Origin of the sequence: Streptomyces sp. NPDC001351, from assembly GCF_042896045.1 — a bacterium.
GTDB lineage: Bacteria > Actinomycetota > Actinomycetes > Streptomycetales > Streptomycetaceae > Streptomyces.
Map to the genome: position 1 here is coordinate 57672 of NZ_JBIAWS010000012.1, position 213772 is coordinate 271443.

A 213772-nucleotide genomic window follows, 5' to 3' on the forward strand; every position below is an offset into this window, starting at 1 on the left:
GATCCGCGCTCGGGACCGGGCGGTCCCGAGCGCGGCTCGATTCAGACCCGGACGGGTGCCGTGTCGCGGGCCGGCAGTTCGAGCCCGAGGTTCTCGCGGAGCGTCGTGCCAGTGTAGTCGGCGGCGACGATCTTTCGTTTGCGCAGCTCGTGCAGGAGTCCGTTGACGACGAAGTCGTGCTGGCGTGGGTCCGCGAGACCGCCCAGCGAGATCACGTCCAGGACGCCTGCGCGGAAGCGTTCCTCGACGGCGTCGGCGAGTTGCTCGGGGGTTCCCGCGGCCGCCCAGTGTCCGGTGTCCTGTGCCGCGATGATGAGTTCCCGCAGCGTGTAGCCCTGCCGCGCGTAGCCGGTGAAGATGTCGACCCGGCCGCGGCGGCGGTTCACCGACGCCACGTCGGGCAGCAGGCTCTCCGGCAGCGGCGCGTCCAGCGGGAGTTCCGACAGGTCGACTCCGCCGCCGAGCATGTCGGCCAGTTGGGTACGGCCGCGTTCGAAGTCGATCGACTCCCGCTTCTCGCGCACGAGCCGCTTCGCCTCCTCCTCGGTGGCGCCGTACGTGGCGTGGAACGAGCTGAAGATCAGCGGCAGTCCGTCGGCCCGTCCCAGGCTGCGGGCCTGGTCGCGGATCTTCCGGGTGAAGTCCAGGGCGTGGTCGAGGGTGGGCAGCGACGTGAACACGATCTCCGCGTAGCGGGCGCCCAGCGCCGTCCCCGCCTCGGACTGCCCGGCCTGTATCTGCACCGGGCGGCGCTGCGGCAGCGGCGGGATGTTCAGCGGACCGGTGACGGTGAAGAACCGGCCGGAGTGGTGGATCGGGTGCACCCGGTCGCGGTGCAGCACCGCCCTCCCGTCCGCACCGGCCGTCAGCGCGCCGGGTTCCCAGCTGTCCCACAGCGCGTTGACCACGTCCAGTGTCTCCGCGGCGCGCGCGTAGCGCTCCTCCGGGCTGGGCAGTTCGCCGGCGCCGAAGTTCTCCTCACCGATCGAGGAGGTCACCAGGTTCCAGGCGGCCCGCCCGTTGCTGACGTGATCGAGGGTGCCGAAGAGCCGGGCCAGGTTGAAGGGATGGTGGAAGGTGCTCGACACCGTCGCGATCAGGCCGATCCGCGAGGTCACCTGGCTCAGTGCCGAGACGAAGACCAGCGGCTCCTGCGAGCCGATGGCGCCCTGGGCGTCGAACCTGAGCAGATCGGCGGTGAACAGCGCGTCGAACCGCGCCGCTTCGGCGAGCTTCGCCACCCGCACGGCGGTGTCCAGGGTGGATCGGGTCGGGTCGATCGCCAGGTCGTACGTCTCCGACGTGCCGCCGGCTCCGGTCACGGTCTTGAGTGTTCTGGGCTGCTTTGCGCTCACTGTTCATCCGTTCTCATCGATGTCGGTGGCATCCGGGAGCGGCGGCTTTTCCGGTAGGGCGGCCTTCCCCGAGGGGCGGCCTTTTCAGGGATGGGCGGACACCCCGCGCACGCGCGATCAAGCCCGGTCGGGCATCACGGGTGGTGCGGGGCTGCCGACAGCAGGCCGGGAGGTACGGTCAGCGACAGAGCGCGGCGTGGGTCCGGCACAGGTCGACGTGCCGGCGCTTCGTCCCGACCGGCGGCACAACCGCGACCGGTCCGACGTGCGTTGCCCTCACTCGTGACTCCCATCGGACCTGACGCAGGGATCCGGCAGTGCGCGGATCAGGCGGCCCCGGCCGCCGTGGCGTCGACAAGCGGGATCGCTCGCCACGACGTTTGATCAACGTCATCATGATGTGCCGCTGGAGTACGGGACCGCAAGGCCGCATGGCGCAAGGCCGGGGACGATGACATGAACGTCCCCGTGAGGTGGAACGCGCGGCGACCAGGCTCTCGCGTATGTCGATGTCGGGGATCCTGGCTGCGAGTTCGCGGGCCAAGGGCGAGCTGCGCCACGGCCATCCGGCTCGACGCCCCCGTCAGCCGTCGTGACGTCCATGCGGGGCGATGGCGGCCGGCGCCTGGCATCTTGAGAGCGGGCTCTTCGGCGATCGTCCCGGTCCTGGTGCCCGCGGTCTTCGCCGGAATCTGTAGCATCCGGCGCATGGACGTGGCGACGGGTGCACTGCCCAGGGGGCTCGGACTGGTGGAACGGGTGGTCCGGGGGGAGCTCGACAGCCGAGGGGGACCCGGGGTGGTCCGGCTGGCGGAGGAGAGCGGGCTGGACAAGGGGCAGGCGTCGCGGTTGCTGCGGGATCTGGTCGGCACCGGGACACTCACCCGGGACGGGAACGAGTTCCGTGCCGGGGCGGATCTGCTGGCCGTCGCGGCCGAGGCCGGTCCGTGGGGCGTGGAGAGCCGGGCGCTGCTGCGGGAGTTGGTGGTCCGGTTCGGGGCGTGTGCGTACGTGGACGTGCTCTGTGGGGCGATGGTGCTCTCGGTGCGGGCCGAGCTGGCGGCCTGGGCCGAGTTCTCCTGGGCGCGGGCAGGGCGGCTGACGCCGGTCTGGTGCACCGGGGCGGGGCGGGCGCTGCTCTTCGACCACTCGCGGGCGGAGGTGGCACAACTCCTGGGCGGTGAGGACTTCATCGGGGCGGGCGGCCCCTACGCGCCGCGGACCGTGGACGATCTGCTGGCGCGGGTCGCCGCGGACGCCGGGCGCGGGGTCGCGGTGTGCGAGAGCGAGTACGACGAGGACGTGCTGGAGGTCTCCGCACCGGTGCGGGACGCACGCGGGGACGTGGTGGCGGCGGTCAGCGCGGTCGTGCCGCACGCGGCGGCCAGGGACGACCGGGACGAGATCGTCGCCGCGATCGGTGACGCGGCGGCGCGGCTGGCCTCCCTCCTCGGCTGAACCTCGACTGGACCACGGCTGCTCAGTCCCGGCCCGTCTCCTCGTCCGTCTCATGGTCCGTTGAGCGCAGTGCCGCAGTCAGCCAGTCGCTCCAGCGGACCACCGAGTCCGCGCAGGCCGCCGTCGCCGGCTCCAGACGGCGGCGCGGGCCGACGACCTGCACGGCGGCGACGATCTCTCCGCGGAAGTCCCTGACCGGAGCGGCGAGCGAGTACAGCCCGGGTTCGGCCTCCTGGTCGACGATCGAGTAGCCCCGCTTCCGGGCCGCGTGCAGGCGGGCCAGGAAGTCGTCCAGGTCGGCAGGGGTGTTGGGGCCGTGCCGGACGAAGGCGGTACGGGCGAAAACGGCGGCGACCTCGGTGTCGTCCGCGTCGAACAGCAGGGCCTGCCCGGCGTCGCTGCAGTAGGCGGGATAGGCGCGGCCCACCCAGGAGACGAACGAGGACAGTGCAGGCGGCATCGACTCGAGGATCGTCACCGAGCTGGCGCCCCGCAGGACTCCCAGGTACGCGCACTCCCCCGTGTCGGCGGCGACGCCCTCCAGCGCGGTGCGGCCGTCCCGGTGCAGGCGGGCCTCGGTGATCTGCTGGGCGCGCGCGTACAGCTCCCAGGCGACGGAGTAGCGCAGCGACGCGGGATCACGGCGCAGGAACCGGGCCGTCGCGAGGCTCCGGAGGATGCGGGAGACCTGGCTTCGTTCGCGGCCCAGCAGCGCGGCGACCTCGGCGGCAGTGTGGCCGCGTGGGTCCTGCGACGGGTGCTGGGCGAAGAGTCGGAGCACGGCCAGGCCGCGTTTCAGGCTGCTTTCGGTGGTCATCGCGGGCCGAGCATAGCGCCAGGCCGCAACACCGCTTCGCGCCTTCGTTGCGGGAACATTGCAGGTTCATTGCACGATCCGTGCATGATGAGCAACTGGACTTGCCTATTACGCATCCAGGGATAGTCTCCAGCCATCCCTCGCACTTCATGCTCATCAGGAGTTCGCCTTGTCCGCTCTGCGCCCGCTAGTACTCCTCGGTTCCGCGACACTGCTTCTGGCGGGATGCGCCGACCCCTCCCAGCCGGCCGACGCCTCATCCAGCACGTCCTCCGGCGCCTCTGCCGCCGCCCCGATCGCGAAGAACGCAGCACTCGCCGCGAAGCTCCCGGCCGCGGTGAAGGCGAGCGGGATCACGGTCGCCAGCGATGTCAGTTACCCGCCGATGGACTTCTTCGCCTCCGACAACAAGACGGTCGTCGGCGCCGAGGCCGACCTCGACAGGGCCCTTGGCACTGTCCTCGGCGTCAAGGTCACCATCGTGAACGTGCCCTTCGACTCGATCCTGCCCGGCCTGCAGTCGGGCAAGTACCAGCTCGGCGTCTCCTCCTTCACGGACACCGCCGAGCGGGAGAAGGTCGTCGACTTCGTCACCTATTTCGACGCGGGCACGTCCCTGCTGGTCCCGGCCGGGAACCCCAAGGCGCTCAAGCCCGGGGGCGACTCGCTGTGCGGCCGTGCCGTCGCCGTGGCGAAGGGGTCCACGCAGGCCCTCGTCGACCTGCCGGCCCGCGCCAGGACCTGCAAAACGCCGATCAAGGTCAGCACCTTCCCGGACGGCACGGGTGTGAACCTCGCCGTCACCAGCGGCCGCGCCGACGCCGCCCTGGCCGACTCCCCGGTCGCCGCCTATGCAGCCAAGCAGTCCGGCGGCAAGCTGGAGATCGCAGGCGACTCCTACGGCAACGCGCCCTTCGGCATCGCCGTACCGAAGAACAGTGAGCTGACCGGGCTGCTCAAGACGGCTCTGGAGGACCTCAAGGCGAGCGGCGGTTACCAGCAGGTCCTCGCCAAGTGGGGCCTTCAGTCCGGCGCCCTGGACAAGTTCGAGATCAACGCGGCCTCATGAGCGAGGAGTTGCCGGTCTACCGCCGTCGCAGGCCGGGCCAGTGGGCGTTGACCCTCGTGGTCGTGCTCCTGGCCGCGAGCCTGGTCCAGTCGCTGATCACCAACCGGCGCTTCGGCTGGGGCACGGTCGGTGCCTGGCTGTTCAGCCGGACGGTGATGACGGGCCTGCTGACCACCCTGGAGCTCACCGCCGCCGCCATGGCGATCGGGCTCGTGCTCGGCATCGCGCTGGCCCTCATGCGGCTGTCGGACAACCCCGTCGCGCGGACCGTCAGTTGGGCCTATATCTGGCTCTTCCGGGGCACCCCGCTCCTGGTCCAGCTGCTGTTCTGGGGCTTCATCTCCGCGCTGTACCCGACACTGTCGCTGCACCTGCCCCTCGTGCCGGCGATCGGCGGTGTCTCCGCGAACTCCGTCATCACGACGTTCGCCGCGGCCCTGCTCGGTCTCGGCCTCAACGAGGCCGCCTATCTCGCCGAGATCATCCGGGCCGGGATCGTCTCGGTCGACCACGGGCAGCTGGAGGCGGCGGACGCGCTGGGGCTGTCGCGGGCCAGGACGCTGCGCCGGATCGTCCTGCCGCAGGCGATGCGGGTGATCATCCCGCCGGTCGGCAACGAGACCATCTCCATGCTCAAGACGACCTCCCTGGTGAGCGTGCTGGCCTACGCGGAGCTGCTGTACTCCGTGCAGATCGTGTACGCCCGCACCTACCAGACGATCCCGCTGCTGATCGTCGCCAGCATCTGGTACCTGGCCGTCACGACCCTGCTGAACATCGGCCAGCAGGGTCTCGAACGGCACTTCGCGAAGGGCGGCAGCCGATGATGATCGAGGCCACCGGTGTCCGCAAGTCCTTCGCCGGGCGTGAAGTGCTGCGCGGCATCGACCTCTCCGTGGCGCGCGGCACGGTCACCTGTGTGATCGGGCCCTCCGGGTCGGGGAAGTCCACCTTCCTGCGCTGCGTGAACCGTCTGGAGCGGCCCGACGGCGGCCGGATCCTGGTGGACGGCGAACCGATCGGATACGAGCGGTACCGGGACGGGCTGCGCGAGCTGCGCCGCCGTGACCTGGCCCGGCAGCGTCGTGACATCGGCATGGTCTTCCAGCGCTTCCACCTCTTCCCGCACCTGACGGCCCTCGCCAACGTCGCCGAGGGACCGCTCGGCGCGGGCCGCCCCCGCGCGGAGGCCACCGAGGAGGCGCTGGCACTCCTCGACCGGGTCGGTCTGGCCGACCGGCGCGACGCCTACCCCGTCCAGCTCTCCGGCGGCCAGCAGCAACGGGTCGCCATCGCCCGCGCGTTGGCCATGCGGCCGAAGCTCATGCTGTTCGACGAGCCGACCTCGGCACTCGACCCGGAACTGGTCGGCGAGGTGCTGGACGTCATGCGCGCCCTCGCCGCCGACGGCATGACGATGCTCGTCGTCACCCACGAACTGGGCTTCGCCCGCGAGGTCGCCGACGAGGTCGTCTTCTTCGACGACGGCCGGATCCTGGAGTCCGGACCGCCCACCCGCGTCCTGACCGCCCCCGACCATCCCCGAACCCGCGACTTCGTGACGAGAGTGCTGTGACGACCTTCCGCGACGCCCTGGCCGCCGGCCCCCTCATCCTGGACGGTGGCATGTCCAACGAGCTGGAGGCCCAGGGCCACGACCTGAGCGGCGCTCTCTGGTCCGCCCGCCTGCTCCGCGACGACCCCGACGCGATCTCGGCCGTCCACCGCGCCTACTACGCGGCGGGCGCACAGGTCGCCATCACGGCCGGCTACCAGGCCACCTACGACGGTTTCGCCCGACTGGGCATCTCCGGCACCGAGACCACGGCACTGCTGCGACGCAGCGTGTCCCTGGCCCGCGAGGCCGCCGACGCCGCCCAGGCCGAGACCGGCGGGAGGCGCTGGGTCGCGGCGTCCGTGGGCCCGTACGGCGCGATGCTGGCGGACGGCTCGGAATACCGGGGTGACTACGGCCTCACCGTGGCCGAGCTGACCCGTTTCCACCGCCCCCGGCTGGAGGCGCTGGCCGAGGCGGCCCCCGACGTCTTCGCCGTCGAGACCATTCCCGACCTGCGGGAGGCCGAAGCCCTGCTGATCGCCCTGGACGGGCTGGGCATCCCGGCCTGGCTCTCGTACAGCATCCGTGGGACGACCACCAGCGCGGGCCAGCCGCTCACCGAGGCCTTCGCGCTGGCCCGCAGCAGCGACGCCGTCGTCGCCACCGGGGTGAACTGCGCCCCCGCCGCCGACGCGGCCGCCGCGCTGGCCCTGATCACCGGACTGCCCGGCGTCGTCTACCCGAACGGCGGCGGCACCTGGGACCCCGAAGCCCGCCGCTGGCTCGGCGCCCAGGACGAGATCGCGGACCTCGCGCCCTCCTGGCTCCGCGCCGGCGCGGCGCTCGTCGGCGGCTGCTGCCGGGTCGGCCCCGCCGAGATCAAGGAGCTGGCCGCCCGCATCGGCGCTGCGCAGGCAGGCCGCTGAGCGACATCCCAAGGCCGACCGCACACTCGTACCCCCATGCACCCATGCACCCATACGAGCCATGTGGCCACGCGCCCGTGGAGCGCCATGGGTGCCTCGCGCCCGGCCGGGCGCGCCGGACACCACCGCCCTCCGCACGTCCCTCCTCCGAACCCGCACAGCCCGCAAGGAACGCCACCCATGTCCCAGCCCGCCTCCCTCCCGGTGATCGACCTCTCCGCCCCCGACCGTGACGCGCTCCACCGGGCCGCCCGCGACGTCGGCTTCTTCCAGCTGGTCGGCCACGGCATCACCACCGCCGAACAGACCCGACTGATCAGCGCCGCCCGCGACTTCTTCGCCCTGCCCGAGGCCGACCGGCACGCCCTCGACAACCTCAACTCGCCCCACTTCCGCGGCTACACGCGGATCGGCAACGAGCACACCCAGGGCCGTCGCGACTGGCGCGACCAACTCGACATCAGCAACGAGCTTCCCGCCCACGTGCCGGCCCCGGGCGAGCCGCCCTACTGGTGGCTGGAGGGACCGAACCAGTGGCCTGCGGCCCTGCCGGTACTGCGGGAGGTCTCGCTGGAGTGGATGGACCGGCTCAGCGCGGTCGCCCACCGGCTGCTGCACGAGCTGCTCGCGGCCGTCGGCGGCCCCGAGGACTTCTACGACGACGCCTTCTCCGGCCACCCGCGCAACCACCTCAAACTGGTCCGCTACCCGGGGCGGGCCCCGCAGGGGGACGACCAGGGCGTCGGCGTGCACAAGGACTACGGCTTCCTGACCCTGCTGCTGACGGACGAGGTGCCCGGACTTCAGGTGGAGACGCCGGACGGGCAGGGCTTCATCGACGTGCCGTACCTGGCGGGAGCGTTCGTGGTGAACCTCGGCGAGCTGCTGGAGGTCGCGACAAACGGCTACCTCAAGGCGACGAACCACCGCGTGGTCTCCCCTCCCGGATCACGCGAGCGCTTTTCCGCACCGTTCTTCTACAACCCCCGCCTCGACGCCCGGATCGCCCCGCTCCCCTTCCCCGGCGCATCGGATGCGCGAGGCGTGACGGAGGACCCGGACAACCCGCTGTTCGCGGAGTTCGGCTGGAACGAGCTCAAGGGCTGGGTCCGCGCCCATCCCGCGGTGGTGAGGAAGCATCATCCGGAGCTGACCACCGCATGACGCTCAGCGCAGCAGGGGCAGCAACTGGTCTCCGACACGGCTGATCTCCTGCTTGTAGGGGGTGTCGGAGAGGACGAAGTGGGTGATGCCGAGCTTGCGGTAGTTCTCCAGCGCCGTGGCGACGTCGGCGGCGGAGCCGACCAGCCAGGTGGTCCCCGCTCCCCCGCCGCCGAACTTTCCGGGCGTGGTGTACAGGCAGGTGTCGAGCACCTCGCCCCGCGCGGCGAGGTCGAAGAGCCGCCGCTGTCCGACGGCGGTCCTGCGGTCCCCCGCCCAGGTCAGTTCCTTCCCGCCGTCCGCCGCCATCCTCGCGACCCGCTCCTCGGCCGCGTGCCACGCCTCCTCGGTGGTGTCGCGCACCACGGTGGTGATCCGCAGCCCGAACTCCAGCGGCGGGTGCCTGCGGCCCACCCGGTCGCTCAACTCCTTGAGCCGGTCGATCCGTTCGGCCAGCCCGTCCAGCGGCTCGCCCCAGAAGAGCTGGACGTCCGCCTCCGCCGCCGACACCCGCTCGGCGGCCTCGGACGCACCGCCGAAGTAGAGCGTGGGATGCGCTCTCGTACCGGTCGCGTACGGGCGTGGGGCGATGGTGGACCGGGCGACCTGGAAATGCTCGCCGTCGAACGTCACCTCCTCCTCGGTCCACAGCCGTCGTACGAGTTGGAGGAACTCCCTTGTGCGGTCGTAGCGTTGCGCGGGATCGCTGCGGGTGTCCCCGTACGCGGCGAGGTTGTCCAGTCCGCTGACGATGTTGACCAGGACCCGGCCGCGGCTGAGCTGGTCGAGGGTCGCCGCCGCGCTGGCGAAGTGAGCCGGCTGCCAGTAGCCGGGGCGGATCGCGATCAGGGGCTTGAAGGTGGTGGTCCGGGCGGCCAGGGCGGTGGCGACGGTGAAGGTGTCCGGGCGCCCCCACCCGGTTCCCAGGAGTGCGCCGCCCCAGCCGTGTTCCTCGGCCGTGCGGGCGAGGTCGGTGGAGTACTCGACGGAGCCCCAGCCGGTCGTCGTGTCGTCACCGCGGTGCCCCGGCTCGACGGTGTTGGGGATGTACCAGAGGAATTCCGGGCTCATCATGCTTCCGATCGCTGTGCGGGGTGGTGGCCGTCGGAGGGCGCCTCGGACACTGCGCGCGGATCGGTGTCGGACGCCCGGGGCAGCCGGACGTACGTCCTCTCAGGTCAAAGCGGACGCGACAGCACGCGGCAGTGGAACGGCGAAAGGCACCAGGAGGATCAACACTGGGCGCTGGACACGCGTACGAGGTCGACGCATCGCTCGCTGGTGAGCAGCAGGACCTCAGGCATGCGATCGAGTCTCCGAGTGATCGATCGGAATGTCAATGTGCCCGATCCGCCGCCGCACGCCGGTGCGGAGCCGCCCGCCAACTGCCGCGTCCGGCCTGGTTGTATTTCTCCTGTCTCCTGTCTCCTGTCTCCTGTCTCCCGTCCCCACCTGAACGGACCCTCCGCGCATGACATTCGGCGCCCCTTCCCACCGAGCGGCCGACGACCGCTACGAGAAGCTCGGCGACTACCGCAGGGCCGGCGCCTCGGGCCTCCGCCTCCCCGCCTTCTCGTTCGGCCTCTGGCAGAAGTTCGGCACCGACCGCCCCTACGCGACCCGGCGCGACATCGTGCTGCACGCGTTCGACCTCGGCATCACGCACTTCGACAACGCCAACCGTTACGGTCCACCTGCGCGCGCCGCCGAGAAGTTCTTCGGCACCGTGCTGCGCAGGGATCTCGCGCCCTACCGCGACGAGCTCGTCCTGTCGACCAAGGCCGGCAACCCGCTCGGCCCGAGTCCCTACCTGAAGGGCGGTTCCCGCAAGTCACTGCTGGCCTCGCTGGATCACAGCCTGCGCGATCTCGGCACCGACTACGTCGACATCTTCTACAGCCACAGCCCCGACCTCTCCACCCCGCTGGAGGAGACCGTCGGAGCCCTGGTGACGGCGGTCCGGTCAGGAAAGGCGCTGTACGCGGGCATCTCCAACTACACCCCTGAACGGGCCCACGAGGCTGCGGAGTTGCTGCGCCGGGCAGGAGTCCCGCTGCTGGTCCACCAGCCGCGTTACTCGATCTTCGACCGCACCCCGGAGCTCAACGGTCTGTTCGATCTCGCCGCCCGGGACGGCTTCGGCCTCGTGGTCTACAGCCCGCTCGCCCAGGGACTGCTCACCGACAAGTATCTCGACGGCACGATCCCCCCGGGCGCCCGCGCCCGCGACAGCGCCTTCCTGTCGCCGGACGCCATCGACGACACCTACCGGGAGCGGGCCACGGCACTCAACGAGATCGCCCGGCGGCGGGGCCAGTCGCTGGCGCAGCTGGCGCTGCAGTGGGCCCTGCGACAGCCCCAGGTGACCAGCGCACTCATCGGCGCGAGCTCCACGTGGCAACTGGACCACAACCTCAAGGCGCTGGAGTTCCCGCCGCTGACGGACGAGGAACTCAGCCTGATCGACCGGTACGGCGTCCACGGAACCGGCTCCCGCTGACACGTACACGGTCCACGTGCGTGGTGAGGCGGTGCGGGAATGCCCTGCGGGAGCAGTGCGTGAGTTGGCTGCCCTCGCAATGAGCGGTGCGACAGTCGCTCCGAGGCATTGCTTCACAGTCCCGGAGACGCGGTTTCGACGAGTCGCTTCCGCAAGGTGTCGGCACCGGATTCGGCGAGCCAGTGCGCGAGGGTCCGCAGTCCGGGATGGATCACCCTCAGCGCCTCGATGTCGGCGTGCCAGCGCGATCCGGCTGCCCAGCGTTCCCGCACCTGGGCGATCTCGGGGTTGAGTGCGGTGGCCTCGGCGTGGGTGATCTGCTCATAGCGCACGGTGACCCCGGTGGCCTCGCTGATCGCGGCGACCGCCTCGACCGGGGTGGGGGCGTCCCCGGCCAGTTCCAGACTCCGTCCCGCGAACCGGTCCGGCCGCTCGAAGGCCAGCGCGGCGAACTCGGCGATGTCCTCCACCGCGATGATCTGGACAGGTTCGTCCGGCGGGAAGATGTGCCGGTGCACGCCGTGGACGATGCCGTCCAGGCCGATGGCCATGGAACCGAGATAGTTCGACATGAACCGCACCGGACGCAGCACGGTCACCGACCGGATCCGTTCACGCAGGTAGTCCTCGATGCGTTTCTTCCCCTCGGATCCGCCCGGGCGACCCGGCGTGGACGCGACGCCGGTGAACACGACGTGCTCGACTCCCGCCGCGGCCGCGGCATCGATCAGTGCCCGGCCCCGGGCGAACTCCAGCTCCACGTCCGAGCCTGCCGGTCCGAACGCCACGGGCGGTACGGCGAACAGTGCCGCTGCCCCCTCCAGCGCGGCGGGCAGACTCGACGGGTCGTCGAAGTCGCCGCGCACGAGCTCCGCTCCGGCGGTTTCAAGTGTCTTGGCGGCGGGTGCGGTCGTGTCCCGCACGAGCGCCCGCACCGGCCTGCCGGCCGCCAGGAGCCGGTGTGCGGTGGCTCCGCCCTGCCGACCGGTCGCACCGGTCACGACGACCAAGCGGTCAGTGGTCATGTCGTCCTCCGCCCCGGGATGGTCGGTGGACAGGTGGGGTTGGACCCGGGGTCGATGTGGAATGCTCCACCCGGTTGAGTGGCAGGGACAAGGGATTACGTGACATGACGGCAGCTCCCCAGGACGCCGGCCGGGCCGATGCCCGCCGTAACCGCCGGAAGGTGCTCGCCGCCGCATCGCGGGCGTTCGACGAGCACGGCCTGGACGTCTCGCTCGGCGCGATCGCACGGCAGGCGGGGGTCGGCGCCGGCACCGTGTACCGGCACTTCCCCAGCAAGGAGATCCTGCTGGAGGCCGTACTCGCCCAGCAGCTCGACGACCTGGTGGAGACGGCTCGGCAGTGGGCGGCCCGCACCGACCCCGCTGCGGCATTCTTCGGCTTCCTCCTGGATGTCGTCGACACGTCCCACGGGCGCAGGCACACATGCGACGCCCTGACCACCGGGACGAGCTGGCCACGGCCGAGCCTGGCCGCTTCGGCGCGACGCTTCCGACAGGCCCTTGACCACATGCTTCGCGCGGCCCAGCGCGCCGGCGGCGTCCGCACCGACGTCAACACGGACGATGTCGCAGCCCTGACCGTCGGGTGCGCAACGATGCGGACCGCGCACCGCGACCGCAACGGAGGTGCCCGTATGGTGCGGCTGGCACTGGAGTGCCTGCGGGCACCCTCAGCCGTCACGCAAGGCCAGGTGTTTCGTGACACCCCCGGTCCTTTTCACACAGCGTCACAGTGCGAGGAATGCGGCGTCTGGCTCGAGCTTCGGCCCACCGGCCGGCCTGCCCGGTACTGCGGAGCGACCTGCCGGCAGCGAGCACATCGACGCCGCCTCGGCACGGCAGGCAGGTCTGATGGAGGACGAGTCGCGGGAACCAGAGACGTCGAGTAGGACGACGTCCTGGCTGCGAGGGACCGGTTCCGCGGCTGCCGAGCCGGTGTGAAGGCGCTCTGCGATCCGCTCAGCCGAAGCGGCCGTTGACGTAGTCAGCGGTCCGCCCGTCCTGCGGGGAGTTGAACATGGCGTCGGTCGGGCCGTGTTCGACGATGCCGCCCGGTTCGCCCTGCTCCGCGAGGAAGAAGGCGCACACGTCTGAAACCCGGGCGGCCTGCTGCATGTTGTGGGTCACGATGACGACGGTGACCTCCTGCGCCAGTCCCTGGATGGTTTCCTCCACGCGCCGCGTGGACGTCGGGTCGAGCGCCGAGCACGGTTCGTCCATCAGCAGCACCCGGGGCCGTACCGCGAGTGCCCGTGCGATGCACAGGCGCTGCTGCTGGCCGCCGGAGAGCGCGCCACCGGGCTGGCGCAGCCGGTCCCGGACCTCGTTCCACAGACCCGCGCGGATCAGGCACTCCTCGACCAGCGCGTCCTTGGCCGCACGGTCGGCCTTGACTCCGGTCAGCCGGAGACCGGCCACCACGTTGTCGTAGATCGACATGGCGGGGAAGGGGTTGGGCTTCTGGAACACCATGCCGATGTCCCGGCGTGCCTGGGTGAGCCTGCGTCCCGGCGCGTACAGGTCGGCGCCGTCCAGCAGCACCTCGCCGGCGAAGGCCGCGCCGCTGATCAGTTCGTGCATGCGGTTGAGGGTGCGCAGGAAGGTGGACTTGCCGCACCCGGACGGGCCGATCAGTGCCGTGACCTGGCCGGCGGGCATGGTCAGGGAGACGCGGTCGAGCACCTTGTGGCTGCCGAACCACGCGGAAACGCCGCGGGCGTCGAGTTCTGCGGGGCCGACGCCCGCGGTCGGACCGGCACCGGTCGTGAGGCCAGGCGTGCGGACGGCGGGCTGCTCGGCCGTCTCTGCCTCGGCCCCCGCAACTGCCCCGGCTTCTGCCCCTGCGTCGTCCTCGACGGTGTTCAGTTGTCTGGTCTCTGCCGCCTCTTCGGTGGCGGCGGTGGTGTCGGTCATGGGTGATCCTCAGTCCTGGGCGGGTCAGAGCAGATTGGGCAGGAGCCGGGTGACTTGTTCCGCCACCTCGAGGCCGATGGCGCCGAGCAGTCCGGTGAACACGATCCAGGTCTGGCGGCGCCCCCAGCGGAACCAGGACCAGACCGCTGCCGCGGAGCTTGCGGCCAGCGCCTGGAGCCAGAGCAGCACCTGCCACCAGACGACGGAGTCGCCGCGCAGCGGGAGTTCGCTCGACGGGAGGGAGTCGGGGACGATCCGTAGCGCCGGTGTGTCGGCTGCGGCGCCGACCAGGTCGGCGTCGAGACGCAGCACGCCCTTCGGGAGGTACGGCGGCCCGGTCGCGGTCATCAGGACGACACGGCCCTTGCCCGCGGCCGGTGCGGCCGGGGCTCGGTCGCCGGCGTGGCGCTGGTCGAGGACGCGGAAGGTGAAACGTCCCTGGCCCGTCGTGATCCGGAAGGTGTCGCCGGGGGTCAGGTCCTCCAGGTGCCCGAAGGGGGCCCCGTAGGCGGCGGCGCGGCCCATGATCACGCTGGTTCCGGCCTGGCCGGGCAGCAGGGTGTCCCTGCGGTGGCCGGGGCCCTTGGCCAGCACGTCGGAGTCCGTGCCCTCGAACACGACTTCGTGGACGTGCAGTTTCGGGATCTCCAGCAGCATCAGCGGTGTGCCCGGCGTGAGCAGGTGCCCCTGCTGGTCGGTCTGGGACACCGCCACGGTTCCGGCGGCCAGCTCGCCGCGCAGTTCGTCGAAGCCGACCGACTGGGCGGCGCGGTGCTGCAGCGGGCTGAGCAGGACCAGTTGGGCGCAGATGCCGATCAGCAGCACGCTGATCGTCAGCAGTGCGCCGGCGGTCACGAAAGGGCCGAGCAGGGCGCGCTTGCTGCCCTTGGCCGCCTTGCCCCCGGGGGCCGGACGTACGACTTCCTCCGTCCCGGCGGGCTTGTCGATCGTCGCGGTCACCTCTGGAACCTCCCGCCGAGTCGGCGAGTCGTACGGCGGACGTAGGCCTGCGCTCCCGACAGCGCGGCGGCCGTCCCCCGGGGACGCCAGCCGGCCGCGAAGGGCGCGATCAGTCCGGCGACGGCGCCGAGCCCCGCTCCGACGGGCAGGGCCAGGCGCAGTGGAACCGACGGATCGGCCGGAGTGAGACCGCTCGCGGTGCTGATCAGGTCGGGAGCGGTGCTGCCGTGCGGGGCGGTGGAACTACCCGCTGGGGAGGCGGTGGTGCCGGTCGGGGTTCCGGTGGTGGCACCGGCACCACCGGTGGCGGTGTCCGCTCCCCCGGTGCCTCCCGTGCCGCCGCCGGTCGCGGAGCCGGTCGTTCCCCCACCGGCCGTGGTGGCGCCCTTGTAGGACTGCAGCGTCTTCGCGGCCGCGAGCGTCCTGGCGCGCTGTTCGCTGCCGAGGGGTGCGTAGCCGGGCGGCAGGTCGCCGAGGTCGATGCCGGTGCGCTGGCCCGCCCGCACGGCGTAGCGCAGCAGCGCGGCGTAGCTCTTTCGCTCCGCCGGCTTGACCTGCCCGGGGCGGACCACCGCGTCGATCAGCATGGTCACGGGGTATGCCCCGGTCCGGGAGGCGGTGACGGGCACGACGGCGGGGCTGCCGGCGGCGGAGGCGGCCGCTGCGGTCAGGGACGCCGGGGTCGGGGCGACGTACTTGCCGGCGGTGTTGCGCAGACTGGCGGTCTGCAGACCGTAACGCGCGGCGGATGCCGCGTCGGTGACGACCAGTTGAAAGCGCTGGCCGACGTTCTGGGGGCCGGGCGACTTCCACACCGGCGGGTTGGCGTTCGCGTCCCAGCTCGACTTCCACAACTGGTCGCCGCGGCGCGCGTGCTGGGCGGCGAGGAGCATGTCGTCCACGTAGGGGTGGAAGTCGGTCATGCCCTGCTTGACGGTGGCCTCGGCGGAGCCCGGCGGGATGGTGGTCCACGGGTCGGCCTTGGGGTAGTCGTCCCGGTCCGCGGTGAAGCCGTAACCGGTCGGGTTGAGGTCCGCGTTGGTGCTGTAGTACGGGTTGACCTGCGTGCCGTACTCGTCGGGTACGCCGGCCAGGAAGCGCCGGGCGTTCTTGTCGGCCAGGACGTAGTTCCACAGTTGCCGGGCCGCGTCGGTGTGGCCCAGTGCCACCTCCAGGTCGGTGTCGGTGCTGGGGTTCTCGGCGATGGACTGGTGGGCGTATTCGGGGTTGAGGGCCAGGAACTCCGGGTCGGACAGCAGGCCGGCGGGGTTGTTCTTCGCCCAGCCGTAGCCCTTGGCGGCGGTCAGGGTGGCGGTGCCGCCGGAGTAGAGCGTCCTGACCGCTCCCCAGGGGGAGTTGCGGTACGACTCGGTGAGCAGTTTGGCGATCAGCCGCGGAGTGAGCTTCATCGAGGTGAACCGGGTTCCGTCCAGGGCCTTCTGGTCCTTGGTGGCGGTGGAGCCGGGTTGTCGTTCGATGGTGAAGCCGACGACCACACCGGAGAGCGCGACCGGGGCGTAGGTCACCTTGCCCGTGGGCGGGGTGGTGCCGTCGTCCGAGCCGAGCGGCCGGGTGACGAACCCGAGGGTGTCCGCGCCGGAGGCGATGCGGGCGCGGGTGTCGGCGTCGCCGAGCTGGGTGAAGCCGTAGATGGTACCGGTGGCGCAGAGTTTGGCCTGCCAGCTGGTCATGGCCTCGGCGACGAGTTCGCTGCCGATGGTGTCCTGCTCCTCGGCGCCGATCTTGCAGGAGGCGCCGACGGGGTTGAAGCCGAGCTTGACGGCGATGCGGTTCTTCCAGTTGGTCGAGGACACCGGTGAGCCGGCGTTGACCTGGGTCTGGTCCTCGTAGGGCTTGCCGTCGAGGTCGAGGTGGCCCTGCGGGACGATGACGAGCCAGCAGGAGCGGCCGCTGACGGTGCCGTCGGCGTGGGTGACCGGGGCGCCGCAGCCGAGTTGCGGGGCCTCGTTGGCGGTCTGGGTCTCGAAGATCTCCGAACCGGTGCCGTCCGCCTCGGTTCGGGCGAAGTCGATCTCGTTGGTGGTGGAGTGGTTGAAGAGCTTGTTGTTCTGGGTGCCGCTGGTGACGACGGTGCCGTCGACCGCCTTGAAGGGCACCTCGCCGAGGCCGTACGGCATGGCGGAGCCGTAGGTGTCGTCGTCCCCGTAGTGGCCGGGCCTGGCCCGGTAGACGACCGCGCGGGTGTCGTCGTCGCCGTTGCCGGGCCAGTTGGAGCGGTCGGTGGTGGGCGAGGCGCCGTACTCGCACTGGGTGCGCGGCGGGCCGGGGTTGCCGGGGACGGTGCCGTCGTCGTCGCCCCAGCACTGCATGATCTGGACGAAGTCGGTGTTGAACTGGCTTCCGGCGAAGGTGGTGGGTGTGCCCCCGGACCAGGAGACGGTCACGGCCCGGTCCGTGAGTCCTTGGGTCTGGCTCACGGTGAACTTCATGCCGGCGAACTCGCCGCGCCCGGAGACGGTGACGGCGGAGCCGGTGGCCGATGCCCCCTCCTCGGGCGCCGCGCCCGCGCCGGGTGCCACGGCCACGGAGACCAGGGCGCCCACGAGGGCACCCGCGGTGGCTCCCACGAGCATGCGGAAGAGCTGACGTGCCCTCACTTCTGCTCCCCCTTGTCGCCCCTGGCCGTGCCGGCTCTGCGGCCGGCCAGGACGTGCGCGGTGACCGCGGGCACCACGACCACCACGAGCAGGGTGATCGCGGCCAGGACCATCAGGGTCTGCCTGCCGCTCCAGCCGTCGTCGGCCGACAGGGAGACCGGCGAGGCCAGCACCGTCGTGGCCCCGCTGCCGCCGGCGGCGGACGCGTTGACGATCTGACCGGTGTCCGGGTCGACGCTCGAACCGCTCGAAGGGCCGGTCGACCCGGCCGCTCCCCCGGTGGCCGCCGTACCGCCGCTCGTGCCGGCCCCGGAGCCAGAGCCACCGGCGGTACCGCCGCCGGGCGAGGAGCCGCTGTTCGCGGTCGTCTGCCTGGCGCCGCCCGAGCCGGTGGCGCACTGTTGGGTCGCGCCCTGCTTGTCGCAGGCGGGCGGCATGGGCGCGGTGGTGGCCAGTCGGTTGGTGCCGTCCGCGCTGAAGGTCGGGTTGTTGCAGCCCTTGACGTTGATGTTCTTGGCGACCACGCCGGGGATCTTGCGGATCTGGTCGAAGCCCGCCTTGACCAGGTTGATCGGCAGCGGGGAGTAGCCGAGTTCGGGCGCCTGTTGCTGGCCCTGGCACATGAAGTAGTAGGAGAACGCGCCGAGTGTCGTGCCCTTGGCGGTGGTGAAGGTCCCCTGCACCCTCAGCGGCAGGATCATGTACGAGTAGCTGGAGAGCACGTAGGAGCGCGGATCGCTGTCGGTGTAGACGGAGTCCAGGTTCTGGGTGAGGTAGTCCGCGGAGCTCTTGTTGGTGTTGATCTTCGCCTTGAGCAGCGACACCGCGACGTTCTGCGGGGTCGGTTCGGTGTAGTAGCCGGCCGCGTTCAGCAGTTTGGCGACGGGGTAGTGCGCGTTGAGGGCGTAGGAGTAGTTGACGTACCCGATGGAGCCCTCGCCGTAGCCCTGGGAGATGTAGCCGGCCACGCCGAGGTCGCCGGACTGGGCGATCATGCCGGTGACGGTCGGGTAGTACGAGGTCTCGCCGCAGGCGTTGCTGCGGCCGACCTTGGCGCAGTACGCCTTCCACAGCGCGGTCTGCCGCTTGGCCATCCAGAGCGTGAACTGGGCGGAGGCGCCGGAGCCGTCCGAGCGGACGACGGGCACGATGGCCCGGTGGGGCAGCTTCAGGCCGGGGTTGTCCGCCCGGATCGAGGAGTCGTCCCAGTAGCGCACGGCGGCGGTGAAGATCCTGGTCAGGGTGGGCTGGCTGAGCCGGAGGTTGGTGACGCGCTGACCGTTGATCGTCAGGTGGTACATGAAGGCGGTGCCGCCCGCCACGATCGGCATGTACGCATACGACCCGGCCACCGGCCGCTCCGGGGCGGAACCGTCCGTGGGGTTGGTCTGGAAGGGGATGTCCGAGACCGCGAAGTCCGTGGTGCCGGCGAGGAACTGCTGGCGGCCGTAGGAGGAGCCCTGCGGGGTGTACGAGATCTGCATGCCGTACTGCCGGACGTCGCGGCGCCACTGGTCGACGGCGTTGAAGGCCCAGCTGGAACCGGCTCCACTGATGGGGGTGTAGCTCGCGGCGGCCGCCGGGGCGGCGGCGCCGAGCAGCAGCGCCGCGGCCAGGACGAGCGCCGCGACGGCGGCTCGCGGGATGGAACGTATCCGACGGAGCATCAGTCCACCTCGGTGGGAGCGGGGTTCGAAGTCAGGGTGGCGGTCGGGCCGTCGACGGCCCTGGCGGCTGCCTCGAAGCGGTCCAGGTCGTGCCGTGAGCGGCGGGCCGCACGCCGGGTCTGGCGGGGGCTCAGCTGTCCGGGGCCGCGGCCGCCGACGACGCGGGCGAGTGAGAAGAGGAGCAGGACCAGCGCGAGCAGCACCAGCGCGGTGCCGAAGGCGCGGGTGATCATGGCCGGTTGGGGCGACCTGACGAAGGTGAACACGGCGAGCGGCAGGGACATCATGGGGCCGTGGGTGGGATCGGCGTTGAGCGCGGCCGTCGCGCCGGCGGTGAGGAGGACCGGGGAGGTCTCGCCGATGCCGCGCGCGGTGCCCAGGATGACGGCGGTGGCGAGTCCGGAGCGCGCGGAGGGCAGCACCACGTGCCACACGGTGCGCCAGCGCGGGGCGCCCAGTGCCTCCGCGGCCTCGGTGAGTGTGCCGGGCACCAGGCGCAGCACGACGTCAGAGGCCCGGATCACGATCGGCAGCATCATCACGCTGAGGGCGAGCCCGGCCGCCAGGCCCGACTTCTCGAAGCCCAGCATCAGGATCCAGCTCGCGTAGACGAAGAGGCCGGCCACGACCGAGGGCAGTGCGGTCATCGCCTCCACGATGGTGCGCACGAAGCGAGAGAACCGTCCCGGTACCTGGCCGAGGTAGACGGCGCAGGTGATGCCCAGCGGGATGGTGACGGTGAGGGCGATGGCGATCTGGATCAGAGTCCCGGCGACGGCGTGCTTGACGCCGCCCACGGTGACCGGGTCCAGCGGACCGGCCGCCTGCATGTCCTGGGTGTAGAAGCTGCCGTGCGGCAGGGCGTGCCAGCCGCGGGCCGCGGTGAAGCCGATGACGAGGACCAGGCCGGCGAAGAGCAGCGCGGCGGCAGAGCCCAGGACCGCGGTCAGCAGCCGGTCGCGCACAGCGGGCCCGGCGGAGGTTCCACCGCCTGACGCGTCCATCCACACCAGCACCGCGTAGACCAGCAGGAAGACCAGATAGGCGACGACGGCGAAGCCCAACGTCCCCGACAGCGGTGCCAGTTGGCCGAAGAGCAGCCAGGCCAGGGTGAGGCCGGTGGTGGCGGCGCCGCCGAGGGCGAGCAGGTCGTCGCGGCGCGGTCCGCCCAGCCGGCGGTGCTCCTCGGGCTCCTGAAGCGGCTCGGGGCGCGGCACGACGGTGGTGGTGGGAGCCGGAGGCTTGTCCAGCGTGGTCGTCATGGGCTCAGGCCTCGCTCTGTGCGCCGGACCGGGAACGGGCCACGATCGAGGACGCGGTGAAGTTGACCACCAGGGTCAGCAGGAACAGGGCGAGTCCGGCCGCCATCAGCGCGGAGACGCCGAAGGCGGAGGAGTCGCCGTAGTGCAGGGCGATCAGGGAGGAGACGGAGTTCGAGCCGGTCTGCAGGATGTGCGGCTGGATCGTGAAGACGGGCGAGATGATCAGGTAGACGGCGATGGTCTCGCCCAGCGCGCGGCCGAGTCCGAGCATGGTGCCGCCGATGATGCCGGCGGCCCCGTACGGCAGGACGACGCTGCGGATCATGCCTGCCCGGGTGGAGCCGAGCGCGTACGCGCCCTCCCGCTCCCCGGCCGGTGCGCGGCCGAACACCTCGCGCATCACCGAGCACTGGATCGGCGCCACCATCAGCGCGACCACGATGCCCGCGACGAACGTCGAGGCCGTGTACACGCTGGCGGAGGCGAGGGGGTCGTCCGGGTGTGCCCCGTCGACGCGCAGGAACGGCAGCCAGCCGAACCAGGTCGACAGCCATCGGGACAGGCCGATCACCTTGCTCTGCAGGAAGAACAGCCCCCACAGGCCGTAGACCACCGACGGCACGGCGGCCATCAGGTCGACCAGCGCGACCAGGGTGCGCCGCAGCCGGGCCGGCGCGATCTCGGAGATGTACAGCGCGGTGCCGAGCGCCAGCGGCACCGACACCACGACGGCGACGGCCGCGATCAGCAGCGTGCCGGTGAGTACGGCGGCGATGCCGAAGTCATGGGTGTCGGGTTCCCACCGCTCCGTGGTGAGGAAGGAGAATCCAGCGGTGTGCAGCGCCTGCAGGGCACGCAGCAGCAGGAACAGCCCGACGGCCGCCATGATGGCGAGCACGGCGAGACCGGAGCCGCGCAACGCGCCCCGGAAGATGCGGTCACCGGTGCCCCGTGCGGTGGACAGCCGCCGTGGCGTGTCCTCGCCCGGCGCGGTCAGCGGGTGGCCCAAGGTCCTCGTGCTCCTTCCTGGTTTCGGCTGTTTCGGGTACGGCGGCGCCCGGGGCCGGAGCCGGCGTGCTGCCGGCTCCGGTCCTCGGGGGTGCTCAGTAGCTGGTGATGCTGATGCTCTTGGACTTGGCGTTCACGTAGCCGCTGCCGCTGTAGCGGATGCTGAGCGTGTGTGTGCCCTTGGAGAGCGTGGCGATGCTGATGGTGACCTTGCCGCCGCTGAGGGTGCCGCTGCCGACCAGCGTCGAGCCGTTGTAGATGCGGATCCTGCCGGTCGGGGTGGTGCCGGTGGCGCTCACCTTGACGGTGATCACGGCGTGCCCGGTGTGGCTGACGCGGGTCGGGGCGGTGACGGTCAGCGTCGGGGTGGCCTTGACGACGGTGAAGGTGACGTTCTTGCTGGAGCCGGCATGAGCGCTGTCGCCGCCATAGCGGATGCTCAGGGTCTTGCCGCCGACCGCGCCGAGCTTGGTGGTGGCGACCTTGACGGTGGCCTTGCCCGAGGTGTTCAGGGTGGCGGAGCCCACCTTGGTTGAGCCGTAGTAGGCGGCGACGGTGCCGGTCGGGACGGCGGCGTCGCTGTGGCCGACGGTCACCGCGACCGACTCGGTGGTCCCGTAGGCCGGCTTGGCCGACGAGGCCGTCGCGGTCACGGTTGTGGCCGTCTTGACCGTCGCGGTGGTCGTGGTGGCGTCGCTGTTGCCGTTGATGTTCGCCGCGTAGACCGTGACCGTGTACGTGCCGGCCGCCAGGCCGGTCAGGCTCGCGCCGGTGGTGGAGGCCGCTATGTCCTTGTAGGCGTAGCCGCCGACGGGAGCGCCGGTGCCGTCCTGGACGGTGACGCGGTAGTCGCTCACGGTGGCACCGGCGGCGGGGGCCCACGACAGCTTCAGCGTGCCGCCGCCCGGCGTCGCGGTCACGGTCGGGGCCGCGGGGACGGCGGCGGAGAGGTTGCCGTCCTCCAGGCCGCCGCGCTTGACGTGCTTGTTGGTGGGGTCGGCGACCCCGTTGTAACTGACGTTCAGAAAGCCGAACTTGGCGATCACGGACTGGGCGGCGGCGGAGTCCAGCGCCGCCGTGTGGCTGTCGTCGGTCACGAAGACGTCGTAGAGGGCCTTGTTGAAGAAGACGCTGGTCGGGTCGATGGCCCGCGTGGAGACCACGTTGGAGACGTCGCGGCCGAAGGTGGTGTCGGCGAAGAAGTCGGCGTTGGAGGAGATGGTGCCGTCACCGTTCTGGATCACCGGCGCGGTGTAGGTGCCGCTGTTCTCCTCGTCCAGCGAGCCGATGAACGCGCCGCCCGTGACGGCGGTCGAACTGCGGTCCGGGGCGGTGCCGTTGTGCTGGGCGACGAAGCTGGCGACGGAGAGCGGGACGATGTCGCCGTCGTTCTCGATGACGCTGTTCAGACGGTTCTGCTGGACCGCCTTGCCGTCGTGGTCGAGCGTGTCGACGTTGCTGCCGAGCTGGGCGTCGGTGACGCCGATGGCCTTCTGGAAGAAGGAGCGGGTGCCGGAGCCGGAGTTGGGGATGAACGGGTGGAGCGTCACCCCGCCGATCTCCGTGAGCGCGCCGGTGTAGATGTCGTGCAGCTGCTGCTTGGTGAGCTGGGCGAGCGCGGAGCCCTTGGCCGCGTAGTCCACGGCGTCGCGGGCGAAGGGGATCGCGGTCAGCGCGGTGCCCGAGACGGCGGGCGCGCTGGTGTTGCGGGCGAAGTCGATCTGGTCCTGGATGCCGACGGTGCCGTCGCTCTGAGTCGATGAGACCGCGTAGTTGCCGCCCCCGACCGAGTCGCTCAGGGCGAGGCGGCCGGCGTTGGCCCCGTTGGGACGCAGGAACTTCGGCCCGCTCGTCCGCGTCTGGATCTGCGAGGTGGTGGAGCCGGTGCCCGGCTCGGTCGCGTCGTAGGACGCGAGGGTGTAGCCGTCCGCGGTGACCGCGGTCGAGGCGTAGCTGGAGCCGTTGACGGTCTCACCGGCCAGCGCGTCCAGGACGTCCTGGGTGACGTCCGAACCGACGCCGACGAGCTGGTGGGCGGTGATACCGGCGCCCGGGTCGGCGTAGGCGCTGGTGGAGGTGAGGGCGAGCGGGGTGGCGAGCGTCGCGATGACGACGGCGGTGGCCACGGCGGAGATACGTCTCTTACGCATGGGTGAACTCCTCGGAAGGCGTGCCCGCCAGGTCGGCCGCATCCGAGCGGGGGCGCGCGGAGGCGGTGGACGCGGGCAGGGGAAAGCGCGGGAAGGCGGAAGACCGCGGGTTGAACGACCGGAAGCGACACGGTTGGTGTCGGCCGGACGTCCGGGAGGGGAGGAAAGTGCCTTGGCGTGCCCGCGCACGTGGGGGTCACGGCCGGGAGGAGTGAGCGCGCGTGTGAGTGTCGGTCCGACTCAGCAGCAGGCCACGGCGACGCTCGGGCAACAGCTGGCGCTGCCCACACGCATCAGATCGACGGCGCGACGCCGAGTCAGCGCCGGGAAGATTGTCCGGATCACGGCGGGAACAGTAGCAGCGGCCTTCACAGAGACAACACAAGTCGGCGACTATCTCGCATGGCGATACAGCATGGGCGAAACCTGAGGCTTTTACCCCGGTTTGCATACGCCGGTTTCGAGACAGGTTCGCCTTGCCGACCTGCACATTCCCTATAATTCCTATCGGATTACTAGGAAAAGACGGGTCACACTCCAAAGACGCTTGAGGAGACCACCACCATGGGCGTTACCACCACGCCGTCCCCACCCGCCTCGGCGTCCGACCCGACCGGGCCCGGCCGCGCTCACTGGTTGCGCGTGGCCCACGAGATCGCGGACGACCTCGCCATCGACGCTGCGGCCAGGGAGCAGGCGGGCAAGCCCCCCTTCGACGAGGTGTCCGGACTCCGTGAATCCGGACTGCTGAACCTGCTCATACCGGCCGAACTCGGCGGAGGCGGCGCGGACTGGCCCACCGCGTACGCCGTGGTCCGGGAGATCGCCACCACCGACGCCGCGATCGCCCAACTCCTGGGCTCCCACTACTTCCTGTCATGGAGTGCGCGGTGCTTCACCGAGCCCGACGCCGCCGCCCGGATCGAACGCCGATCCGCGACGGAGCAGTGGTGTTGGGGCGGCGGTTTCGCCCCTCGGGACTTCCCACTGACCTTGACCAGGAAAGGGAGGGGCTATGTGCTCGAGGGCCGGCAGAGCTACGCGACCGGAGTTCTGGTCGCCGACCGCCTCGCAGTGCGGGCCGAGCGGGCGGGCGACCGCGAACCAGTCGCCGTCGTCGTCACTCCCACGCATCCCGGCGTACGGATCGACGCCGCGGAAGCCTTCGGACAGCGGCTCGCGGCCGGAGGTGACGTGGAATTCGACGCCGTGCCCGTCACCGTCCACGATGTCCTCGGCTCACTCGCCGCCGACGACGACATGCTGTCACCGTCGGCCGCTCTGGCCTCGCCGATCGGGCGCCTCCTGTCCGTTCAACTCCTTCTCGGCCTCGCCGAAGGCGCACTCGCCGAAGCGCGCGAGTACAGCAGGGCGGGCCAGTCGTCCTGGCGCTCCTCCTGGCCGGACGGCTCTCCCCAGGACCCGCACGTACTGACCACCTACGGGGAACTCACGATCCTCACCCGCTCCGCCGCCGCGCTCGCCGATCAGGCACTGGCAGCCGTACACAACGGGCTGGCCCGCGCCGAAGACCTCACCTACGACGAGTATGCGGACATCTCAGTCCACGTGACGATGGCCGAGGCCGCCGCTTCCAGGGCCGCGCAGGAATCCACCAGCCGCGCCCTGGACGTCGTCGGCTCCCGCTCCGCAACCGCACGGCTGGGCCTCGACCGCTTCTGGCGCAACGCCCGGGCCCACACCTTGCACAGGCCCGTCGCCCACCAGTTCCGCGACGCCGGGGACTACTTCCTCAATGGTGCCCACCCCCCGTTCGTCCTGCCGGCCTGACCCGGAGACCAGGAACGCCGGATCAGTGACAAGGGCCACAGGCCGTCGACCGCGGAGAATCACACGCCGGCAGTCCCGCCGGACTGTCGCCCAACTTCCCACGGTCCTCCAGGAATTGCTGGGCAACTACCAGTCCACTCCGCCCCGCGGATTCGTCGCGGGTCGGCATCCGCACGAGTGGCTCGCGACGCGGACGGCAGTGGGGTCGCACCAGCCGGGGTCGACGGATGTTCCTGCATCCAGGCCGTCTTGACGCCCTGTGAAAGTTCGATCTACGGTGTGCGCGAGCTACGAGTTCCGGTGATCAAGCCCTGGCTGGCCGGACGGCAACCCTCGACGCAGCGGGGTGCCCCAGGTGAAGGCTCGGCGGATCTCTCTTTCTGCAAGTGCGCTCACACCGGCCCCGAGGCGGGCCAGAACCCAGGAGGACGGCATGGCGACAGCCTTCATGACGTGCCCCCGGCGCCATGTCGACCTGCTGCTGGTGTCCAGCTGTCTGTGTACGGGCTGACCCCGCCCTCTCCGGGCCGGCGGCGGCCCCGCCGCCCGTTCGTTTGACCCTCTCCACCCTTTTTCTCACGTGACCTCGCACGCCATGGCACACCTGTGCCACGGCTGCCTCACGCACCCCTGACGCGGAAGCAGACACTCCTGATGGCACTGAACAACGGCCCGACGCCGAACAGACCCCTTCGTTCCGGCCTGGGCGCGATATCCCTGGGCACGGCGTTCCTGGTGGCGCTGACCGGCTGCACCAGCAGCAAGGACGGAAGCACTGCGAGCTCCGCCGCGGCGATCACCATCGGTACGACCGACCAGGTCACCAGCCTCGACCCGGCCGGCGCCTGGGACGCGGGGTCCGGCACCATCGAGAGCGAGGTCTACGCGACCCTGCTCAGCCAGAAGTACGGCTCCGCGGAGGTCTCCCCGGACCTGGCCACCGGGATCAGACTGACCGGGCCCAAGGAGTACACGGTCACGCTCAGGAAGGGCCTGAAGTTCGCCAACGGCCATGAACTGACGTCGTCCGACGTCAAGTTCAGCTTCGACCGGGACCTGAAGATCGCCGACGAGAACGGCCCGTCCTCGTTGCTGTACAACCTCGCCTCGGTCGCCGCCCCGGACCCGACCACGGTCGTCTTCACCCTCAAGTCGGCCAACGACACGCTGTTCCCGCAGGTACTGTCCACGGCCGCCGGCTACATCGTGGACGAGCAGGTGTTCCCCGCGGACAAGATCCTCGACGACAAGGCGATCGTCACGGCCAAGCCGTGGAACGGACCGTACGGCATCAGGAGCTACGACAAGAACTCGCTGGTGTCCTTCACCGCGAACGCGGACTACAAGGGCCAGTTGGGCACACCGAAGACCAAGAACGTCCAGCTGAAGTACTACACCGACGCCAGCAACCTGAAGCTTGACGTCCAGCAGGGCACCATCGACGCCGTCTACCGCACACTCACCACCGCCGACCTGGACGACCTCGCCAAGCAGAAGGGCATCAAGGTCCACACCGGCTCCGGCAACGGCATCCGCTACATCGTCTTCGACTTCACCACCCAGCCGTACGGCACCAAGACCAAGAACGCCGATCCGAAGAAGGCGCTCGCCGTCCGTCAGGCCGTCGCGGACTCCGTCGACCGGGCCCAACTCGCCCAGCAGGTCTACAAGAACACCTACCAGCCGCTCTACAGCTCCGTCCCGGACGGCCTGACCGGGGCCACCCCCTCCTTCAAGTCGCTCTACGGCGACAAGAAGGGCGGCCCCGACAAGGCCGCGGCGGCGGCCCGGCTGAAGGCGGCGAAGGTCACCACCCCGGTCACCCTCAACCTCCAGTACAACAGCGACCACTACGGCTCGTCCTCGGCCGACGAGTACGCCCTGATCAAGTCCCAGCTGGAGGCCACCGGCCTGTTCAAGGTGAACCTGCAGTCCACCGAGTGGACCCAGTACGGCAAGGACCGCGTCAAGCACCTCTACCCGCTCTACCAACTGGGCTGGTACGCCGACTACTTGGATGCCGACAACTACCTCTCGCCCTTCTACTCGGCCAACAGCTGGGTCGCCAACGCCTACGACGACTCCGCCGTGCGCGCGCTGATCAAGAAGGAGGAGACCGAGACGGACGCCGCGAAGCGGACCGAGCTGCTGAAGCAGGCGCAGGACAAGGCCGCCGCGCAGGTGCCGCTGCTGCCGCTGCTCCAGGGCTCCACCGCCATCGTCACCCGCACCGACATCAGTGGTGTGCCGGACGAGCTGGACGCGACGTACCAGTTCCGCTGGGCGGGGCTCTCGACGAAGTGAGCGCTCTGACGCAGGAGACCCCCGGCGCCGTCGCCTCTCCGGCCGACGGCGCCGCCGGGTACGGCTTCGCCCGCTACCTGGTGGTCCGCTTCCTCCTCATCATCCCCACCGTCCTGATCCTGGTCAGCCTGGTCTTCTTCCTGATGCGGCTGACCGGCGACCCGATCAGCGCCGCCTTCGGCGACCGCCTCACCCCGGACCAGCTCCAGGCCAAACTCCACCAGGCGGGCTATGACCGGCCGTTGCTCACCCAGTACCTGGACTACCTGCGCTCGCTGGCCACTGGCGACTTCGGCCGCACGGTCACGGACAACCAGCCGGTGACCCACGTGCTCGGCACCTACGGCGCCGCGACCGTCGAACTCGCCTGCTACGCCCTGCTGGTGGCTCTGGTGGTCGGCGTCCCCCTGGGCATGGTGGCGGCCTCCCACCGCGACCGGGCACCCGACGCGGCCCTGCGCCTGTTCGCGATCCTGACCTACGCCACCCCCGTGTTCTTCGTGGGCCTTCTGCTGAAGCTGGTCTTCGCCATCTGGCTCGGCTGGCTGCCCTCTTCGGGGCGGGCGAGCACCGGCGTGCAACTGTTCCTGCAGGACCAGACCAGCACGACCGGCGTGTATCTGATCGACGCCCTGCGCAGCGGTGACGGCACGGCCATCGCCGATGTCCTCCGGCACGCCGTACTGCCCGGACTGGCCCTGGGCCTGCTCGTGGCCGGCGTGCTGCTCCGGCTGGTGCGCACGAACCTGATCGGCACGCTCTCCGCCGACTACGTCGAGGCCGCCCGCTCCCGTGGCGTGGCCCCGCTGCGCCTGGTCACCCGGCACGCCACCCGGCCCGCGCTGATCCCCGTCGTCACCGTGCTCGGCCTTCAGATCGCGGGCCTGCTCGGCGGGGCCGTGCTGACCGAGACCACCTTCGAGTGGAAGGGCCTCGGATACGAACTCGCCCACTACCTGACGGTGCGTGACTTCCCGGCGGTGCAGGGCATCGTGGCCCTCTTCGCCGTCGTCGTCGCGGTGACGAACTTCCTCGTCGATGTCGCCGCCGCGCTGATCGACCCGCGAGTGAGGTACTGAGTCATGGCATTGGTTCTGGTACGACGCCTGCCGTTGCCGCGGCTGCGGACGGGCGCGGGGGTGCAGCGGGCCATGCTGCTCACCGGCCTGATCCTGACGGGCCTGTTCGTCCTCACCGCTCTGCTGGGGCCGTTCCTCGCCCCGCACGGTTACGCCCAACTCCGGGACGCAAACGGCCTGTTCGGTTCCCAGCAGCACCCGAGCGGCGCCCATCCACTGGGCACGACCATCGCGGGCTACGACGTCCTGTCCCGCACGGTCTGGGGCGCGCGGACCGCCCTGCTGATCATCGTCGCAGCGCTGCTGCTGTCGGTGGTGCCGGGCACCGTGCTCGGCCTCGTCTCCGGCTACCTCGGGGGCAAGCTGGACCGGCTGCTGGTGGGACTCGCGGACGCGCTCTACGCCTTCCCTCCTCTGCTGCTCGCCATCGTCATGTCGATCGTGATCAGCGGCGGCCAGTCGAGTCTCGTCGGCGGTCTCGGCGCGGCCGCCTGCTCGGTCGCCGTGTCCTTCGTGCCGCAGTACTTCCGCGTCGTGCGGGCGGAGGTGATCCGGGTGAAGGCCGAGCCGTTCGTCGACGCGGCCCGGGTGATCGGCACCGGCCCGTGGCGCATCATGACCCGGCACGTGCTGCGCAACTCGGTGCGCACGCTCCCGCTGATCTTCACGATCAACGCGTCGGAGGCCATCCTCACCCTCGCCGGTCTCGGCTTCCTGGGCTTCGGCATCGAACCCAACTCCGCCGCCGAGTGGGGCTACGACCTCAACCGCGCGGTCGAGGACGTGACTTCGGGCATCTGGTGGACGGCGATCCCGCCCGGCCTGGGCATCGTGCTCACGGTGCTGGGCACGACCCTGCTCGGCGAGGGCCTCACCGACCTGGCCGACCCACGGCTGCGGCGCCGTACCGCCGCCCCTGCCCTTCCCCCGGACGGAGGCGGGGACGATGACTGACCTGCTGCGCATCGAGGATCTGCACGTCAGCTTCGCCACCGACGCCGGCCCGGCGCCCGCCGTCGACGGGGTCAGCCTGTCGGTCGCCCCCGGCGAGGTGCTGGCCCTGGTCGGCGAGAGCGGCAGCGGCAAGACCGTCACCGCCCGGTCGGTCCTCGGTCTGCTGCCCGCCACCGCGACCGCCCGCGGCCGCGTGCTGCTCGGCGACGGCACCTCCGACCCCGACGAGGACGTGCTCACCGCGTCCCCGGCCCGGCTGCGCGCCCTGCGCGGCACGCACGCCGCGATGGTGTTCCAGGAGCCCTCCACCGCGCTCAACCCCGTCTTCACCATCGGCTGGCAGCTCACCGAGGGCCTGCGCGCCCACGGGCGCGGCGGCAGCAAGGCCGAGCGGCGGGCGCTCGCCGTCGAGTGGCTCGACAAGGTCGGCATCCCCGACCCGGCCACCCGCGTCGACCACTACCCGCACCAACTGTCCGGCGGCCAGAAACAGCGCGCGGTCATCGCCATGGCCCTCGCCCTGGGCACCCGGCTCATCGTCGCCGACGAACCCACCACCGCCCTGGACGTCACGGTCCAGGCGGAGATCCTGGAACTGCTCCACCGCTGCCGCACCGACTTCGGCACCGCCGTCCTGCTCATCACCCACAACATGGGCGTCGTCGCCGACCTCGCCGACCGGGTGGCGGTCATGCGCGCGGGCCGAGTGGTGGAACAGGCGCCGGTGCGCACTCTCTTCGCGGCCCCCGCCGACCCGTACACCCGCGAACTCCTCGCGGCCGTACCGGACTTCGGTTCCGGCGGCCGGACTCGACCGGCAGCCCTGGAAGGCGACGAGCAGCCGGTCGTGCGGGCTTCCCAACTGATCGTCGACTACCCGGGGCGGCTCGGCAGCAAGGGCTTCCGGGCGGTGGACGGGGTGAGCTTCGAGATCCGGTCGGGTGAGGTGCTCGGGCTGGTCGGCGAGAGCGGCAGCGGCAAGACGACCATCGGGCGGGTGATCGCAGGACTGACCCCGGCGACGGGCGGCCGACTGGAGCTGTTCGGCGAGCAGTTGACACGGAAGCGGAAGGCAGCAGCCGGGCGGATCGGTTACGTGTTCCAGGATCCCGCCACCAGCTTCAACCCCCTGCTGACGATCGCCGAGAGCATCGCGGAACCGTTCGTCGTGCACCGGCGCGAGCTGGGCGCGAAGGAGATCCGAGTCCAGGTGGAGACGCTGCTCGAAGCGGTGCACCTCCCCCGTGCCTACGCGGACCGCTACCCGCACGAGCTCAGCGGAGGTCAGCGTCAACGGGCCAGTCTCGCCCGGGCGTTGACACTGCGACCGAAGCTGCTCGTCGCCGACGAGCCGACCTCGGCGCTGGACGTGTCCGTGCAGGCCAGGGTGCTCGATCTGTTCACCGAGCTCCAGCAGGAGTTGGGTTTCGCAGCACTGTTCGTCAGCCACGATCTGGCCGTGGTGGAGCAGGTGGCCGACCGGGTGGTGGTCCTGCACCGGGGGCGGATCGCCGAGGAGGGATCCACCGGCCAGGTACTTGGCAGTCCGCAGGACGACTACACCCGCCGGCTTGTCGCCGCCCTCCCCGTGCCCGACCCGGTACGGCAGGCGCGGCGGCAACAAAGCCCGGTGGCAGAAGGAGTGATCGGCCCATGACCTCACTGATCGACGAAGTACTGCGCTCCACACCCGTGTTCGACGGCCACAACGACCTGCCGGTGGCACTGCGCGCACGTTCCGGCTACAGCGTCGAGGGCCTTGCCGACGGCCGCCCCGACCTGCACACCGACCTGCCCCGGCTGCGGGCCGGCGGGGTCGGCGCGCAGTTCTGGTCGGTGTACGTCTCCTCCGAACTGCCCGAGCCCGAGGCCGTGGTGGCCACCCTGGAGCAGATCGACGCCGTCTACCGGCTCGCCGCCCGCTACCCCGACACCCTGCGCATCGCCTACACGGCGGCCGACGTCGAGCGGGCGTTCACCGAGGGACGCATCGCCTCCCTGCTCGGCGTCGAGGGCGGACACAGCCTCGCCGAGTCACCCGGCGTGCTGCGCTCGTACGCCCGGCTCGGCGTGCGCTACGTGACCCTGACCCACAACGACAACACCTCCTGGGCCGACTCGGCCACCGACGAGCCCAAGGTCGGCGGTCTGAACGACACCGGCCGCGCGATCGTCGCCGAACTGAACCGCACCGGCGTCCTCGTGGACCTCTCCCACGTCGCCGAGTCCACGCAGCGCGCAGCGCTCGCCGTGTCCACCGCACCGGTCCTGTTCAGCCACTCCTCGGCACGAGCCCTCAACGACCATCCCCGCAACGTGACGGACGGGGTTCTGGAGCTGCTCCCCGGCAACGGGGGCGTCATCCAGCTGACCTTCGTGCCGTACTTCATCTCCGCCGACGTCGCCGCCTGGGGCCGGGCCCTCCAGGAAGAACGCAAACGCCTCGGCCTCCCGGCGGTCCCCTGGAACTGGCCGCGCGCACCCCGCCCCGGCGAGGACCCGGCCCGGGTCGCGGAGGAGCACACGGAGGCCCTCGGCGCACCGCCCGACGACCGGCTGAAGAGCTGGCTCGACGCCCACCCCCGGCCGGAGGTCACGGTCGCCCAGGTCGCCGACCATGTGGAGCACGCCCGCGAGGTGGCCGGTGTGCACCACGTGGGCCTCGGCGGCGACTACGACGGAGTGGACCACCAGCCGACCGGCCTCGCCGATGTCTCCGGCTACCCGGTCCTGTTGCGCGAACTCGCCGACCGCGGCTGGTCCCGGCCCGAGCTGGAGGCCCTGACCGGCCGCAACGTCCTGCGGGTCCTGCGCGAGGCCGAGGAGCGGGCCACCGAACCGCTGTGGCCCACGGCCCCGCTGCGGTGAGGGACCGATGTCACGTCGACGACGCTGGGCCGGACTGCTGGCACGGTGGGCTCCGGGCCTGCTCGCGGTGGGCTGCTGCCTGTGGGGGCTGCCGACACCCGGGGCACCGTTCTGGAAGCCGGCGCAGCCACCGCCCGGCCACCCGGAACGCGCGGCCGGCCACATACCTCCCAGCGAAGTGGAACGGGAGCTGTGGGCTGGGCTGGGCCTAGGGGCCTGAAGCGGCCCTGCCCTGGGACATCGACCTGACCGACCGCGGCGCCGAGGGCCCGCTGCCGACGGAGGAGCCGGTCGCCGCCGAGATCGACGGCTCCTTCGGGGCCCGGCGGGTCACCGACCCGCGCGCGGTGGTGGCCGAACGGCGGGTGCAGGCGGAAGCACGCGGCACGGCGCGATCGACGGCTTCAACGTCACGCCGTATTTCATCCCCGACGGCCCCGACGGCCTGCGCGGCCGGAACTGCGGGAACCCGGGGTCCGCCGCACCGAGGGGAGCCCGCCGCACCGGACCGGCACGGGTGCCCTGTCGTGGGTGCGGCGGGGCGGGAGAACGTTCCGCCCGGCTCAGCCCGCGGTGTGCCCTCCGAGGGCCAGCACGGTCTTCCCATGGCTCCGCCCGGCCTCGTGGCGCCGGTGGACCTCGACGACGTCCGACGACGGGACGACGGTCGTCGGGACGCGGGCCAGTGCTCCGGAGGCGAGCGCGGACAACGCCGTGGACAGGTGGTCACCGATGGTGGCGGGGGAACGGCGAGCGACATCACCGATGTTGTATCCGGCGAGGGTCCTGTTGTTCTTCCACAGATCCCAGACGTCTGCAGTCCAGTCGGCGTGACGTCCGAGGTCCCCGTAGGTGACCACCCGGCCGAAAGGAGCCAGTACCTCCAGGGAGGCACGCCGTACCGGGCCGCCGACGGGGTCCAGCACCAGGTCCACCCCACGACCCGTGGTGGCCTCCCGGACCGCGTCCTCGAACTCGTCCCGGACGAACAGCGCGTCGTAGCCCAGCCCGGCGGCCAGCTGTGCCTTGCTCCCGGTGCCGACCGTGCCGAAGACTCGCGCGGCACCGTACGCTCGCGCGATCCGCGCCGCGGCAGAACCGACTCCCCCGACCGCCGCGTGGATCAGGACCGTCTCGCCCGCGCGCAGCCGGCCCGCGTCCATCAGCACCCCGTAGGCCGTCGGATACACGCACGGCACCCCGGCCGCGTCCGCAAGCGGGAGCCCGCCGACGGGCCGGACGAAGTCCGCGTCGGCCACGGCGAACTCCGCATATCCGCCGAAGGCCGGAAGGTAGGCGGCAACCTGCTCGCCGACCACCGCTCCCGTCACTCCGCTGCCGAGTGCCGCCACCGTGCCGGAGACCTCAAGCCCGGGCACGTCGTAGCCGCCGGGGCCGTCGGGCTCGCCGAACTCACCCCGGCGATGCTGCACCTCGGCGAAGTTCACCCCGGCGTACGCGACCTCGATCAGCACCTGACCCGGGCCCGGCCTCGGGGTCGGCACCTGGATCTCCTCCAGGACCTCCGGTCCGCCGTTCGACTTGAATCCGTATGCACGCACGTGGGGTCCTTGTCCGTTCGGTCGACAAAACTCGGGCCGGAGGACACCCCGACTCTCAGGCTCCACAGGTGTCCTGACGACCTGAAACTCTCCTACGGCAACAGCACGACGCGCCTCGCCATTCCACTCGGAGCCGCCCCCGCCGCACCGCGATCGCGGCAGCGCTCGTCCGCGTCACCGCCGGGCCCGGAGCCGTACGGACGGGTCCCGGTCAAGCACGTCGTCCGCCGGGCAGCGGCGACGGTGAACGTAGCGGTCGGCGTAAGCCGCGACGGCATCCACGACCCTGGCGCTCGCCCCCAGCCGGAGCCGGGCGTCCAGTGCCGGAAGTGGCCAGGAGGGCGGTGGGGTGAAGTCGCACCAGGTTCACCGAGGGTCAACGCGGAGCGAGGAGCCCTCTCGCGTTCTGCAGGACGTACCGTGCCACGTTCGTGCCGAGCGTGATCCCTGCCTCGTCGGCCGACCTCGTGTGGATGCCGGAGAAGACCCGGGCGTCGACGTTCTCGTCCGAGAGCTGCTTCCAGGTGGTGTAGGTCCGGGTCACGCCCGGCGCGGTGGGGCTGGTCAGTGCGAACGGGGCTGTGCGTGGGCCTGTGAGCGCCGACAGGACGGTCTGGGCGGCGCCCGCGTAGGTGTTGTGGCCGCTCGGGTAGTCCGGGTGCGCGGGGGTGGTGTGCAGCGGCGTCCAGTTGGGGTCGGGGTCGATGGTGCCGGTGCGGATCGCGCTGACGGGACGCCAGCGTTCATAGGCGTACTTGCTGTCGGAGGTGGCGATCTGCGTGTCCACCAGCGCTACATGGAACAGTGCGACCAGTCGCGCCTGCCCCGCGATCCCCTGATGTGTGCGGGAGAGCGCCACACGCAGCGGCTCGGTGTAGAGGGTGAGGGAGGAGCCGAGCCAGAAGGTGGCGGTCTCGGTCTGGCGGGCGCTGCGCACCGCGCTGTCGACGGCGCCGTAGGCGCGCACCTCCGCGAGGTCGGCGGCGTAGCGCTCGGAGTCCAGAGCGGGTGGCGGGGCGAGCCGGAACTGACTCTGCGTTTTCAGCAGGAACGGCTTGGCGAGACGGTTGCCGTACTGGGCCGCCGGAGCGTACGCGGGCGGCGTCGGCTGCCAGACGCCCGGCGCCGCGGGCTTCACCGGATAGGGCGCGTCGACCGAGGCGGGGTCGAGTCCGTCGCCTTGCCTCGACGCGAGGACGAGGTCTGCCTGGTGCTCTCCCGCCGCGACGCCCCGTTCCTCTGCCGGGCCGTCGGGTATCGCGTCGAGGGTCTCCTTGAACGTCGCGTCGAGCTGCTCCGTTCGGCTCGGGGCCAGCGTCACCAGCGCGCGGTGTACGGCCCCGGCGAGCGCCGCCTCCTGATACGCGCCACGCTCGACATCGGTGGGCACGCTTCGGGTGGCCCTGGCGGCCGCTAGCCAACTGATGGCCCATGTACGGCTGTTGGTGATCTGAGTGGAGGCTCCGGCCGTCGCGATGGTCTCGGCCGTCGCGTCGTACCAAGCGAGGGCCGTGGACGTAGGGCCGGTCGCCGAGGCCTGCGGAACGGCGACGGACGCGGTGAGCAGCGCCGTCGCGCCGAGGACGACTAGGGCGGGCCGGGTTCTGGTCGAACTCATGTGTTCTCCTTGGGTCTTGGTGGGGTGAGGGGGCGATGGGGTGCGGCACCCGCGCCCCGGGTGGTCAGGTCGTCTCCTTGGAGCGGGGGACCACGATGGTGCGGTTGGCCGACGCGGGTGCTGACGGGCCGGGTGGTGTGACGGCGCGGCGCAGCAGGGACAGCAGCAGAGCCGCGGCGAGGAGGCCGGCACAGACGCAGGAGGCCAGTGCGTACCCGGCCCGGGCGTGGCTGCCGCCCGGCGGACCGGACGCGGCGTGCAGGTACACCGCGGAGACGGCGCTGAGGCAGACGGCCGCGGCGATGCGCTGGGCCATCTGCAGGATCCCGCCGCCCACTCCCGCGGCCTCTGCCGGAGCGTGCTGGAGCACTTGGGTCTGGTTGGGCGAGACGGTGAGCCCTCCCGCGATGCCGGCCATGAGCTGCGTTCCGGCCAGAGCCACCGGCAGCACCGACGTCGGCACACGGAGCGCGACCGCCGCCCCCGCCAGCGCGGCGCCGATGCCCAGGGTCAGGCCGACGGTCACCGTACGCGGCCCGATCCGCCGCACGAGCCGCCACGCGAAGGCCGAGGAAACGCCCATCCCGACCGCCCCGGGAAGGGTGACCGCCGCCGTGAGCAGGGCGGACAGGCCGAGCCCGTCCTGCAGGAAGACGGTGAGCACGAGGAACGCGGCCAGTGAGGAGCCGAACTGAGCCATCGCGACAGCCGTGCCCAGCATGTACGGCTTCGACGAGGTCAGTGCCGGATGCACCAGCGGCTGACGGCCCCGTCGCACCCGCAGACGCTGATGCGCGGCGAGGACGGCCGCCGGCGCGCACACCGCGATGCCCCACAGGAACGCTTCTCCCCCGCTGTCCGGGGTGCGGATGAAGGGCACCATCAGCGTCAGCGTGCAGCCGCAGAGCAGACCGAGGCCGAGGACGTCGAGGCGGGAGTCCCGGGCGGTGCGCCGGGGCGGGGGCAGCCAGCGAGCCGCGAGGGCCAGCGTGAGCACGGCGCACGGTGGGCTCAGCAACAGACAGCACCGCCAGCCCGCCTCGGGCCCGAGCCCGGCGACGAGCGCGCCGCCGAGTGGCGGGCCGAGAGCCGTGGCCACGCCGCCGGTGACCGCGTAGAGGCCCAGCGCACGGCCGCGGGCCTGCCCGTGGAAGACGTCCTGAATGGTGCCGATCACCTGCGAGTTGACGAGCCCGGCCGCCGCACCCTGCACCAGCCGGGCACCGATCAGGGTCCCCGGGCCGCCGCCGGTCGCGGCCGTCACCCCGGCCGCCAGGAAGACCGCCACCCCGGCCATGAAGAGACGCTTGCGGCCGTGCAGGTCCCCGAGGCTGCCCCCGGGGACGAGGGCCAGGCCGAAGGCCAGCGAGTACCCGGCCACGATCCACTGGACGTCCGCCCCGGTGGCCCCGATGGACTGACGCATGCTCGGCACCGCGATGTTCAGGACGGCCTGGTCCAGCAGGGTCGTGGCGCCCGCGGCCATGCACACCAGCAGTACCCGTCGTGCGGCGCGGTCGTCTCCCGGGAGCATCTACGCCCGCCGGGACGGTCGCGGCAGACCCAGGTGGTCGCGCAGGGTGCGGCCGGTGTAGTGGGTACGGAACAGGCCGCGGCGGCGCAGCTCGGGGATCACGAGCTCGGCGAAGTCGTCCAGGGTGCCCGGCAGATACGGGAAGATCACGTTGAAGCCGTCGGCGGCGCGGCCGTGGAACCACTCCTCGATGTGGTCGGCGATCTGCTCGGGCGTACCGGTGAGGGTGCGGTCGTCGTTCGCGACGCGCCGGACGAGGTCGCGGATGGTGAGGTTGTCGCGACGGGCGTCCTCGTAGATCTGCTGCTGGGCGGTGTGCGACTGGTTGGAGACGGGGAGTTCGGGCAGCGGCCCGTCCAGCGGGTAGGGGCTGAGGTCGAAGCCGCCGAGCCAGTACGACAGGTCGGCCAACGCGACCTGCGGGGGCAGGAGTTCGGTGAGTCGGGCCAATTTGTCGCGGGCCTCGGACTCGGTGGGGGCGGTGACGACGGACAGGGCCGGGAGGACCTTGAGGTGGTCCGGGTCGCGGCCGTGGGCGGCGGCGCGCTCCTTGATCTCCGCGTAGAACTCCTGGGCCCGGCCGAGGTCGTTGATACCGGAGAAGATCACGTCGGCGATGCGGGAGGCGAGGTTCTTGCCCGCCTCGGAGGCACCGGCCTGCACGATGACCGGGTGCCCCTGCGGCGGCCGGGCGATGTTGAGGGGACCGGCGACCTTCAGGTGTTTACCCTCGTGGTTCAGCGCGTGCAGTTTGGCGGGGTCGAAGTAGACGCCGGTCGCCTGGTCGTGGCGGAAGGCGTCGTCCTCGAAGGAGTCCCACAGCCCCGTCACCACGTCGTGGAACTCCTCGGCGCGGTCGTAGCGGGTGGCGTGGTCGAGGTGGGCCTTGAGGCCGAAGTTCTGGGCCTCTCCGTCATTGAGGGAGGTCACCACGTTCCACCCGGCCCGGCCGCCGGAGATGTGGTCGAGGGATGCGAAGGTGCGGGCCACGTGATAGGGCTCGTTGTAGCTGGTCGACGCGGTGGCGATGAGGCCGATGCGGGAGGTGCCGGCGGCGAGCGCGGCCAGCAGCGTCGTCGGCTCGAAGGAGTCGTTGACCACGCTGACCCGGCTCAGGACGTCCTCGCTCGCGAACGGCACGCCGACGAGGTCGGCGAGGAACACCGCGTCGAAGGCCGCCCGTTCGGCGGTCCGCGCGAAGGACAGGACCTCCCGGATGTTGACGCCCGCGTCCGCCGCGGTGTCCGGGTGCCGCCAGGCGGCCAGGTACTCCCCCGGCGGCTTGAGGAAGGCATTGAGGTGCAGTTGTCCGGTCCGGCGGCTCATCGTCCGGTCTCCTGGAGGTGTCGGTCACGGACGGCGGGCCGCGGCAGCCCGAGGTTCTCGCGCAGGGTGGAGCCCTCGTACTCGGTGCGCAGCAGCCCGCGTTGCTGGAGCAGCGGCACGACCTGGTCCACGAAGTCCTCGGCGGGGCCGGGCAGATAGGGGAAGGAGATGTTGAAGCCGTCGGCCGCGTAGGAGCGGAACCAGGTCTCGATGTGATCGGCGATCTGCTCGGGCGTACCGGCGACGGCGGAGCCCGCGGCGAAACGGTGCGCGAGATGACGTATCGTCAATTTCTCGTCGTGGGCGAGTTTCAGCAGCAGATCGCGGCGCGATGTGCTGCGGTTGGTCTCGGGGATGTCCGGCAGCGGACCGTCCACCGGGTGGTCGGTCAGGTCGAGGTCACCGATGTTGTCCTGGACGAGACGCCGGGCGACGTCGTCGTGGATGAGGTCCTGAAGCTCGGTGAGCCGCCGCCGCGCCTCCGCCTCGGTGGGCGCGACCAGCGGGGAGAGGCCCGGCCAGACCAGCACATGGGCGGGGTCGCGGCCATGGGCGGCCGCCCGGGCCTTGATGTCGGCGTAGAAGGCCTGCGCGGCGCCCAGTTCGTGCTGGGTCGTGAAGAGGACCTCACCGTGGCGGGCCGCGAACTCCTTTCCGGTCTTGGAGGATCCGGCCTGGAAGACCACCGGATGGCCCTGCGGCGGGCGGGAGATGTTCAGCGGCCCGCGGACGGCGAAGTGCTCGCCCCGGTGGTGCGGGGTGTGCAGTCCGGCCGGGTCGTAGTAGCGGCCGGTCGCCTTGTCCCGTACGACCGCCTCGTCGTCGAAGCTGTCCCAGAGCGCCTTCACGACCTGCACGAACTCGTCGGCCCGGCGGTAGCGCAGCTCGTGTTCGAGGTGGCGGTCGTAGCCGAAGTTCGCTGCCTCCAGCGGTACGACGGAGGTGACCACGTTCCAGCCCGCGCGGCCGCCGGAGATGTGGTCCAGGGAGGCGAACTTGCGGGCGATGTGGAAGGGGTGGTTGTAGGTCGTGGTCGCCGTCGCGGCCAGGCCGATGTGCTCGGTCACCAACGACAGCGCGGCCAGCAGCGTCAGCGGTTCGAAGTGCTCGGCCCGCCCGGTGCGGGACAGGGAGTCGAGCTGGTGGCCCCACAGGGCGACGACGTCGGCGACGAACAGTGCGTCGAACCGGCCGCGTTCGAGCGTGCGGGCGAGGTCGGCATGGAAGGCGAAGTCGAGCTGCCCGTCGGGGCGGGCGTCCGGGTGCCGCCAGCCGGCGATGTGGCCGCCGGAGCCGTGGACGAGGGCCCCGAGGGTGAGCCTGCGTGCGGTGGGGTCGGTCATGTGGTCCTCCCGATCATGCGGGCAGCCGGGGTACGGCGGCCAACAGACGGCGTGTGTACGGGTGTTGAGGGTCGGCCAGGACGGATGCGGCCGGCCCTTGTTCGACGGCGCGGCCGTCCTTCATCACCAGCACGTCGGTACACAGACGCCGTACGACGCCGATGTCGTGGGACACGAGCAGCAGCGTCAGCCCGTACGCTTCGGCGAGGTCTTCGAGGAGGTCGAGGATCTGGGCGCGCACCGACACGTCGAGGGCGCTGAGTGGTTCGTCGCCGACGAGGACCTTCGGACCGGGGGCGAGCGCGCGGGCGATGGCGATGCGTTGCCGCTGTCCGCCGGAGAACTCGTGCGGATAGCGGCCGCGCACGGACGGGTCCAGGCCGACGGCGCGCAGCAGTTCGTCGACCTGGTCGCCGTGATCGCCGGGCAGCTTGAGGCACTCCAGCGGCTCGGCCACGATGTCGCGGACGGTGGCGCGCGGGTCGAGGGAGCCCAGCGGATCCTGGAGGACGACCTGCACCTCGCGTCGGAACCACGGCAGCCTGCCCGGCTTCACCTCGCGTCCACGGTAGTGCACCGTTCCGGAGTCGGGCCGGTCAAGCGCCAGCAGGAGCCTGGCCAGGGTCGACTTGCCGGAGCCGGACTCCCCCACGATGCCGAGGCTGTTGCCTTCCCACAGCTCCAGGGACACGTCCTGGACGGCCTGGCGGTGGACGGCCGGCGCGAACAGCGAGGTGCGGGGCAGCCGGAAGGTACGGCTGAGGTCGGTGCCCTTCAGGAGCTGCGTCATCGAGTGACCTCCTCGGTGCCCGTGGCACGGGCGGCCTCCACCAGCCGCTGCGTGTACGGGTGTCGGGGAGTTCGTACGAGGGTGCCGGTCGCACCTTCCTCGACGAGCTGTCCGTCCTTGAGCACGGCGGCGCGTGAGCACAGCTGGGCGACGACGGCGAGGTCGTGGCTGATGAACAGCAGGGAGGTACCGTGCTCGCGGACGAGGTCGTCGAGGAGCTTCAGCATGTCTGCCTGGACGGTGACGTCCAGGGCGGTGGTGGGTTCGTCGGCGATGAGCAGCGCCGGGCGGGTGGCGAGGGCCATCGCGAGGCCGACCCGCTGACGCTGTCCGCCGGAGAGCTGGTGCGGCCAGGAGCGGACGATGAGGTCCGGGTCCGGCAGGCCCACCTGTGCGGCCAGTTCGACGGCGGCGGCCCGGGACTGGCGCCGGCTCAGCCCGCGGTGCAGCCGCAGGGGCTCGGCGAGCTGCTTCCCGATGCGCATCAGGGGGTTGAGGGCGCTCATCGGTTCCTGGAAGACCATGGCCATGCGCTCGCCGCGCAGCCGGGACAGCTCCCTGTCGCCGAGGCCGAGCAGTTCCTGGCCGCCGAGGCGGATGCTGCCGGTGGCCCGGGCGCCGTCCGGCAGCAGTCCCATCACGGCGAGGGCGGTGAGTGACTTCCCCGACCCGGACTCGCCGATCAGCGCGAGCCGTTCGCCGGGGGCGAGTTCCAGACCGACCTCGTCGACGACGGTGGCACCACCGATCCGCACGCTCAGGTCGGTGATCGTCAGCAGGCTCATCAGGCCTCCCGGATGCGCAGGCGTGCGTCGGCCGCCTCGCGCAGCCCGTCCCCGAGCAGGTTGAACCCGAGCACGGAGGCGGCCACGGCGAGCCCCGGCCAGATGACGAGCAGCGGGCGGGCCGCGATGTACTGCTGCTGCTGGTGCAGCATGCGCCCCCAGGAGACCGCGGGCGCCGGCGCGCCGAACCCGAGGAACGACAGGGCCGCCTCGGCGAGCACCGCCACGGACAGCACCAGCGAGAGCTGTACGACGAGGGTGGGCGCGATGTTCGGCAGCAGGTGTTTGCGCACGGTGCGCCAGGTTCCGGACCCGGCGGCGTGCGCGGCCAGTACGTAGTCGGTGTTCAGCACCCGCCCCGCCTCGGCGCGGGCGACCCGGGCGAGGTTGACGCCCGCGCCGACGCCGACCGCGGTGACCACCGTCCAGGTGGAGCCGCCGTACACCGCGGTGAGGATCATCGCGATCAGCAGCACGGGAAACGCGATCAGCACGTCCGTGAGCTGGACGACGACCGCGCCGATCCAGCGCGGTACGAGTACCGCCGCCAGCGCCAGGGCGAGCCCCACGACGGCCGCGATCGTCGCCGCGAGCAGCGCGGTCAGCAGCGTGCCGCGCGCTCCGGCCAGCAGCTGGCTCAGCTCGTCGCGGCCCAGCCGGTCGGTGCCGAGCAGGTGCCCGCCGGAGAACGGCAGCAGCCAGCCGTCCTGCGGACGCGCGAGGGTGGGGTCGTACGGCGTCCAGACGAGGGAGACCAGGGCGGACACGACGAGAAGGCCGACGAGGACCAGGCCGACCGCGCCGCTGCGGCTCTTGAGGAGCGCTCTGGAGACGGTCATACGGCGCTCCGCAGCCGGGGGTCGATCAGCCGGTGCGCGAGGTCCACGAGGAACCCGATGACCAGAACCGCCCCCGTGAGCAGCAGGATCTCACCCTGCACCTTGTCCAGATCTCGGTTGCCGACATCCGTGATCAGCATCTGGCCGACGCCGGGCAGCACGAAGACCTGCTCCACCACGACCGCCCCCGCGACCAGCGCCGCGATCTGCAGGCCGAGCACCGACACCACGGGCACCGCCGCGTTGCGCAGCCCGTGCCGTACCAGCGCGCCGGTGCGTGTGTGGCCCTTGGCGCGGGCGGTGCGCAGCCAGTCCTGGTGCAGGACCTCCAGTACGGCGGAGCGCACGAACCGCAGCAGGACGGCGCCCTCGGAGAGGGCCAGGGTCAGCCAGGGCAGGACGAGGCTGCGCAGCGCCTGCCCCGGCTCGGCCCAGCCGTCCACGGGGAACCCCTGGGCGGGCAGCCAGCGGATCTGGACGGCGAACACGACGACGAGCAGCAGCCCCACCCACAGTGTGGGCAACGCGATGCCGAGCTGTCCGAGGGCGTTCACCGCGCCACCGAACCGCGAGTCCCGGCGCACGGCGGCGACGATGCCCAGCGGCACGGCGAAGGCGAGCGCGAGGACGACCGCGCCGGCGGCCAGCGGTCCGGTCACCGCGAACTTCTCGGCGAGCTGTCCCGACACCGACGTACCGTCGAGGACGGACCGCCCGAAGTCGCCGGTGACGACTCCGCCGATCCAGCTGCCGTACTGCGCGGCGAGCGGCCGGTCCAGGCCCAGGTCATGCCGTACGGCCGCGACCTGGGCCGGTGTGGCCTTGATGCCGCCGATGGTCTGGGCGATGTCGCCGGGCAGCAGCCGTAGCACCAGGAAGATCAGCACGCTGGCGGCGAGCAGGGACACCACCAGCAGTGCGGCCCGGCGCACCACATACAGAGTCACGCGGGCCTCACTTCTTCTTCGCCATGGCGAGGTCCGCGAGGTCGTAACGGTTGCTGGTGAAGTTGCGCGGCACGCCGGTGACCCCGCTGCGCACGACGGTGAGGGTCTGGTTGACGAACAGCCAGTCGGCGGCGGCGTCCTCGGCCACCTGCCGGGCCGCCTTCTTCAGGAGGGCGTCCCGCTCGGCGTCGCCGGCGGCGGTCTGGGCGGCGGCGTACCACTTCTGGACGTTCGCGTTGTCGTAGCCGAAGTAGTAGGCGGGGTTGGCGAAGTTGTTCAGGTCGCGGGCTTCCGCGTGGTCGACGAGGCTGAGCTGGTAGTCGTGCTTGGTGTAGACGCTGTCGAGCCAGCTCTGGAACTCCACTTGGCGCACGGTGAGCTGGATGCCCACCTGCTTGAGCTCGGAGGCGAGGTAGTCGCCGATCTCCGTCGGGTAGATGTTGGGGATCTGGACGGTGAGCTTCAGGCCGCCGCCGTAACCGGCCTGCTGGAGCAGCTTCTTGGCGCCCTTCGGGTCGTAGGCGTCGATCGCGGTGAGGTCCTCGTAGCCGGGGTCGGTGGCCGGGACCGGGCCGCCCACAGGCTTGGCCGCGCCGCCGAGGGCCTTGATGAGACCGGCGTTGTCGACGGCCCGGCGGATGGCGCGCCGTACCCGCACGTCCTTGGTCGGGCCGGAGGCATTGTTGAACGCGAGCGTGAACTTGTCGGTGGTGTCTCCGCGCAGGACGGTGTACTTGCTCTTGTCGGAGAACGGTTGGAGCAGGGTCGCGTCCGCGGCGGTCTCGATGTCGGTCTGACCCGTCTGTTGAGCGTTGTTGGCCGCGTTGTCGTCCTTGATGTAGTGGAAGACGACCTTGGCGACCTTGGCCTTCTTCCCCCAGTAGGCGTCGTTGCGGACGAAGGTGATGGACGAACCGCGCTTCCAGCCGGACAGCTTGAAGGGCCCGGTGCCGTTCTCGTTCCCGGCGAGGGAGGAGAAGTCCGTCCCCTTCTTGAAGACGATGCCCGCCCGGCCCGTCAGACCCCAGGTGAAGCCGGTGTCACGGTGCTTGAGCGTGACGACGACGGTGTGGTCGTCGGAGGCGGAGACGCTCTTGACCGAGGCGAGCGCCGCCGCATCGGGGTTCTTCGAGCCCTTCGCGGTGACCTGGTGCAGGGACCAGACGGCGTCGGCCGCGGTGACCTTGGTTCCGTCGTGGAAGGTCGCGTTCCTGGCGAGGCGGAAGGTGTAGCTGAGCCCGTCCGGCGACGTGTCGTACGAGGTTGCCAGGCTCGGCTCGATCTTGTTGTTCTCGTCGCGGGTCAGCAGGCCCTGGTAGACGTTGTCGAGCAGGATCTGGTCGAGGGCCGCTCCCGCGGTGGAGGCGATGTCGAGGCTGGTCGGCTCCAGGACGAGGCGTACGTCGACGGTCGCGTGCGTGTCGATGTCGGCGGGCTGGGCGGCCTGGCTGGTCTGTCCGGCGTTCGCCGGGGCGTCGGCCGAACCGGTGCCACACGCCGTCGCGGTCAGGCCGGCGAGGACTGCGGTGGCGGCGAGCCGGAAAGCGGTGATGCGGCGCATGGCGGATCTTGCTCCCTGGGTCCGTACGGTGGGGTTCATACGGCGGCCGCCCGCAGGCCCGCTTCGAGGTCGGCGATCAGATCGCCGACGCCTTCCAGGCCGACCGACAGTCGCACCAGGCCGGGCGTGACCCCGGCCGCGACCTGCTGACGGGCGTCCAGCTGGGCGTGGGTGGTGGAGGCGGGGTGGATGACGAGACTGCGTACGTCGCCGATGTTGGCGAGATGGCTGAACAGCCGGACCCCTTCGACGAACCGTCGGCCCGCCTCCAGGCCACCCGCCAGTTCGAAGGCGAGGACCGCCCCGGCACCGCGCGGCAGATACCGTTTGGCCGGCACGCGCCAGGGACTGGAGGACAGTCCGGCGTAGTGCACCTGGGAGACCTGCGGTTGCTGCTCCAGCCACTCGGCGAGCGACTGGGCGTTGGAGACGTGCCGTTCGATGCGCAGACTGAGCGTCTCCAGGCCCTGCAGGAGCAGGAAGCTGTTGAAAGGTGAGACGGCCGGCCCCAGATCCCGGACCAGCCGGGTGCGCAGCCGCAGCGCGTAGGCAAGGCCGAGGTCGGAGAAGGAATCCCAGAACGACAGCCCGTTGTACGTCGGATCCGGGCGGGTCAGCCCCGGCCATCGGTCCGGATCGGCGCCGAAGTCGAAGCGGCCGCTGTCCACGACGGCCCCGCCGATGCCGGTGCCGTGGCCGGACAGGAACTTGGTGGTGGAGTGCACGACGATGTCCGCGCCGTACTCGAAGGGCCGTAGCAGGTACGGCGTGAGCACGGTGTTGTCGACGACAAGCGGCACGCCGATCTCGTGGGCGATGCGGGCGACCGCCTCGGTGTCGAGGACGTTGCCGCGCGGGTTGCCGAGAGTCTCGCCGAAGAACGCCTTCGTGGTGGGGCGTGCGGCCGTGTACCAGGCGCCCAGGTCGTCCGGGTCGTCGACGAAGGTGACGTCGATGCCGAGGTCGGCGAACGTGTGCTCCAGGAGGGTGCGGGTGCCGCCGTACAGGGACGAGGAGGCGACGATGTGGTCGCCCGCGCGTGCCAGGTTGAGCAGGGCGAGGCTCGTCGCGGCCTGGCCGCTGGCCACGGCGACCGCGGCCGATCCGCCCTCCAGGGAGGCGATCCGCTCCTCGGCCACGGCGGTGGTCGGATTCGACAGCCGCGTGTAGGCGTGGGTGGTCAGGTCGGCCAGTTCGAAGGCCGCGGCGGCGTGCGCGGTGTCCCGGAAGACATAGCTGGTGGCCGGGTGGATCGGCACCGCTCGCGCACCGGTGGCCGGGTCGGGTACCGCTCCGGCGTGCACCTGCCGGGTCTCGAAGGCCCAGTTGGTCATCGGTGTGCCTCCCGCTTCGCCAGGACGTCGGACCACCAGCGCTCGGCGACCCGTGGATGGGAGCGGAGCCAGCCGACGACCGCGTTCTCGCCGAAGGCCGCGAGCAGCGGATTGTCCGGGTCGTCGGTGACGCCACGGCTCAGCGCCGCCAGTTCCGCAGGGAGGTTCAGCGGCTTGACGACCGCGTCGAGGCGCGGGCCCAGGAAGAAGGGGATCGAGTAGCGGTGCACGCCCGACTGCGGGCTCACGACCCGGTGTTGCGTGGCTTTCAGATAGCCCTGGGTGGCGATCTCCAGCATCTCGCCGATGTTGAACACGAAGGCGTCGGGCACCGGTACCGCGTCGATCCACTCGCCGTCCTCGCGCTGCACCTGGAGCCCGCCCACCTCGTCCTGCTGGAGCAGCGCGAGATAGCCGTAGTCCTTGTGCGCGCCCACACCCTGGTCGGCGTCCTCGGCGGTGCGCGGCGGATAGTGCACGATCTTCACGTGGACGGCCGCCTCGTCGTCGAACCACTGGTCGAAGTAGCCCTCGTCCTGTCCTAGCGCGGCCGCGAGGGCCCGCAGCACCTCACGGCTCACCCGCAGCGCCTCCGCCTGCCAGCGCAGCACGGTGTCCCTCAACTCCGGTAGCGCGGAGGGCCATTGGTTGGGACCGATCAGACGCAGGTAATCGGGATCGTCCGGGCCGACATCGAGCGCCTCCCGTTCCGGCCCGATGTCGATCTGCTCCCGCCAGTCGGCGCTGCCCGCCGTGTACTCGGTTCCCGTGCGCGTATAGCCGCGGAACTGGGGCGAGTTGAGGTTCTCGATCTCCAGTCGCCGCTCCTCGGGCAGCGCGAAGAAGGCGCGGGCCGCGCTCAGCACCTCGTCGCGCAGTGGTGCGGGGACGCCGTGCCCGGTGACGTAGAAGAAGCCGACTTCGTGGGCGGCGGAACGGAGTTCGGCGAGGAAGGCGTCACGGTCGGCGTCCGGGGCGCGGAAGCGGGAGATGTCGATGACGGGCAGGGCTGTGGGCTGGGCCATGGGGATTCCTTCGCGGCACGGCAGGCCGACTGCGCATCACAACTGCCCAGCGACGTGGGTTGGTTGAGTGGCAGAAGCGGGATCAGGCGGATGGAGAAAGAGACGGGGTGCGGGTCGCGAGCCGGGAAACGGCGATCAGCAACAGACCTGGTCGAACTGGTCGGCGCGGCGGCTCACCCAGAACGGGTCGAGCAGCACCGTGTGTGCCGTGCCGGTGGTCTCCATGACCGGATCAAAGCACACCCGGGAAGGTGGGTCCACCACGCATCCCGCAACGTGAGACACCCTCGTTGTGCTGGTGAATACCGCCGCCGTTGTGGTTACCTGTCTGCATGACCGTGCTCGTGACCCGCCGCCACGTGGACTACGTGCGTGTCACCACCACGGGTTGTTCCGCCGCGAGCTGACGCCGCGCTCCGGCTTCTGACCAGCATCTTTCTCACCGCTTCACGCTGACCGCCGCCTTCCGTCGGAGGCGGCCTCCAGCGCTGCGGTTCCCTCACGCCTTCCCCCTCTCACCCTCCGCACAGGGAGCAGCACCATGAGCCAGCCCATCGACTCCGTCACCGCCGGCCACACCCCCGAGGAAACCTCCGCCGGGCCTGACACCTCCGCGTGGTCCTTCGAGACCAAGCAGATCCATGCGGGTGCCGCGCCGGACTCGACGACCGGCGCCCGGGCGACGCCGATCTACCAGACGACGTCGTTCGTGTTCCGGGACACCCAGCACGCCGCCGACCTGTTCTCGCTGGCCGAGCCCGGCAACATCTACACCCGTATCCACAACCCCACCCAGGATGTCTTCGAGCAGCGGATCGCCGCGCTGGAGGGCGGGGTCGCGGCGGTGGCGCTGTCCTCCGGGCAGGCGGCGGAGACCCTGGCGATCCTGACGCTGGCGAGCGCGGGCGACCACATCGTCTCCAGTACGTCGCTGTACGGCGGCACCTACAACCTGTTCCGGCACACGCTGCCGAAGCTCGGCATCGAGGTGTCCTTCGTCGACGACCCGGACGACGCCGAGGCCTGGCGGGCCGCGATCCGGCCGAACACCAAGGCGCTGTTCGCGGAGACGCTGGGCAACCCGCGCGGCAACGTGCTGGACGTGCGGGCGGTCGCGGACGTGGCGCACGCGGCGGGCGTGCCGCTGATCGTGGACAACACGGTTCCGACTCCCTACCTGCTGCGGCCCATCGAGCACGGCGCGGACATCGTCGTGCACTCGGCGACCAAGTTCCTGGGCGGGCACGGCACCGCGATCGCGGGTGTCGTCGTGGACGGCGGCACCTTCGACTTCGGCGCCCACGCCGACCGCTTCCCCGACTTCACCGAGCCCGACCCCAGCTACCACGGTCTGCAGTACTGGCCCGCCCTCGGCCCCGGCGCCTTCGCCATCAAGCTCCGGGTGCAGCTGCTGCGTGACCTTGGCCCGGCGCTCTCCCCGCACTCCGCGTTCCTGCTGCTCCAGGGCGTGGAGACGCTGAGCCTGCGCATCGAGCGGCACTCCGCGAACGCCCAGGCCCTGGCCGAGTGGCTGGAGCAGCGCGACGAGGTCGCGGCTGTCCACTATCCGGGGCTCGAGTCCAGCCGTTGGTACGAGGCCGGGCAGAGGTACCTGCCGCGCGGTGCCGGTGCCATCGTCTCGTTCGAGTTGCGGGACGGCATCGAGGCGGGCAAGCGATTCGTGGACGCCGTCGAGCTGTTCAGCCACCTCGCCAACATCGGCGACGTCCGCAGCCTCATCATCCACCCGGCGTCCACCACCCACAGCCAGCTCGACGAGGAGCAGTTGGCGGCCACCGGCACCTCCCCCGGCCTGGTGCGGCTGTCGGTCGGCATCGAGAACCTCGCCGACCTCAAGGCGGACCTGGAGGCCGGGTTCCGCGCGGCCAAGGGCGCGTCCTGAACACCGTACTGACGCCCTCCGAGGTCCCCCTCCCGCCGGCCACCGGGGCCTGGCGGGAGGGGGACCCGCCCGGGCGCCGCCAGTGGTACGCCCGCGAGAAGCCGCTCGCGTTGGAGGCGGGCGGTGAACTGCCGGGCGTGCGGCTGGCGTTCGAGACGTGGGGGCGGCTCGCGTCGGACGCGTCCAACGCGGTCCTCGTCCTGCATGCCCTCACGGGAGACAGCCACGTGGTCGGCCCCGCCGGACCCGGGCACCCCACCCCCGGCTGGTGGGACGGCCTCATCGGACCCGGACGGGCCCTGGACACGGACCGCTGGTTCGTCGTGGCGCCGAACGTCCTCGGCGGCTGCCAGGGCAGTACCGGGCCGTCGTCACTCACACCGGAGGGCCGCCGCTGGGGTGGCGATTTTCCCTTCCTGACCCAACGTGACCAAGTCGCTGTCGAAGCCGACTTGGCCGACGCGCTGGGCATCGACCGGTGGGCACTGGTGGTCGGCGGCTCGATGGGCGGGATGCGGGCACTGGAATGGGCCGTGTCGTATCCCGACCGCACCGGCGCCCTGCTGCTGCTCGCCTCGACGGCCGCGGCGAGCGCCGAGCAGATCGCCTGGGCGAACATCCAACTGCACGCCATCCGCACAGACCCGCACTGGCGCGGCGGCCACTACCACGACACCGGTCAAGGACCCCACGCCGGACTCGGCCTGGCCCGACGGCTCGCCCACGTCACCTACCGCAGCGAGCCGGAACTCGCCGTTCGCTTCGGCCGTACGCCCCAGGGCACGGAGGACCCTTGGAACGGCGGCCGGTACCAGGTCGAGTCCTATCTCGACCATCACGCCGCCAAGTTGGTGCGCCGCTTCGACGCGGGCAGCTACGTCGTCCTGTCCGAGGCCATGAACAGTCACGACATCGGCCGGGCCCGCGGCGGCGTGCGCGCCGCGCTGCGCCGGGTGACCGCCAGAACACTCGTGGCCGGGGTCGACTCCGACCGTCTCTATCCACCGTCCCAGCAGGCGGAACTGGCGTCGGGCATCCCCACGGCCGATGCCCTCCGGCTGATCGAATCCCCCTACGGCCACGACGGCTTCCTCATCGAGGTGGAGCAGGTCGCCGCGCTCGTGGGAGAGCTCGTCCGCTGAGCGCGGCCGGGGAGATCCCTCCAGACCTCAGCCGCCGATTTCGAGTGGCCGCGCCGGGTCCTTCGACCACTCCTCCAGTGAGCCGTCGTACAGCGATACGCCGTCACGCCCGAGCAGCGTGAGTGCGAGCGCCGCACCCGCCGCCGAGATGCCGCCACCGCAGTACAGGACGACCGGGGAGTCGCCGGCGTCCAGCACGGCGCCGACCCTGGCGGCGATTTCGGCGTCGGAGAGCACGCGGCCCGCGGAGTCCAGCAGGTCGCGGCCCGGAAGGCTGCGGCTGCCGGGGATGTGTCCGCGGCGGCTGTAGCGGGTGGGGGTTGAGCCGTCGAAGCCGCCGGTCGGCAGGGCGCACACGAGGGCGCCGGGCCGCTCGCCACGGCTGATGGCCGCCACTTCGTCCACACTCGTCCACATTCCGGGACGCACGACCGGGGTGACGGGAGTCCCGGCAGGCTCGGGCTCAGCCTCCTGGCCGGAAACGACCGGACGACCGGACGCTTCCCACGCCGCCAGCCCTCCGTCCAGCACGGCCGCCGGCACGGAGATGGCCCGCAGCATCCACCACAGCCGGGCCGCCCAGATGCCTCCACCGTTGTCGTACGCGATCACCGCGCTGCCTTCCCCCACGCCGAGCCGGGCGAGCGCGGCGGCCAGTGCCTCAGGGGCGGGCACGGCGAAGTGGTACGGCGCGTCATGGTCGGAGAAATCGCCGGTCAGGTCGGCGTGGCGGGAGCCGGGGAGGTGCCGTTCGGTCCAGGCTGCCCGGCCGCTCGCAGACCGGTAGTCGCCGTCATGCCGGGGCGAGGGCAGCAGGGCGGTGGCGTCGAGGACGACCACACGCGGGTCGTCGAGGCGGGCGGCGAGCCAGGTGTCGTCGACCAGGGGGCCGGGCAGCAGGGAGGTCATGGCGGCCGATGGTACGCCCGTGAGCTGGGCGTCTTGCCGATCGAGGATGGTCATCCCATATTTCGGACCACGCTTGCACAGCATCCCGGGCATGCCGTTATGGTTTCGGCCATCTACGCGGGAGCCCCTACCCGGCTGGGCTGAGAGGGCGTCTGGGATCCGTTCGTTCGAACGCGGTCCCCATGGGGACGCCGACCGCACCAACCACGCCATCCAGGCGTCCCGCGTAGGAGTTCACGTGTCCGCAGCAGTCGAGCCGAAGCGACCGGTGTCCCACACCCCGGTGCGCTGCTCCTGTTGTTGTCGCTGACACTCCTCACACCCCTCTCGCCGTCCGCCACGCGCTCTCGCGCACCCTCTTCGGAGTACCCCCATGCCGCACATCCGGGTCATGCTCGACTATTTCCACCCTTGGCCGAATTCCGCCGGTCTGTACGTCTCCCGTGCCCGTGGCTGGTTCGCCGAGGCCGGGCTCGACGTGGAACTGGTCGTCCAGGATCCGGGACGCGGTGACACGCTGGAGTACCTGGCGCGAGGCGAGGTGGACTTCGGGATCTTCCCGCCGAACCGGCTGCTCGCCCGCCGCGCCACGCAGGGTCAGCCGCTGATCGCGGTGGCCGCGGTCAACCACCGGGGCCTGGAGGCGATCCAGACCACCACCTCCACCGGCATCACCCGTCCCCGTGACCTCGCGGGCCGCCGTCTCGCCCTCAACCCGACCCCGCGCGGCCGTGCCATGGTCCGGCACCTGGTCGCGGCCGACGGCGGCGACCCGGGTGCCGTGCTCCTCGTCGACGCGGGCACCCGCGAACTGACCGTGGACGACATCGAGGCCGGCGAGGCCGACGCCACCTTCGGCACCTACTGGTCCTGGGACGCCCTGCGCGGCGACCTGCCCGAGGAGCGGCGGCTGACCTGGCCGGTGGACGAGATCGGCGCACCCCGCTACCACAGCTATTTGCTGGGCACGAGCGAGTCCCTGCTCGCCGAACGGCCTTCCCTCGTACGGGACTTCCTCGCGGTCACGGCCCGGGGCTATGCCGCCGCCGCCCGTGAGAAGGACGACACCCTGACGCTGCTGGAGGGCGTGATCCCGTACTTCCCGCGCCCGCTCATCGCCCGCTCCCTCGCCCTGGTCGCCCCCACCTGGACCGACCCGGACGGCCGTTGGGGCGTCATCGACGAGAGCCGGATGGGGCCCTACGCGCACTGGCTCGCGGAGAACGGCGCGATCGCGCACGATCGCGACTGGCACAGGTCCTTCACCAACGGCCTGCTGGACGTGGCCGCGTGACGTTTCTGACCCGGCGGCTCACCGTCGACTTCAAGCGGGTGGCCAGCGCGCTCTGTCGGGCCTGACCGCCTCACACAGCCTGTCTTCCCTCCCTACGAAGGACCCGTCATGCACCGCCGTACCCTGCTGTCCGCGATAGCCGCGACCTCCCTGCTCGCCGTCACCACCGCCTGCTCGACCGACGCCGACTCCTCGGCCGCCGCAAAGGTTGGCACCACGACCGTCACCCTCGCCCTGGACTGGACGCCCAACACCAACCACACCGGCATCTACGTCGCCCAGGCCAAGGGCTGGTTCAAGGACGCCGGGATCGACCTGAGGATCGTGCCGTACGGCTCGACCTCGCCCGAGACGCTGCTCGCGAACCACAAGGCCGACTTCGGCATCTCCTACCAGGAGGGCGTGACGACCGCACGCGCGGCCGGCGCGGACATCACCTCCGTCTACGCGGTCACGCAGAAGACGAACGTCACCATCGCCGTACGCGCGGGCCGCGACGACATCGCCTCCCCGAAGGACCTCGACGGCAAGACATACGCTGGTTTCGGCGCCCCCTACGAGAAGCCGCTACTGCAGAAGGTCATCCAGAACGCGGGCGGCAAGGGCGACTTCAAGCAGGTCACCCTCAACACCTCGGCGTACGCGGCCCTTTACGCGGACAAGGCCGACTTCGCGATGCCGATGCCGACCTGGGAGGGCCTGGAAGCGGAGCTGAGCGGCAAGCCGCTCAAGAACTTCCAGCTCTCCGACTACGGCTTCCCGGCGATCTACTCGACGCTCGTCGCGTCCTCGGACCAGTTCCTGAAGAGGAACCCGGAGGTCGCGAAGAAGTTCGTGGCGGCCCTCGACAAGGGCTACCGCTACGCCGCCGCCAACCCCGACAAGGCGGCCGACCTGCTCATCTCCGAGAACAAGAGCGTGCTCACCAACACCGAGCTGGTGAAGAAGAGCGAGGCGCTGCTGGCGAAGCAGTACTACAAGGCGGCGGACGGCACGATCGGCACCCAGAGCGCCGAGCGCTGGAAGGCCTTCGCCGACTTCGAGTACAAGGCCGGACTGCTGGTCGACGCCGACGGCAAGAAGCTGACGAAGACCCCGGACGCCTCTGCCTTCTTCAGCAACGACTACCTCCCGGCCGCCAAGTGAGGCCGCTGCTGCGGTCGTTGTGGCCGCCACTGCTTGTGCTGACCCTGGTGGTCGGCGGCTGGCAGCTGTACGTCACCGCCGCCGGGGTGGATCCGATGACACTGCCCTCCCCCGCACGCGTCGTCGAACAGGGCTGGGCGAACCGCGCGGACCTGTGGGCACAGACGCTGCCGACCCTCCAGGAGACCCTGCTCGGCTTCGCGCTCTCCTTCGCGGCGGCCTGGCTGGTCGCGGTCCTGCTGGACTTCTCCGCGGCGGCCCGCCGCGGCCTGTACCCGCTGCTGGTCGCCTCACAGACGATCCCGATCGTCGCGGTGGCACCCCTGCTGATCATCTGGTTCGGCTTCGGGCTGCTGCCGAAGATGCTGGTGGTGACGCTGACGACGTTCTTCCCCCTGGCCGCCAACTTGGCCGCCGGCTTCGCGGCGACCGACCGCGAGGCGATGCGGCTGCTGCGCTCCCTGGGCGCGGGCCGGTGGCGGGCCTTCCGTCTGGTGCGGGTGCCGAGCGCGATGCCGTACTTCTTCGCGGGCCTGAGGGTGAGCATCACCTACGCCGTCGTCGGTGCCGTGTTCGCCGAGTACGCGGGCGCCGAGGCGGGCCTCGGGATCTATATGCAGGCGCAGAAGAGCGCGTTCCGTACGGACCTGGTGTTCGCGGCGGTGGGGGTGACGGCGGCGTTGAGTATCGCGCTGTTCGGGGCCACGTATCTGCTGCAGCGGCTGGTGCTGCCGTGGGAGCGAAAGGTGGGCAAGTGAGCAGTCTGCGCATCGAGGGTGTGGGCAAGTCCTTCGACGATCTGGAGGTTCTGAAGGACCTCGAACTCCGCGTCGATCAGGGTGAGTTCGCGGCGGTCATCGGGCCGAGCGGTTCCGGCAAGAGCACCCTGTTCAACCTGGTTTCCGGTCTCGACCGACCCACGTCGGGACAGGTGCTGGTGGAGGGCGAACCGGCCTCCGTGGAGTCCGGCAAGGTCGCCTACATGCCGCAGAAGGACCTGCTGTTCCCGTGGCGGACGGTCCTCGACAACACGGCACTCGGCCTTGAGGCCCAGGGGGTGAGGAAGAGGGAGGCGCGGGCGCGGGCCGACGCGCTGTTCGCCGACTTCGGGCTCGACGGCTTCCAGAAGGCGTATCCGTCCCAGCTCAGCGGCGGTATGCGGCAGCGAGCAGCGCTGTTGCGCACGGTGGTGCTGGAGCGGCCGGTCCTGCTGCTGGACGAGCCGTTCGGCGCACTGGACTCGCTCACCCGGACCGAGATGCAGTTGTGGCTGGCCGACATGTGGCAGCGACACCGCTGGACCGTCGTCCTGGTCACCCACGACATCCGCGAGGCGGTCCTGCTCGCGGACACCGTACATGTGCTGTCCCCGCGCCCCGCCACGGTCGTGGAGCGCATCGAAGTGCCACTCCCCCGCCCGCGCGGCGAGGCGGACTTCACCGCACCCGAGTTCGCGGCGACCGAACGCCGGCTCCTGGAGGCCCTGCGCGGCACAACGGCGGTGCAGACGGCGTGAGTTCACATCTGGCACACGGCCTCGACACCGACCCGGTCGAGCCCGACTGGGCGCCGCTGACGGACGCCGAGGTGACGGACGTCGTCGGCCCGGCGCGGGTGGTGTGGCGCAGCCCGCGTCCCCTGTCGGCGGCAGCCGTCGTCGAGCGAGACGGACGGCGCCTGTTCGTGAAACGGCACCACATCACCGTACGAAACCTTGAAGGGCTGGCCGAGGAGCACGCGTTCCTGCGCCATCTGCAGCGCCACGGCGCCCCGGTGGTGGAGGTACTGGACACGGCTGAGCGCGGTGAGTGGGCCTACGAGGTCCACTCGGCCGGCATCGGCATGGACCTGTATCGTGACGCGCTTTCCTGGTCGCCGTTCCGGTCCGCCGTGCACGCGCGGGCGGCCGGCGAGGCACTGGCCCGGCTGCACCTGGCGGCGGAGGGATTCGACGCGCCGCGCCGCCGAGTGCAGCCGCTGGTCGCGTCGTTCACGGTGTTCGCGTCCGGCGATCCCCTGCTCGCTCTGGAAGGACATGTGGCCGAGCGTCCCGAACTGGCCGACGCCCTCAAGGATTTTCCGTGGTGCGAGGACACCGAACGCGTCCTTGTACCACTGCACGAGCGGCTGTCCCCACACCTCGACGGCCTCGCCCCGCTGTGGACCCACAACGACTGGCACGCCTCCAACCTGCTGTGGGACGCCGGCGGCCAGGTGGCCACGGTCCTGGACTTCGGCATGAGCGACCGCACCACCGCCGTGCACGACCTGGCCACGGCCATCGAACGCAATGCGGTCCAGTGGCTGCAACCGGGCTACCCGGTACGCGAGGAGGACGCCATGGCCGTCCTGGAGGGCTACCGCTCGGTGCGACCACTGACAGCAGACGAGACGGCCGCGCTCCCCGCACTACTGCCGCTGGTACACGCGGAGTTCGCGCTCTCCGAGCTCGGCTATTTCCACGGCGTCACACGCTCGGCGCACAACGCCCGCCTGGCCTACGAGTACTACGTCGGCCACGCGGAGTGGTTCGCCGGCACCGACGGCAAGCGTCTCCTGCGGCGACTTGCGGAAGGATGAACCGTGCTCATCGTCATGGGTGGTCTGCCCAGTGCCGGCAAGACCACCCTCGCCCGTCTCCTGGCGGCCCGGATCGGGTGGAGGTGGTCTGCTCCGAGGCGGCTGAACACCGGCGCCGCGTGACCTCACGATCCGTCGACGTTCCGGACCTGACGTCGCCCGACTGGCAGCAGGTCGTCAACCGGGAATACGAGCCATGGGACCGCGAGCGCGTCGTCGTCGACACGGCCGGGCAGGAACCGCGCGTGTCACTGGCCGAGCTGCTCGCTCGCCTCCGGTCGGGCTGAGGCGTAGCTGGCTGCGCGGTCTCACCTCGGTGTCCGGGCCGAACCCGAGCAGGCGGCGGGCGCTCGGCGGAGCAGGCGTTCTGACCGCCGGACGTGATCAGGTCACGGGCTGACGTACCGGTTCCACGCCGATGACCTTGCGGTAGACGCGGGCGCCGTCTCCGTAGTCGTCCACGGCGTAGTGCCAGGTCGCCCGGTTGTCCCAGAGCACGAAGTCACCTGCGTTCCAGCCGAAACGGATGGTGTAGTCGGGCGATGACGCATGCCTGAGCAGGTGGTCGAGCAGCACCCTCCCCTCCTGCGCCGTGACGCCCGTCAGGCCGAGCGCCGAGGTGCTGATGAACAGTCCCTTCCGGCCTGTCTCGGGGTGGGTCAGCACGACCGGATGCTCGACGGTCTCCTCGACCGCGACACGTTTGCTGCCCTGCGCGTAGTTTCCCGCGTCGGCGTCGTAGACCGCGCCGACCGATTCGAGCAGTTCCTTGAACGGCTCGGACAGGTCGTCGTACGCCGCCTGCAGATCGGCCCAGAGGGTGTGGCCGCCCAGCGCGGGCACGACCTCGTAGGTCAGTGACTCGATCGCGAAGACCGGCTGCCGCCACAGTCCGCCGATGTGCCAGGTGCTGGCCTTGCCGGTGTGCTGGACGTTGTAGGGGTAGACCAGTGGATGGGCGGGGTCCTTCTTCGCGGTCGGGTGGTCGAAGGGTTCCGCGAAGATGCGTACGGCCTCGACGTGCTGCTCCGGTGTGAGGTGCTGGCCGCGGAACACCAGCACCTTGTGTTCCCGGAACGCCTGGCGCAGCTCTTCGGCGGTTGCCTCGTCGACGCCGGTCGTCAGGTCGATGCCGGTCACCTCGGCGCCGAACCGCGGACCGGCCCGCCGTATCTCGTGGCTCGTGACTGTGGTGGTCATGGCTTTCCCCTCTCAGTGCTGCCGTACAGGAATGGCGCGCGAGTGGTCGCCTCACACGGGAACGGGTGAAGGCGACGTCAGAAGCGTCGACACGCGGCGGCGTCGACGCGCGCCAGATCCACGTACAACCTGCGGTACAGCGCTGAGGGGTTCACCCCACCATGTGTAGCAGGCAGTTGAGGGATGGATCATTGCATCTGCATGAAAATTCCGTCCGGACCGGTCGGGTCGCCTCCGCACAAGCGCCCTTGACACTCGCAGGGGCCAGCGACGTACGTTGAACTCGCAAGTTCCTGACGGCTGGAGGCCTTCGATGCACGTACCTGGCGCGGCACCCCAGGGTGCGAGCACGGGTGCGCGGCTGATCACCCGGCGGCATGTCGACTACTGTCGCACCTCCTCCGCCGTCTGTCCCTCCGTACACGTCTGACCCCTGTCGGCCCGTCCCGCCGGCCGTCTCGTCGTAGCCTCGCGCCTTGCGCCTCACGGCCGCGAGTTCGCGTGTATCTCGGAAGGAACACCCCTTGTCCGGCCCTGCCCTGCACCTCGCCGTCGAGATCGACGGCGACGGCGCCCACCCCGCGGCCTGGCGCCGCGCCGCCCACTCACCCGACCAGTTGCTGACCCCGCGCCGCGTGGCCCAGGTCGCCGCCATCGCCGAGAACGCCGGGTTCACCCTGATCACCCTGGATGACGGCGTGCTGCCGCCCGGAACCTCGCCGGATCCCGTGGGCCGTATCGGCGCGGTGGAGCGGGCGGCCTTCGTCGCGGCGTCCACAAGCACCATCGGGATCGCGCCCGTCGTCCCGGTCACGTATGCGGAACCGTTCCATGTCTCCAGCCAGTTGGCGTCCCTGGACCACATCTCGGTCGGTCGCGCCGGATGGGTGGTGACGGAGGAGGAGCGTCCCGAGGCGGCCCGGGCCTGGGGGCGGCCGCCGGTCGCCGGCGCCGACGCGCGGGCCCTGGAGTCCCGGGACGGGGTGGAGGTGGCCCGAGCCCTGTGGGACTCATGGGAGGACGACGCCGTCATCCGGTCCGTGGCCACCAGCCGCTACCTCGACCGCGAACGGCTCCACTACATCGACTTCACCGGCCGGACGTATGCCGTCAAGGGCCCGGCGATCGTGCCGCGCCCGCCCCAGGGACAGCTTGTCGTCCTGGGCCGACCGGACCGGGTGCCCGCCGCACAGCTCGACGTCGCTCTCGTCGAGGGCCGCGACCTCACGTCGGTCGCCTCGGCCGCCGATGCCGCCGGTACGCCTCGCGTCTTCGCCGAGGTCGAGGTGGCGCTGGACACTCCGGTCGCGACGGCCGCCGAGCGCGTCGCCGACCTGGAACGGCACGCGGCGTGGAGTGACCGGGGAAGGCTGCGGCACATCGGTTCCGCAGAGCAACTTGCCGCTTTTCTTGTCGAGTTGAGCCGTCACGTCGACGGCGTACGGCTGCACCCGCTGGTGCTGGACGAGGACCTGGCCGTCCTCTCCCGCCTCGTCCTGCCGGCCCTGTCCGAGCGGCGTCTCGTCGCCCGCCCGCTGCCCGGTACGTCCCTGCGCTCGACCCTGGGTCTGGAGCGCCCCGCCAACCGCTTCGCAGCCGCTGCCGTGGCCGCCCAGGAGGACGCCCGATGACCCGCACCGATCCCCTCGACGTCCCGCGGCCGCACGCCCAGCTGCACTTCGGTGTGTTCTTCCAGGGCGTCAACCACTGGACCATCTGGTCCGCCCCCGACAGCGGCTCCCAGATCGACCCCGCCTCCTTCCGCCGGGTCGCCCAGACCGCCGAACGGGGCCTGTTCGACGCGTTCTTCCTCGGCGAGGGGCTGCGGCTGCGCGAGGTCGACGGCAGGATCCACGATCTCGACGTGGCCGGACGGCCGGATGCCATCACGCAGCTCGCGGCCCTGGCCGCGGTCACCCGCCGCATCGGGCTGGTCTCGACCTCCAACTCCACCTTCAACGAGCCCGCCGATCTCGCCCGCCGCCTCTCCGGCCTCGACCTGCTCTCCGAAGGCCGCGCCGGCTGGAACGTCGTGACCACCGACAACGCCTGGACCGGCGCGAACTTCCGCCGCGGCGGCTACCTCGACCACGCCGACCGGTACCGGCGCGCCGAGGAGTTCCTCACCGTGGCCCGCGCGCTCTGGGACGGCTGGGAGGACGGAGCCGTAGTCGGCTCCGCGGGCGCACGGGAATGGTCGACGCCCGGTGCCGTACGCCAAGTACGCCACCATGGGGCGCAGTTCGACGTCGACCTCGCGCCGACCCTGCCGCGCAGCGCCCAGGGCCACCCGGTCATCTTCCAGGCGGGTGACTCCGGCGAGGGACGTGACTTCGCCGCCCGCAACGCCGACGTCATCTTCTCCGCGCACGGCACCGACTTCGACGACGCCCTGGCCTTCGCCGAGGACATCCGCACCCGTCTGCGTGCCGTCGGCCGGCCCGACGACGACCTGAGGATCCTGCCCGGCACCGAGATCATCCTCGGCGCGACCGAGGAGGAGGCCCAGGAGAAGAAGCGCTGGATCCGGCTCCAGCAGGTCACCCCGGCAACGGCCCTGGGGATCGCCGGGCTGCTGTGGGGCATCGACCTGTCCGACCGCGACGCCGACGGGCCACTGCCCAAGGAGGACCCGGTCGTCACCGAGAACGACGGCTCCTTCGGCGCCCGGCGCATCGCCGACCCACGCGCGGTCGTGGCCGAATGGCGGGCGAAGGCGGAGGCCCACGGTTGGTCGCTGCGCGAGACCGTCATCGCGCTCGGTCCGCAGCGCGGCCACGTCGGCACCCCGTCCGGTCTGGCCGACAAGTTCGCCCACTTCGTACGGCACGGCGCGATCGACGGCTTCAACGTCACGCCGTACCTCATCCCCGACGGACTCGACGACATCGTCGACCTGCTCGTCCCGGAACTGCAGGAACGCGGGCTCTACCGCACCGACTACACCGGCACCACGCTCCGCGACCACCTCGGCCTGCGCGAACCCCTCACCCACCGGTCCGCCCCCGACCAGCGGCAGGCGGGCTGACCACCACACACGACTGACACGAAGCTGTCACACAGGGAGCGGAATGCGGGTTCGCCGAGAATCCGTTCTGACTGTCATGACTGTGGGAGTAACCCTCAACGCATCCGACGCACCCAACCAGGTCGACGCCACCGTGCAGCTGGCCCAGGAGGCCGCGGCCGCCGGGCTGCATTCGGCCTGGTTCGGTCAGACCTTCGGCGCGGACTCACCCCAGCTCGCGGCGATCGTCGGACGCGAGGTGCCCGGACTGCAGGTGGGAACCTCCGCGATCCCCGTCTTCGGCCGCCACCCGCTGCTCGTCTCCAGCCAGGCCCAGACCGCCCAGGCCGCGACCCACGGCCGCTACCACCTCGGTCTGGCCCTGGGCACGAAACTCCTGACGCAGAGCGGCTTCGGCCTGCCCTTCGAACGCCCCATCGCCCGCCTGCGTGAATTCCTCACCGCGCTACGGCAGTTGACCGAAACCGGCACGGCCGACTTCCACGGCGAACTGCTCACCGCCACCACCCCGGTCCCGGCGCGCGTCCCGGGCGCTGAGAGCGGCGTCCCCCTGCTGGTCGCCGCGATGGGGCCGCAGGCACTGCGGGCCAGCGGGGAACTCGCGGACGGAATCCTGCCCTATCTGGCGGGACCGCGCGCCCTGGACGAACACATCGTCCCCGCCCTGACCGCCGCGGCCGAGGCGGCCGGCCGCCCCGCCCCCCGGATCGTGGCCCTGGTGCCCGGCGTGGTCACCGACGACGTGGACGCGGTGCGGGCCAAGGCCACCGAGAACCTCGCGTTCTACGAACAGATCCCGTCCTATGCCCGGGTCATCGAACTCTCCGGCGGCCGACGCGCCGCCGACCTGGCCGTGATCGGCGACGAGAAGACGGTCGAGGCCGAGGTACGGCGCTACCGCGACGCCGGCGCCACCGAGGTCGTCTTCTCGAGCACCGAGATCGCCGGCGAAGCGGACCGCCGACGCACCTGGGCGCTCCTCGGCGCACTGGCCGGCTGAGTACGCCTGTCGGGCCACCGGCCCGGCACAACGCCCTACACCCCTCCAAGGAGACCGTATGACCACCGAGGCCACCGCGACGGACCTCCAGGCCTTCACCGAGACCTGGCTGGACTGGTACCGCGCCCAGGAGACCCGGCTCGCCGACCCCCACGGGTTCCTGGCGATCACCGGCCAGCACTGGCTCGACGACCGGCCGCAGCGCTTCCCCGACGCACCCGGCGCCTGGCACACCGGCCCCGACGGAGTCGTCGTGAACCTCGACGACGGAGAGGAACTGGTCATCGACGGAACCCCGGTCCGGGGCGAACACCGCTTCGGCGTGCTTCCCGAACGCACCGACGTCCACGCGGTCTGGAAAGACGCCGTCATCGAGGTCGCCAAACGCGGCGGAAACGACATCGTGCGCCCCCGGCACCCGGACGCGCCGCTGCGCACCGCCTTCACCGGGACACCCGCCTACGCACCCGACCCCCGCTGGGCCGTGACCGGCCGCTACATCCCCTTCGACGAGCCCCGCCCGACCACCGTGGGCGCCGCCGTCGAGGGCCTGGAACACGTCTACGACGCTCCGGGCAGGGTCGAGTTCGAACTGGACGGGCAGCAGCTGTCCCTGACCGCGTTCCCCGGACGCGGCGCGGGCAGTCTGTTTCTGCTGTTCACCGACGCGACCTCCGGAGTCACCACCTACGCCGCCAACCGCTCCCTGGCCCTCGATCCGCCCGCCGCCGACGGCACCGTCGTCCTGGACTTCAACCGCGCCGCAAACCTGCCCTGCGCCTACACCGACATGGCCACCTGCCCACTGCCCCCGGCCGAAAACCGCCTGCCGGTGGCCATCGAGGCCGGCCACAAGCTTCCCGTCGAGCGCGGCGGGTCCTGAGCCGGGCTCAGTCTTGCGCAGCGTCTCCGGCGAACAGCTGCTGTGGAGACGGGAGTTCGGCGATGCGGCGCGGAGTAGCGTGTGAGCATGGCGGAGTTCAACGCTGTTCAGGTGAACCTGTGGTGCGACGACGTGGAGCGCTGCGCGGCGTTCTTCCGTCGCCTCGGCATGCCCGAGCGGTTCCGCTTTCCGCCGGACGGCGAGCCGCACCAGGTCGAAGTAGAGGCTGCCGGTGTGCGGATCGGGTTCAGCTCGGCCCGCGTGGGCGGCGCACTCTTCGGCATCGCCACGACACCCGGCGAGAACACCGAGGTCGTGTTGTGGTGCGAAGACGTCGACGGCCTGTATCGGACGGCCCTCGAAGCGGGTGGCAAGCCCCTGACGAGTCCGACCGACTCTCCGGACGGGCGGCTCCGCCATGCCTGGCTGCACGATCCCGAGGGCCACCGCGTGAAGCTCGTGCAGGAACGCGGCTGAGCTCCGCCCCGAGCACAGCCCAGGCACGGCTCGCCCCGGTTGCCGCATTGACGTACGACAAGTCCGCTCCGTACGATCACGAACGGCATTGAGTGTCAGCGTCAAGCCCTGGCTTGCTGACCGGCAACCCTCCCGCGCGGTGGGGTGCTCCAGGTGAAAGCCCGGCGGGATCATCGATGATCCTGCAAGCGCGTGGCCCCTTGAGCGGGGCCGGAGTTGGGGAGGACGGGCATGCATTGTCACAGTGATGACCTCAGTGCCTCCTTCGCCGTCGCCATGGTGTTCTCCCGGCTCTCGCGCCGCCGGCACATCGACCTGAAGCGCTCGACCAGCTGTCTCTGTCAGGCCTGACGGGCGTTCCCACCGCCGGTCGACGTCCGGCACCGGTCGTCGCCGCACCCGTCTCCGCCTGATCCGGCTCCTCTGCCGGATCCCCGCTCCCCCCCTGATCCCTGTCTGCACAGCGCTCCCCCCGCCACCGGCACCGCGCCGGCCGGGGCTGCACACACATGCACGCCCGTGCCTCGTACGGCACCCCGTGCCTGGTGACACGAGTAGGAGAAACCACTCCGTGACAGCACTTCCGGATTTCAGAACCCCTCGATGGGCAACGCTGACTGCCCTTCTCACCACCAGCGTGCTGCTGACCGCCTGCGGATCCGGCTCCGACGGCTCCGGCAGCGACAGCGGCAAGCCGAAGTCCGGCGGCACCCTGACCTTCGCGGTGGGTTCGGATGCCGGCTGCGTGGACCCACAGCAGGTCGGCAGCAACGAGAGCATCTACTCGGTACGCCAGACCGTGGACTCACTGACCGACCAGGACCCCGAGACCGGCAAGATCGTGCCGTGGCTGGCCAAGAGCTGGGACATCAACTCCGACGCCACGGAGTTCACGTTCCATCTGCGCTCGGGTGTCACCTTCAGCGACGGCTCCAAACTGACCGCGCAGGTCGTCAAGGACAACTTCGACGCGGTGCCGAAGCTCGGCGCCCTCGGCATCCTCGCCCAGGGCTATCTGAGCAGCGTCAAGAGCACCACCGCGGTGGACCCGCTCACCGTCAAGGTGACCTTCAAGCAGCCCAACGCCCAGTTCCTTCAGGCGACTTCGACCCACTCGCTGGGCATCGAGTCGTCGGCGAGCGTCAAGAAGACCCCGCAGCAGAAGTGCAGCGACGGCGTCATCGGGTCGGGGCCGTTCGTGCTGAAGCAGTACGTGCAGAACCAGTCGATCACCCTGGCCAAGCGCACCGGGTACGACTGGGGCTCCTCGCTGTGGTCCAAGAAGGGTGAGGCCTACCTGGACAAGCTGGTGTTCAAGGTCGTGCCCGAAGCGGGGGTGCGGGCCGGCAGTCTCCAGTCCGGGCAGGTGGATGCGATCAGCAGCGTCGGCAAGGCCAACGAGGCGGCGCTCAAGGGCGGCCAGGTCACCCTCCTGCGCCGGGCCAACCCGGGCGTGGTGTTCGGGTTGGGGATCAACAACTCGCGGCCCGTCCTGAAAGACGTGAAGGTGCGCCAGGCAATTCTGGCCGCCCTCGACCGCAAGCAGATCGCCGACACCGTGTTCCCGACCGGCACCAAGCCGGCGACCAGCGTCCTGGCGCACACCACGCCCGACTACACCGACCTCTCCGCGGACCTCGCCTCCGACGCGGCCAAGGCCAAGGCCCTGCTGGACGCGGCCGGTTGGAAACTCGGAAGTGACGGCATACGCGCCAAGGACGGCAAGAAGCTCAGCCTGACCATCAGCTGGTTCCCCAACGCGGCCACCAACCAGCCCGCACTGGAACTCGTCCAGCAGCAGCTGAAGGCCGTCGGGATCGACGTGACGCTCAAGCAGGGCCAGGTCAGCCAGTTCGCGACCACCCTCCAGGGCGGCGACTTCGACCTGGTGTGGGGCAACGTGACCCGCGCCGACCCCGACATCCTGCGCAGCTCCTTCTCCAGCAAGCTGGCCAACTTCTACCGTCTGCCCGCCAGTTCGCTGGACACGGTGCTGTCCGGGCAGGCCGCGACCACGGACACGGCCAAGCGCAAGCAGCTGGTGGCCGAGGCGCAGAAGCTGATCGTGCAGAACGCGTACAACGTGCCGGTGGTGGAACTCCAGACCCAGCTGGCCGTGACGAAGAAGGTGCACGGCCTCGCCTTCGACTCGGGCACCCGCATCCAGCTGCACGACACCTGGATCGGCTAGCGCATGCGCCGCTATGTGATCAAGCGTCTGGCGCAGGCGGTCGGGGTGCTGTGGGCGGCGTACACCGTGTCCTTCCTGGTGCTGGACTTCCTGCCCGGTGACCCGGTCACCGCGATGGCCGGTGCCGGGGTGGACTCGGGGGACGTCGACCCGGCCCGGCTGGCCGCGCTGCGGCACGAGTACGGCTTCGACAAGCCGATCCTGGTGCAGTACGCCGAGTATCTCGGCCGGGCGGTGCGCGGGGACTTCGGCGACGCGGTCTCCACAGGTCGCCCGGTGACCGCCACCCTGTCCGACGCACTGCCACAGACCCTCCAACTGACCGGTGCCGCACTGCTGTTGGCGGTGCTGCTCGGCGGCGGTCTCGCGGTGGTGGCGACGTACACCTCGCAGCGGTGGCTGCGGCAGCTCCTGCTGTCGCTGCCCCCGCTCGGGGTGTCGGTCCCGACCTTCTGGGTGGGACTGCTGCTCGTCGAGGCGTTCTCCTTCCGGCTGCACTGGTTCCCTGCCTTCGGCAACGACGGACTGCGGGGGCTGGTGCTGCCCGCCCTGACGCTGGCGATCCCGACCGGTGCGCTGGTCGCCCAGGTGCTGGCCAAGAGCCTGCTCACCGCGCTGGACCAGGCGTATGTGGAGACCGCGCGGGCCAAGGGCGCCGGGCGGTGGCGGGTGCATCTGCGGCACGCGTTGCGCAACGCGTCCCTGCCGGCGCTGACGGTCGTCGGCCTGCTGGTGGGGCAGCTGATCGCCGGTTCGGTGGTCGTCGAGACGGTGTTCTCCCGCGACGGACTCGGCCGGGTGACCGCGGCGGCGGTCACCGCTCAGGACCTCCCGGTGGTCCAGGGGGTGGTGGTGTTCGGGGCGCTGATCTTCGTGGCGACGAACCTCGTCATCGACCTGGTCTATCCGCTCCTCGACCCGCGGATCGTGGTGGCCTCGGACAGAAGGGCGAGCTTCGCATGAGCCAGAGCCTTGTCGACGACGTCGAGGATCCGGCCGAGGCCGCCCTCGGACTCACCCGGCCGCTCAACGCGAGGACCGACGGAACCGGGACCGGTCTCCGAGCGGGGCGCCGCGTCGACGTACGGCAGGTGCTGCGGTTCCTGCTGCGCCGCCCCGGTCTGCTGCTGTCCGCCGTCGTCGTCGTACTGGTGGTGCTGGCCTCGTTCTGGCCGGACCTGTTCACCTCGCAGGATCCGCTGAAAGGGGTGCCGTCGCAGAACTTCCGCGGCCCGAGCGGCGCGCACTGGTTCGGCACGGACGAGCTGGGGCGCGATGTGTTCTCCCGCGTGGTGCACGGCGCCCAGCTGTCCCTGAAGGCAACGATCATCGCGGTCCTGGTCGCGTTCCTGGTCGGCGGTCTGCTCGGTGTGATCGCCGGGTTCGTGGGCCGCTGGATGGACGACGTACTGATGCGCTTCGTCGACGTCCTCCTGTCCATCCCCGCACTGTTCCTGTCGCTGGCCCTCGTCACCGCGCTCGGCTACGGGACGGTGAAGGTGGCGGTCGCGGTCGGCATCGCCAGCGTCGCCTCGTTCGCCCGGGTGGCACGCGCCGAGGTGCTGCGGGTGCGGCAGGCGGTGTTCGTCGAGGCGTCCCGCTCGTGCGGGGCCCGCTGGTATTCGGTGCTGGGCCGGCATGTGCTGCCCAACTCCGCGGGCCCCGTGATCGTCCTGGCCACCCTCGACTTCGGCGCCTCCATCCTGGCCGTGTCGGCGCTCAGCTTCCTCGGCTACGGTGCGCCGCCGCCGGCCCCGGAGTGGGGGACGCTGATCTCCGACGGCCGCAACTACCTCGCCAACGCCTGGTGGTTGACCGCGCTGCCCGGGCTGGCGATCGCCGCGACCGTACTGGCCACCAACCGCATCGCCCGGGCGCTGGACGGCGAATGGTCCCGGCAGCGATGACCGACGAACGTGAACACGGTGAGAACGGTGACGACGTGAGCACACCTCTGCTGGAGATACGCGGCCTGTCGGTGTCGTACCGCACCCGGGGCGGCACGGTCGCGGCCGTCCGGGGCGTGGACCTCGACGTCTGGCCGGGACAAGTGACCGCCGTGGTCGGCGAGTCCGGCTCCGGCAAGAGCACCACCGCGCACGCCATCACCCGCCTGCTGACGGCGAACGGCACCATCGACGCGGGCACGGTCCGCTTCGGCCGGCACGACCTGGCCACACTGTCGGAGGCGGAGCTGCGCACCGTGCGCGGAGCACGGATCGGACTGGTCCCCCAGGACCCGACGGTCTCCCTCAACCCGGTCAAGCGGATCGGCGAACAGGTCGCCGAGGTGCTGCGCATCCACGGACTGGCGACCCGCCGCTCAGCCCCGGCCGAGGCGATCGCCGTCCTGGACCGGGCCGGGCTACCCGACGCGGCCACCCGCGCACGGCAGTACCCGCACGAACTGTCCGGCGGTATGCGGCAACGCGCCCTGATCGCCATCGCCATCGCGGCCAAACCCGAGCTGATCATCGCCGACGAGCCCACCAGCGCGCTCGACGTCACCGTGCAGCGGGTCATCCTCGACCATCTCCAGCACCTCACCGAGGAGTCGGGCACCGCGGTCCTGCTCGTCACCCACGACCTCGGGGTCGCCGCCGACCGGGCGCAGCGCCTGGTGGTCATGGAGCAGGGCAAGGTGGTGGAAGCGGGCACGACCCATGACATCCTCGCCAACCCGCAGCATGAGTACACCCGCCGACTGCTGGCCAGCGCACCGAGCTTGACCACTGCCCGGCCCCGCACCCCGGCCTCCGCACCGAAGGCCGATGCGGTCCCCCTGGTCGAAGTCCGCAATCTGGTCAAGGAGTTCGGGCTGCCCCGCGCCGGGGACGGCCCACGGGTCCTGCGCGCGGTCGACGACGTCAGCTTCACCCTCCACCGCGGTCAAACCCTCGCGCTGGTCGGCGAGTCGGGCTCGGGCAAGTCCACCACCGCCCGCCTGGTGCTCCGTCTCGCCGACGCGAGCGCCGGACACGTCCTGTTCGACGGCACCGACGTCACCGGCGCGCGGGGCGCCTTGGCCAGAGAACTGCGCCGCCGCGCCCAGCTGGTCTACCAGAACCCGTACGCCTCCCTCGATCCCCGCTTCTCCATCGGCGAGGTGATCACCGAGCCGCTGCGCGCCTTCAAGGTCGGCGACCGCGCCTCCCGGCTCGCCCGGGCCCGCGAACTGCTCGACCGGGTGGCACTTCCCGCCACCACGCTGGAGCGCCGTCCGGCGGAGTTGTCGGGCGGGCAGCGGCAGCGGGTGGCGATCGCCCGCGCCCTCGCCCTCTCCCCCGATCTGGTGGTGTGCGACGAACCGGTGTCCGCGCTCGACGTGTCCGTGCAGGCCCAAGTCCTGGACCTGCTGGCCGAGTTGCAGGCCGACACGGGCGTGGCGTACCTCTTCATCTCCCACGACCTGGCCGTCGTACGCCAGATCGCGCACCAGGTCGCCGTCATGCGGGCCGGACGCGTCGTCGAGACAGGACCGCCGGAGGAACTGTTCACCAGCCCCCGCCACGAGTACACCCGACAGCTGCTCGCGGCCATCCCCGGCGGCCATGTCCCCACCCCCGCCGAGACCACCACGAGCTGAGGACCACGGTCGCATGAGCACACCCACCATCACCTCACTGGCCCTTCTCACCCCGGGCAACTTCGCCGACGACGACCCGTACACCGGCCTGGAGGAGACCCTCCAACTCTTCGAGTACGGCGAAAAGCTGGGCTTCGACGGCGCTTGGATCCGCCAGCGTCACCTCGAACACGGCGTCGGCTCGGCCGCCGTGTTCCTCGCCGCGGCCGGCCAGCGCACCGAGCGGATCGAACTGGGCACCGCGGTCATCCCGATCGGCTATGAGAGCCCGTTCCGCCTGGCCGAAGACCTGGCGCTTGCCGATGTCCTGTCCCGCGGCCGCCTCCAGGTCGGCTTCAGCACCGGCATGCCGCACGCCGAACTGCTCGGTGACCTGGTGTACGACGGCGACTGGCGCAGCTTCGACCTGTCGTACGGCAGGATCGCCCGCCTCGTCGACAACCTGCGCGGCGACTATCTCGGCGGCCCGAACACCGTGATCCACTCGCCGGGCAACATCCAGCGGCCACGGCTGCAGCCGCACAACCCCGGCCTGGTGGAGCGGATCTGGTACGGCGGAGGCAGCCTGCGCTCGGTCCGCTGGGCCGCCGAGAACGGTCTCAACCTGCTGTCCGGCAACATCGTCTCCGGCGAGGACACCGACGACTTCACCACCGCCCAGCTGAACCTGCTCTCCGAGTACCGGCGCGGCCTGGGCGACGACCGTCCGGCGGCGCGGGTGGCGCTCGGACGGGTGATCGTGCCGTTCGACAGCGCCGACGCGGCCACCCGGGCCCGCTACCGGGACTACGCGGCCAGTCGGCACGAACGCACCCTGAAGCCGCAGACCGTGGCGGCGCTGGGCCCGAAACGGATCCTGTTCGCCCCGGACGTGGTCGGCACCGCGGAGCAGATCCTGGAGCAGTTGGCGGCCGATCCCGTCCTCGCACAGGTGTCGGAGCTGCGACTGGAGCTGCCCTACGAGTTCCATCGTGAGGAGTACGAACAGATCCTGCACGACGTACGACACCTGATCGCACCCGAGTTGGGCTGGCGCACCGCTTCCCCGGCGGTTCAGGAAGCGGGCCGGTGAGCCCTGTCCCGGAACTCCCGGTCCGGCTCGAGATGCACGCCCGCGAGCGGTTCGCCGAGACCCACCGTTTCACCGGCATCGGGGCGTAGGAAGTGCTCACCGCCACCGCCCACTACGCCGTGGACCCGAAGGCAGCCGCCAACCGCGCGATCCCCGACCTCGACCTCGTGCCGCCCGACGTCAGGGTTGGTGTGCGGGGCGTCGCAGAAGTACTGGAGCGCCCGCCTGTTGCCGTCGACGTCGGTGCCTGGCAGGGCGATCTGCTGCAGGGCGGGGGAAACGAGCTGAGGACCGCAGCCTCGCCCCCTCACCTTCCGAGCCACGGTGCCGGCCGGCACCGACCGCCCGGCACCATCAGTTCACTACGCCATGGTGGCCGATCCAGAAGCGTGACCACCGCGCCCCAACCCGGGGACGGCTAACGCCAGAGTTCCGTGAGAGCGCCATCAGTCCACGACACAGCCCCCTCGCGGAACTCCACTTCGAACTTCCGCCTCTTGCCTGTTATGACCCTCAATTCCCCAGTGACTCTACGCTGCGAGGGAAAGGTCACCCCACCCTTCAGGGGATTCGCAATGTGGCGCGAACCCGAGCCCCGGCCCAGGTCGCAGGTGACCAGGATGCGGCCGCCCACGGCCGCCCCGCCCCGGCGGACCAGTCGGTCGTGCCGGCCGACGCCCCAGGCGATGCCCACCATCTCGAGTGCGTTGGCGTCGACGTTTCCGCCGCTGAGCCGGGCGCCGTAGTCGTCCAGTACCTCGCGCAGTCCTTCGTAGATCGCCTCGACCTTGGTGATCTCCAAGTCGAGCGGAGCCGACAGAGCCACCGCGAATCCGGCAGGACGCACCCCCATGCTGATCACATCACGACCGGTGGCGGCCGCCACCCAGCGACCGTAGAACCGGTAATCCGCCAGATCGCGGAACTCACCACGCACATAGGACGGATGGTCGACGTTGAGAACCACCACCGGCCGGTCGGGAGGGTCTGAACCGAGCTCGATCACCAGACGGTCCTCGAACTTGTCCCGCTCTGCGGTCTCCGCAAACTGCGCCAGGACGGAGGAGATGAATTCCTTCTCGGGCAGGTCGCCGATGGTGGTTGCGGCTGGCGTCACTGAGGGTCTCCCCGTGCTCGAGTCTGTGACGGGCAGGCGGAAGGGCCTGGCCGTGGGCACCCGGGGTGATCACTGAATCTAGGTGTCGTTTTGTTCAACTCGCAAGCTCCGCCACAGAGTTGCAACAATGTGCTGACAGCATGATCCACATGGATATCGAACCCGGACACGTCCTTCGCTGGAACCTGTATCTCGGCGGCCACCTCAGCACCTGTACACCGGTGCGTGTCGTCGAGTCCGGCCCCGATGGTCTGCTGTTGTGGCTCGCGGTGGGGTCGCCGGCATGGCACGCCGTGCTGCCGTCCGGCGCGCATCTGAGGGACATTCCCCCGGAGGAACGGCCATCCGGCGGATATCCGCTGCGGGCAGGGCGCTGGCACCGGGGCAACGCCCTCATCCACCAGCCCGCCGGCGCTTCGCATGCGGTGTGGTGGCTCTTCTCCTCGCGCGACGGCAGCGGCGGTTTCAGCGGTTGGTACGTGAATCTGGAGCATCGTAGGCAGGACGCGGACGGCATCGACGTACTGGATCTCGAACTCGATGTGACCGTACGGCCGGACCGTACCTGGGAGTGGAAGGACGAGGAGTCCTTCGCGGCCAAGACCGGACATCCCTCGTACTGGACACCGCGTGAGGCCGAGGACATCCGCGCCGAGGGTCACCGTGTGGCTCGGCTGGCGGAGCGCGGCGTCTTTCCTTTCGACGGCACCTGGTGCGACTTCGTCCCGCCGTCTTCCTGGGCACTTCCGGATCTGCCGCCGCGGCCTCTCAGCCCCGCACTCAGCGTCCACGAAGGAAATGTGGCGCGAACATTGCACTGATGTGGCTGTACGTGACAATCATCCACAAGATCTTGATCGCTCAAATCCCTTGTGTCACCGTCGAGTTCATCCACACCCAAGGTCTTTTCGGCAGCAATATCAGACTCCCTGCGGGGAGTTGGCGGTGACGCGCTCCGAAAAGCGGACGAGTGACCGCGATGGATTGATGGAATTAAGCACCTTAGCGCGTTCCGCACTGACGGAGAATGTGCGCAGTTGGGGCGAGATAGCGCGGGCATTCGCCGCCTCAGGAGTCCGGGCTGCCGGTTTCAAGGGCCCGTTCCTCAACGCCGTCCTCGGGCGGCCGGTCGAGCGCGCCCCGATGAGTGTGGACCTCGACCTCCTGGTCAGCCGGGACACACTCGACCAGGCCGTCCGCCTGTTGGAGTCGCTGGGGTACGTGAAGGGGCTGGGCGTCAAGGACCACCGCTTCTACCGCCTGGGACGTTGGATTCCTTTTCGACGACGAGGAGTTCGCCGGTCTGTAGCCGGACGATGGCAGGCCGGGACTGTCTCCGGGGCAGCTGGCGCTGGTGCCGGTGTGTCCTATGCGATGCACACTGCACCTCTTCAGCCACCGTGCCCCGCTCCATCGCCGTGCCCCCCGCCCGCTGCACGGCCCGAGCCCCGATCAAAGCGTCGAGCTGACCACCACCGCAAGATGAGCAGTTCTCATTGCGAAGGCGCTTTGCCCGCGCGACGTGTGGACCGTCGAGGGAACAGCACCGGCTGTACGAGCCGATGCCGGTCGACGCCGCTGCGGGCGTTGATGACAGCGATCAGCAGGTCGACCGCTTCGGCACCCACCCGGTCCGGATTGAGGCTGAGCGTGGTGACGGGCGGGGTGGTCGTCGCGTAGTCCGGATCCTTGCTGACGCACGCCACCAGCAGATCCCTCGGCACTCGAAGACCGCGGCGCCGAGCGGCGGCGAGGATGTTGTGACCGGAGTCGGAGTAGACGCCGACGACCGCGTCCGGGCTTGGATCCTGGTCGAGCAGCCGGCCGACGGCGTCCTGTTCGGCCGCGAAGGGATCGGGCAACGGGGCGTACTCCTCCACGAGGCCGGGCATGCCGTGTTTGTCGCACCAGGACCGGTAGGCGTGCGCGATCAGGTCCGGGTACGCGTCGTCGTGCAGGGGCACGGAGAGCCCGATCCGCCGGGCGCCGCGCTGCGTGAGGTGGTCCAGCAGGAGGTGCAGGCCCGCTTCGCGGTCGGTGTCCACCCACGCGTCGCCCCAGTGCGGCTGGGGCGGACGGCCTTCGCAGACCATCGGTATGCCACGCTCCCGCAGCAGGGAACGCACCGGGTCCTCAGCGCGCGGATCGACGTGGATGACGCCGTCCCTCGGCGTGTTGAGCCACATCCACGGCGACATCGAACTCGGCATCACCTGGAGCAGGTAGCCGCGTTTGTGTGCCTCCGGCATGGCTGCCAGCGTCAGCTGTGCGTAGTACGGGATCTCGGTGTACGGGACGGGAAGGTCGCCGTACGTCGTCATGGTCAGGCCGAGTACTCCGGTGCCGCCGCGGGCCAGAGCGCGGGCCGTGCCGGCCGGGGCGTAACCGAGTTCGCGGGCCGCGGCCAGCACCCGCTGCCTGGTCGTCTCGGAGAGTCGTCCGGTGCCGTTGAGCGCATTCGACACCGTGGCCGTGGACACCCCGGCACGTGCGGCCACGGCCTCCAGCGTGGGACGCCGCCAGGCACGCGAGCTCGCCATGTGCACCCCATGTTCCCCAACGACCCCGTGACGGCTTGTGGTTAAGACGTAAATCAATCAGCGTGCCGGGCGACGGCGGCCGGACCAGCCGCCGGGTGAGGAGTTCATCAGATGCCAGATGTCTTCGACGGCGCCTCTGCGACACCCGCGGGCGGCCCGCTCCACCGGCGGACGTTTCTGGCCGCAGCCGGGGCAGGCGCCCTCGCGGTGGCCGCTTCCGGTACGGCCGCACAGGCCGCGACCGGTCGGCAGCCGGTGCGGGTGGCCACCGTGATCCTGAACGGAAGAGTGTTCATCGCAACCCACGGTGGCGAGGGAGCGCAGGCGGTGGCCGTCGGCAGCGACGGAAAGATCCTCGAGGTCGGGTGCGACGCGGACATACGCCGGCGCATCGGCCCCCGTACCGTCGTCGTCGACGCCGACGGCGGCACCGTCATGCCGGGCCTCCAGGACGGCCACATGCACCCGCTCGGCGCGGCCGCGCAGTCCCTGAACCCGTCGCTGGGCCATGCTTCCCTGACGGTTCCGCAGTTCCGCGCCAAGATCCAGGAGATGCTGGACGCGACGGCCGCACAGGAGCCGGACGGCTGGCTCCAGGTGGCCGACTGGAACCCGGGGGGACTGCTGCCCGCGGGCACGGTGGCCGACAAGAAGCTGCTCGACTCGCTGAACACCGGGCGCCGGTCTTCCTGCAGGGTTCGGACTTCCACAACAGTCTCGCGAACAGCAGGGCCTTGGCCCTCGCGAAAGTCGACCGCACCACCCCCGATCCGACGGGCGGACAGATCGTCCGCGACGGCTCCGGGGAACCGACCGGCCTGCTCAAGGACGACGCCCAGGGGCTCGTCTCCGGGGTGATCCCGCCGCCGAGCGCCGACCGCATCGAGGCCGCCCAGGTCAAGATGGCGGGCATGCTGCTGGCCGCCGGCATCACGTCCTTCCTCGACGCCGCCGGCGGCGAGGAAACCGTCAAGACCTACGCCGAGCTCATCACCAAGGGCGTGCTGCCGCAGCAATCACCCCCGCGCTGCTGATCGACGCCGACCTCGCCAAGAAGCCCAGGGCGGCGGCCGAGTACCTGCGCGGTGTGCGCCGGCGCTTCACCGGACTGGACACGCTGCGGCTGACCACCGTCAAGGTCTTCCTCGACGGCGTGATGGAGTTCCCGGCCCAGACCGCCGCCCTGCTGGACCCGTACCTGGACGCCGAGGGCAGGCCGACCGATCACCGTGGCACCCTGCACGTCAGCGACCGGGACTACCGGGCTCTGGTCCGCGCACTGGACGCAGACGGCTGGCAGATGCACGCCCACGCCATCGGCGACCGCGCCGTACGCACGGCCCTCAACGCGCCTACGAGGCCGTCGCCCGGCGCGGCCGCCGTGACCTGCGGCGCTCCATTGCCCACCTCCAGCTGGTGCACCCGGACGACTACCAGCGTTTCGCCCGGGCCGGAGTGGTGGCCGGCATGCAGTTGCAGTGGGCGATGCCCTCCGCGTTCACGGATGACGCGCTGCGGCCCTACATCGGGCCGGAGCGGTACGCGCGCCTGTACCCCGCCCACAGCCTGGCCAAGGCGGGGACCCGGCTGGCCGGTGGCTCGGACTGGCCGGTCGACCCGCTGCGGCCGTTCACCCAGATCGCCACCGCGATCGACCGCAGCAACCCTGAGGAGAACCAACCGCCCCTCGACATCCGGGAGCCGCTGCCCCGGCCCCAGTCGCTGATCATGCACACCGCAGGCGCGGCGTACCAGCTGCACGACGGCGGCTCGGGAACCGTTCGTCCGGGCCCGCGGGGCGACCTGATCGTCCTCGACCGGGACATCACCAAGGTGCCGGAGAAGGACATCCGCGCCACCAAGGTCCGCTACACCCTGGTCTCCGGACGGGTGGTCCACGACGCGGAATCGGAGACGGGACGGGCCCGAGCCGAGGCGGCGCAGCGCATGGGCGCGCTGGGCGCCGGCCGGGCACTCGGTGGTTCCTGCTGCCAAGGGCACTGATCCGCGCTGAACGGCACGGCCGGGCTGGTCACTTCGCCCCGCCGCGCACAACACCATCTGCAAGCGACCGGCCTGATCATCAGACCCACCTGAGCAACCCGGCCACATCACCAGTTCGACCTCAGTCAGGCAGGGCGACCGCGAGTGCCTCGGCCAGGGTCACGGGCGGGCGGCCGATCAGGCGGCGCAGGTCGCCGGAGTCGGTGTACATCTCGCCGCGGTTCATGCCGCGGTCGGCGTCAGCGAGGACCTCCGCCAGCTCGGCGGGCAGGCCCGCGGCGACCAGTACCTGGGTGAGGTCGGTCACCGGGAGGTCAGTGTAGGTAACCTGCTTGCCGGCTGCAGCGGAGATAGCGGCGGCGAGCTCGGTCAGGGTGAAGGATTCATCGCCGCCGAGCTCGTACACGGCGCCGGTGTGGCCTTCGGCGGTGAGGACGACCGCTGCGGCCTCGGCGTAGTCGGCGCGGGACGCGGCGCTGATCCGCCCCTGGCCTGCGGCGCCGACAACGGCGCCGTTCTGCAGGATCTGCGGCAGTTGGCTGGTGTAGTTCTCCAGGTACCAGCTGTTGCGCAGCAGCACACTGGGGATTCCGCGGTCCCGCAGATATTCCTCGGTCTCCCCGTGCGTGGCACCGATGACGGTGGTGGCCGTGTCCGCGTGCGTCGTGCTCGTGTACGCCACCAGCGACACGCCTGCGGACGCTGCGGCATCGATCACGCGGCGGTGGTTGGCGACCCGCTCGCCCACGGGGACCGAGGCCGAGACCAGCAGCAGCCTGTCCGCCCCAGCAAATGCCTCGACCAGGCCGTCGGTGTCCGCGAAGTCGGCGCGGCGTACCGTAACGCCTCGGTCGGCCAGGTCCTTGATCCCGGCGATGTCCCGGCCGGTGGCGATGATGTCCGCGGCCGGGATCCCACGCCGCAGCAGCGCCTCGACGGTGAGCCTGCCCAGCTGGCCGGTGGCTCCGGTGACGACGATCGACATGATGGTCATTCCTTCCTCGCGTGCCTCGCACGCCTGCCGCGGTCCGTCCGCGGCGGGATGGAACACAGAATGACCTGGACACTCTCTGCTGGGGAGTAGCCACTTATTGGTAGGGTACTTACCAGGCCGATAGCATTGAGGTGGGACGTATGACGGCTGTCGAGAACGTGACCGGGCCCCTACCGTCATTCGATCCGTACGAGCGCGGCTGTCCGTCGCGGGATCTGCTCGACCAGATCGGCAGCAAGTGGGCGGTCCTCGTGCTGGGCGAGCTCGGCCGGAACGGGACCTCCCGGTTCGGCCAGCTCCGGCAGGCGCTGGCGGGCGTGAGCGAGAAGATGCTCACCCAGACGCTGCGCACCCTCGAACGCGACGGGCTGGTCAGCCGGACCGTCTACCCAGAGGTGCCGCCGCACGTGGAGTACGAGCTGACCGCGCTCGGCCAGACGCTGCGGGAACCGCTGAAGGCGCTCACGGAGTGGTCCGTGCTACACATCGAGGAAGTCATCACAGCCCGCGAAGAGTACGACGACCGCACTGAGCGCACCCGGTAATCGGCGGCGGCCGGCGGTCCGGTCATAGACTGCTGCCCCGCCGAGACCGGCCCGACAATCAGACTCACCTGAGTGGCCCGGCGACATCGCGTGTTCAACCTCAGTAGTGGTCCTGGTACTCCAGCTGTAGATCGTGATCGGGCCGCTGGTTACCCGTCGGGCGCCTGACGATGGTCGAGGCGCCGGGCTGACTTCGTCCTGGTTCGCCCGTTGCTTCATGTCGAATAGCCATGAAGGTATAGATCACGAAGGACGCCGAGTTCGGCACCGTGGTGAGCGGCTTCGTCCAACGCGTGGAGGGCCAGCAGCAGGTAGCTCTCGTGACCGTAGTCACCAGCGATGGGGCCCATGGGCTGAAGGAGACGGTCATCGCCGAGGGATTCGACGTGGTTGCGGAATCGGGACCAGTCGTTGGCCAGCTCCCGGACGCCTTCACTCGCCGTGCCTGGCCACAGGTGCCGGTCACCACCCTGGGGTTCGTCACCGAAGAAGCGGCCATAGCCGCGTAGGCAGTCCGCTCCGATGTGCCAGATACGCCATCCGATCGTCGTGAACGGCGCCGGACGGACCTCTCCCGCGGGGCGCGGGTCGGCACGGAACATCCCGTTCGCAGCCGGCCTGAGCGTCATGCACAAGGCGACGGGCTCCCACAGGTATTCGGTGTCGGTGAGCCCGTCAAGGCGAGCGAAGGTTCTGGAACGTACGCCCTCGAAGGTTTGTAACAGGTCGCGGGTGATGGGGCCGGGCGAGGCCATTGGCTGCTCCAGGTTCGCCGACAGGTACGGCCACCGCTGATCATCGGTGTGCGAAGACTCAAGGAAGGGACTGGCCGGGCTGGATGACCACCAGGTCCGCCGCTACCCCTCCTGAGCCCGCTGGGTCACCCTCGCCATGCTGGCCCACGCCTTCCTCGCCGTCGTCCGCGCCGACGAATATGCACACCGACCCACGCCGGACGACCTGATCCCGCTGTCCTGCAACGAGATCTGCCGCCTGTTCATCGCGCTCGTAGTCTCGCCCGTCCGTGACGCGGTCGGTCGAGATGCCGGTGCCGCTCAGGATGGCGACGAGGGGCTTGGTCATGGTGGCGAGGGTAGACGGGGGTGGCTTTCGGCCGTGAACGAATTCGAACGGCCGTGCCCTTCTGTCGTATCCCTCTCAGGGGAACAACGGACGCGGTCCGAGGAGTAGGGACGCCAGGCGTAGGTAGGCCTTGTACGCGTCGGGCGTCAGCCAGGAGAGTTCGACCGTGCTGCCCATGGCGAGGTGGCCGTCTCGGGGGACGGTGACGATGCCGCGGCAGCGGGAGCTCAAGCCCAGGAAGGCGCCCGAGTCGAGGGCCCAGCCCGCTGCGGGGCGGCTGTGGTTGAGGACGACCACGGACTCCCGTACGAGATCGGGACGGTCGAGGGTGACCAGGCGGTCCATGGCCTGCTGGGCCTGGGTGAGGCCCGCGGGGTCCGCTCGGGAGACGATGACCACGCGGTCGGTGTGGCGGAGGATCACGGGCTGCAGTTTGTCGGTGTCGATGAGGGTGAGGTCGAAGTATCGCTGTGTCTCGTGGGCGACGCTTCGGAAGTCCGCGTCCGTGTACTGGCCAGCTGTCGCGAAGTGGGGGGTGGAGTCGTTGGAGAGGACCATGAGTCCCGAGCGGTGCGGTGACAGGAAGAGCTGGAGATCCTCGAACCGCTCCACCTCGTGCAGCGATCCGGCCAGGTCCGACAGGTTGGCCAGGCTGTTGCGGAAGACGCGGCCGCCGATGCGCACCTGCCGTCCCGCGTGCCGGTCGGCGTCGATCGCGAGTACGTGTTCCTGCCGTTGGTCGGCCAGGACCGCGCCGAGCATCATGGTGGTCGTGGTGCAGCCGACGCCGTCCTTGACGCCGACAAGGGTGATCCGCAGGGGGCGTTCCAGGGGCTCGCGGATGGTTCGCGTCCACTGCTCGTGGGGGTCCTCCGGGGCCTGTGCCTGCGCCGGCTCGGCCTCGTGGGGCTCGTGTGTCTCCTCTTCGGCGTCCGCCCACTCGGTTCCGCTCGGCAGCCGCGTTCCGAAGGCGTCCGCCACCTCGCGTGCCGTGGGCCTTCCCTCCGGCTCGGGCATCACGCACCGCAACAGCAACTCCGACAGGTCCTCCTCCAGTTGGGCGAAGTGGCGGTTCCTCTCCAGCTCGGCGCGTTCATGCCGGTGCCACGGCCTTCCGGTCACCGCCTGCAACAGGATTGCGCCCAGGGAGTACACATCGCCGGCCGCGATCCGTGACTCGCCCCAGTACGTCACCTCAGGGGCCCGATAAGGGGAGTTGGCGGGTACGGACGCCGTCGACGCGGTCCAGGCGCCGTCGATGCGGGCCGACGTCCAGCCGATGACGTGCAGGGTCGACTCGGTCACCAGGATCGTGCCCGGGTTCAGCGCGCCGTGCACAATGCCCAGGCGGTGGGAGCGGCTGATCGCGCGGGTCAGATTCCAGGCCAGCCAGGTGAACAAGGGTGTGCCGGGCTGTGGCCCGGCCGCCTGCATCACGGCTCGGAGCGTGGGGGCCGGCCGGCCGTCGGCGAGCGTGTCGAGCCGTAGCGCGAGCCACGGGGCGGGAACGCCCGCGAGGTTGCTGGCCACGACGACCGGCGCGTAGACCCCGTCCATGCGGTGCAGTGCGCGTCGCTCGACGTCGAGCAACTCCTGGGCCACCGGCGAATCGAAGGAGGAGGAGACGCGCAGCAGAACCTGCTGTCCCGCATCGTCCGTCCCGATGTACGCGGTGGGCTTGCCCCCGGATCCGTCCCGCTGCAGCAGGGTGTATGGGCCCAGGACATGGAGGTCCTGCAGACGCAGGGGCAGCCAGGACGGCGTGGCCTCCAGTCCCGAAGGCAACTGCGCCTGCTCGTACTCCGTGACCCGTTCCGGCGCCGGCGCCATGGGCCGGGCGCCCAGGTGGGTCAGCAGGCGGTCCTCCAGCCAGGCGAACGGCCGGGTTCCGGGCAGGAGTTCACCCGTTCCCGCCGGGTGCGCGAGCCAGGCCGGGAAGTCGGGGGAGCGGCCGACGAGCCTGCGCAGGCGGTTGGTCACGGCTCTGGTCGTGCGCAGGAGGTCGATCGGGGACGCCGTGTCGAGCAGGATCTCCTGGGCGTCCTTGGGGAACCCGAACCGCCGGTGCTGAGCCGGAAGCCGCTCGTCGGCCGATTCGACTTGGCGCATGAGGCCGCCCAGGAACACCTCGGCGAGGTGCGCGGTCTCGGCCTGCCAGGGCACGGCCGCCTGGACGAGACGCATCACCGGCACGGTCAGCGGAGACACCGCGGCGAGATGCGCGGCAAGACGGTAGGCCTGCGGCGACGCGGCGTTGCGGAACTGCAGGACGGCCTTCGCCGCGTCGGAGCCGCGGGTCTCGGCCCCGCCGCGTGCCGTCCTGGCCTCCGGCGGAGACAGGAGCGGCAGTTCCACGCTGGCTCCGGGAGACGCGACGAGCCGAGCCCAGGCGGCGACCGCCGGGGGATGCGGTTCGAGCACGGGAACGGGGACGCCCGAGAAGACCTGGCCGAGGCCCGGAGGCAGGAGCGGATCGGTCACCTCCCAGCTCTCGTTCGCCGCACCGCGCTGCCGGGTCGTCACCAACCACCGCTCCGAGCGGATTCCGGAGCCGTCCCAGAGGTGGGCGGGCAGGGTGTGCATGATCGCCGTCGGCCCCTGCCGCGCCCAGCGTTCCAGGGCCGTGCGCATTCGTCCGTCGCGCCAGCAGGGGCCGACACCGTCGCTGATGACCAGGACGAGAGTGCGGCCCGAGGGGTCGACCACCGTGGCGGGTGACAGCAGTGGCGCGTTCGGGTCGAAGGGGCGGGACCGCAGGAGTGGCTCGGGTGCGCGGCGGGTGTCCAGGCCGTGCACCCGGATGTCCCGGAACGCCCCGAGCCGCTCCAGCAGAGCGCGCAGCTCGGTGGCGAGCCGCCGCCACAGCAGCATCGAGAGCCCGTCGTCGATGAGCAGCACCAGATTCAGCCAGCGCTGCCGGGCCGGTCGCGTCACCACGTCCGGCAGCCCCGTCTCGGCCATGGCGGCGGCCGTGGCGTCCTCGTCGAACTCCCGCTTCAACAGGTTGGGTTGGGGCTGTTTGAGGAGCCGGAGGGCGCGCCCGAATCGCAGTTCGTCCTCGCCGAGCGCCTTCTCCTCGGGCACCCGTACGGGCATCGCGCCGTCTCTCACGTCGACCCCGTGACCCGTCCCGAGGTCGGTGAACTCAGGGGCGCTGCGCATGGCCGCGGCTGCGTGCAGCGCACCGAGGAGCTGGGCGGGAGGCGGCGGCTGTGCGGGGGCGTTCGGGCCTGACGATGCCGCCTCCGGGCCGTCGGACCCGAGCGGCCCTTCACCGGACGTCCGCGACGTCTCCCCGTAGACGGACCCTGGATGCTGGGCCGAGATCTGGGGCAGGGCACGAGCGAGGGGCGCGCCACCGTCCCCGGGGAGCCGCCGCGCCAGCCAGATGACGTCCAGCAGCTCATGGATCGACAATTCGTGTCCGGTCAGCCGGCCGACGCCGGCCAGCGCGGGCGGCCCGGACGGCGGGGATTCGGTGTCGTCGGGTGGGGGTCCGCCCGGCTGCCTGGGCCCGGACATCTAGACGGCCCCGCCGAGCCGGTGCAGTACGGCGTCCAGCAGCCCCTCGGCGTCCAGGTCGACTCCGCCCTTGCGCAGGAACACGGCGTTGAGCAGCTGGTCCGTGGCGAGTTCGCCCGGCGCCCGCCGGTTGAGGAAGGCGTGGAGCAGGTCGTCCACGTCGGACAGCGCGTCCTCACCGAGATGCGCGGCGACGATGTCCCTCAGCCGTGCCTCGTCCGGATCGGGGAGATCCAGCCGTACGCAGCGGCGCATGAACGCGGGCGGGAAGTCCCGCTCGCCGTTGCTGGTGATCACCACGACGGGGAACTCCCGGCAGCGGACGAGACCGCGCGTGACCGTGACCCGCTCGGCGAGCGGCCCATGGGTGACCACCTGGACCTCGGACTGCTCCTCCGGCAGCCGGGACAGTTCGGGGATCTCGAACTCCCCCTCCTCGAACACGGTCAGCAGGTCATTGGGCAGGTCCACGTCCCCCTTGTCGAGCTCGTCCACCAGCAGCACGCGCGGCCGGTCGCGCGGTACCAGGGCGGTGCCGAGCGCGCCCAGCCTGATGAAGGCGCCGATGTCGGGATCGTCAACGCCTCGCTCGCGGCGCAGATGGGTTTCGCGCAGCCGGCCGATGGCGTCGTACCCGTAGAGGGCGTCCTTGAGGACCGAGCGGCTGTTGACGGCCCACTGCAGTACGGGTCCCAGCGACAGCTCATGCGCGATGGCGTGCGCCAGGGAGGACTTGCCGGTGCCCGGATGCCCGGTGACCAGCAGCGGGCGCCGCAGGTGCAGCGCGGCGCTGACCACGTCCGCCTCGGCCCGGCCGATGAGATAGGGACGGTAGCGGCCGCGGGCGCCGGAGCCATCGGTGAACCGCCGCCAGGGCGGGGCCTCGGGGAACTCCGTCTGCCGGGCCACCCGGTCGCCGCGGAACAGCCGCCACTCGTCGGTCCGTGTCATATCGCGTGCTCCGTTCCTTCCGTCGGGTCGGCGAGCCGCAGCTCGTCCGGCAGCGGAAGCTCGGCGTCGTCCCACACCAGGGTCGGGCGGGCGGTCACGGCCTCGTCCGCGTAGAAGTGCACTCTGAGATGCCGCACGCGCTCCGGGAGCCCGTCCACCGGCCCCTCGGGAACGGTGGCATCGAGCGGGCGCCCCTCGCCAGGGCGCACACCCGCGCGATCCCACAGCACGATGGGTACACCCATCGCCAGGCAGACGAAGACCAGCTTGCGGCGGTGTTCCGGGGTTCCGTCCAGGAGGACGCGCGCGGTGTCCCGGTGGGTTGTCTTGAGCAGTACGGCGAGCATCCGGTCGCCGGTCGTGTGGTCGGCGAGGAGGGGGCCGCCCTGGTGCCGGGCGTTCCAGCGGCGCTCCAGGTCGGCGGCCCCGGAGGGGGAGCGGAGGCGCAGCTTGGGGCTGCGCAGCACGAGATGGAAGTCCTCGCCGAGCGGCGCGGGCATGTACTCGCCGGGCTCGGCGCCGTCCCACTCGTCGACGGGCAGGTTCAGCTCCTCCGGCGGAACCGACACGGCGACCAGCGCGACGCCGTCCCCGGTGTCCTTCGCACCTCCCGCGACCTGCCGGATCAGCCGGGCGATCTCCCCGCCTGTCCGGGGCCGGTCGGACGAGGTGGCGGCCCGTGTCGCGGTGCCGTCGGGGCGCAACCGCCACACCGAACAGCGGTAGTGGTCGGCGGGGTCCTTGGCGTACCGGTCCAGCTGCACCAGGATCCGGGCACCGGCCGGCGCGGCGGCCTGCCGCGACCAGCGCTCGGCGTCCGCGCGCCGCTCGCGCAGCGCCGACGGGTGAATGCCCAGGCGCGCGGCGACCCGGTTGCTCCACTCCTGCAGGGCCCGGCGGACGAGACCGTCGGTCGCGGCCGCCACGTACTCCACCACCCGGAGCAGGGCCGGCAGCCGGGGCGTCTCGTCGGGCACGGGCGCCCCGTCGCCGTACCAGGTCTCCAGCTCGCCCAGGGCCTCGGGCACGGCGGACGCCGTGAGATGCACCGCCTGGAGGGACTGGGGGAGGTCGAGATACGGCAGCGCCGCGGTCGCCGCCCGGTGCAGCAGTCCGGGGTCGATGCGGGTCAGATGCTCCAACTTGCCCCTCAGCACCCGGTGTTCGGTCACTGAGAGCAGTCTGGCGGCGCCGGTGTGCCAGCCCAGGGCCAGCAGCCGGTCGAGCTCCGCCCGGCCACGGGGGTCGTCGGCCACCTTCGGCGCGAGCACCTCCGCCAGCGTCGGTAACGCCCGCTCTGAACCGCACAGCAGCTGCGCCAGTTTCTCCACCGGGGGAGCCGTCCCGTCGGAGGGGGCCCACAGGCCGAGCTTCTCAGCGAGTTCGACGGCGTGGGCGGCGCGTTTCGCCGGGTCGCCGAGGAGCGTGTGCAGCGGACCGACCATCATGTCGCGCACCGACTCATCCTCGGCGAACACCGTGGCCGGCTGGGCCCACAGCCCGGCCAGATGCGTCTCGGGTACGGCCTCGGCCCGCCGCAGCTCCACCACGACCGACTGCCAGGCCAGCCCCCAGCTGCGGCGGACCGTGTGCTGGGAGGAGAACGCCGTGTCCGGAGCGGTGATCCGGCCCATGACCAGTCCCACGGCGGCCCCATCGGCCACGGACCACAGGGGCCCGCCGCTGTAGCCCTCGTCGACGGCCGCACCCGACAACTGCCCGTCGAGATAGCCGACGCCGTCATCGTACGCGGCCACCCGTACATCGGCGTACGAGAAGGGCTGCCCGCTGCCGTACCACGCCCTGACCTCCTGCCCGCGGGCCATCTCCAGCCAGCGGACCGGGGCCACGGGCGGCGGTGGTTCCTCGTCCAGTTCCAGGACGGCCAGGTCGCCCTCCCACTTCAGGGCGCCGTCGTCGACCGGTCTGTACTCGTGGGAACGGGGCGGGATCCAGGCCACCAGATACGCGCTGCGGACGTCGGTGGCGGAGAGCACGGGGAAGGACACGTCGAGCGTGATCCGTCCGGGGTGCCGGGGGCTCAGACCGCGTCGGCCAAGCACGGAGTTGACGACATGGGCGCAGGTCAGCAGGTGGCGACCGGTGAGGTAGACGCCCGCGCCCGCGGTGCGGGTGCGGTTCGACGACAGGATCCGCACGAGCGCGCCGCGCGCGTCCGGCCGGTCGGCCCGGGGCGTCTCGAACCAGGTCACGCTTCGGCCCGTGGCTGCGGTCGCCAGGTCGCCGAGACGGTCATGCTCGCGTGGCCGTTGGCACCCACGATGCCGATCTTCAGGTCCTGCCCGATCTGGATGCCGAAGGCGACGGAGATCTCCTGCGGCGGATCGGGCACTCCGGACACCGCGTCGTGCACCTGCTGCAGGAGCGGACCCAGTGGTCGCAGCACGGAGCGCAGCGCGTCGGTGGCGAGCGCCCCGACGCGTGCGCCGCGTCCGACGGGGGTCACGCCGCCGATGCCGTCCGGCAGATCGGCATCGCCCGCCTCGGTCTCGCCCGCCGGTGCGAGCTCAAGGCGGACCTGCGCTCCATCGTCGAGCGTGAACTCCATGTAGTCGTAGTGCGGCACAGCAAGCATTGTGCCGATCAACGGTCCTCATAGGTAGGCGAGTTGAACAAATCCCAACGCCTAGTACTCCAGCTGTAGATCGTGATCGGGCCGCTGGTTACCCGTCGGGCGCCTGACGATGGTCGAGGCGCCGGGCTGACTTCGTCGTGGTTCGCCCGTTGCTTCATGTCGAATAGCCATGAAGGTATAGATCACGAAGGACGCCGAGTTCGGCACCGTGGTGAGCGGCTTCGTCCAACGCGTGGAGGGCCAGCAGCAGGTAGCTCTCGTGACCGTAGTCACCAGCGATGGGGCCCATGGGCTGAAGGAGACGGTCATCGCCGAGGGATTCGACGTGGTTGCGGAATCGGGACCAGTCGTTGGCCAGCTCCCGGACGCCTTCACTCGCCGTGCCTGGCCACAGGTGCCGGTCACCACCCTGGGGTTCGTCGGTTTTCACGTGCGGTGCGGTGGCGAGGAAGTCCAAGTCTGGTGTCACAACCGCACTTTCGGCTCCCTCATCTCATGCGCGCAGCCGATCCCTTGGAATCGATCACCCAGTGGTGCTGCGTCGGGAAGCCAGCGGACAGCCGTCGGCCGAGCGGGCTGCGGCCCACCGTCCGCGGACCGGGTCCGCCCGAAGCCGGCGCCCCGGAGCCGGCGGCCCGGTGCATTGGCCTGGGCCGGTCTACCGACGCCACGTCAGTAGCCCTGGCGATCTCCCAGTCGCCGGCAGTTGAGACCGATGGCGAAGATCTGCGGAGGCGCGGGCGTGGGCACGAGGAAGGCTGCCGCGTCGAACTCGAAGATCACGTGCCGGGGGTCGCGCAGCCCGGTCCGGATGGTCTCGGCGGGGTCGGAGGTGCGCAGCTCCTCGACGAAGCGGCCCAGAGCGGCTCGCCTCCCTCGCGACGAGGGCATCGCCTGCAGGGCGTGATCAGAGCGCCCGGTTTGTGGCGATATGAAAAAATCACCGTGATCATTCAAGAGGGCAGCGCACCATGGGCGACGACAACGACATGCAGGCGAAGTTCCAGAAGCTGCCCAACACCATCCGTGAGAAGGTCGAGTCGACGCTCGCGGACGCGGAGATCGCACTCGAGCTGCGTAACGCTGGACAGCTGGCGGACAAGGCCTGACTGCCAGTGGGGTCGGCTGAGTGCTGTACAGGTCAGCCGACCGGAGGGAAGCCCGGTGAAACGACCCTGGTCTTTCCACCGGGGTTCCGGTCGAACCGGAATGGCTACGGCGCCCACGCCCGCAGCGCCGTATCCACCACCGCGTCCACCATGTCATGACCGAGCGGGGCGCCCACGAGGAACCGCTGATAGACGAGCGGCCCGATGGTCGTCATGGCGAACGTCTCGGCCGTGACGTCGTCACGCAGGCGCCCCCGGGCAACGGCAGCGGTGACGGCAGGGCGCAGGGAGTCGACGATCTGGGTCAGCACAGTCTGACGGAGGTGCTGCATCCCGTCGTCGTACTGTGCCCCGCCCAGCACGGCGGCGAGAACGGCCCCGGCCTGGGCGTCGTCGAGCCGCTCGCCGAGCTGGCGCAGGTAGTGGACCAGCTCGGCGCGCGGCTCGGCACCGGACGCCGCCCGCACGTCCTCGGGCGCCGGCGACAGGGGCGGCATGCCTGCCTCCAGCGCCGCCAGACGGAGGCCGAGCAGGTCGGCCCAGTGACGGTAGACCGTGGCCCGGCCGACTCCGGCGCGGGCGGCAACCGCCTGGTGCGTGACGGCCTCCAGGCCGCCCTCGGTGAGCAGCGTGGTGGCTGCGGTCACCATGGCCTCGCGGCTGCGCACCTGGCGTGGATCGGCTCGCTCCTCCGGCATGCGGCACCCTTCGTGTGAGACACGTTGCCTCACATGCTAGTCGCAGGGTGTCTCGTTCCGGAGGCGTCGTGGGCGAGTCCCCGGCTTGCCTCGCGGGCGCGCCTGACCAGGGCGTACGAGCGGCTGGTCTGGCGCATGACCAGAGTCTGAAGGGCGAGTTGGAGCCCTCGGTCGACATCGCCTCCGACCATGAGCCAGAAGTCGGCGGCGTGATCGGCGTACGCCTCCGGGTGGCGTGTCACCAGTTCCTCGTAGCGTCTCGCTGCCCGGTCCCGCCACGGTTGGGCCTCCTGGTGGCGGCCTGCTGCTCGCAGGGTAAGCGCGAGGTGGGCGATGTACTCGGGGTCGTCGCTCGTCTCCGCCAGCGGGCGCAGGCGGGTGACAGCGGTCTCGGGGTCACCCAGGAGCAGGTCGACCTCGGCGAGATGACCGGTCGCCGGGGCATAGCCCGGCACGCGGCGCCGGGCCGCGTCGAACCAGGACCGAGCCGTGGGCAGGTCACCTTCACGCAGCCACATCACCCCGCGCCGGAAGTCCAGTTGGGCGAGCGGGAAGGGCGAGACACCCCGGTAGGCGGCGCGCGCCTCGTCGAACACGTGCTCCGCCTCGGCGGTCTCGCCGCGTTCCGCCTGGAGCACGGCAAGAGCCGACAGCATCGTGAAGTCGGACTGATGGAGGGCTGCGCTCCGCAGCAAGGAGTGGGCTTCGGCGTAGCAGCCGACCGCTTGCAGGATCGCCGCCCGTTCCGCGTCCAGAGTGGCCTGCGCCGCACCGGCCCGGCGTGCCGCGTCGAGATCGGCCATGGCTTCGGCGAACCGGTGCAGGGTCGCCCGGGTCCGGGCTCGGGCCAGCAGGGCGGCATGGTCGTCCGGCGCGTTCCACACCATGTGTTCGGAGAGCTGTGCGGCTTGCTCGTAGTCGGCGACGCGGCCCAGGAGGTGCCCGCGCATGGTCAGGAGGTCTACCAGGACGGCCTGTTGTGCGATGACGAGGGGTGCGGTGGAGTCCGCCCCGCGTACGGGTGCCGCCGCCAGGCCGTCGATCTGGGCCGACAGGTTCACCAGGGCCAAGGTGCCGTCGGTCGTGACCAGTTCCTGGTCGGTCGGCTCGCGCCGGTTCTTCATGCCGCTTCCTCCTCCGGCTCCGGCGGGGCGAGCAGCGCGGTCATCACCGTCATGAGGTCCGGCGGGTTCGGGTTGGGGGCCACGAGGTACGGGAATGTGTGCGTGGCCGGCCGGGTCGCATGGTCGACGCCGTCGCTGATGCGAGGGCCGTCGACGCCGCCCACCAGGAGTGTGTAGAGGGTGTCCACGATGTCGTCGTTCGGCGCACGGCCGCCGCAGGTCGCGTGGGAGCGTCCGGCGAGCAGCGCGGTCTCGATCTCGAAGCAGCCGTCCTCGGCGAACGGCTTGGAGATGTCGACGACAAGGAAGTCGGCCAGGAGGAGTTCCGTCAGCGGGTGGGTGCCTTGGTCGTCCGGCGGCCAGACGAGCTCGCCGTCGAGGCGGTCGAAGAAGGCCAGGTTGGCGTCGAACCGCGCCCGGTAGGCCCCGGCGTAGTCCGGTCGCACAGCGAAGGCGTCCTCCTCGTTGTAGAGGTCTCGGATCTCCAGGTCGCTGTTGACGGGGTCGTAGCTCTTGCTCGCCAGGACGACATTCTTGATCTCGGGGCGGCCCATGCGTTCCAGCCGGACCGGGCGCCCGCCGGTGGTCACTGTCTCGCCGACGACGCCGAGCAGGGGGCCGCAGTCCAGGCCGAACACCACCTCGGGGTCCACCTCGACGACGATGCTCAGCACGTTCATCCCTTCGAGGACGTTGTTCGCGCCGGGACGGAAGGCGAGCTTCTGCGTGGCGTCGGCGGCCAGAACGCCTGCGAGGTCGATGAAGAACGGGTCGAGTCGTGGTCCGGCGAAGATCCTCAGCCCTTCGGCCTCGGTGGCCGTGTGGTCGCCGACCTGGAACAGGACCTGCTCACCGCTGGGCGTCGTGCAGGTGCCTATCTGAACCGGTTCGTCGCTGCCGGGGATCTGACCGGGCGTGGCGAAGGTGAAGTCGAGGCCGTACTCGGTGTCGCCGACAGCGAACGCGGCCCGATCGGCCGCCGGGGCGACCGGCCGGACCCGGAAGCGGTAGGTGATCGCGTCGGAGAACAGCGCGGTGGGAGCAGCGGCCGGAAACACGTCGAGGATGAGTACCAGGCAGCCGCGGCGGTCCGGGCTGGGGAAGGCGAAGACGTCAGCGACGTCGGACGCGGGGTCGAAGAGGATGCGCGGTCCGGAGAAGTGATCCGCCATCGGGAACTCCTTCGAGTGATGGGTGGGTCGAGGTGCGCCACCTGTGAGACACGATGACTCACAGATGCACTGCGAGTCAATCTGTCTCATAGTGGCGTGAGTCATGCGACTACCTGCGAGTAGCGCGTTGACAAGCCGAACCAGCGAACTGATGATGTAATCAGTTATGCGGAGGTGGTCAGAAATCGGGTTTCGTCCCGCTGGCACACCATCCTGCGATGGACTATTTGTGGCGGTATCTGACGTATTGCCGCCCACGCCCAAAGAGAGGCGCCATGAGCGAGACAGACCTGCACGCCAAGTTCCAGCAGTTCCCCGATGCCGTCCGCGAGAAGGTCGAGACCGCACTGTCGGACGCGAAGATCGCCCTCAAGCTCAAGGCCGCCGAGATCCTCGCCGACAAGGCGGAGATGGCCGAACACGCCGTCACCACCGCCGGCCGGATCGGCGCCAAGAGCGGTGAGGTGTCCGAGCTGACGACGATCCTGCCGCTGAAGCCGAACGGCGCCGCGCGGCTGCGGAAATTCTTCGGCCTGGTCGGCGGGAACCTGGCGGGCGCAGGCCAGGTCGGCACCCTGCACAACATGCGGTTCGTGTTCCTCGACAACGACACGAAGTTGCTGTTCGCGACCGCCTTCGACGGCGAGTGGGACCCTTACATCGACGACTTCGCGACGAAGATCCCCGAGTTCATGGACTACCTGTTCAGCAACGTCGAGGGCTGGCCCGGCATCACCTCGCCGGACGTGAAGGAGTTCATCGTCAAGTACCAGATCCCGGCGGAGGCGTGGTTCGTCGCCCACCCCAACCTCACCGTCGCGGAGGGCCACCGGCTCAAGCGACAGGAGGCCGCCGTGCAGCGTTTCCTGTCGGACCTCAACTGAAGGCAGGCGCACCATGCCTTCCCCGCTGTTCCGGCGGCTGCGCCGTCCGCCCACCCTGGACCTCGACGACATCCAGGCGACTCTGCTGCGGGCCCGGCCCGAGCCCTACTTCGGCACCCACGCGATCCTGGAGATCACCGAACCGGCCGCGGGCAGGGAGCTGCTGCGACGGCTGGCGCCGCGGGTGACCTCGGCGGCGCGCTGGGACGAACCGCAGCCGTCCTGGCTGGCCCTCGCCCTCAGCTACCAGGGGCTGGTCGCACTGGGGCTGCCGGAGACGTCACTGGCCTCCTTCCCGGCCAACTTCCGCGCCGGGATGGCCGCCCGCGCCGAGCGGCTGCGGGACACCGGCGTGAACGCCCCGGACCGCTGGGAGTTCCCCTTCGGCACCCCGCGCGTGCACGCGGCTGTCACGGTCTACGCCGCGAGCGAGGACGACTGGCGGGCCGAAGTCGCCGCCTACGAAAAGGAACTGGGCGAGGTGCCTGGCGTACGACTGCTGTCGCACCAGGACTTCGCGGCCGACGGGTTCAACGTCTTCGGCTACCGGGACGGCTTCAGCCAGCCGGTGGTCGAGGGCAGCGGCGCCGAACCCCTGCCCGGCGACGGACGCCCCATCAAGGCCGGGGAGTTCGTCCTCGGCTACCCGAGCGAGACCGGTGTGCCGCTGCCCGTACCGGCTCCGGACGTCCTGGGCCGCAACGGCACGTACGTCGTCTTCCGCAAGTACCACTCCCATGTCGCGGCCTTCAACAAGTGGCTGCACGACAACGCCTCCACCGAGGCCGAACGCGAGCTGCTGGCCGCCAAGCTGGTCGGCCGCTGGCGCAGTGGCGCACCACTCGCCCTCTCGCCCGACCGCGACGCCCCCGCCATCGGCGAGGACCCGAACCGGATCAACGACTTCGACTACTCCGCCGACCCGCGCGGACTACGCACCCCGCTCGGCTCCCACATCCGCCGGATGAACCCGCGCGACACCAAGCTCACGGTCCTCACCGACGTCAACATCCGCCGCATCATCCGGCGCGGCACCTCCTACGGCACCCCGCTGCCCCCGGACCGCCTCAAGGACGACGGCCGGCCGCGCGGCCTGGACTTCATCGCCCTCGGCGCCCGAGCCATCGACAACGTCGAGTTCCTCCAGAGCGAATGGGTCGGCTCCGGCAACTTCATGGGCCTGGGGAAGGAGAAGGACCCGATGATCTCGCTCCAGGACAAGGGCGCCTACTTCACGGTGCCCGGGACCCCGCCGCGCCGGGTGCAGAACATCCAGTCCTTCAACACCCTGCTCGGCGGCGAGTACTTCTTCATGCCCAGCCTGTCCGCCATCCGCTGGCTCGGCAGCAACTGACCCCCACCCCGCGCGGAGGCACTACCCATGACCTCGTACGTCCGCTACAGCCCCGACCTCGAACAGCCCTTTCCGGACGAGGACGAACTCGTCCGCCAGGTCGTCGCGGCCATGGGCAAGGCCAACCAGCAGGTCGCCGACAAACACCGGCACGGCCTGCGCGACGCCCACGCGAAGAGCCACGGCGTCCTCGCCGGTGAGCTGCGCATCCAGCCCGACCTGCCCGCCCACCTCGCCCAGGGCCTCTTCGCCGAACCGGTCACCTACCCGGTGATCGTCCGCTTCTCCTCCGCCCCCGGCGACCTGCGCTCCGACCAGGTGCCCGTCCAGCGCGGCCTCGCGATGAAGGTGATCGGCGCCCCCGGGGCCCGCGCCCTCGACGACGGCTTCACCACCCAGGACTTCCTCCTCGTCAACCACCCCACCCTGCCCTTCGGCAACATCGCCGAATACGCCAAACTCCAGGGCATCCTGGAGAAGCAGCCCGGCCAGAGCGACCAGCAGCTCCAGCTCACCGGCGCGGCCGCCCGAGTGGCCGCCAAGGCCCTCACGCGCGTCGGACGTCCGCTGCCGCCCGCCGTCGAGACCCTGGCCGCCGCCAACGACCACGTCCTCGGCGAGACCTTCCACTCCATGGCCGCGCTGCGCTACGGCGACCACGTGGCGAAGATGTCCGCCGCACCCCGCTCGGCGAACGTCAAGGCCCTCACCGGCAGCCACGTCGACAAGAAGGCCGGCGAGTCGGCCCTGCGCGACCTCGTCGTCGACTTCTTCGCGGACAACAGCGCCGAGTACGACATCCGCGCCCAGCTGTGCACGGACATCGACCGGATGCCGGTGGAGGACGCCTCGGTCCTGTGGCCCGAGGAACTGTCACCGCACCAGACCGTGGCCGTGCTGCATCTGCCCGCCCAGGACGCCTACAGCGACGCCCGCCGCCGCTACGCCGACGACGTCCTTTCCTTCAGCCCCTGGCACGCCGTGGAGGCCCACCGCCCGCTGGGCTCGATCATGCGCTCCCGCCGCGCCGCGTACCCCGCGTCCAGCGACTTCCGGCACCGCTTCAACGGCATCGAGCCGCAGGAGCCGTCCGACATCAAGGAGCTGCCCGCCTGACCAGGTCCCGACCGCCCCCGGATGCGGCCGGGGTCGGTCGGGACTCGCGTGCCAGAATGGAGACGTCCATTCTCCGCCCTGGCTTCTTCGAGGTTCCTTTCGTGTCCCAGCCCGTCGGCCGTGTGCCTCAGCGACGCAACGCCCGGTCCAACCGGGCCCGCATCCTCGCCACCGCCCGCCAGGAGCTCGGCCGGAACCCCGACATCACCCTGGAGGAACTCGCCCGCGCCGCCGGCGTCGTACGGCGCACGCTGTTCGGGCACTTCCCCGGCAGGGCAGCGCTCCTGGACGCGCTGGCCGAGGAGGCCGCCGAGGCGCTTCAGGCCGCCGTCGCGGTCGGCGCGGGGGTGACGGAACCGGCCGACCGGGCGCTCGCCCACTTCACGTTGTCGCTCTGGCCCGTGGGCGACCGGTACCGGATGCTCCTGGCGCTGGCCCGACGGGACCTCGGCATGGACCGTGTCGCCGGGATCCTGGAGCCCGCCCGGGTCAGGGTCACGGCCATCCTGGAGCAGGGACAACGGGACGGCGTCTTCCACGCCCACCTGCCGGCCCCGGTGCTGAGCGTCGGCCTGGAGGCGATGACGGTCGCCCTGCTGGAGGAGGTCAACACCGGGGCGCTGGAGGACGACGGCACCCGGGTGGCCGTCACCACGCTCATCGCGGCCGGTGTGCCGGAGAAGCGGGCGCAGATCGTCGTGGACGAGGTGGCCGCCGCCGAGGAGTGAGATCACCCTGCAGTCCGACGTGACCCCGGTGCGCAGCGCCGGGGTCTTTCCGTGTCCGCCCTCACTTCTTTAGTTACCCCCGCATGTGCAATTATCTTGGCCATGAACTTCGGCGGACCAGACGATCTGGCCTTCTCCCACCCTGCGCCGGTAGCGGTCCTCGGCGACAGGTACGAACTGCGGTTGCTGCTCGGCTCCGGAGGCATGGCCGAGGTGCACCTCGCGCACGATCTCCGGCTCGACCGCAGCGTCGCGGTGAAGACTCCGCGCACCGACCTCGCCCACGACCCGGCACTCCAGGAGCGGTTCCGGCGGGAGGCCCAGTCCACCGCCTCGCTCAACCACCCGGCCATCGCCGCCGTCTACGACACGGGCGAACACTTTTCGTACGGGGCGCAGTTGCCGTACCTCGTGATGGAGTACGTCGACGGCATGACGCTGCGCGAGGCCCTGTACTCCGGACCACCGCTGACCGTCGCACGCGCCTGGAGGTGACTGCGGGCGTCCTGGAGGCGCTCGCGCATTCCCACCAGCACGGCATCGTGCACCGGGACATCAAGCCGGCCAATGTCATGGTGGCCTGGTCCGGTCAGGTGAAGGTCATGGACTTCGGCATCGCCCGTGACGCACGGGACGTCGGCATGACCCAGACCTCCCTGGTGATCGGCACCGCGCAGTACCTCTCCCCGGAGCAGGCGATGGGACACGACATCGACGCCCGCTCCGACCTGTACTCGGTGGGCTGCCTTCTGTACGAACTCCTCACCCTGCGCACGCCGTTCACCGGCGATTCGCCGATGGCGGTGATGTACCAACACGTCCAGGAGGAGCCACGGCCGCCGAGCCTCTACAACCCCGAGGTCGGCCCCCAGGTCGACACGATTGTCCTGCGGGCCCTGACGAAGGACCCTGCGTATCGCTACCAGTCCGCGCAGGAGATGCTCGCCGACGTCGTGGCGTACCTCGGGGCCCCGACCGTCCTGGACCGGGCGTTCGACGGCGGCGACGCGGATCCCGACGGCGACGACGCGGCGGAGAGGGGTCGCCGCAGAGGCAGGGCCGCGCTGGTCGGGCTGGGTGTCGCGGTCGTCGTCGCGGCACTCGTGCTCGGCTGGTTCATGTTCGGGCGCGGTACGGCCGACGACGGCAAGGCAGACGTACCCGATCTCGTCGGCCAGACCCTGGAGGAGGCCCGGCGCACGGCGGACAACGTCGGACTCACATCCGGCACAACCGCGCGGTGCCTCTTCCCAGATCCCCCCGCACCTGCCCCGCCCTTCCCCGAACGACTTGATCACCAGCTCCCCGACGCTGCACCGCCCAACTCGGCGTCAAGCCAGCCGTCCCAAACCAAGCCGCCCCCGAAGCACCCCCATAGCGCCTGATCTTCGACAATCATCCTGGAACTGGGCCCCATTGGGGTCACCACGGAGGTCCGCTGAACGCCGCCCCATCGACCCGGGACGGACAGCAAGAAAGGGGACGGTGCCAGGTGTCCCCTCCCGGCACCGTCCCGGGGCCGTGCGCCGCTCAGGCACAGCCCGTCATGGGGGTGATGGAGGCCGGAATCGGGGTTCCGGCCTCCGGTGTACGGGGCTCAAGCGCCCACAGTCTCGGTCTGCTCCTCGGTAGCCGGTGCCGCGTCTTCCTCACCGTGGTTGGTGGTGTGCTTGCGGCCGGGCAGGACGGCGATGACGATCAGGGTTCCGGCGGCCATGATGATGCCGCCGATGAGGCTGGTGTGGGCGATGGCGTGAGCGAAGGACTCGTGGACCGCTCCCAGCAGGGTCTGGGCCTGCTGGGCGCCGCCCTGGGGGTTCTTGGCGACCTCTTCGGCGACCGCGATGCCGCCGCCGACGGAGTCCTTGGCGGTGTCCATGGCCGCGGCCGGGAGGTGGCCGCCGACCAGATCGGTCAGCTTGTCCTTGTACGACGTGGCCAGCAGCGAGCCGAGGATGGCGATGCCCAGCGAGGCACCGAGTTCCAGGGCGGTGTCGTTGGCGCCGCCGCCGACGCCCAGCTCCGACTCGGGGAAGGAGCCCATGATGGTGTCGGTGGCCGGGGACAGGCTCAGGCCGATGGCGAAGCCGAGGAGCAGCAGGGGCGCCAGGAAGTCGGTGTACGTCGAGCCCGACTCGATCCGCGTGAGCAGGAAGACGCCCGCGGTGCCGATGACCATGCCGGTGCCGACCACTATCTTGACGCCCAGCTTCGGGGCGAGCTTGCCGGTGACCGCGGCGCCGACGAAGACCGCGCCGGCCAGCGGCAGCAGGCGGATGCCGGTCTCCAGGGCGTTGTAGCCGAGGACGAACTGCAGGAACTGGGTGGAGTAGTAGATCGAGCCGAAGGTGCCGAAGAAGAAGAACAGCACCGCCATCATCGAGCCGCCGAAGGGACGCTCGGTGAACCTGCGCACGTCCAGCATCGGGTTCGGGTGCTTCAACTCCCAGGCCACGAAGGCCAGCAGGCCCACGCCGGCGACGACGGCAGCGGTGATCGGGCCGACGCCCCAGCCGAAGTGCGGGCCCTCGATGGTCGCGTACACCAGGGAGCCGACCGACACGATCGACAGCAGACCGCCGACGTAGTCGATCCGGCCCATGCCCTCCGCCTTCGACGGCGGCACCAGCAGCAGCGAGCCTACGACGCCGAGGACGGCGATGGGGACGTTCACCAGGAACGTCGAGCCCCAGGCGTGGTTCTCCAGCAGCCAACCGGCGGTCAGCGGGCCGACGGCGATGGCGAGGCCGGAGGTCGCGGACCAGGCGGTGATCGCCTTGGCGCGCTCGGTGCGCGGGAAGATCGCGACCAGCAGCGACAGTGTGGCCGGCATGACGACGGCGGCACCGACACCCATGATCGCGCGGGCTGTGATGACGAGACTCGTCTCATCAACCAGGCCACCCATCACCGAACCGCCGGCGAAGATCAACAGGCCGAGGACGAGCGCGCCGCGGCGGCTGTACTTGTCGCCGATCGCGCCGAGCACGAGCATCAGCGCGGCGTAGGGGACGGTGTAGCCGTCGATGACCCACTGCAGGTCACTGCTGGACAGCCCCAGGTCCTTGGTCATGTCGGGGGCGGCCACGATCAGTGACGTGTTCGCCATGACGACGATCAGCAGGCTCAGGCACAGGACCAGCAGGGCCCACCAGCGCCGGTGGTAGGGCTCCGTCATCTTCTCGACGGGTGTGTTCGGAAAGAGCGGCATGGTCAGGCTCCTCGGCAGGAGGTGAAGCGGAGGCTTCGGGGGTGCGGAATCGATGGGATCGGTGCACGCGGGGCCAAGAGGGGCCCGGCACCAGGGGCAGCTAATTGCCCGTTGATGTGCAGACTAGTTTATTGCCCGTGGATGTGCAACTATCGACTCGCCCTCCCCCGTCAACCGGAGGTTCGACATGATCCACGCACACGTGACAGCCGCCCCGGAACGCAGACGCACTCTGCTCACGCGCGCCCGCATCCTCGAAGCGGCCCGGCAGGAACTCGGGCGTGAGCCCGACAGCAGCCTCGGTGACATCGCCCAGGCGGCAGGGGTGGTGCGCCGTACGGTCTATGGCCACTTCAACGGCCGGGCCGCACTGATGGAGGGGCTGGTGGAGGAGGCCACGTGGGCCCTGCGGCAGGCGCTCGCGGTCCCGCGCGCACCGGTGGCGGATGCCGTCACGGAGCTGGCGCGCTTCGTCCTCGCGGTGTGGCCCGTCGGAGATCGCTACCGCATCCTGCTCCGCCTCGCCCCTCAGGACCTCGGCGCCGATCGGCTCGCTGAAGTCCTGGCTCCCGCACGGGACATGGCGGAGGCGATCATCGGCCGCGGGCAACGGCAGGGCGCCTTCCAGACCGGTGTCCCCCCGGTCGTCCTGACCCGGGCGCTGGAGGGCTACCTGCTAGGGCTTCTCGACTGCGTGAACAGCGGGGGCTGGAGCGACGACGGCACCGGCACCGCGACCGCCGCCCTGATCGCGATGGGCGTGGCCGGAGACAGCGCTGCGGCGTGCGTCCACGGGCTTGTCCGGTCCGCGGGCGACGCCGCGTAGGCGCACTTCCCAAGCACCACCCGAAGAGGAGAACCATGTATCAGTCCCACCGCGACGAGGAGCCCTACTACGGCGACGGCTCCGTGTATGCGAGCCCCCCGACCCGGACCAGACGGCGCATGATCATCGCCGCCGCGTCCCTGGTGGCCGTACTGGTCGGCGGAGTCGCGGTCGACCGGATCGCCGCAGCTCGCGCGGAGAGCCGTACGGCCAAGGCGTTCCAGGACGGCATGGGAACCGCCGATCGGCCATCGGTGCACGTCAGGGGCTTTCCCGTACTGAACCAACTGGCTGCGGGCAGCCTGGACCATGTCGACCTGACCGCCCACGACATTCCGGCCGACGGCAGCACCCGGCCGCTCCCGGTGACGAAGCTGACAGTCGGGATGGACGGGCTGAAGACGTCGGGGAGCGCCGACGAGGCTCACGCGGACAGCGTCACCGCGACCGCGTTCCTGTCGTACGCGGACGTGTCGAGCGCGCTCGGCGTGCAGGTGTCACAAGGGGACGAGCCCGGCCGGGTCGACGCGACCGCGAGTCTGCCGCTCGTCGGCGACGTGACCGTGAGCGCGGCCGTCTCGGCGGCCGGCGGCAACCGCATCGCCTTCACGGACGTACGCGCGGAGCAGGGTGAACTGCTCCCGCCGCTGAAATCACTGCTCGACAAGGCCCTGAACGAGCCCATTCCGCTGCAGAACGTGCCCGAAGGGCTCCGTCTGCGGTCGGTCACCACCGGCGAGGACGGAATCGACGCCCGCTTCACGGGCCGCTCGGTCACGTTCCACCCGGACTCGTCGTCCGCGTGAGGTCAGGGGGCGTCAGGCAGCGGGCGTCGGGCGACCTCGTGCGCTTCGTCCGCGGGCAGGCCCAGCATCCGCAGGACCATCTCGGCGAGGTTGACCGCAGCCTCGTCGCCGTCCACCTCGGGGCGGGCGAACCGCAGCTCCACCAGGGACAGCAGGGTGCCGCCCAGTGCGGACAGGGCGACCACGGGGTCGACGGGCGTGAAGCGGCCGGAGGCGATGCCGACCTGGAGATCGCGCAGGGCGCGTCGGGCCAGTCCCTTGCCCGAGTGGATGTGCGCGAGGCCACGGCGGCGCAGGACCTGCATCAGCTCCGGGTGGGAGTCGGCCATGCGGGCACTGAGCCGGAAGCCGCCCGCGACCCGCTCCGCCGGGTCGTCGATCCCCGTCAGACGCTCGTCGAATTCCTGCCCGAACTCCTCGAGGGCGTCCACCACTGCCGCCTCGAACAGCTCCGCCTTGGAGTCGAAGTGGTTGTAGAAGGAGCCGAAGCCCACGTCCGCCCGCTCGGCGATCGCCTGGATGCTCGCGCTCGTGTCGCCGCTCTCGGCGAGTATCTGCCGGGCCGCTCGCACCAGAGCCCCACGGGTCTCTGCGCGACGTCGCTCGAACCGGTTGCTGGGCGGGGCTGACGTAGACATGCGCAGAAGTCTAACGGTTACCCCATGCAGATCGCAGTCCTGATGAATTCATCATTCCCTACGGCGAACATCTTGACGACAGAACTGTCACAGTTGATGATTTCCTCATTACGGCAATGTTGCTCGGAGGGCACCATGTCTGAAACACGCGTCAACGGGGACGTCATCACCGCCCACCAGGACCTCCACAGTGAGCAGGGCGCCCTGCGCGGCGAACACCCCGGCCGCTCCCGGAATCCCGTGATCAAGGTGGCGGACCTGGCCTGGCTGGAGTTCGAGAAGCCCGACCTGGACCGGGCGGAGGTCTTCGCCCGCGACTTCGGTTTCGGTGTCGCCGCCCGCACCGCGAGCGAGCTGTGGCTGCGGGGCACTTTCGCGGGCTCGCCCTGCATGGTGATCCGGCGCGGCCGCACGTCCCGTTTCATCGGTCCGGCGTTCCGCGCCGCCGAGCGGGGCGATCTGGACCGGCTGGCCCGAGCCACCGGATCGTCTGTACGGGACTCCGACGTGCCCGGCGGCGGCAAGGTGGTCGACCTGCTCGACCCGTCGGGCTTCCCGGTCCGGGTCGTGCACTGCGGCGAACAGCTGCCCGCCCTGCCGGAACAGCAGCCGCTGCTCCTGAATTTCGGCACGGATCACCGGCGTACGAACGCCACCCAGCGGCCGCCGCGCGAGCCGTCCCGCATCCAGCGGCTGGGCCATGTGGTGCTGGAGACGCGGGTGTTCGGCCGGGCCCTGGACTGGTACCTGGACACCCTCGGGATGATCGTGTCGGACTTCCTGTTCCTGGACGGGCAGCGCGGGCGCGGCCCGACGATGGCGTTCATCCGCTGCGACCTGGGCAGCGTGCCCGCCGACCACCACACCCTGGCCATGCATCTGGGGCCGGGCACGGGGTACGTCCACTCCGCCTACCAGGTCACCGACCTGGACTCCATCGCCGCCGGCGGCGAGTACCTCAAGGAGCGTGGCTACAAGCGCAGTTGGGGTATCGGCCGGCACATCCAGGGCAGCCAGCTCTTCGACTACTGGCGCGACCCCGACCACTTCATGCTGGAGCACTTCGCCGACGGCGACCTGTTCTCCTGCGACGTCGAGCCCGGCTGGGCGCCCATGTCGACCAGCGGCCTCGCCCAGTGGGGCCCGCCGGCCACCCGCGACTTCCTCGGCGCGAGCCCCTCCCCGCAGCGGGTCCGCGATGTCATCGAGGCCCTGCGCGGCGACAACGAGATGGACCGGGCACGACTGTTCGGTCTGCTCAAGGCCGCCAACTCCTGACCCCCGCACGCGAATCCCTCTCACAAAGGCACTGACATGAGCACCAATGTCCTGCGCACCGCCGACGGCTGGTGGGTCGTCCTCGGCGAACGCGCCGTCCCGGTCGACACCAAGGCCGCCACCACCACCGAACTGCTCGCCGAGCGCGACGCCGTACGAGAGGCGGCCCTCTCAGGTGACACGGGCACACCCGTCGCCGACCTGGCCGCCCTCTCGCCGGTCACCACCCCCTGTCGGGTGGTCGCCCAGATGGTCAACTACCGCAGCCACGCCCGCGATTCGGGCTTCAAGGGCGACATCCCGCCCGCCTTCTTCCGCAAGGCGTCCGGCTCGGTCAGCGGCCCGGGCGACGCCGTCGTCCGCCCCTCCCACGTGAAGTTCCTCGACTACGAGATCGAACTCGGGCTCGTCATGGGCGCGTCCCTGCCCGTCGGCACCGTGGTCGAGGAGCGGGACCTGCCGTCGTACGTCGCCGGACTGGTGATCACCAACGATGTCAGCGCGCGTGAGGTGCAGCTGACCAAGACGCAGTTCTACGAGAGCAAGTCGTACCCCACTTTCACGCCGACCGGTCCGTACCTGTCGTTGCTGGAGCCGGAGGACTTCGCCCATCTCCTCGACCTGCGGCTGAAGTTGAGCGTCAACGGCGAGCTGCGTCAGGACCGCACCCTGGCCGACATGATCGTCCGCCCGGCGCAGGCGCTGACCCTGCTGGCCCGCTTCCAGACCCTGGACGCCGGCGACCTGCTGCTCACCGGCACCCCCGGTGGCACTGCCCTGAAGGCTCCGCCGAAGGCCGTCGAGAAGATCGGCGCGCTCCTGCCGCCCGCCGTGAAGTGGAAGGCCTTCTTCAAGAGCCAGGCGAAGAACCCGCACTACCTGAGTCCGGGTGACGTGATCACGGCGACGATCGCGACCCCCGACGGCCGCATCGACCTCGGCGAGCAGCGCACGCCCGTCGCGGCCGCGAACTAAACCCCGAGGTGAGCCGCACATGACCGTCGATGAAGCCGCACGTGTGCCCGTCGTGATCGTCGGGGCCGGGCCGGTGGGCGTGACCGCCGCCCTCCTCCTGGCCCGGCGCGGAGTCCGCAGTGTCGTCCTCGAACGCCACCGGGACATCTACCCGCTGCCGCGCGCCGTCGCCAGTGACGACGAGATCCACCGGATCCTCCAAGCGGCGGGCGTCGGTGAGGAGTTCGCCGCGATCGCCCGCCCGGCGAAGGGGCTGCGGCTGCTGGACGCCCGGCACCGGGTGATGGCCGAGTTCCGGCGCAACGAGCACGGCCACCACGGCTACCCGCAGACCAGCATGTTCGACCAGCCCGAGCTCGAACGCGTACTGCGCGACGCCCTGGCCCGGCGCCCCGAGTGCGAACTGCGCGCCGGCGTGGAGGTCACCGGCGTCGGCCCGGACTCCACCGGCCCCGTCCGTGTCACCTACCGCGACGACACCGGCGACCACGAGCTGTGGGCCGACGCGGTCCTCGGCTGCGACGGCGCGGGCAGCCTCACCCGCGAAGCCATCGGTAGCGCCTGGGAGGACCTGCGGTTCGAGGAACGCTGGAAGGTCATCGACGTCGACACCACGGGCCCCGTCCGCTGCTGGGAAGGCGTCGACCAGATCTGCGACCCGGCCCGGCCGGCCACCTTCATGCGCGTCAGCGAGAACCGCTACCGCTGGGAGTTCCGGCTCGGGGAAGGACAAGAGACGGTCCGTGAGCTGATCGCCCGGTGGCTGCCGCCCTCGTACGACGGGGACTTCGAGGTGGTCCGCGAGACGCAGTACACCTTCCGGGCCCGCGTCGCCGACCGCTGGCGCAGCGGACGGGTCTTCCTGCTCGGCGACGCCGCGCACCTCACCCCGCCGTTCATCGGACAGGGCCTGTGCTCGGGACTGCGGGACGCCTACAACCTCACCTGGAAACTCGCCCTCGTTCTCCAGCAGGGCGGCGACGAACGGCTGTTGGACACCTACGAGAGCGAACGCAGGCCGCACGCACGGCATGTGGTCCGCCTCGCGGTCGCCATGGGCTGGGCCATGACCGGCGGCCAGGACGGCGCCGCCGCGATCCGCCGCAGGGCACTGGCCGCGGCCTGCCGCATACCCGGCCTGACCGAGCTGGCGGGCCGCGACCTCAGCCCGCCCCTCACCGCCGGGCCCCTGGTGCGGCGCAGAGTCCGCCGGGGGCTGGTGGGCACGCACTGCCCCCAACCGTGGGTGAGCGTCGGTGGACGGCACACCCGGCTCGACGAGGCACTCGGCGATTCCTTCGCCGTCCTGACCGCCACCGAGGCCGGCCCTTCCCTGACCGCGCTTGCCCACAGTCTCGGGGTTCACGCCGTCCCGGTGACCGACCTCGGCGACGACGGCACCCTCGCCGCCTGGCTGCGCGCCGGACGGGCGGAAGCGGTCCTGCTGCGGCCCGACCGCGTCGTGATGGATGTCGTCCCGTCGGGCGGCCGCGACTTCACGTCGACATCCGCCTGGGCCGCCCTCCTGCACACCACACGACGCCCTGTCCCTTCCGCACGCACGGCCCCGAAAAGCCTGTTGAGGAGTACGACGCGATGAGCACGCCCTTCTTCACACCCGATCCGGAGACGGCGACCACCAGTCGCATCGCGGACTTCGCCCGGCTCCAGGGCATGGACCCGGAGGACTACGCCGCCCTGCATCAGTGGTCGGTCACCGACCTGGAGGGCTTCTGGGGCGCGGTGTGGGAGTACTTCGACATCAACGCCGACACCCCCTACGAGCAGGTGCTGGCCGAGGAGCGGATGCCGGGCGCCCGCTGGTTCCCCGGCGCCACCCTCAATTACGCCCACCATGCCCTGCGTAACCTGGCCGACGACGACGTGGCGATCATCGCCCTCGACGAGACCGGTGCCGGATACGAGGTGACCGGCGCCCGGTTGCGTGCCCTGGTGGCGTCCGTGGCCGCCACCCTGCGCGACCTCGGCGTCGGCAAGGGCGACCGGGTCGTCGGCTATCTGCCCAACACCCCGCACGCCATCGTCACGTTCCTCGCCGCCGCGAGCCTGGGCGCCGTGTGGTCGGTGTGCGGTCAGGACTACGCCCCCAAGGCCGCCGCCGACCGCTTCGCCCAGCTCGAACCCACCGTGCTGATCGCCGCCGACGGCTACCTGTTCAACGGCACCACCCACGACCGCCGCGACGCGGTCCTCGAACTCGCCCACGCCCTCCCCACGTTGAAGGCGACCCTGCTGGTGGACCACATGGGCCTGCCCTGGCCCTCGCAGGCGTACCCGTCCCTGGTGGTCCCCTGGGAGGACGCCTCCACGCGTACCGAAGCGCTCACCTGTGTACCGGTCGCGTTCGACCATCCGCTGTGGGTCGTGTTCTCCTCCGGCACCACCGGCCTGCCCAAGGGCATCGTCCACGGCCACGGCGGCGTCCTGCTGGAGCACCTCAAAACCCTCGGTCTGCACTCGGACCTCGGCCCCGGCGACCGCCTCCTGTGGTACACCACCACCCACTGGATGATGTGGAACCTGGTCGCCTCCACCCTCCTGACCGGCGCCACTACCTGCACCTACGACGGCAGCCCGGCGCCCTTCGCCAAGCTCGACGTCCTGTGGGAGCTGGCCGCCCGCCACCGTGTCACCGTCTTCGGCACCAGCCCCCAATACCTGCTGGGCATGGCCAAGTTCGGCATCGACCCCTCCACGCACGACCTCTCCTCGATCCGCGTCGTCGGCTGCACGGGCTCCGCCCTCCCCGCCTCCGCCTACCCCTGGGTGCGCGACCACGTCGGCGAGCACGTCCTGCTGGCCTCCATCAGCGGCGGCACCGACATCGTCTCCGGCTTCGCCGGCAGCGCACCCAACACCCCCGTCTGGGCAGGCGAGTTGTCCGCCCCGCACCTGGGCGTGGCGCTGGCCGCGTACGACGCCGAGGGCTTCCCCGTCATCGACCAGGTCGGCGAGTTGGTGGTCACGCGCCCCATGCCGTCGATGCCGCTGTACTTCTGGAACGACCCGGAGGGCACCCGCTACCGCGACGCCTACTTCTCGGCGTACCCCGGGGTGTGGCGACACGGCGACTGGATCACGGTCACGAGGCACGGCTCGGTGATCATCCACGGCCGCTCCGACAGCACACTGAACCGCAACGGTGTACGGCTCGGCAGCGCCGACATCCATGACGTCGTCGAACGTCTCCCCGAGATCGCCGAGGCCCTGGTCATCGGCGCGGAGGAGCCGGACGGCGGCTACTGGATGCCGCTGTTCGTGGTCCCGGCAGCCGGGGTGACCCTGGACGACACCCTCCGCGAGAAGATCCGCGACGCCGTCCGCACCGGCGCCTCACCCCGCCACGTCCCCGACGAGATCCTCGAAGTGCCGGGCATCCCGCACACCCGCACCGGCAAGAAGCTGGAGGTCCCGATCAAGCGGCTGCTCCAGGGCGCCGCGGTGGAGCAGGTCGTCAATCCGGCCACGGTGGACAGCCCCGAACTCATCGTCCACTACGCCCGGCTGGGCAAGGAGCGCCGCAAGGGCAGGTCCGCCTCATGACCACCGTGCTCGCTGTCGCCCTGTCCCTGGTCTTCCTTCCACTGGGGCTGGCGAAGCTCGCCTCGGCGCCGTTCATGCGCCAGGCGGCGGCCCATCTCGGCATGTCGGTACGGCTCTACCGCGTCGTCGGCACGCTGGAAGTGGCCGGGGCTGCCGGACTGCTGACGGGGCTGACCTGGACGCCGCTGGGCGTGGCCGCCGCGACAGGCCTCGCCCTGCTGATGGCCGCCGCGGCGGTGGTCCACCTGCGCCACGGCGACCCGCCGCCCCGAGCCGTCCCGGCCGCCGTACTGGCCCTGATCTCCTTGACGTACGCGGCAGCGGCGATGGCCGCCGGCTGACGCGTCCTTTACGGCCGGGCATGGGCGGACCGCTGTGAGGGTGGCGGCCGCCCCTCCCGGCTCCGCGCGGGCTGTCATCGCACTCCGGCCTTCCCCTCCCCCCGAGGCCGGGGCGGCCCGCGCCGACGTCCGGGGCCTGCGAGACCGGCTGGGCTCGACAGGCCCCGGACGTGACACCCCGCTTCCGGGGATGCCAGTCGCGCTTGAGGGCAGTGGCGGGCGTCTCGCTCGGCTGTGCCGGGGACTTGGGCAGATCACGCCCTTCGATGTCCACGTTCGGCAGGATCTTCCGCAGACCACGCGGCAGCCACCAGCCGGCCCGGCCGACCCACATGAGCACCGCGGGCACGAACGTCATCCGGATGAGGAAGGCGTCGACCAGGACCCCGAAGGTCAGGGCGAAGGCAAACGGCTTCACGATCGCGTCCTGCATCGTGACGAAGCCCGCGAAGACCGCCACCATGATCAGCGCGGCGGTGGTGACCACCCAAAACACCAGGGGTGAGCCCTTCAGGACGGCCCGGCGGGCGTCGCCGCCATGGGCGTACTCCTCGTGGATGCTGGAGACGACGAACACCTCGCAGTAGAGCAGCTGGGAACGACCTCCAGGTGGAACCGGTCGAGCAGCTCATCAGGGGACTCCCAGAGTCGTGCTCCGGACCCGACCTTCACCGGCAGGGAAGACTCGCTTATTGCCCGCAGCTGAGCTCGCCGTTGCCGTCAGGAACGAAGGGTGCGCAGGCCTGTGCGGATCTCGCTGACAAGGATCTCGGGCTGTTCCAAGGCCGCGAAGTGCCCGCCCCTGTCGGCCTCGCCGTAGTGGATCAGATTGCTGTAGGTGTCTTCGATCCAGCTACGTGGCACGCGTGGGATGTCCCTTGGGAAGACCGTCACCGCGACCGGAAGCGTCACCTTCGGGCCGGCGAAAGTGAGCGACTTGTTCTCCCAGTAGATGCGGCCTGACGACGCTGCGCTGTTGGTGAACCAGTAGAGGGATATCGCATCGAGCATGTCGTCGATGCTGAGAGCGTCCTCGGCGAGCCCGTGGTTGTCGGTCTTGGACTGGAACTTCTCGTAGATCCAGGCCGCCTGGCCGACGGGAGAGTCCGCCAGGGCGAATCCGACCGTCTCCGGCTTCGTGCCCTGAAGGTGGTTCGACCCACCGAGATCACCGGCGTAGAGGGCGAGGGTCTCCACGGCGTCGCGCTGTGCGGGCGACAAGGTGTCGGGTATCTGAGCGGGAAAGGCGTACTGGGTGTTCAGATGAATTCCGAGAAGCCCCTCAGGTTGCATCGCCCCGAGGGCAGTGGTGACGACGGCACCCCAATCGCCGCCTTGTGCGGCCCATTTCGTGTAGCCGAGACGCTTCATCAGCTCCACCCATGCGCTCGCAATGCGCGAGACGGTCCACCCGGTCTCCGTGGGCTTCTGGGAGAACCCGAACCCGGGGAGCGACGGGACGACGACGTCGAATGAGTCGGCGGCGTCCCCTCCGAACGAGACCGGATCGGTCAGCGGGCCGATCAGCTTCAGGAAATCGAGGCTCGAGCCAGGCCATCCATGCGCGAGGATCAGCGGCATCGCGTGGGGGTTCTTGGACCTGACGTGGATGAAGTGGATGTCCAGCCCGTCGATCTCGGTCAGGAACTGAGGGAAGCGATTGAGTTCGGACTCCAAGCGCCGCCAGTCGTAGCCGCGCTCCCAGTGCTCGACCAGAGACCTGGCGTTCTCCACGCGAACCCCTTGCGACCAGTCGCCCACCGTTTCCGGATCCGGCCACCGGGTTCTGGCCAGTCGCTGCTTGAGGTCGTCGATCTCCGATTCCGGGATCGAGACGGTGAACGGGCGGATGAGGGCCGAGGTGGGGAGCGTCGGTGCGGTCATTGCCTTCTTCTCTTCTCATGAGCTTCGAAGGGCAGCGCAACTCTCGCTGCACACTGCTGTACAGTCAATCTCACTGTACACCCGTGTGCAATACTGGTGCCGTGCCCACCGAGTCCTCCCGTATGCGCTCGATGAACGAGACACGCGAACGCATCCTCGACGTCGCCCTCGATCTGCTCGGAGAGAACCCCGACGCCGGAATGGGCGAGATCGCCTCCACCGCCGGCGTCGTCCGCCGCACCGTCTACGACCATTTCCCCTCGCGCCTCGACCTGGTCCGGACACTCACGGAACGGGCCGTCGCCGAGATGACAGCCGTGCTCACCGAAGTCAACGCCTCCGGCGCGGAAGCGGACGCGGCGTGGGTCGAATTCATCGCCCGCCTCTGGCCGGTGGCGCACCGGTACCGAGTGCTGCTGGCGCTGCGCCGAGGCGAGTACGGCGAGGCGATCCACGCCCTGCTCGGGCCGGTCGACGAGCTCCTCGCCGACCTCGTGAAGCGGGGCCAGGACACCGAGGTGTTCGCACAGCACCTGCCGGCGGGCATTCTGAGCCAGGTCGCCTACGGCGTCGTGTTCGCCATCGCGGACAGCGACTTGTCGAACGCGACCCCCGGCGCCCGAGCAGCGACGATCACGAGCCTGCTGATGCTGGGAGTCCCCGAGACGCGCGCCCTCGCTCTCGTGGGCGACCAGGCCTGACCCGCAGTACTCAAACGGAGTCGCGGAGCCAGTCGGGTTCTGGTACCGCAGCGCATGGGCGATCTCCCGCATCTCGTAACGCCCCTTGAGGGTCCGGCGACCTGTTGTCGATCTTGCTCCGGCAAAGGATCGCTTACGAGAACTGCGGCCCTGTGTCCCCGTGTCCGAATGTGCAGCGTGCTATGTCCCAGGGACTGTGGGTGTGCGGCTCAGGGCCGCTCCCGTGCGGAGATCTTGGAGGAGTTCGGGCGCGGTCGGGACAAGGCGTCAGAGCTGCAACCGGGCCAGAGCTTCAGCCATCACCTGGGCGAGGGTCGGCATCTCGTCCAGCGGCGTCACTCTGCCGGGAAGGCTCGGCGGGCAGGTCTGGACCCAGCCGGGCGACAGCGACTGACTCGGTGAGGGGACGGCTGGCGTACCGCAGGTGGCGAAGGCCGTCCTCCTACCGACGTAGTACACGGGGGCTGCTCCTTGAGGATGAGGCGAGGGAACTGCTTTGGTGCGGGCGCACCAGGTGAGAGTGCGGGCGGTGGGACGATGCCCCGGCACCCCTCTCCGGGCCAGGCTGGTGACTCACCCGAGACCAGACCTGGAGATCCGTTCCCGTGGCTACTTTGCTCTATCGGCTGGGCCGTACCGCCTTCCGGCGGCGCTGGCTCGTGGCGTTGTTGTGGGCGGTGATCCTGGGCGGCGTCGGCTTCGGTGCCGTCAAGGCTCCGGCCGCCTCCGACAGCGGCACGTCCTTCATGCCCGGCATCGAGGCACAGAAGGCGTTCGACCTGATCGGGGAGCGCTTCCCCGGCGCCTCCGCCAACGGCGCCAACGCGCGGATCGTGTTCGTCGCGCAGCACGGCGAGAAGGTGACCGCTGCTGTCAACCGTGCCGCCATCGACACCTTCGTCAAGGAGGCCGGCGGCGCACCTGAGGTCTCCGGCGCCGTGAATCCCTTCACCGCGAAAGCGGTGAGCAGGGACGGCTCCACCGCCTACGCAACCGTCAACTACAAGGTCAAGGCCGCCGACCTCACCGACACGGACAAGACCGCGCTGGAGAAGGTCATCGACCAGGCCCGTGCCTCCGGCCTCACGGTCGAGGTCGGCGGTACGGCGCTCGCCGAGCAGGCGTCGGCGGGCGGCTCGTCCGAGGCCGTCGGCATCGCCCTCGCCGCAGTGGTCCTGCTGATCACCTTCGGCTCCCTGGCGGCCGCCGGGCTGCCCCTGCTGACGGCCGTCATCGGCGTCGGGACCAGCATGCTCGGCATCATGGTGCTGGGCAGCACGTTCGGCCTGACCGCGACGACGGGGACGCTCGCCTCGATGCTCGGACTGGCGGTCGGTATCGACTACGCCCTCTTCGTGGTCTCGCGTTACCGGGAGGAGCGCGCAGGCGGGCACGACCCGGGCGAGGCGGCCGGCCTGGCCGTCGGTACGGCCGGTTCCGCCGTCGTCTTCGCCGGCCTCACGGTCGTCATCGCGCTCGCCGGGTTGTCCGTGATCGGCGTGCCATTGCTCACGAAGATGGGCCTGTGCGCGGCGGGCGCAGTCGCTGTCGCCGTGCTGATCGCCCTCACCCTGGTCCCTGCCCTGCTCGGCATGTGGCCCAATGCCGTCCTCTCCCGCGCCACCCGCAAGCGCGGTCGGCCGAAGCCGCAGACGGACAATGCCGGTTCGCGCTGGGCCCGCTTCGTCCTGCGCCGCCCCCTGGCCGTGCTGGTGCTGTCCGTGGTGGGCCTCGGCGCCCTCGCCCTGCCCGCCGCGCACCTGGAGATGGGCATGCCGGGCGCCGAGTCCAAGCCGACCTCGTCCACCGAACGGCGTGCCTACGACGACCTCGCGCACGGCTTCGGCGCGGGCTTCAACGGACCGCTCACCGTCGTCGCCGACGTCAAGGGAGCCCACGACCCCAAGGCGGCCGTCGCGCGGATCACCAAGGAGATCACGGGTACGCGCGGCGTCGTGTCCGTGTCCGTCCCGCGTTTCAACCAGGCCGGCGACACGGCCCTGCTCTCGGCGGTCCCGGCCACCGGCCCGAACGACGAGAAGACCAAGGACCTCATCCACACCATCCGGGCGGAACGCCCCGCCCTGGAGCGCGAAACCGGCGCGACCTTCAAGGTCACCGGCAGCACCGCCATGGACATCGACGTCGCCCAGGCCCTCCAGGACGCGCTCGTGCCCTACCTCGCCGTCATCGTCGGCCTGGCCCTCGTCCTGCTGCTGGTGGTCTTCCGCTCCGTGCTCGTCCCCGTCAAGGCCGCCTTCGGGTTCCTGCTCAGTGTGCTGGCCGCCCTGGGCTCGGTGGTCGCGGTCTTCCAGTGGGGCTGGGGCGCGGGCCTGCTCGGCGTGGAGCAGCCCGGGCCGATCATGAGCCTGATGCCGATCTTCCTGGTGGGCATCGTCTTCGGCCTGGCCATGGACTACGAGGTCTTCCTCGTCGCCCGGATGCGGGAGGTCCACGGCGACCGGGCCCCGCACGCGGTCGTGACCGGCTTCCGGCACAGTGCGCGGGTCGTCGTAGCCGCGGCCGTCATCATGATCGCGGTGTTCTCCGGGTTCGTCAGCGCCCAGAGTCGATGATCAAGACGATCGGTTTCGGACTCGCCGTCGCGGTGCTCTTCGACGCCTTCGTCGTCCGCATGGCGATCGTGCCCGCAGTCCTCGCCCTGCTCGGCGACCGCGCCTGGTGGCTGCCCAAGTGGCTCGACCGGCTCCTGCCCCGCGTCGACGTCGAGGGCTCCGAGCTCACCACAGAAGCCGCCACCCATGGCACCGGGCCGGACGATCTCCGGCCGCTGCCGCTGGAAGGGACCCGGGTCTGATGCCCGTATCACAGGTGGCGGCACCACGTCCCGAGGTGTCGCCACCTGTGGTGTGTGAGCATGACTTCCTGGACCACCCCTCTCGGAGCGCGATGAACACGATCTGGCAGCGCTGGGCGGCGCCTCGTCCGCAAGCGGCCGAGGCCGCGGCGCTGGTCCTGCTGACCGCGCTGACGCTCTCCGGTGTCGTGGTCACCTGGGCCATGAGGTTCAGGCCACCCCTGTGGCCGGCACTCGCGCTGTCCGTCCTGGCCTGCGGCGCGGTGCACTGGCGCCGCACCCGGCCCCTGCCGGTACTGGCCGTCACTTTGTTGTGCACCGTAGCCCAGGGCGCACTGGGCTATCTGCTGACGCCCCTCCTGATGGGGCCCCTTCTGACGGCGCAGTACTCCTTGAGCCTCCACAACCGGCGGCGCACTTCGTGGAACAGCGCGGTAGTGGTCGCCATCGCCATAGTGGCCACCGGCCTCCTCGACACCCGGCTCAACCGCTCCCCGGTCCTCTCCATCGTCAACCCCACGGCATGGGTACTGCTGTGCGCGGCCCTCGGCAGTTACGTCCGGGTGCGCCGCGAATACGCCGCCGCCCGCGCCGAGCACGCCGTCCGGGAGCGCGAGGAGGAGGCCCGGCACCGGGTGTTCCAGGAACGGATGCGTATCGCGCGGGAGTTGCACGACGTGGTCGCCCATCACCTCACTCTCGCCGACGCTCAGGCCGCCACCGCCGCCCACCTCGCCCGGAGCCATCCCGACCAGGGCGCTCGACATGATCGGCATGCTGCCCCAGACCACTTCCGCGGCGCTACGGGAGCTCAAGGCCACCGTGGGTCTGCTGCGCCAGGACACCGACAGCCAGGCCGGTGACAACCTGGCCCCCGCCCCGGGGCTGCAGGACCTGCCCGACCTGGTCGACGCCTGCGCGGCGGCCGGCCTGGCGGTGACCGTCACCGTCGACGGCGAGGCCGGCCGCCTGACCCCGGTACTCGACCTGACGGCGTACCGGATCGTCCAGGAAGCCCTCACCAACGTCAGCAAGCACGCCGCCGGCCCGACCGCCCAGGTCCACCTCACCTACACCCCCCGCCACCTCACCCTGTCCATCACCAACGACACCGGTCCGAGCCGCCCGGCGCCCTCCGCCGCCCTCCACGGCGGCTTCGGCCTCATCAGCATGCGCGAGCGCGTCACCGCCGTGGGCGGCTCCTTCCACGCCGGTCACCGCCCGCACGGCGGCTTCGAGGTCGCCTGCACCCTCCCGCTCGAGAACCGCGAAGTCAGTCCCGACGAAAGCCCCGCCCCATGACCATCCGAGTCCTGCTCGCCGACGACCAGGCGCTGCTGCGCGCCACCTTCCGCATCCTCATCGACTCGGTCGAAGACCTCACCGTGGTCGCCGAGGCCGCCGACGGACAGGAGGCTGTCGACCTCACCGCCGAGCACCGCCCCGACGTGGTCATCATGGACATCCGCATGCCGCACCTCGACGGGGTCGCCGCCACGGCCGCCATCTGCGCCCGGCCGGAACTCGCCGGGACCCACATCCTCGTCCTCACCACTTTCGAGGACGACGAGAACGTCGCCAAGGCCCTGCGCGCCGGCGCGAGCGGCTTCCTCGGCAAGGGCGTCAGCCCCGAGATCCTGCTGGCCGGCATCCGCACGGTCGCGGCCGGCGAAGCACTCCTCTCCCCCACGGCCACCCAAGCCCTCATCACCCGCTTCCTGGCCACCCCCGACACCGACGGCTTCCTCGCCCTCCCCGACGCCGTCAGGGCCCTCACCGACCGCGAACGCGAAGTGGTCTCCCTGGCCGCCCACGGCAAGTCCAACGCCGAGATCGCCGACAAGCTGGTGGTGAGCCCGCTGACCGTACGCAGCCACATCCACCGCGCCATGACCAAACTCAACGCCCGCGACCGCGCCCAGCTCGTCGTCATCGCGTATCAGAGCGGCCTGGTCAAGCCGTATCCACATGGCTGATCCACCAGCTCCAGACCGGTGAACCCGACGAGACCACCGACGCGCTCGCCACCTCCAGGTCGGCTTCGGCTTCACTGGCGCCAACCGCTTCATCAGCCTGACTCGACCAGTTGGCAACCACTCCGTTCTGCGCACCACGAACCGCCAACCCCTCAGGCATTCGTCACCATCCGGACGTCGGCGGGGAACCGGGTGAGCAGTCCCACGGTTATTGCTCGCCTACCGCCCGACGGAAGCCGGGGCACCGGCTGATCAATATCCCCAGCATTGCGTGGGCGCACACATCCGCAGTGACTCCGGCCATCGTGCCCGCGATCATCTCGGGTCCTGGTCGATGTCGCGAAAGCCGCAGCTGAAGCGGTAGGTCCCGGGGCCAACCGTGATGGGCTTTCAGACGCCCTCCCCTGCTTGCGCTGCACCCGGGGGAGGCCGTCACCCAGGCCGACGAGGACCTCGTCGGCTGCCGCACCAGGTCGGCCGTCGCACCGCCCTGCTGCCATGCCGGCGACGCCCCGGGCGCACTGCGGCGAACCCGGTTGGGCCTCTGCCGAGTGCCCGGTGACCGAGGCCACGGTCACCCCGAATGATCCGCAGCACCCGCCTCGTCGACCTGGGAACACTAGGTCTGGTTGGCGGTCTCGTCGAAGGCGACGATCAGCGCGTTGTCTCCTCCTCCGTCGGGATCGGCTCGCCCGCAGAGTCGGCCATGACGAGGCTGGCGCTGACGGCCTGTCTGTCGTCAATTCCGAGGTGCCGGAGGTAGGCCCACCGATCCAGCTGAGCGCAGGCCCAGTTGGGGTCGTAGGCTGCAGTAGGCAGCTGCGGGATTCGTTTGCGACCGGTTTCATCCAGTCGGTACGGCTCGTCGAACGCGTCCTTCCACGCTTGGACGTTGGAGCTGTAGCGCTCTTCGGCGTCCTCGGCGCTGATTTCCAAGTAGGCCGCAATCTGCGTCCAGGAGCTGCCGCGTTCGACTTCGCGGGAGTACGCGGCTCGGTCGTGGTCATAAGGGGTGGGCTCGCTCATGAGGCACAGAGTCCCACGTCCACATGCTCTGCCAGTACCAAGTATTCAGGGGCGATATCACGGAAGACTGGCAGCGATGCCTCGTCCCTGTCCTCCGGAGTTCCGGGCGCGTGCCATCGCGCTGGTCCGCGCCGGCAAGCAGGCCAAACAGACGGCGGTGGAGCTCGGCATCCGTCCCGTCACGTTGTCGAAGTGGTTGCGGCAGGACGACATCGGCAACGGGCGGCGGCCGGGAACGCCGTCGAGCGGGTCTGCTGAGTTGCGGGCCGCTCGCCGGCGGATCCATGAGCTGGAAACCGAGCCGGCGATCGTCCGGCAGACGGCGAAGTTCCTTGGTGAGGACAAGCCGGCCCCAAAAGGCTCTATCCGGTGATCGACCGACTCGTCGAAGCCGGGGCACCGGTCAACAGGTGCTGCCGGATCCATGGCGTCGCCCGGCAGAACTACTACAAGCACAAGCGACTGCGGCGATCGGGAGATGGGGCTCGATCAGGCCTCACTGCGCGTCGGTGAGATCGCCTCGCGCCATGACTGACGGTCTATCAAGACCGGGCCCTGGTACGCAGACGATCCACCGAGTCGTGATCCGGACTCCGGACAGGACCTAGTCGGCCCCGACCACCGCGATGTCGTGCGGCGACCGCGGATCGATTTCGTAGTGGGTGCCGAACTGGCTGCTGAAGCCGATCACCCGCACCCTCTGCCCCTGCTTCAGGCCGGCGACGTCGATGCCCGTCTGCACATTGACGAAGACCGGCACGGGGCCCGAACCGTCGTCGACGGACAGCTTGTACCCGTAGGGGAGGTCGCTCGTGGGTGCTTGAGTGATCCTGCCGACGACCTTGACCAGCCGTCCCTCGGTGGCCTCTCCGACCCCGGCGGTGCCGACTCGCTCCGGTTTCACCGGCCGGCCCTTGTGACCGAGCTCGACATCGGAAGGATCTGCCGGGACCACGGTCAGCAGTCCGGAGCTGTCCCGCAGCGTGCCGGTGATGCGTGCGCGCCGATACGGGTACGCATGCACGTCGCTGTGCAGGCTGACGTAGATACCGGCGGTCCTGTCCTGGAGCCCGAATCCCTTGTCGCCGAAGCTGGATTCGAAGGCACCGGAGGGAGTCGTCACCGAGCCCGTCACGGTGACGACTGTCCCGACCGGCAGGCCGCGGGCCTGGGCGATCGAGATCGTCTTCGCCTGCGGTGCGGCGACTGCCGAACCGGTCCCCAGCACGGGCGCCACCATCAGGGCGAGCAGGGGTGCGAAGAGCAGCATGAGAAGCCGACGGGTCAGGCCCATGAATGCACTGTCCTTTCCGAAAACCGATACCACCCAAGTGTGCGTGCACGCCGCGCACTTCACACACACGCGCCGACCGTCGAGTGACGCTTGGTCAGGGCCGAACGCTGTGTGTAAGTGCCACCTGTGGGGTGTGGTGCTCGGCGAGCACCAGGTCGCTGCCGCGTTCCAGCACGGTGAGTTTCTCCGCCGGTGCCCGTGCGGTGCGCCCGAGGTACGGCTGGGCGATCACGTCGAAGACCGTCTCCCGAGACGCAGCGATGTCCACGGTCTGCGGTCCCAGCGGCCGGGTGCGCCGGCCGACGCCCAGGTCCAGCGGCAGGGCGCCGTTGACCAGGCCGAAATACGCGGCCACCAGGCCCCTCGGAAGGCTTCGTGCGTCATCACCACAGCCGTGCGTCAGCAACCGCTGGGGCGCGCGGCCACGACCCTGACCACAGCGTATGCGGTGGCAGCACGAGTCGCCGGGGTCGCGCGCAGTGCAGCCCCCTGCCTCAAAGTGATCAGGATCGCGAGCCCAACGCCAGAAGCCCCCTGACCGGCAGGCGCCGGCCAGGGGGCATGGGGGAAGGGGCAGGAGTTGCGGGCACAGTGAAGATCAGTGGGCGACCTGGCCACCGTCTGGGTGGATTCACCCCCAGCGGCACCCATACATCCTGGTCCCCCTCGGCCCGAGCGGCGTCTCGGCCACGCCGCCAGAAGAATCCTTGGCTGTCACGTCCCTATCGCAACAGTTGGCGTGGGTCCTCCGCCTGGAACTCCCCCGGGCTTCGACACGATCAGCTGTCGGCGACGCGTGAATCGTGCTTCTGACCGCAATTCCGTGAATGATCTTCGGATCCGTCGGCCCGGGGCATCACGCTCCACTCGCGGCCGAGGGGCTGCGGCGCCGAAAGGGACGAGCACGATCACTCACGAGCTCGGCGGCCGACCTGCCGCCCGGCTGTGCCGCCGAGTGCGGCTGACCGCGGCCGGACACCGCTGCTTGGGACGCTCAGCGCCGATGTGGGATGCCCAGCGTCCGTACGAGCTGGGCGAGTTCCTCCCGGAAGAGCTTCTCCGGGCTGGTGGTCTGGGTGCGCATGTGGCCGTAGACCTCCAGTGAGACCAGTCCGTGCAGGTGCCCCCAGATGCGCAGGGCGAGGGCGACGGCTGCGGGGGGCAGTTCGGGGAAGGCGGGACGCACCTTCTCGAGGAGCCCGGGGTCGAAGTCGGACCAGTCGAAGATGCTGTCCTGGTACAGGTGCCGGGCGTGCGGCCAGGCGGCTGCCGCGAGGGCGGTGAGCCCGGTGCAGACCCGGCGTGCGGCATCCGGGGCGGGGCCTCGCTCGGGGGTCTGGTAGCCGGGCACGGGGTCGCCGTAGATGAGGCGGAACCCCTGGGGGTTGACCAGGGCCCAGGCCCGGAAGGCGTGGGCCCATGCCTCGATCCGGACGGCGGGATCGGCTGAGGGCGTGGTTTCCCAGGCCGTGTCCACAGCGTCGGCCAAGGCGGTGTACACGTCGTTGATCAGCGTGGTGACCAGGTCGTCCCGGGTCGGGAAGTACCCGTAGATGGCGTTGGCGGTCATGCCCATCTCACGGGCGATGGCCCGCAGGGTGATGGCGTCCGGCCCGCCCGCGGCCATCAACGCCAGTGCCACCTTTTTGATTTCGGCCGTGGTCTCGGCTCTTAGCCGCTCGCGCCTTCCCCTGCTTCCCGTGACTGCCACAACGAGCACTCTACAGCGTCGACTTACTTAGCCCCGTGCAAAAACTTCACGGCGTATAGTTTCTGCACGGCGTCACCATCAGTGGCGTCCCGCTTCGGCATGCACAGGGGAGAACCATGCACATCGGAGTCATCGGAGCCACGGGCACCATCGGCAGCCGAGTCGTCACGGAGGCCCTCGACCGCGGCCACACCGTCAAGGCGTTCAGCCGGGACGCCGTTCAGGCCCAGCGCGAGGAGCGTCGCGACCACATCACCTGGACCAGCGTCGACGTCCTGAACCCGAAGAGCATCGCCGGCGTCCTGCCCGGACTCGACGTCCTGATCAGCGCATTCCAACCGGGCAATGCCGCCAAGGACTTCGCGGACACCGTCCGGCGCTCGATCGCCGACCCGACCGTCTATGCGACGGCGGCGCGGGCCCTGCTGAAGGCTCTGGAGAGCCGCCCACAGACCCGGCTCATCGTGATCGGCGGCGCCGGCAGCCTCGAAATCGAACCGGGACTGGTGCGAGCAGACTCCGACGAGCTGCTGCACGCCGCCCTCGACCAGCTTGGGCTGCCCCGCGAATACGCCGCAGCAGTACGCGGTCACCGCGACGCCCTGGATGTCCTGCGGACCTCGAACCGGCTGTGGACCTACTTCAGCCCAGCCGAGGAGATCAGCCCCGGCGAGCGCACCGGCCGCTTCCGAATCGGCGGCGACCAGCCGGTCCTGGACGCTGACGGCCGCAGCCGCATCTCGGTGCAGGACGCGGCCATCGCCTTGATCGATGAGGCGGAACTGCCGCGCTTCGTGCAGCGCCGCTTCACCATCGGCTACTGAAAGCCACAGCCCACGTCCCCGTGGGGGACCTCATGAACTCCCCCACGGGCCAGAGCGACGCCCGTCTGAGCAGATCCGCACTTGGCCATGGCCGTCACGCAACCGCGGGCCGGAACCCTCAATGTGGCCGCCCATCACGGTCGCCCTCGTGGGCCGGCTCCGGGCGTTCTGTCTCCCGGCCTCCGACGAACTGTTCCTGGTGCTAGGGCACGCGGAGCTCACGGTCGGCAAGCTGAAGGCACATCCCGGAATTCCGGCCTCTATCAATGAGGGTCGGGGATCCGGGCAGCAGCCGGATCACCCTCCCTCCGCACCCCGCTCGGGCCTCCCACGGCTTCGGGCGTCAAGACGGCCGACGGCCTCGCCTCAAGCGGCACATATCTGCTCGCAGCCTCGGCCAAGGCGGTCACCGCGGGGAGGAGGTGGCGGCTACTGATACAAGAACTCCGGCTCCGCCCGAGCATGGAGATGATCTCACCCTTGAGGGGGTCGCCCGCCCACGAGACGTCCTACGGCACCGGCTGCAGGGATGCAGGGCTGTCGCTCGCAGGGAATGCGAGTGTCCCCTGTGGCGCTCGGCATGACACGCTGTACCTTCCACCGTGCAAACGCAGGAGGTCACAATGACTGCAGATTCGTCACCGCAGAGCAGTCCGGAGCCGGCCGATGCCGAGCGCTCTCCTCTGACGCCCGACGAGGACGGCCAGTACGACCTCAAGCGGAAGTTTCGTGAGGCCCTCGCGCGCAAGCGCGATGGGCAGACCGAGGGTGCCGCGCACACGGATGCCTCGAAGATCCGCGGCGCGCACGGTCCGGCGGCGAGCCAGCGCTCGTTCCGGCGCAAGAGCGGGGGCTGAGTCATGCGGTGCCGGGCGCGGGGCGTCGACGTGCAGCCGACGCCGGCGGTCCGCGCCCGGCCCCCATCCACCCTGGTCGCCGTCGCACCCATACCGCATCTGCACCGCAGGCACCGGGACTTCGGCACCCCTCAGGACGCCTCCACCGCCGCTTTGATGCGCCGCCCGAACGCGGGCGCGTCCTTGCGCGCGGCGCCCAGTGCGAAGCCCACCAGCAGCTTTCCGATGCCGTGGCCTTCGAGGACGTTGAAGATCCTCACCCTGGTGGTGCCCGGACCGGTGGACTCCAGGTCGTAGCCGCCTTCGTCGGCCGTCACGATGTTTTTCGAGGTTTCTGCCCAGCGGATTCGGTGAGGGGCCTCGAATTCGGTGATCCGGAACTTCCGGCCCGTCTTCATGCCGGCGTCCTTGACCGTGCTCGTAAAGACCGTGCCGACTGCTGTCGGTCCCTCCGGAGTCTTCGTGATCGTCTGGACCCTCGGGCTGAACTTGGGGTCGTTCGTACCGTCGGAGAGAAAAGCGAAGACTTCCTCGATGGGACGGTTGATCTCGGCTGTCGCCTCAAACTGACCGGCCACGATTCCTCCTGTGCTGCGGTCGCTGGAGCTGCGGCTGAGCGCACGCTGGTTTGCCGAGCACCATCAGCGTATCGCCGCGGCTCCGCCCACCGCTCGTCATGGGCGCCAGGACGCCGACACGGAGATCGGGGACCTGTGCCGAGGCACTGACGAGGGGGGAACTGTTCAAGTTGCTATGGGCCAGAGAATGAAGTCGGCGAACGCGCGTCGAGCGGGTTCAGGCCCGACTTCGTCCAGGGCCGCGCGCACGGCGTGCAGGTGAGCCGGGGTCATCTCCAGCGGGGGTTCGTCCGGCTGGTACGTGGTGCGGATCGGGTAGTCGACGCCGGGCTCGCGGGTCATCTCGATGTGGCAGCCCAGTACGTGGGTGACGGCACGGCGGTCGGCGAATGCGATCAGCCGGTCGATGGTCCGTGAGAAGGCCGGCCAGTCCTCGATGTACAGCCGTCCGCGGTAGACGGTGTCACCGGTCAGCAGGAATCCGGTCCACGGGTCGTAGAAGGTGATGGCTGCGGCGTCATGGCCTGGGGTCGCGAGAGCTTCCAGCACCCGCCCGCCGAGGTCGAGGGGCCGTACCGCCTCCGGGTCGTCGGCGAACCCGAAGTACGTCCAGGACGCATCCCGATCGGCACCGACCACGATCGTGTCCGGTCGGTCGGAAAACTGGCTGTCTCCCGCGACGTGATCGCCGTGCGAGTGCGTGTGGAGTACGAGAAGGGCATAGGAGTCGCGGGGGTTGTGCGCCAGCCACGTCTCGACAAGGTCATCGACAGTCCGGCGCACCGGAAAGAATTCGGGTGACGCCGTGGCACCCGTGTCGATCAGGGCCGCCTGGCGATTGCCGAACAACAGGTACAGGAACGGGGCCTCGTAGTTGATGGCCTTGTTCTGTCTGAGCACCACCGTGTGCTCGTCGTACCAGTGCACTTGAAGATCGGGGTCGGTGTTGTGCTTGGCCGACGGTGACCCGTGAATCCAGTCGACGCCCAGGGGCTTTGCGCTGAACTTCCGGACATCTGGTTCGCCCGTACCGGACACGATGCCTCCCGAAGTGCGTCGTCTTGGCGGGCCGGGTACGTCGCACAGCTCGTCCGGGAAGACACGCGGCTTGCGGCTCCAGCAGGGACGCTATCACCGGACATTGTGTACGGGGTGTACGAGCGAGCAGCTGCCCGGTGGCGGATCAGGGCGCGGTGAACAGCGTCGGGAAGCGGGGCGCGAGCCAGGGTTTGCGTCCCCAGGCAACGACCTGTCCCCGCCCGATGGCCCGCCACGGGTTGCGGCGGCCCAGCGCGATGAGGAGGAAGGCCACGGGCTCGATCAGGATGGTGCAGTCGGGACGTCTTGGGGGCGCCGGGGTCACGTGCACGGCGCCGTCGTCCAGGCTGACGCCGAACGCCGGGCCGCCCCGGAGGCGGATGGCGTAGCGGACGGTCAGGCCGGCGATGGCCGCCGTGTCGACGACGCGTGGCATGACCGAGAGCATGAACGGCATGCACAGCCCGACACGGCCGCGGTCGATCATGTGCGGGCGGTGCAGGGCGCGAGCGAGGTCGTAGCCGTGGCCCAGCATGTGGGTGAGCAGGTAGGACGCGAGAACGTGCCGGTCCATGGGACCCAGCGGCGTGACGAGAGCGGGGGCGCTCTCGTCGCTCGCGGCTCGATCCGCGGCGTCGAGGAACGCGGCGGCCTGCTCGGCGATCATCGACGCCAGCGGCTGTGCCCGGCGCTCTGCGAACACGGTGAGGGACTGTGCGTTGGCGGCGGCCAGACTCTGCGGCGTGCCGTCGCCGTAGGGGCGTGCGTGTCCGGATGCGAGGTCGGCCATCAGCTCGTTGGCCAGTGCCAGATGGGCGGCGGCCTCACCGACCGTCCACTGCGAATCCGGCACGGGAACGGTCGTGTCGGAGGCGTCTTTCAACAGCTTGGCGATGTCAGCGGCGGTCTGCCGTATCGCTCCTGCGAGCCCTTGGGGCAGTGGCCCCCGGATGTCCTGTTGCGCCGTAGGCTGCACGCTGCCCGTTCCCTCCCGCCGACCGCGCCCCTCGCGTATCCGACGCGCCGTACCCAATCAGACTGCGGGACGCGCGACAAGCCGTCGTACCTGAGCGGGAGTGCCGGAGCCCTGACCGCCGCTCCCGGCGTCTGGCCCCCTCGCCCGGCGTATGCGCGGTGGCCCGCGGCTGCGTAGCGTGCGGATGAGGCGACCGCTACGACAGAGGACGTCCAGTGGAGACACGTGTCGATGAGATCACCGACGGCATCCGGAATTGTGGGCAGAGCCATTCTCAAGGAGCCCTATCAGTGTCCTGGCCAGCCTGATCTGCCCGGAATCCCAGCCCCGCCGAGGAGCACGTCGAGGCGGAGGGGACGGAGGCCACGCTCGACTACGCGGGCGCAGTGCCGGACGCGGCGGTCGGACCGGTCGTTGCCCCGTTCCTGTCAGGGCTGAGTCGGTCCGCTGGCCGAGCCTCTAGCCCCTCGCACATCAAAGCGCTGCAGCGCGACGAACCTCTGCCGGCATGGTGTGGGCGCCGGCGAAGTCTTTGACCACAGCGAGGTCGAGTTCGGCGGCACGCTCCCACACGTACGTCTGCTGCTCAGGGGGCAGGCCCAGCGCCTCGTCAGAGGCGATGACTTGGAGGGCGGCGGCCAGCGGCACCGCGTTGCGATCTGGCTCCGCCGCAAACACGGCATCCCCAGCAACCAGTTGAGGAGATTTCTGTGACCAGGGATGGAGGTTCGCCGATGGCGGCACTGTGTTCCTCGGCGCATCCACCGTCATGATCGAACGCTGCCCCTACCGCGGAGCCGGCCCCGCCCACTGGCTGTTCGTCAGATCTCCACGCCCCCACGAACGTGATCAACCGCGACCTTGATCCGCTTTCGCAACACGCCCTGGTTGGGAGCCCATGGCGCACGGCTGCCGTTCGGCGCCTCGCCCATGGACGCCGCGGGGTGCCCCGCGCCCGGAAGGGCGTCCGAGGTCGGCGAAGCCAAACGCGTCTCCGCCACGTGGGAGTGCGCCGATGTGATGGTCGCGGCCGACTCGTACCTACAGTCGCCGAACTGACGGGCCATCCGGCTCCGAAGCACGCTGAACCGGATGGAGCCGAAACCGTCGACGCCGCCAGGTTCTGATGCGAACTCGCCGCCCGGAGGCACGTCGGGTGTCAGCGTCTGCAGCTGCGCGACGAGGCCCCACGGGGCGGCCGGTGACACTGAAACGACCAGGTCGTCCCTGAGATGTCTCCGTGAACTCCTGGGAAACATCGCCTTCTTGGCATTGACAGGGGCATGTCTACGCGCGTCATTCTTTGCGACATGAGCTTGCCCCCACAGATCACCAGGTTCGGCGCCACGGGCGTCCTCGCCTCGGCCCTGCTCTTCGCCGGGACCGTCGCGACGACGGCACCCGCCGGCTGACGAACCGCCCACGGCGTTGGGGCCACACCCGCACCACGGCCGCCGCGCACCCAGCCCCCTTGACGGCCGCTACCGCATCTCGGCGGCGGCCAAAAACATCAACTCGGAGGATTCCTTGCTGACTCTGCGACGTCCCCAGCTGTCCTGGGCCAAGCGGTTCGCGGTGCTGCTCGCCGCCATCGCATCCGTGCTCAGCCTGTCCGCGATCAACAGCCCCGCTGCGAACGCGGCGGTCTACGACTCCTGCAACATCAGCGGATGCTCCGCCGCAGCCTCGGCCAACTCGACCTGGTCCGACCTCGGCTACCCGACCACCCGTGGCTGGGTCGACTGGCCGGACGGCCGGTGCAGCTACGCCGGCGGCGAGTTCTACAACAACGACGGACAGCTGCCCTCCGGTGACACCTTCTACGAGTACGACGTCTACCCCCGCACCTGCGGCGCCCACCGGGACGCCTACCGGATCGTCGTCGACTCCGACACCGGCGCCGTCTGGTACTCCCCCAACCACTACACCGACTTCTACCAGCTCTGACACTCCGACAGGACCCGCTCGCACGTGCAGGTCACTGCACTGGTGGGAGTCCAACCGAGCAACGCCGTGAGCCCCTGCGGCCGGTGTGGCACACGCCTGAGCCCGTCCACGTCGACTCGACCGCACCAGCGGGGCTGAACCCGTGACGACCGCCCTGCCGGGCCTCACCGGCGGGGCGATCGCCGTCCCGCTCGGGCCGGGACGGTCTCACGGCACGCCGGGCGGGTTCGCGAACTCGGTCCCGGTCCGCACCGCACCGCACCGCACCGCACCGCACCGCACCGCACCAACACGCTGGTCCCCGAGGCAGCCGAAGCCGCCGCCCGCACCGTGGCATTCGTCAGCCGCGTGGCCGAAGGCCGGGTCGTCGACGGTGCCGCCCTGCTCGGCGGTCCCGCGACTCTCGACGAGGTCTGACAGCCTGGCTAACAGCCCCTGCCGCTGAAGGCGAGTTTCAGATGACCTGCCCGGCCGGCAACTTTTCACAGTGGACGGGCAGGTCCTCGTCCGTGATGTCCCAGCGCCGGGTGACCGAGTACTGGCGCCTGGATGCCCCCGGCGCCCGTGCCGGTGCCCACCGGATCCGGAAACCTCTTCGACCCGGCCGTCACCAGCTCCGCCGGCGCCGGTCGGAACCGATCGGCTACTTCGACCGCACATCCCGACCCCGACGCTCGGCGTTCCCTCGAACGCCACCCGCCTCGCACGGCTTCCACGGCCACGACGACCATGAGTGAGACATTGCTGACGGTTGGCCTGGCAGGGGTGCTTCTCTGCCTCATCGGTCACTTGCCCGGGCCGGTGCATCGCTGGGGACCGCAACTGCTCGCACTGGCCGGGATGGCGCTCATGACAGGTCACCGGGCATCTTCAGGGGTCTGGGCCGTCGTAGCCGCCGGCCTGTGGAGCGCCATTCGGGCGTGCCTCGACCGGCGGGTCCGCACCGAGGTGATCGACCTGGCCGCGATGGCACTGCTCATGGCGCTGATGGCGGGCCACGCCGGCGGATCCCCCACGCACATGCCCGCCGGCATGGCAGCTGGACCGGCCATCCTGACCGTCGTCGTCTGGGTGACCGCCCGAGCGGCCGAGATCATGTTCCGGCAGTTGTCGGATCGTCCCTTGGTTCCGACGGCTCCCAAGGCCACGCCGTGCGCCCCCCTGGCTCGGGTGTACCGGGAATCGGGCACAGCAATCATGATCATCAGTATGGTGGCCATGTTCGTATGACACGGAATCGCGACCGGCACCGCCTGGCTGCGGTCACCCGATTTCTTGACACTCCTTGTCTACGGGCAGGCCCGGGCGGCGTCCCGCTTGGTGGTGTAGCCGATCACGGCTAGGGCGTACGCCCCGGGGGTGTGTGCTGTTGGGGATTCGCTCCCTGCCCAGCAGGCAGGCCACCTGCAACTCTCCTTGGTGAACGGCCAGTTCAACCCGGGAGGTGCGCGGTGGCCCTGTCCCAATCCAAGAGGACACAGCCGTAGCCCGGCCACGGCCGTGACCGTCGGACGGAAGGTCGAGGAGTCACAGACGGTGGATCGCACAACGGCCTGGGGTTGCCATGTCGCAAAGGTGGAGCGGGCCTTCGCGGATGTGGCGGCCAAGTGCGCGCCTGCCGTCGGGCCGGGGACCGTCGGCGGCTGTCCCTGTGAGAAGGAAGCGAGCACGGCCTGCCTGCGATTTTGCAAGGCTGCCGTGCTCGCTCCGTGTAGGCGCTCAGAGACGCCGGTTGCTCGTCAGCTCCAGGGAGAGGCGGTGAGCCAGCTGGTGTCCTGGGCCCACGACGACGTGGAGTCCCAGGCGTTGGTGCCGCCGTTGCTGGCTATGTAGGCCGTGAAGTTGTAATGGCGGAGGTACTTCGTCGGGAAGTTGGAGGACTGGAAGGAGGTGCCGACCCCGCTGTTGCCCGTGGTCGGGCAGAAGGTGGCGTCCTTCGCGAACGCACTGCCGCCGTCGTCGAAGTTCAGGTTGAGCTGGTAGTTGTAGTGGCGCAGGTACTGGCCGGGCTTGTCGACGGACTCGAAGGACAGGCAGGAGGTGTTGGCCAGTCCGGCGCGGACGATCCAGGTGGCGTCGGCCTTGTCGGTGGCCGAGCTGGCGGCGGTGATGTTGGAGATGACGACCTTGGTGTCGGCGTCATTGTGCCGGAGGTAGTCGTTGGTGCAGCAGGGGGCGGTGGTGGCCTGCAGGGAGATCCGCGAGCCGGGGGTCAGTGAGCCGGTGCTGGTCGAGCCGCCGTCGTAGCCGACGGCGTTGATGTTGGCCTGTACGGCGTTCTCGGTGGCGTCCGAGGGGTAGCCCGAGGTCATGACGCCTTCGTAGAAGGTGCCTTGGGCGCCCTTGCTGTTGTCACCGCCGATGCCCAGGATGATCGAGCCTTCCTTGTGCATGGGGTTGTAGCCGGAGACGTTGGGGCGCACGCCGTTGTAGAAGGTGGACAGGCCGCCCGACTGGGCGTCGCCGCCGCGGATGGCCCACTGGTTCGGGCCGCCCTTGACCATGGCGGTCAGGAACCGGTTGGTGACGGTGGGGTCGCCCGTGTTGAGGTGCTGGTTCACTCCGGAGAACAGGCCGTTCTCCAGGTCGGCCATGATCCAGGGGCCGTCGCCGCTGCCGGAGCCCCAGATCTTGTTGTTGCCGAAGTAGATGGCCTCCATGTGGCCGTTGCCGGTGTCGTGGTCGTTGGTCTCGGCGTTGCCGTAGTCGAAGCAGCAGCCGCCGTTGAAGTGCTTGCCGTTGAAGATCGCGTACATGCCCTCGGGCTGGTCGCCGGTGGCGATGCCGTTGGTGTGGTCGTTGCGGTAGCCGGTGCCGGGGGCGACGTAGACGCCGTACGCCTTGTGGCCGCCGACGGTGACGGGGGCTTCGACGGCGTTGGCGAGGTTGTCCGGCCCGCTTGCGGCTCCGCCCGCGGGTGCCTGGGTGAGGTCGTTGCCCTTGCCGGACTGGTCGTAGATGTCGGTGATGACGCAGCTGGTGTTTGCGCAGAAGGAGTCCTGCGCGGCGGCGTTGGCGTATCCGCCGGCGCTGAGCACGCCGATGTTCAGGGTGGTGTTGTCGGAGGCGCGCCTGACCTGGTAGAGCGGACCGTTGTACGTCCCGTACAGGGCGCGGGTGGTGCTGTGTGCGGCGACGCAGGGGGTGTTGCCCGCGGCGTAGATGTCGCACGGTCCCTGGGTGGCGGCCTGTGATGTGGTGGCTGTGGCGGTGAGCAGGCCGGCGGCGAGCGCGGCAGTGGCACCGGCCGCGAGCAGCGAGCGTCTGACGGCGCGAATCCACGGTGGTCTGATCATGAAGAGCTCCTTGAGAGGGTGGGGCGTGATGCGTCGACGCACCCTCGGTGTCCGGTGGTGCGGACGGCGGGGGCTGCCTCGACGCTGCCGGGCCCGGTGCCGGAGTCGGCTCTCTGCGGCACCGGGTCCGGTGCTGGTTGCTCGTCGGCTCCAGGGGAGGCGGCGAGTCAGTCGGTGTCCTGGGCCCACGACGTCGGGTGGTCCCAGGCGCATGTCCGGCAGCGGATCTGCCCGTGCGCGGACATCAGCCGGGCTTCGCAGACCCGGGCGCCGCCGGCGTACTCCGGGAAGTGCTGCCGCTCGCCCGCCTGACGGACCAGGGCCGGCAGCAGTCGCATCCCGCTGTCCGTCAGTGCGTCCCACGTCCCTGTCGACATGGGGTCAGCTCGTCACACGGAAGGTGGCGTCGCCGCGTCCCGTCGCGGTGGTGATCGGGTCGAGCCTCAGCTCGTAGGCGTAGTGCCGGATGTAGCGGTCGGGGTAGTTGTACGACTGGAACGAGGACCAGCCGGCGTCGGCGAGGCCAGCGACCTTGCGGAAGGTGGCGTCCGCGGCGAACTGGGTGGCGCCGTCGTCGTGGGCGAGCTGGAAGTCGAAGTTGGAGTGGCGCAGGAAGTAGCCGGGGTGGTTCACCGACTCGAAGGAGACGGTGCCGGTGCCCGCCAGGCCGGGGCGCAGCCGGAACTGGGCGTCCTCGGCGGGGCTCACGTTGGGATCGATGCGCACGTCGAAGTTGGTCTGGCGCACGTACCGGTCCGGGAAGTTGTACGACTGGAGGCGCTGGGCGGGGGTGTTGGGCCAGCGAGCGAGGACCCGGCTCTCCTCGGCGGCGGTCAGGTTCATGATCCAGCCGTGGCGCTTCTTCGTGCCGCCCATGTTGTAGCTTCCCGAAGCCTGCTTCTGGTAGGAGGCGGGATTGGACGGGTCGGTCGTCAGGACCGGCATGTAGCCGCCGCCGGAGGCGTACTGGTCGAGGTAGAGGGCCCACTTGTTGGTGCCGTTGAACTTCATCCACATCGGGCCCTCGACCATCGATCCGGTCAGGCCGATGCCGGAGAGGTCGCCGAGCCGGGTCCAGGTTCCGAGGATGGAGTTGCTGCCCTCGAGGGTGATCTGGCCGTCACCGGAGGCCCGCACGTAGCGGTAGTTGCCCACTCCGGCCGGCATCTCGATGATCTGGGTGTCGATGATCTCCTGCGCGCCGGGTCGCTCGATGTAGGTCTGCGGGGTGGTGATGGTGCGGAAGTCGCTGGTGTGGGCGTAGTAGATGCGGTGCTTCGTCTTGCCGTCGAGGGGCACGTTGGTCGCCCAGTACAGGACGTAGTCGTTGGTCTGCGGGTCCCAGATCGCCTCGGGCGCCCAGGCGTTGCGGCCGTCGGGGATGTCGCCGGCGACGTTGAGCAGCCACGGCTGTGACCAGGTGACCAGGTCGGTGGACTCCCACACCACCAGGTTGCGGCTGCCGTTGTTGATGGCGGCGTTCCAGTCCTGCCCGCAGCTGATGCACAGGTCGGTCGCGATGATCCAGTACTTGCTGCCGTCGGGGGATCTCACGAATGCGGGGTCGCGCACTCCCTTCGTGCCGACTGTGGAGCGCAGGACCATCCCGCCGCCGTTGAGGTCGTTCCACTGCAGGCCGTCCGTGCTGTGCGAGAGGTACATCTGCTGGTTGGTCGCCCCCTCACCGGTGAAGTGCACCATGAGGTAACCCGGATCGGCTGCGTCGGCCCGTTGGGGTGTGGTCAGGGCCTGGCCGGCGAAGAGGAGGCATGCGGCGAGCAATATCACCGTCAGCCGGGCGCGGAGCGCGGACATGTGGATCTCCTGTCTTCGTGCAGGTGCCACCGTCGGGAGAGGGGAAGAGCGGGGTGGCGGGGGGAGCTCGTCTCGGTGGGGGGTGTGACAGGACGGTTGCCGCACGATCCGGAAAGGGGCAGATCCGGGCAACGGTGCGTCTCCCGGAGTGCGGTGCGTATCGCCGTGGTGACGGCGGGCCCGGGCACGGGAGCCGGTGCGTCTGTGGGGTGACAGCATTTTCGGCGCCCACGAAGTGCTTCATTCGTGCGCGGCTTCGGCCTCCTTTCTCAGAGGGCTCCTGTTCTCGGAGGGCTCCTCTTGTCTGTGGCACGGCGGTGGCGGCCTTCGGAATGCTGCGATATCAGCAGCGGTGACCGAGTTGCCGCCTCAGCCAACCGGGACCCGACCGGTCCCGTGGTGCGATATATCGAACGGCGTTCGTAGAATCGGGCAGACATTAAGTGGGGGAGTCGGGATGCGTCAATACATCCGACAATCCATGGCCTTTCGCAGCGGGCGTCGACCAACTCGTCGGATGCTTCTTTGACCAAAGCGTTGACGGGGGCGAGCGCAGGACTTAGGTTCTGGCCGAATTCACGAACGGCGTTCGAAATACCGGCAGTTGAGCGGACGGTTTCTCTGCGCCGCCCGCACCAGAGGGAGCAATCCGTGAGACCTGCGCTCACCCGTCGATCGGTCCTCGGCTTGATCGCCGGCTCGGCCGCCGCCACCTTCACCGGCGTCTCGGCCGGCACCGCCCACGCCGCCGTGCCCGCTTCACCAGGTGTGACGTACACGAACACCGTCGCCGAGCAGCGGGCCGACCCGCACATCTTCAGGCACACTGACGGCTTCTACTACTTCACCGCCACGGTGCCGGAGTACGACCGCATCGTGCTCCGCCGTGCCACCACGCTCCAGGGGCTGTCCTCGGCCACCGAGACGACCATCTGGACCAAGCACGCCACCGGTGCGATGGGCGGCTACATCTGGGCCCCGGAGATCCACTTCATCGACGGCACGTGGTACGTGTACTTCGCCGCCGGTGACGCCGACGACATCTGGCACATCCGGCCCTACGTCCTGGAGTGCACCGCCGCGAACCCGATCACGGGGACCTGGACGGAGAAGGGGCGTATCGCACTGCCCCTGGACACCTTCTCCCTGGATGCGACGACCTTCGCCGTGAACGGCACCCGCTACCTCGCCTGGGCGCAGAACGACCCGGCCGTCGGCCGCGGCACCAACATCTACATCGCGCAGATGTCCGGCCCGTGGACCATCACCGGCACCCCGGTCATGATCAGCAGGCCCACCGCCGCGTGGGAGACCGCCGGAGGCGAGACGGTCAACGAGGGCCCGGCCGTGATCCAGCGGGGCGGCATGGTCTTCCTGACCTTCTCGGCCAGTGCCACCGACGCCAACTACTGCATGGGCATGCTGACCGCGTCCGCCTCGGCCGACCTGCTCAGCGCCTCGTCGTGGGCCAAGAGCGCCGGCCCGGTCTTCGCCAGTTTCGCCGCCACCAGTCAGTACGGCCCCGGGCACAACCAGTTCACGGTCTCCGAGGACGGCACGTCGGACATCCTCGTCTACCACGACCGCAGCTACAAGGACATCAGCGGCTCCCCCCTCAACGACCCCAACCGCCGCACCCGCGTCCAGAAGATCTACTGGAAGGCCGACGGCACCCCCGACTTCGGCATCCCGGTCGCCGACGGCCTCACCCCGATCCGGCTCTCCTCGTACAACTTCCCCGACCGGTTCATCCGGCACTGGGACTACCGCGCCAAGATCGAGGCGAACGTCTCGCCCCTGGCCGACTCGCAGTTCCGGGTCGTCACGGGTATGGCCGGCACGGGCACGGTCTCCCTGGAATCGGCCAACTTCCCGGGCTACTTCCTGCGCCACAAGAACTACGAGGTGTGGGTGGAGAAGAACGACGGGACGGCGCAGTTCGCGTCTGACGCCTCCTTCACGGCCCGGGCCGGCCTCGCGGACTCCGCCGGGGTCTCGTACGAGGCGTACAACCTCCCGGGCCGCTACATCCGCCACTACAACTACCTGCTCTACGTCCAGGCCCCCAGCACGGCGACCGACCGGGGCGACGCCACCTTCTACACACAGTGAGCCACAGCGGCGGCCGTTACCTCTCGGGAAGCTCCGGCGGACCCCGTCGCCAAGTCTCACGGGAGGACGGACGCCGCATCAGCGGGGAGTGGCCTCTCGCGCGGCCAGAAGATCCGCGAGGGCGCCCGCGCCATCAGCGCCCACGTGCCTTCCGGCGTCCACGCCGACGGCCCCCGTGAGACCCATGCCCCGGACGCGGCCACCGCCGAGGACGGCGCCCACTGGCTCGCCTTGCCGCGCTCCCTGATCGCCCGCGGTCTCTCCGGCATCCAACTGCTCATCTCCGACGCGCCCATGGCGCCGCCCTGCCGGGCGCGAGCCGGCAGCGCTGCTCCGTCGGCGGTTGCGGCTGAACCGTCGCCGCCGTGCCGGCTCGGCTGGGCTCTTACGGCAGTGTGAAGTCTTCGGGGATGTCGGCCCGCCGTTCCCATCGGATCCGTAGACGTCGGAAGCCGTGCAACCAGGCGATGTCGTCCACTTGCCAGTGGATCACCGGGCCGGTCGCTCTTGAGTGGAGTTGCTCCGAGTGGCGAAGCTCCTGGTCACAGACGGGTGGCGAACCGGCCGTCGGGCAGTATCCGCAGCTGGCCGCGATCGACGAACAGCGAACCGGAGCAGAGCAAACCTCATCGACTACCGCTTGGCCCGGGCCCATCCCGAACGCGGAGACCCCCGCCTGAACGAGCCGACAGGGGTCCACGTCAGTCACCGCAGTCACATGCGTGTCACCAACAGGGTCGACGCAGCTGCACCACAAGGACCTGACCAGCCCAAACGCTCCCGACCTGGACCACACGGACGCCAGAAGACGGTTCCGCCTACCTGTGCCATGTGGGACCGGGGCCCACTCGCTAGCGCCACGTACGACTCATCAAGATCCGGACCAGGTGCGGACCGAATCAACCTGGCGCTCGGCGTTTCCACTGTTTGTCGCAGGTCAGGAGCGGGGTCTGACGTGTACCACCAGCAGACGAAGAAGCTGCTACTCACTCTCCGGCGCGGCATCTTTCGGATCGGACACAAGCAGCGCTGCCGACAGGCAGCGATGACATCAGAATCTTGTGGAATCCCCACAAGGCGGCAATGAGAGCGCCGCCATCCCACCGCAACGTCTGACTCGACCGCCAGCCAAGTCAGCATCGGTCCCGACACGACTGAACCTGCAAACGCCTCCGCAAGCCCCGAAGCTGGGAAAAGAGTCCTTCATCCGAGCCTGACGAACCGTCAGCAAAGTCAGCATTAGGTCAGCAAGAGTCCTGCTACAGCCGCCCACAGACAGCCACACAGTGGCATCGCCAACCGCATCGGCCGGAGCCAGCCAGCTGTTCAGACGCCTCCCGGCAAGCAGGTGGAAGACCGCGAGAATTACCCGCCCGCCTTCCGCCTGGCGGCCGCCAACGATGACGCGTTCCAGCAGGTCAGCGCACTCTTCCTCGTGGCTTCAACGGCACCGGCGGCAGTTCCGGTGCGGGCAGTGGCGCCCCGTCATACCCCTTCACCTCCCCGAACCGGGAGCCTTCCATCCAGTCCTGACGGGCCTGCACGATCTCCTCCTGCGACCGTCCGATCCAGTTCCAGAACATGATCAGCTCCTCCTCGAAGGGCTCGCCGCCCAGGAGCATCAGGCCTGCGTCCGACTCGGCGCGCAGCGGGAGTTCGGTGCGGCCGCAGCCGAGGTAGAGCATCGAACCCGGCAGGACCGGCACGCCGTCGACGTGGGCCTCGCCGGACATGGACAGTACGGCGTACTCGAAGTCCGGCTCCAGCGGCAGGCGTACGTCCGCGCCGCGGGCGAGGGTCAGGTCGGCGCCGACGATCGGGGTGTACGTCGTGCCGGGCGAGGTCGCCCCGTCGAGGGTGCCGAGGATCAGCGTGGCCTTGAGGCCGGGAGCCGTGACGCGCGGCAGTTCGGCGTGGTGCTCGAAGTGGGGGTCGGTGTGACGGTGGCCGTCGGGGAGGGCCACCCACAGCTGCGCGCCGTGCAGGAAACGGGCGTGCGGCCGGGGGCTCTCCTCGGAGTGGCTGATGGCCCGGCCGGAGGTCATGAGGCCCAGTTCGCGGGGGCGGATCGTCTGCAGGCTGCCGGTGGAGTCGCGGTGCAGCACCTCGCCCTCGTGCAGCCAGCTCACCGTCTGCAGGCCCATGTGGGGGTGCGGCGGCACCTGCATGCCGGGTTCGTCGGCGATGTCGTCGGGGCCGTAGTGATCGACGAAGCACCAGGCGCCGACCATGCGGCGGCCCAGGTTGGGCAGCAGGCGGCGCACTTCGGTCGACTCGCCGAGCTTGACGCGGCGAGGGCTGAGGAGTTCACGCACGGGCTCCGCCACCACGAATCCACGGCCGCCGCACACGGCGGGAACCGGCTCGCGATCAAGATTGCTCATGGCGCCAACCTAGCCCTGCCGAGGGCCTCCCGTCAGTCCGTCACCCGGGCATTCTCGTCTGTCCTCGAAAAATAGTAGCCATGGATATAGTAGCCATGTATTGTATCTGCCATGAGCACAGGTTCCGAGAAAGCCACACCCGGCTTCCTGGTGTGGCGTCTGTCGATGAAGTGGCGGGTGGCCGTCGACCGGGCAGTGGCCCCGCTCGGGCTCACCCACGCGCAGTACTCGCTGGTGGCCTCGCTGTACGGCATGCAGCGCAGCGGGGAGCGCCCCAGCCAGCGCCGCCTCGCCGATGTGACGGGCCTCGAGCCGCTGTACGTGTCCAAACTGGCCCGCGCCCTGGAAGCGGCCGGCCTGGTCGAGCGCACCCGGGACCTCAAGGATCCGCGCGCGGTGCAGCTGGCCCTCACCGAGCAGGGCCGTGAGGTCACCGGGCGCGCGATCAAGGTCGTACAGGGGCTTCTGCAGCAGTTGCTGCAGCCGCTCGGCGGCCTCGACAGCCCCCGCGCGCGGGAGTTCACCCGGGACCTGGTGACCCTGCTCGACGCACCTCTTGATCCGTTCGGCGAGAACCCTGACAGCGAGAAGGACGAGAAGGAGTAGTCATGACCAGCACCGCACCCACCACCACATACCGCACCGCACCCACCACCACATACAACAGCGCACCGCCCGCCGACCCTCGCGTGATCGCCCTGGCCCACTACGCCGGTCGCGCCGTCCTGGAGCACGTACTGGCCCGTCACGGCGCCACCTTCCAGCAGCAGATCACCCTGCGGCCCCTCGCCACCGAAGGGCCCCTCGAGCGCGAAGAACTCGTCGGACAGGTCGCCGGCGCGCTCAAGGTCGAGGCGGCCGAAGTGCAGGGCGTCATAGACGAACTGATCGCCAAGGGGCTGGTGGCCGCCGAGGCGACCGGCGTCCACGCCACCGATGCCGGGCGGGCATTCCACGCCGAAGCCAGCGCCGAGACCGCGGTGATCTCCGCCCGGATCTATGCCGGCATTCCGGCGGAGGATCTGGCGGCGGCCGGGCGGGTGCTGGCCCTGGTGGCCGAGCGGGCCAACGCAGAGCTGGCCGCGTCGGCGGCCTGAGTGCCCGTCCCCGACGTACCGCATGCATAGTGGAATGTTCAACGACCTCCTGCGGTTGGAGTGCACGAAGGAGGTCACGAGTGGAGATGACGTACTACGACCACGGAACACCGGCGGAGCGCTGGGAGCGCGCGCAGATGTTCTTCGACGCCAAGGACTACGCCGCCGCGGCGCGCGTGCTGGGCGGGCTGGTCGAGGAGGTGCCGGAGCAGACCGGGCCGCGGCTGCTGCTGGCGCGTGCCTACTACCACTCGGCCCAACTGCGGCGCGCGGAGAGCGAGTTGCGTCTCATCGTCGAGCGCGACCCGGTGGAGCACTACGCACGGCTGATGCTCGGACGCACGCTGCAGCGGCAGGGGCGCCACGAGGAGGCCGAGTCGCACATGCGGATCGCCTCGGCGCTCGCGGGCGACTTCGAGCAGGTCTGAGCTACGCCGTAACGCTACGGCTCTGCGGCCGGGGCCCGGTTCCACGATGGAACCGGGCCCCGGCCATGTCTCCGCCCTGCGCCGGCCCGCTACTGCACGGCCGGGTCCGGTGCGGGTGTGGACCGTCCCTTCCGGTGGGCGATCTCGCCGAGCAGGACGTCGACGACGACGAAGGCGGCCAGCGGAATGCCGAGCAGCGGCACGAAGTAACCGAGGACGGCGATGACGGCGACCGCCGGCACGAGGATCTGCGGTGGTACCTGCTGCCAGGCGCCGCGCGGGATCGGCCGGCCGAAGGTGGAGCCGCGTCCGCGCTGCCACCACATGCGGTAGCCCCAGACGATCAGCAGGATGAGGCAGAGCGCGAGCGCCATCAGGGCGATCTGGTTGACCAGGCCGAACAGGATGCCGGTGTGCAGGTCGATGCCCCAGCGGGTCAGCTTGGCGAGCAACGGGTAGTCGGCGAAGCGCAGTTCGTCGGTGACCTTGCCGGTGGTGGGGTCGACCGCGACCGAGTCCTGCTTCTCGGGCCAGCTGCGCTGCACCTGCTTGACGACGTATGCGGAGTTCGCATCGGCGGGCGGCACGATCTCCACCGGGTCGGTCAGGCCCTTGGCCCGGGCCGCCGCCAGCACCTTGTCGAGGCCGACGCCGTGTGCGCCCGTCCCGGTGGTGGCGGAGCTGCCGTGACCCGCGTGCTCGCCACCCGCCGTCGCCGAGACCGACGGAGTGGCCTGGCCGAGCGAGGTACGCAGCGTGTCGATGTTCGCCCCGGCGTAGGTCGACCAGGTCAGACCGGTCGCCGACAGGAAGATGAACCCGGCGGCGGCCCAGACGCCGACGGTGCCGTGCAGACCGAGCGTGCGGCGGCGACCGCTGGTGCCGCGCAGCTTGCGCAGCGCCCGGCGGCGGGAGAACCACAGCACCAGGCCGCCCACCGCGATCACCCACAGCCAGCTCGCGGCGAACTCGCTGTAGAGCCGGCCGGTGTCGCCGAGGTGAAGGTCGCGGTGGAATTCGTCGATCCAGGTCCGCAACGGCAGCGCGCCCGTCGAACCGTACTGTTCGAGGGCGCCGCGCACCTTGCCGGTGTACGGGTCGACGAAGACGGCGAGGGAGTGGCCGGGGTCGACGCCCTTGACGCCGGACAGCATCACCCGGGTGGTGGCATCGGCCTCCGGCGAGGGGCGTACCGCGGAGACCGTGCCCTCGGGGTGCGCCTTGCGCGCTGCTGTGACCTGCTCGGATATCGGCAGCCTGGTGTCGCCGACCTTCGCGACGGTCATCTCGTGGGCGTACACGAGCTTCTCGGCCTGGAACGCGCCGGCGTACAGAAAGCCGGTGACGGCGGCGACGAACAGGAACGGCGCGACGAACACGCCGGCGTAGAAGTGCAGTCGCAGCACCAGCGGGCGCAGTGACGCCAGGCGGCTGGGGGACGGCGCCGGGGCGACGGCCGGTTGCGGGGCTTCGTCCGGTGGGGGTCCCCCCGCTGGAGCGGAGCCGGAAGTGGGGGAGGTCGAGGGAACGGTGGACATCGGCGGGCTTCTCCGGGGAACGGGGACGTGAGATGGCGTAGCGGTCCAGTAGTCGGGGGTGCGCCACGCCGAGTTCCCGGTGGTAGAAGTGGTGTGCGTTACAGGCCGAGACGGCGGAGACCGAAGTCCGTGGCATCCTGGCCCGATGGCAACTCCCCGTCATCACGTGCCCCTTGCCGAGCAGGTCGAGGAACTTCTCGCCGTCGGCGGCCCGTTGCCCATCGTCGCGGCGGGCGACCCGGTCCTGCGGCGAGGCACCGAGCGCTTCGACGGCCAGCTCGGCCCCGCGCTGCTGACCCGCTTCGTCGAGGCTTTGCGCCTCACCATGCACGAGGCGCCGGGTGTGGGCCTGGCCGCACCGCAGGTGGGCGTGCCGCTGCGGATCGCGGTGATCGAGGACCCGGCGCCGGTGCCGGAGGAGGTGCGGCTGGCCCGCGGCCGGGTGCCGCAGCCGTTCCGGGTACTGGTCAATCCGACGTACGAGCCCGTCGGGACGGCTCGGGCGGCCTTCTTCGAGGGCTGTCTGAGCGTGCCGGGCTGGCAGGCGGTCGTGGCGCGGCACGCGCAGGTGCGGCTGAGGGGTGAGGACGAATTCGGGCGCCCCGTGGACGAGGTGTTCAGCGGCTGGCCCGCGCGGATCGTGCAGCACGAGACGGACCATCTCGACGGGACGCTGTACCTGGACCGGGCCGAGCTGCGCTCGTTGTCCTCGAACCAGGCGATGGTGGAGCGGTGGACTCAGCCGACGCCGGACGAGGCCGCGCAGGCCCTGGATTTCGATCTGCCGTCACAGCCGTGAGGAACGTTTCTGCAGGTACTGGCGCTCTACAAGTCGCCCGGCCGTCTTCGAACTCCCCAACGGCGATCTCGCTCTGATCGGTTCGGAGGCCCCGGGCGAACTGCACGATCAGCTCCCCCAAGGCGCTGGCGTGGGCCCCGGTGAACGCCTTGTGGTGGTCCCCCGCAGCGTCGCCCTCGCAGCGGGATGGCAGCCTCCTTCAGCTTGATCACTCGGCTCCTGGCCTGTCCGCCTGATGCCGCTGGTAGGCCGGCTCGGCCATTTCGTAGAACTTCCCCATCGAACCGCCAGGCGCCACACCTTCCGCGCGTGCCGGTCGCGTGTGTTCCCAGAACTCACGAATCGTGTCGCTCCGGAACAGCCGCAGCATGTTCGCTGGGAGCAGCGCGTGATGCTGCGCCCGCGTCGAGCAACTCCCGCTGCATCTCCGTCTCCTGGCGTTGCTGAACGCCTGCCCCTCTGGCCTCAAAGGCATGGGGGACCCCCACCGCCCTGGCGGGCAACCTCGACCCGGCCGCCCGCGCCGAGGTCCGGGCCGCGGTGGGCACGTATCCGGGCGCGATCGTCATGGTCACCCACGACGTGCCGCCGTCGCGGCGCTGCGCCCGGACCGGATGCTGCTGCTGCCGGAGTCCGAGGAGGATCTGTGGAACGCGGACCACCTGGAGCTGGTGGTGCCCGCGTGAAGTCCCGTTCCCGGGTGGTCAGTTGTCCCGGTATGCCTCCAGCAGCCGCAGCCACACCTCGCTGATCGTCGGGAACGACGGCACCGCGTGCCAGAGCCTGCTGATCGGAACCTGGCCGGCGACCGCGATCGTGGCCGAGTGGATGAGCTCGCCGACGCCGGGGCCGACGAAGGTGACTCCGCGCAGGATCTCCTCGTTCAGGTCCACGACCATGCGGGCGCGGCCGCGGTAGCCGTCGGCGTACAGGCCGGCGCCGGATGCGGAGGTCATGTCGACGTCGACGGCCCGTACCCGGTGGCCGGCCTGTTCCGCCTCGGCGAGGGACAGGCCGACGGCGGCCGCCTCCGGGTCGGTGAAGACGACCTGGGGTACGGCGTGGTGGTCGGCGGTGGCGGCGTGGGCGCCCCATGGGTCCGACTCCGGGAGCGGGACGCCGGAGGCGCGGGCGGCGATGGCGGCGCCCGCGATGCGGGCCTGGTACTTGCCCTGGTGGGTGAGGAGGGCGCGGTGGTTGACGTCGCCGACCGCGTAGAGCCAGTCGGTGCCGGTCACGCGCAGGCTGTCGTCGACCGCGAGCCAGCTGCCCGGCTCCAGGCCGACCGTGTCCAGGCCGATGTCGCCGGTCTTCGGTCGGCGGCCGGTGGCGAAGAGGATCTCGTCGGCTTCGATGCGGTCGCCCTGGTCGGTCAGCACCACGACCGTGCCGTTCTCGCGGGTGACCGACTCGACCGAGGTGCCGGTGCGGACGTCGGCGCCGGCCTCGGTGAGGGCCTCGGCGACCAGTTCCCCGGCGAAGGGTTCCATGCGGTTGAGCAGGCCCTTGCCGCGCACCAGGACGGTGACCTGGGAACCGAGGGCCTGCCAGGCGGTGGCCATCTCGGTGGCGACCACTCCCCCGCCCACCACGACCAGCCGGCCCGGCACCTCCTGCGCGCTGGTGGCGTTCCTGCTGGTCCACGGCTTGACGTCGGCCAGGCCCGGCAGGTCGGGCAGGACGGCGTCGGTGCCGGTGCAGACGGCGACGGCGTGCCGGGCAGTGAGCACCTTCTGCCCGCCGTCGGAGCCGGTGACGGTCACCGTGCGCGGGCCGGTGAGGCGGCCGTGGCCGCGGTGGAGGTCGGCGCCGATGCCGTCCAGCCAGCCGGCGGCGCCGTCGTCGTGCCAGTCGGAGGTGTAGTAGTTGCGGTGGGCGAGGACCGCGGCGGCGTCGAGGGGGCCCTGCACCGACTGGCGCAGGCCGGGCACCCGGCGGGCGTCCGCGCGGGCGATGACCGGGCGCAGCAGGGCCTTGCTGGGGATGCAGGCCCAGTACGAGCATTCGCCGCCGACCAGTTCGCTCTCCACGACCGCGGTGGACAGGCCGGCCGCGCGGGTGCGGTCGGCCACGTTCTCCCCCACGGGCCCGGCCCCGAGCACCACGACGTCGTACGCGATGGTTTCCGTTTCCGTCATGAGGTCAGTCTGGTGGGTGGTGTGCGCTCAGGCCACACGGGTAGGGGCGCGGAATACGTGACCGGCCGGCCGTGTTGTGCCGACGGCTTCGCCCCGACAGCAGGAAGAGGGATTTCAGGTCATGAGCAGCACCGTGGAGCTCACCAAGGAGAACTTCGACCAGACGGTCACGGACAACGACTTCGTCCTGATCGACTTCTGGGCGTCGTGGTGCGGGCCGTGCCGTCAGTTCGCGCCGGTCTACGAGAAGGCGGCCGAGGACAACCCGGACCTGGTGTTCGGCAAGATCGACACCGAGGCGCAGCCGGAGCTGGCCGCGGCCTTCGGTATCCAGTCGATCCCGACGCTGATGATCGTCCGCGACCAGGTCGCGGTGTTCGCGCAGCCGGGCGCGCTGCCCGAGGCCGCCTTGACGGATGTCATCGGCCAGGCCCGCAAGCTGGACATGGACGAGGTCCGCAAGGCGGTCGCGGAGCAGCAGGCGCAGGCCGAGCAGAACGGCCAGTAGCCCTCTCTGCACCGGTATCGCTCTCTGGACCGGTAGCCCTCTCTAGAACGGATACGGCGCCACGTCACCGCGCACCGTCGTCCAGCGCACGTCGGTGAAGGCCTCCAGGTTGGCCTCGCCGCCGAAGCGGGCGCCGGTGCCGGACGCGGCGATGCCTCCGAAGGGGGCCACGGCCTCGTCGTTGACCGTCTGGTCGTTGATGTGGACGATGCCGGTCGGGATGCGCTCGGCGAGGTCGAGGCCGCGGGCCGCGTCGCGGGTGACGATGCCCAGGGACAGGCCGTACTCCCCCGCCGACGCCAGGGCTGCCGCCTCGTCGGCGGTGGCGAAGGACCGTACGGGCGCGACCGGGCCGAAGACCTCCTCGGCGTAGGCGGGGCTCTGGTCGTCGACGCCGGCGAGGACCGTCGGCCGGTAGAAGAGGCGGTCGTGGGTGCCGCCCGCGGCCAGTTTGGCGCCGCGGGAGGTGCTGGCCTCGACCAGGCCGTGCACCTTGGTCAGCTGGGCGTCGTCGATGATGGGGCCGAGGTGGACCTGCTCGCGGTGCGGGTCGCCGACCGCGAGGGAGTCGGCCTTGGCGGCGAGGCGCTCGACGTACTCCTCGTAGAGCGACTGGTGCACCAGGTGGCGGCCGGTCGTCATGCAGATCTGGCCCTGGTGGAAGAACGAGCCCCAGGCGGCCGTGGAGATCACCGCGTCCAGGTCGGCGTCCTCGAGGACGACCAGGGCGGAGTTGCCGCCGAGTTCCAGGTGGACGCGCTTGAGGTGGCGGCCGCCCGCCTCGCCGACCGCGCGGCCCGCCGCCGTGGAGCCGGTGAAGGAGATGACGGGGACCTTCGGGTCGGCGACCAGGGCCTGGCCGACGTCCGGGCCGCCGGGCAGGACGTGCAGCAGGTTCTCGGGCAGGCCAGCCTCGGCGAAGACCGCGGCGAGGGAGAGCCCGCCGCAGACCGCCGTGCGCGGGTCCGGCTTGAGGACGACCGCGTTGCCGAGCGCGAGGGCCGGGGCGACCGAGCGGATCGAGAGGATCAGCGGGGCGTTGAAGGGGGAGATCACGCCGACCACGCCGACCGGGATGCGTCGCGTGTAGGACAGCCGGGGTGCCTCGCTGGGCAGGATCTGTCCGGCCGGGCGGGAGGCGAGGGCGGCGGCCTCGTAGCACTCCTGGGCGGCGACGTGCAGTTCGAATTCGGCCTTGCCGGGGATGGAGCCGGACTCGCGGACGAGCCATTCGCGCAGCTCGTCGGCGTGCGCGGCGAACAGGTCGCCGGCCTTGCGCAGCACGCCGGCGCGGACGAAGTGCGGGACGCGGGCCCACTCGGTCTGGGCGGCGCGGGCGGCCTCGGCGGCCGGGCCGACGTCCGCGGCCGAGGCGAGGGTGACGGTCGCGAGGGTGTCCCCGGTGGCGGGCTCCGTCACGGCGTACTCCGGTCCCGACAGGGGTCGGGGCTGCCAGGTCTTCGGGTCGAGCAGCGGCATGACGGCTCTCCGTTTCCTCACCGGCGGGACTCAGGTCATCAGCGGAAGTCCCGTGTAGTTGGCGGCCAGTTCGGCGGCCGCGTGGCGGGATGCGGCGATCCGGCGCAGACGTGTCAACTGCAGGCGGTCCTCGAACACATCCCCATCTGGTTGAGCATGCAACATCTTAGTCATGTCATAGGAGAAACGTGTGGCCTGCCACACCCGCGCGAGGCAGGTCTCGGAATAGGAGTCGAGGAGTTGCTCGGATCCGCTGCGGTGCAGTTCGGCGAAGGCGCGGGCGAGGACGCGCACGTCGGAGACGGCGAGGTTGAGGCCCTTGGCCCCGGTCGGCGGCACGATGTGGGCGGCGTCGCCGGCCAGCAGCAGTCGGCCGTGGCGCATCGGCTCGTGGACGTAGCTGCGCATCGAGGTCACGGACTTGGCGGTGATGGGGCCGCGGTGCAGGGTCCAGTCGGCGTCGACGGCGAACCGGGCGGCGAGTTCGTCCCAGATGCGCTCGTCGGGCCAGTCGTCGGGGTCGGTGTCGTTGGGGACCTGGAGGTAGAGGCGGGACAGGTGCGGGGAGCGCATGCTGTGCAGGGCGAATCCGCTCTCACCGCGCGCGTAGATCAGTTCGTCGCAGGAAGGCGCCACGTCGGCGAGGATCCCGAGCCAGGAGTACGGGTAGTCGTGCGCGTACGAGCGGCTGCTCTCGGCGGGGAAAGTGTCACGGGAGATGCCGTGGAAGCCGTCGCAGCCGATCACCCAGTCGCAGGCCAGCGTCTGCTCGCGGCCCTCGTGCAGGAAGCGTACGACGGGCGAGGCACTCTCCGGCTTCTCGATCGCGAGGGCCTCCGCCTCGAACAACAGGGGCGGCCCGTCGGCCAGTTGGAGGGCGACGAGGTCTTTGACGATCTCGGTCTGGGCGTAGATGGTGACGGTGCGGCCGCCGGTGAGGGCCGGGAAGTCGATGTGGTGGCGTTCGCGGTCGAAGCGCAGCTCGATGCCCTGGTGGACCAGGCCCTCGGCGTTCAGGCGCTCGGCGGCGCCGGCCTCGCGCAGGGCGTCGACGGTGCCCTGTTCCAGCATTCCGGCGCGCTGACGGTGCTCGACGTACTCGCGGTTCCTGGCCTCCAGGACGACGCAGTCGATGCCGGCGCGGTGCAGCAGCCGGGCCAGCAGCAGCCCGGCGGGGCCACCGCCGATGATGCCGACCGTCGTACGCATGGGCGCCTCCCGGGGGTTCAGCTGGAGTCGCGGTGCACCACCGTGGCTCCCAGCACCTTGTGCGTCTCGGGCGCGGCGCCGGGGTTGCGGACCGCGCGGTCGACCAGTTCGGCGAGGTCGCGGCCGGACGGCAGCTCGATGTGGACCGTGCTCAGCCGGGGCCTGAGCAGCCGGCCGAGCGTGAGGTCGTCGGCGCCGATCACGGCCGTTTCCTCCGGGATGCGCACTCCCGCGTCCTGCAGGGCGCGCATCAGCAGCATCGCGTACTCGTCGTTGTACGCGAACACGGCGTCCAGGTCGAGTGCGCGCCAGCGGGCGGCGAGGCGCGCGGCGGATTCCTCCTCGTAGCCGAGGGGCAGTTCGGTGACGATGGCATCGGTGCCGTGCAGGGCGCGGCGCACACCGTCGAGGCGGGGCAGGGAGAAGGACTCCAGGCCGTCCTCCTCGGGCACGACGACGCCGATGCGGCGCCGGCCGCGGTCGAAGAGATGGCTGCCGGCGCAGTGGCCGACGGCCTCGTGGTCCATCAGCAGGGCGTGCGCGCCGTCGACGGAGTGGGGGCCGAGGGTGACGACGGCCCGGGCGCCGGAGCGCTTGAGCACGGTCACGCCCTGCGGGCCGAGGGAGCCAGGGCCGGGCACCAGCACCGCGACCGGGCGCAGCTCGGCCCAGGCGCGGGCGGCCTCGTCGCCGTGCACGCCGACGGAGCCGTACTGCACGACCGTGTAGTCGAGGCGGCCCAGCGCCCACTGCAGCTCGCTGATGAACTGGCTGTAGAGGGGGCCGACCGGGAAGCTCGGCGCGGGCATCAGGACCATGCGGCTGTGTCCGGCGCGCAGGCTGCGGGCCGCCGCGTGCGGCACGTACCCGAGTTCCTTGGCGGCCTCGTGGACCCGGCGGCGCGTGGGCTCGCTGATCCGTACGGCGCTGGCGTTGTTGAGGACGTAGGAGACGGTCGCGCGCGAGACGCCGGCCAGGCGGGCCACATCGGCGCTCGTGGGCACGGAGCGCGGTGCGGGCGACGAGGACGCGGGCGTTTTCGGTATCTGCACCATGACGTACGGCATCTTTGCAGAACCTGTGGCCGAGACCACAGGCGGGGCGTCGCCGACCGCGGCCGAGCGGGGCTCAGCAGGGCGGGCCGCTGCGGATGACGCGGTCGACCAGGTCGATCCAGCCCTTCTCCAGGCGCTCCAGCGGCATGCCGCACTGCTTGGTCAGATGGTGGATCAGGGCGGGGTCGAGATAGCCCATCAGGGTCTGGGCGAGGAGTTCGCAGTCGGCGTCCGGGGCGATCTGTCGCAGCAGGATGGTGACGTGGGTGTGCAGCGCCCGCAGCGAGGGGTGGGCGAAGCGGCGGGCGGGCTCCGGCTGGGCGGCCAGTTGCAGGTCCAGCTGCTCGACCGAGCGATACAGCACCGCCACCCCGAACGCCCGCAGCCGCTCCGCCGGCGGCGCCCCGGGACCCAGCGGCGGCGGTCCGCCGAGGAAGTCGGCCTGCAGTTTCCTCGACGAATGGTCGAGCAGCGCCGTCAGCAGCCCGGTGCGGTCGCCGAAGCGGCGGAAGACGGTCCCCTTGCCCACATTGGCCGCTGCGGCGACCGCCTCCATGGTGACCCCGGCCGCGCCGTGCTCCGCGATCAGCCTGGTGGCCGCCTCAAGCAGCCTGGCCCGGTTGCGGGCGGCGTCGGCGCGCAGGCAAGGATCGTCCTCGGCAGAGCCGAGCTGCAGCAACTCAGGCTCGCCAGTGGGCTCTTGAGGCCTCGGGAAGGGCGGCAGCGTGGCGGACATGAAGACAGCGTAAAGCATCGGGAACAAAACTGGACCGCGGTCCGGTTAGATGCTAGAAAATAAACGGACCTCGGTCCGGATCGTAACGGCAATGTTTCAGCATCCTCTGGAGTACCCCATGTCTGTTCGCATCCTTGCGCTCGTCGGCAGCCTTCGCGCCGGTTCGCACAACCGTCAGCTCGCCGAGGCGGCCGTCAAGCTCGCCCCCGAGGGCGCGGACGTCGTGCTGTTCGAGGGTCTGGGCGAGATCCCGTTCTACAACGAGGACATCGACGTCGAGGGCAGCGTCCCGGCCGCCGCCGCGAAGCTGCGCGAGGCCGCGCAGGCCGCCGACGCGTTCCTGTTCTTCTCCCCCGAGTACAACGGCACCATCCCGGCCGTCCTGAAGAACGCCATCGACTGGCTGTCCCGCCCCTACGGCGCCGGCGCCTTCGGCGGCAAGCCGGTCGCCGTGGTCGGCACCGCCTTCGGCCAGTTCGGCGGTGTGTGGGCGCAGGACGAGACCCGCAAGGCCGTGGGCATCGCCGGCGGCAAGGTGCTGGAGGACGTCAAGCTCTCCATCCCCGGCTCGCTGACCCGCTTCGCCGAGACCCACCCGTCCGACGACGCCGAGGTCGCCGCGCAGCTGACCGAGGTCATCGCCCGCATCCACGGTCACGCGGACGAGACCGCTGCCGCCTGACCAGGCGCAGCCGACAGCAGTACTACCCCGAGGGGCCGGAGCGGATCAGCTCCGGCCCCTTTGCGTGTCGGATCCGGGGCTCAGGCCACCGCTGTCGGCGCCAGTTCGCGCAGTTCCCGCAGTGCGGCCGCGACCGCGGGCCGTTCCCGGGCACCCCGGCGGGTGCAGGTGAGCAGCTTGCGGTGCGGGTTGCCGGTGCAGCGCACGCGGGTGATGGGCAGCTGACCGGTCAGCTGGGCCAGCCGCGGGACCAGTGCGACGCCGAGGCGGCTCGCGACCAGGTGGGCCGTGACGTTCCAGTCGAGCGCGTGATGGACGATGTCCGGGCTGAACCCGGCCTCCCCGCAGGCGGACAGCACATGCGGGCGGCAGGGGCTGTCCGCCACCGGGGCGATCCAGTCCTCGTGCGCCGCGTCGGCCAGGTCGACGCGCTCGCGCCCGGCCAGCGGGTGGTCCTCCGGGACGACGAGGTCGAACGGGTCGTCAAGAAGCGGCTGCTGGTCGAAGCGGGCGTCGCCGAGGGGCGGGTTGTGCGGGGTGGCCTCGACGACGGCGAGGTCGGTCTCCCCCTCGAAGAGCAGGTCGAAGCTGTCGGGGACGCCGGCCTCCTGGATGCGCACGGACAGCCGCGGATGGCGCTCGTGCAGCCGGACCGCCATCGGGGCGAGCAACACCGAGACGGCCACCGGGAACCCGCTCACGCGCAGCGGCCCGGCGGGGGCGTGTTCGGCGCGCAGGTCGAGTTCGGCCTGCTCCCAGCGGGCCTGGATCGCGTCCGCGTGCGCGAGCAGGCTCTCGGCGGCCGGGGTGAGCCGCACCCCGCGGCCCTGCGGTTCGAGCAGGTCGACACCGAGGTCACGGGCGAGCTGGCGGATCTGCTGGGAGGCCGCGGACGTGGTGAAGTGCAGGGCTCGGGCGGCCGCGGTGACCGTGCCGTAGTGGGCCACCGCCCGCAGCACGTGCAGTCGGCGCAGGTCAATCATGAAGCCCAGGCTTCAAGGTCGGGTCCACAAAGTCAACCTGGACGTGTACGGATGTTCCGCTGCACCCTGGCTGTGTCGCGACGGTCCACCAGTCAGGACGTACGAGGAGTTGCCATGATCAGCACGACCGGCACCGGCTGCCCGCACTGCGGCTGGCCGGACGGCGCCGAGCCCTTCCAGGTGGTGTCGAGGCACAGCACCGCGGCGGGCCGCACGGAGTGGACGCGTTGCGGCTGCGGCTCGCTGCAGGTCCGGGTGGTCGACGGCGGCGGGATGCGCGTCGTCTCGCGCAGTGGTCCCGCGGAGCCTCACTCCAGCCCGGCCAGCCGCTGAACGGCCGGGGCCACGAAGCTCTCGATCCACGCCGCGGGCTCCCCGAGACGCGGCACGAGGATCACGGTGTCCAGGCCGAGCTTGGTGTAGCCGGAGATGTCCCGTGTGAAGGCGTCGAGATCGCCGGCCGTGGCCGACTCGCCCATGTAGGCGACCGTCTTGCGGATCCGGTCGTAGTCGCGCCCTTCGGCCTCGCAGTGCCCGCGCAGCACGTCGAGCTTGTGGCGGACCTCCTCCGGCGAGGTCGCGAACAGGTTGCAGGCGTCGCCGTACCGGGCGACCAGACGCAGGGTCTTCTTCTCGCCCCCGCCGCCGATCATGATCTCGGGGTGGGGGCTGCTGACCGGCGCCGGTACGCACAGGGTCTCGGCCAGTTGGTAGTGCTTGCCCTCGAAGGGGCCGTTGGCCTGCGGGTCCCACATCTGCAGACAGATCCGCAGGGTCTCCTCGAGCCGTTCGAAGCGCTCGGCGATCGGCGGGAACGGTACACCGAGGCCCACGTGCTCGCGGTCGTACCAGGCCGCACCGATGCCGAGGGTGGCGCGGCCGCCGGACAGGACGTCCAGCGTGGTGGCGATCTTGGCGAGCAGTCCGGGGTGCCGGTAGGTCACGCCGGTCACCAGCGCCCCCAGCTGAACGGTGGAGGTGTGGCCCGCCAGATAGCCGAGGGTCGTGTAGGCCTCCAGCATCGGGTCCTCGGCGCCGCCGTTGAACTCCATCTGGAAGTAGTGGTCCATGACCGACAGCCGGCTGATCCCGGCCGCCTCGGCCGCGGCGCCCGTCGCGGCGAGTTCCGCACCGAGGGCGGGTCCTCCGCCGCTGTGGTTGAACCGGTTGATGTGTACGCCCACCCGCATGACCGTCTCCGTCCGCCCGGACCGTTGCCGTCCCCAGTGACGCTAGGACTTCGCGTGCTCTCCAAGTCAAGACAGCCGCACCCTTCAGGGCAACGCCGGCATCTCCTGAGCACCTCCTGCTTCTTCGAGGCCCGCAGGCTCATGATCGTCGTGACCGTCAGGACGAGGACGAAGAGGTTGTCGACGCTCAGCGACTTCTCGGTGATGTACCCGGCGAAGAACTCGCCGGTCGGCCCGCCACCGCCGTGGGTACACGCCGAGACCGAAGAGACAGGCCAGCACCATCCATACGATCGTCCAGGTCCCGCTTCCTTGAGGGACACGTCGTGCGACTTGCGCCCGACGAGGAAGTCGACGGCCACGAGCGCGCATAGGGCGGCCACGAAAAGGTCATGAGCAGATGTCGGGCGGCCACCCGCCGTTCGGCGGGCAGGTTCCGCCGGACGGCGGCGGGCCCTGCGGCGGCCGGTGCGTGAATCATGTCGGCCAGAGCCGCCGCGCCGTGCGTGAGGAGACAGTCATGACCCTGGTCCCGCCCCCGTTCGATCCCGAACTTGCCGCAGCACTCGAGCTGATCAAGGACGTGGTGCAGCCCGGTCTCACCCTCGACGAGATCGACCTGGTGCGCCAGGGCCCGGGCATCGAGATGCTCGCCCAGCTCGACCTGACCGCGGGCGGGTTCTTCGACGTCGAGGACCGCACCGTGCCCGGCCCCGAGAACGCGCCCGACATCTCCCTGCTGATCTGCCGGCCCGCAGCCCCGGCGGCCGCCGGCCCGCGGCCCGTCGTCTACCACGTCCACGGCGGCGGCCTGATCATCGGGAACAACCGGGTCGGTGTGGACGTACCCCTGGCGTGGGCGCAGCAGCTGGACGCGGTCGTGGTGTCGGTGGAGTACCGGCTGGCTCCGGAGCATCCGTATCCGGCGCAGATCGAGGACGTGTACGCCGGTCTGCTGTGGACGGCGGAGCACGCCGAGGAGCTCGGCGCCGACCCGGAGCGGATCGTGATCGCGGGTGCCAGCGCGGGGGGCGGGCTGAGTGCGGCACTGGCCCTGATGACCCGGGACCGCAAGGGGCCGCGGCCGCTCGGCCAGGTGCTGATGTGCCCGATGCTGGACGACCGCAACGACAGCCCGTCCACGTACCAGATGGCGGGCCTCGGCGTCTGGGACCGCACCGCCAACGAGACCGGCTGGACGGCGCTGCTGGGCGAGGGGCGCGGCGGCCCGGACGTGCCGCCGTACGCCGCGCCCGCCCGCGCCGAGGACCTGTCCGGCCTGCCTCCGGCCTTCCTCGACGTCGGCTCCGCGGAGACCTTCCGCGATGAAACCGTGGCCTACGCCTCCCGGATCTGGCAGGCGGGCGGAGTGGCCGAGCTCCATGTGTGGCCGGGCGGCTTCCACGGCTTCGACGGCTTCGCCCCCCAGGCAACGCTGTCCCAGGCGGCCCGGGCGGCGCATCTGGACTGGTTGCGGCGGCTGCTGGCGCGGTAGCCGGGGGTGCGGGCGGCGGTCAGGAGGGTTCCGCGACCGCCGCTCCGGCATGGTTTCCGGGCAGTCGCGGTCCCCGCGGGGTCGCGGTCCGTAGGAGGTACTTGCCGCCCCGTCGCCTGGTGACGAAGCCGGCCTCCCGCAGCACGGCGAGCTGCCGGCTCGCGAGGACACGGACACAACGACGAGTGTCGTACGGCAGGACCGCGCGGGTGGTTCGAGGAGTCGGGCTGGCCGACCGGAAGCGACGGACGCGACCCGGACACGCGGTGGAACAGAAACCTCGTGCGGAGGCCACGTGCGGCGGGGCCGCCGGGGGGCGCGGAGTCGCGCCGTCCGGCGGAGCCGCCGGGGGGCGCGGAGTCGCGCCGTCCGGCGGAGCCGCCGGGGGGCGCGGAGTCGCGCTGGTCGACCGGAAACGACGGACGCGACCCGGACACGCGGTGGAACAGAAACCTCGTGCGGAGGCCACGTGCGGCGGGGCCGCCGGGGGGCGCGGAGTCGCGCTGGTCGACCGGGAGCCACGGGCGCGACCGGGACACGCGGTCGAGGAAAAACCTCGCGGCGAACCTGTACAACACGGCCGCGCAGGTGCGGTCGCGGAGCCGCGCTGGCAGACCGAGATATACGGGCGCGACCGGAACACGCGGTCGAAGAAAGACCCCGCGGCGAACCCGCACAACACAGCCGCGCGCCTTCGCTCGCGAAGTCGAGCTGGCTGACCGGGGGCGACGGGCGCGTCCAGGACGACGGTCTTGTCAGCCGGATGATCAGGAGCGGCAGCAGGGTCTCGTCGGACAGCGAGACGGGCCGGCACCGCCTGAGTATGGGGGCGCCAGCAGTCCGCGGCCCTCGACGAGCAGTCCGCGGTCGACCGGGCAGGTCACCTCCATGCCGCAGCCAGCCGGCGCTCGGGCGGAATATGTCTTCCTGCCCCGCCCTGGCGCTGCCGGTCGCCGGCGCTCCCAAGCGCCGGGTGATGGCGGCCGTCACGGCAGTCCCATGAATCCTCGTGGGGGTGGGCACGGCGCTGCCCAGCCGCTCAAGCGCGGCGAGCTCACCGGGGGCGAGTGCGTTCCCGGCGGCCGGCGGCCCGGCGTGGATCGGCACAGGGTCCGGTCGCGCCGCTCAACTGGTGCGGCCGGGATGTCGCGGGCGCTCCTCATGGAGTGCGCCATGGCGCATGATGACCCGTATGAAAGAGCTGGCCGGGCGCCTGACCGCGCTGGATCCCGATGCCGGTGCCGCCGTGCGGGTCATCGCCTACTTCGACCGGCTGGCCGAGACCAAGGCGGGTCTGGAGGCGCTGGTGCGCGGGGCGGCCGTGCTGGCCGGATGTCCCGCGCGGCTCGTCGATGCCGGCCGCCGCGTGCGGGTGCGGGTCGAGCCCGACGGCACCCGCAAGGACACCGAAGCGGCGCCGGAGCCGGACTGGCCGTGCGCGGCACTGGAGCCCGGGGGCGCCCCGGCCCTCTGGCTGGAGCGGGCGGGTACCGGGCCGAGCGTGGTCGACGCGGTGATCCTGGAGCGTGCCGCCGGTGCGATACGGCTGGTGCTGGACCGCACCCGGGGCCGTGCCCCGGCCTCCCTGGCCGACGACCCGGCTCTGATCGAGACGCTGCTCGACGGCACGGTGCCCGACCCGACCCGGCTGCACGCGGCCCGCCGCCTGGGCATCGACCCCGCCGACCCGGCCGTACGGATCCGCGCCCTTGCCCCCGTCGACGGACCGCCCCGCATCCTGACGGCCCGGGCGGGTGTCCGACCGAGCGACGCCGAGTTGCCCGCCGGTCGCCTCGGCGTGGGGCCTGCCGTCCCCGTGCTCGACCTGCCGGGCTCCTGGGCGGCGGCCCGCACGGCCCTGCGGTTCACCGCCGACGGCACGCCACGGGATCCCGGCCCGCGGGTGGTGTACACCGACGAGCTGGGCGGCATCGCGCTGCTCGCGGATCTCGTCGTACCGGGCGCCGAGCCGCCTGCCGACGTGCGGGCCCTGGAAGCGGCGGCGGGCGCGCTGCCCGGGCTGCTGGCCACGCTGCATGCCGTGGCCGCCACGACGAGCCAGCGCGCGGCGGCCGCCGAGATCAACGTGCACCACTCCACGCTCCAGGACCGCCTGACCCAGGCCGAGCACCTGCTCGGCTGGCCGCTGCGCACCCCGCAGGGCCGGCTCAGGCTGCAACTGGCGCTGACGATGCGGCACTTGGCGCGTCCGTGACCCATGACGCACGGGATTCACCGGAACTCGTGGACCACCTGGATCTCGCCGTCGATGTGGGCGTTGAACTCGTCGAGCTCCTCGGCCGGCACCCACAGCTCGAGGATGCTCTCGCCGCCGGCCTGCCGCACGGGGTACCGGCTCAGGAACTCCATGTCGACCTCGAAGCGGGTGACGAAGCCGGCACCGTCGTGCTTGACGTTCCAGTCCCGCGCGATCTTGACGGCGTAGTCCTCGTTGAGCACCGGGTAGAAGATCGGCTGCTCGGGCAGCCGCGGCGGCCAGGCCCGCCACTCCAGCTCACGGACCAGTTCCAGCTCCTTGGGGCCGGTGGGGCGCCACAGGGTTGTCGTCGGTCGCGGGCTGGTCATCGCGTGCGCTCTCCGCAGAGATCGGCCGCCGGTGCGGCCGGTCGGGAGTCCGGACGATACCGGCGAGGCCGGTGCTGCGGCCAAGTGGTTTCGGGCGACGACGGCTTGGTTGCGGGCGGCTACCGCAGGGCGAAGGACGCCCGGTGCAGCCACTCGGTGCCGTCGTGGGCCACGAGGTCGACCGTGGGCACGCGGGCCGTGAAGGGGAGGGCGGGGCGCAGGCCTGCCTCGATCTCGTCCAGCACGGCATCGTCCTGGCCCTGGGCGACCGTCAGATGTGGGTGGGGCTCGTACTTCCCGCCGTACGGCGGGGCTTGTGGCCAGCGCTCGACGACCGCCTCGGTGAGCCGGCGGAACGGAGCGTCGGGGTCGGGCGCGAGGTAGAGCACCCCGGGAAACCGTCCGGTTTTCTCGAACCGCGCCTCGAAGGAGCGGTGCCGCCCGAAGATCTCGTCCAGGGCGGCGCAGGCCCCGGCGTCGACGAGGGAGGCGGGCAGAAAGGGGAAGACCACGGTGACGTGGGCCGGGACACCGGCCCGGGCCGCCGGGTCGAAGCGGTCCCGCCAGGGCCGGACCACCGCTTCCGCCTCGGGTACGGGTACGACGAGCGCCGTCTGCCCCGCCACGAAACGACCGGATTCCGCGTCTGCCATGCCATGGGTGTACCAGGCGGATGCCCGCGGCCGCGACCCCACACCTCTTGCATACGCGCCCTACCGGCCCTCGCCGACAATTTCACAGATGTCCTATCCTGAACCGCAGGCACTTCGGGACGGAGGACCCAGCCCATGACCGCGACGGATCCGGCGCTCACCGCGCTCGCCTCGAGCTGGTCCGCCCTGTCGCTGCTGCACGGCAGGATCGAGGCCCATATCGAGCGCGCGCTGCAGGCCGGGCACGATCTGAGCGTGCGCGAGTACTCCCTGCTGGACGTGCTGAGCCGACAGCACGACGGGGAGGGCGGACACCTGCAGATGAAGCAGGTCGCCGACGCGGTGGTCCTCAGCCAGAGCGCCACGACCCGGCTGGTCACCCGCCTGGAGGACCGCGGGCTGCTGACCCGCTACCTGTGCCCCACCGACCGGCGCGGCATCTACACCAACGTCACCGAGGCCGGCCTCCGGCTCCTGGAGGAGGCTCGCCCGACCAACGAGGCGGCCCTGCGCGAGGCCTTGGACGAGGCCGCCCAGAGCTCGGAACTCGCCCCGCTGGTCCAGGCCGTCGAGACGCTTCGCGTGCCTGTCTGACCCCGGATCCCCGGATCCCCGGGTCCCGGGCCGCCGGAGTCGCGGCCGCGGGGGTTTTCCCATGGGCAATTACTTGCAGACAACTGCTACCCGCCTCCACCATTGAATGCGTTTACACTTATAGCGCGTCTGCAACTATTGTCGACGCCTGTAAGAGTTACGCGCAATCGCCTGGAAGGTAGTTCCCATGCCTCTCGCCCTCCTGGCCCTGGCCATCGGGGCCTTCGGGATCGGCACCACGGAATTCGTGATCATGGGCGTGTTGCCCGAGGTCGCGGGTGACTTCGGCGTCTCCATCCCCACCGCCGGCTGGCTCGTCTCCGGCTACGCCCTGGGCGTCGTCTTCGGCGCGCCCCTGCTGACGATCCTGGGCACCAAGGTCTCCCGCAAGAAGATGCTCATGTTCCTCATGGGCCTGTTCGTGGTGGGCAACACCCTGTCCGCGTTCGCCCCCACCTTCGGTGTCATGCTCGCCGGCCGGGTGATCGCCTCCCTCGCGCACGGCGCGTTCTTCGGCATCGGCTCCGTGGTCGCGGCCGGTCTGGTCGCGCCGGAGAAGAAGGCGTCCGCGATCTCCCTGATGTTCACGGGCCTGACCGTCGCCAACGTCGTGGGCGTCCCGCTGGGCACGTACATCGGCCAGGCCGCCGGGTGGCGGGTCACCTTCACCGCCGTCGCCGCACTCGGCATCGCAGGCCTCGTGGGGGTGGCGAAGCTGGTGCCCGAGCTGGGCCGCCCGGAGTCCGGCACCGTCCGTACCGAGTTCGCCGCCTTCCGCAACGTGCAGGTCTGGATCGCGATGGCGATGACGGTCCTCGGCTTCGGCGGGGTGTTCGCCGCGATCACCTACATCACGCCGATGATGACCGAGGTCGCCGGCTACTCGGCCGGCGCGGTGACCTGGCTGCTGGTGCTGTTCGGGGGCGGGATGTTCCTGGGGAACCTGGTGGGCGGCCGGTTCGCCGACCGTGCCCTGATGCCCATGCTGTTCACCGCGCTCGGCGCCCTGTCCCTGACGCTGCTGCTGTTCACGGCGACCGCCCACAACAAGGTTCTCGCCGCGCTCACCCTGACGCTGATCGGTGCGCTCGGCTTCGCCTCCGTGCCCCCGCTGCAGAAGTGGGTGCTCGACCAGGCCTCGGCCGCCCCGACGCTGGCCTCCGCCGCCAACATCGGCGCCTTCAACCTCGGCAACGCACTGTCCGCCTGGCTCGGCGGCCTCGTCATCTCGGCCGGGCTTGGCTACACGGCGCCGAACTGGGTCGGCGCCCTGCTGGCCGGCAGCGCGCTGCTGCTGTCCTTCCTGGCGGCCTTCCTCGACCGCCGGACCCGGCCGGCCGGCCGGGTCGTGGCCGCGTCCGCACCGGCCGAGCACGTCCCGGACGCCGCACCGCGCTGATCCACCGATTCGCAAGGAGCGCGGCGCACTGCCCTCCACCGTCCCCGCCGTAACCCTCGACAACGGGGGCGCGATCCCCCGGCCGCGGTGAGCGCCACTGGAGGCCGGGTACCGAAGCCGTCGACGGGCTTGCGGGCGGCGGGCGGATCCGCGCATCCGGTGTCTGCAGCTTCCCGCCCGCCCATCTGCACCGGCTATTGTCCGCTGGCGCGGGGCGCTGCCCCCGGACCCTTCGCCGTCACTGCGCCCATGTCGGGGTCCAAGTGTCCGCGTCCCGCCGGGCGGTGCCTAGGTGGGCGCGGAGCGAGGCCAGGGCCGGGTGCGGGTTGTCGGCGCGCCAGATCAGCGAGTGCGGGTAGACGGGCATGGGGTCGCGCACGGGGATGCGGCGCAGGTCGTGGTCGGCCGGCCACACCATGCGGGTCTGTACGCCGACGAAGGTCGCGAGCAGCGAGGAGTCGGCGATCGTGTCGAGGAGCGGTTCGGTGCCGAAGTCGGGACCGGTGACCTCGATGGTGAAGCCGAACGCCGCGGCCAGGTCGTCGTAGTAGGCGGCCCATTCGGTGCCCGCGACGTTGCCGGGCATCCAGATCCGGTGCCCGGCCAGCTGCGCCGGGGTGACGGAGCGGGCCGAGGCGAGCGCGTGCCGGGGGCCGGTGAGGAGTTCGAGGGGCTCGTCGTGGACACGGGCTGCCTCGATGCCGTCGGGCAGCTGCCGCGCGGGAAGCGTGAGCGCGCGGAAGGACGCGTCGATGGTGCCGGAGCGCACCGCGGAGATCGCCGCGTCGGCGTCGAAGAGCGTCACGACGTCGAGGGCCGAGTCGGGGTGGGCGCGGTGGAAGTCCCTGATCAGGTCGGCCGGGGCGAGCCGACGGCCGATCACGTCGACGCGCAGGGCACGGCGGCCGGGCCGTACGGAGGCCGCGGCGCGTTCCTCCGCCTGCAGGAGTTCGCGGGCATGAGGGAGGAAGACCTGGCCGTCGACGGTGAGCTGGGCGCCCCGGGCAGTGCGGGTGAACAGCCGCGCGCCGGGGTCCTTCTCCAGCGCGGCGACTCGCTTGGAGACGGCCTGCTGGGTGACGTCCAGGCCGAGAGCGGCCTCCCGGAACTGTCCGGCGTCCGCGACGGCCACGAAAGTGCGCACTGCGTCGATGTCCACGCGCCCCTTTCTACAACGGCCGGTCACCGGTCGGCCCACAACTTCCGGTTGTCGGACGACCGGCGCGTCGGTTGTTTGCCCCCGCGCCTCGTGACCGGCTTTGATGTCGCCGGTCGGGATTCGGGCGGGACGGGGAGGTCGGCATGCGGGGCGGGCAGGCGTTGGGGCGGCAGTTCGGATGGCTGTGGGGGGCGTACTCCGTCAGCGCGATCGGGACATGGCTCGCCTTCGACGCGTTCTCGCTGATAGCGGTGATCGTGCTGCATGCCGGGGCGACCGAGGTGGCGGTGCTGTCGGCGGCCGGGCTCGCGGTGGGTGCGGCGGTGGCGACGCCACTCGGGCCGTGGATGGAGTTCCGCCGCAAGCGGCCCGTGATGATGTCCATGGATCTGGTCCGCTGTGGGGTGTTGCTGACCATTCCGGTCGCGTTCGCGCTCGGCGCGCTCACCTTCGTACAACTTCTGGTTGTGTCGATCGTCGTCGGCGCGGCCGACATCAGCTTCACCGCTGCGAGCGGGGCCTTCGTCAAGTCGCTGCTGCCGCCGGAGGACCTGCTCACCGCGAACGCGCGGTTCGAGGCGACCCAGTGGACCGCGACCATCCTGGGGCCGCCCCTGGGCGGAGCCGCGATGGGCGTGTTCGGGCCGGTGATGACCGTGGTGGCCAATGCGGTGAGCTTCCTGCTGTCGGCCGTCGGGATCCGCGCGATCGGCGGGACCGAGCCGCATCCCGTACGGCCGGAGCCGGGGGCCGGGCGCGCGCCCGCCGGCAGCCTGCTCGAAGGATGGCGGTACATCCTGGCTCATCCGACGCTGCGACCGCTGTTCTTCAACACGGTGCTGTACAACGCCCTGATCATGGTGTCGCTTCCGCTGCTCGCCGTGCTGATGGTCGGCGATCTCGGCTTCGCGGCCTGGCAGTACGGCCTGGCCTTCTCCGTACCCAGCATCGGCGGCCTGATCGGCTCGCGGCTGGCCCGCCTGCTCGTGCCGCGGTTCGGAGAGCGCCGCGTGCTGCTGGTCGCGGGGACGCTGCGCGCGTGCTGGCCGATCGGGCTCGCCTTCGTCGGGCGCGGCACGGCCGGGCTGGTGCTCGTCATGGTTGTGGAGCTGGGCGTGATCGTGTCCTGTGCCGTCTTCAACCCGGTGTACTCCACCATTCGGCTGCGGCGGACGGACACGGGCCGGGTGGCGCGCACGCTCTCCGCGTGGTCGGTCACCACCAAGGCGACGACCGCCGCGATGACCGCCCTCTGGGGCCTGCTGGCCGGCCTGACCGGCCCCCGCGCGGCGATCGCCGCCGCCGGCGTCCTTGTCCTGGCCACCCCGCTGCTGCTGCCCCGCCGTATCGCCGACCCCACGGAGACGGCGCAGCCGAGCGTCGAGGAAGCAGCCTGAGCCGTCGGTCCCGATCCGCCGGGTTCTGTGAGGCGTTGCCGCTCATCGCCGCGGGCAAGGTGATGAAGGACCAACTGCGATCAGGACGCGCGGGTGCCGCGATCCGGCTCCCGCCGGCGAAACGGAGATCCCTTCTGATGACGAACCACGCGGCCGGCCTGACGACGGATCTGTCACTCGACCGGATCGAGCGCCTCGACGACGAGATCATCGCGCTCCTCGCACGCCGTCGCGCGATGGCCCAGGAACTCCCGCCCCCGGCCGGCGCCCGCGCCGCCGATCCGGCCTTCGCCGAGACGGTACGAGGCATGACGGGCCGCTACCGCAGGGAACTCGGCGGCGCGGGCGAACTGGTCGCCCGCGCGGTGATGGTGCTGTGCGCTCCCAGCCGGGACATCTGAGTCGTCGCGACGCACCGGGCACCGACGGGCACGTCACCGCCGCTTCTCGATGACCTTCGCGTGCACGAGCGTTCCGACGAGTTCGATGCGCAGGCGCGGATCGTCAGCGGTTTTCTTGGAGCGGAGCTTCAGCTTGGAGTAGGTGAGGTTGAGCCCGTCGGTGTCGATCAGGATGTCGGACGAGCCGACGAGAACCAGCTTGCCGTGGGCCATGTCCGTCTCGATCCGCAGGACGTCCGAGGTGGTCACCGCGTGGCTGAAGTCGAAGGTGACTCGGCACAGTTGGGTGCGCAGCTCGATGCGCGCGGGTACCGACCAGCGTCCGTCCCGTACGTACTTGCCGCCGTGCTGTTCGACGACGAGGAGGTCTCTGCCCTTCATCGCGGGCGTGACGGGCAGATCGGTGGTGAGCTCGGCCAACTCGCCGAGCGTCCGGGCCGACAGCGCGCTCTCCAGCCGGCTGTCGAGTTCCTCGGCGCTGAGTCGGCCGTCACCGGCGGCGACCCGCAACACATCCACGACGCGGTCGCGATCCTCATGCGATGCCCGCAGGCCGGGCGGCTCGTTGGACATGCCCGCAACGTTAGCAGCGCCGGGTGGGGCGGGGTCGGGGAGACCACACCGTCATGCCCCGGGTGTCCCTAGAGGCCAACGTCGCGGCTGCGGATGTCGTCCAGGGACTCCCGGCGTACGAGGAGCCGGGCGCGGCCCTCGTGTACGGCGGCGACCGGCGGGCGGCCGACCAGGTTGTATCCAGAGGCCATGGAGAGGTGGTAGGCGCCGGCGACGGGAACGGCGAGCAGGTCTCCGGGACGTACGTCCGCGGGGAGTTCGACGTCGGCGGCGAGCACGTCGCCGGCCTCGCAGTGCCGGCCGACGACGGTGACGGGCGCCCGGTCGGCGGTGGTGTGGCGGCCGATGAGACGGAGCGCGTAGTGCACTCCGTACAGGGCCGGGCGCGGGTTGTCGCTCATGCCGCCGTCGACGGCGACGTAGGTGCGACCTGCGGTGCGCTTGACGACGAGCACGCGGTAGAGAGCGATGCCCGCGGGTCCGGCGATGGCCCGCCCCGGCTCGATGATCAGGCGGGGAACGGCCAGCCCGGCCGCCGCACACGCCTCGGTCAGCTCGGCACGGACCTTGCGGGCCAGGGTGGTCAGGTCCAGCGCCCGCTCACCGGAGCGGTAGGCGATGCCGTGGCCGCCGCCGAGATCGAGCTCGGGCAGGACGAGGCCGTGCTGCTCGTGCAGACGGGCCATGAGACCCACGAGGCGCCGCACCGCGGCCAGATACGGCTTGACGCTGGTGATCTGCGAGCCCAAGTGGCAGTGCAGGCCGGTGAGTTCGAGCTGCGGCTGGCCCAGTATCCGGGCGATCGCGTGCTGGGCGTATCCGTCGGAGATGCTGAGGCCGAACTTCTGGTCCTCGGTGCCGGTGCGGATCTTCTCGTGGCCGCCGGCACTGATGCCGGGCACCACACGGACCATGACCTTCTGGTGGCCCCGGGGTCCGACGGCGGCGGCCAGCCGGGCGATCTCCGACGGGCTGTCGATGACGATGCGGCCCACGCCGAGGCGCAGCGCCGATTCCAGGTCGCGTGGCGACTTTGCGTTGCCGTGCAGCACGATCCGCTCGGGCGGGAACCCGCTCATGACGGCCAGCTCCAGTTCGCCGGCCGAGCAGACGTCGAGCCCGAGGCCCTCCTCGTCCATCCAGTGGATCATCGCGCGGCACAGGAACGCCTTGGCCGCGTAGAGGATCTCGGTGTCCGGGAAGGCGTTGCGATAGGTACGGCAGCGGTCGCGGACCTCGGCCTCGTCGAGGACGTAGACGGGCGTGCCGAAGCGCTCGGCGATCTCGGCGAGCGGCACGCCGCCCACTGCCAGGTCGCCCGGCTGGGCCTCGGCGGTGGACGCGGGCCAGACCGAGAGGTCACCGGCGATGGTGGTGACGGCACTGTCGTGAACAGTGGTCATGATGGCCTCCCTCTCAACCGACGCGTACAGCGAGCGCGGGAACGACGGGGTTCACCGGCCGGACGGGCCGGGCCGTGAACTGGGGATCCAAGGTGACGGTGGTGACGCCGAGCGGTGCGGTCAGCGCGCGCAGAGCCGGCTCGGCGAGCCTGATCCACGCCTGCCCGGGGCCGAGCGTCGCGGCCAGCCGGCTCTCGGAGGTGAAGGCGACCGCCGTACGGTCGCCGAGAGGGGTGCGGAAGACACATGTCACACACCCGGAGGGTCCCGGCCGGACGGGAACGAACAGTGGCCCGACCGGGAACGGATCAGAGGGTTCCGGGTCTTCGCCGGACAGGATGTCTGCCATGGGACGCCTCCAGGGGGACAGGGGACCCGGGGGCCCGGGTCGGGCGAGTGGCTGAGCGCCCCGCACGCGGGGAGGCGGAACGGGGCGCACCGATGACGCTATGCCTGCCCGCCCCGGTGTTCCGCCGGCTCATGACGCAACGCTGACGGGCATCGGGCAAACACTGACGTGGCGCTGACACCGGCGGCGACGGCCGCCTGGCTCTCACCCCGGGCGCATTGTTGTGTACAAAGTCTCGCCATTGTTCCCGGTGTCCGCTCCGACACATCACGTCAGTGCGCCAAGGCACAGGTCATGGCGCTGAGGACAGCGTTGACAGGGCCACGAATTTGGCCGTACAAACCAGAGTGGAGGCAGGTACCCAATCCCCGGGGGGACCGTTGACCGTCGCGCTGGCCGCCCGTACGCATCCCCTGCGCGGCCTCACCACTCCGCTGCCGGACGCGGCGCGCCGGGCGGCCATGGCGCACGTGCTCGACTTCGACGCTCCGCACACCGACACGACCACGCACATCTCCGTGGTCACCGTCCCGGCGGTGCGTGCGGCCGGCGGTGACGCGCGGGCGTATCTCGCCGGTGCGGGAGTCATGGCACGGCTCGGCGCGATGCTCGGCTGGGGCCACTGTGCGGCGGGCCGGCATGCGACCTGCACCGCGGGTGCCCCGGCCGCCGCGGTCGCGGCCGGGCTCGCCCTCGGCCTGGACGTGACGGGGCTCGCCACCGCGATGGCGCTCGCCGTGCCCGCCGCCGGCGGCGGGCAGGAGGCCTTCGGGACACACGGCGAGTCGCTGCAGGTCGGTTTCGCAGCCGAGGCGGGCGTACGGGCGGCACGGCTGGCGCGGGCGGGTGCCACCGCCGATCCGCGGGTCCTGGAGGCCCGGCTGGAGCGGGTCGGCGGCAAGCCCGCCGCGGACTTCCCGGCGGCCCCGGCCGTCCCGGGAGGACTGGCCGTCAAGCTCTTCCCCTGCTGCTCTGCCATGCAGCGGCCCATCGCCGCCCTGCGCGAGGTGCGCGGCCAGGTCCGCGGTGAGGTCGGCGCCGTCACCGTGAGCACACCGGCGGGAACCGTCCACCCGCTCATCCACGACCGCCCGGCGACCCGCCTGGAAGGCAAGTGGCCGGGTCTCCCTGCGCATCGCCCTCGCCGACGGCGGCGAGTGCGCACCGAGCCGGCGCTGCCGCCCGGTGCTCCCGGGCGTCCACTGTCCGAGGCCGACTTGCGGGCCAAGGCTGCCGCCTGCGGTCCGGACGTACCGGCCCTGCTGGACGGACTGACGTGGGCGGGCGGGGCCGAGGTGCTGCGGAAGCACTTCCCGTACATCCCTTACGAGGGCCAGGAGGCATGACGGTGCATCAGCTTCCCCTGTCGGGCATCACGGTGGTCAGCCTGGAGCAGGCCGTGGCCGCTCCCTATGCCACCCGGCAGCTCGCCGATCTCGGCGCCCGGGTCATCAAGGTGGAGCGGCCGGGCGAAGGCGACTTCGCGCGCCGTTACGACACGACGGTCCACGGCCACTCCAGCTATTTCGTCTGGCTCAACCGCTCCAAGGAGTCCCTCACGCTGGACCTGAAGGATTCGCGGGGCATGGAGATCCTGCACCAACTCCTCGACGACGCCGACGTGTTCGTACAGAATCTCGCGCCCGGCGCCGCCGACCGGCTGGGCCTCGGCGTCGGCGCGCTCACCGACCGCTACCCGCGGCTGATCCCGTGCACGATCTCCGGCTACGGCACGAGCGGGCCGTGGGCCGACCGCAAGTCGTACGACCTGCTGGTGCAGTGCCAGACCGGTCTGGTCTCCCTCACCGGAACCGCGGACGAGACGGCGCGTGTCGGAATCTCCGTCGCCGACATCGCCGCCGGGATGTACGCCTACACAGGCATCCTCACCGCCCTGTACACGCGGGCCACCACCGGCCGGACGCACCCGGTGGAGGTGTCCCTGTTCGAGGCGCTGGCGGAGTGGATGGGCCAGCCCGCGAACTACACGCGCTACGGGGGCAGTCAGCCCGCCCGCCTCGGCACCCAGCACGCCACCATCGCACCGTACGGCGCCTTCCCGACGGCCGACGGCAAGCAGGTGCTGTTCTCCATCCAGAACGAGCGCGAGTGGGCCGTCCTGTGCGCGGACTTCCTCGGGCAGCCGGCCTTGACGAACGATCCACGCTTCGCGACGGGCTCCGACCGCGTCGCGCACCGCGACGACATCAACGCGATCGTCGCCGAGCGCTGCGCCCGCTCCGACGCCGAGGAGGTCCTGAAGGACCTGGAGGAGATCGGCATCGCGTGCGCCGGGGTCAACGACGTCGCCGCGTTCCTGGACCATCCGGTGCTGGCGGCCCGCGAGCGCTGGCGCGAGGTGGCCGTGCCCGGCGCGACGGTGCAGGCACTGCTCCCGCCGGCCGACCTCGCGGGCATCCCCGCGCGCATGGATCCCGTGCCGGCGGTGGGCGAGCACACGGACGCGATCCTCACCGGCCTCGGCCACTCCCCCGACGACATCCGGGCGCTGCGCGCCGACGCCGTCATCTGACCTCCGACGATCTGGAGTTGCGCCCCATGAGCGTCCTGGACATCCTCTCCGACGACGAACTCCTCGTCGTCCGGACCGTGCGGGAGTTCGTCGACAAGGACGTCGAGCCCGTCGTCCGGCAGCTGGAGCACGCGGACACCTATCCCGAGCACCTCATCGAGCGGATGAAGGAACTCGGCATCTACGGCCTGGCGATCCCGGAGGAGTACGGCGGCAACCCGGTTTCCACACCGTGCTTCGTACTCGTCACCGAGGAACTCGCGCGCGGCTGGATGAGCCTGGCCGGAGCGATGGGCGGGCACACCGTCGTCGCCAAGCTCCTGGTGCTGTACGGCACGCAGGAGCAGAAGGAGCGCCATCTGCCGAGGCTGGCGACCGGGGCGGTGCGCGCCACGATGGCGCTCACCGAGCCGGGCGGCGGTTCGGACCTGCAGGCGATGACGACGATCGCGCGCCGCGAGGGCGGGGAGTACGTCGTCAACGGGGCGAAGACCTGGATCACCAACTCCCGCCGCGCCGGCCTGATCGCACTGCTGTGCAAGACCGACCCGGCCGCCAGTCCCCGTCATGCGGGCATGTCGGTCCTGCTGGCCGAGCACGGTCCGGGCCTCGTCGTCTCGCGCGATCTGCCCAAACTCGGCTACAAGGGCGTCGAGAGCTGCGAGTTGTCCTTCGAGGACCACCGCCTACCGGCCGACGCGCTGCTGGGCGGCGAGGAGGGCCACGGCTTCGCCCAGATGATGAGGGGGCTGGAGACCGGACGGCTGCAGGTCGCCGCCCGGGCGCTCGGCGTGGGGCGGGCAGCCCTGGAGGACTCGCTGCGCTACGCCCAGGAACGGGAGTCGTTCGGCAAACCCATCTGGCGCCACCAGTCCATCGGCAACTACCTCGCCGACATGGCGACCAAGCTCACGGCAGCCCGCCAACTGACGCTGCACGCGGCCCGGTTGGCCGACGGCGGGCGCCGGGTCGACATGGAGGCGGGCATGGCGAAGCTGTTCGCTTCGGAGACGGCGATGGAGATCGCGCTCAACGCGGTACGGATCCACGGCGGTTACGGCTACTCGACGGAGTTCGACGTGGAGCGGTACTTCCGTGACGCACCCCTGATGATCGTCGGCGAGGGCACGAACGAGATCCAACGAAACGTCATCGCGGCACAGTTGGTGGCAAGGGGCGGTCTCGATGGCTGAGCAACCGCAGCGGGAGAGCACGTACTCGCGGCTGGGGAAAGAGTTGCGGGCGGCGATCCTTCGGCACGACTACCCGGACGGTGTCCGGCTCCCCACCGAGGCGGAGCTGGCCGAGACCTACGGGGTCAGCCGGCAGACCGTGCGCCGGGCGTTCCAGGACCTCGTGGCCGAGGGACTGGTCTACCGGGTGCCCGGGCGCGGCACGTTCGCCACGCCCCGCGAGGAGCAGTACCTGCGGCAGTTCGGCTCGGTCGACGACCTGATGGGGCTGTCCATCGACACCCGTATGGACGTCGTGACGCCTCTGCACCGACGGGTCGACGTCGACGCGGCCGGACGACTGGGCCTGAACACGGACCGGGTGCACAAGCTGGCTTTTCTACGGTGGCACGAGGACGTCGCGTTCTGCCACACGTCGGTCTGGCTGCCGCCCTCCGTCGGCCAACTGCTGCAGTCCGTCGACGAGTTGACGCTACCGGGCACACCGAATGCCTTCACCGTCATCGGTCTGCTCGACCAGCGGCTGCCCGAACCGATCGCCGAGGCCGAGCAGAGCATCACCGTAGCCGAGGCCTCGCCGGAGATCGCCGAACACCTGGGCTGTGAACCGGGCCGCGCCCTGCTGCGCATCGACCGCGTCTACCAGACGGTCGCCGGTCAGCTCGTCGAACTGGCCATCAGCCACTTCCTGCCGGAGCACTACTCGTACCGCGTGCGGCTGCGGCGCAGCGGTCAGTGATGGCTGCGCCATCGCCGGGACGAGGGACACGGGGTGGCTCCCACTGGGCGCCCGCGACGCTGTCCAGCATCCAGAACATGACCGTCCGCAACTCGTTGGGGGTCGACCGGAGTTGGACGTAACTGGTGACGGAGAGGAAGGCGGGGTCGGCGAGGGGGTTGGAGACCACCGTCCGGAGCACCGCGCCGGACGCGGCCTGACCCGAGCCGGCCAGGGCGGCCAGGACCACCCGCGGGGTGCGGAAGTTCCAGACAATCTGGTCGAGCGCCGGGTCGCAGGGGCCGGTCCCACGCCGATGCTGATCGCAACGACCATCGTGGCGACGAGCGCTTCTTGATGGCCGCGGCACGGCTGATTCGCGGGCATCCCGGAGCGGGAGGCGGAGGAGGGGCTCACCGCCCAGGGTGTCGGAGCGGACCGCCCCGACACCCTCGCACGACGGTTCAGACCGCCGTCGGCACGGCGGGCTCCTCCGCGTCGTCCAGCAGGTCCATCAGGCTGGCCCGGGCGCGGGCCACGCGGGAGCGGACCGTACCGATCGGGCAGTCGCTGACCTCGGCGGCCTCCGCGTAAGGGAGACCGAGCAGCTGGGTGAGGATGAACGCCTCTCGGCGCTCGTCGGGCAGGGCAGCCAGCAGGTCCAGCAGGGCGATGCCGTCGTCGAAGCCGGGCAGGTCGAGCGGCTGGGACAGTTCGATGGCCAGCTGCCAGTCCGCTGCGTCGGACAAGCGGGGCCGGGCGGCGGCGTGGCGGTAGCTGTCGATGACGGCCCGGCGGGCGATGGACAGCAGCCACGCGCGCGCCGAGGAACGCCCCTCGAAGCGGTGCAGGCTGCCCAGTGCGCGCAGGAAGGTGTCCTGCGCGAGGTCGTCCACCGCCTGCGGGTCGGCGCACAGGTGGGCGACGTAGCGCTGGACATCGCGCTGCAGGGCGCGCACGAACTGCTCGACGGCGTCCGCGTCGCCGCCCCGGGCGGCGAGCGCCCAGGCCGTGATCGACTCGTCGAGCGCCGCCGCTTTGTCCTGTGTGACGCGCGAGGTCGGCAAGGCAGAGGTAATCACCTGGTGTCCTTCTCAGGTCGACCGTGATCCGGACCGGGGCGCGCGAGGGCGCGAGCAGTCCGGTGAGTGGGGGTACGGCCTACGGCGCGAAGGCGCTACGGCGCCGGTGCGGCCGTACGGCCGTGGCCCGAGGCGCGCACGGGCAGCCTCGGGAAGCCGACTGCCGTCAGGCGGCAGCCGTCCCCACGGGCGGGCCCCGAGAGGTGATCGCGTGGACGAGAAGAAGGAGACGCGGCGCCCGGTCCGAGCGGCGGCGCCGCAGGTGTGGGCGCGGACGCGGCGGGGTGTCCGGCAGGGCGAGCAGCAGCCGTAGCGGAGCGGCCAGCCATCCGGCGACGGCCCGGAGGATACGGAAGGCGGCCTTCTCGCCGTACGCCAACCACAGCCCGCACAGCAGCGCGGCGAGCAGATGGGCGGCGAGCATGCCCGACGACGAACCGCCGGACGCCGTGTGATCCATGTGATCCATGTGATCCATGCGGGCCATGTCCATGGAGGTCATGTGCATCGAGCCCATGCCGCTCATGTCCATGGAAGCCGACGCGTCGGACCACTCGGTCACCGACTGGGCGAGCGAGAACGCCTCATGCAGCACCGTCTGGACGGCGACCACGGTCGCCACGATCAACGGCAGCCCGCGCTCCCGTCCCGCCAGGCCCCAGCCGACGGACCCGGTGGCGGCCGTTCCGGCGGCGAACGCCCAGGCGGGCACGTCGCTGCCGGACATCAGGGTGTGGCCCAGGGCGGCGAGCAGCACGCAGACGGCCGCGAACACCGCGGCCCGTATCGTGCGAGAACACCACCCTGCTGTCATGGCGCCTCATCCTTGCATCCGGGCGTCACTCGTCATGCAGGGGTACGGAATCCCACAGGCGCCCCCACTCAATTCACGGCGTGTGATCCAGACCACGGAAATGGGCGGGAACCAGGCGGGACTTGGGCCCGACGTCTCCTTGGGAAAGGGCATGTGGATGTTCGCGCGCGGCCACGGCGTCAGGGCGAGCAGCACACATTGCTGGGCCCTCGCGGCGGCCGGCCCAGGCGCATTGGCGTATGGCCGTTCAGGACGGTTCTTCCCGCTCCGCGATGTCCTTGATCGCGTCGAGGCGGCGGTCCCACTGGGCGGCGAGGGCGTTGAGCCAGCGGGTCGCGCGCTCCAGGGGTTGCAGATGCGCTTCGTAGCGGACTTCCCGTCCGGTGCGCCGGCCTCGGACCAGGCCCGCGCGGTCCAGGACCGCCAGATGCTTGGCCACCGCCTGGCGGGTCACGGGCAGGGCCGCGGCGAGCGAGGTGGAGGTCGCGCCGCCTTCACCGACGAGGGCGCCGAGGATCTGCCGGCGGATCGGGTCGGCCAGCGCCAGCAGGACGTCCTCGGGGGCCGGTGCGCCGTCGTGCGTGCCGGTCATGCCCGGGCGTGCTCGCACTGGGTGCGCAGCCGGTCGAGCTTGCCAGGCCAGTTCAGGCTGTTCGCGCGGTGGCGGTCAACCGCCTCGTCGACCGGCAGCCCGAGGTGCGCGAAGCCGGTCTCGGTCATCGTCAGCCGGGTGCCTGCCGTGGCCTCGTCCGCGGTGAGGGTGAACTCGACGAGCGTCGCGTTGGAGTCCGTCGGTTCTTCGCCTGCGGCGCCCTGCGACCAGCGCCAGGAGAAGGTGTGCGGCGGCTCGACCTTCTCGATGCGGGCAGGGATGGCACCGTGGACCCCGTGGTCGAACAGCAGCAGCCCGCCCGGCCGCAGGTCGATCTTCACGGGTTCCCCGTTGCCGAACCACTCCCCCAGGAAGGCCGGTTCGGTCAGCACCGACCAGACCCGTTCCACGGAAGCGTTGATCACGATGGTCCGTTCGATGGAGTCGGGAATCACGGCAACCTCGTCTCGTCCGAATGCGCTACCAAACGGTTGCACATCCTCGGCCTTATGTGCAACCACCTGGTTGCACATAAGGCCGGACGGCGGCGTTTCGTCGCCGTCGCGCTCGCCGGTGATCAGCGAAGGCCGCGTACTCGTCGGCAGGCTTCCTGTCGAGCCGCGGACGCCACGCAGACGGCAGACGTCACCACGGCAGCGGGCCGTTGATGTCGAAGTAGCCGCCGGTCGGGCCGTCGGGCGTGATCTGGGCCATGCGCACAATGATCCGGGCGGCCTCCTCGACGGTCTGGGTGCCGGTGTTGCCGTTGAGGTCCGTCTTGGTGAAGCCGGGCTCGACCGAGTTGATCCGCATGTTCGGGAACGCCTTCGCGAACTGCACGGTCAGCATGTTGACCGCGGTCTTGGACGTCGGATAGGCGACGCCCGGGTAGAAGTGCGCGGGGTGGTCCGGGTCGGAGAGGTGGGTCAGCGAGGCGAGGCCGCTGCTGACGTTGACCACGACCGGCGCGGCCGAGCGCTGCAGCAGGGGCAGGAAGGCGTGGGTGACGCGGACGACGCCGAAGACGTTGGTCTCGAAGGTGTTGCGCATCTGGTCGGCGGTCACGGTCTCGGCGGTGGGCACGCTGTTTCCCTCGCCGCGGGTCTCGATCCCGGCGTTGTTGATCAGTACGTCGAGCCCGCCGTCGGCCTCGATGCTCTTGGCCGCGGCCTCGACCGTGACGTCGTCGGTGACGTCGAGCAGGACGAAGCGTGCGCCCAGCTGTGCTGCGGCCCGGCGTCCGCGCTCGGCGTCGCGGGCCCCCACGTACACGGTGTGACCTGCGGCGATGAGCTGGCGGGCGGTCTCGTGGCCGATGCCCTTGTTGGCTCCGGTGATCAGTGTTGTCGTCATGCGTCCAGACTGGGGCGCCCCACCCCCATCAGCCAGGAGACCCTTCTTCCTGGGACTCGGAGTACCAGGCACATGCGCGGAGCGCGGTGTTCACTGGGGGCATGACGGCGACGGAACTCGGACGGGCACTGCGGCGCTGGCGCGACCGGGTCGCCCCGGAGGCGGCGGGTCTGCCCTCCGGCGGCCACCGGCGGGCGGCCGGTCTGCGGCGCGAGGAGCTGGCCCTGCTGGCCGGGATCTCGGTCGACTACATCACGCGTCTCGAACAGGGGCGGGCGGCCAACCCCTCCGGGCAGGTCGTCGAGGCGCTGGCCCGGGCGCTGCGGCTGTCCGGGGACGAGCGCGCGTATCTGTACGGTCTGGCGGAGTTGGTGCCGCCGGGTCCCGACGTGGTGCCCGGGTTCATCACGCCCAGCGTCCAGCGGCTGCTGGACCGGCTGGTCGACACGCCGGTCGCGGTCTCCGACGCGGCCATGACGCTGCTGGTGGCCAACCCGATGTACGCGGCGCTCATGGGCGACCCGTCCGGCCTGCGGGGGTTCGAACGCAACGGCGTGTGGCGCAACTTCCTCGGGTTTCCGAGCCGGGTGCGGCACACCCCGCAGGAGTGGAGTGCCTTCCAGGTCGGCATGGTCTCCGAGCTGCGGACGACCGCCGCCCGCTATCCGGCCGACCGTCAACTGCGACGTCTGATAACGGAGTTGCGCGCTAAGAGCGAGCAGTTCGCCGAGCTGTGGGACGCGGGTGTCGTCGGCCGGATGGCGGCCTCACGCAAGACCGTCGAGCATCCCCAGGTGGGCGTGCTCACGCTGGACTGCGACCTGCTGCGGGTGGAGGAGAACGACCTGCACATCCTCGTCTACTCGGCCGAACCGGGCACCGAGGCCGCCGAGAAGCTGGATCTCATCTCCGTCATCGGCACGCAGAACCTGGCCGGGAAGGTCTAGCGGAGCCTCTCCTCGGCCAGAGCTCCGACGGAAGCCGAGCGGGCAGGACGGGGCCCACCCGCTCACCGCGGACGAGATCCGGGGTTACTGCGCGAACGGACGCCTTGGGGCACCCTGAGCGCCGGGCGCGAGAGCCCGGCGTATCGCCCGGGTGACGATCGGGGGCAGCAGGTCCACCCCGATGCGGCGGACCCGGGAGCGGGGGCGACGGCGCGCTGAAGCCGCGGGGGCGGCAGGAGCGGGGGCAGAGGCCGGCGCCGGGGATGCGGGCGGCTCGGGCGCCGTGTAGTACCGGGAGCGCGGGAAGGGCGGCGGCTGCATCCCCTTCTGGGCGCGGGTGCGGACCAGACAGTGTCCCGCGGCCTCCTGGACGCTCAGACCGACGTCCGTGCGGTCCCTAAGCATCGCCAGCAGCTCCTCCTGCACCGTTTCCGGGTCACCCCAAGTGCCGTACAGCTTCTGCGTGCTGAGACAGATCGGGCGCAGTCCGCGGTTGAGCACAGCCTCCCAGGTGGCGACCGAGACACCGGGGGTGTGCTCGGAGCGGAAGTCGTCGAGGACGACGATGCCGTCGGGCACCAGGAGGTCGCGGGCCGCGCCGATGTCGTCGTGGACGTGCTCGTAGAGGTGCGAGGCGTCGATGTGGACGAAGCGGCAGCTGCCCGGGGCCACTTCCTTCGAGATCACGGAGGTGGGGGCCTCGATCACCCTGGGCAGGGTGTCGTGGAAGGAGAGGTAGTTGCGCTCGAAGGCCTGCCGGGTGAGCGAGGAGTACGACTTCGCCGTCTCGGCCTGGTTGGCGCCGTCCGGGGCGTCGCCGCCGAAGAGGTCGCAGACGGTGAACTCCTCGCCGTCCTGGCGGTGTTGGCCGAGCAGGATCGCGCTCTTGCCCATGTAGGCGCCGAGTTCCAGCAAGTCGCCCCGGAAACCACGCGTTTCCTGACGCTCGAGGAACCAGGTGAACAGGACCTGGTCCAACGGCGGAAACCAGCCCGGGACGTCTTTGAGCTCGCCGGGATTGCTGTCAGTTGCTTGTGCAGTCGCCATGAAGGGGAACCTACTCACTGGGGACCGAACAAACTGTCGCCTGCCTGAACGTCCAGTGAACACCTCGCCGCGCCCGTCACCGGGCATGAGGGAAGCCGTCCCCCTCACCGGCCGGGCGGCCCGATTCCCACACCCGTTCGAATTCGGCCTGGAAGTGTTCGTACCAGTGGCCGTCGCGCCCCGGCTTCACCGTGAAGACGGCGTCGCCGCTGGCCGAGCTGTGGGAGTAGACGTCGACGTAAATGACGCCGTTCGACCGTCCGGGATCCAGGAGCATCAGCCCGTGGGCGGGCACGAAGGGCAGGAACCTGACCTCGACCCTGCCGTCCACTCCCGGCCTCTCCACGAGTTCCTTGAGCAGGTCGATCGAGGGGCGCAGCCGGTTCTCGTAGACCTCGGGCCGGTCGGCGATGGTGCTGCGCCGGGCGGCCTCCGCGGGTGCCGTGGACACGGGGTCCATGAGTGCGACCTTGACGACCGCGCCGCCCGTGGCGCGGTGCTCCAGTTCGTCGACGAGGTTGCGCAATGTGCGGGCGAGGGTGACACCGACGATCCTGATGTCCCGTGCAGCGCGGACCTGTTCGACGGCCTCGGGCTTGTCACGGCTGAAGAAGTCCACCGCGGAGACCTCACTGGAGCGGTCGGCCCGTACCTCCGCGGCCAGGTCGGCGATCTGGCGCCGGCTGCCCAGCAGGCTCCCGGCCAGCAGGGCGAGCGTCGCCAGGGTGGCGGCGGCGAGGACCTTGCCGCCGGCCACGTCGAACACGCCGAGTACGGCGAGGGTCAGGGACAGGAGGGCCGTGACGTAGAGCTCGAGGTTCTCTCCCGTGGAGAGGTCGTCACGGATTCGCCGTAGGAAACGCATGCCGGTCATCGTCGGGAGCCCGGCGGGGATCCGTCAACGCCGCGGCAACGGCGGTCAGGTGGACTCACGCACCACCAGCCGGCACGGCACCGTGTGCACTCCCGGCACCGCCTCGGAGTCGATGGCCTGCAACAGATTCAGGGCGGCGATACGGCCGATCTCGGTGAGGTCCATGTCGATCGTGGTCAGCGGCGGCCGGCAGGCCAGGGCCATGGTGTCCCAGTTGTCGTAGCCGACGACGGCGATCCGGCCGGGTACGTCCACGCCGCGCTCGCGCAGTGCGTCGGCCACGCCTCGTGCGATCAGGTCGTTGCCGCAGAAGACGGCGTCCGTGTCGGGGGCCGTGCGCAGGACGGCGTCGGCGGCCCGGCGGCCCCAGGCCTCGCTCCACTCCCCGAAGTGGACGCGTCCGGTGGCGAGTGGGAGGGAGGAGCGCTCCAGCAGGTCGACGGCGTGGCGGGCGCGGTCGCGGGCGGCCGCGTGGTGTTCGGGGCCGGTGACGTGGGCGATTTTCGTGCGGCCGGTGGCGAGCAGGTGCTCGACGGCGAGGTGGGCGCCACCGCGGTCGTCGGAGACCACCGAGGTGTCGGAGGGGTCGGTGGACGGGGAGAGGGCGTAGACGACCGGGATGCCTTCGAGGCCCCTCAGCGGCGGGCGCGGGTCCGTGCGCCGGCCGGTGACGATGATGCCGTCGACCCGGCGGTCCATGAGATTGCGCAGGTGGTGCTGCTCGCGGATGGTGTCGCCCCGGGTGTCGCACAGCAGCACCGAGATCTTCCCGGCGCCGAGTGCGTCCTCGGCGCCCAGCAGCACGGGCGTGCTGAAGCGGCCGATGCCGTCCGTCGTCATCAGCCCGACCGTCCAGCTGCGTCCGGTGTGCAGGCTCTGCGCATGCTGGTTGGGGCGGAAGCCGAGCGTCTCCACGGCGTCCAGCACCCGCTGCCGGGTCTCCGGACGCATCCGGCCGCTGCCGCTCAGCGCCTTGGAGGCCGTGCCGACGCTGACGCCGGCGAGGGCGGCGACGTCGGCGAGCTTCGCCCGGCCGGCGGCGGTGGATCGCGGAGCGGCTTCGGTCACGGGCAATCCTTTTCTCAGTGCTGGATCTTCGTCGATCAGTGGTCGTTCATCGTCATGTGGGCGCGCCCCATGCTGTCAGGCGGCCGGATGGAGTACCAGTCCTTGAGCAACAAGAGAAAACGCGTGCAGAGCTCTTGACCGCGATTCCCTGGCTCCACTCTACTGCTCGGCGAGGAAAACGGTTGCTCATCGTTTTGCTCAGCTGTTGTCCCGCCGCCCCGCCCTTCACCTCCCGGAGAGCCATGCCCCGCGCCCGCTCCGCCCAGCCCTCCCCCACCGGCCCGGTCCGCCTCGGCCCTGATGCCCGTGCCGTCCTGCGCCCCGCCGCCGTAGAAGTGGCCGGTGGCTTCTGGCACACCCGCCGCCAGGTCAACGCCGGCACCTCCATCCCGCAGGGCCCCGGCCTGCTGGAGTCCGCGGGCAACCTGCACAACCTGCGGCTGGCGGCGGGCATGGCCGAGGGCGAGTTCCAGGGCGCGTACCCGTTCGTCGACACGGATGTCTACAAGTGGCTGGAGGCGGCGGCCTGGCAGCTGGCTCAGGGCCCCTCCGCCGAGCTGGAGGCGGACGTCGACCGGATCGTCTCCCTGGTAGCCGCCGCCCAGCAGCCGGACGGCTATCTCAACACCTGGTTCCAGCTGGTCAAGGGCGGCGAGCGCTACCAGGACCTGCGGTGGGGCCACGAGCTGTACTGCGCCGGCCATCTCATCCAGGCGGCGGTCGCCCACCACCGGGCCACCGCACGCGGTGAACTCCTCGACGTGGCCCGCAGGTTCGCCGACCACATCGACTCCGTCTTCGGCCCGCCCGGCAGCGGCAAGGAGATCGACGGCATCGACGGCCACCCCGAGGTCGAGACCGCGCTGGTGGAGCTGTACCGGGAGACCGGCGAGCGCCGCTATCTGGACCTGGCCGGCTACTTCGTCGACCGGCACGGCCACGGTCTGCTCGGCGGCGAGGCCTACTGCCAGGACCGGGTGCCGGTGCGCGAGGCGACGAATGTCGAGGGGCATGCAGTACGGCAGTTGTACCTGCTGGCCGCCGCCACCGACCTCGCCACGGAGACCGGGGACGCCGAACTCCGCGCCGCCGCCGAGCGGTTGTGGGAGGCCATGACCACCACCAAGACCCACCTGACCGGCGGGCTCGGCGCGCACCACGAGGAGGAGGACTTCGGCGACCCGTACGAACTCCCCAACGAGCGCGCCTACTGCGAGACCTGCGCCGCCATCGCCTCCGTGCAGTGGAGCTGGCGCATGGCCCTGCTGACCGGCCGGGCCCGCTACGGCGACCTGATCGAGCGCACCCTGTTCAACGGCTTCCTCGCGGGCGTCTCCCTGGACGGCGAGCAGTGGTTGTACGTCAACCCGCTGCAGGTCCGCGACGGCCACACCGACCCCGGCGGCGACCAGTCGGCCCGCCGCACCCGCTGGTTCCGCTGCGCCTGCTGCCCGCCGAACGTGATGCGGCTGCTGGCCGGCCTGGAGCACTACCTCGCCACCGGCGACGACGACGGCCTGCAGATCCACCAGTACGTCACCGGCCGCTACGCCGCCGGGCCGATCGCCGTGCGCGCCGAGACCGACTACCCCTGGCACGGCACGATCGCCCTCACCGTCGAGGACGGCCCGGCCGACCGGCCCTGGGCGCTGTCGCTGCGCATCCCGCAGTGGTGCCGCGAGTTCCGGGTGCGGTGCGGCGAGGTCACATACGACCAGACCGACGCTCCGGTCGCCGAGGGCTGGCTGCGCATCGAGCGCACCTGGGCGCCGGGCGACCAGGTCGTCCTGGAGCTCGGCCTCGAGCCGCGGCTGACGGCGGGCGACCCGCGCGTCGACGCCGTGCGCGGCTGCGCGGCGATCGAACGCGGGCCGCTCGTGTACTGCCTGGAGCAGGTCGACCATCCGGGCGGCGGTCTCGACGACATCGTCCTCGATCCGAGCCGTCCGCTCGCCGTCAAGCACCGCCCGGACCTGCTCGGCGGGGTCACCACGGTCGTGGCGGCCGGGCGGCGGCGCGACATCCCCGACGCGGGCTGGTGGCCGTACCGGCCCGCCCACCCCGATGAAGCCCCCACGGACGGCGAGTCCGTCGAGCTCACGGCGATCCCCTACTACGCCTGGGCCAACCGGCAGGACGGCGCCATGCGCGTCTGGCTGCCCACCTCCTGACACGCCCTCAACTTCGCTCTACGACAACGAGGTCACCCCGTGATATCCACCCGCCGCACTCTCCTCGCCGCACTCGCCGCCGTCGGCACGCTCGCCTCCCTGACCGCCTGCTCAGGCGGCTCCGGCTCCTCGGACTCCTCCTCCGGCAAGGCCGGCGGGACGTACACCTTCTGGGACCCCTACCCGCAGTTCGACGCCTCCTCCGCCTGGGGCAAGCTCGTGACCGGGTGCGGGACGAAGGCCGGGGTGAAGCTCAAGCGCACCGCGTACGACACCACCGACCTCGGCAACAAGGCGCTGCTGGCCGCCCAGCAGGGCAACGCGCCCGATGTGATGCTGGTGGACAACCCGGTCGTCTCCACGCTGGTGGAGGCCGGGATCCTCAACAAGACCAGCGATCTCGGCCTGGACACGAAGTCGATCCAGCAGAACATCATCGGCGCGGGCACCATCGACAACGCCCCCTACGGGGTGCCGATCGGCGCCAACACCCTCGCGCTCTACTACAACAAGAAGGTCCTTTCCGCCGCCGGTGTCGACGCGGCCTCCATCAAGGACTGGAACTCCCTGACGGCCGCCCTGAAGAAGGTCAAGTCGGCCGGGAAGAAGGGAATCACGTTCTCCGCGATCAACACGGAGGAGGGCAGCTTCCAGTTCCTGCCCTGGTTCTGGGGCGCGGGCGGCGACCTGACCAAGCTCAACTCCGCCAAGGGAGTTGCGGCGCTCTCCCTGTGGAAGCAGTGGGTGGACGCGGGGTACGCCCCCAAGGACGTCCTGCAGAACACCCAGACGACCAGCTGGCAGGAGTTCGCGACCGGCGACTACGCGTTCGGCGAGAACGGCACCTGGCAGCTGGGCAACGCTGCCAAGGCGGGCTTCGACTACGGGATCATCAACATCCCCGGGCAGAACGGCGGTTCGGCGCCCGTGCCGACGGGCGGCGAGTTCGTGACCGTGCCCGTGCAGAAGGAGACCGGGCGCTACGACGCCAGCAAGAAGATCGTCACGTGTCTCACCAGCGACGCGAACCTGCTGCCCACCGACACGACACTGCAGTACGTCGCTCCGACGGCCGCCGTGCAGGCCGAGCAGGTGAAGCAGAACCCGAAGCTGAAGCCGTGGGTGGACGCGGTGGCCGCGGCCCGCGGTCGTACCAGCGGCGGTCTGGGCACCAAGTACCCGACCATCTCGCAGCCGATGTGGACCGCCGTCCAGGCCGCGCTGTCCGGCAGCAAGAGCCCGCAGGCCGCCCTGGACACCGCCCAGTCGAGCGCGCAGAAGGGCTAGGACCGGCATGACCATCGCCCGGGTCGACCGTCCGCGGCGGGCAGAGTCCGCCGTGGCGGGGGCGAGCGGCACCGACGCCGAGTCCCTGCGCCGCCGTCACCGGCGCAGGAGCCGGCTGACCGCGCTCGCCTTCGTCACCCCTCTCCTCGTCTACCTCGCCGCCTTCTACGTCTATCCGCTCTACCGCAACCTCGACCTGAGCCTGCGCGACTACACCGTGCGCTCGTTCGTGGCGGGGGACGCGCCGTTCTCCGGCTGGGACAACTTCCGGAAGGTGCTGGAAGACCCGACGTTCGGCCCGGCGATACGGCACACGATGATCTTCACCTTCGTGTCGATCGTCTTCCAGTACGTCATCGGGCTCGCCCTCGCGGTCTTCTTCAACCGGCACTTCCGGCTCGCCCCGACCCTCCGCGCGCTGTTCCTGATCCCCTGGCTGCTGCCGCTGATCGTGTCGGCGTCGACGTGGTCGTGGATGTTCAACAGCGAGTCGGGAGTGGTGAACTACTTCCTGCACTTCGTGGGCGTGAACCCGGTCGGCTGGCTCACCTCGCCCGACTGGGCGCTCACGTCGGTGATCGTCGCCAACATCTGGATCGGCATCCCGTTCAACCTGGTCATCCTCTACAGCGGCCTGCAGAACATCCCCGCTGAGCTGTACGAGGCGGCGGCGCTGGACGGGGCGAGCGCCTGGCAGCAGTTCCGCCGCATCACCTTCCCGCTGCTGCGCCCGGTCTCGGCGATCACCCTGCTGCTGGGGCTCGTCTACACGCTCAAGGTGTTCGACCTGATCTGGATCATGACCAAGGGCGGCCCGGGCGACGCCTCGTCCACCCTCGCGACCTGGTCCTACCAGCTGGGCTTCGGCACGCTGCTGCCCAAGTTCGGCCCCGGCGCGGCGGTCGGCAACATCCTCATTCTCATCGCGCTCGTCTTCGGGCTGCTCCACATCCGCGTCCAGAGGAGGCAGGAGGCGTGAAGTCCCGTACCCGCACCCGCCGTTACACGGTCATCGGGCTCGTCCTGACCGCGCTGATGCTGTTCCCGGTGTACTGGATGCTGAACGTGTCCCTCACCCCGCAGCAGGACATGCGCAAGGACCCGCCCGACCTGCTGCCCCTGCACCCCACCTTCGAGGGCTACAAGGCCGTGCTGGACGACCAGTTGCCGTATCTCGGCACGAGCCTGCTGATCGGCCTGGGCACGGTCGCCCTCACCCTGCTGCTCGCCGCCCCGGCCGGCTACTCGCTGGCGAAACTCCGCCCGCGCGGGGGTGGGGCGCTCGGCCTCGGGCTGCTGATCGCGCAGATGATCCCCGGGATCGTCATGGCGATGGGCTTCTACGGCATCTTCCTGGACTTCGGTCTGCTCAACTCCTGGTGGGGCCTGATCATCGCGGACTCCACCATCGCAGTGCCCTTCGGCGTCATGATCTTCACGGCGTTCATGTCGGGGATCCCCGGCGAGCTGATCGCCGCCTCGCGCATCGACGGCGCGGGCACCTTCCGCACCTTCTGGTCCGTCGTGCTGCCGGTGAGCCGCAACGCCCTGGTCACCGTCTCGCTGTTCAGCTTCCTGTGGGCCTGGTCCGACTTCGTCTTCGCCAACACCCTTGACGGCGGCGGCGATCTGAGGCCGATCACCCTCGGCATCTACAAGTACATCGGCAACAACAACCAGGAGTGGAACGCGATCATGGCCACCGCCGTCGTCGCGTCCGTCCCCGCAGCCGTCCTGCTGGTGCTCGCGCAGCGCTATGTGGCTGCGGGGGTGACGGCGGGCGCCGTCAAGGACTGACGGCGCGCTGCGCAAGGAAGTGCCGCGATGTGTCGTGCAGCGTCTACGGCGCCGTCGTGGCTGGTCGCGCCCGCGCGGCGGAGCCGCACATCGATACAGGCCCGCGCCCCTTGAGGGGCGCTGCCGAACCGGAGCCTGCTTTGTCCGGCTTCGTTTGCCCCCCTTCCCCCCTCCGCGAGGAGAACCCCTGTCATGAGCCGCACAAGACCACCCGTCCCCGCACGCCTCACAGCCGTCCTCGGTGCCGGTGTCCTCACCGTGGCCGCGATCGCCACCGCCGTGCCAGCCCAGGCGGCCCCCACCGCGTCCACCACCCTGGTCGTCAACGCCGACCAGACGCTGCGCCCCGTCACCCATGTGGCGACCGGCAGCCTCTACGGTCTCGCCGACGCGAGCACCCCGTCCGACAGCCTCACCGGCGCCCTCAAGCCGAACACCTTCGTACAGATGGCCCCGGGCGGCTCCCAGCTGCCCAACGGCGAGCCCAAGCCCGCGGGCGACGCGCTCGTCGTGGCGCCCAAGGCGGCCAGGGCCGGCGCCAAGGTCGTCGTACGCATGCCGGACTGGTATCCGAACTTCCCCTACAAGTGGGTGAGTTGGAGCGACTGGCTGTCCGCCGTGGACAAGCAGGTCGCGTCCGTGAAGTCCTCCGGCGCCACCAACATCAGTGCGTACGAGCTGTGGAACGAGCCCGAGGGCACCTGGAACACCTCGGCGGCCGGTGCCTTCGACGACGGCTGGGCGAGGACCTACAAGGAGGTCCGGTCCAAGGACGCCGTCACCCCCATCCAGGGGCCCAGCTTCGCGACGTACACCGACAGCAAGATGAAGTCGTTCCTCCAGGACGCCATCGCGAACAACGCGGTGCCCGACATCGTCGCCTGGCACGAGCTGCAGACCAGCGCGAACATCGCCGCTCACGTGGCCGACTACCGGGCGCTGGAGACCAGCCTCGGCCTCAGCCACCGCCCGATCGCCATCGAGGAGTACGGCACGCCCAGCGAGGTCGGCGTCCCCGGGCCGATGGTCAGCTACGCCGCCAAGTTCGAACGGGCGGGCGTGCGCGACGCCGAGATGGCCTTCTGGAACCACTACGGCACCCTCGGCGACACCCTGACCGACACCGGGGCCTCACCGAACGGCGCGTACTGGCTCTACAAGTGGTACGGCGACATGTCCGGGAACATGCTGGTCACCACTCCCCCGGCGCAGACGGGCATCGACGGCGCGGCCTCGCTCAACAGCGCCGGCAACCAGGTGAGCGTCATCTTCGGCGGCGGGGCAGGCTCCAGCGCCGTCACGGTCAAGGGGCTCGGCTCGCTGTCGGCGTTCGGTGGCACGGTGCACGCGAGGCTGGAGTACACTCCCTCCAAGGGACGAACGACGGCCGTGTCCGGCCCGATCACCATCTCGGACGCCGACTACACCGTGAGCAACGGCCAGATCACCGTGCCCGTGACGACGAATGCGAGCGACGGCTACCACCTGGTGATCACCCCGAGCGGCACCTCGACCTCGCTGGCCGGGACGTACCAGATCACCAACAGGAACAGCGCTCTCGCCCTCGACACCTCGGGTGCGGGGACCGCGCAGGGGACCTCGGTCGTCCAGGCGACGTCGAGCACGGGCAGCAGCCAGTCGTGGACGCTGACGGCCGCCGGCTCCGGCCTCTACAAGATCGCCAACAAGGCGAGCGGACTGCTGCTGGGCATCGACTCCATGAGCACCTCGGACGGCGGCAAGGCGCTGATCTGGGATGACAACGGGACCGCCGACCACCTCTGGCAGCTCATCCCGTCCGGCGACGGCTACTACAAGATCGCCAACTACAACAGCGGGCTGCTGCTGGGCGTGACCAACATGAGTACGGCGTCCGGTGCGCAGGTCCTGCAGTGGGACGACAACGGCACGGCCGACCATCTGTGGAAGCTGACCGCGCGGTGACCTGAGCGTGGGCGTTCCCCTGCCTGCGGGCACGCCCACGCCCCGTCAGACGACAGTCGGTCGGCGCCGATCGGCGGTCGCCGCGGTCAGGCAACCGAGCGCGAGGACGATCGCGGCGGTCCGCACGCCATGCGCGATCTGCCAGCGATCGCGTATGCGGGCCCAGTCAGCAGGAGGATTCTGCGGATTCCAGCTCAATTGCTCGACGTTGATGGGGCCGTTGACGGCGAGGGAGACCGCAAGGGCCAGCAGGAGCAGGGCGAGCGCGAAGGCCGCCGGAGGGAGTGCGGGGCGGGGCAGCTCCCTCCGTTCCTGCACGGCCAGCATGGCCACGGCGATGAGAGTCGGTACCAGGACGCCGCCGATGAACCAGGTGAAGACCGTGAACTCGGCCTGCCGTACCCGCACGTACTCCAATCCGCTCAGCCGTCGTAGCGCCAGCTCGAGGAAGCCCACGGTGACGGCTGTCCCCGCCAGCAGTCCGCAGCCCAGCAGACTCACCCGCCGCGTCATTCCCGCAAACGTGGTTCCCGTCATCGCGCACGCTCCCTCCGGTGGATCCTGTCCCCCTTCGGGATGACGAAAGGAACTGCCGAGATGTGACGTCAGGCGGCGCCACGGTCGAGCAGCTGCCTGACGCCCTCAGCCGTCAGAGCCACCTCCTCCGGTGTACCGGCGTCGATGACGAGCGCCAGCGTCTCGGACGGCCAGCGGTGGGCGAGCGTACCGAGCGCCATCCGGCGATGCCGGGTGACCTGCGGGAGCGCCCGCTGCAGGCGTTCTTCGGTGGTGAACACCGGCACCAGCTCGGTGCCGTCCTCCTGCGCGTAGACGGGCAGGGTCACCGCCGCGGGATCCTGCTCCTGGGGGGCAGCGGCACCGGCCGGCACCAGTACCTCGCTGCCGGCCAGGGTGTTCAGCTCGGCCTCGTCCGCGTCGCCCCCGACCACGGCACGCAGGGCCAGATGTACGGCGGGGGCGGAGCCGTCGGGAGAGTAGTCGGTCACTGTTGATCCAATCACCGGGTCGAACAGCGGACACGGCACTGTGCCCGCCAGTGGTCCGCCGGGGCGGCTACCCGAAGTCCCGGGGGTCATGTGTTCCGAGAACCCGCCGACCGGAGGTTCAGCCCAGCGTCTTGAGCAGCTCCGCGGCGAGCGGGGCGGAGGAGGCCGGGTTCTGGCCGGTGACGAGGTTGCGGTCGACGACGATGTGCGGCGCCCACGGCTCACCGACCTGGACCTGCACGCCGGCCTCGGTCAGCCGGTCCTGCAGCAGCCACTTGGCCTTGTCGGCGAATCCGGACTGCGTCTCCTCGTCGTTGGTGAACGCGGCCACCCGGTACCCGGCGAAGGCGTTGACACCGTCCTGCTCGGCGGCCAGCAGCGCGGCCGGGCCGTGGCAGACGACACCGAGCGGCTTGCCGGACTCCAGGGCGAGGGTGAGCAGCTTGCCGGAGTCGGCGTCGACGGCGAGGTCCTCCATCGGGCCGTGGCCGCCGGGGTAGTACACGGCGGCGTACTCGTCGAGGTTCACGTCCTGCAGGCTGATGGGGTGCTGCAGCTCGGTGGCAGCGGCGAGCACGCCGGCGACGCGGTCGGCCTGCTCCTGCCCGCCGTTGTACTGGGCGGCGAGGCTGCCCTTGTCCACGGTCGGTACGACGCCGCCCGGAGTGGCTACGACGATCTCGTGACCGGCGGCCTTGAAGGCCTCGTAGGGGGCGACGGCCTCCTCGGCCCAGAAGCCGGTGGGGTGGCGGGTGCCGTCGGCCAGCGTCCAGTAGTCGACGCCGGTCATCACGAAAAGGATCTTCGACATGCTCTGTCTCCGAGGGTCGTCAGCGGGGTGGTGATCCGACCGTAAGCCCCGGCTGCCATTGGATTCCAATAGGCTCATCGATATGAGGAATAGGGAGACCAATGATCGGCGGGAGGGAGCGCAGGCCGGCGGCTCGACGGCACTGGATCTGAATCTGCTGCGTACCTTCCTCGCCGTGTACCGCACCGGCTCCTTCACGGCCGCGGCGCGTCTGCTCGGGCTGTCGCAGCCCACGGTCACGACCCAGATGCGCGCGCTGGAGCGGCAACTGGACCGGGAGCTGTTCCAGCGCCAGGCGCGCGGGGTCTCCCCCGCTCCGTACGCGGACGAACTCGCCGCCCGTATCGTGCAGCCGCTGGATTCCCTCGCCGCGATCACCGGTCGGGGCGGACCGGCCGACGACCAGCCGCCGGAGCCGGTGCACCTGGCGGGACCGCACGAGTTCCTGACCCGATCCGTGCTGCCCGGCCTGGCGCCGCTGGTGGCCAGAGGCGTGCGGCTGCGCATCACGCCCGGTCTGACCGAGCCGCTCCTGGACAACCTGAAGGCGGGCCGCCACGACCTGGTGATCGCGACCTTCCGGCCACGCGGCCGGGCCCTGGCCGCCGTGCCCCTCGCGGACGAGGATTTCGTGCTGGTCGCCACCCCCGCATGGGCCGAGCGCATCGGCGGGCCGGCCGGGATCGCCGCCACCGGGCCCGCCGCCCTGCACGGTGTGCCCCTGGTCGCCTACGCCGAGGACCTGCCGATCGTGCGCCGCTACTGGCGTCATGTCTTCGCCAGACGCCTCGTCTGCCGGCCGGCGGTCACCATGCCCGACCTCAACGCGGTCAAGGCGGCGGTGGTCGGCGGCACGGGCTTCACGGTCCTCCCCCGCTACCTGTGCACCGCCGAACTGGCCTCGGGCGCCCTGGTGCTGCTGCACGACCCGGACGACCCACCCATCAACACCGCCTTCCTGGTCCAACGCCCCGGCGCCTCCGCCAACCCGCACGTGGCCCTGGTCCGCGACCACCTGCTCCAGGCCGTACACGACAACCAGCAGCAGTAGGCGTCAGTACTTCTTCGCACCCGCCACGATCGCCTCCCGGATACGGTGGTAGGTCCCGCACCGGCAGACGTTGCGGATCTCGTCGAGGTCGGCCTCGCTGATGTCGCGGCCCTCCTCCCGGGCCTGGCGGACCTTGGCGACCGCGGTCATGATCTGGCCGGGCTGGCAGTAGCCGCACTGTGCGACGTCGTACTCCAGCCAGGCCTCCTGCATCGGGTGGAGTTCCCTGCCGACGGTGGCGGGCAGTCCCTCGATGGTCGTCACCTCGTCGGTGGGGGCGAGGTCCTTGACCGGGACGCTGCAGGGGTTGAACGCCTTGCCGTTGATGTGGCTCGTACAGGCCTGGCACACGCCGAGCCCGCAGCCGTACTTCGGTCCGGTGACGCCGAGGACGTCCCGCAGCACCCACAGCAGCCGTACGTCGTCCTCGATGTCCACGGTCACCGGTCTGCCGTTGAGGATGAAGGTGTGTTCGGGCACGAAGAACCTCCTGGGCTCCTAGTAGGCACGGCTCAGACCATCGGTGGGGGACGCCGGGATCGGCGGGGTGGTGGGCAGCGGCTCGAAGCCGAGGGGGCCCGCGTGGTTGATCGGGAACGTGGTCGGCATGGTGCCGGTCGCGCGCCCGTACGCGCAGGCCACGGCCGCCATCGCGCCCGCGACGGCCAGCTCGCCGGCGCCGCCGGGCTGGCCGGTGGTCGGCGGCATGACGACGATCTCCAGTTCCGGCGGGGTGTTCCACTGGCGGGTGTAGAAGTAGTTGTCCCAGCTGCCTTCCAGGAAGTGCCCGTCAGCCAGGTGCAGTCCGGAGCTGAGGGTGATCGCGATGCCGTCCATGATGCCGCCCATCATCTGGGCCTCGAGGCCGCGCGGGTTGACGGCGAGCCCGGCGTCGACCGCGCAGACGACCTTGGTGACCCGTGGCCCGGTACAGGCGTCGGGGATCTTGCGGCCGGTGGTCTGGGGGCGGCAGTCGATCTCGGCGAGGACGGCGACGTAGGCGTGGTACTCGGCGTGCAGGGCGATGCCCTGGGCGGTGCCGGCCGGCATGCCGCGTCCCCAGCTGCCCACCTCGGCGGCCTTGTGGAGGACGGCCCGGGCCCGCCCGTCCTTCAGGAAGGTGCGGCGGAACTGGTACGGGTCCTTGCCCATCCGCTTGGCCAGCTCGTCCACGATCAGCTCCTGCGCGCAGCGCACGTTGGGCGAGTAGATGTTGCGCATGGAACCGGTGTGGAAGCCCTTGTCGGTCTCACTGAGCAGCTGGGTGACGACGCCGAAGTCGTACGGGGTCTGCTGGGTGAGCGTGAAGATCGTCTCGGAGAAGGTGAGGTCGCCGACGGGCAGCCGGGCCGCTTCGGAGGTGATGATCTCGCCGACGCCGTGGCCGAAGTCGGTGGCCACGGAGGTGTGGCGCTGGTCGTAGGTGAGGACCTGGCCCAGCGCATAGGTGGCGCGCACCCGTGAGGTGGACATGGGGTGGGTGCGGCCCTGGCGGAAGTCGTCGGTGCGGTGCCACATCAGCCGGACCGGTTTGCCCGTCGCCCTGGAGATCTCGGCGGCCTCGGCGGCTCCGTCGTGGAAGAGCTTGCGTCCGAAGGAGCCGCCGCCCTGGGTGACATGCACCTTGACCGCGCTCGCCGGCAGTCCGAGGGTGAGGGCGATCTGCTCCTGTGCGGTGATCGGGGACTTCAGGCTGGCCCAGATCTCGGCCGAGTCCTCGCGTACGTCGGCGACGGCGCAGTTGGTCTCCAGGGCGCTGTTGCTGGCGAAGTGGAAGGTGAAGCGGGCGTCGACCGACTTGGTGAGCAGGTCGAGGGCGGGCAGCGGGAGTTCGGCCTTGCGCAGTTCGTCGCGGATGGTGTCGTCGGAGGCGTCGTCCACGGTGCCGGGGCCCCAGGTGACCTTGAGGGCGCGCACGGCGTCGATGCACTGTCCGAAGGTGCGGCCGCGGACGGCGACGCCGGTGGAGATCCTTACGACGTCGGTGATGCCGGGCATGGCCCGCACCTCGTCGAGGTTGTCGACCGTGCGCACCGTCCCGTTGATCGTGGGCGGACGGCACACCATGGCCGGCAGCGCGCCCGGCACCTGCACGTCCATCGCGAACTTCTTGCGGCCGGTGACCGCTTCCAGTGCGTCGACGCGTCGCTGCGCGGTCCCGATGACCTTGAACTCGGAGGATGTCTTCAGCGTGACCGAGACCTGACTGGTCGTCACTGTGGCGGCTTTTTGGGCGAGTTCGCCGTAGGTGAGGCTCTTGCCGGTCACGGAGGAGGTGATGACGCCGAGCTTCGCGGTGAGGGTGTCGGCGGCCTCGCCCAGTTCGAGGGCCGCGGCCTGGAGGAGCCGGCCGCGGGCGACGGCGGCCGCGACCCGGATCGGGGTGAAGGTGGAGATGGTGGTGTTGGATCCGCCGGTGAGCTGGTTGAACAACAGCTCGGGGCGGGCGTCGGCGAGGGTGACGCGGACCTTGTCCAGCGGCAGGTCCAGTTCCTCGGCGACGAGCATCGCACTGGAGGTGGTGATGCCCTGCCCGACCTCGGCCCGGGGCAGGGCGAAGGAGGCGGTGCCGTCGCTGTCGACCCGGATGGTGATCAGGTTCGCCGTGGGCAGGGTGGCATGGGTGAGCATGTCGTTGAGGTCGTAGATCTCGGCCGGTCCGGGCGCGGAGGGCACGACCGCCGCGGCCCGGCCGGGCGCGAGGACGGCCTCGCCGAGCTCGGCGGCGACGGTGAGCGTCGAGGCGGCCAGGACGTATCCCAGGAAGCGTCTGCGCCCGATGCCGTCCGCAGCGGGAGCTGCGTCCTGCGGCTGCGGGTGTTCATGGGCTCCCATCAGCGGTCCTCCAAGCGCGCGGCACTCGCCTCGATGGCGGCTCCTGACTGTGCACGTCAGGCGCGTTCCGCGAAAGATCTCCGAGCCGCTTCCACACGGAAAAGCCATAAGTGGTGGGGTGTGTGAAGCGGACGGGCCGGGGTCGGGCAGAAAACCCGCATGCGTGGGCAGGCGCGGCTCTGCGATCATTCCGGAATGTCCGACCGTCTGGAACCACTGGTCATCCGGCACACCCACCGACTTCCCCTGCCGACCGGCCCTGCCGGACAAGGGGACGTTGCCGCACGGCAGTTCGACGCCGTACTGATGTCGGCGGGCTTCAAGCTCTCGGCGGACCTGCTGACGCACCTGTCGGGGCTGTCCGAGGGCACGGTCGTCGACACCGCCGTACGCACGCTGCGCACGGTCCGGGAGATGGCAGGCGACCACGTCCGGCACAACGTGTACTTCATCGACTTCCCGGCCCATGTGCCGGACACCTTCGACTTCTGGGTGCGGTGCATCGCCGAGGCGCTCGCCGACGACAAGACGCGCGAGGGGACGCTCGCCCAGCTGCGGAGCGGTGTGGTGGACCTGCTCACGCTGCCTTCCTACGGCACCTACCGGCACACGTACGCCGACATGCTCGCCGCCCACGACGAGTTGATCGCGGCGGCCGGTGACCGGCTGACCGTGCTGCACCTGGGCGGGACGGTGGAGGACGAGGTCGGGGCGCTGTATCTGGCACTCGCCGGCAGCAGCACGCCGCTGGGGGAGGACGACCTGGGCGACCTCGGGGTGCTCGCCGGGCACTGCGTGAACGGGCCGCAGCCCGAGGCGATCCCGGTCCGGGAGAACCGTGCGGTCGTCAACGCGGCACGGCTGGCGGCCGGTTCGGGCCTGCTGCTCGACAGCGTCACCGATGTGCTGCGGCTGGCCTGCGCGATCTCGGGCGGTGATGTGACGCTTCTGGAGCCGACCCGTTTCCGCACGCTTCCGCGTCCGGTGCGCCGGGCGCTGCTCGCCGGTCTGGACGCGCTCGTCGCGGCGGCCCCGGCCAAGCTGGCCGATGTGTCCGCGCATCGTGAACCGTGGAAGCGGCTCGGCGAGCGGCTCCACCCGCACGAGTATCCCCAGTGGCCGCATGCCGCCGAGGTGTTCGCCGTGGCCCGGGGCGAGCAGCGGGTGCGGTCCTTCGACAGCCGCGTCGAGGAGCTGCTGGGCAGGGACGACGTGACCGGGGCGGCCGAGCTGCTCAAGTCCGCGCCGGGCAAGCTGCTGCGTTCCCTGGACCGGCTGCTGCGCACGGCGCAGGTCGAGGACGAGCGCGAGGCCGTGGTGGCCGCCGCCGAGCAGGTGGTGTCCGGGGCGGCGGGCCGGGTCGTGCTGTCGGTGCGTGAACACCTGCACAACCGGGCCGAGGAGACCGGCGAGCGCCGCGTGTTCGTCAACCGGCGCGGCCGCGCCTGGGTCACCGACGACACCCGGCCGCCGCTGGCGCCGGCGCAGCGCAAGCGGCTGATCGCCGCCCTCGACACGGAGATACGCCGCAGGCTCCCGGCTCCCGAGCGCCTGCTGGTCGACCCCGATGTGCTCGGTGTCGCGCTCCCGCTGAGCGGGCGGGCGACCGCGGCGGGCCTCGGCGTGCTGCCCCGTGGTTCGGTCACTCCGGTCGCCGGGGAGCTGCTGCGGTTCTTCGTCTACTGGAAGCAGGCGGAGCAGCGCACGGACTTCGACCTGTCGGCGGTGATGCTGGACGCCCGCTACCGGACGGTGTCCTGGCTGTCGTACACATCGCTCACCCAGTTCGAGGGCGAGCACTCGGGCGACATCACCGAAGCGCCGGACGGCGCCTCGGAGTTCATCAACCTGCGGCTGGGCGCGGTGCGCAGCACCTTCATCCTGCCGCAGGTCAACATCTTCGCGGGCGAGGGCTTCGAGGAGGTCCAGGAGTCCTTCTTCGGCTTCATGCTGCGCGAGGGCGAGCAGAAGGGGCGGCCGTTCGAGCCCGCCACGGTGCGGATGAAGTCGGAGCTCCGCGGTCCGGGCCGGGTCGCGCTGCCGCTGGTGTTCAGGCGCGGGCGGGACGGCAGCTGGACCGCCAAGTGGCTGCACCTGTATCTGAAGGGCGCTCCCTCGGCCAACCAGGTCGAGGGCAACCGCGTCACGGTGGAGACGCTGCTGCGCGGCATCGTCGAGCGCGACCACATCGACGTCCGGTACGTCACCGGCCTGATGGCCGAGGGCGGTACGACGGTGACACTGTGGGACGGCGAGTCGATCCCGGAGGGTCCTGTCACCTACATCGGCCTGGAACGGCCGGACGGCCTGCACCCGGACTCGCGGATCCTCACCCCGGAAAATCTGCGCGACCTGATCCCCGACTGACTGTTAGGGTGGGCCGCAGGCGAGGCCATGAACGGGACTTCCTTCTCAAACCACCTTCTGATGCTAGTCCCTTCGCTTTCCTCGCCACTCACTTCCCGCAGGGGCCCTCGCGTATTCGTCACACGAGGGCCCTTCGTGCTGCCGCGAGGGCCTGTTCGCCGTATCCGCGGCCGAACAGCACGGCATGCACCAGCAGCGGGAAGAGCTGGTGCAGCGCCACCCGGTCCGCCCACCCGTGGGCCAACGGGGCCGCCTGCTGATAGCCGTCGAGTACGTGCTCCAGGTGCGGGCAGCCGAACAGGTGCAGCATGGCCAGGTCGGTCTCGCGGTGGCCGCCGTGTGCGGCCGGGTCGATCAGCCAGGCCTGCCCGTCGGCTCCCCACAGCACGTTGCCGTTCCACAGGTCGCCGTGGAGCCGTGCGGGCGGCTCCGCGGGCCCCGCCAGTTCGGGCAGCCGTTCACAGACGCGCTCGATCACGGCCGTCTCGGCAGGGCGGATCGTGCCCCGGTCGACGGCCTCGCGCAGATAGGGCAGCACGCGGTGCTCGGCGTACCAGCGGGGCCAGTCGGTGCCGGGGACGTTGCGCATCGGGGCGAGCCCGATGTACGCGTCCACCGGACCGCCGGGTGGTGGCGCGCCGAACGCGGGGGCGCCCGCGGCGTGCAGGGCGGCCAGCCCGCGCCCGAACCGCACCCCCGCCCGGGCCGTCGGCGGGCCCTGCGCGACCACGTCGGTCACCAGCCAGCGCCGGTCGTGCCCATGGACGTCCGGAACGCGGACCGTGCCGGCGTCGGCCAGCCAGCGCAGCCCCGCCGCCTCGGCCTGCACCGCGCTCGGATCGTCACCGCGCTTGACCATCACCGACTGCCCGTCGTCGAGGCCGACTTCGGCGAGGGCCGCGGACAACCGTCGCTCGCCGCGCACGGTACGCCCGGTGATCCTGGCCGCGGCCACGCCCGGCCCGTCGCTGTCGGCGCCGTCGCTCTGACCGTCGGAAGGGAAGCCGGTGTGCACGGACACCAGAGTAGGACCGCGGCTGGGCGCTCCGTGGAAGGGCCGGGACATGCCGTGGATCGTCCGCGGCACGGTCGTGGCCGGCCGCGCCCACGCGGCGGAGCCACACAGGGGTCGGTCCTGGAGTCGGTCAGTCCAAGTGCTCCTCGTCATCGCCGTCGTCGTTGGCGGCGTAGGGATGGACGTACCGCTCGTCGCCGAAGGGGATGAACCAGTCCTGCACGGCGCCCTTGGCGATACCGTCCGCGGTCGGGGTGTACAGCCAGTCGTGGTCCAGGTCCTCGAACACGCCGTCGGCGAAGACCTGCAGGGCGGTTTCGACCTCGTCGCTCAGCAGTTCGTAGAGGTCGGCCGTCACCTCGGCCTGGGCGAGCAGGAACTTCAGCAGCAGTTCCTCGGCCACACAGCTGGGCCTGCCGAAGTGCGGCTGGGTGAGGCGGCCGGTCATGGTCACCGCGGTGACGGTCAGGCGGCGGACGAACAGGACCGTGTACTGCAGAGCGAACTGCGGGGGCAGATCGTCGAGGACCATGAACGGCGCGTCGGTCTCCGCGACGGTGGGCCCGTCCTCCTCCAGACCGGCCAGGTCCGTGAAGAGTTCGTCGACCAGCAGATCGATGGCGTACACGACGGCACCGGCCGCGACCTCCGCCGCCTCACGGCTGACGACCCGCTCCTCCTCGTCCTCGTGGTGGCCGAAGGCCTCGAGCGGGAAGGCGCGCAGGGTGGGGGCGAGAGCACGGAGTGTGTGGCGCATGGCGTCGACCTCGTCGCGGTCGAGACGCCCTGGCCCGGTGGCGGGCTCGGCCGCCGCGTGCCGGCGTGCGCGTTCGGCGGGGTCCGCGGGTGGTGCGTCCGGGCCGTCGGCCGCGTCCAGGCTCTCCTGCAGCAGGTCGGGGTGCAGCTCCACCCCGCAGCGGGTGATCTCCCAGTCGGCAAGGGGTTCGCTGCGCTCCAGCAGCTCTGCGACGACCTCACGGGCGGCGTCCTCGGCGAACTCCAGTGCCGGTGCGTCGACGAAGAGCTTGAGCAGGACCCCGGCGGGATGGACGGCGATGACGTCGTCCACCAGGTCGACCTCCATTCCGTCGGGCCCCTCGATGGCCGCGATCGAATCGAGCCCCTTGCGCAGCAGGAAGCCGACGCCTTCCCGCTGAAGAACGTCGAGCTCCGGGGCACCCTTGGGGAGGTCCACGTCCACAGTCACCGCGTATGTCACACGATCATGGTGCCTGAGCGGCGGCTTCCCCGGGCAGGAACCTGCAGGAATCGGGAGTGCACAGGAATGGCCCCTCAGCGCTCCCCGACCGAGGCTTTGCATGATCATGCGAGATCATGCATACTCTTCCTATGTCCAAGGTCCTCACCTCCCTGCCCGCCGGCGAGCGCGTCGGCATCGCCTTCTCGGGCGGCCTCGACACCTCCGTCGCGGTCGCGTGGATGCGCGACAAGGGCGCCGTCCCGTGCACCTACACCGCCGACATCGGTCAGTACGACGAGCCCGACATCGCCTCGGTGCCCGGCCGTGCGAAGACATACGGTGCCGAGATCGCGCGTCTCGTCGACTGCCGTGCGGCGCTGGTCGAGGAGGGCCTGGCCGCGCTGACCTGCGGGGCGTTCCACATCCGCTCGGGCGGGCGCGCCTACTTCAACACCACCCCGCTGGGCCGCGCCGTCACCGGCACGCTCCTGGTGCGGGCGATGCTCGAGGACAACGTCCAGATCTGGGGCGACGGCTCGACCTTCAAGGGCAACGACATCGAGCGGTTCTACCGCTACGGCCTGCTCGCCAACCCGCACCTGCGGATCTACAAGCCCTGGCTCGACGCGAACTTCGTGACCGAGCTCGGCGGCCGCAAGGAAATGTCGGAGTGGCTGGTCGCCCACGGCCTGCCCTACCGGGACAGCACCGAGAAGGCGTACTCCACCGACGCCAACATCTGGGGCGCCACCCACGAGGCCAAGACGCTGGAGCACCTGGACACGGGCGTCGAGACCGTCGAGCCGATCATGGGCGTGCGGTTCTGGGACCCCGAGGTGGAGATCGTCACCGAGGACGTGACGATCGGCTTCGACCAGGGCCGCCCGGTGACGATCAACGGCAAGGAGTTCGCCTGCGCCGTCGACCTGGTCATGGAGGCCAACGCCATCGGCGGCCGCCACGGCCTGGGCATGTCCGACCAGATCGAGAACAGGATCATCGAGGCCAAGAGCCGCGGCATCTACGAGGCGCCCGGCATGGCCCTGCTGCACGCCGCCTATGAGCGGCTGGTCAACGCGATCCACAACGAGGACACCCTCGCCCAGTACCACAACGAGGGCCGTCGCCTCGGCCGCCTCATGTACGAGGGCCGCTGGCTGGACCCGCAGGCGCTGATGATCCGCGAATCGCTGCAGCGCTGGGTCGGCGCGGCCGTCACCGGCGAGGTGACGCTGCGCCTGCGCCGCGGTGAGGACTACTCGCTCCTCGACACCACGGGCCCGGCCTTCAGCTACCACCCGGACAAGCTGTCGATGGAGCGCACCGAGGACTCCGCGTTCGGCCCGGTGGACCGGATCGGCCAGCTCACCATGCGCAACCTGGACATCGCCGACTCCCGCGCCAAGCTGGAGCAGTACGTCGGCCTCGGCCTGATCGGCACCGGCAGCCCCACCATCGGCGCCTCCCAGGCGGCCGCGACCGGCCTGATCGGCACCATGCCGGAGCTGCCGGAGGGCGGCGCGGAGGCCATCGCCTCCCGCGGCGAGGTCTCGGAGGAGGACGCGCTGCTGGACCGCGCCGCGATGGAGTCCGGCACGGACTGACCGGCGGACCGTCTGCGCACGCAGAAGGCCGGCTCGACGCCATCGGTGTCGGGCCGGCCTTTCCGTCGGTGCATCGACGCCCCCGTACCAAGCGGGTTCAGCCGGCCGCCGTGTGCAGAGCCCTCAACACGTCCTCGTCCGTGAGCTGCTCGAACCTCTCGTAGCACAGGCCCACGGCCATGAAGGACGCCGGCCGTTGCAGACAGAGCACCTCGTCGGCCTCGGCGCGCATCTGGTCCGCCGCCTGCGGCGAGCCGACCGGCACGGCGAGCACGACCCGCTCGGGGGCCTGACGCCGTACGTAGCGCAGGGCGGCACGGGCCGTCGATCCGGTGGCGAGCCCGTCGTCGACGACAATGGCGGTGTGGCCCGTCAGATCGGGGGCGGGGCGGCCCTGACGGTAGAGACGTTCGCGGCGGTGGAGTTCCTTGCGTTCGCGTTCCACCACCGGGGCCAGCGTGGTCTTGGTCAGGCCCAGTTGTACGAGGGCGTCCTCGTCGAAGAGGGGATCGTCGTCGCCGACGATCGCGCCGACGCCGAGCTCCTCCTGGAAGGGGGCTCCGATCTTCCGTACGACCAGTACGTCGAGCGGGGCGTCCAGCGCCCGCGCCACCTCCCGGGCCACGGCGACGCCGCCGCGCGGGAGGGCCAGGACGACGGGGTGCGGCAGGACGCCCTTCTCCTGCTCGATCCGCAGCCGTTCGGCCAGTTCCCGCCCGGCCTCCGTGCGGTCATGGAACTGCATCGCGGTCGCCACTCCTTCCCGCGCGCGGACGGCCCCCTTTGTCCGGTTCCCCGCGTACCCCGCAGGCGCCGTTCGAAGCACGTGCCCCGGCCGTCCCGCGAGCGGCAGTCATCCGTCACCGCTCCGGCGCGGCCTCGCCTGCGATCCTGAGCCGGTCCTCGCACCAGTTCCGCGCCATCTCCGCGACCTGCTCAAGCGCCCCGGGCTCCTCGAACAGGTGCGTGGCGCCCGGCACGATGCGCAGCGAGTGCGGGCCGCTCAGCTCCCGGGCCGCCGACTGGTTCAGCCGCAGCACTTCCGGGTCCCGGCCGCCGACGATCAGGAGCACCGGGGCCCGTACACCGGGCAGCACATCGCCGGCGAGGTCGGGGCGCCCGCCCCGCGACACGACGGTCAGGGTCCGCCGTGGCCGCTCGGCGGCGGCCACCAGGGCCGCTGCCGCCCCGGTGCTGGCACCGAACAGGACGACCGGCAGCTTTCCGGTGTCGGGCTGTGTCTCCAGCCAGTCGACGACGGCGACGACGCGGCGGCCCAGGAGCGGTATGTCGAAGCGGTACTCGGCCGTGGAGGCGTCCCGGCGGTCCTCCTCCTCGGTGAGCAGGTCCATCAGTGCGGTGCCCAGTCCGGCGGTGCGCAGTTCGGCGGCGACCGCGCGATTGCGGGGGCTGTGCCGGGAGCTGCCGCTGCCGTGCGCGAACACCACGACCGCGCGGGCCGAGTCGGGCAGGACCAGATCGCCCGCAAGGGCCACGCCGCCGGCGGGAACGGAGATCAACTGGGAGATCATCGCCATCATCTTCTTCCTCGTGGCCGGCCCGGCGGGGCCTCGTATGGCCTGCTGGGTCACGGGTACCCGTACCGGTGAGAAACCTCTTTCGAGGAGATGACTCGGATGCTGCTCATCGGACTGCTTCTCCTCGGGGCGACAGTCGCCTTCACCGTCCTGGCGATCGCCGGCAACACGGCCGGGGGCCCCGACTACACCGTCTCGGTGCTCGATCACCACATCGCCACCATGAACACGCTGGCCGTCTTCAGCTCCGGCCTCGCGCTGGCGCTCATCTTCTGCCTGGCGCTGGCCACCGCGGTGAGCGGTGCCTCGCACCGGCCGAACCATCGCCGCCACCGCAGGGTGCGCACGCGCCAAGCCGATGACACGACCCGTCCCGACGACATGACGGGACCGGACGAGCGGACCTGAGGCGCGTCACCGGTCCCGCAGCCGCACGAGGTGGTACAGCACCGGCATCACCGTTGTGCGGTTCTCCTTCAGCGTGGGCTGCAGGAAGCGGTAGAAGCTCGGCTTGGTGAACTGGCGCAGGGCGACGGCCGCCAGACCCAGGTTCCAGTGGGCGTGACCGACGAAGCAGTAGTCGGAGGTCGTGCCGTCGAGGGGCTGCAGCAGCAGCGAGTTGTCGAGGCCGGTCTCCGCGGCGTACCAGCCCGCGAGGTGCTCCCACAGTTCCGCGATGAGCTCGGGGTCGTCACCGACGAAATAGCTGAACTGGAAGAGGCCTTCCTGGCTGCGGCCCACCTCGGCGACGCACTTGCCGCAGCGGGCCGCCATCACATGGACGTCGGCGGCGGCCTGCTCCAGCCGACCGCGCAGACGGCGGTAGGCGGCGCTGTCCTGCACCTGGTCGATGTCCTGCGGTGTCCTGGTCTCGACGAGGACGACGACGTCGTAGCGGGCCGGGTGCACGGTGTCCGAGGGGTGCATACCGACGGTGGGTTCCACGGCGGCGGCCCGGTACACGCTCGCCCGTTTCACCTCGACCAGGCTGGCCAGGTCCTCCGCCTCGGCCCGCAGCAGATCGAGCAGGTGCGTCTTGCCACGGCTGTGGCCGGGTCTGCCGATCCCGCCCGGAGGTTCCACCGCGGCGGCGATGTGAAGGTAGCCGGACGGCGGCGGCTCGGTGAGGCGCGCCGGAGCGAACTTGGGGCGTGGGTGAACGAGGGTGACGCTCATGGGATTCTCCCGCGGTGCGGTGCGGTCCCTGGTCGTCCTTGCACCTACCCGAAGCGCACCGGCTCACGCTCGCCCCGTCCGGGTGGCCGCCACTACCGTGGGGACATGGGCGGCGGCGCGGTGACGCTGTTCCTGTGCGGTGATGTGATGCTCGGGCGCGGCGTCGATCAGATCCTGGCGCACCCCGGCGAGCCGGAACTGCGGGAGGAATACGTCGGGGACGCCCGCTCCTATGTCCGGTTGGCGGAGTCGGTGAACGGCCCGATCCCTGCCCCGGTCGCCCCCTCCTGGCCGTGGGGCGAGGCGCTCCGGCTGCTCGAACAGGCCGCCCCGGACGTCAGGATCGTGAATCTGGAGACGTCCGTGACACGCAGCGGCACTTTCGCGCCCGACAAGCTGATCCACTACCGCATGCACCCGGCCAACCTGCCCGCGCTCACGGTGGCCGCCCCGGACGTCTGCGTCCTCGCCAACAATCACGTGCTGGACTTCGGCCGCGAGGGCCTGGCGGAGACGCTGGACGCGCTCGGCCACGCGGGCCTGCGGGCGGTGGGAGCGGGAGGCAGCGCCGAGGAGGCGTACGCACCCGTCGCGGTGCCGGTCCCGGGCGGGGGCCGGGTGCTCGTGTTCGCCCTCGGGACATGCTCCAGTGGTGTTCCGCCCGGTTGGGCGGCCACGTCCGGCCGGTCCGGGGTCGCCTGTCTGCCCGAGGTGTCGTCGGCCGCGGCCGACGAGGTGGTTCGACGGGTACGGAAGGAAAAGCGTGCGGGCGACCTCGTGGTCGTGTCCGTGCACTGGGGCTCGAACTGGGGCTACCGGGTGCCCCGCGAGCACGTCCGCTTCGCCCGCGCCCTGGTGGACGGCGGTGTCGACGTGGTCCACGGGCACTCCTCGCACCACCCCCGCCGGATCGAGGTCCACCGCGACCGGCTGATCCTGTACGGCTGCGGCGACTTCATCGACGACTACGAGGGCATCGGCGGCTGGGAGGAGTACCGCGACGACCTGCGGATCGCGTACCTCGTCACGGTCGCGGCGGACACGGGGCGCCTGACCGGCCTGCGCATGGTGCCCCTGCAGGCCCGCCGCATGCGGCTCGAGCCCGCCTCGGACGCGGACCGCGGCTGGCTGCGCGCCACCCTGAACGGCATCAGCGCGCCCGTACACATGACCCTGGATCCCGACGGCACGCTCACGCTGACGCACCAACCCCTGGCCGGCTCATGAACCGATGGCTGCGCCTGACGCTGCTCGGCGTGGGCGCGATGAACTCGCCCCGCTTCGCCCCCGCCGGGCTGCTGCTGCGCTGCCGTGGCCACCGCGTCGCCTTCGACGGCGGTCCCGGCGCCGAACCACCTCCGGGACCTCTGGACGCCTGGCTGGTCACCGACGAGCAGGCCGAACTCCGCTCGGCACTCCGCCGCAGTGCGAGCGCCCGCGGCGTCCGGATCCGGGCCGGTGACCTGCAGGTGGGCGAGCTACGGCTGCGGTGCCTGCCGGTGGTGCACACCTCGCATCCCACGTACGGCTACCGCATCGAGACGGGCGGGCCGGTGGTCGTGTGGGCGCCGGAGTTCTGGGAGTTCCCGGCCTGGGCCGCGGGCGCGGACCTGATGTTCGCCGAGGCGGCCGCCTGGGGGCGCCCGATCCGGTTCCGTGGTGGCGTCGGCGGCCACGCCACCGTGCAGTCCGTGGCCGAACAGTCCGTACGACAGGGGGTGGGGCGGCTGGTCTTCGCCCACATCGGCCGACCGGGCATCCGGGCCATCGCCGCCGGGCAAAAGCCCACGGTGGGTGAGTGGGGTGTCGAGGGGCGCACGTACTCCTTGCGGTTCGGCGAGGAGCATTGAGGTCAGCGGTTCGGGGCCGACCTGCTGATGTCCGTCAGGGCGGTGTGCGGGTCCTCGGTGCCGGCGAGGTCACCGATGCTGACGATGCCGACCGGGCAGCCGCCGCGCTCGACGACCGGGAGGCGGCGGACGGCGTACGTGCGCATCAGCTCGATGGCGCGGTCGGTCGTGTCGTCCGGCGTCAGGGTCACCACGGGCGGTGGCGTGCACACCGAGCCGACGGTCGTGACGGCGGGGTCACGGCCCGCTGCGAGCGCCCGGACCACGATGTCCCGGTCGGTGAGCACACCGAACAGGTCGCAGTCGTAGGCGACCAGCACATCGCCGACGTCCTGCTCCCGCATCAGACGGGCCGCGCGCGCCACCGTGGTCATGGGCTCCACGGCGGCCGCGCCGGGTGACATCACGTCGCGTATCTTCCGGGTCATGGCAGCTCCCAGGTCCTGCATCGGCGAGGTAGTGCTTCCGCCCGCGTAGCCCGCAGCGCAGTCGGTAAACCGGCCATCGGCCATCGCTCAACGCCCCGGTTCGGGCGTCACCGCAGTCCGGGCAGGCTGCGCAGCTCTGTGATCTTCAGGAGACGGGCCAGGACGAGAAACGCCAGCGCCAGTGCGAGCGTTCCCGCGCCGAGGGCGCCCGCGGTGGCCCAGCTGCCGCCGCCCAGGAAGTCGGCGCAGGCGTGTGCGGCGCCCCAGCCGACGGCCGCGGCGAGGGCGGCGGCGGACAGCAGTTTGAGGTAGGTGCGGCGCAGGGCGCCGTCGTCCAGGGGGCCGCCGGTCCTGCGGCGCAGCAGCCGTACCGTAACCGCGAGGCCGACGAGGTACGAGAGGGCGTAGGCGCCGGCCATGCCGGTCACGGCCCAGCGGACGGGCAGCAGCAGATGGCAGGCGGTGGCCAGGGCGATGTTCACCCCGGAGATCCACACGGCCATGAAGAACGGGGTGCGGGTGTCCTCGAAGGCGTAGAAGCCGCGCAGCAGCAGGTACTGCGCGGAGAAGGGGATCAGGCCCAGAGCGAAGGCCTGCAGCATGTGCCCACCCGGCTGTGCTGCGGCGGCGTCGGACGCACCGTGGGCGAACATCAGCGTGGCGATCCGGGGACCCAGCGCGAGGAAGAGGAAGGCGGTGGGCACGATGACGACGCCGCTGACGCGCAGCGCCCGCGACAGGTCGGCACGCAGGTCCGCGATACGGCCCTCGGCGGCGGCCCTGCTCATCCGCGGCAGCAGCGCGGTCACCAGGGACACCGTGACGATGGACTGGGGCAGCATCCAGATGGTCTGCGCGTACATGTAGTTGGAGTAGCCCACGCCGGCCTTCCGCAGCTGCGCGTCGGCGGCGTTGGCGTAGTTGGTGATCACCGCCAGGGAGACCTGGTTGGCGAGGACGAACAGCAGCGTCCACTTCGCCGCGTGGATCCCGGAGCCCAGGCCGGTGCCGCGCCAGTCGAACCGGGGACGGAAGCGGAATCCGGCGGCCCGCGCGAACGGGATCAGCGCCAGGGCCTGTACGGCGATGCCGGCGGTGGTCCCGATGCCCAGGATCCGCACCTGGGTCGCGGTGATGTCCTCGACCCGCTCGGGGACGGTCATCAGACCCAGGTAGGCGCCGAACATGCCGATCAGGACGGCGTTGTTGAGGACCGGGGTCCACATCATCGCGCCGAACTTCTCGCGGGCGTTGAGGACTTGGCCGTAGATGCCGAACATTCCGTAGAAGAAGATCTGCGGCAGCAGGAACCGGCCGAAGGTCACCGTGAGCCGGAAGGCCTCGTGCTGGTCCGGGGTGTCCTGGATGTAGATGCCGACGATCTGCGGTGTGGCCCACACGGCGAGTGCGGTGCCCACCCCGAGCACGCACACCACGAGGGTCACCAGGCGCTGCTCGTAGGCCCGGCCGCCGTCCGGATGGGTGGCGCGCGCCCGTACCAGCTGGGGCACCAGTACGGCGTTCAGCGCGCCGCCGATCAGCAGCGTGTACAGGCTGGTCGGCACCGTGTTGGCAGTGTTGTACGTGTCTGCCAGCTGGCTCACGCCCAGCGCCGCGGCCTGCAGCACCTGCCGTATCAGCCCCGTGGCCCGGGACACCACGGTGGCCACCGCCATCAGCATCGACGACCGGGCCGGTCCGCCCGTCGCCGCTTTCCTCCGCCGGGCGGCATGCCGCCCCCGTATTCCTTCGCCCGACGATGTGGCCGGCGCCGCGGGCTGCTCCCCCTGTTTCATGCGGCCAACCTATGCCATCAAGATCCCCGCACTCGCCGGCCGCGTTCGCCGAGCCACTGCGCGCACCGCTTCATCCGCAGCCGATCCTCGGGAAACCAACCCTGCCACGCCTCATCCAGCGACAGCCAGTCCGCGGGCTGCCCCTCCTCCGGCGTCAACTCCGTTCGCCTGTCGACGACTTGGATGTACGTCACACCCAAGGTGGCAGCCCAGTGCACGGCCATGGCCTGCTTGACATCGTGGAGCGCGGCTTCCACGGTGCGTGGCTCGATGCGGTTTCGTGTCATCTGCCGGAGCGTACGACCAGCCACTGGCATCGGTGCCCGTCCTCCATACTCATCAGGCTGCGGCCGGTTCTCCCTCCCCTCGCCAAGGCCGTGCCAGCGCCAGCAGTGCAACTCCCGCCGCCGCCACGGCGATCAGCATGATCAGTGCCATCGGCAGGGAGCTGTTCTCCCCGAACAGGCCGACCAGGGGCGAGGCGAGGGCGCCGAAGAGGAACTGCAGGCCGCCGAGGAGCGCGGAGGCGGCGCCCGGGGTGCGGCGGCCGAGGGTCTGCCCGATGCTCATCGACGCCGGGAAGATCATGCCGATGCCGCTGAGGGTCACGAACAGCGTCACCCAGGTGCCGAGGAGGGTCTCGCCGGCGAGCACCACCAGCAGCACCTGGGTCAGGGCACCGGCCGCGGTCACGCACACGCCCGCCGTGAGCAGTGTGTTCAGCCGTACGCCCCGTCCGACCAGCCGGGAGAACACCGCGCCGGCCATCAGCATCCCGAGGGCATTGCTCGCGAAGATGAGGGAGTACGTCGTCGACGAGACGCCGTGCAGGTTCTCGAAGACGAAGCTGGAGCCGCTGATGTAGGTGAACAGTGCGGCGGAGGCGAGGGCGAGGACCAGGACGTATCCCATGAAGGTGCGGCGGGCGGCCAGCGCCCCCATGGCGCGGAAGGTGCCGGCGAGCCCGCCGCCGTGCCGCCGCTCGGGCGGCAGGGACTCCGGCACGGCCCCCAGCACGGCGAGCACCAGCAGGACCCCCAGCACGGCCAGTGCGGCGAACACCGCGCGCCAGGTGGACACGCTCAGAATGGCCCCGCCGAGCACGGGTGCGGCGACCGGCGCCACGCCCATGATCTGGGACAACACGGCAAAGTAGCGGGGCAGTTCGGGTCCGTGGAAGCGGTCGGTGAGCACGGCCCGGGCCAGCACCGTGCCCGCCGCGCCGGACACACCTTGCAGGAAGCGGGCACCGGTCAGCACGCCGATGTTCGGGGCCGCGGCGCAGACGAGGGAGAGCAGGACGAAACCGGCGAGCCCCGACATCAGCAGTCGGCGGCGCCCGAGTCCGTCGCTGAGCGGCCCGATCAGCAGCTGTCCGACGACGAACCCGGCCAGGAACGCGGTCATGGTCAGCTGCACGGCCGGGCTGCTCGCGCCGAGCGCGTCCCCCATGGCGGGGAAGCCCGGCACGTACATGTCGATGGCGAGCGGGGCGACCGCGGTCAGCGAGCCCAGGACCGCGACCAGGGCGGCGGTGCCACGCCGGGAGGCCGACCGGCGATCGGTTGCGTGCGTGGCTGCGGAACGGAACGGGGACGGGGACGGGGACGGGGGTATCATGAGGATAACGATAACCAATAGTTCACTGGTTAACGAATACCGTCCGAGGACTGAGAATCCGACCATCGACAAGGCGAGCCGCATGCCCTCCTCCCCCGCCTCCCCGGCAGAGATCCGTCTGCGCTGGGCCGAGCACAATCCGGGGCTCGACACCTCACCCATGGAGCTGGTCGGCCTGCTCAAGCACGCCACCGGCCTGCTCGACCGCGCCGTGGAACCCCTCTACGCGGGCGCTCCCCTCACCGCCCCGGAGGTCGACATGCTCATCCCGCTGCGGCACACCACCGGGCCCGTGATCGCCCGGAGTCTGGCCGAGCGCATGGGCCTGTCCCGCGCGGGCGTGAGCAAGACGCTCGGCAAGCTGGAGCGCCGCGGCTTCATCGCCCGCACCCCCAACCCCGCGGACCGCCGCGCCGCCCTGGTCACCATCACCCCGGCCGGCGCTCGGGCCGTCGACGAATTGTTCCCCCGCCAACTCGCCGCCGAAGTGGCGCTGTTGGCGGGTCTGGGCGAGGACCGGGAGTGGGTACTCAAAGCGCTGGGGCGGCTCGTGGAGGTCATGGAGGGCGGGGCAAGCCGCGGCTGAGCAAGCCGTCCCTCCCCTTCCCGTTGCGGGCGTCCCCCGCCTGACGTGTGGGTGTGGATCACCAACAGCAGCCGTCCATACGGCATTTCGACCACTGTCCGTGGCCTGTTCACCCAGGGGGCGACCGAGGAACAGCTGCACCTCCAGCGCAAGCGGCAGCAGTCGGCAGGGCGGGGACAGCCGCATCGGCGAACGGCGTTACCGGCTCACCCGCGGCCCGTTCGCCCAGTTCGGACCGCCGGTGCCGCACCGGAGCAGGTGGTGGGCGCCGCCCTGGAGCACGCCCGCGAATCCCGCCACTTCGATGGGGGCCGGGAGAACGCCTGCCGCGTACTGGACGTCGCCCATTCCCTTGTGGCTGCACACCCGGCAGCCAGGCAACGACGCGGCGGGCGAGGGCTACCGTACGGCCGAGACACGGACCTGGGCCGAGCAGCAGCCGGCCGCGGCCCTGCCCGGCTTGCAGGACGGCGAGGGCTTCGGCTTCGGGCCTACGGGACCCGGCCCGCAGCCCGGCCTCCAGAGCACCGAGATGTGGCCGACCATCATCAGATACCTGGCCGACGTGCTGGACCGCTCCGACGAACTCGGCTTCCGCCCGCGAGGAGTCCACCGCCCGGAGCCGGCCCGCAGCGGCCTGCGGCGCTGAGTCCTACCTGCGCCGCCACGGCAGTACGGCCGGATCGGTCTCGGTGCTCTCGACCCGGTGCAGGGCATCACTGATCGCCTCGCCGATCTCGGCGAACTGCCGTACCTGTTCCGGGGTGAGGGCGTCGAACACGGCTCGGCGCACGGCGTCGACATGGCCCGGGGCAGCCCGTTCCAGCAGGGCACGGCCCTCGTCGGTGAGGACGGCGAGCTGACCGCGGCCGTCGGCGGGGTCCTCGCGGCGGTCGACGAGACCGACTTCCCGCAGCCGGTTCACCGCATGGGTGAGCCGACTGCGGGTGATCTTGAGCCGCTGAGCCAGCTCGGACATGCCGAGGACACCGTCCGGCGTCGAGGAGAGATAGGCGAGCAGGCTGTAGTCGGCATGCGTCATGCCCGCGTCGCGCCTCAGCTGGCGGTTGAGATAGTCGGCGAGCAGCGTGGAGAAGTCGACGTAGGCCAGCCAGGCTCGTCGCTCCTCGGCGTTGAGCCAGCGCGGGGTGGTGGGCATGCGCACAGCCTACCGGACGTGCGTTTGAAACTTCAACCACATTTTGCTCTTCCGGCGCTCCTCGCCCAGCCGGGCGGAGTAGTGCTCGGTGCTGCCGGGCTCCGTCGGCCGCCGGTGGAGCAGGACCAGCGCCGTGCCCAGGGCCAGGCCCAGTGCGGGCAGCGCGGGGAAGCGGCCGTCGTCGGTGAAGCCGCGCGTGGCGAAGCGGCTGAGGGCGGTGGCGCATACGGCCAGGCCCGGCCAGAGCAGCCAGGGGCGGTACGGACTGGCATCCGGGCGGGTTCGCTCGTACCACTGCACCAGGCCGCCCTCCAACGGCCGTACGGCTGACACCACAGCGACCAGGACGACGCCGAGCACCAGCAGCCAGGGCGCTCGCAGCCCCCACCAGACGGCGGATCCGAGGGCGGGTTCGGGCGCGAGGCCGGTGAGGTAGAACGCGGCGGCAACCACCAACACCGGCAGCATGTGCCACAGATACAGCGTCATGCTGACGCTGCCCACCGGGCGCACCACCCGCCACACCCGCTCACGCTCCAGGAGACGCCGCAGCACCGGTGCGGCGAGGAGGCAGGCGCCCACCTGGGCGACCGCCCAGGACAGCATCGCCGCCGACGGCGGGTTGGTGTTGCTGGGCGTCTGCCCGGTGACCAGGATCAGGCTGACGGGGAAGGGGCCGAGCGCGACCAGCGCCGCGAAGGCCAGTGCGCCGCCCGCGGCCATCGCCGCCGGCAGCAGCGGGCGGCGCTCGCTCAGCGGGCCGTCGCGCCAGCAGAAGCCGAGTTGGTAGGCGACGCCCCAGACCAGCACGTAGTTGAGCAGGCCGACGTCGGGTGTGTGCGCCGCGAGCACCACCGTGTCCGCGATCAGGGCGACCGCGCCCATGGCCACGGGGACGGCGAGCCCCCAGCGCCGGTGTGCCGCGCGCAGGACCGGCGTCAGGGCGCTGAGCAGCAGATACACCGGCAGGAACCAGAACTGCATCGCCATGGCCCACCCGACGAGGGCGAGGGTGTCCGGGTCGACGCCGACCGTCGAGCAGACCCCGACGGCAAGCAGGACCAGGCCGCTGTACAGGGCCGTCGGCAGCAGCAGGCGCACCGCCCGTCGCCCCACCCAGCCGGTGGCCGTGCCGCCCGCCGAGCGCGTCCGCGCCCAGGAGCCAGCCGCGGCATGGCCTCCGGCCAGGAAGAACAGCGGCATGATCTGGAAGAGCAGGGTGAGCCACTGGGTCCAGGGCACGGTCGCCAGCAGTTCGGGGGCGGTGAGCTCACCGCCCGGCCCGTGCAGCACGGCGGTGATCAGCCAGTGGCCGAGCACGACCAGGACGATCGCCCACGCCCGCAGGAAGTCGACGTACCGGTCTCGGCTCATGCCTCGCCATGCTGCCGCAGCCGCACCGGCGACACGGCCGGACGTCCGGGCCGCAACCAATCCGTGCCCGGTACGAGATCACCCGGATCCCCAGCTCACCCGTCCGCGGGCCCCTCGCGCGACACGATCGACGCGCCCTCCTCGCCCACCGCCCCGCCCGCTTTCGGCACGGCGCCCGTCTGACCAGACCGGCTACGCAGCAGGCAGTAGGCGACACTCGGCCAGATATGGCCAGATTCAGGCGCCCCTCGTGTGCGCAGTGACATTCATCTGTCACTGTGCGCTTATTCGAGTGTCGAGATCTTTTCGATGTCATTCGGGAGGGATGCGTGTGCTGAGACGTGAGGCGTTCCGGCTTCCCCGTCATCCGGCTTCGGTCGGCTTCGCCCGGTACCGGGTACGGCAGCATCTGGCCAGCTGGGGGCATGCATCGAACGACGAGATGACGGAGAGGGTCGTCCTGCTGGCCTCCGAGCTGGCGGCGAACGTCGTGCGTCACGGGCCCATCCTTGAGCGCGAGTTCGAGTTGGCGGTGACGGCGCGGGCGGACGGCTCGTGTTTCATAGCCGTCTCCGACGACAGCCCGGCGCAGCCGGTGCTGCATGACGTGCCCACCGGCGACGACGAGAAGGGACGCGGCCTGCACCTCGTCGACCAGCTCGCCCAGACCTGGGGGGTACGGCCCCGCGGTCGCCACGGCAAGACGGTGTGGGCCCTGGTGCGCCATCCCCGCCCGCACACCGTCGCCGGCCTGCAGAAGCCGTGCAGGTAGAGCGACTGCCGCGTCAGTCGCCGGACGGTTCGGCGAGTGCCGCGCCGCGCTGTTCGAGCCTCTTCAGGGCCGTCTCGCTCCACTGCAGGTTCGCCTGCTCGAGGGCGATGCCGCCCAGCAGGGTGAGGTAGGGACCGATGCGCTCGGCGGTGGCGAGGTACTCGTCCTCGGTGCGGCCGTCGAGCATGCGTTCCTGCATGCGCCGGTAGCGGGCGAGCTTGGCGTTGGCCCGCTCGAAACGCTCGGCGACCGAGGCGCGTACGGCCTCGAAGTCCCCGACGTCACCGATGTCGACGCACTGGACCTTGACCATCAGCTCGTCCCGCAGGGCCGGCGGCTTGGCCGGGGCCTCGCCGACGTAGTCACGCAGGACGTCCAGGCCGGCCTCCGTGAGCGAGAAGAGCCGCTTGTTGGGCCGGCGCTCCTGCTGGACGACCCGGGCGGAGACAAGGCCCTCGCCCTCCATGCGCTCCAGCTCGCGGTAGAGCTGCTGCGGGGTGGCCATCCAGAAGTTGGCGACAGAGGCCTCGAACCCCTTCGCGAGGTCGTACCCGGACGCCTCACCCTCCAGAAGCGCGGCCATCACCGCGTTGCGCAGAGCCATTGCCCCAATTTAACACCTTGTTGATTAGTCAAAAGGACTACTACGGCGGTGTCGGGCCCGAGTCCCGGCGGCCCTCGACAGGTCGCCGAGGTGGGCATGCAGCACGTCGGTGCAGGCCTGCGGAGTCAGGATCCCGGGATGCAGGACGGCACCCAGGCCGAGGCCGTCCAGCAGCGCCGTCAGCCGCTCGGTCTCGAGGCCGAGGTCAAGGCCCGGGCGCAGGGCGCCTGTTGCGTCGAGGCGGGTGAGCACACGCCGCACCAGCGTTCTGGTGCCTTCGGCGGTCCGGCGCGCCAGGTCGCCGAAGGCCGGGTCGGTGCGGGCGGCGGTGTTGAAGTCCAGGAAGACGGTGACTTCGGCGCGGCGCTGCTCGTCGAGCGGCAGCAACTCGGCCAGGAGACCGGCGGTCAGCCGGAGCTGTTCGGGGTGGGGGTGGCGGCCCAACTCCCCCATGGCCTCCACGCGTTCGAGCAGCCGGCTGCCGACCCGGTCGAGCATGGACTGCATCGCGAAACGCATCAGCTCCTGCTGACTGGCGAAGTAGTGGCGCAGGGAGCCGATGTTGAGCTGAGCCTCGTCCGCGACGGCTCGCAGCGAGGTGCGTTGCAGGCCGTCACGGACGACAACCCGGAAGAGGGCGTCGACGACATGACGACGGCGAGCGTCCGGGTCCACGACTTTGGGCATGGAGCTTTTTTATCACACCCGTGCTACAAAGGATTTATCACAGACGTGATACCAACGGCTGGAGGCAGCTTCGTGGAGACATACCTCAATCTCATGCTCATCAGGTTCGGTGTGATCGTGGGCGGTCTGTTGGTGCTGGCACTGCTGGTCTTCGCCGTCGCCCTGCGACTCAAGCGCCAGGGCAGGCTGGACGAGGTGCGCCGGTACGCGGACCCCGCGGTGCGGGCCGGGCTGCGCGCCGCCTCCCGGCGGCTGGAAGGCGGCGCGCAGGGGGCGTCCTGGTCGCGCCGGCGGGACGGCCGACGATGACCGGCCTGGCGGCGGGCTCGTCGGACGTGCTGCAGCATCTGTTGCTCGACCTCGTGCTCAAGGTCGTCATCGTGGTCGTGGCCCTGGGCGTCCTGGCGCTCGGCATGAGGGCGATCTGGCGGCGCACTCCGCGCCCGCCGCGTCCCCCGCGCCGCTGACGGCGGCTCGGGCCCCGTCCCTCCTACGGCTCAGGAGGGACCGTCGGCGAGCACGGTCACCGGGAGCAGTGCCGGCCGCTTGGCCTGGCGGCCGTCGCCGGAGGAGCGGCCCCGCACCCGCCGTACGATCCAGGGCCCCAAGAAGGCGCCGGCCCAGCGCAGTTCGGCCCCGACGGCCCGCAGGCCGGTGCGGGCCACCGCTTCGGGAGGCAGCGGTCGTGTCCAGCTGTCGTCGCTGCCCGGCAGGTCGAGGGCGTGGGCGACGGCGGCCGCGATGAGGGCGTGGCCGAGCGGGCTCGCGTGCAGCCGGTCGGGGCTCCACATCCGGGGATCGGTCACCGCCGGGTGGGGCCAGGAGTCGGCCACGGCGACGCCGTGCCGTCGGGCCGCCTCGCGGATGCGGGCGTTGAGGGCGAGTACGCGGGGTGCGAGCGGCCGGGCCGAGGGGGCGAGGCGGCCGGGATCGGGGAAGGTGACCGTCGCGACGCGGGCGCCCTGTCCGGTGAGCGCGGCGAACATGGCCTCCAGATGGCCGGCGACCTCGTCCGCGTCGAACCGGGGCCGCAGGACGTCGTTGAGGCCCGCGACGACCGTGGCGAGGTCGGGCCGCAACTGCAGGGCGGGCGCCAGCTGTTCGGCACGCACCTGCCCGGCGAGCCGCCCGCGCACGGCGAGGTTGGCGTACAGCAGGCCCGGGCTCTCCCGCGCGATCTGCTCGGCGAGCCGGTCCGCCCAGCCGCGCAGGCCCCGGACGTCGTCGCCGTCGCCGACGCCTTCGGTCTGGCTGTCACCGACTGCGACGTATCGCAGATATTCACTGCCGGCCACGGACCTACCGCCTTCCGTCGACACCGCACGACCGCCGATTGGCATAGGTGATTAATCCCTTACTCGCATTGTTGACTATATCAGCGGCCGGAGATCACGAAGAACGTAGGCTCGTGCCCATGGTTGAGCATCGGATGGTTGACGTGAACGGCATTCGGCTGCACGTGGCGGAGGAAGGCGAAGGCCCCCTGGTCGTGCTGCTGCACGGCTTCCCCGAGTCCTGGCACTCCTGGCATCACCAGTTCGGTCCGCTGGCCGACGCGGGCTTCCGTGTGGTCGCCCCCGACCAGCGTGGATACGGGCGCAGCGACCGCCCCGCCGAGGTGAGCGCCTACAGCATCCTCCACCTGGTCGGCGACGTCGTCGGGCTGATCCATGCGCTCGGCGAGGAGAAGGCGTTCGTCGTCGGGCACGACTGGGGCGCCCCGGTCGCCTGGCACACCGCGCTGCTGCGGCCGGACGTCGTACGCGGGGTGGTCGGTCTGAGCGTGCCGCCGCCGTTCCGCAGCGCCCGGCCGCCGCTGGTCGTCATGGACGAGAGGTTCGACGGCCGCTTCTACTGGAACTACTTCAGCCAACCCGGCGTCGCGGACGCCGAGTTGGCCCAGGACACCCGCACGAGCCTGCGGAAGATCTTCTACATGGCTTCCGGCGACGCGCCCGGCGCCGGCTCGGGCGAGCAGCCGTTGATCGAACCCGGCCAGGGCTGGCTGACGACCATGGCGGACCCCGGGACCCTGCCGGAGTGGTTCACCGAGGACGACCTCGACGCCCTGACCGAGAGCTTCTCCCAGGGCTTCACCGGGGCGCTGAACTGGTACCGCAACCTCGATCGCAACTGGGAACTGACCGCGCCCTGGCACGGCGCCGTCGTCAGCTCGCCCGCCCTGTACGTGTACGGCGACCGCGACCTGGTCCCCGCCTTTCCCGGCACGCCCGAACTCATCGCGGCCCTGCCGGACCTGATGCCCAACCTGCGCCGCAAACCGGTCGAGTTGGCGGGCTGCGGCCACTGGACGCAGCAGGAGCGTCCCCGCGAGGTGAACGAGGCGCTCATCGGCTTCCTCACCGAACTCGTGTGAACCGTGCCGTGATCAGTGAACGGACAGTCCGCCGTCGACGAAGAGGGCCTGCCCGGTGACGTATGCGGAGGCGCGGCTCGCCAGGAACACCGCCGCACCCGCGAAGTCGTCGGCCAGACCGTTGCGACCGACCATGGTGCGCGCGGCGAGCGCCGCCACCTTCTCGGGGTCGGACGACAGCCGCTCGTTGAGCGGGGTCATCACAAAACCCGGCACGAGTGTGTTGCAGGTGACGCCGTACGGCGACCACGCCTCGGCCTGGGAACGGGCCAGGGACTCCAGCGCCCCCTTGGACACCCCGTAGGCCCCGCTCTGCACAAACGCCCGGTGCGCCTGCTGGGAGGTGACGTGGATGATCCGCCCGAAGCCCCGTTCGGCCATGCCCGGGCCGAAGCGCTGTCCCAGCAGGAAGGGCGCCTCCAGGTTCACCGCCATCGTGGTGTCCCAGACGTCCTCCCCCAACTCCCCCATCGGCGGCCGCAGATTGATCCCGGCACTGTTGACGAGGATGTCGGGCTCCCCGAACACCCCGGCCGCCTTCTCGGCCGCCGCGCGCACCCCGTCGCGGCTGCCCAGGTCGGCGCTGACCGAGGCCGCCCGGCAGCCCTCGGCCGTCAGCTCGTCGACCGTGGCGGCCAGTTCCGCCTCCCTGCGCGCCACGACCACCACGCTCGCCCCGGCCCGCGCGAGGGCCCCGGCGACGGCCCGGCCGATGCCGGAACTGCCGCCGGTCACCACGGCGACGCGGTCGTTGAGCGAGAACAGTTCGGAGAGGTACGTCTGCGAGGTCATGCCCGCACCCTAGACAACCCTTGGACGCGAGAGGGCGGAGCCTGTACTCAGGCTGCGGTGTAGCCGAGTTGGCGCCTCATGTACGGGGTCATGAGGGTCTTCGCCTTGGCCAGCACCGAGGTACGGCCGCCGAGGACCGCGCCCTCGCCGCCCGGCACGGGCAGCAGGGTCAGCCCGTCGGCCGGGCCGAAGGGCACGATGAGCGGGGTGCGGTGGATCGGCCGGTACAGGCGCGGTTCCTTGCGGTGCTTGCCGGAACTGTTCAGGTAGGTGCGGATGTTCCAGGCGGCGAGGTCGGCCTGGGCCAGCGCGGCGGGGGTGATCTTGAGTTCGGTGGCGTCGTTCACGTCGCCGACGGCGAACACGTCCAGCCGTCCCTCGACCCGCAGGGTGCGGTCGACCCTGACATGCCCGGCCGGGTTCAGCCAGTCGCCGTGTCCGCCCAGGCGCAGCCAGAGCGTGTTGGGCGTGGTGCCGGTCGCCCAGAAGGAGAGGTCGGCCTCGATGACCTTGCCGTGCGCGTCGCGATAGGTGCCGAAGTCGTTGCCGGGCGACATGAACGAGTCGAGGCGCACCTCGACGTCGTGGGACTCCAGCCAGGCCCGCGCCCTGCGCCCGACCCGCTCGACACCCGTGGAGTGCAGCAGCGATGGCCCGGAGTGGGCGAGGGTGACCCGGGCGTCCGGCCGGGCCAGGCGTACCTCGGCGGCCAGTTCGACGCCGGAGGGGCCTCCGCCGACGACGAGGACATGCCCGGCCGTGGCGATCTTCTGCTGGTGCCCGGCGAAGGACTTGACCGCTTCGTCGGTGGTGGTGCCGGTGAAGCGGGCCGGTTCGGGGTAGTCGGCTCCCGTGGCGATCACCACCACGTCGTACGGCAGTCTCTCCCCCGTCGCCAGGACGACCTGGCGCTCGGTGGTGTCGATACGGACCGCCTTGCCCACGGCCACCCGGCCGTTGCGCAGCAGTCGGTCGTACGGGATGAAGGGGGTCACCGACCACTCCGGGCGAACTCCGGCGCGCAGCGAGGCGATACGGTGGAAGAAGACCTCCTTGCGGTCCACCAGCGTGACCCGCGCCACCGAGTCCAGTCGCTTCGCCAGCCGTACTCCCGCGTAGCCGCCGCCGATCACCACTACGTCGCCGTCGCGCACAACGCGTCTCCTGTGCCTGTGGGGGGGATGCGAGCGCCGCGATGTGGGGGCTTCCTCGGCCACTCGAAGTGCGAACGAGCGTACCGCTTGAAACTTAAAGCTCTCATGGGGCTTTGTGGGGATCCTGTGAAGCGAACGCGACGGCAACGGCATGGGTGCGGCGCAGGCCCTGTGTTCACGCCACTCGGGGCGAGGGGCGTACCAGGCCGGTCTGGTAGGCGAGGACCACGAGTTGGGCGCGGTCTCGGGCGCTAAGTTCGTTCAGGGCGCGCTGGACGTGGGAGCGGACGGTCAGGACGCTCAGAGTGACCAGCCGGGTCGCGGTGGCTCCGCTGCAGCTCAGGTCGCGGAACTCGGCACCGGACGTGGTGAAAGCGCCGTAGCCGCTGCCCGGTTTCTCCTCCGGAGGCACGACTGATCGCGACGAGGCGGGTGCCGGCGCCCAGGAGTACGGGGACGAGGTCGACGTCGGCGGGCGCCCGGTGGGTGACGACGTAGACCGGCGCGCCGAAGGGGTGCCTGCCGCCTCAGCCCTGCGTGACGTCGAACAGCCGACGGCCGACCACGAGCGCCCCGAAGGCCGCCATCCGTTGCCGCAGGTGCTCCGCGCCGGGCGGCGACAGTCGGAAGGACCAGCGCGGATCTGCGGACGGCACCTCGACGTCCCCGTTGCGGCACCAGCCGAAGAGGTGCTCGAAACCCGTCTCGGCCGGACCGGCGATGAACCCGTCCAGGGACATCGACGCCGAGGTAATGACCTTGCCCATGGGGATCTCTCCCGTCCGGAAAACTCATCAGTCCTGGCTAGTCGGGCAGCCGCTCCAGCGCGGCCGCCACGCCCGCCTGACCGACGGCGTCAATCAGCGCCTGCCCGATCACCGAGACGGGCTCCCGCGCCGGGAGAACCAGGCCGATGCGCTCCGTGCGCACCGGCCGGACCAGGGGAACGGCCTGCATCCCCGCGGGCACGCCGAAGACATGCAGCCAGGCGTGCGGTACGACGCTCGCCCAGTGCCCGGCTCTGACCTGCGCGAACAGCGAGGCGATGGAGTCCGTCTCCACGCGCGGGGTAACCGAGACGCCCGCCGCCTCGAAGGCCGCCTCCAGGACCTGACGCCCCTGCATTCCGGGATGCAGCAGGCACAGCGGGTACTGGGACGCCTCCTCCCAGGAGATCTCGGCCGGGCCCAAGGCGCGGGCGGAGCGCTGGAGCAGCAGGACGTAGCGCTCCAGGTACAGCGGGACGAACTTGAAGCCGTGTTCGACGACGGTGCTGTGGTAGGTCACGGCGGCGTCGAGTTCGTACGTCTGGAGCCGGCTGACGATGTCCACGGACTGCAGGTCCGCGAAGACCTGCACCGTCGCCAGCGGGTTGGCGGCGCAGAACGGCTGAGTCAGGAGGGCGACGGCCGTCGCGGCGGTGGGGACGGTGCCGATGCGCAGCCGTCCGGTCAGCCCGGCCCGCAGTGCCTGGATCTCGCCCTGCATCGCGTCCCGGTCGGCGAGGATGCGCTGCGCCCACAGGACGACACGCTCGCCCTCCGGAGTCAGGCCGTCGAACCTGCGGCCCCGCTGGACCAGAGGGATGCCGAGCTCGTCCTCCAGTTTCCTGATGCCCTCGGACAGGGTCGGCTGGGAGACGTAGCAGGCCTGCGCCGCCTTCGCGAAGTGGCGGGCGCGGGAGAGGGCGACGAGGTATTCGAGTTGACGCAGGAGCACCTTCCCATGATCCCTCGCCCACGGCCGTCGCGCGCCGGTGGCCCCGGACACGCTGCACTGATCGGTGCCGCCTGTCACGCGATAGGAACTTCCGCTTTGACCTGGTCCGACGCGCTGACCAAGAGTGGCGTGCGGATGAGAGGGCGTGGTGTGCGATGCGGGACTTCGAAGAAGACGGGGCGGAAGAGGGCGAGCTGTCGGTCTCGGCTCCCAGGACCTGGGCCACCGGCGCTCCCGCCGTCGTGCACGCGCTCAAGTACGCGCTGGGCCAGACCTCGCCGAAGCGCACCGCGCTGACGCTGCTCGGCATCAACCAGGCGAAGGGCTTCGACTGCCCCGGCTGCGCCTGGCCGGAGCCGGCGCCGGGCGAGCGGCACCGCAACGAGTACTGCGAGAACGGCGCCAAGCACATCAGTGACGAGGCCACCTCCCGGCGGGTGACCGCGGACTTCTTCCGGCAGTACTCGGTGGACGAGCTGAGCCGGAAGTCGGACTACTGGCTCAACCAGCAGGGCCGGCTGACCGAGCCGATGGTGCTGCGCGAGGGCGCGACCCACTACGAGCCGGTCGGCTGGGACGAGGCGCTGGACCTGCTGGCCCGGGAACTGCGCGCCCTGGACCACCCGGACGAGGCGCTGTTCTACACCTCGGGGCGGCTGGCCAACGAGCCGGCCTTCCTGCTGCAGCTGTTCGCCCGGGCCTTCGGCACCAACAACCTGCCGGACTGCTCCAACATGTGCCACGAGTCCAGCGGTTCGGCGCTGAACGAGACCCTGGGCATCGGCAAGGGCAGCGTCGGCCTCGACGACCTCTACAACGCCGACCTGGTCTTCGTCGTGGGACAGAACCCCGGCACCAACCACCCGCGGATGCTGTCCGCGCTGGAGGAGACCAAGCGGCGCGGCGGCAGCGTCATCGCCGTCAATCCGCTGCCCGAGGCGGGACTGCTGCGCTTCAAGCATCCGCAGAAGGCGCGCGGCGTCATCGGCCGCGGCACCGACATCGCCGACCAGTTCCTGCAGATCCGCCCCGGCGGCGACCTGGCCCTGTTCCAGGCGCTGAACCTGCTGCTGCTGGAGGCGGAGGACAAGGAGCCGGGCACCGTCCTGGACCGCGCGTTCATCGACGAGCACACCACCGGCTATGAAGCCTTCGCCGAACAGATCCGCGCCACGTCCTGGGATGGGGTCCTGGACGCCACCGGGCTGACCCGCGACGAGATCGAGCAGGTCCACGCGCGTGTGCTGAACAGCCGCAGTGTCATCGTCTGCTGGGCGATGGGACTGACCCAGCACAAGCACGGCGTGCCCACCATCCGGGAGGTCGTCAACTTCCTTCTGCTGCGCGGCAACATCGGCCGTCCGGGCGCGGGGGTGTGCCCGGTGCGCGGGCACAGCAACGTCCAGGGCGACCGCACGATGGGTATCTGGGAGCGGATGCCGCAGGCGTTCCTGGACCGGCTGGGGCAGGAGTTCAACTTCACCGCGCCGACCGCGCACGGACTGGACTCCGTGGACTCCATCCGGGCCATGCGGGACGGCCGGGCCAAGCTCTTCCTCGGCGTCGCGGGCAACTTCGTGCGGGCCACGCCCGACAGCGACGCCACCGAGCGCGCCATGCGCAACTGCCGTCTGACGGCGCACATTTCGACCAAGCTCAACCGTTCGCACGCGGTGTGCGGACGCACCGCGCTGATCCTTCCGACGCTCGGCCGCAGCGACCGGGACGTTCAGGCGGGCGGCGAGCAGTTCATGACGGTCGAGGACTCCATGAGCGAGGTCCACGCCACCCGCGGCCGGCTCGCCCCCGCGTCCCCGCACCTGCTGAGCGAGGTGTCCATCATCAGCCGTCTCGCCCGCCGGGTGCTGGGCGGCGAACCGGACATCCCCTGGGAGGACTTCGAGGCCGACTACGGCCGCGTCCGCGACCGTATCGCCCAAGTCGTCGACGGATTCCACGACTTCAACAAGCGGGTACGGCGCCCCGGCGGCTTCCGCCTGCCCAACCCGGTCAACTCCCGTGTCTTCCGCACCCCCAGCGGCAAGGCCGTCTTCACGGTCAACGACTTCACGATGCTCCAGGCGCCCAAGGGCCACCTGGTCCTGCAGACCCTGCGCTCGCACGACCAGTGGAACACCATCCCCTACGCGATGGACGACCGTTACCGGGGCATCAAGGGCGGCCGCCGCGTCGTCCTGGTCAACCCGGCCGACCTCGCCGACCTCGGCCTGGCCGATGGCAGCCTCGTCGACCTGGTCAGCATCTGGACCGACGGCTCGGAGCGCCGTGCCGAGGCCTTCCGCGTCGTCGGCTACTCCACTCCCCCGGGTTCGGCCGCCGCGTACTACCCGGAGACCAACGTCCTGGTCCCCCTCGACAGCGTCGCGGACATCAGCAACACCCCGACGTCGAAGAGCGTGATCGTCCGCCTGGAGCGGGCGCCCGAGCGGGCACCGGCATGATCAGCGGATAGCGTCGCCTGGTGAATCTCAACCCGCGGGGTGGTGGTTCGAAGCCGGTCGTCCGTCGTCGCGTAGTTGCCGTGGTCGGCGCTGACGACGGTGAGCACCGCGATGTCGCCGCGCGTCCTGTCGCGCAGGCAGAAGGTGCGGCCGGGCGGAACCCGGCGGAAGTGGATCCAGATGGTGGGATGGCGGGTGGCCTTGGCGGCGCACTGCCCGGCAGTCGGCGCGGTCTCGCCGGGGACGACGTACGCGTCGGTCAGCGGGTGGACTTCGAAGGCGCCGTTGCCGTCGCCTGCGGCGTCCGTGCTGACGCTCCAGGCGGTCTCCGAGCCGCCGAAGACGGTCGCTACGACGGCGGCCTGCCCTCCACCTGTGCGGCCTGCAGGTCGGCGAGCAGCTCGGCCTGCCCCGCCAGCACGCCCGACAGGATCGTACGGGCCACCCGGAGCAGCTCGGCGACGTGCGGGCTGGTCAGCGAGTAGTACACGGTCGAGCCCTCCTTGCGGGTCTTGACCAGGTTCGCGCGCCGCAGCACGGCCAGCTGCTGCGAGAGGTGCGCAGGCTCGATGCCGACCTCGGGCAGCATCTCCGCGACCGCGTGCTCGCGCTCGCTCAGCAGCTCCAGGACCCGGATGCGGGCCGGGTGGCCGAGGGTTTTGAAGAACTCGGCCTTCAGCTGGTACAGCGGTGTACTCACCTGGCCGCCTCCTCCCCCATGCAGCGGCACGACCCCGCCGGCCGAACCTCCGCGCATCGCATCCACCCACTCATCGACAGCATGCGGTCCATCCTCGCGTGCGACACCGCTCAGACCGAATCCGCATCTGAGGAAGGCAACCGCCCGAATCCAGCGGTGACGACCTGAGTAATTGCTAATGTTAGCAATTACTCAGGTCCCGTCACGGCAGACCGACCGGGGAGGGTGCGATGGGTGACTGGGACATGCAGACCGGCACCGGGATCCGCTTCGAGTGGGGATCCGCGGGAGCCGGCCGCCTCGTCGGCGAGGCCGCCTGTCTGGTCACGGTCGACGTCCTGTCGTTCTCCACCACGGTGAGTGTCGCCGTCGAGAAGGGAATCCGCGTTCTGCCCTTCGGGTGGCCCGGCGGCCCCGCGACCGAGGCCCAACAGATCAGCGCCACCAAGGCCGCGGAGGCGTACGCCCGCCGGTGGGACGCCCGGCTCGCCGCGCACCGCGCCACCGTCACTCCTTCAACCCCGTGGTCGCTCTCCCCCGCCCATCTGCGGGCCGCCCCCTTCGTGGCCCGCCTGGTGCTGCCGTCGCCCAACGGCGCAGCCATCTCCGCCGCCACGCCACCCGGCGTGCAGGTGGTCGCCGCCTGTCTCCGCAACATCACCGCGGTCAGCAGATGGCTCATCTCCCATGGCTACGGCAGTCCCGAGCACCCCGTCGCAGTGATCGCCGCGGGTGAGCGGTGGCCGGACGGGAGCCTGCGCCCGGCCCTTGAGGACCTGCTGGGCGCCGGATCCCTCATCTGCGAGCTGCGCTCCCAGGGGGCGGGCCCGCTCTCCACGGAAGCCGCCGCCGCGAAGGCGAGCTACGAAAGCACCGCCGACATCGTGCACGCGGTCGCCACCAGCGCCTCCGGCCGCCGGCTGGCCGCCATGGGGTTCGTCGCCGATGTGGCCATCGCCACCGAGGACGACGTCTGCACGCTCGTGCCCGTCCGGGACGGCGACGGCGCCTTCACGCCGGGCTGATCCGGGGCGGTCGCTCGCCTGCCTGGTCTCCGGTCGGCCGCCCGTTGATGCCACCCGCTGCGCCCCTCCACCGGCGCCGTGTGGGCCGCGCCGGGCGGCGTGCGCGGCGGCCAGGTCGGCATGGACCGCGATCGGCGGGCAGTCCCCGGCGGGGACGAGCGACCCGTCGGCGGGAATGGTGGCCGGCCCCAGGCCGCGGCCCGCCTCGGCGAGGCGGCGGGCGCCCGGTGATCGCCCAGGCCGTTCAGAGGGGAAGCGTGATCCAGATGCTCTTGCCACCGCCGTCCGCATCAGCCCGGACCACTGCGGTGCCGCCCAGGGCCAGAACGAGCTCCCTGACGATGGCCAGGCCGCCGGCGCCGGTGACGGTGTCCGTGGCGTACAGCGCCGGCTGGTAGGGATGGCGGTCGTGGACGGCGAAGGCCAGGCAGTCCGGACCCGCCGCATAGATCACGGTCACCGTCGGGGAGAGAACGGCGGCGTGCCGGACGCTGTTGGTGACCAGCTCGGCAAGGATCAGCAGGGCCGGGTCCACCGCCGGGTGCCGCACACCGATGCCCCACTCGACCAGCGCCTGTTCGGCCGTCTCACGGGCCAACCGTACGGCCGAGGGTTCGGTGGGCAGGGTGAGCACGTGCCGGTAGGGCAAGGCCTCGAGCCCTCTGGACGTCACTCACGCCTCCGCGCGGACGACGGGCAGGACTCCGGCCGCCTCCAGATGCTCGCGGGCGGCGCGGATCGCCTCGGGGGTGGTGGCGTACTCCCGCCCCTCGTGCCGTAGCGGCTCCAGCGCGCCGACCGAGTCGAGGACCTGGCGCTGGCCGGCGCGGATCCCGGAGGCGAGGACGACGATGCCACG

198 protein-coding genes, 14 pseudogenes and 3 riboswitches are annotated in these 213772 nt (G+C 70.7%); of the genes and pseudogenes, 104 read left to right on the top strand and 108 right to left on the bottom strand.

All coding sequences use genetic code 11. The features are described 5' to 3' along the window. Window positions 1–41: 41 nt before the first annotated feature. Window positions 42–1322 (bottom strand): NtaA/DmoA family FMN-dependent monooxygenase, encoded by a 1281-nt coding sequence (locus tag ACFY1U_RS36235; protein WP_390698279.1) that lies wholly within the window; start codon window positions 1320–1322, stop codon window positions 42–44. Window positions 1323–2063: 741 nt separating this feature from the next. On the opposite strand from ACFY1U_RS36235, the gene ACFY1U_RS36240 reads away from it, so the two are divergent. After that, complete coding sequence (locus tag ACFY1U_RS36240; protein WP_390698280.1) at window positions 2064–2813, top strand: IclR family transcriptional regulator C-terminal domain-containing protein; 750 nt, start codon at window positions 2064–2066, stop codon at window positions 2811–2813. Between the two features lie 22 nt (window positions 2814–2835). Here the strand turns inward: ACFY1U_RS36240 and ACFY1U_RS36245 are convergent, their stop codons facing one another. Further along, complete coding sequence (locus ACFY1U_RS36245; RefSeq protein WP_390698281.1) at window positions 2836–3630, bottom strand: IclR family transcriptional regulator; 795 nt, start codon at window positions 3628–3630, stop codon at window positions 2836–2838. A gap of 169 nt (window positions 3631–3799) precedes the next feature. On the opposite strand from ACFY1U_RS36245, the gene ACFY1U_RS36250 reads away from it, so the two are divergent. The 5 genes from ACFY1U_RS36250 (at window position 3800) to ACFY1U_RS36270 (ending at window position 8347) form a co-directional block, all read left to right on the top strand. Further along, the gene (locus tag ACFY1U_RS36250; protein WP_390698282.1) at window positions 3800–4699 is read left to right on the top strand and encodes an ABC transporter substrate-binding protein; all 900 of its coding nucleotides are present in this window, start codon (window positions 3800–3802) and stop codon (window positions 4697–4699) included. After that, a complete protein-coding gene (locus tag ACFY1U_RS36255; RefSeq protein WP_390698283.1) occupies window positions 4696–5526 on the top strand; it encodes an amino acid ABC transporter permease in 831 nt (276 codons plus the stop codon). The genes ACFY1U_RS36250 and ACFY1U_RS36255 overlap by 4 nt, the downstream gene beginning before the upstream one ends. After that, window positions 5526–6275, top strand: coding sequence for an amino acid ABC transporter ATP-binding protein (locus ACFY1U_RS36260; protein ID WP_390698472.1), 750 nt, complete (start codon window positions 5526–5528; stop codon window positions 6273–6275). Before ACFY1U_RS36255 ends, ACFY1U_RS36260 begins: the two co-directional genes overlap by 1 nt. Then, window positions 6272–7183 (top strand): homocysteine S-methyltransferase, encoded by a 912-nt coding sequence (mmuM, locus tag ACFY1U_RS36265; protein WP_390698284.1) that lies wholly within the window; start codon window positions 6272–6274, stop codon window positions 7181–7183. Before ACFY1U_RS36260 ends, mmuM begins: the two co-directional genes overlap by 4 nt. A 180-nt stretch (window positions 7184–7363) precedes the next feature. Beyond that, a complete protein-coding gene (locus ACFY1U_RS36270) occupies window positions 7364–8347 on the top strand; it encodes an isopenicillin N synthase family dioxygenase (protein ID WP_390698285.1) in 984 nt (327 codons plus the stop codon). A 3-nt stretch (window positions 8348–8350) separates the two neighbouring features. Here ACFY1U_RS36270 and ACFY1U_RS36275 read toward each other — a convergent pair whose 3' ends face one another. Continuing rightward, a complete protein-coding gene (locus tag ACFY1U_RS36275) occupies window positions 8351–9418 on the bottom strand; it encodes an LLM class flavin-dependent oxidoreductase (protein ID WP_390698286.1) in 1068 nt (355 codons plus the stop codon). A gap of 397 nt (window positions 9419–9815) precedes the next feature. Here ACFY1U_RS36275 and ACFY1U_RS36280 point away from each other — a divergent pair, with 397 nt between their 5' ends. Further along, on the top strand, window positions 9816–10844 hold the full coding sequence (locus ACFY1U_RS36280) for an aldo/keto reductase (protein ID WP_390698287.1): 1029 nt from the start codon (window positions 9816–9818) through the stop codon (window positions 10842–10844). A gap of 113 nt (window positions 10845–10957) precedes the next feature. On the opposite strand, the gene ACFY1U_RS36285 is transcribed toward ACFY1U_RS36280, so the two are convergent. Next, window positions 10958–11869: an NmrA/HSCARG family protein gene (locus ACFY1U_RS36285; RefSeq protein ID WP_390698288.1), complete on the bottom strand. Its 912-nt coding sequence runs from the start codon at window positions 11867–11869 to the stop codon at window positions 10958–10960. 104 nt (window positions 11870–11973) lie between these two features. Between ACFY1U_RS36285 and ACFY1U_RS36290 the strand changes: the two genes are divergently transcribed. Further along, window positions 11974–12759, top strand: coding sequence for a TetR/AcrR family transcriptional regulator (locus tag ACFY1U_RS36290; protein ID WP_390698289.1), 786 nt, complete (start codon window positions 11974–11976; stop codon window positions 12757–12759). Window positions 12760–12829: 70 nt separating this feature from the next. Here ACFY1U_RS36290 and ACFY1U_RS36295 read toward each other — a convergent pair whose 3' ends face one another. The 7 genes from ACFY1U_RS36295 to ACFY1U_RS36325 all read right to left on the bottom strand — a co-directional run bounded on the left by ACFY1U_RS36295 (window position 12830) and on the right by ACFY1U_RS36325 (window position 23448). Beyond that, window positions 12830–13783, bottom strand: coding sequence for a phosphate ABC transporter ATP-binding protein (locus ACFY1U_RS36295; RefSeq protein ID WP_390698290.1), 954 nt, complete (start codon window positions 13781–13783; stop codon window positions 12830–12832). A 24-nt stretch (window positions 13784–13807) separates the two neighbouring features. Beyond that, the gene (locus ACFY1U_RS36300) at window positions 13808–14743 is read right to left on the bottom strand and encodes a sortase (protein ID WP_390698291.1); all 936 of its coding nucleotides are present in this window, start codon (window positions 14741–14743) and stop codon (window positions 13808–13810) included. Then, entirely contained in the window at window positions 14740–17361 is a 2622-nt protein-coding gene (locus tag ACFY1U_RS36305; RefSeq protein WP_390698292.1) for a hypothetical protein, read from the bottom strand. Before ACFY1U_RS36305 ends, ACFY1U_RS36300 begins: the two co-directional genes overlap by 4 nt. Then, window positions 17358–19028 carry a substrate-binding domain-containing protein gene (locus ACFY1U_RS36310; protein ID WP_390698293.1) on the bottom strand — a complete coding sequence of 557 codons (1671 nt, stop codon included), beginning with the start codon at window positions 19026–19028 and terminating at the stop codon, window positions 17358–17360. Before ACFY1U_RS36310 ends, ACFY1U_RS36305 begins: the two co-directional genes overlap by 4 nt. Then, window positions 19028–20290: a phosphate ABC transporter permease PstA gene (gene pstA / locus ACFY1U_RS36315; protein ID WP_390698294.1), complete on the bottom strand. Its 1263-nt coding sequence runs from the start codon at window positions 20288–20290 to the stop codon at window positions 19028–19030. The genes ACFY1U_RS36310 and pstA overlap by 1 nt, the downstream gene beginning before the upstream one ends. A 4-nt stretch (window positions 20291–20294) precedes the next feature. Then, the gene (pstC, locus tag ACFY1U_RS36320) at window positions 20295–21299 is read right to left on the bottom strand and encodes a phosphate ABC transporter permease subunit PstC (protein ID WP_390698295.1); all 1005 of its coding nucleotides are present in this window, start codon (window positions 21297–21299) and stop codon (window positions 20295–20297) included. 94 nt (window positions 21300–21393) lie between these two features. Further along, entirely contained in the window at window positions 21394–23448 is a 2055-nt protein-coding gene (locus ACFY1U_RS36325; RefSeq protein ID WP_390698296.1) for an Ig-like domain repeat protein, read from the bottom strand. 564 nt (window positions 23449–24012) lie between these two features. Between ACFY1U_RS36325 and ACFY1U_RS36330 the strand changes: the two genes are divergently transcribed. From ACFY1U_RS36330 to ACFY1U_RS36360, 7 genes are all read left to right on the top strand, one after another. Beyond that, the gene (locus ACFY1U_RS36330) at window positions 24013–25239 is read left to right on the top strand and encodes an acyl-CoA dehydrogenase family protein (RefSeq protein WP_390698297.1); all 1227 of its coding nucleotides are present in this window, start codon (window positions 24013–24015) and stop codon (window positions 25237–25239) included. A gap of 286 nt (window positions 25240–25525) precedes the next feature. Then, a riboswitch (SAM riboswitch) is annotated at window positions 25526–25634 on the top strand. A 259-nt stretch (window positions 25635–25893) separates the two neighbouring features. Beyond that, complete coding sequence (locus ACFY1U_RS36335; protein WP_390698298.1) at window positions 25894–27543, top strand: ABC transporter substrate-binding protein; 1650 nt, start codon at window positions 25894–25896, stop codon at window positions 27541–27543. Beyond that, window positions 27540–28622 carry an ABC transporter permease gene (locus ACFY1U_RS36340; RefSeq protein ID WP_390698299.1) on the top strand — a complete coding sequence of 361 codons (1083 nt, stop codon included), beginning with the start codon at window positions 27540–27542 and terminating at the stop codon, window positions 28620–28622. Before ACFY1U_RS36335 ends, ACFY1U_RS36340 begins: the two co-directional genes overlap by 4 nt. Before the next feature lie 3 nt (window positions 28623–28625). Continuing rightward, window positions 28626–29576, top strand: a complete 951-nt coding sequence (locus ACFY1U_RS36345) for an ABC transporter permease (protein ID WP_390698300.1) — start codon at window positions 28626–28628, stop codon at window positions 29574–29576. Further along, window positions 29569–31233: a dipeptide ABC transporter ATP-binding protein gene (locus ACFY1U_RS36350; protein WP_390698301.1), complete on the top strand. Its 1665-nt coding sequence runs from the start codon at window positions 29569–29571 to the stop codon at window positions 31231–31233. Before ACFY1U_RS36345 ends, ACFY1U_RS36350 begins: the two co-directional genes overlap by 8 nt. Continuing rightward, a complete protein-coding gene (locus tag ACFY1U_RS36355; protein WP_390698302.1) occupies window positions 31230–32444 on the top strand; it encodes a dipeptidase in 1215 nt (404 codons plus the stop codon). Before ACFY1U_RS36350 ends, ACFY1U_RS36355 begins: the two co-directional genes overlap by 4 nt. 7 nt (window positions 32445–32451) lie before the next feature. Continuing rightward, a complete protein-coding gene (locus tag ACFY1U_RS36360; protein WP_390698303.1) occupies window positions 32452–32664 on the top strand; it encodes a DUF6059 family protein in 213 nt (70 codons plus the stop codon). 343 nt (window positions 32665–33007) lie between these two features. Here ACFY1U_RS36360 and ACFY1U_RS36365 read toward each other — a convergent pair whose 3' ends face one another. The 13 genes and pseudogenes from ACFY1U_RS36365 to ACFY1U_RS36425 all read right to left on the bottom strand — a co-directional run bounded on the left by ACFY1U_RS36365 (window position 33008) and on the right by ACFY1U_RS36425 (window position 47108). Then, window positions 33008–34006 carry a zinc-binding alcohol dehydrogenase family protein gene (locus ACFY1U_RS36365; RefSeq protein WP_390698305.1) on the bottom strand — a complete coding sequence of 333 codons (999 nt, stop codon included), beginning with the start codon at window positions 34004–34006 and terminating at the stop codon, window positions 33008–33010. Window positions 34007–34180: 174 nt separating this feature from the next. After that, a pseudogene (locus tag ACFY1U_RS36370) lies at window positions 34181–34330 on the bottom strand (ergothioneine biosynthesis glutamate--cysteine ligase EgtA); the annotation flags it as partial. A gap of 52 nt (window positions 34331–34382) precedes the next feature. Next, the gene (locus tag ACFY1U_RS36375) at window positions 34383–35624 is read right to left on the bottom strand and encodes a vanadium-dependent haloperoxidase (protein WP_390698306.1); all 1242 of its coding nucleotides are present in this window, start codon (window positions 35622–35624) and stop codon (window positions 34383–34385) included. 64 nt (window positions 35625–35688) lie between these two features. Then, the gene (locus ACFY1U_RS36380) at window positions 35689–37158 is read right to left on the bottom strand and encodes an MFS transporter (protein ID WP_390698307.1); all 1470 of its coding nucleotides are present in this window, start codon (window positions 37156–37158) and stop codon (window positions 35689–35691) included. After that, window positions 37159–38484 (bottom strand): LLM class flavin-dependent oxidoreductase, encoded by a 1326-nt coding sequence (locus ACFY1U_RS36385; RefSeq protein ID WP_390698308.1) that lies wholly within the window; start codon window positions 38482–38484, stop codon window positions 37159–37161. After that, window positions 38481–39827: an LLM class flavin-dependent oxidoreductase gene (locus tag ACFY1U_RS36390; protein ID WP_390698309.1), complete on the bottom strand. Its 1347-nt coding sequence runs from the start codon at window positions 39825–39827 to the stop codon at window positions 38481–38483. The genes ACFY1U_RS36385 and ACFY1U_RS36390 overlap by 4 nt, the downstream gene beginning before the upstream one ends. Before the next feature lie 13 nt (window positions 39828–39840). Beyond that, window positions 39841–40617: an ATP-binding cassette domain-containing protein gene (locus tag ACFY1U_RS36395; RefSeq protein WP_390698310.1), complete on the bottom strand. Its 777-nt coding sequence runs from the start codon at window positions 40615–40617 to the stop codon at window positions 39841–39843. Continuing rightward, window positions 40614–41402 (bottom strand): ATP-binding cassette domain-containing protein, encoded by a 789-nt coding sequence (locus ACFY1U_RS36400; protein ID WP_390698311.1) that lies wholly within the window; start codon window positions 41400–41402, stop codon window positions 40614–40616. Before ACFY1U_RS36400 ends, ACFY1U_RS36395 begins: the two co-directional genes overlap by 4 nt. Then, entirely contained in the window at window positions 41402–42241 is an 840-nt protein-coding gene (locus ACFY1U_RS36405; RefSeq protein ID WP_390698312.1) for an ABC transporter permease, read from the bottom strand. The genes ACFY1U_RS36400 and ACFY1U_RS36405 overlap by 1 nt, the downstream gene beginning before the upstream one ends. Continuing rightward, window positions 42238–43188 carry an ABC transporter permease gene (locus ACFY1U_RS36410; RefSeq protein ID WP_390698313.1) on the bottom strand — a complete coding sequence of 317 codons (951 nt, stop codon included), beginning with the start codon at window positions 43186–43188 and terminating at the stop codon, window positions 42238–42240. The genes ACFY1U_RS36405 and ACFY1U_RS36410 overlap by 4 nt, the downstream gene beginning before the upstream one ends. A 7-nt stretch (window positions 43189–43195) precedes the next feature. After that, window positions 43196–44749: an ABC transporter substrate-binding protein gene (locus ACFY1U_RS36415; protein WP_390698314.1), complete on the bottom strand. Its 1554-nt coding sequence runs from the start codon at window positions 44747–44749 to the stop codon at window positions 43196–43198. A gap of 35 nt (window positions 44750–44784) precedes the next feature. Continuing rightward, complete coding sequence (locus ACFY1U_RS36420) at window positions 44785–46083, bottom strand: O-acetylhomoserine aminocarboxypropyltransferase/cysteine synthase family protein (RefSeq protein WP_390698315.1); 1299 nt, start codon at window positions 46081–46083, stop codon at window positions 44785–44787. After that, window positions 46080–47108: an isopenicillin N synthase family dioxygenase gene (locus tag ACFY1U_RS36425; RefSeq protein WP_390698316.1), complete on the bottom strand. Its 1029-nt coding sequence runs from the start codon at window positions 47106–47108 to the stop codon at window positions 46080–46082. The genes ACFY1U_RS36420 and ACFY1U_RS36425 overlap by 4 nt, the downstream gene beginning before the upstream one ends. 541 nt (window positions 47109–47649) lie before the next feature. On the opposite strand from ACFY1U_RS36425, the gene ACFY1U_RS36430 reads away from it, so the two are divergent. Next, complete coding sequence (locus ACFY1U_RS36430) at window positions 47650–49011, top strand: bifunctional o-acetylhomoserine/o-acetylserine sulfhydrylase (protein ID WP_390698317.1); 1362 nt, start codon at window positions 47650–47652, stop codon at window positions 49009–49011. Then, complete coding sequence (locus ACFY1U_RS36435; protein WP_390698473.1) at window positions 49008–50153, top strand: homoserine O-acetyltransferase; 1146 nt, start codon at window positions 49008–49010, stop codon at window positions 50151–50153. Before ACFY1U_RS36430 ends, ACFY1U_RS36435 begins: the two co-directional genes overlap by 4 nt. Before the next feature lie 27 nt (window positions 50154–50180). On the opposite strand, the gene ACFY1U_RS36440 is transcribed toward ACFY1U_RS36435, so the two are convergent. After that, window positions 50181–51062 carry a sulfurtransferase gene (locus tag ACFY1U_RS36440; RefSeq protein ID WP_390698318.1) on the bottom strand — a complete coding sequence of 294 codons (882 nt, stop codon included), beginning with the start codon at window positions 51060–51062 and terminating at the stop codon, window positions 50181–50183. A gap of 373 nt (window positions 51063–51435) precedes the next feature. Between ACFY1U_RS36440 and ACFY1U_RS36445 the strand changes: the two genes are divergently transcribed. The 6 genes from ACFY1U_RS36445 to ACFY1U_RS36470 all read left to right on the top strand — a co-directional run bounded on the left by ACFY1U_RS36445 (window position 51436) and on the right by ACFY1U_RS36470 (window position 56369). After that, complete coding sequence (locus tag ACFY1U_RS36445) at window positions 51436–52356, top strand: ABC transporter substrate-binding protein (protein WP_390698319.1); 921 nt, start codon at window positions 51436–51438, stop codon at window positions 52354–52356. Between the two features lie 108 nt (window positions 52357–52464). Continuing rightward, window positions 52465–53502, top strand: a complete 1038-nt coding sequence (locus ACFY1U_RS36450; RefSeq protein WP_390698320.1) for an ABC transporter substrate-binding protein — start codon at window positions 52465–52467, stop codon at window positions 53500–53502. Next, window positions 53499–54260 carry an ABC transporter permease gene (locus ACFY1U_RS36455; protein ID WP_390698321.1) on the top strand — a complete coding sequence of 254 codons (762 nt, stop codon included), beginning with the start codon at window positions 53499–53501 and terminating at the stop codon, window positions 54258–54260. The genes ACFY1U_RS36450 and ACFY1U_RS36455 overlap by 4 nt, the downstream gene beginning before the upstream one ends. After that, window positions 54257–55018, top strand: a complete 762-nt coding sequence (locus tag ACFY1U_RS36460; RefSeq protein ID WP_390698322.1) for an ABC transporter ATP-binding protein — start codon at window positions 54257–54259, stop codon at window positions 55016–55018. The genes ACFY1U_RS36455 and ACFY1U_RS36460 overlap by 4 nt, the downstream gene beginning before the upstream one ends. Further along, window positions 55015–56082, top strand: a complete 1068-nt coding sequence (locus ACFY1U_RS36465) for a phosphotransferase enzyme family protein (RefSeq protein ID WP_390698323.1) — start codon at window positions 55015–55017, stop codon at window positions 56080–56082. The genes ACFY1U_RS36460 and ACFY1U_RS36465 overlap by 4 nt, the downstream gene beginning before the upstream one ends. A 119-nt stretch (window positions 56083–56201) precedes the next feature. Then, window positions 56202–56369, top strand: coding sequence for a hypothetical protein (locus ACFY1U_RS36470; protein ID WP_390698324.1), 168 nt, complete (start codon window positions 56202–56204; stop codon window positions 56367–56369). Between the two features lie 97 nt (window positions 56370–56466). Here the strand turns inward: ACFY1U_RS36470 and ACFY1U_RS36475 are convergent, their stop codons facing one another. Beyond that, the gene (locus tag ACFY1U_RS36475; RefSeq protein WP_390698325.1) at window positions 56467–57282 is read right to left on the bottom strand and encodes a TauD/TfdA dioxygenase family protein; all 816 of its coding nucleotides are present in this window, start codon (window positions 57280–57282) and stop codon (window positions 56467–56469) included. Between the two features lie 524 nt (window positions 57283–57806). Here ACFY1U_RS36475 and ACFY1U_RS36480 point away from each other — a divergent pair. The 11 genes from ACFY1U_RS36480 (at window position 57807) to ACFY1U_RS36530 (ending at window position 69519) form a co-directional block, all read left to right on the top strand. Further along, the gene (locus ACFY1U_RS36480) at window positions 57807–58913 is read left to right on the top strand and encodes an LLM class flavin-dependent oxidoreductase (protein WP_390698326.1); all 1107 of its coding nucleotides are present in this window, start codon (window positions 57807–57809) and stop codon (window positions 58911–58913) included. Next, a complete protein-coding gene (locus tag ACFY1U_RS36485; protein ID WP_390698327.1) occupies window positions 58910–60310 on the top strand; it encodes an NtaA/DmoA family FMN-dependent monooxygenase in 1401 nt (466 codons plus the stop codon). The genes ACFY1U_RS36480 and ACFY1U_RS36485 overlap by 4 nt, the downstream gene beginning before the upstream one ends. 76 nt (window positions 60311–60386) lie before the next feature. Next, window positions 60387–61310, top strand: a complete 924-nt coding sequence (locus ACFY1U_RS36490; RefSeq protein WP_390698328.1) for an LLM class F420-dependent oxidoreductase — start codon at window positions 60387–60389, stop codon at window positions 61308–61310. A gap of 58 nt (window positions 61311–61368) precedes the next feature. Then, a complete protein-coding gene (locus ACFY1U_RS36495) occupies window positions 61369–62193 on the top strand; it encodes a DUF1684 domain-containing protein (protein ID WP_390698329.1) in 825 nt (274 codons plus the stop codon). Window positions 62194–62280: 87 nt separating this feature from the next. Then, window positions 62281–62670, top strand: a complete 390-nt coding sequence (locus ACFY1U_RS36500; protein ID WP_390698330.1) for a VOC family protein — start codon at window positions 62281–62283, stop codon at window positions 62668–62670. An 84-nt stretch (window positions 62671–62754) separates the two neighbouring features. Further along, window positions 62755–62867, top strand: a riboswitch (SAM riboswitch). 79 nt (window positions 62868–62946) lie between these two features. Next, on the top strand, window positions 62947–63021 hold the full coding sequence (locus ACFY1U_RS36505; protein WP_390698474.1) for a putative leader peptide: 75 nt from the start codon (window positions 62947–62949) through the stop codon (window positions 63019–63021). A gap of 220 nt (window positions 63022–63241) precedes the next feature. Next, window positions 63242–64861 (top strand): ABC transporter substrate-binding protein, encoded by a 1620-nt coding sequence (locus ACFY1U_RS36510; RefSeq protein WP_390698331.1) that lies wholly within the window; start codon window positions 63242–63244, stop codon window positions 64859–64861. 3 nt (window positions 64862–64864) lie between these two features. Next, on the top strand, window positions 64865–65824 hold the full coding sequence (locus ACFY1U_RS36515; protein WP_390698332.1) for an ABC transporter permease: 960 nt from the start codon (window positions 64865–64867) through the stop codon (window positions 65822–65824). Then, window positions 65821–66768: an ABC transporter permease gene (locus ACFY1U_RS36520; protein ID WP_390698333.1), complete on the top strand. Its 948-nt coding sequence runs from the start codon at window positions 65821–65823 to the stop codon at window positions 66766–66768. The genes ACFY1U_RS36515 and ACFY1U_RS36520 overlap by 4 nt, the downstream gene beginning before the upstream one ends. Beyond that, on the top strand, window positions 66765–68447 hold the full coding sequence (locus ACFY1U_RS36525) for a dipeptide ABC transporter ATP-binding protein (protein WP_390698334.1): 1683 nt from the start codon (window positions 66765–66767) through the stop codon (window positions 68445–68447). Before ACFY1U_RS36520 ends, ACFY1U_RS36525 begins: the two co-directional genes overlap by 4 nt. A gap of 13 nt (window positions 68448–68460) precedes the next feature. Continuing rightward, entirely contained in the window at window positions 68461–69519 is a 1059-nt protein-coding gene (locus tag ACFY1U_RS36530; RefSeq protein WP_390698335.1) for an LLM class flavin-dependent oxidoreductase, read from the top strand. 418 nt (window positions 69520–69937) lie between these two features. Here ACFY1U_RS36530 and ACFY1U_RS36535 read toward each other — a convergent pair whose 3' ends face one another. After that, window positions 69938–70636 (bottom strand): AIR synthase related protein, encoded by a 699-nt coding sequence (locus ACFY1U_RS36535; RefSeq protein WP_390698336.1) that lies wholly within the window; start codon window positions 70634–70636, stop codon window positions 69938–69940. Between the two features lie 149 nt (window positions 70637–70785). On the opposite strand from ACFY1U_RS36535, the gene ACFY1U_RS36540 reads away from it, so the two are divergent. Further along, window positions 70786–71457, top strand: a complete 672-nt coding sequence (locus tag ACFY1U_RS36540; RefSeq protein WP_390698337.1) for a DUF402 domain-containing protein — start codon at window positions 70786–70788, stop codon at window positions 71455–71457. A 166-nt stretch (window positions 71458–71623) separates the two neighbouring features. Beyond that, window positions 71624–71884, top strand: a pseudogene (locus ACFY1U_RS36545) (nucleotidyltransferase family protein); the annotation flags it as partial. Between the two features lie 245 nt (window positions 71885–72129). Here ACFY1U_RS36545 and ACFY1U_RS36550 read toward each other — a convergent pair. Both ACFY1U_RS36550 and ACFY1U_RS36555 read right to left on the bottom strand, forming a co-directional pair. Then, the gene (locus ACFY1U_RS36550) at window positions 72130–73176 is read right to left on the bottom strand and encodes a LacI family DNA-binding transcriptional regulator (RefSeq protein ID WP_390698338.1); all 1047 of its coding nucleotides are present in this window, start codon (window positions 73174–73176) and stop codon (window positions 72130–72132) included. Window positions 73177–73233: 57 nt separating this feature from the next. Next, the gene (locus ACFY1U_RS36555; RefSeq protein ID WP_390698339.1) at window positions 73234–73686 is read right to left on the bottom strand and encodes a hypothetical protein; all 453 of its coding nucleotides are present in this window, start codon (window positions 73684–73686) and stop codon (window positions 73234–73236) included. Window positions 73687–73910: 224 nt separating this feature from the next. Here ACFY1U_RS36555 and ACFY1U_RS36560 point away from each other — a divergent pair, with 224 nt between their 5' ends. The 3 genes and pseudogenes from ACFY1U_RS36560 (at window position 73911) to ACFY1U_RS36570 (ending at window position 75180) form a co-directional block, all read left to right on the top strand. Then, window positions 73911–74210 (top strand): amidohydrolase family protein, encoded by a 300-nt coding sequence (locus tag ACFY1U_RS36560; RefSeq protein ID WP_390698340.1) that lies wholly within the window; start codon window positions 73911–73913, stop codon window positions 74208–74210. Window positions 74211–74254: 44 nt separating this feature from the next. After that, window positions 74255–74464: pseudogene (locus ACFY1U_RS36565) on the top strand (amidohydrolase); the annotation flags it as partial. Between the two features lie 110 nt (window positions 74465–74574). Next, a complete protein-coding gene (locus ACFY1U_RS36570) occupies window positions 74575–75180 on the top strand; it encodes an amidohydrolase family protein (RefSeq protein ID WP_390698475.1) in 606 nt (201 codons plus the stop codon). Between the two features lie 121 nt (window positions 75181–75301). On the opposite strand, the gene ACFY1U_RS36575 is transcribed toward ACFY1U_RS36570, so the two are convergent. Beyond that, complete coding sequence (locus tag ACFY1U_RS36575; protein WP_390698341.1) at window positions 75302–76174, bottom strand: SDR family oxidoreductase; 873 nt, start codon at window positions 76172–76174, stop codon at window positions 75302–75304. A gap of 140 nt (window positions 76175–76314) precedes the next feature. On the opposite strand from ACFY1U_RS36575, the gene ACFY1U_RS36580 reads away from it, so the two are divergent. Continuing rightward, window positions 76315–76719, top strand: a complete 405-nt coding sequence (locus ACFY1U_RS36580; RefSeq protein ID WP_390698342.1) for a winged helix-turn-helix transcriptional regulator — start codon at window positions 76315–76317, stop codon at window positions 76717–76719. Window positions 76720–76934: 215 nt separating this feature from the next. On the opposite strand, the gene ACFY1U_RS36585 is transcribed toward ACFY1U_RS36580, so the two are convergent. Continuing rightward, a complete protein-coding gene (locus tag ACFY1U_RS36585; RefSeq protein ID WP_390698343.1) occupies window positions 76935–77474 on the bottom strand; it encodes a DinB family protein in 540 nt (179 codons plus the stop codon). Window positions 77475–77532: 58 nt separating this feature from the next. Between ACFY1U_RS36585 and ACFY1U_RS36590 the strand changes: the two are divergent. Next, window positions 77533–77760 (top strand): annotated as a pseudogene (locus ACFY1U_RS36590) (IS701 family transposase); the annotation flags it as partial. Window positions 77761–77877: 117 nt separating this feature from the next. On the opposite strand, the gene ACFY1U_RS36595 reads toward ACFY1U_RS36590, so the two are convergent. The 6 genes from ACFY1U_RS36595 to ACFY1U_RS36620 form a co-directional block, all read right to left on the bottom strand. Then, the gene (locus ACFY1U_RS36595; protein WP_390698344.1) at window positions 77878–81324 is read right to left on the bottom strand and encodes an SAV_2336 N-terminal domain-related protein; all 3447 of its coding nucleotides are present in this window, start codon (window positions 81322–81324) and stop codon (window positions 77878–77880) included. After that, a complete protein-coding gene (locus tag ACFY1U_RS36600) occupies window positions 81325–82275 on the bottom strand; it encodes an AAA family ATPase (protein ID WP_390698345.1) in 951 nt (316 codons plus the stop codon). After that, entirely contained in the window at window positions 82272–84488 is a 2217-nt protein-coding gene (locus tag ACFY1U_RS36605; RefSeq protein WP_390698346.1) for a trypsin-like peptidase domain-containing protein, read from the bottom strand. Before ACFY1U_RS36605 ends, ACFY1U_RS36600 begins: the two co-directional genes overlap by 4 nt. Then, entirely contained in the window at window positions 84485–84871 is a 387-nt protein-coding gene (locus tag ACFY1U_RS36610; protein WP_390698347.1) for a CU044_2847 family protein, read from the bottom strand. Before ACFY1U_RS36610 ends, ACFY1U_RS36605 begins: the two co-directional genes overlap by 4 nt. A 154-nt stretch (window positions 84872–85025) precedes the next feature. Further along, window positions 85026–85328, bottom strand: a complete 303-nt coding sequence (locus ACFY1U_RS36615; RefSeq protein ID WP_390698348.1) for a hypothetical protein — start codon at window positions 85326–85328, stop codon at window positions 85026–85028. Window positions 85329–85543: 215 nt separating this feature from the next. After that, the gene (locus ACFY1U_RS36620; RefSeq protein WP_390698349.1) at window positions 85544–85762 is read right to left on the bottom strand and encodes a hypothetical protein; all 219 of its coding nucleotides are present in this window, start codon (window positions 85760–85762) and stop codon (window positions 85544–85546) included. A gap of 80 nt (window positions 85763–85842) precedes the next feature. Between ACFY1U_RS36620 and ACFY1U_RS36625 the strand changes: the two genes are divergently transcribed. Continuing rightward, window positions 85843–85980, top strand: coding sequence for a hypothetical protein (locus ACFY1U_RS36625; RefSeq protein ID WP_390698350.1), 138 nt, complete (start codon window positions 85843–85845; stop codon window positions 85978–85980). A gap of 104 nt (window positions 85981–86084) precedes the next feature. Here the strand turns inward: ACFY1U_RS36625 and ACFY1U_RS36630 are convergent, their stop codons facing one another. From ACFY1U_RS36630 to ACFY1U_RS36640, 3 genes are read right to left on the bottom strand one after another with little or no spacing between them, the layout of a single operon-like run. Beyond that, the gene (locus tag ACFY1U_RS36630) at window positions 86085–86678 is read right to left on the bottom strand and encodes a TetR/AcrR family transcriptional regulator (RefSeq protein ID WP_390698351.1); all 594 of its coding nucleotides are present in this window, start codon (window positions 86676–86678) and stop codon (window positions 86085–86087) included. A 29-nt stretch (window positions 86679–86707) separates the two neighbouring features. Next, window positions 86708–87802: a tetratricopeptide repeat protein gene (locus ACFY1U_RS36635; RefSeq protein WP_390698352.1), complete on the bottom strand. Its 1095-nt coding sequence runs from the start codon at window positions 87800–87802 to the stop codon at window positions 86708–86710. After that, on the bottom strand, window positions 87799–88974 hold the full coding sequence (locus tag ACFY1U_RS36640; RefSeq protein WP_390698353.1) for a DUF4331 family protein: 1176 nt from the start codon (window positions 88972–88974) through the stop codon (window positions 87799–87801). Before ACFY1U_RS36640 ends, ACFY1U_RS36635 begins: the two co-directional genes overlap by 4 nt. 275 nt (window positions 88975–89249) lie before the next feature. On the opposite strand from ACFY1U_RS36640, the gene ACFY1U_RS36645 reads away from it, so the two are divergent. The 5 genes and pseudogenes from ACFY1U_RS36645 to ACFY1U_RS36665 form a co-directional block, all read left to right on the top strand. Further along, the gene (locus tag ACFY1U_RS36645) at window positions 89250–89858 is read left to right on the top strand and encodes a hypothetical protein (protein WP_390698354.1); all 609 of its coding nucleotides are present in this window, start codon (window positions 89250–89252) and stop codon (window positions 89856–89858) included. A 13-nt stretch (window positions 89859–89871) separates the two neighbouring features. Next, window positions 89872–91212 carry a Dyp-type peroxidase gene (locus ACFY1U_RS36650; protein WP_390698355.1) on the top strand — a complete coding sequence of 447 codons (1341 nt, stop codon included), beginning with the start codon at window positions 89872–89874 and terminating at the stop codon, window positions 91210–91212. Between the two features lie 27 nt (window positions 91213–91239). Further along, window positions 91240–92328: a catalase family protein gene (locus ACFY1U_RS36655; protein ID WP_390698356.1), complete on the top strand. Its 1089-nt coding sequence runs from the start codon at window positions 91240–91242 to the stop codon at window positions 92326–92328. A gap of 101 nt (window positions 92329–92429) precedes the next feature. Beyond that, a complete protein-coding gene (locus ACFY1U_RS36660; protein WP_390698357.1) occupies window positions 92430–93056 on the top strand; it encodes a TetR family transcriptional regulator in 627 nt (208 codons plus the stop codon). Between the two features lie 102 nt (window positions 93057–93158). Continuing rightward, window positions 93159–94300, top strand: a pseudogene (locus tag ACFY1U_RS36665) (protein kinase); the annotation flags it as partial. Between the two features lie 353 nt (window positions 94301–94653). Here ACFY1U_RS36665 and ACFY1U_RS36670 read toward each other — a convergent pair. Next, the gene (locus ACFY1U_RS36670; protein WP_390698358.1) at window positions 94654–96267 is read right to left on the bottom strand and encodes an MFS transporter; all 1614 of its coding nucleotides are present in this window, start codon (window positions 96265–96267) and stop codon (window positions 94654–94656) included. 187 nt (window positions 96268–96454) lie between these two features. Between ACFY1U_RS36670 and ACFY1U_RS36675 the strand changes: the two genes are divergently transcribed. Together ACFY1U_RS36675 and ACFY1U_RS36680 are read left to right on the top strand one after the other, a co-directional pair. Next, a complete protein-coding gene (locus ACFY1U_RS36675) occupies window positions 96455–97093 on the top strand; it encodes a TetR/AcrR family transcriptional regulator (RefSeq protein WP_390698359.1) in 639 nt (212 codons plus the stop codon). Window positions 97094–97128: 35 nt separating this feature from the next. Further along, window positions 97129–97899 carry a DUF2993 domain-containing protein gene (locus ACFY1U_RS36680; protein ID WP_390698360.1) on the top strand — a complete coding sequence of 257 codons (771 nt, stop codon included), beginning with the start codon at window positions 97129–97131 and terminating at the stop codon, window positions 97897–97899. 2 nt (window positions 97900–97901) lie between these two features. On the opposite strand, the gene ACFY1U_RS36685 is transcribed toward ACFY1U_RS36680, so the two are convergent. Continuing rightward, window positions 97902–98537 carry a TetR/AcrR family transcriptional regulator gene (locus ACFY1U_RS36685; protein WP_390698361.1) on the bottom strand — a complete coding sequence of 212 codons (636 nt, stop codon included), beginning with the start codon at window positions 98535–98537 and terminating at the stop codon, window positions 97902–97904. A 135-nt stretch (window positions 98538–98672) separates the two neighbouring features. On the opposite strand from ACFY1U_RS36685, the gene ACFY1U_RS36690 reads away from it, so the two are divergent. From ACFY1U_RS36690 to ACFY1U_RS36710, 5 genes are read left to right on the top strand one after another with little or no spacing between them, the layout of a single operon-like run. Further along, window positions 98673–99815 (top strand): VOC family protein, encoded by a 1143-nt coding sequence (locus ACFY1U_RS36690; RefSeq protein ID WP_390698362.1) that lies wholly within the window; start codon window positions 98673–98675, stop codon window positions 99813–99815. A gap of 36 nt (window positions 99816–99851) precedes the next feature. Then, the gene (locus ACFY1U_RS36695) at window positions 99852–100790 is read left to right on the top strand and encodes a fumarylacetoacetate hydrolase family protein (protein ID WP_390698363.1); all 939 of its coding nucleotides are present in this window, start codon (window positions 99852–99854) and stop codon (window positions 100788–100790) included. A 19-nt stretch (window positions 100791–100809) separates the two neighbouring features. Then, a complete protein-coding gene (locus tag ACFY1U_RS36700; protein ID WP_390698364.1) occupies window positions 100810–102390 on the top strand; it encodes a bifunctional 3-(3-hydroxy-phenyl)propionate/3-hydroxycinnamic acid hydroxylase in 1581 nt (526 codons plus the stop codon). After that, complete coding sequence (locus tag ACFY1U_RS36705) at window positions 102387–104354, top strand: acetoacetate--CoA ligase (protein WP_390698365.1); 1968 nt, start codon at window positions 102387–102389, stop codon at window positions 104352–104354. Before ACFY1U_RS36700 ends, ACFY1U_RS36705 begins: the two co-directional genes overlap by 4 nt. Further along, the gene (locus ACFY1U_RS36710) at window positions 104351–104695 is read left to right on the top strand and encodes a DoxX family protein (protein WP_390698366.1); all 345 of its coding nucleotides are present in this window, start codon (window positions 104351–104353) and stop codon (window positions 104693–104695) included. Before ACFY1U_RS36705 ends, ACFY1U_RS36710 begins: the two co-directional genes overlap by 4 nt. A 358-nt stretch (window positions 104696–105053) precedes the next feature. Here ACFY1U_RS36710 and ACFY1U_RS36715 read toward each other — a convergent pair. Both ACFY1U_RS36715 and ACFY1U_RS36720 read right to left on the bottom strand, forming a co-directional pair. Next, window positions 105054–105272, bottom strand: a pseudogene (locus ACFY1U_RS36715) (MMPL family transporter); the annotation flags it as partial. 143 nt (window positions 105273–105415) lie between these two features. Then, on the bottom strand, window positions 105416–106579 hold the full coding sequence (locus ACFY1U_RS36720; RefSeq protein WP_390698367.1) for an epoxide hydrolase family protein: 1164 nt from the start codon (window positions 106577–106579) through the stop codon (window positions 105416–105418). Between the two features lie 101 nt (window positions 106580–106680). Between ACFY1U_RS36720 and ACFY1U_RS36725 the strand changes: the two genes are divergently transcribed. The 5 genes and pseudogenes from ACFY1U_RS36725 to ACFY1U_RS36745 all read left to right on the top strand — a co-directional run bounded on the left by ACFY1U_RS36725 (window position 106681) and on the right by ACFY1U_RS36745 (window position 112074). Then, on the top strand, window positions 106681–107280 hold the full coding sequence (locus ACFY1U_RS36725) for a TetR/AcrR family transcriptional regulator (protein ID WP_390698368.1): 600 nt from the start codon (window positions 106681–106683) through the stop codon (window positions 107278–107280). A 605-nt stretch (window positions 107281–107885) separates the two neighbouring features. After that, a pseudogene (locus tag ACFY1U_RS36730) lies at window positions 107886–110098 on the top strand (MMPL family transporter). Window positions 110099–110190: 92 nt separating this feature from the next. After that, complete coding sequence (locus ACFY1U_RS36735) at window positions 110191–110961, top strand: histidine kinase (protein WP_390698369.1); 771 nt, start codon at window positions 110191–110193, stop codon at window positions 110959–110961. Next, window positions 110921–111400, top strand: a complete 480-nt coding sequence (locus ACFY1U_RS36740; RefSeq protein ID WP_390698370.1) for a sensor histidine kinase — start codon at window positions 110921–110923, stop codon at window positions 111398–111400. Before ACFY1U_RS36735 ends, ACFY1U_RS36740 begins: the two co-directional genes overlap by 41 nt. Next, on the top strand, window positions 111397–112074 hold the full coding sequence (locus ACFY1U_RS36745) for a response regulator (RefSeq protein ID WP_390698371.1): 678 nt from the start codon (window positions 111397–111399) through the stop codon (window positions 112072–112074). Before ACFY1U_RS36740 ends, ACFY1U_RS36745 begins: the two co-directional genes overlap by 4 nt. 654 nt (window positions 112075–112728) lie before the next feature. Here ACFY1U_RS36745 and ACFY1U_RS36750 read toward each other — a convergent pair. Beyond that, window positions 112729–113100, bottom strand: a complete 372-nt coding sequence (locus ACFY1U_RS36750) for a hypothetical protein (protein ID WP_390698372.1) — start codon at window positions 113098–113100, stop codon at window positions 112729–112731. A 76-nt stretch (window positions 113101–113176) separates the two neighbouring features. On the opposite strand from ACFY1U_RS36750, the pseudogene ACFY1U_RS36755 reads away from it, so the two are divergent. Continuing rightward, a pseudogene (locus ACFY1U_RS36755) lies at window positions 113177–113562 on the top strand (transposase); the annotation flags it as partial. Between the two features lie 142 nt (window positions 113563–113704). On the opposite strand, the gene ACFY1U_RS36760 reads toward ACFY1U_RS36755, so the two are convergent. The 3 genes from ACFY1U_RS36760 to ACFY1U_RS36770 all read right to left on the bottom strand — a co-directional run bounded on the left by ACFY1U_RS36760 (window position 113705) and on the right by ACFY1U_RS36770 (window position 116036). After that, complete coding sequence (locus tag ACFY1U_RS36760) at window positions 113705–114394, bottom strand: hypothetical protein (protein ID WP_390698373.1); 690 nt, start codon at window positions 114392–114394, stop codon at window positions 113705–113707. A 94-nt stretch (window positions 114395–114488) separates the two neighbouring features. After that, window positions 114489–114749: a hypothetical protein gene (locus ACFY1U_RS36765; RefSeq protein ID WP_390698374.1), complete on the bottom strand. Its 261-nt coding sequence runs from the start codon at window positions 114747–114749 to the stop codon at window positions 114489–114491. A gap of 639 nt (window positions 114750–115388) precedes the next feature. Then, on the bottom strand, window positions 115389–116036 hold the full coding sequence (locus tag ACFY1U_RS36770; RefSeq protein ID WP_390698375.1) for a TetR/AcrR family transcriptional regulator: 648 nt from the start codon (window positions 116034–116036) through the stop codon (window positions 115389–115391). A gap of 185 nt (window positions 116037–116221) precedes the next feature. On the opposite strand from ACFY1U_RS36770, the gene ACFY1U_RS36775 reads away from it, so the two are divergent. Next, the gene (locus ACFY1U_RS36775; protein WP_390698376.1) at window positions 116222–116929 is read left to right on the top strand and encodes an NAD(P)-dependent oxidoreductase; all 708 of its coding nucleotides are present in this window, start codon (window positions 116222–116224) and stop codon (window positions 116927–116929) included. 623 nt (window positions 116930–117552) lie between these two features. Continuing rightward, a complete protein-coding gene (locus ACFY1U_RS36780; RefSeq protein WP_390698377.1) occupies window positions 117553–117786 on the top strand; it encodes a DUF5302 domain-containing protein in 234 nt (77 codons plus the stop codon). A gap of 131 nt (window positions 117787–117917) precedes the next feature. Here ACFY1U_RS36780 and ACFY1U_RS36785 read toward each other — a convergent pair whose 3' ends face one another. The 4 genes from ACFY1U_RS36785 to ACFY1U_RS36800 form a co-directional block, all read right to left on the bottom strand. Further along, window positions 117918–118364, bottom strand: coding sequence for an SRPBCC family protein (locus tag ACFY1U_RS36785; protein ID WP_390698378.1), 447 nt, complete (start codon window positions 118362–118364; stop codon window positions 117918–117920). 165 nt (window positions 118365–118529) lie between these two features. After that, the gene (locus tag ACFY1U_RS36790; protein WP_390698379.1) at window positions 118530–119402 is read right to left on the bottom strand and encodes an MBL fold metallo-hydrolase; all 873 of its coding nucleotides are present in this window, start codon (window positions 119400–119402) and stop codon (window positions 118530–118532) included. A gap of 12 nt (window positions 119403–119414) precedes the next feature. Beyond that, a riboswitch (guanidine-III (ykkC-III) riboswitch) is annotated at window positions 119415–119484 on the bottom strand. A gap of 63 nt (window positions 119485–119547) precedes the next feature. Further along, complete coding sequence (locus tag ACFY1U_RS36795; RefSeq protein ID WP_390698380.1) at window positions 119548–120378, bottom strand: maleylpyruvate isomerase family mycothiol-dependent enzyme; 831 nt, start codon at window positions 120376–120378, stop codon at window positions 119548–119550. Window positions 120379–120852: 474 nt separating this feature from the next. Then, window positions 120853–121149 carry a hypothetical protein gene (locus ACFY1U_RS36800; RefSeq protein WP_390698381.1) on the bottom strand — a complete coding sequence of 99 codons (297 nt, stop codon included), beginning with the start codon at window positions 121147–121149 and terminating at the stop codon, window positions 120853–120855. A gap of 756 nt (window positions 121150–121905) precedes the next feature. On the opposite strand from ACFY1U_RS36800, the gene ACFY1U_RS36805 reads away from it, so the two are divergent. After that, entirely contained in the window at window positions 121906–122325 is a 420-nt protein-coding gene (locus ACFY1U_RS36805) for a ribonuclease domain-containing protein (RefSeq protein WP_390698382.1), read from the top strand. Between the two features lie 729 nt (window positions 122326–123054). Then, a complete protein-coding gene (locus ACFY1U_RS36810) occupies window positions 123055–123555 on the top strand; it encodes a hypothetical protein (RefSeq protein ID WP_390698383.1) in 501 nt (166 codons plus the stop codon). 509 nt (window positions 123556–124064) lie between these two features. On the opposite strand, the gene ACFY1U_RS36815 is transcribed toward ACFY1U_RS36810, so the two are convergent. From ACFY1U_RS36815 to ACFY1U_RS36825, 3 genes are all read right to left on the bottom strand, one after another. After that, window positions 124065–125621, bottom strand: a complete 1557-nt coding sequence (locus tag ACFY1U_RS36815) for an alpha-L-arabinofuranosidase B (protein ID WP_390698384.1) — start codon at window positions 125619–125621, stop codon at window positions 124065–124067. Window positions 125622–125788: 167 nt separating this feature from the next. Beyond that, window positions 125789–125998 (bottom strand): hypothetical protein, encoded by a 210-nt coding sequence (locus ACFY1U_RS36820; RefSeq protein WP_390698385.1) that lies wholly within the window; start codon window positions 125996–125998, stop codon window positions 125789–125791. A 4-nt stretch (window positions 125999–126002) separates the two neighbouring features. Then, window positions 126003–127436: a glycoside hydrolase family 43 protein gene (locus ACFY1U_RS36825; RefSeq protein WP_390698386.1), complete on the bottom strand. Its 1434-nt coding sequence runs from the start codon at window positions 127434–127436 to the stop codon at window positions 126003–126005. A gap of 687 nt (window positions 127437–128123) precedes the next feature. Here ACFY1U_RS36825 and ACFY1U_RS36830 point away from each other — a divergent pair. Together ACFY1U_RS36830 and ACFY1U_RS36835 are read left to right on the top strand one after the other, a co-directional pair. After that, complete coding sequence (locus ACFY1U_RS36830) at window positions 128124–129548, top strand: family 43 glycosylhydrolase (RefSeq protein WP_390698476.1); 1425 nt, start codon at window positions 128124–128126, stop codon at window positions 129546–129548. Window positions 129549–129692: 144 nt separating this feature from the next. Next, complete coding sequence (locus ACFY1U_RS36835) at window positions 129693–129947, top strand: transposase (protein ID WP_390698387.1); 255 nt, start codon at window positions 129693–129695, stop codon at window positions 129945–129947. Here ACFY1U_RS36835 and ACFY1U_RS36840 read toward each other — a convergent pair. Beyond that, window positions 129934–130080, bottom strand: a pseudogene (locus ACFY1U_RS36840) (IS5/IS1182 family transposase); the annotation flags it as partial. The gene ACFY1U_RS36835 and the pseudogene ACFY1U_RS36840 overlap by 14 nt on opposite strands. A gap of 886 nt (window positions 130081–130966) precedes the next feature. Continuing rightward, entirely contained in the window at window positions 130967–131932 is a 966-nt protein-coding gene (locus tag ACFY1U_RS36845; RefSeq protein WP_390698388.1) for a pirin family protein, read from the bottom strand. Between the two features lie 111 nt (window positions 131933–132043). Between ACFY1U_RS36845 and ACFY1U_RS36850 the strand changes: the two genes are divergently transcribed. The 3 genes from ACFY1U_RS36850 (at window position 132044) to ACFY1U_RS36860 (ending at window position 133457) form a co-directional block, all read left to right on the top strand. Further along, on the top strand, window positions 132044–132538 hold the full coding sequence (locus tag ACFY1U_RS36850; RefSeq protein WP_390698389.1) for a MarR family winged helix-turn-helix transcriptional regulator: 495 nt from the start codon (window positions 132044–132046) through the stop codon (window positions 132536–132538). Between the two features lie 2 nt (window positions 132539–132540). Continuing rightward, window positions 132541–133029, top strand: coding sequence for a MarR family winged helix-turn-helix transcriptional regulator (locus ACFY1U_RS36855; protein WP_390698390.1), 489 nt, complete (start codon window positions 132541–132543; stop codon window positions 133027–133029). Window positions 133030–133109: 80 nt separating this feature from the next. After that, on the top strand, window positions 133110–133457 hold the full coding sequence (locus ACFY1U_RS36860) for a tetratricopeptide repeat protein (protein ID WP_390698391.1): 348 nt from the start codon (window positions 133110–133112) through the stop codon (window positions 133455–133457). Window positions 133458–133546: 89 nt separating this feature from the next. Here ACFY1U_RS36860 and ACFY1U_RS36865 read toward each other — a convergent pair whose 3' ends face one another. Next, window positions 133547–134995: a PepSY-associated TM helix domain-containing protein gene (locus tag ACFY1U_RS36865; RefSeq protein WP_390698392.1), complete on the bottom strand. Its 1449-nt coding sequence runs from the start codon at window positions 134993–134995 to the stop codon at window positions 133547–133549. Window positions 134996–135140: 145 nt separating this feature from the next. Here ACFY1U_RS36865 and ACFY1U_RS36870 point away from each other — a divergent pair, with 145 nt between their 5' ends. Together ACFY1U_RS36870 and ACFY1U_RS36875 are read left to right on the top strand one after the other, a co-directional pair. Next, window positions 135141–135794 (top strand): peptide deformylase, encoded by a 654-nt coding sequence (locus ACFY1U_RS36870; RefSeq protein ID WP_390698393.1) that lies wholly within the window; start codon window positions 135141–135143, stop codon window positions 135792–135794. A 501-nt stretch (window positions 135795–136295) separates the two neighbouring features. Next, a pseudogene (locus ACFY1U_RS36875) lies at window positions 136296–136480 on the top strand (ABC transporter ATP-binding protein); the annotation flags it as partial. An 18-nt stretch (window positions 136481–136498) separates the two neighbouring features. On the opposite strand, the gene ACFY1U_RS36880 reads toward ACFY1U_RS36875, so the two are convergent. After that, window positions 136499–137932, bottom strand: a complete 1434-nt coding sequence (locus tag ACFY1U_RS36880) for a dihydrolipoyl dehydrogenase family protein (protein WP_390698394.1) — start codon at window positions 137930–137932, stop codon at window positions 136499–136501. A gap of 121 nt (window positions 137933–138053) precedes the next feature. On the opposite strand from ACFY1U_RS36880, the gene trxA reads away from it, so the two are divergent. Beyond that, window positions 138054–138440 carry a thioredoxin gene (gene trxA, locus ACFY1U_RS36885; protein ID WP_099933232.1) on the top strand — a complete coding sequence of 129 codons (387 nt, stop codon included), beginning with the start codon at window positions 138054–138056 and terminating at the stop codon, window positions 138438–138440. Between the two features lie 42 nt (window positions 138441–138482). Here trxA and ACFY1U_RS36890 read toward each other — a convergent pair whose 3' ends face one another. From ACFY1U_RS36890 to ACFY1U_RS36905, 4 genes are all read right to left on the bottom strand, one after another. After that, entirely contained in the window at window positions 138483–139919 is a 1437-nt protein-coding gene (locus tag ACFY1U_RS36890; protein WP_390698395.1) for a benzaldehyde dehydrogenase, read from the bottom strand. A gap of 30 nt (window positions 139920–139949) precedes the next feature. Beyond that, window positions 139950–141128, bottom strand: a complete 1179-nt coding sequence (locus ACFY1U_RS36895) for a 4-hydroxybenzoate 3-monooxygenase (protein ID WP_390698396.1) — start codon at window positions 141126–141128, stop codon at window positions 139950–139952. A gap of 17 nt (window positions 141129–141145) precedes the next feature. Further along, a complete protein-coding gene (locus tag ACFY1U_RS36900) occupies window positions 141146–142195 on the bottom strand; it encodes a LacI family DNA-binding transcriptional regulator (protein WP_390698397.1) in 1050 nt (349 codons plus the stop codon). A gap of 61 nt (window positions 142196–142256) precedes the next feature. Beyond that, complete coding sequence (locus tag ACFY1U_RS36905) at window positions 142257–142937, bottom strand: TetR/AcrR family transcriptional regulator (protein WP_390698398.1); 681 nt, start codon at window positions 142935–142937, stop codon at window positions 142257–142259. A 100-nt stretch (window positions 142938–143037) separates the two neighbouring features. Between ACFY1U_RS36905 and ACFY1U_RS36910 the strand changes: the two genes are divergently transcribed. Then, a complete protein-coding gene (locus tag ACFY1U_RS36910; protein WP_390698399.1) occupies window positions 143038–143601 on the top strand; it encodes an NAD(P)H-dependent oxidoreductase in 564 nt (187 codons plus the stop codon). A gap of 80 nt (window positions 143602–143681) precedes the next feature. Here ACFY1U_RS36910 and ACFY1U_RS36915 read toward each other — a convergent pair whose 3' ends face one another. Continuing rightward, a complete protein-coding gene (locus tag ACFY1U_RS36915; RefSeq protein ID WP_390698400.1) occupies window positions 143682–144584 on the bottom strand; it encodes a LysR family transcriptional regulator in 903 nt (300 codons plus the stop codon). 114 nt (window positions 144585–144698) lie between these two features. Between ACFY1U_RS36915 and ACFY1U_RS36920 the strand changes: the two genes are divergently transcribed. Then, window positions 144699–144917, top strand: coding sequence for a hypothetical protein (locus tag ACFY1U_RS36920; protein WP_390698401.1), 219 nt, complete (start codon window positions 144699–144701; stop codon window positions 144915–144917). On the opposite strand, the gene ACFY1U_RS36925 is transcribed toward ACFY1U_RS36920, so the two are convergent. Both ACFY1U_RS36925 and ACFY1U_RS36930 read right to left on the bottom strand, forming a co-directional pair. Then, window positions 144893–145774, bottom strand: coding sequence for an LLM class F420-dependent oxidoreductase (locus tag ACFY1U_RS36925; RefSeq protein ID WP_390698402.1), 882 nt, complete (start codon window positions 145772–145774; stop codon window positions 144893–144895). The two genes, ACFY1U_RS36920 and ACFY1U_RS36925, sit on opposite strands and share 25 nt — an antisense overlap. Window positions 145775–145932: 158 nt before the next feature. Continuing rightward, window positions 145933–146157, bottom strand: a pseudogene (locus tag ACFY1U_RS36930) (TerC family protein); the annotation flags it as partial. 137 nt (window positions 146158–146294) lie between these two features. Between ACFY1U_RS36930 and ACFY1U_RS36935 the strand changes: the two are divergent. Beyond that, window positions 146295–147269 carry an alpha/beta hydrolase gene (locus tag ACFY1U_RS36935; RefSeq protein WP_390698403.1) on the top strand — a complete coding sequence of 325 codons (975 nt, stop codon included), beginning with the start codon at window positions 146295–146297 and terminating at the stop codon, window positions 147267–147269. A 1192-nt stretch (window positions 147270–148461) separates the two neighbouring features. Continuing rightward, window positions 148462–149484 (top strand): helix-turn-helix domain-containing protein, encoded by a 1023-nt coding sequence (locus ACFY1U_RS36940; protein ID WP_390698404.1) that lies wholly within the window; start codon window positions 148462–148464, stop codon window positions 149482–149484. Between the two features lie 17 nt (window positions 149485–149501). Here the strand turns inward: ACFY1U_RS36940 and ACFY1U_RS36945 are convergent, their stop codons facing one another. Continuing rightward, complete coding sequence (locus tag ACFY1U_RS36945; RefSeq protein WP_390698405.1) at window positions 149502–149855, bottom strand: hypothetical protein; 354 nt, start codon at window positions 149853–149855, stop codon at window positions 149502–149504. Between the two features lie 119 nt (window positions 149856–149974). Next, entirely contained in the window at window positions 149975–150508 is a 534-nt protein-coding gene (locus ACFY1U_RS36950; RefSeq protein ID WP_390698406.1) for a 2'-5' RNA ligase family protein, read from the bottom strand. 135 nt (window positions 150509–150643) lie between these two features. Between ACFY1U_RS36950 and ACFY1U_RS36955 the strand changes: the two genes are divergently transcribed. Continuing rightward, window positions 150644–151102: a MarR family winged helix-turn-helix transcriptional regulator gene (locus tag ACFY1U_RS36955; RefSeq protein ID WP_390698407.1), complete on the top strand. Its 459-nt coding sequence runs from the start codon at window positions 150644–150646 to the stop codon at window positions 151100–151102. Between the two features lie 187 nt (window positions 151103–151289). Further along, a complete protein-coding gene (locus ACFY1U_RS36960) occupies window positions 151290–152501 on the top strand; it encodes an MFS transporter (RefSeq protein WP_390698408.1) in 1212 nt (403 codons plus the stop codon). A 238-nt stretch (window positions 152502–152739) separates the two neighbouring features. On the opposite strand, the gene ACFY1U_RS36965 is transcribed toward ACFY1U_RS36960, so the two are convergent. Further along, window positions 152740–153660: a LysR family transcriptional regulator gene (locus tag ACFY1U_RS36965; RefSeq protein WP_390698409.1), complete on the bottom strand. Its 921-nt coding sequence runs from the start codon at window positions 153658–153660 to the stop codon at window positions 152740–152742. Window positions 153661–153803: 143 nt separating this feature from the next. Here ACFY1U_RS36965 and ACFY1U_RS36970 point away from each other — a divergent pair, with 143 nt between their 5' ends. Then, window positions 153804–155057, top strand: coding sequence for an MFS transporter (locus tag ACFY1U_RS36970; RefSeq protein ID WP_390698410.1), 1254 nt, complete (start codon window positions 153804–153806; stop codon window positions 155055–155057). 137 nt (window positions 155058–155194) lie between these two features. Then, complete coding sequence (locus tag ACFY1U_RS36975; protein ID WP_390698411.1) at window positions 155195–155458, top strand: hypothetical protein; 264 nt, start codon at window positions 155195–155197, stop codon at window positions 155456–155458. A gap of 33 nt (window positions 155459–155491) precedes the next feature. Here ACFY1U_RS36975 and ACFY1U_RS36980 read toward each other — a convergent pair whose 3' ends face one another. From ACFY1U_RS36980 to ACFY1U_RS36990, 3 genes are all read right to left on the bottom strand, one after another. After that, a complete protein-coding gene (locus ACFY1U_RS36980) occupies window positions 155492–156031 on the bottom strand; it encodes a DUF1707 domain-containing protein (RefSeq protein ID WP_390698412.1) in 540 nt (179 codons plus the stop codon). Between the two features lie 68 nt (window positions 156032–156099). Continuing rightward, entirely contained in the window at window positions 156100–157434 is a 1335-nt protein-coding gene (gene lysA / locus ACFY1U_RS36985) for a diaminopimelate decarboxylase (RefSeq protein WP_390698413.1), read from the bottom strand. A gap of 13 nt (window positions 157435–157447) precedes the next feature. Continuing rightward, on the bottom strand, window positions 157448–157783 hold the full coding sequence (locus tag ACFY1U_RS36990) for an SAV_915 family protein (protein WP_390698414.1): 336 nt from the start codon (window positions 157781–157783) through the stop codon (window positions 157448–157450). 380 nt (window positions 157784–158163) lie between these two features. Here ACFY1U_RS36990 and ACFY1U_RS36995 point away from each other — a divergent pair, with 380 nt between their 5' ends. From ACFY1U_RS36995 to ACFY1U_RS37010, 4 genes are read left to right on the top strand one after another with little or no spacing between them, the layout of a single operon-like run. Beyond that, window positions 158164–159129, top strand: a complete 966-nt coding sequence (locus tag ACFY1U_RS36995; RefSeq protein WP_390698415.1) for an MmgE/PrpD family protein — start codon at window positions 158164–158166, stop codon at window positions 159127–159129. After that, a complete protein-coding gene (locus tag ACFY1U_RS37000) occupies window positions 159126–160316 on the top strand; it encodes a CaiB/BaiF CoA transferase family protein (RefSeq protein ID WP_390698416.1) in 1191 nt (396 codons plus the stop codon). Before ACFY1U_RS36995 ends, ACFY1U_RS37000 begins: the two co-directional genes overlap by 4 nt. A gap of 26 nt (window positions 160317–160342) precedes the next feature. Beyond that, window positions 160343–161509, top strand: a complete 1167-nt coding sequence (locus ACFY1U_RS37005) for an acyl-CoA dehydrogenase family protein (protein ID WP_390698417.1) — start codon at window positions 160343–160345, stop codon at window positions 161507–161509. Next, entirely contained in the window at window positions 161502–162248 is a 747-nt protein-coding gene (locus ACFY1U_RS37010) for a GntR family transcriptional regulator (RefSeq protein ID WP_390698418.1), read from the top strand. The genes ACFY1U_RS37005 and ACFY1U_RS37010 overlap by 8 nt, the downstream gene beginning before the upstream one ends. A 37-nt stretch (window positions 162249–162285) precedes the next feature. Here the strand turns inward: ACFY1U_RS37010 and ACFY1U_RS37015 are convergent. From ACFY1U_RS37015 to ACFY1U_RS37040, 6 genes and pseudogenes are all read right to left on the bottom strand, one after another. After that, window positions 162286–162546 (bottom strand): annotated as a pseudogene (locus tag ACFY1U_RS37015) (iron chelate uptake ABC transporter family permease subunit); the annotation flags it as partial. A 145-nt stretch (window positions 162547–162691) separates the two neighbouring features. Beyond that, on the bottom strand, window positions 162692–163309 hold the full coding sequence (locus tag ACFY1U_RS37020) for a sigma-70 family RNA polymerase sigma factor (protein ID WP_390698419.1): 618 nt from the start codon (window positions 163307–163309) through the stop codon (window positions 162692–162694). Window positions 163310–163475: 166 nt separating this feature from the next. Continuing rightward, entirely contained in the window at window positions 163476–164123 is a 648-nt protein-coding gene (locus tag ACFY1U_RS37025) for a hypothetical protein (RefSeq protein ID WP_390698420.1), read from the bottom strand. 247 nt (window positions 164124–164370) lie between these two features. Beyond that, window positions 164371–164715, bottom strand: a complete 345-nt coding sequence (locus ACFY1U_RS37030) for an ArsR/SmtB family transcription factor (protein WP_390698421.1) — start codon at window positions 164713–164715, stop codon at window positions 164371–164373. Next, the gene (locus tag ACFY1U_RS37035; protein WP_390698422.1) at window positions 164712–165170 is read right to left on the bottom strand and encodes an SRPBCC domain-containing protein; all 459 of its coding nucleotides are present in this window, start codon (window positions 165168–165170) and stop codon (window positions 164712–164714) included. The genes ACFY1U_RS37030 and ACFY1U_RS37035 overlap by 4 nt, the downstream gene beginning before the upstream one ends. A 190-nt stretch (window positions 165171–165360) precedes the next feature. Beyond that, a complete protein-coding gene (locus ACFY1U_RS37040; RefSeq protein ID WP_390698423.1) occupies window positions 165361–166068 on the bottom strand; it encodes an SDR family oxidoreductase in 708 nt (235 codons plus the stop codon). A gap of 101 nt (window positions 166069–166169) precedes the next feature. Here ACFY1U_RS37040 and ACFY1U_RS37045 point away from each other — a divergent pair, with 101 nt between their 5' ends. Next, the gene (locus ACFY1U_RS37045) at window positions 166170–167015 is read left to right on the top strand and encodes a helix-turn-helix transcriptional regulator (RefSeq protein ID WP_390698424.1); all 846 of its coding nucleotides are present in this window, start codon (window positions 166170–166172) and stop codon (window positions 167013–167015) included. Between the two features lie 84 nt (window positions 167016–167099). On the opposite strand, the gene ACFY1U_RS37050 is transcribed toward ACFY1U_RS37045, so the two are convergent. The 3 genes from ACFY1U_RS37050 to ACFY1U_RS37060 form a co-directional block, all read right to left on the bottom strand. Next, on the bottom strand, window positions 167100–168062 hold the full coding sequence (locus tag ACFY1U_RS37050; RefSeq protein WP_390698425.1) for a class I SAM-dependent methyltransferase: 963 nt from the start codon (window positions 168060–168062) through the stop codon (window positions 167100–167102). 76 nt (window positions 168063–168138) lie between these two features. Next, the gene (locus tag ACFY1U_RS37055) at window positions 168139–168927 is read right to left on the bottom strand and encodes a hypothetical protein (protein ID WP_390698426.1); all 789 of its coding nucleotides are present in this window, start codon (window positions 168925–168927) and stop codon (window positions 168139–168141) included. 54 nt (window positions 168928–168981) lie between these two features. Next, window positions 168982–170004 carry a LacI family DNA-binding transcriptional regulator gene (locus tag ACFY1U_RS37060; protein ID WP_390698428.1) on the bottom strand — a complete coding sequence of 341 codons (1023 nt, stop codon included), beginning with the start codon at window positions 170002–170004 and terminating at the stop codon, window positions 168982–168984. Window positions 170005–170246: 242 nt separating this feature from the next. Between ACFY1U_RS37060 and ACFY1U_RS37065 the strand changes: the two genes are divergently transcribed. From ACFY1U_RS37065 to ACFY1U_RS37085, 5 genes are all read left to right on the top strand, one after another. After that, a complete protein-coding gene (locus ACFY1U_RS37065; RefSeq protein WP_390698429.1) occupies window positions 170247–172175 on the top strand; it encodes a glycoside hydrolase family 127 protein in 1929 nt (642 codons plus the stop codon). Window positions 172176–172214: 39 nt separating this feature from the next. Further along, a complete protein-coding gene (locus ACFY1U_RS37070; RefSeq protein WP_390698430.1) occupies window positions 172215–173462 on the top strand; it encodes an extracellular solute-binding protein in 1248 nt (415 codons plus the stop codon). A 7-nt stretch (window positions 173463–173469) separates the two neighbouring features. After that, window positions 173470–174441, top strand: a complete 972-nt coding sequence (locus ACFY1U_RS37075; RefSeq protein WP_390698431.1) for a carbohydrate ABC transporter permease — start codon at window positions 173470–173472, stop codon at window positions 174439–174441. Then, window positions 174438–175259 carry a carbohydrate ABC transporter permease gene (locus tag ACFY1U_RS37080; RefSeq protein WP_390698432.1) on the top strand — a complete coding sequence of 274 codons (822 nt, stop codon included), beginning with the start codon at window positions 174438–174440 and terminating at the stop codon, window positions 175257–175259. The genes ACFY1U_RS37075 and ACFY1U_RS37080 overlap by 4 nt, the downstream gene beginning before the upstream one ends. 192 nt (window positions 175260–175451) lie before the next feature. After that, window positions 175452–177203 carry an RICIN domain-containing protein gene (locus ACFY1U_RS37085; protein WP_390698433.1) on the top strand — a complete coding sequence of 584 codons (1752 nt, stop codon included), beginning with the start codon at window positions 175452–175454 and terminating at the stop codon, window positions 177201–177203. A 45-nt stretch (window positions 177204–177248) separates the two neighbouring features. Here ACFY1U_RS37085 and ACFY1U_RS37090 read toward each other — a convergent pair whose 3' ends face one another. The 3 genes from ACFY1U_RS37090 to ACFY1U_RS37100 all read right to left on the bottom strand — a co-directional run bounded on the left by ACFY1U_RS37090 (window position 177249) and on the right by ACFY1U_RS37100 (window position 179021). Continuing rightward, complete coding sequence (locus ACFY1U_RS37090; RefSeq protein ID WP_390698434.1) at window positions 177249–177740, bottom strand: anthrone oxygenase family protein; 492 nt, start codon at window positions 177738–177740, stop codon at window positions 177249–177251. 68 nt (window positions 177741–177808) lie between these two features. Next, window positions 177809–178210, bottom strand: coding sequence for an SseB family protein (locus ACFY1U_RS37095; RefSeq protein WP_390698435.1), 402 nt, complete (start codon window positions 178208–178210; stop codon window positions 177809–177811). A 118-nt stretch (window positions 178211–178328) separates the two neighbouring features. Next, complete coding sequence (locus tag ACFY1U_RS37100; protein WP_390698436.1) at window positions 178329–179021, bottom strand: type 1 glutamine amidotransferase domain-containing protein; 693 nt, start codon at window positions 179019–179021, stop codon at window positions 178329–178331. Between the two features lie 82 nt (window positions 179022–179103). Between ACFY1U_RS37100 and ACFY1U_RS37105 the strand changes: the two genes are divergently transcribed. Then, entirely contained in the window at window positions 179104–180072 is a 969-nt protein-coding gene (locus ACFY1U_RS37105) for a LysR family transcriptional regulator (protein ID WP_390698437.1), read from the top strand. Window positions 180073–180075: 3 nt separating this feature from the next. Here ACFY1U_RS37105 and ACFY1U_RS37110 read toward each other — a convergent pair whose 3' ends face one another. Together ACFY1U_RS37110 and ACFY1U_RS37115 are read right to left on the bottom strand one after the other, a co-directional pair. Then, on the bottom strand, window positions 180076–180552 hold the full coding sequence (locus ACFY1U_RS37110; protein WP_390698438.1) for a (2Fe-2S)-binding protein: 477 nt from the start codon (window positions 180550–180552) through the stop codon (window positions 180076–180078). An 18-nt stretch (window positions 180553–180570) separates the two neighbouring features. After that, complete coding sequence (locus ACFY1U_RS37115; protein WP_390698439.1) at window positions 180571–182907, bottom strand: molybdopterin cofactor-binding domain-containing protein; 2337 nt, start codon at window positions 182905–182907, stop codon at window positions 180571–180573. Between the two features lie 195 nt (window positions 182908–183102). Between ACFY1U_RS37115 and ACFY1U_RS37120 the strand changes: the two genes are divergently transcribed. Further along, the gene (locus ACFY1U_RS37120) at window positions 183103–185274 is read left to right on the top strand and encodes a hypothetical protein (protein ID WP_390698440.1); all 2172 of its coding nucleotides are present in this window, start codon (window positions 183103–183105) and stop codon (window positions 185272–185274) included. A gap of 118 nt (window positions 185275–185392) precedes the next feature. On the opposite strand, the gene ACFY1U_RS37125 is transcribed toward ACFY1U_RS37120, so the two are convergent. Both ACFY1U_RS37125 and ACFY1U_RS37130 read right to left on the bottom strand, forming a co-directional pair. After that, on the bottom strand, window positions 185393–186340 hold the full coding sequence (locus ACFY1U_RS37125; protein WP_390698441.1) for a fructosamine kinase family protein: 948 nt from the start codon (window positions 186338–186340) through the stop codon (window positions 185393–185395). A gap of 79 nt (window positions 186341–186419) precedes the next feature. After that, window positions 186420–187508, bottom strand: coding sequence for a hypothetical protein (locus tag ACFY1U_RS37130; protein ID WP_390698442.1), 1089 nt, complete (start codon window positions 187506–187508; stop codon window positions 186420–186422). Between the two features lie 131 nt (window positions 187509–187639). On the opposite strand from ACFY1U_RS37130, the gene argG reads away from it, so the two are divergent. Further along, on the top strand, window positions 187640–189094 hold the full coding sequence (gene argG / locus ACFY1U_RS37135) for an argininosuccinate synthase (RefSeq protein ID WP_390698477.1): 1455 nt from the start codon (window positions 187640–187642) through the stop codon (window positions 189092–189094). 97 nt (window positions 189095–189191) lie between these two features. Here the strand turns inward: argG and ACFY1U_RS37140 are convergent, their stop codons facing one another. Both ACFY1U_RS37140 and ACFY1U_RS37145 read right to left on the bottom strand, forming a co-directional pair. Further along, window positions 189192–189839 carry a phosphoribosyltransferase gene (locus tag ACFY1U_RS37140; protein WP_390698443.1) on the bottom strand — a complete coding sequence of 216 codons (648 nt, stop codon included), beginning with the start codon at window positions 189837–189839 and terminating at the stop codon, window positions 189192–189194. A 115-nt stretch (window positions 189840–189954) separates the two neighbouring features. Continuing rightward, on the bottom strand, window positions 189955–190626 hold the full coding sequence (locus ACFY1U_RS37145; RefSeq protein ID WP_390698444.1) for a dienelactone hydrolase family protein: 672 nt from the start codon (window positions 190624–190626) through the stop codon (window positions 189955–189957). A 105-nt stretch (window positions 190627–190731) separates the two neighbouring features. On the opposite strand from ACFY1U_RS37145, the gene ACFY1U_RS37150 reads away from it, so the two are divergent. Continuing rightward, a complete protein-coding gene (locus tag ACFY1U_RS37150) occupies window positions 190732–191040 on the top strand; it encodes a hypothetical protein (protein WP_390698445.1) in 309 nt (102 codons plus the stop codon). Between the two features lie 6 nt (window positions 191041–191046). Here the strand turns inward: ACFY1U_RS37150 and ACFY1U_RS37155 are convergent, their stop codons facing one another. After that, window positions 191047–191808, bottom strand: coding sequence for a hypothetical protein (locus ACFY1U_RS37155; protein WP_390698446.1), 762 nt, complete (start codon window positions 191806–191808; stop codon window positions 191047–191049). Between the two features lie 105 nt (window positions 191809–191913). Between ACFY1U_RS37155 and ACFY1U_RS37160 the strand changes: the two genes are divergently transcribed. Both ACFY1U_RS37160 and ACFY1U_RS37165 read left to right on the top strand, forming a co-directional pair. Further along, window positions 191914–193035 (top strand): CapA family protein, encoded by a 1122-nt coding sequence (locus tag ACFY1U_RS37160; RefSeq protein ID WP_390698447.1) that lies wholly within the window; start codon window positions 191914–191916, stop codon window positions 193033–193035. Continuing rightward, window positions 193032–193658 carry an MBL fold metallo-hydrolase gene (locus ACFY1U_RS37165; protein WP_390698448.1) on the top strand — a complete coding sequence of 209 codons (627 nt, stop codon included), beginning with the start codon at window positions 193032–193034 and terminating at the stop codon, window positions 193656–193658. The genes ACFY1U_RS37160 and ACFY1U_RS37165 overlap by 4 nt, the downstream gene beginning before the upstream one ends. Window positions 193659–193660: 2 nt before the next feature. Here ACFY1U_RS37165 and ACFY1U_RS37170 read toward each other — a convergent pair whose 3' ends face one another. The 4 genes from ACFY1U_RS37170 to ACFY1U_RS37185 form a co-directional block, all read right to left on the bottom strand. Then, window positions 193661–194086 carry a CBS domain-containing protein gene (locus tag ACFY1U_RS37170; RefSeq protein ID WP_390698449.1) on the bottom strand — a complete coding sequence of 142 codons (426 nt, stop codon included), beginning with the start codon at window positions 194084–194086 and terminating at the stop codon, window positions 193661–193663. A gap of 107 nt (window positions 194087–194193) precedes the next feature. Next, window positions 194194–195882 carry a murein biosynthesis integral membrane protein MurJ gene (gene murJ, locus ACFY1U_RS37175; protein ID WP_390698450.1) on the bottom strand — a complete coding sequence of 563 codons (1689 nt, stop codon included), beginning with the start codon at window positions 195880–195882 and terminating at the stop codon, window positions 194194–194196. 17 nt (window positions 195883–195899) lie between these two features. After that, window positions 195900–196169: a hypothetical protein gene (locus ACFY1U_RS37180; protein ID WP_390698451.1), complete on the bottom strand. Its 270-nt coding sequence runs from the start codon at window positions 196167–196169 to the stop codon at window positions 195900–195902. A 52-nt stretch (window positions 196170–196221) separates the two neighbouring features. Continuing rightward, entirely contained in the window at window positions 196222–197502 is a 1281-nt protein-coding gene (locus ACFY1U_RS37185; protein ID WP_390698452.1) for a multidrug effflux MFS transporter, read from the bottom strand. Between the two features lie 82 nt (window positions 197503–197584). Here ACFY1U_RS37185 and ACFY1U_RS37190 point away from each other — a divergent pair, with 82 nt between their 5' ends. Both ACFY1U_RS37190 and ACFY1U_RS37195 read left to right on the top strand, forming a co-directional pair. Next, a complete protein-coding gene (locus tag ACFY1U_RS37190) occupies window positions 197585–198088 on the top strand; it encodes a MarR family winged helix-turn-helix transcriptional regulator (protein ID WP_390698453.1) in 504 nt (167 codons plus the stop codon). 304 nt (window positions 198089–198392) lie between these two features. Beyond that, window positions 198393–198737: a hypothetical protein gene (locus tag ACFY1U_RS37195; protein ID WP_390698454.1), complete on the top strand. Its 345-nt coding sequence runs from the start codon at window positions 198393–198395 to the stop codon at window positions 198735–198737. A 3-nt stretch (window positions 198738–198740) separates the two neighbouring features. On the opposite strand, the gene ACFY1U_RS37200 is transcribed toward ACFY1U_RS37195, so the two are convergent. Together ACFY1U_RS37200 and ACFY1U_RS37205 are read right to left on the bottom strand one after the other, a co-directional pair. Further along, window positions 198741–199247 (bottom strand): MarR family winged helix-turn-helix transcriptional regulator, encoded by a 507-nt coding sequence (locus ACFY1U_RS37200; RefSeq protein ID WP_344400994.1) that lies wholly within the window; start codon window positions 199245–199247, stop codon window positions 198741–198743. A 9-nt stretch (window positions 199248–199256) separates the two neighbouring features. Beyond that, entirely contained in the window at window positions 199257–200621 is a 1365-nt protein-coding gene (locus ACFY1U_RS37205; RefSeq protein WP_390698455.1) for an acyltransferase, read from the bottom strand. 331 nt (window positions 200622–200952) lie between these two features. On the opposite strand from ACFY1U_RS37205, the gene ACFY1U_RS37210 reads away from it, so the two are divergent. Continuing rightward, entirely contained in the window at window positions 200953–201393 is a 441-nt protein-coding gene (locus ACFY1U_RS37210) for an ATP-binding protein (RefSeq protein WP_390698478.1), read from the top strand. A gap of 13 nt (window positions 201394–201406) precedes the next feature. Here the strand turns inward: ACFY1U_RS37210 and ACFY1U_RS37215 are convergent, their stop codons facing one another. Further along, window positions 201407–201997: a PadR family transcriptional regulator gene (locus ACFY1U_RS37215; protein WP_390698456.1), complete on the bottom strand. Its 591-nt coding sequence runs from the start codon at window positions 201995–201997 to the stop codon at window positions 201407–201409. Window positions 201998–202021: 24 nt separating this feature from the next. Continuing rightward, a complete protein-coding gene (locus ACFY1U_RS37220) occupies window positions 202022–202684 on the bottom strand; it encodes a TetR/AcrR family transcriptional regulator (RefSeq protein ID WP_390698457.1) in 663 nt (220 codons plus the stop codon). A gap of 72 nt (window positions 202685–202756) precedes the next feature. Here ACFY1U_RS37220 and ACFY1U_RS37225 point away from each other — a divergent pair, with 72 nt between their 5' ends. Both ACFY1U_RS37225 and ACFY1U_RS37230 read left to right on the top strand, forming a co-directional pair. Then, on the top strand, window positions 202757–202993 hold the full coding sequence (locus tag ACFY1U_RS37225) for a hypothetical protein (protein ID WP_390698458.1): 237 nt from the start codon (window positions 202757–202759) through the stop codon (window positions 202991–202993). After that, window positions 202990–203151: a hypothetical protein gene (locus ACFY1U_RS37230; RefSeq protein WP_390698459.1), complete on the top strand. Its 162-nt coding sequence runs from the start codon at window positions 202990–202992 to the stop codon at window positions 203149–203151. Before ACFY1U_RS37225 ends, ACFY1U_RS37230 begins: the two co-directional genes overlap by 4 nt. A gap of 30 nt (window positions 203152–203181) precedes the next feature. On the opposite strand, the gene ACFY1U_RS37235 is transcribed toward ACFY1U_RS37230, so the two are convergent. After that, window positions 203182–203979 carry an SGNH/GDSL hydrolase family protein gene (locus ACFY1U_RS37235; protein ID WP_390698460.1) on the bottom strand — a complete coding sequence of 266 codons (798 nt, stop codon included), beginning with the start codon at window positions 203977–203979 and terminating at the stop codon, window positions 203182–203184. Window positions 203980–204113: 134 nt separating this feature from the next. Here ACFY1U_RS37235 and ACFY1U_RS37240 point away from each other — a divergent pair, with 134 nt between their 5' ends. Then, the gene (locus ACFY1U_RS37240) at window positions 204114–205061 is read left to right on the top strand and encodes an alpha/beta fold hydrolase (RefSeq protein WP_390698479.1); all 948 of its coding nucleotides are present in this window, start codon (window positions 204114–204116) and stop codon (window positions 205059–205061) included. Window positions 205062–205073: 12 nt separating this feature from the next. On the opposite strand, the gene ACFY1U_RS37245 is transcribed toward ACFY1U_RS37240, so the two are convergent. The 5 genes and pseudogenes from ACFY1U_RS37245 to ACFY1U_RS37265 all read right to left on the bottom strand — a co-directional run bounded on the left by ACFY1U_RS37245 (window position 205074) and on the right by ACFY1U_RS37265 (window position 208726). Beyond that, window positions 205074–205853, bottom strand: coding sequence for an SDR family NAD(P)-dependent oxidoreductase (locus tag ACFY1U_RS37245; RefSeq protein WP_390698461.1), 780 nt, complete (start codon window positions 205851–205853; stop codon window positions 205074–205076). Window positions 205854–205900: 47 nt separating this feature from the next. Further along, window positions 205901–207007, bottom strand: a complete 1107-nt coding sequence (locus ACFY1U_RS37250; RefSeq protein ID WP_390698462.1) for an NAD(P)/FAD-dependent oxidoreductase — start codon at window positions 207005–207007, stop codon at window positions 205901–205903. A 175-nt stretch (window positions 207008–207182) separates the two neighbouring features. Next, window positions 207183–207311, bottom strand: a pseudogene (locus tag ACFY1U_RS37255) (DNA-binding response regulator); the annotation flags it as partial. A gap of 223 nt (window positions 207312–207534) precedes the next feature. Further along, window positions 207535–207774 (bottom strand): hypothetical protein, encoded by a 240-nt coding sequence (locus ACFY1U_RS37260; RefSeq protein ID WP_390698463.1) that lies wholly within the window; start codon window positions 207772–207774, stop codon window positions 207535–207537. Window positions 207775–207811: 37 nt separating this feature from the next. Further along, complete coding sequence (locus ACFY1U_RS37265; RefSeq protein ID WP_390698464.1) at window positions 207812–208726, bottom strand: LysR family transcriptional regulator; 915 nt, start codon at window positions 208724–208726, stop codon at window positions 207812–207814. Between the two features lie 155 nt (window positions 208727–208881). Between ACFY1U_RS37265 and ACFY1U_RS37270 the strand changes: the two genes are divergently transcribed. Beyond that, window positions 208882–211188 (top strand): FdhF/YdeP family oxidoreductase, encoded by a 2307-nt coding sequence (locus ACFY1U_RS37270; protein ID WP_390698465.1) that lies wholly within the window; start codon window positions 208882–208884, stop codon window positions 211186–211188. A gap of 349 nt (window positions 211189–211537) precedes the next feature. On the opposite strand, the gene ACFY1U_RS37275 is transcribed toward ACFY1U_RS37270, so the two are convergent. Continuing rightward, a complete protein-coding gene (locus tag ACFY1U_RS37275) occupies window positions 211538–211888 on the bottom strand; it encodes a metalloregulator ArsR/SmtB family transcription factor (protein WP_099933171.1) in 351 nt (116 codons plus the stop codon). 230 nt (window positions 211889–212118) lie between these two features. Here ACFY1U_RS37275 and ACFY1U_RS37280 point away from each other — a divergent pair, with 230 nt between their 5' ends. After that, a complete protein-coding gene (locus ACFY1U_RS37280; protein WP_390698466.1) occupies window positions 212119–212913 on the top strand; it encodes a 2-phosphosulfolactate phosphatase in 795 nt (264 codons plus the stop codon). 244 nt (window positions 212914–213157) lie between these two features. Here ACFY1U_RS37280 and ACFY1U_RS37285 read toward each other — a convergent pair whose 3' ends face one another. Continuing rightward, on the bottom strand, window positions 213158–213586 hold the full coding sequence (locus tag ACFY1U_RS37285) for an ATP-binding protein (protein ID WP_390698467.1): 429 nt from the start codon (window positions 213584–213586) through the stop codon (window positions 213158–213160). Next, window positions 213587–213772, bottom strand: a pseudogene (locus ACFY1U_RS37290) (sodium-independent anion transporter); the annotation flags it as partial.

Coding starts and splice junctions, on each gene's coding strand:
- ACFY1U_RS37040 (WP_390698423.1), bottom strand. CDS start 166,068: ATGACGACAACACTGATCACCGGAGCCAACAAGGGCATCGGCCACGAG.
- ACFY1U_RS36735 (WP_390698369.1), top strand. CDS start 110,191: ATGAACACGATCTGGCAGCGCTGGGCGGCGCCTCGTCCGCAAGCGGCC.
- ACFY1U_RS37005 (WP_390698417.1), top strand. CDS start 160,343: ATGAGCGTCCTGGACATCCTCTCCGACGACGAACTCCTCGTCGTCCGG.
- ACFY1U_RS37185 (WP_390698452.1), bottom strand. CDS start 197,502: ATGATACCCCCGTCCCCGTCCCCGTCCCCGTTCCGTTCCGCAGCCACG.
- ACFY1U_RS37195 (WP_390698454.1), top strand. CDS start 198,393: ATGGGGGCCGGGAGAACGCCTGCCGCGTACTGGACGTCGCCCATTCCC.
- ACFY1U_RS36490 (WP_390698328.1), top strand. CDS start 60,387: ATGACTGTGGGAGTAACCCTCAACGCATCCGACGCACCCAACCAGGTC.
- ACFY1U_RS37065 (WP_390698429.1), top strand. CDS start 170,247: ATGCCCCGCGCCCGCTCCGCCCAGCCCTCCCCCACCGGCCCGGTCCGC.
- ACFY1U_RS36690 (WP_390698362.1), top strand. CDS start 98,673: ATGTCTGAAACACGCGTCAACGGGGACGTCATCACCGCCCACCAGGAC.
- ACFY1U_RS36670 (WP_390698358.1), bottom strand. CDS start 96,267: ATGCCGCTCTTTCCGAACACACCCGTCGAGAAGATGACGGAGCCCTAC.
- ACFY1U_RS37030 (WP_390698421.1), bottom strand. CDS start 164,715: ATGACCGGCACGCACGACGGCGCACCGGCCCCCGAGGACGTCCTGCTG.
- trxA (WP_099933232.1), top strand. CDS start 138,054: ATGAGCAGCACCGTGGAGCTCACCAAGGAGAACTTCGACCAGACGGTC.
- ACFY1U_RS37180 (WP_390698451.1), bottom strand. CDS start 196,169: ATGACACGAAACCGCATCGAGCCACGCACCGTGGAAGCCGCGCTCCAC.
- ACFY1U_RS37150 (WP_390698445.1), top strand. CDS start 190,732: ATGCTGCTCATCGGACTGCTTCTCCTCGGGGCGACAGTCGCCTTCACC.
- ACFY1U_RS37100 (WP_390698436.1), bottom strand. CDS start 179,021: ATGTCGAAGATCCTTTTCGTGATGACCGGCGTCGACTACTGGACGCTG.
- ACFY1U_RS36950 (WP_390698406.1), bottom strand. CDS start 150,508: ATGGCAGACGCGGAATCCGGTCGTTTCGTGGCGGGGCAGACGGCGCTC.
- ACFY1U_RS37010 (WP_390698418.1), top strand. CDS start 161,502: ATGGCTGAGCAACCGCAGCGGGAGAGCACGTACTCGCGGCTGGGGAAA.
- ACFY1U_RS36865 (WP_390698392.1), bottom strand. CDS start 134,995: ATGTCCACCGTTCCCTCGACCTCCCCCACTTCCGGCTCCGCTCCAGCG.
- ACFY1U_RS36450 (WP_390698320.1), top strand. CDS start 52,465: ATGCACCGCCGTACCCTGCTGTCCGCGATAGCCGCGACCTCCCTGCTC.
- ACFY1U_RS36625 (WP_390698350.1), top strand. CDS start 85,843: ATGGGCGACGACAACGACATGCAGGCGAAGTTCCAGAAGCTGCCCAAC.
- ACFY1U_RS36295 (WP_390698290.1), bottom strand. CDS start 13,783: ATGACCGACACCACCGCCGCCACCGAAGAGGCGGCAGAGACCAGACAA.
- ACFY1U_RS36825 (WP_390698386.1), bottom strand. CDS start 127,436: ATGTCCGCGCTCCGCGCCCGGCTGACGGTGATATTGCTCGCCGCATGC.
- ACFY1U_RS37115 (WP_390698439.1), bottom strand. CDS start 182,907: ATGGGAGCCCATGAACACCCGCAGCCGCAGGACGCAGCTCCCGCTGCG.
- ACFY1U_RS36600 (WP_390698345.1), bottom strand. CDS start 82,275: ATGACACGGACCGACGAGTGGCGGCTGTTCCGCGGCGACCGGGTGGCC.
- ACFY1U_RS37260 (WP_390698463.1), bottom strand. CDS start 207,774: ATGGGCAAGGTCATTACCTCGGCGTCGATGTCCCTGGACGGGTTCATC.
- ACFY1U_RS36240 (WP_390698280.1), top strand. CDS start 2,064: ATGGACGTGGCGACGGGTGCACTGCCCAGGGGGCTCGGACTGGTGGAA.
- ACFY1U_RS37230 (WP_390698459.1), top strand. CDS start 202,990: ATGACCGGCCTGGCGGCGGGCTCGTCGGACGTGCTGCAGCATCTGTTG.
- ACFY1U_RS36520 (WP_390698333.1), top strand. CDS start 65,821: ATGAGCCAGAGCCTTGTCGACGACGTCGAGGATCCGGCCGAGGCCGCC.
- ACFY1U_RS36375 (WP_390698306.1), bottom strand. CDS start 35,624: ATGAGTTCGACCAGAACCCGGCCCGCCCTAGTCGTCCTCGGCGCGACG.
- ACFY1U_RS36750 (WP_390698372.1), bottom strand. CDS start 113,100: ATGAGCGAGCCCACCCCTTATGACCACGACCGAGCCGCGTACTCCCGC.
- ACFY1U_RS36845 (WP_390698388.1), bottom strand. CDS start 131,932: ATGAGCAATCTTGATCGCGAGCCGGTTCCCGCCGTGTGCGGCGGCCGT.
- ACFY1U_RS36245 (WP_390698281.1), bottom strand. CDS start 3,630: ATGACCACCGAAAGCAGCCTGAAACGCGGCCTGGCCGTGCTCCGACTC.
- ACFY1U_RS36610 (WP_390698347.1), bottom strand. CDS start 84,871: ATGCTTGCTGTGCCGCACTACGACTACATGGAGTTCACGCTCGACGAT.
- ACFY1U_RS36360 (WP_390698303.1), top strand. CDS start 32,452: ATGTCACGTCGACGACGCTGGGCCGGACTGCTGGCACGGTGGGCTCCG.
- ACFY1U_RS36955 (WP_390698407.1), top strand. CDS start 150,644: ATGACCGCGACGGATCCGGCGCTCACCGCGCTCGCCTCGAGCTGGTCC.
- ACFY1U_RS36325 (WP_390698296.1), bottom strand. CDS start 23,448: ATGCGTAAGAGACGTATCTCCGCCGTGGCCACCGCCGTCGTCATCGCG.
- ACFY1U_RS36420 (WP_390698315.1), bottom strand. CDS start 46,083: ATGACCAACTGGGCCTTCGAGACCCGGCAGGTGCACGCCGGAGCGGTA.
- ACFY1U_RS36495 (WP_390698329.1), top strand. CDS start 61,369: ATGACCACCGAGGCCACCGCGACGGACCTCCAGGCCTTCACCGAGACC.
- ACFY1U_RS36445 (WP_390698319.1), top strand. CDS start 51,436: ATGCCGCACATCCGGGTCATGCTCGACTATTTCCACCCTTGGCCGAAT.
- ACFY1U_RS36350 (WP_390698301.1), top strand. CDS start 29,569: ATGACTGACCTGCTGCGCATCGAGGATCTGCACGTCAGCTTCGCCACC.
- ACFY1U_RS36405 (WP_390698312.1), bottom strand. CDS start 42,241: ATGACCGTCTCCAGAGCGCTCCTCAAGAGCCGCAGCGGCGCGGTCGGC.
- ACFY1U_RS36540 (WP_390698337.1), top strand. CDS start 70,786: ATGGATATCGAACCCGGACACGTCCTTCGCTGGAACCTGTATCTCGGC.
- ACFY1U_RS37075 (WP_390698431.1), top strand. CDS start 173,470: ATGACCATCGCCCGGGTCGACCGTCCGCGGCGGGCAGAGTCCGCCGTG.
- ACFY1U_RS36550 (WP_390698338.1), bottom strand. CDS start 73,176: ATGGCGAGCTCGCGTGCCTGGCGGCGTCCCACGCTGGAGGCCGTGGCC.
- ACFY1U_RS36345 (WP_390698300.1), top strand. CDS start 28,626: ATGGCATTGGTTCTGGTACGACGCCTGCCGTTGCCGCGGCTGCGGACG.
- ACFY1U_RS36855 (WP_390698390.1), top strand. CDS start 132,541: ATGACCAGCACCGCACCCACCACCACATACCGCACCGCACCCACCACC.
- ACFY1U_RS36745 (WP_390698371.1), top strand. CDS start 111,397: ATGACCATCCGAGTCCTGCTCGCCGACGACCAGGCGCTGCTGCGCGCC.
- ACFY1U_RS37140 (WP_390698443.1), bottom strand. CDS start 189,839: ATGCAGTTCCATGACCGCACGGAGGCCGGGCGGGAACTGGCCGAACGG.
- ACFY1U_RS37190 (WP_390698453.1), top strand. CDS start 197,585: ATGCCCTCCTCCCCCGCCTCCCCGGCAGAGATCCGTCTGCGCTGGGCC.
- ACFY1U_RS37220 (WP_390698457.1), bottom strand. CDS start 202,684: ATGCCCAAAGTCGTGGACCCGGACGCTCGCCGTCGTCATGTCGTCGAC.
- ACFY1U_RS36705 (WP_390698365.1), top strand. CDS start 102,387: ATGAGCACGCCCTTCTTCACACCCGATCCGGAGACGGCGACCACCAGT.
- ACFY1U_RS36515 (WP_390698332.1), top strand. CDS start 64,865: ATGCGCCGCTATGTGATCAAGCGTCTGGCGCAGGCGGTCGGGGTGCTG.
- ACFY1U_RS36940 (WP_390698404.1), top strand. CDS start 148,462: ATGAAAGAGCTGGCCGGGCGCCTGACCGCGCTGGATCCCGATGCCGGT.
- ACFY1U_RS36925 (WP_390698402.1), bottom strand. CDS start 145,774: ATGCGGGTGGGCGTACACATCAACCGGTTCAACCACAGCGGCGGAGGA.
- ACFY1U_RS36400 (WP_390698311.1), bottom strand. CDS start 41,402: ATGAGCCTGCTGACGATCACCGACCTGAGCGTGCGGATCGGTGGTGCC.
- ACFY1U_RS36935 (WP_390698403.1), top strand. CDS start 146,295: ATGACCCTGGTCCCGCCCCCGTTCGATCCCGAACTTGCCGCAGCACTC.
- ACFY1U_RS36430 (WP_390698317.1), top strand. CDS start 47,650: ATGAGCCAGCCCATCGACTCCGTCACCGCCGGCCACACCCCCGAGGAA.
- ACFY1U_RS36280 (WP_390698287.1), top strand. CDS start 9,816: ATGACATTCGGCGCCCCTTCCCACCGAGCGGCCGACGACCGCTACGAG.
- ACFY1U_RS36440 (WP_390698318.1), bottom strand. CDS start 51,062: ATGACCTCCCTGCTGCCCGGCCCCCTGGTCGACGACACCTGGCTCGCC.
- ACFY1U_RS36960 (WP_390698408.1), top strand. CDS start 151,290: ATGCCTCTCGCCCTCCTGGCCCTGGCCATCGGGGCCTTCGGGATCGGC.
- ACFY1U_RS36685 (WP_390698361.1), bottom strand. CDS start 98,537: ATGTCTACGTCAGCCCCGCCCAGCAACCGGTTCGAGCGACGTCGCGCA.
- ACFY1U_RS36380 (WP_390698307.1), bottom strand. CDS start 37,158: ATGCTCCCGGGAGACGACCGCGCCGCACGACGGGTACTGCTGGTGTGC.
- ACFY1U_RS36820 (WP_390698385.1), bottom strand. CDS start 125,998: ATGTCGACAGGGACGTGGGACGCACTGACGGACAGCGGGATGCGACTG.
- ACFY1U_RS36620 (WP_390698349.1), bottom strand. CDS start 85,762: ATGCCCTCGTCGCGAGGGAGGCGAGCCGCTCTGGGCCGCTTCGTCGAG.
- ACFY1U_RS36645 (WP_390698354.1), top strand. CDS start 89,250: ATGAGCGAGACAGACCTGCACGCCAAGTTCCAGCAGTTCCCCGATGCC.
- ACFY1U_RS36270 (WP_390698285.1), top strand. CDS start 7,364: ATGTCCCAGCCCGCCTCCCTCCCGGTGATCGACCTCTCCGCCCCCGAC.
- ACFY1U_RS36285 (WP_390698288.1), bottom strand. CDS start 11,869: ATGACCACTGACCGCTTGGTCGTCGTGACCGGTGCGACCGGTCGGCAG.
- lysA (WP_390698413.1), bottom strand. CDS start 157,434: ATGACCACTGTTCACGACAGTGCCGTCACCACCATCGCCGGTGACCTC.
- argG (WP_390698477.1), top strand. CDS start 187,640: ATGTCCAAGGTCCTCACCTCCCTGCCCGCCGGCGAGCGCGTCGGCATC.
- ACFY1U_RS37245 (WP_390698461.1), bottom strand. CDS start 205,853: ATGACCTCGCAGACGTACCTCTCCGAACTGTTCTCGCTCAACGACCGC.
- ACFY1U_RS37055 (WP_390698426.1), bottom strand. CDS start 168,927: ATGCGTTTCCTACGGCGAATCCGTGACGACCTCTCCACGGGAGAGAAC.
- ACFY1U_RS36310 (WP_390698293.1), bottom strand. CDS start 19,028: ATGCTCCGTCGGATACGTTCCATCCCGCGAGCCGCCGTCGCGGCGCTC.
- ACFY1U_RS36555 (WP_390698339.1), bottom strand. CDS start 73,686: ATGGCCCAGCGACGGGTTCAGGGACTGCGCGGCCGCGCCGAGCGGGTG.
- ACFY1U_RS36255 (WP_390698283.1), top strand. CDS start 4,696: ATGAGCGAGGAGTTGCCGGTCTACCGCCGTCGCAGGCCGGGCCAGTGG.
- ACFY1U_RS36760 (WP_390698373.1), bottom strand. CDS start 114,394: ATGGGCCTGACCCGTCGGCTTCTCATGCTGCTCTTCGCACCCCTGCTC.
- ACFY1U_RS36260 (WP_390698472.1), top strand. CDS start 5,526: ATGATCGAGGCCACCGGTGTCCGCAAGTCCTTCGCCGGGCGTGAAGTG.
- ACFY1U_RS37105 (WP_390698437.1), top strand. CDS start 179,104: ATGAGGAATAGGGAGACCAATGATCGGCGGGAGGGAGCGCAGGCCGGC.
- ACFY1U_RS36680 (WP_390698360.1), top strand. CDS start 97,129: ATGTATCAGTCCCACCGCGACGAGGAGCCCTACTACGGCGACGGCTCC.
- ACFY1U_RS37050 (WP_390698425.1), bottom strand. CDS start 168,062: ATGGCGACTGCACAAGCAACTGACAGCAATCCCGGCGAGCTCAAAGAC.
- ACFY1U_RS37155 (WP_390698446.1), bottom strand. CDS start 191,808: ATGAGCGTCACCCTCGTTCACCCACGCCCCAAGTTCGCTCCGGCGCGC.
- ACFY1U_RS36900 (WP_390698397.1), bottom strand. CDS start 142,195: ATGCCGTACGTCATGGTGCAGATACCGAAAACGCCCGCGTCCTCGTCG.
- ACFY1U_RS36475 (WP_390698325.1), bottom strand. CDS start 57,282: ATGACCACCACAGTCACGAGCCACGAGATACGGCGGGCCGGTCCGCGG.
- pstA (WP_390698294.1), bottom strand. CDS start 20,290: ATGACGACCACGCTGGACAAGCCTCCGGCTCCCACCACCACCGTCGTG.
- ACFY1U_RS37170 (WP_390698449.1), bottom strand. CDS start 194,086: ATGACCCGGAAGATACGCGACGTGATGTCACCCGGCGCGGCCGCCGTG.
- ACFY1U_RS36385 (WP_390698308.1), bottom strand. CDS start 38,484: ATGAGCCGCCGGACCGGACAACTGCACCTCAATGCCTTCCTCAAGCCG.
- ACFY1U_RS36525 (WP_390698334.1), top strand. CDS start 66,765: ATGACCGACGAACGTGAACACGGTGAGAACGGTGACGACGTGAGCACA.
- ACFY1U_RS36710 (WP_390698366.1), top strand. CDS start 104,351: ATGACCACCGTGCTCGCTGTCGCCCTGTCCCTGGTCTTCCTTCCACTG.
- ACFY1U_RS36775 (WP_390698376.1), top strand. CDS start 116,222: ATGCACATCGGAGTCATCGGAGCCACGGGCACCATCGGCAGCCGAGTC.
- ACFY1U_RS36915 (WP_390698400.1), bottom strand. CDS start 144,584: ATGATTGACCTGCGCCGACTGCACGTGCTGCGGGCGGTGGCCCACTAC.
- ACFY1U_RS37280 (WP_390698466.1), top strand. CDS start 212,119: ATGGGTGACTGGGACATGCAGACCGGCACCGGGATCCGCTTCGAGTGG.
- ACFY1U_RS36395 (WP_390698310.1), bottom strand. CDS start 40,617: ATGACGCAGCTCCTGAAGGGCACCGACCTCAGCCGTACCTTCCGGCTG.
- ACFY1U_RS36980 (WP_390698412.1), bottom strand. CDS start 156,031: ATGTCCAACGAGCCGCCCGGCCTGCGGGCATCGCATGAGGATCGCGAC.
- ACFY1U_RS36275 (WP_390698286.1), bottom strand. CDS start 9,418: ATGATGAGCCCGGAATTCCTCTGGTACATCCCCAACACCGTCGAGCCG.
- ACFY1U_RS36910 (WP_390698399.1), top strand. CDS start 143,038: ATGTCTGTTCGCATCCTTGCGCTCGTCGGCAGCCTTCGCGCCGGTTCG.
- ACFY1U_RS37125 (WP_390698441.1), bottom strand. CDS start 186,340: ATGTCCCGGCCCTTCCACGGAGCGCCCAGCCGCGGTCCTACTCTGGTG.
- ACFY1U_RS37205 (WP_390698455.1), bottom strand. CDS start 200,621: ATGAGCCGAGACCGGTACGTCGACTTCCTGCGGGCGTGGGCGATCGTC.
- ACFY1U_RS36890 (WP_390698395.1), bottom strand. CDS start 139,919: ATGCCGCTGCTCGACCCGAAGACCTGGCAGCCCCGACCCCTGTCGGGA.
- ACFY1U_RS36970 (WP_390698410.1), top strand. CDS start 153,804: ATGCGGGGCGGGCAGGCGTTGGGGCGGCAGTTCGGATGGCTGTGGGGG.
- ACFY1U_RS36575 (WP_390698341.1), bottom strand. CDS start 76,174: ATGACCATCATGTCGATCGTCGTCACCGGAGCCACCGGCCAGCTGGGC.
- ACFY1U_RS36780 (WP_390698377.1), top strand. CDS start 117,553: ATGACTGCAGATTCGTCACCGCAGAGCAGTCCGGAGCCGGCCGATGCC.
- ACFY1U_RS36335 (WP_390698298.1), top strand. CDS start 25,894: ATGGCACTGAACAACGGCCCGACGCCGAACAGACCCCTTCGTTCCGGC.
- ACFY1U_RS36720 (WP_390698367.1), bottom strand. CDS start 106,579: ATGACCGCACCGACGCTCCCCACCTCGGCCCTCATCCGCCCGTTCACC.
- ACFY1U_RS36870 (WP_390698393.1), top strand. CDS start 135,141: ATGGCAACTCCCCGTCATCACGTGCCCCTTGCCGAGCAGGTCGAGGAA.
- ACFY1U_RS36655 (WP_390698356.1), top strand. CDS start 91,240: ATGACCTCGTACGTCCGCTACAGCCCCGACCTCGAACAGCCCTTTCCG.
- ACFY1U_RS36500 (WP_390698330.1), top strand. CDS start 62,281: ATGGCGGAGTTCAACGCTGTTCAGGTGAACCTGTGGTGCGACGACGTG.
- ACFY1U_RS36425 (WP_390698316.1), bottom strand. CDS start 47,108: ATGGCCCAGCCCACAGCCCTGCCCGTCATCGACATCTCCCGCTTCCGC.
- ACFY1U_RS36675 (WP_390698359.1), top strand. CDS start 96,455: ATGATCCACGCACACGTGACAGCCGCCCCGGAACGCAGACGCACTCTG.
- ACFY1U_RS36595 (WP_390698344.1), bottom strand. CDS start 81,324: ATGTCCGGGCCCAGGCAGCCGGGCGGACCCCCACCCGACGACACCGAA.
- ACFY1U_RS36485 (WP_390698327.1), top strand. CDS start 58,910: ATGACCCGCACCGATCCCCTCGACGTCCCGCGGCCGCACGCCCAGCTG.
- ACFY1U_RS36585 (WP_390698343.1), bottom strand. CDS start 77,474: ATGGCCTCGCCCGGCCCCATCACCCGCGACCTGTTACAAACCTTCGAG.
- ACFY1U_RS37165 (WP_390698448.1), top strand. CDS start 193,032: ATGAACCGATGGCTGCGCCTGACGCTGCTCGGCGTGGGCGCGATGAAC.
- ACFY1U_RS37000 (WP_390698416.1), top strand. CDS start 159,126: ATGACGGTGCATCAGCTTCCCCTGTCGGGCATCACGGTGGTCAGCCTG.
- ACFY1U_RS36530 (WP_390698335.1), top strand. CDS start 68,461: ATGAGCACACCCACCATCACCTCACTGGCCCTTCTCACCCCGGGCAAC.
- ACFY1U_RS36580 (WP_390698342.1), top strand. CDS start 76,315: ATGACGGCTGTCGAGAACGTGACCGGGCCCCTACCGTCATTCGATCCG.
- ACFY1U_RS36990 (WP_390698414.1), bottom strand. CDS start 157,783: ATGGCAGACATCCTGTCCGGCGAAGACCCGGAACCCTCTGATCCGTTC.
- ACFY1U_RS37045 (WP_390698424.1), top strand. CDS start 166,170: ATGACGGCGACGGAACTCGGACGGGCACTGCGGCGCTGGCGCGACCGG.
- ACFY1U_RS36945 (WP_390698405.1), bottom strand. CDS start 149,855: ATGACCAGCCCGCGACCGACGACAACCCTGTGGCGCCCCACCGGCCCC.
- ACFY1U_RS37200 (WP_344400994.1), bottom strand. CDS start 199,247: ATGCCCACCACCCCGCGCTGGCTCAACGCCGAGGAGCGACGAGCCTGG.
- ACFY1U_RS37025 (WP_390698420.1), bottom strand. CDS start 164,123: ATGACAGCAGGGTGGTGTTCTCGCACGATACGGGCCGCGGTGTTCGCG.
- ACFY1U_RS36695 (WP_390698363.1), top strand. CDS start 99,852: ATGAGCACCAATGTCCTGCGCACCGCCGACGGCTGGTGGGTCGTCCTC.
- ACFY1U_RS36355 (WP_390698302.1), top strand. CDS start 31,230: ATGACCTCACTGATCGACGAAGTACTGCGCTCCACACCCGTGTTCGAC.
- ACFY1U_RS37090 (WP_390698434.1), bottom strand. CDS start 177,740: ATGACGGGAACCACGTTTGCGGGAATGACGCGGCGGGTGAGTCTGCTG.
- ACFY1U_RS37085 (WP_390698433.1), top strand. CDS start 175,452: ATGAGCCGCACAAGACCACCCGTCCCCGCACGCCTCACAGCCGTCCTC.
- ACFY1U_RS37215 (WP_390698456.1), bottom strand. CDS start 201,997: ATGGCTCTGCGCAACGCGGTGATGGCCGCGCTTCTGGAGGGTGAGGCG.
- ACFY1U_RS36290 (WP_390698289.1), top strand. CDS start 11,974: ATGACGGCAGCTCCCCAGGACGCCGGCCGGGCCGATGCCCGCCGTAAC.
- ACFY1U_RS36905 (WP_390698398.1), bottom strand. CDS start 142,937: ATGCTTTACGCTGTCTTCATGTCCGCCACGCTGCCGCCCTTCCCGAGG.
- ACFY1U_RS36700 (WP_390698364.1), top strand. CDS start 100,810: ATGACCGTCGATGAAGCCGCACGTGTGCCCGTCGTGATCGTCGGGGCC.
- ACFY1U_RS36810 (WP_390698383.1), top strand. CDS start 123,055: ATGAGTGAGACATTGCTGACGGTTGGCCTGGCAGGGGTGCTTCTCTGC.
- ACFY1U_RS36650 (WP_390698355.1), top strand. CDS start 89,872: ATGCCTTCCCCGCTGTTCCGGCGGCTGCGCCGTCCGCCCACCCTGGAC.
- ACFY1U_RS36815 (WP_390698384.1), bottom strand. CDS start 125,621: ATGATCAGACCACCGTGGATTCGCGCCGTCAGACGCTCGCTGCTCGCG.
- ACFY1U_RS36880 (WP_390698394.1), bottom strand. CDS start 137,932: ATGACGGAAACGGAAACCATCGCGTACGACGTCGTGGTGCTCGGGGCC.
- ACFY1U_RS37145 (WP_390698444.1), bottom strand. CDS start 190,626: ATGATCTCCCAGTTGATCTCCGTTCCCGCCGGCGGCGTGGCCCTTGCG.
- ACFY1U_RS37160 (WP_390698447.1), top strand. CDS start 191,914: ATGGGCGGCGGCGCGGTGACGCTGTTCCTGTGCGGTGATGTGATGCTC.
- ACFY1U_RS36800 (WP_390698381.1), bottom strand. CDS start 121,149: ATGACGGTGGATGCGCCGAGGAACACAGTGCCGCCATCGGCGAACCTC.
- ACFY1U_RS37120 (WP_390698440.1), top strand. CDS start 183,103: ATGTCCGACCGTCTGGAACCACTGGTCATCCGGCACACCCACCGACTT.
- murJ (WP_390698450.1), bottom strand. CDS start 195,882: ATGAAACAGGGGGAGCAGCCCGCGGCGCCGGCCACATCGTCGGGCGAA.
- ACFY1U_RS36895 (WP_390698396.1), bottom strand. CDS start 141,128: ATGCGTACGACGGTCGGCATCATCGGCGGTGGCCCCGCCGGGCTGCTG.
- ACFY1U_RS37270 (WP_390698465.1), top strand. CDS start 208,882: ATGCGGGACTTCGAAGAAGACGGGGCGGAAGAGGGCGAGCTGTCGGTC.
- ACFY1U_RS36390 (WP_390698309.1), bottom strand. CDS start 39,827: ATGACCGACCCCACCGCACGCAGGCTCACCCTCGGGGCCCTCGTCCAC.
- ACFY1U_RS36415 (WP_390698314.1), bottom strand. CDS start 44,749: ATGCGCCGCATCACCGCTTTCCGGCTCGCCGCCACCGCAGTCCTCGCC.
- ACFY1U_RS36975 (WP_390698411.1), top strand. CDS start 155,195: ATGACGAACCACGCGGCCGGCCTGACGACGGATCTGTCACTCGACCGG.
- ACFY1U_RS36630 (WP_390698351.1), bottom strand. CDS start 86,678: ATGCCGGAGGAGCGAGCCGATCCACGCCAGGTGCGCAGCCGCGAGGCC.
- ACFY1U_RS36330 (WP_390698297.1), top strand. CDS start 24,013: ATGGGCGTTACCACCACGCCGTCCCCACCCGCCTCGGCGTCCGACCCG.
- ACFY1U_RS36850 (WP_390698389.1), top strand. CDS start 132,044: ATGAGCACAGGTTCCGAGAAAGCCACACCCGGCTTCCTGGTGTGGCGT.
- ACFY1U_RS36635 (WP_390698352.1), bottom strand. CDS start 87,802: ATGAAGAACCGGCGCGAGCCGACCGACCAGGAACTGGTCACGACCGAC.
- ACFY1U_RS36640 (WP_390698353.1), bottom strand. CDS start 88,974: ATGGCGGATCACTTCTCCGGACCGCGCATCCTCTTCGACCCCGCGTCC.
- ACFY1U_RS37240 (WP_390698479.1), top strand. CDS start 204,114: ATGGTTGACGTGAACGGCATTCGGCTGCACGTGGCGGAGGAAGGCGAA.
- ACFY1U_RS36920 (WP_390698401.1), top strand. CDS start 144,699: ATGATCAGCACGACCGGCACCGGCTGCCCGCACTGCGGCTGGCCGGAC.